Genomic DNA, 228,055 nt, shown 5'->3' with positions numbered 1-228,055 from the left:
GAAGTTCGCCGGGCGGTCCACGACAGCGTTGAGTTTCGGGAACAGCTCGTCGGCTGCCTGATTGCAGCTGAGTACGTCGTAGTTGCTGCCGATGATGTAGGCCGGTTGCGGCTGGAGCAGCAGCGGTACGGCCGCCACCTCGGCGGCCAGCGGTTCAGGTTCCGCGGCCCTGGGCTCGGGTGCATGACCGGCGAGCCGGAAGAGGTGGTCGCGCTCGTGGCGGTCGAGCCGCAGCGTCGAGGCGAGGGCGGCGAGCACCTGGTCCGAGACGCGGATGTCCCGGCCCTGCTCAAGGTACGTGTACCAGGTGGCGCTCATCCCGGCGAGCAGCGCGAGCTCCTCCCGGCGCAGACCCGGTGTCCGGCGGCGGCCGGTGTGCGGCAGCCCCACCTGGTCAGGCGTGATGCGCTCTCTGCGGCTGCGAAGGAAAGCCCCCAGCTCACCGCGTCGGTCAGGCTGTTGCTGCATGATGAATGGCACTCCCGGTTCCAGAATAAATAGGCTCTGTATACCAGGCTGAATGCGGCGCAGACTTGAGCCCGGGTCAGGGAAGCAGCTCCCGACCAGCCCCGATGCCGTCGCCTGTCGCTACCGGACCGAACACGCCGGGGTCAGTCAGCACTGGAAACCGAGGAGAACCACTCCACTCATGCCCACCACCACGACACCCGCGACCACAGCCGCCACCACAACCACGGCCACGGCCGGACACGCCGCCACAGGCACGAGCCCAGCCATGGACGCGGGCCAGGCGGGAACCCGCAACAAGGTCATCGCCATCACCGGAGCCAGCAGCGGGATAGGCCGGGCCACCGCGCTCACCCTGGCGCGGCACGGTGCGACGGTCGTCCTCGGCGCCCGGCGCGGCGATCGCGTCGAGCAGCTCGCCACCGAGATCCGGGAGAGCGGCGGCCGCGCCCTCGGAGTGCCGACCGACGTACGGCGGCGCGCGGACCTCGTCCGCCTGGTGGACACGGCGGTCAGCCGATTCGGGCGCCTCGACGTGCTGGTCAACAACGCCGGCATCGGGCCGGTCTCCCCGCTGGAGGACCTGCGCGTCGACGAATGGGACGACATGATCGACGTCAATCTGCGCGGCGTCCTGCACGGCATCGCCGCCGCGCTGCCGGTCTTCCGCCGCCAGGAAGCCGGGCACTTCGTCACGGTGGCGTCGACCGCCGCGTACCGCACGGTCCCCGGACAGGCGGTCTACGCCGCGACGAAGACGGCCGTGCGCACCGTCTGCGAAGGGCTGCGGCAGGAGACGGACGACCTCCGCGTCACCATCGTCTCCCCGGGGTTCGTCCACACCGACTTCGCCAACGCGGTCGCCGACCCCGACGCCCGCGCCGCGCTGCTGGCCCGCCGCGACGCCATGGCACTGGACCCCACATCGATCGCGGACGCCATCGCCTACGCCGTTGCCCAGCCGGACCAGGTCGACGTCAACGAGATCGTGGTACGGCCCACCGCGCAGCGTTGACGGCGGCCGGGCCGTATCGGTGCTCGGCCGGCCGGGTCAGTCACCGGGGCGGCCCGCGTCCCCCAAGGTCAGCCCGGTATGTCCGTGCCCCTGCTCCCACCCCCGGCTGTGTCCACGAGGAACTTCTGGAGGGCTGACGCAACGGCGTCGGGAGCTTCCACAGGCAGCAAGTGACCGGCGTCGGGGACCGTGGTCAGGGTCGCGTGCGGGAGGTGGGGCAGCAGGCAGTCGCGCAGGACGTGCGGCGGCTCCACCACGTCGTTCTCCCCGGCCAGCACGGTCACCGGCACCTCGATGTCCCGTACCGCGTGGGAGATGTCCTGCGCGATTCCGCGCAGGGGCCATTCGCGCCGGGCCTCGGCGCCGCAGGCGAGGCTGTCCCGTACCGCAGGCCCGCACCGCCGGGGGCAGCGGGGGCGGTCAGGACATGGTCGAGGGGGTGGTGCACCACTCGGGCGAGTCGTAGGCGTGCGCCAGCCCTACCGGTACTCCTCGGTGACTGTGACGGGTGGCTGCGGCGGCGCGGGTGCCACGAGCACCAGGCCGACCAGCGCGGACGGCCGGTGGGCCGCGAGGAGCTGGCTCGTCTTGGCACCCATCGAGTGGCCGACGAGGACGAACGGCCCGGGTACGCAGGCCTGGACCACCCGGGCGAGATCGTCGGTGAGCTGGTCGAGGTGGTAGGGGCCAGGCAGGGCCCGGGAGGCGCCCCAGCCGCGCTGGTCGAAGCGGACCGTTGTCTGCCCGGGCGGCAGGAGGTCCAGCACGCTGTTCCAGGTGCCGGCGGAGCCGCCCCAGTAATGGACGAAGACCAGTGCCGGCCCGCTGCGGCCCCGTGTCAGCACGTCGAGACACCCGCCAGACGCCGCAACACTGGTTGTCGTTTCCGTCATCTCCGTCATCAACGCTTCTTCCTTTCCGTCGGCAGCAAGCGACTCCCGCCGCTCGCGCCGAACCGGTGAACCCATACCTGACCTGCTGTCAGGCTCATCCGCGCCGGTAGGCGCAAGACCGTGCACCCGGTGGCGGAAAGGAACACACTCCTTGTGGAAAGCGGACACCGGCGCGGTACGGCAAGTGCACTGTCTCCCGGCCGTCGGATCGGCGTACGGGGTGGAAGTCCTCGATTTCGCCGCGTCGCGATCGATGGTCGCCCACCGCCGACGCACTCAGCCGCAGCGCCCCGGCTTCCACGTATTCACGCTGATCGGCTTCGGAACCGGCAGGCGAGAAGCGGATGTCCACAGCTACCGGCTGGAGGCAGGCAGCGCTCTTCACCGACCGGCATCACGTCGCCGACTACGCCCAGGCACTCGGCTACGACGTACGCACCCTCACCCGCGCAACGCGTGCCGCCATCGGCACGGGCGCCAAGGCCTTCCTCGACCAGCGCATCCTGCGCGAAGCTGCCTACGGCGCGGGCTGGAGCACGGCCGGCAGTTCGCGGTGGCCGTTGGAGATGAAGGTCGGCAGGGTACGGAGCCGGCTCGCGGGGACGGCGAGGGTGAGGGCCGGGAAGCGCTCGAAGAGACCGCGCAGGGCGATGGCGCCTTCCAGCCGGGCGAGCGGGGCGCCCAGGCAGGCGTGCACTCCGTGGCCGAAGGAGAGGTGGGACTTGTCCTTCCGCGCGGGGTCGAAGTGGTCGGCGGTGGCGCCGTACAGCTCCGGATGCCGGTTCGCGGCCGCGTACGAGGCGAGGATCGCGTCTCCCTTGTGGATCGTCGGGCCGTGGTCCGGCAGCGGGATGTCCTCCACCGCGTAACGCATGGGCAGGAAGGGGATCGGGGCCTCCCAGCGAAGCGTCTCCTCCACGACGTCGTACCAGCTGGTGCTGCCCGTGCGCACCAGGGCGAGCCGGCCGGGCCGGGTGAGCAGGGCGGTGATGGCCTGGTCGATCAGGTTGACGGTGGTCTCGTACCCGGCGTTGATCACGAGCAGCAGGGTGTCGACCAGTTCCGCCTCGGTCAGGCGCGATCCGTCGTCCTCGCTGTCCCGCGCCGCGATGAGCCGCGAGGCGAGATCGTCGCCGGGGGCGGTTCGTTTGGCGGCGACCAGGGCGGTCAGCAGCGCGTACATCTCCTCGACGTTGGCGCCTGCCTCGGCCGGACTCAGGCCGGTGGAGAAGACCTTGTCGACGGTACGGCGGAAGTGCGGTACGTCCGCCTCGGTCAGACCCACGAGATGGCAGATGACCTGGACGGGAAGCGGATACGCGAAGCGTTCCCGCAGGTCCACCGCCGTACCGGGAGGTGTGGTGGCGAGGTCGTCGAGCAGGCTGCCGGTGATGCGCTCGATGACCGGTGCCAGCGTGTTCACGCGGCGTGCGGCGAAGGCCGGGCCGATGATGCGGCGCAGCCGGCGGTGTTCGTCGCCGTACGCGGTGAACATGCTCTTCACCGCCACCCACAGCTCCAGCGGCCAGACACCCGCGATCCGGTCGGGGTAGGCGGGCCAGTGCCGGCGGGCGTCCTTCGAGACGCGGGGGTCCACGAGGAGCCGCCGCAGCAGTACGGGGTCGGAGACCGCCCAGGCTTCGACGCCGAGCACGTCGACCTTGACGAGGGCGCCTTGAGCACGTAACAGGGCGTCCTCGCCGTGTCGGTCGCGGCCTTCGGCGTCCAGGACGATGACGGGTGGCTCGGTCATGCGGGGCTCCTTCGGGTCCACGGCCGGGGCAGGGCCGGAGCCCCGAGAACAGCCTGAACGGGGCGGCCGCGCCCGGCAGTTGTGGTTACAGCGCACGGAAACAAGGCCCCGGGGCCGCGGTTGGCCAGGGGCCCCAGGATGACACGCGGTTGTCGGTCGAGGAAGGCGCCGGGAAAGGCGGGGGAAGGCACGACGGGACAGGACCGGCTGAACTGCGCGCAGCGCCCCTCAGGAAGCAGCCAGTCCTTCGGTCGCCCGCAATTTCACTGTGAACGCCAGCGTCAGTCCCCCCGGTGGCGAGCACTTCACCACGGCGTTCCCGTCCAGGGCGATGATCTGCGGTGGGTTCCACCCGTCCGGTACCGAGCCTCCGGCAGATCCGAAGGAGTCGAGCACACGGCTCTCGGGCGCCCAAGCGGTGGCCGTTCCGCCGACGGTGCTCAGGCCCTGCTCGACGACCCACGTCGCCGCTCGGCCCGTCGGGTCGGTCGCCATGACCTCGGCCCGGTAGCGGCTCGCTCCGGCTGCCAGGGGCACTGCGGCAAGGGTGATGGAGTTCGCCGCCGCGAGGCCACAGCCCTGTGCCTGGCGTTCGCGGGCCCCGATCCGTCCGGTCGTGGTGTCGAAGGCGAACACCCAGTCCCGGCCGCCTTGCCACTGTGTCTGCCCATGGTCGGTCGTGGACACGCAGCCACCGAGATGGGACAGCATGTGCGCGTCCTGGGGCAGTGTCCAGGGTTTCGTGGGATTCGTGGTGCTGCCGATGTTCCGGACCGGTGCCGGCCCCCGCCTGCCGGCGAACACGATGTTCGCGCGGGTGCTCGCGCTCGGGCGGAACTCGCAGTTCACGAACGTCGACGCGGTGGGGATCTCCAGCGGAGGCTTGGGCCGTTCCTGCGCCAACAGGAGCAGGGAATTGTCGATGAGCACGGGCGGGCAGTCGGTCTGCTTCAGGAAGCTGGTTTCCAGTACCGAGCTTTCCAGGACGAAATGGTGCAGGTCGGAGGTGGCTACCGCGGACTGCCAGGTCTCCGGGTGGCCCTGCGTCGCCTCCGAACTGATGGCGACCCCGATGCCGTGGAAGAACCCGTAAGGCGCCGCCGAGGTCAGCAGGAGCGGCACGATGGAGCGGTGGCTGCCGATGTACCAGTCGCGAGCGGTGACGCCGACGAGGTCGGTCGCCACGAAGTCGTACTGGGTCCCGACGGTCTGCAAGCGGTCGACCCTGGCCAGCCCGCTGCCGCCCAGCGTGAGGCCGAGCCTGGTGGCGCTGATGAAGAGATGTTCGACTTCGGAGAGGTACGAGTTGTTCCGCAGCCTCATCCCGTCGCGGGCGGCGGTGACGCGGATGTGGCTGAACACCGAGCTGTTCGAGAGCTGGCCATGGATCCCCGCGCCCGAGGGACACTGGAACTCCAGCCGCCGGACGGTGGTGATCGCGGCCGCGACCGGCGGCCCGCCCCACTGGTACATCACGTAGACGGGGTCGGGGTCCGGCGCCCTTCGGATCCAGGTCGACCCGACGGTGAAGGCGTCGACGTCGCGGTCGAAGTTGAGCAGCATCCGGGTGACCAGCCGTTGGTCCGCGTGGGCGGGGTCCGGCCTGACGTTGGTGGCGAAGTCGGAGGAGAACTTCGCGGTGGGCGCGGTGAACGTCCGCGTACCGGCGTCCCGGTCGATCACGAAGTCGCTGATCCGTACGGAGTCGATGCGCCCGGTGAACGGCCGCGTGAGATCCCGGTACTCCGGCCAGCGCTGCTGGCTCCTGGCGCCGAGGTAGACGCCTTCCTCGACGGGCTGGGTCAGCCTCGCCCCGGCCGGGGGACGCTGCCCCTCCCGCGGCTCGGCGGGTGTCAGTACCGTCCCGGGGGGCCCGGCGTAGAGATCGAGGTGGGCGCCGTCCCAGACCAGGGAGAGATGCAGCGTCTGCCCGACCGGGAAGCTGCCGGGATGGGCGATGAGGTGGTCCACACCGTTGAGCCGGGCGGTCGCGGTGACCTTGACCTGGCCTGTCGTGCCGCCGAGGAAGATGCCGAAAGCACAGGTGGCCGCTTCGCTGTTCAGCCGTCGGCCCGAACTGGAGATGACGGGCTCGCCGCCCCCGCCCGGCAGCACCTCGGGACGCACCGTGCAGGAGACCGAGAACGACGCCGCGCCGTCCATGTCGAGCGCCGGGCTGTCGCGGAGGTTGACGGTGCTCCTGTTGTTCGCGCTGAGAGCGCCGGCCTTGCCCGCTCCCGTGAGCAGGGCGTCCGACGTGGGCAGGTGGCCCAGCGACTTCGGCGAGATGCACAGTGCGGGACCGTGCGCGCCGAAGAACCTGATGGTGGTGGTGTGCTCGCTCTCGCCGAGCAGCTCGATCTTCCCCCGCTCACGGTCGACGACCAGCGGGCGGCGGATGCGGTAGTAGCCCGCCGGGAAATAGACCACGCCGGGCTGGAGCGGGTGCAGGGAGCGCATGGCCCGTGTGATGGCGTCCCAGTCGTCGTTCTGATCGTCGCCCTTGGCGCCGAAGTCGAGGACGTTCGCGAAGTCGTGCTTCGGCACCACGGTCACGTTCCCCTGCGCGTCGCACTCGCCGACGACGAACGCGCCTGTGGCTACCGGCAATTGGCGCGCACACCGGCCCTGACCGTCGACGACCACGGCGGACGGCTGCCCGGCGCCGAGTCCGGTGGTCTGCGCGGGTGCGACCTCCGGCTGTTCGTAGTAGGTCACTTTCGTGTCGGCCGCGGCCGCGGTGGACGCGATCCCGACGACCATCGTGCCCGCGGCGAGCGCGGCGGGCGCCGCCTTGGTCAGCCTCGTGGCATCGTCCGGAGCCAGCGCGGAACAGAGCACATCCCCGGCCCGGACGTCGACTGCGACCGTTGCTGTTTCCATGGGTTCCTCCGGGTGCACGGTGGAATGGTGGTGGGGCGGTGAGTGCGGTGACTGGTGCGGAATGCGGTGCGGTACGTGGTGCGGTACGTGGCGCGGTGTCCAGCGGGACGGTTCGTGGGCCGTGGACGCGTCCGACGACGCCGGGGATTGCGGGACTCCATCGGGGCGGCCGGTCGTCTCGGACCAGGAGACTGCAAACCGTCGATCGAGGACAGTCATCGGGCGAGCTTTCCACCCACATGGGTGATACGGGTGGACATCACCACCGCCGACACCACCGAAGCGCTCAATCTGCCCGTCACGGGCCGTCCTTCACCACCAGACACGGGAACGCCAAGGGCACCCGACCGTCCTGGCCGGGTGCCCTTCTCGTCATGCGCTGGTGCGAGGGTCAGGACATGCCGGGCCACATGGCAGTGCGCGAACCGAGGGTGCCCTTCCCGTTGCCCGGGTAGAGGCACAGGCCGCCGGAGCTGTTGATGGCGGCGATGTCGGGGCGGCCGTCGCCGTTGAAGTCGGCCGAGGTGACGACGTCGGTGACATGGCTGTGCAGGGCCGTCAGGTGGCTCTGCTGGACCCAGCGGTGCAGGTCGTCGACGCGGGTCTCGACGGCGCCCGTACGGGTCTGCTCGGAGCCGAAGCAGCCGCCCTGCCAGGAGGCGTGGCTGACCGCGACCAGCTCGGGGCCGCCGGTCTCCGTCTCGCGCAGGGCCGGGCCGCCGGTCAGCATGCTCACCGCGACGGTAGTCGCGGCCACTCCGGTGGCCCATATGGCGCGTGGACGTCTGCCAAGCACTCGGGTTTCCTCAATTCCTGCGAGGGAGAGATAAAGGGAAGGGAAATTCGGGTCCGACGGGGCTGCCGGCCCGCGGTGATGTAGAGCACCGCGTGTTTCCGTTATGCGGGGGCGGCAGCGTTTTTCGCGCCGATTCCCTTCCAGGCTTCCGATCGCGAACGGACGCAGAGCGAGGTGTCCACCGCGCCCGTACCCGGTGACGTGGAGGCAGCAGTCCCGCGCCGCCGGCCGGCCTGCGGGCGCCCGTCGGTAGCTTCGACCAGCACATGGGCATCAACGGTGAGGATGCTGCCGGGCGAGCCGACGGTGGTCGGCAGACGCCGAGTCTCGCCCTGGGAACGGCTTCGCCCACTCCGCCGTCAACCGGCCCGCAGCGTCTCTCCCGCACCCGTCCGCGACGCCGTCTCCACGCGATGGATCAGGTGGGCGATCAGCAGGACGAGCTGTGGCCACAGTTCGCGCGGGAGGCTGTGTCCCATTCCGTCGATGATGGCGAGCTCGGCACCGGGAATGGCCGCGGCGGTGGCCCGCCCGCCGTTCATGTCGATCAGCACGTCGTCGGTGCCGTGGATGACGAGCACCGGAACGCGTACGGACCGCAGTCGAGCCGTACGGTCGCCGGAGGCCAGGGCGGCGGCGAACTGGCGCACCATGCCCGCGGGGTCGTGCCCCCGGTCGTAAGCACGTTCGGCCCGCTCGGTGGCTGCGGCCTCGTCGAACGCGAACCCCGGCGACGCCACGGCGCGCAGGGCCCGGATCTGCCAGGCGATGAAGCCCCGGCGGTCCTGCGGGGGCGCTCCCAGCCCGGCGAGCGCGGTGGTGTCGGGGCGGCCCACGGCGCGGTCACCGGTGCTGGACATCATCGAGGTCAGTGAGCGGGTGCGCCCGGGGTGCTCGACGGCCATGGTCTGGGCGATCATCCCGCCCAGCGACGCGCCCACCAGATGAGCGCTGCGCACATGCAGTACGTCGAGCAGGCCGACGATGTCGTTGGCCATGTCCGACAACGTGTAAGGCGGCAGGGAGAAGTCGCCGGTCAGCACCTTCTGCGGGACGGGGCCCGCCAGGCCGGGGCCCGACAGCCGGGGGCCCGGGAGGGCGGAGCCCGGCAGGGCAAGATTCGGGAGGCCAGGAGCTGGTAGATCGGAACCTGACAGGTCGGGACCTGGCAGGTCGGGACCTGGCAGGTCGGGGAAGCGCGACGACCGGCCGACATCGCGATTGTCGAACCGGATCACTCGCAGGCCGCAGTGGGCCAGCTCGGCACAGAACTCCTCCGGCCAGGCGATCATCTGGGCCCCACAGCCCATCACCAGCAACACGGGCGGCGCGTGAACGTCACCGAAGCATTCGTACGCCATCCTCATCCGTGCCGGGCCGACATTCAGCGCCAGCTGTTCACCCATCGCCGAACCACCCCGACCCCCGCCCCGATCACAAGAAGCTGGACGAGCATAAACATACTGGAATTCTCGATGCGCGCGGAATCGAACGTAGCGAAATGGTTCGGCAATACGAAGAAGAAGGAGTGGCGTTCCGTGGCGGTCGGCGGGTATGTCGATGCAGCAGGCAGCGTGACGATGTGGAAGCGCCCGCACCCCCGCCGGAGCCTCTGGCCCGAGGATCGGACAAGCAACTGGGCGCGAACGGTCGCGTCCGCCCGTACGACGCAGGTGCGGACGCGGCCGGGATCGCGACCCCCGCCTGGTCGAAGGCGGCCGCGATCCCCGTACCTGTCACTCCGCCGGGCTCGCGGACGGACGCGACGTGCCCAGCATGGAGCAGGCCGCCTCGTCGACGAGCCTCTTGTTCGCGCTCGCGGCCGTCTTCCCCTTGATGCCGAAGTTCGTGCTCGTCAGGACCGCGACGCTCCGGTGCCCGGCGGCGTCGGTGTAGATCTCGCTGGAGTAGCCGGGCAGGCCGCCGGTGTGGCCCCAGACGGTGCCGCAGGGCGTGTCCACCTTCATCAGGCCCAGGCCGTAACCGCCGCCTTCCTCGGGGGCGGGAACGGTGGTGCGCATCTGCTTCATCTGGGCCTCCGGCAGCAGCTTGCCGGTCATCAGCGCGGTCAGGAAGCGCTGCCAGTCCTGAGCGGTGGAGACCATGCCGCCTGCTGCGCCGGACCAGCTCGGGTCGATACGGGTGGTGTCGATGTTGCCCTCGGGGCGTCCGGGGCCGGCGAAGCCCACGCCTTCGGGCAGGTCAACGGCCGGGGCGAGAAGACTCTTGAGGTGCTTGGCGTCCGGCTCGTAACCCGTCACATGCTGCTTGCCGGCGCTCCATTCGGCGTCCGTGGCCAAGAAGGAGTCCTTCATGCCCAGCGGCTTGGTGATCTTCTGTTCGACCAGTTCGGTGAGGCTCTTCCCGGTGGCCTTCTGGAGGAGCAGTCCCAGGGCCGCGTAGTTGGCGTTGCTGTAGGAGTGCTTCTTGCCGGGCGCGGCCGGCGGATCCTGCGGGGGAGTGATGGCGAGGAGGTCTTCCGCCTTCCAGGTGCGCCGCTCCTGGCCCGTGAGGGAAGGCAGGAATTTCGGCGTCAGCAGGAAGTCGCCCAGACCGCTGGTGTGGTTGAGGAGCATCCGTACGGTGATGTCCTTGCCGCCCCGCACAAGCCCGGGCAGCCACTTCTCCACCGTGTCGTTCAGGCCGACCTTGCCGTCGGCGACCAGTTGCAGGAGGAGGGTGGCGGTGACTGTCTTGGTGTTGGACCCGACCCTGAACTGGTCGTCGGCGGCGAGACGGTGATCGGCTTTCGTCCAGGCGGCCTGCCGTGCGATTTCCACGGGCGCCCCGTTCCCGCGAACGACCCGGACGATCACCCCGGCAGAACCCTCGTCCGCGGCCTTCTGCGCGAGATCGGCCAGCCGCTTGTCGGCCGGTGCGCCGGTCCCTTCCTGCTTGACCGACGTCTTCGTCGCGCCCGCATCCGTGTCCGTTTCCGAGCACGCCGTGAGCGCTCCGCCCATACCGGTCACCAAGGCCACTGTCAGCGCTCCGTGCAGGATCCGGCGGCGAGACGTTGTGAGTGCGGACATGGCAGTTCCCTTCGGCGCATGACAGGTGGTGGTGTGCGTCGGGGGCCGAGGCCTTTCCCCGGAGGAGAGGCTTACGGCGGGCCCGCCGCACAGCAACCATTCAGCCAGCGCCAGTCACCTCGCACATCGCTCGTTGGCGGGGCCTCCGTGGGCCCTGGGTCACTCGGAGGAGTGACAAGGAGAGACACGGGTGGGCGACATGGGCAAGAGGTGACAGGGGCGAAGAGCGGCATGGGCGAGGGGGCACGGGCGAAGGGGGACAGGCACGGAAAAACGCGGGCCCGAGGCATACGGGAGCGGGTTGGCACAGACGGATGGACGGACGCGCGGCAGGCCGCCGACCCGGCCGCTGGCAGCGCGGTCAGGACAGTGTGTTCCTGGCCAGCACCGCCGCCTGCGCCCGGCTCTGACAGCCGGTCTTCGCGAGCATACGGCTGACGTGCGTCTTCACCGTGTGCAGGCTCACCACGAGCCGGTCTGCTATCTCGGCGTTGCTCAGCCCGTCCCCGACCAGCCGCAGGACGTCGTGCTCCCGCTCGGTGAGGTCCCTCAGCCGCGCCAGCTCATGGCCGTCCGGCTGACGACGGGTGCTCAGGTGGCCCTCGATGATCCGCCGGGTCACCGCCGGACTGAGCGCGCTGTGCCCGGCCGCGGCCGCCCGAACCGCCCCGGTCAGCTCCTCGTACGAACTGTTCTTCAACAGGAATCCGGCCGCCCCGGCAGCCAGCGCCTCGTCGACGTACTCGTCCAGATCGAACGTCGTCAGCATGAGCGCCTGACTCCGCCCCGGCCCGAGCAACTGTCGGCGGCCCAGTTCGGCCAGCGCCCACAGCCCGTCCCGCCGGGGCATGCGGACATCCAGCAGCAGTACGTGCGGCTTCAGCCGCGCGCACGCCTCGACGGCCTCTTCCCCGTTGCCCGCGGTGCCGACCACGGTCAGATCGGCCTGACTGTCGAGGATCGCGCTCAGACCCGCGCGGATGACCGGTTCGTCGTCCACCACGAGCACACTGATCTGCTCAGACACCGGCGGTCTCCAGCGGCATCGTGGCGACGACACGGAATCCGCCGTCGCCGGTCGGGCCGGCGGTGAGTTTCCCGTCCAGCGCATCCACCCGCTCCCGCATGCTGACCAGGCCGAGCCCGACCCCCGCACCCGCGGTGCCGCGACGCGCCGCGCGGCCGTTCACCACCTCGAAGCGCAGTTGTCCGGCGGTGTCGTCGACGGTGAGCCGGACCGGCGCCCCTGGCGCGTGGCGACGGACGTTGGCCAGCGCTTCCTGCACGAGGCGGTACCCCGCCAACTGCACCGGACCAGGCAGCGACTCCAGCTCCGTTTCCACACGTACGTCGACCGGTCCTCCCGCGGCACGATGACTGTCCAGCAACACGTCCAGCTCTCCGAGCCCGGGCATCGGCTGGAGCGGGGCCACTTCGGCGGGATCGCGCAGCATCCGTAGCAGATCGCGCAGCTCACCACCGGTCTGCCGGCCCGCCGCCGCCAGTCCGTCGACCTGGGTACGGGCCCAGTCGGGCAGCTCGTCACCACGTGCGCGCAGGGTTTCCGCGTGCACGACGAGCAGGGTCAGCGAGTGCGCGACCACGTCATGCATCTCGCGGGCGATCCGTGCCCGTTCCCGCTGTGCGGCCTGCGCCGCCTGCAGACGTTGCGCGCGGTCCGCGTCGGCCACCCGCTGCTCGGCCGCGGCGAGCAGCACACGGCGGGTGCGCGCGGCGAATCCCATCACCCAGGCCAGCGGCATGGGAGCCAGGGAGGCGAGGATGTCGAAGCTGCCCCGGAACTCACTGGCGCCTGCGGTCAGCTGGTTCACCCCCAGGCCGACCGCGATCAGCACGCTGCCACCGAGCATCGCCAGTACGGCACGTACCCAGCTCGTGCAGTAGCTGCCCAGGTTGTAGAGCAGTACGGCGAGCGGCAGGAAGACCAGCGGGGTCAGCTTGGCGTCCTGACCCGCGCTCCCCGCCAGTGCCACCACGAGCGCACCCAGGCCCGCGACGAAGGCCGTGGCCGGCAGCCGCCGACGCAGCACCAGTACCGCGACGGTCACCACCTCGTAGCCGACGAGTGACGACCACGCCAGGCTTGACGTGTCCACGTACGGCTGCGACAGCAGCGGCGGCAGACAGGTCAGCGCAACCAGCCCGACGTCAGCACTCCATCTGGGCCATATGCCATCAACTACTCCCATGCGCCTGACACTAAGAGCTTGCGCATCGGTCATCATCACTCCAAAGAACGACTCACGCTGTCATCGATCGATCGTGATCATCTCAGCGTGCTGATCCGGCGGGTCACCGAGTTCACGGCGCCGGCGTCGGTACGTCCGGGGGCGAGGGCATCGCTGTGACTCCGGCTGTGACTCCGGCTGTGACTCCGGCCGTGACTCCGGCCGTGACTCCGGCCGTGACTCCGTCTCCACGTCGACAGCTCTCGTGCCCGTCCCGTAGCCACCCGTGCGTGGCCACGGCGGCCACGGCATTGATACGGACCATTCGGATGTCGTCGCCGCTGACCGGGCGAGCTATGCGTGGGAATCCCGAAGTGGAACGTTCGTCGGCGAAATGTGGAAACCCACGCATCGGGACTCACTCCGGAGAACACGGGCCTCGTTGAATACGCGGCTCCACTTGCGGAGTCGCAGACGGGAATGCTGGACGACGGGCCCGCGGACCCGGACCTCCACGTCCTGTGCTGCAACGAGTACTTCCTCGCGACCCAGGGCGTGCCGCAGCCGACGGATGATTCCGAGTCGGTCGCGGAGAGCGTGCGGAGCGACCTTGCCCAGCCACGACCAGGTGCCCGCCGGTTCGCCGGCGGGCACCACCGCTCGTCTCGATGAACGACAAAATCGTGGCCGAGGCCGCACTTCTCGCCCTCACCTGTCACCGGGTGAGCCACGCATCGCGTGCGCCGTCCATGCGCTCGCGGAAGTCCTCCTGCCGTACGCCAGAATCGAGCGGTCTGCGGGAAACGCTGACGCGTCTCCCGCAGACCGCCGCCTCGATCGGCACCTCGCCCCTGTTCTTCGACCGCATCGGACACCACACGATGTTCGTCGCCGGAATCCTCTGCGCGGTGCTGTACGACGCACTCGACATACCGCCACGGCCGCACGAACACGCGTCGCTCCCGACGACGTGACCGCGGACGCCGCGCTGGCCCTGGCGGCCAGGGAGTACCAGATCGACGCGCTCACGCAGCAGCTCGGACGGCTCACGGCGGCGGAAGGGCCCCTGACCCCGACGGGTGAGGCGGCGGCCCGCCATCTGGAGCTGCAACGGGCAGCGCGCCGAGCTGCCTTGACCAGGCCTGGACCGCGGCCTCGTCATGCACCCTGACCATCTGCCACGCGTTGAGGACCCGAGGTCAGGAATTCGAAGGACCGGCTCACGTTCGGAGAGGGCCCTGTCGAGATCGTCGGCAGCCATGCGGACCACGTGTCACAGCCGGCCGAGGCCGGCGCCCTGATCAGGCAGGCCTCCAGTTTCAGTATGCACGCAACTACGGTCGGTGACCGCCCCGTCGAATCCAACGAAAACCGCATCATGGCCATTTGCTGCTGAAAACAGGCTGAGAACAAGTCACGAGAACGGCGTCGGGCGCGATACTTTCGCGGCGGAAAGACGGCTTGTCGCCGTCACGTTGCACAGAAGAGGAGCGCCGTGAGGACAGCGGCGGCGAGCCGCGCACTGCCGTGACGGCGGCCGCGCATCGCGCATCTGAAGCTCGGCCGAGCCCCCGAGCCACCACTGCCGGACGCGTCGATGCCTCTGATCGCCCCCGCCCGCCGCGCTTCGCGTAGCTCTCCGCTTCTGCGCGCCGACTTAAGGAGCACCTTTCTTGACCACTCACCGTAGACATGGCGTCGGCCCGCGGCTGATGCGGGCCCTCATAGCGGCCCTGTGCGGGATCCTCGGAGCCACCGCGCTCACTGCGACCCCGGCGGCAGCAGCCGATCAACGACATGCGATCTATGCCATCGCGCACCGGGTCAACACCCTGGACGGCGTGGACGCCGCCATCAACCACGGTGCCAACGCCATCGAGATCGACGTCTGCGCCTGGTGGAACCCGAACGAATGGCGTGCTTGGCACGACTGTTCCTCGGCCGGTGACAACCGGCGGGGCACCAGCTTCGACAGCATGCTCGACCGCATCATCTCCAACGCCGACGCGGGGCGCCGGCTGTCGCTGGTCTGGCTGGACATCAAGGACCCGAACTACTGCGGCGAAGCAGAGAACCGTACGTGCAGCGTCGCCGGACTGCGCGACAAGGCCCAGCGGCTGACGGCTGCCGGAATCCAGGTGCTCTACGGATTCTTCGAGTACCACGGTGGCAACACCCCGGACGTCGGCGGCAGGGGCTGGAAGAGCCTGGAAGGCAAGCTCGGCAAGCTGGAGGGCATCACCACGACCGGGAGCCGCGACAAGGTCCGCAACGCCTTCAACCAGTCCGGTTCCGGGTTCCCGAACGGCCGCCGGGTGATGGACTACGGCGACACCAACATCACCAACGGGTTCGGCAACTGCACGGAAGCCACGTGGAACACGTGCGCCGAACTGAAGAAGGGCGCCGCGGACCGGGCCGCCGGACAGCTCGCGGCCACCCTGTCCTGGACGACCACCTACAACGACCCGTGGTACGTCGACAAACTGCTGGGCGACGCACGGGTGGACGGCATCATCGCGGGCTACGCCAGCTTCACCGGGGAACGCGAATACGACAGCAGCTGGCAGTGCGCCAACGCCATCAACCTCATCCGTGATTGGGTGAACCGCCACAGCGGCTCCCACCGCATGGCCAACAGCGGTGACCGCCTGTTCCGATAACGGACACCCCCCGGGGCCAGGCCTGCCTGTTCTGCGCCCCAGGGGACCCTCAGACCGTTGGCCGGGATCCCCGGCCGACGGTTTTCCCGGGGACGTCGAATGAGAGTCCCCCTGCTGGCAACCAGCCAGCCTCCAAAGCGTGGTTGCTCGGTCCGTGTCGTCCGCGTGAGTCAGAATTCGCTCGATGTCCCAGGCGTGATGGGCGGCGTCATGGACATTGTTCCGAGCGACATCCTCGGCTTTCTGCTCATGGCTTCATGCGGAGACAATGACCAGTCGAAGTCGCAGCGCTGGCAAGGGTTTCCGTACAGACGTGCTCCCCAAAGTTCCCTGGAATACCAATGTACTGAGCCCTCGGCAGGCACTGATCACCGGCCTCTTCGACAGGTCCTGGAGCCGAACGGTTCGCCACGGATTCACCGGGGCGCCGGGAGAACGCCGGAGATGACGGCGAGGCTGAGCTGCTTGCCCGATCCGCAACACGAGGCCGCCGCCGGAGCCGGACCTGTCACGGAAGCTGACGCGCCGCGCGTCACCAACGCACGAAGCTCACCACGAGTACGGCCAGGGACAGCAGCAACATGCCGAGGCAGTTGACCCAGAAGGCGGAGTTCAGGGCTTTGGCGCGAATGTGGGATGCGCCGGCCGCGAGGAAGTACACCACGATCGCCGCGGTGGTCGTCATGGCGACGCCCGGCACGCGGAGCCCCACGGCGAGCCCGACTACCGATGCCGCCTTGGCAGTGGTCAGCACCCACCACCAGTCACGCGGGAACCCCACGCCTTCCAGGCAGTCGACTATGAATTTCGGCGGGCGAACCATCATCGCGGCATCGCCTGCCTGGATCACCAGAAGGACGAGAACCGGCCAGGCCGGAGAGGGAGTTCAGAGAGAGTCATCGATCAGCTCCTGCCTTGCGCGGTGATGAATGCGGCGGTGTCCCGGATCCTGGAGGCCGTTTGCCGCGGGTCGGTGGCTCCTGCGGCGAGCAGCATCAGCTCGCCCAGGTAGCTGGAGAACATGACGTGCGCGCCGAGTTTCGCGTGGGCGTCCGGCGTGCCTGCGTTCATCAGCGCGGTGGTGAGGTTGCTTTCGGTCAGTGTGCGCAGTGCGCCGAGGGCCGCGTTCTCCGGCCGCCCTCGGGTCAGGGCCCGGAAGTACGCGCGCGCAAGGTCCTCGTTCTCGGTGAACAGGTCGAGGAACGGGTCGAAGTAGCGGGACAGGTAGTCGACCGCGGAGGTGGTGGACTCTGTCGTGGGCGGCGCGGGAATGCGAGCGGCGATGGCTTGGTCGTAGACCAGGCTCAGCAGCGACTCCTTGTCCCCGACCGCCATGACCGCCCCTACGGAAACCCCTGCCGCAGCGGCGATCTGGCGCACCGTCGTGCCGTGGAACCCCTGCTCGGTGAAGAGTTGCGCGGCAGCCTCGGTGACACGGGCTGTGGTGCGGCGTTTCTGTTCAGCGCGAGTTGGCTGAACGTGTTCAGCGAACATGTTCAGAATATAGAAGGAGCGGCCACGCCGACGCAACGGTGGCGGCCCGTGAACGGCTGGTGGTAGCGGGCGGAGCAGCGGCTCGTCGGACCGCGAACCAGGTGAGATGCCTGTGCTCAGTACCTCGCTCGGAGGGTCGCCGAGGAGGGGACGGACGCGGCTCAGTTCCTGCGCCGAGCTGCTGAGTCGCGCGCTGCCGACGAACTGGCGGAGGACGTACGTCAAGGAGTTCATCCTGATGACGTCGCGCTCTGTCTTGAGGTCGACCGGTCCTCCTTCGCCATGGTGGCGGCCTTGGAGGGCTCGCTCATGGTCCTGCGTCCACACGCGATGCCTTCGCCGACCGACGAGGAACCGCTCTGATCGCCGGCTGATGAGGCTGCTTGCAGCAGGTGATGGTGAAGGGGCGGAGGTCCGGCGTTTACAAATCCGGCACCGGGTTACTCGGCCGATACCTTGATCGCATGTCCTCACGCGGAGCGGTCGGGGCACGTTCACCGCAGTCGGCCGGCAGGCCGTGGTGAACGGTCGCCGCCGTCGGGCAAAGGCGGCGGCGATACGCGTCCCGTCAGTTCGGCTTCTCCGTCATTCGCACCTCGCATAAGGGCACTTTCATGGACTCCGGGCCTCTGTTGACTGTGGTGTCGTCCCGTCCCGTGACCGGAGCGCTTACAGGTCGGCGGTCCGCCAGACACCGATCGATTTGTCGGCGAAGCGATGTTCGATCTCTGCTCCGTCTTCCTCCGACACATAGACTTCTGTGCAGTTCTCGTCGATCAGGTGCAGCGGAGCGGGGAGCGAGAACGGCGCACGGCACAGGTTGAGGGAGCGCCAGCCCCCGGTTTCGATGTCATCGGCGTTTTCGGCCCGGCCGGTGAAGGTGGTCGTCGCGAAATAGGTGGAGCGGCTGCGTTTGATGTTCTCCAGCGCCGCCCGTACATCGGCATCACTGAAGTGCACCAGACAGTCCCGCGAAAAGACCATGTCGACCTGTGGGATCCGGCTCCGCGTGATGTCGAGCACGCGGAAGTCACGATCGGGCCGTCCGAACTTTCGCTCGTTCTCTTCGACGACTTCCGGGACGACATCGGCGCCGAGGTAGGAATCCACCCCGAGCTCCAGCTGGGACATCCAGTAGAAATCCCCGCACGGTATGTCGAGGAAGCTGCGGATGCCGAGCTGCGAGATCAGCTCGGGAAGCTGCTGCCGGAGGGCCGCGGTCTGTACGAGATCGGATCCGCTGCCCGAACGCGACAACTTCTCGTGCAAACCGTCGCCCCCTGGAAACAGCTTCCAGGAGTCGCTGGCGTAGAGTTCGCCGAAGATATCCTTCATGTTCCGTTCCGACGGGTCACAGGCTGGTGAGATGACGGGGGAATGTCGCACGCCGGCAGGAGGAAACCTGCGGTTCATGTCGTTCATGACAACCCTTCGCTCGGGAGCTGGTGAAAGGACGCTGCCGCGGTGATCGACTCCTGACGTGTCAGGCCTCAGGGCTGGTCGGGCAGTGGTGATGGTGAAGACGGCGGGGACTTCGCCGGGTTACGGCGCAGCGCGGCGAGGGTGATTCTGATCGCCTCGTCGAGCTGGGGGTCGCGGCCGGCCGCATGGTCCTGCGGAGTGTGGGGCACCTCGACGTCCGGTTCGACGCCGTGGTTCTCGACGCTCCACTCGTGTCCTTCGAACCAGGCGGCGTACTTGGGCTGGGTGACCAGCGTGCCGTCGACGAGGTGGTAGCGGGAGTCGATGCCGATGACGCCGCCCCAGGTGCGGGTGCCGACGACCGGGCCGATGCCGAGCGCCTTGATGACGGCGTTGACGATGTCGCCGTCGGATCCGGAGAACTCGTTGGCGACGGCGACGATCGGGCCGCGCGGGGCGTCGCGCGGATAGCTGTACGGCTGGGCGCCGCGCGGCAGTGTCCAGCCGATGACGCGGCGGGCCAGTTTCTCCACGACGAGCTGAGAGGTATGGCCGCCGCTGTTCTCCCGCACGTCCAGGACCAGGCCCTCGCGGGCGACTTCGATCCGCAGGTCACGGTGGAGTTGGGCCCAGCCCGAGCCGACCATGTCGGGGACGTGAAGGTAGCCGAGCCGGCCGCCGGATGCCTCATGGACGTAGGCCCGCCGGTCGGCGACCCAGGCGTGGTAGCGCAGTGGACGTTCGTCGGCGATCGGTACGACGACGGCGTGGCGGAGGCCCCCGCCGCCCGCCGGGCGAATGGTGAGTTCGACGGGCTGTCCCGCGGAGCCGACCAGGAGCGGGCTCGGTCCGGTGACGGGGTCGACGGGCCGGCCGCCGACGGCGACGACCGCGTCGCCCGCGCGTACGGCGACACCGGGCGCGGCCAGCGGGGAGCGGGCGTCGGGGTCGGAGGTCTCGGAGGGCAGAACGCGGTCGATGCGCCAGGCACCGTCCGAATGGCGGGAGAGATCGGCTCCCAGCAGCCCTTGCCGGGTGGCTTTGTCGTAGCCGCCGACCGGGGAGACGTAGGCGTGCGAGGTGCCGAGTTCGCCCTGGACCTCCCAGAGGAGGTCGATGAGGTCGTCATGGGTGGCGATGCGTTCCAGCAGCGGGCGGTAGCGGGCCAGTACGGAGTCCCAGTCGATGCCGCCGAGGTCGGGGCGCCAGAAGTTGTCGCGCATCAGCCGGCCCGCCTCGTCGTACATCTAGCGCCATTCGGCGGCGGGGTCGAGGGTGTGCCGGATACGGGAGAGGTCGACGGTGATGTTGGTGTCGCTGTTCTCCTCTTTCGAAGGGCGGCGGTCGGCCGGTACGAGGCGCAGCTTGCCGTCCGAGCGCAGCAGCAGCCGCTTGCCGTCTCCGGTGACCGCGAAGTAATCGATGTCGGAACCGAGTTCTTCGCACTTCTGTTTCTCGAAGTCGTACCGCTCCAGGGTGCTCTTCGGGTCGGCGGCGTCGGGCGTGGCCCGGGCCGCGCCGAGCACCCCGCGTACCGGGTGGCGCAGCCAGAGAAGGCCGTCCTTGGCCGCGAGGAGCGCGGAATACCGGGCGGCCTCCACGGGGAAGGGGATGATCCGGTCGCTGAGCCCTTCGAGATCGACAGCGGTGACGGGCGGGGTGCCGTTCTCCTGGGCCGCGTCCTGCTTCTCGTTCTCGACGGCGCGGCCGGCGCGCTGTGGGCCGAAGGGGGACGGCGTGGTCGCGGCCAGAGCGATCAGATGCGGGCGGCACGCGCCGACGAAGGCCAGGTCGAAGACGTGCGCGTCGTAGACCGGGTCGAAGGAACGTTCGGAGAGGAAGGCGAGGTGCTTGCCGTCGAGGGTGAACGCGGGGGAGAAGTCCCGGAATCGTAGCGGTGTCGCGTCACGGACCACCAGATCGGAGATGTTGGCGAGCTTGAGGTGGCGCAGCGGTAAGGGGCCGGGGTGGGACCAGGCGAGCCAGGACGAGTCCGGTGAGAAGACCAGTCCGGAGACCGCGCCGTGCTCGCTGTGGTCGATCTCCCGTACGTGCCCGGAGGCCAGCTCCAGCAGCAGGACGCGCCCGTCATGCGCGCAGACGGCGGCATGGCTGCCGTCGGGGGCGACGGTGAGGTCGTGCACCCGGCCCAGCTCCCCGCTGCCCAGGCGACGCGGCGTCGCGCCGTCCGCCATGCCACCGGCGGGTGCGAACTCCAGGGCATCCTCGCCGTCGGCGTCCGACACCCACACCACGTGCTCCTCCCCGTCGAGGCGGAACGTCCGGGGCAGTCGGGTCCGTACACCGGGCTGCGCGGCGAGCGCGCGGGCCGGGCCGTCGCGGTGGGTGATCCAGTGAATGGTTCCGCGAACGGTGACAGCGCTCCCGCGCCCGGTGTGGTCGGGGGACACCGCGGTGAGGTTGTGCTCGGTGGTGATGGGGCGAGGGGTGAGGTCGGTGCGCTGGCCGCCGAGCCGGATGTCCAGGGGTCTGGGTTCGGTCCCGTCGAGGTCGTCCAGCAGCCACAGGTCCCCGGCCGACATGTAGACGACGCGGGTGCCGTCGGTGGCGGCGTGGCGGGCGTAGAACCCGCCGAGCGGACTGTGCCGGCGCAGCTCCGAGCCGTCCGGACGCGAAGAGTACAGCGCGCCGGCCCCCTCGTGGTCGGAGAGGAAGGCGATGCGCTCCCCGGCCCAGAGCGGGTACTCAAGGTTCCCGGCCAGGTCCTGGTGGCAGCGTTCGAAGGTGCCGTCGCCCGTGTGATCGATCCACAACTTGCCTGCCGTGCCGCCCCGGTAGCGCTTCCAGGACGACGCATCCCCGCCGAGCCCGGCGGAGCGCAGGAGGACTTGACCACCGGGCCCGTGGGCCATGTCGCCGACCGGGCCGTAGGGAAGCCTGCGGGCCGGCCCCGCGTCGAGCGGCACGGCGTGGGCCCACCTGCGGCACCAGGAGGGCTGCCCGTGGGCGCTGATGGCGACGACATCGCCGCCCGGCGTCCAGCCGCACACCGTGACCCGGCTGCCCCAGTAGGTGAGTTGGGTGGCCGGCCCGCCGTCGGTCAACGCGGCGAGCACCTCGGGCGCGCCGTTGCGCGACGAGGCCCAGGCGATGTGGGTGCCCTCCGGAGATATCCGCGGACGGGTGACTGGACGGTTGTCGGCGCTCAGCCGCCAGGCCCGGCCGCCGTCGAGCGGGGCGATCCAGACATCGTCCTCCGCGGTGAAGGTGACCAGGTCACCGTGTAGATGCGGGTATCGGAGGTAGGCGGCGGTCATCGTGGGCCTCCGACCGGTGACGTACGGATTGACCAGGCGAGGACGGGCCGGGCGCCCGGCTTTGTACGGGTGCGGGCGCTCCCCGGTTCGCCATGGTCGTGACCGTGGAACGTGAGTGGGACCACGAGGGGCCCTCCTTCGAGGAAAGATCCGCTCCGTGCCGCTGGTGTGCCGAAAGCCCTGGCAGCGGCCGGGATCGCATCAACGGGCTGATCTGGTCTGGGGCCTGGGGTAGGGCCTGGGGCACGACGCCGATGGCGGAACCGGCGGTACGGCGCTGCTGGAGCGGCTGATCCAGCAGCGCTTGGCGCGGTGCTCCGTACCGAATCCGGGCCATCAGGTTTCGTGGACCAGCCATCCCGCCTCCTGCCCCATATCGCCCCGATACGCACCGCTACGGGGTGCGCGTGCCCCAGCTCTAGCCAACGGCGCCCAGCAGGGCCCTCGGCCATTCTGGCGTCGTCGGGGAGACCAGACTGGCGCATCAGCCTCTTTGCCCGCGAGGGAACGGTGACGGCCGCCGAATCTCGACACTGGCTCGGCCGGCCTCAGTGGCGCACGTACGTGGGTGAGCAAGCGACGAGGCGACCGTCAAACTCAGCTTCAAACTAGGAAGACAGTGCCATGCTCGGCTCAGAACGATGTAGCAGAGGAGCCAATAGCGGTGGCGAAGCCGGCCAGAGCGGTGAAGTCCTGACGTCGTAGGCCGATGCGTGGATTGACGTGGTGGAGCAATGACTGGCCACGGTGGGCGGCGGTGACGTGGGCGTCGTCTGCATCGCTCTGCTCGTCGTCCACCCAGGCGAAGGGCCGGCCGGCCGCGTGGGCGACAAGTGGCGCGGACTTCCAGTGGACTCCGTCCGGGCGCTCGCGCATCAGGGCGTCACCGAAGTCGACGAAAGGCAACGGCGGAAGACCGAGAACGGGGCCGATCCACCGGTTCGCATCGCCCATCCAGGTGCTGGCCCAGCACAGTTCGAACTCAAGGGACAGCAGGGCGGGGCCGTGGGCCGGGTTGAGCCACATCGTTTCCGGTCGCACGTAGGAGCGCGGGCTCGCGGCCGCGGAGGGTCGGCGCGCCTCGGCCGGGAGGCGGACGGTGATGTAGCCCTCGGGACACGCGCCGGACAGCGTCGCGTAAGGATGCAGCGGTCCGTCGATGTCCAGGAAGAGCAATGGTCGTCGGCTCACGGTGGCCCCCTGGCGCGCTCTGGTGCGTTGTCTGCTTGGCCGCAGCGTAGCTCGATCATCCAGCCTCTGTCGCTGTGATGATCTCTGGCTGGGCTTGTGAGCAGGGACAATGCGGCCTCGCGGACGGTTTCGTAGCACAGTTTCCTCTGCCGGCTCGCGTGAGCGGAGGGAGAGTGCGCTGACGTGCTGGGCACAGCCGTAGCTGACGGGGAGGGGCACAGGGCACGGGAGATGGCCTGGCATGTGCCGCACGGCGTACACGCCGCGCCTCCGGCCAGCGCTCAGGCCGACTCCTTCACCACCCGCGTACCACCCCGCCCGCTACCGCCACGGTGGACGGCCTCCCTCCCCGCCCCGGCCCCTGATCGGTAACAGGACATCAGGGGGTGCTCTCTGCCGCCCTCATCAACAGTCCTGAAGAGCAGTGCTTGAGCGGGTGGTGTCTCTGCTGGCGCCGGTCGGCCGGTGACGCGTTTGAAGGCGCGGCTGAAGGCGGTCTGAGAGGTGTAGCCGAGGCGTTGTGCCACGGACTGGATCGACAGCGTGTCCCGAGCCAGCCACTGGCCGGCGAGGAGCATCCGCAGCTCCGTGGCGTACCGGAGGGGCGGCATGCCGATCGTGGTATGGAACCGGTCCGCGAAGACGGAACGGGAGACGTTGCATTCCGCTGCCAGTTCCGCCACGGTCCAGTGGTGCCCGGGCTGCCTGTGCAGCGCCAAGATGGCACAGGCCAGGCGGGGGTCGCGCAACGCGGCCACGAGCCCCGACGTGTTGCCGCATCCGCATTCGATCCAGCCCCGTACGATCATGGCCGCCGCCACCTCGGCCAGGCGAGCGAGGATGCCGGCGAAGCCCACGCGTGCGGAGCAGACTTCGCGTTTCATGGACGTCAGGATCGGTATGAGCCCGGGGTACCGCTGCCCTCCGGCATCGACCAGCATGACGTCGGGCATCAGCTGGTTCAGGCCCTGCATGCCGCCGAGGTCGAACTCCATGAAGCCGTTGAAGAAGACGGCGCTCGGCGTCGGGTCGGTGCTCGGGCAGGTATCCACGGCACATACTGCGTCACTCAGGGTCACGGCGTCGAAACTGTCGATCCGCTGGGCCGGTATGCCCGGGCCGGAGAGCAGCTGGTGGGCTTCGCCGTGGGGCATGAAAACGGCGTTGCCGGCCGAGAGGCGGTGGAGGGTTCCGTCCTCGGTGCGCAGGACGGCGGAGCCGACGGCGAGGAAGTGGAAGTAGGCCCGTCCGGGCTTGGCGTCGAACTTGAGGCCGAACCGCGGGCCCGCATGGACGCGACGATAGCGAACGCCGCGCAACCGCATGCTGGTCAGCAGTTCGCTGATGAGGTCGGAAGAGAGGGCGAACTGCCCTGCGTTGCTTCCGTTCGCCCCACCGGGCCCGCCGGCCTCGCCCCACCCACCCGACCCGCCGGTCCCGCGCGCCTCGTCCCTCCCCTCCACCCTGCCCGGAGTTTCGATCAAATCTTGCAGACGTTCTGTCATAGCTCATCCTGAAGTTCGTGTGCAGGCTTGACTCGACCCCTTCGCGCAATGCAGGAGAAAGAACAGTTGAGCAGTGATGTGTGTGACACCGTGTCCGATGTCGACCCTGGCGAAGCGGCCGATGTGAAACCGGTACCGCCCGAACCGTTCTCGTCGTCCTGGGCGGCGGTGTTCTCGCTGGCGATGGGTGTGTTCGGGTTGCTGACGGCGGAATACCTGCCGGCCAGCTTGTTGACTCCGATGGCCGCCGACCTGGGAGTATCGGAAGCTTTGGCTGGTCAGGCGGTGGCAGCGATGCTTTCCGGCCTGTTGACGGCGAGCCTGACCCGGCGGATGGACCGCAGGGTCGTCCTGCTCGGCTTCACCGTCCTGATGATCGTGTCCAACCTGCTGGTGACCGTGGCCGCCAACATCGGGGCAGCGCGAACATCTGGAACACCAACGTCAGCACCCCGAGTACGGCCGCTGCCAGGAAGGTGCTGCGCCAGCCGGCCAGCTCACCGAGGTACCGGGCTTCGGGACAGGCATCGTAGGGATGCTGCTGGTCCACATCGGGCACTACGCGCTGTTCACCTACATCCGGCCTGCTCTGGAGAGCGTGGTCAAGGTCGACGTCGATGAGCTGGCGCTGCTGTTGTTCGTCTTCGGGGTGGCCAACTTCGCGGGCACGCTGCTGGCCGGTTGGCTTCTGGAGGTCAGCCTGCGCCTGACGTTGACACTGACACCGGCGCTGATGGGCGTCGCGGCACTGGGCCTGGCGCTGCTTCCCGCCGGGAAGACCGGGTACGTGACATTGGTGGTCCTCTGGGGCCTGGCCTTCGGCGGCGTCTCGGTGGCATGGTCGAACTGGTCGACTCGTATGGTGCCTGACCAGGCAGAGAGTGCGGGCGGGCTGGTGGTGGTAGGCGTACAGTCCGCCATCGCCGGCGGGGCTGCCGCGGGCGGTGTGATGTTCGGCCTCGGCGGCGTCCTCACCGTGTTCACCATCTCCGGCATCGTGTTGCTCGCTTCGGCACTGCTGATCATCATGAGGGTCGAAGCGCCCGACACCGCGCAGGAAGCTGATGCTTGATGCGTTGACGCGGCCCTGGGAGATGCGGCTGAGGCGTGAGAGCGTGGCGGTGCTGCCGTTCAGCCGGTGAGCCAGGCCCGCGCGGTGTATGGGTCGTCGCCGCTCCAGATGCGGGTGCCCTCGGGCGTAACGGTCATACCGAAGTCGTAGCGGGTGGGGGAACCGCGTTTCTCCCAGCACTTTCAGGCGTGTTGCAGTTCGTCGGCCAGGCACCGGGGCCCGCCCTGGGACACCGTTCCGGGGCCCTGGGCGGGGAGACGAGAGTGGTGCGGGAAGAGTGGCCGTCATGCAGCCACACGGTTAAGCCGGTGCCGTCCGTCTCGGTGTGGATACGTACGTCGGGTAGCTGGACGCGCAGGGCGAACAGCAGGTTGCCGTCCGTATGCAGGGGACGTAGATCTCGGGGGAGTGGCTTCTCCGAGGTGATGGGTGTGCCGGCGCGGACTTGGTGCAGGGGGAGCCGAGCTGCCCAGTGCTGCGAGGCGTGCTCGGGCCGCGGCGGCGAGGTACGGGTCGTACTCCACGCTGGTGACGGTGCCGGGCCCAGTCCCACAGGCGCGGCGGGGCGAACAGGTGGCGGGGCCGGTCCGCGACTGCTCGGCGGATCCACGGTGCGTCCGTCGGCCAGCTTCCCTGGGTCGCCAGATCCTGACGCAGCTGTCCAACATTCCTCCGCAGTGGCGCTGACGAAGCAGACAAGCACTGACGGCGCTCTCGGACGTTATGGCCGGACGCTATAGCCGGACATTCGTTCCTGCCCCTTCCCGTGGGAGAGGGGGAATGACGAGTCGCCCCGCTCCGCGTAGAAACCCACGATCCCAGTTTTCCGGCTTGTCCGCCGGAGTGAGCCAAGGAGCCCCCTGACCCACCCAGTATCCGCGCAGCATCCGCACGCCGTCCAGAATGGAGTCGTTGAGACCGGCCTGCGAGCCGCAGGCAGAGCAGATGTCATGGTCGGGGACTCCGTGGTGCCGGCGGGGCTCGTCGTCGTCAAAGCGGGAGCGCCTTCATGACGCTGCCGCGCCCGGCCCAGCCCCACCGGAAGTCATCATGCTCCCGTGAAACCAGTATTGGAATCATCAAGTGGCCCCACCTGGTCGGCTGGTGTGGGGCTTAGTGAACGGCAGGAGAAGCGCCGCAGTGCGTACTGGTTCCTCCAGAATGGGCGTGTGGCCGCAGCCGGGCAGCAACTCGACTTCTGCGCCGGGGACGACCCGGTAGTCGACCGCGGACGAAGGCCGCCACCTGCGGTCCTGGTCGCCGAACAGTACCTGTAGCGGTTTACCGAGGGCCGCCAGCCGATCCGGGAACGCCCGCTCGGTCAGGTAAGTGGTGGACGCCTGCATTGCCGCGGCGAGCGCACCGTAGCTCATGGCGCGCAGTTCGTCGACGAGTACGTGTGGAATTTCGTAACCCGCACGGAAACCGGTGCTCGCGAACTGGCGGATCTGATCGTCGGTCGGTGGCCATTGCGCCGGATCGAACGGGGTGGGCTCCGGTGCGCTGAAGGCGCTCATGCTGGGGCCGGTGCCGATGAGTACGAGTGCGGTCACCAGCTCAGGGCGTTGCTCGGCGAGAGCGGCGGCGGCATAACCACCGCTGGAGTGGCCGATGGCGATCGCGTGCCGGACGCCGAGCCTGTCCAGTGCCGTACCGATCCTGCGCCCCTGCTCGGGGAGCGTGTAATCGCCGCCGGACGGTTCGGGCGAACGGCCGTGCCCCGGCAGATCGATCCGGATGACCCGGTGGAGCGGGGCCAGCAGGGGAACCAGCGCGTCCCACGAGCGGAGCGAGGCGGCGGAGCCATGAAGGAGCAGAAGTGCCGGGGCATCGTGAGGGCCGTCCTGGCGCACGTGGAGATCGCCGTGCCCCAGGCGCAGGAACGAATCCTCGCCGGCGCCGTCACCGGCGTCGCCGCTTGCGGGAAGGTGATTGGGAAGAGTCATGAGACCACTGTCGGCTCCGGTGCGTACCGGTCGATTGGACAAATGTTCCGTCCTGGCCCACGTACCATCGGATAATGGGGTCCACCACGAGTGCATGTGACGATTCCGCTGTCTGGGACGTCGCACGCCCACAGCGGCCCGGCCGGGTGGCTGGGGTCGACATGGCCGGATTCCGGGTCCCCGGTCTGCCCGTCGAAGGTCTGCGGGTGATTCCGCACCCGGCCGTGATGCTCATCCTGGAGTTCGGGGCAAGTCCTTCCCTCGTGAAGGACGGCGCGGGGCAGCTCCAACGGGGAAGCCTCGTCGCTGGCCCCGGGCGGGCTCAGTCGGCGGGCTCCGGGCGTGGGGCGGAAACGCCGTGTGCGTGCAGGTGCGTCTGTCCCCGGCGGTCGCCGGCGCGGTGCTTGGCGCCGGCCCGTCGCACATCGGTATTCCGCCGAAAAGCGCCGCGAAGCTGATCCGCTTCGACCGGGCCGTGCACCGTCTGGTCACGGGTGAAGGCGCAGCCCGAGTCGCGGCGGGCGGCGGCTACTGCGACCAGTCCCATTCGCATCGGGATGTCGTGGAGTTCACCGGTACCACCCCGGCGGCCGTACTGAACGAGCCCTTTCTGACGGTGGACGACCGCGCATGGCCGATGGTGGAACACCCACTCGGAATTGGGGGATCGGGGCAGGGCGCCTTACTCGACTCCAAGCTGGGCCGCGGAACAGAACAGGATGTGTTCGGATGACCGAATTCGTGGACGCCGGTCGTCGGCGGGGACGGGTGAGCCTGCTCGTCCAATTCGTCGCGCAGTGGGTGTATCTCCCTCTCTGGGCTGTGACGTCGCTGGCGTTGGGCGTGGTGGCCGCGCTGGCTTCCGCGGGGCTGAATCCGCCCAAGAGCTGGTTCAATCCCGTTCGCGGACTACTGAGCTGGCCCCGGCTCAAGGCGGAATGGTCACGTGACCCTGAAGTCTGGCGTTCGTACGCGGATGACAGACTGCGGAGACGCCTGCGGAAGGCGGAGAACAACCCGGCGCTCCACGTCGGCCATCCCTCGGAAGGGAAGCAGCGGGAAATGTCGGTCGTTCTTCCCGTGAGGTTCTTCCGAGGAGTGGGGGCGGAGCACGCTGTCGGCGTGGCGCAGGGCCTGGGGTGGTCGGCTGAAGTGCTGCCGTTGCATCGGGGGCAGTGGCATCCGGGCGCCGTCCGGGCCTTTCGCAGTGTGGAGCCCAAGGCAGCGGTGGGTAAGGCGTAGGGCGGCGTGCCGCATTGTCGCGTTGGGCCGGTGACAGTGCCGGGTGCGGACCGCGTGTGGGTTCGCTGGTGACGCTGCGCCGGACCGTACGCGAATGAGGTGACGCTCCCGGTACTCTCGGTCACGAAGGCTTCGGAGTGGAGGCGCGTGTCGGGCCTCGCGAGTCAAGAGTGATCTTCGTCAACCGCAGCGCTCCTCCGACGGCGAAATCGCACGTCACGCAGGCATCGGCAGGTTTGGGACGACTCTCCCGAATTTGACCGCATCGCCTCATGGATAGCAGCCTTCCCTGTTGACCCGCGCACCGAGCGGTCCTGCGTCTCGCGAGCGCGTGCGTCCTTGCGGTGCGTCATGCCCCCGTGTGCGCGAATGATCCCGCCAGCTAGGAACCTCATGCCGACTCCTCACGCCCCAACCACCACCGGCGCGGCCGCCCCCACCCGGGCCGAGCCGACCACGGACGGTGACGACGAGTGCCATACGGTGGCCTCGCCGCCATCCGGAGACCGTGGACGCACCGACATACCGGTGCTCGCCGTCAGTGGCGGGCTGCTCATCGCTTTCGTCCTGGCCGCGCTGATCGCGCCGACGGCCACGGGTGACGCCGTCAACGCGGTCTTCACATTTGTCGCGCGCTGGTTCGGTCCGCTGTGGCAGGTGCTGCTGCTCGCGACGTTCGGTGTCGCACTGTGGCTGGGATTCTCCCGGTACGGGAAGGTACGGCTCGGCGGCGCCGGGGCGCGCCCGGAGTACGGCAGGTTCCAGTGGGTCGCGATGATCATGTCGACGTTGCTCGCGGGCGGCGGAGTCTTCTTCGCGGCGGGCGAGCCCGTACAGCACTACGTCGAGACACCTCCCTTCTACGAAGGTGTCGAGGGCGGTACCCGGCAGGCAGTCGACGCGGCGCTCTCCCAGAGCTTCGCGCACTGGGGCTTCCTCGCCTGGGCCGTCCTGGGAACCCTCGCCTCGATCGTGATGATCCGGGGCCAGGAGCGTGGTATGCCGCTGCGTCCGAGGACGCTGCTGTACCCGTTGTTCGGTGAGCGCATCCGGCATTCCCGGCTGGGCGCCGCCGTCGACATCGTCTGCGTCATCGCCGTGGTGGCCGGAACCGTCGGGCCGATCGGTTTCCTCGGGCTCCAGGTCTCCTACGGCCTCTCCGAGGTGTTCGGCATCTCCGGTGGGTACCCCGTCCAGCTCGGCGTCATCGTCCTGCTGACCGTCGTCGCCGTGCTCTCCGTCGCCAGTGGCATCGACCGCGGCATCCAGTTCTTCAGCAGGGCCAACATCTGGCTCGCCGTCGCCCTGATGGCAGTCTTCCTCGTGCTCGGCTCCCTCGGCTTCGTGCTCGACTCCTTCCTCGGCGGGCTCGGCCAGTACGCGAAGAACTTCGTGCCGCTGGCTCTCAACCGGGGCGACCACGCGTGGCTCGGTTCCTGGACGGTCTTCTTCTTCGGCTGGTTCCTGGGCTACGGACCCTTGATGTCGATCTTCGTGGCGCGCATCTCCAAGGGCCGTACGGTGCGTGACCTCGTCGTCTCCACCGCGATCATTCCGCCGTTGGCCACCATGTTCTGGTTCACCGTCTTCGGCGGCACCGGCATCTACCTAGAACAGCAGAACCCCGGATCCGTCTCCGGCCCACTCAAGGCCGTCGGCATGGACGCCGCGGTCATCTCCATGGCCGAACAGCTTCCGATGGGCGCAGTCGTCGCGGTGGCGCTGCTCCTGCTGACCATCACCTTCGTGGTGACCACCACCGACTCGATGTCGTACAGCATCGCCGCCGCCGGGACGAAGACCGGCGAACCCACCCGTGCGGTACGCGCATTCTGGGCCCTGCTCATGGGGGCCGCCGCGGCCGTGCTCATCCTCGTCGGGGACGGCGGCATCACCGCGTTGCAGTCATTCATCGTCGTGACGGCCGTGCCGGTCGGCTTCATCATGCTCCCGACCCTTTGGACCGCTCCGCGCGTGGCCAAGGAGATGGCCGTGGAACAGGGCCTCATGCCGCCGGTCACCGCCTCGGAGTCCCAGTCGTCGGCGGCGTCGGGACCGCGCGAGTCGTAGGGCTGAGCCTCCGGGGGAGTGGGGCACCGGTCGGTGTGGCCCTCTCCTCCGCACGGTCTGCCTGTCTGTGTGCCTGTACGTCTGTGTGCCTGTCTGCCGTTCGGCAGGCAGGCACACAGCGCTTCACCGGCCGGATTCTTCCGGATCGGCGTGCCGTGGGAGAAGCTGTCGTCGCGGCCTCTCGTGCGTCAGCCGTGCACTCCGCTCCCTGTACTGGCCGGTGCAGGACGCCGGCGAGAAGGCGGACACGGGGGGACGCGTGATCGACCACTATGTCGCGGAACTCGACAAGGCTCTGACCGGACCGCGTGCGGTCAAAGCCGATCTGCTGACCGAGGTACGGGACGGGCTGACCGATGCCGCAGACGCGTACGAGGCGAAGGGGCAGGACCGGACGAGCGCGGAGCGCCATGTCGTCGGGGGCTTCGGCCCGGTGTCGGTCATCGCTCCCGAGTACCAGGCCGAACTGGGGCTGTCCCAGGGGCGGCGCACCGCGCTGCTGATCTGTGGTGTCATGCTGGCCCAGCCGGTCGCCTGGTGGGCGCTGCGGCATCTCGCGACCGGCCTCTCCGACATGTTGCTGAGCCCTGCGGGGCTGCCGGGCACGCTGGTGTTGCTGGGGCTGCCGCTCGCCGGTATCGACGCGTCGGGGCGGTGCTGTTCACCGTGCTGATCGCGGTGGTGTGGCTGTCCGCGGCCGTACTCCTGCGCGTCGAGAAGCCGGTGAGGTGCTGACGCTGACCGGGGTGACTTACGGTGTCTTCGCGCTGGTGCTGAACCTGATGCTGCACCTCTTCATGGACAGCGCCCGGCCGCCTCCGATACCCGTCATGATCGGCATCCTGGTCTTCAACGCCCCTGAGGGCGTGGTCCTCGGCCTCGTCGGGCTGGGCATTCTGCGCCTGCTGGCACGCTCCGAGGGCGGGGCTCTTCAGCGTACGCGCCACGGGCTCCGGCGGAATGGCGATTCAAACAAGAATTCTTAGGTGCGTTGTTCGGATTGCTCCAGGGGCGCGGGCCGACCCGAGAGGCGCGCCTCCGGCGGAACTCCCTTGCCCGAGCCTTGCCCTCGCCCTTCCCCTATGTGTGCCGTCGGCGCTTGTTCCGGGCGGGGTCGGTATGCGCAAGGATGCATAGGCGGCCCTCTCCTTGGGGAAACTGAGGGTGACGTCAGCGAATTCTCAGGTACGGAGAGCGCGTCCGAGCCGTGGACCGGTGAGCGGCGAGGTGACCGTGACCGTCCGGATCGCCGCGTATTTCTCCCCGTTACCGACGCACGCTTCTCTCTCGGCGTCGCATGCTGAATGGGCGAGCGGAGCATCGCCAGGTGAAAAGACGAGGAACCAGTATGACCAAGAAGAAGTCCGGCTCCAAGGACAAGACGCTCACGGAACAGGCCGACGAGACCGTGGGGGCCGAGCGTCCACCCGAGACGGTCGAAGCGGGCCTTGTGCTGACTGCCGACCCTCAGGCGCCCGCAGTCAGGGCCCGCAAGAAACTGCTCAAGGCCATCGCCGGCGAGGCCACTGCCATCAGTAAGGCCAAAAAGGGCAGGGGCCGGTCCTGCAAGGCGCTGAACGACCTCGCTCGCGCGTACGCTCTCGTCGCCGCCGAGGAAACTCGCAGCGGCCCTGCCGCGTCCGCCAATTCCGGTAACGGGAGCAGGAAGTTCCTCCCGTCGATGCGCACCGTTTTCCTGGCCAAGGGGTCGAGAGGTAGGAAAGGTGGGCACGACGGAGGTTGACGGATTTCGGCGGAGGTGCCGCAGTCGGGAGCCGCGCTACCGATTTGGGGAAACAGCTTTCTCCGGCGGAGCGTGAGTCAACGTACCAGTGGGATGCCGGGCGAGGAGTGCGATCCCGAGCACGCGGGTGGTGGGGAAGTAGCCCACCCGCCGGGAATCGAGACTGGATTCCCGGTTGTCACCGAGGAGTACGAGATGGCCGGCGGGCACGCGGCCGGGTTGCAGCAGCGGGAACGCGGCCGCGTCCTGGGGCGTGAGGATCGAACGGCTTGGATCGAGATGCGAAAAACGCGCGCGCACGCGGAGTCATATGCGTCCGGTGGCTGCCGAGTGAGGCATGCTGCCCGTGGGCTTCCGGGGAACGCCTGGGGCGGCACCGTAGGTCATGCGACGGTTGTCGTGAGGAGGTACGTACGGGTATGGCCGAGAGTCGCCACCCTCTTCGCGCACACACTCGGGAGCCTGCGGCGCGCCGCGCCGGCGTTGCCTGGCCCGCGGCCGCCGATCACATGGGAATGACTTGTCTAGCGTGTGGCGAGGCGCTCCAGCAGGGATGCGCTGCGCGCCAGCAACGCCCGCTCCTCGTCGGTGAGTTCGGCCTCGATGGCCTGCGCGAGCCAACCCGCCCTGCGGCCGCGCTCCGCTTCGAGTGCGGCCCGGCCCTCGTCCGACAGCTCGACCAGTGACTTGCGTCCGTCCGTGGGGTGCGCCCGGCGAGTGATCAGGTTCTGTTCCATGAGCAGCCCGACCGCCCGGGCCATCGACTGGGGGCGTACGCGCTGGTCGACGGCGAGGTCACTGGTGGTCATGGCGCCGTGGCGGTCGAGTGCGCCCAGCACGGCGATCTGCCCCACGGGGATGCGGTCCTCGTGTTTGACGCGTCGGGTGAGCTTGCTCATCGCGGTACGGAGTTCGGCGGCGACGGCGGCGGCTTCCGGGGTGGGCATAGGGCACTTTACCCCGTTGGCCAGCAAAGCTGCGCACCTGACCTGCACAGGAGCGCTGTGCAGGGACACTGTGCAGCAGTACTGCACAGCTAAGCTGCACAGTAAAACTGAGCAGCAGAACTGAGCAGCAGAACTGAGCAGCGAAACTGCACAGCCTTGCTGTAGGGTTTGGACTCGTCGGGCTCAGCGCCAGCGTTGTCGCAGCCGGGGCCACGGCACACGACAACGGGAAGGACCTCCCATGTCCGCGACAGCAGCCGGATCGGTCAACGCCACCATCGAGAAGGTCACCGCCCGCCGGATCATCGACAGCCGGGGCAACCCCACGGTCGAGGTCGACGTCCTCCTGGCGGACGGGTCACTGGGGCGCGCGGCCGTCCCCTCCGGTGCCTCCACCGGCGCCCGGGAAGCCGTGGAACTGCGCGACGGAGACGCCGCGCGCTGGCACGGTAAGGGCGTCGACCGCGCGGTGGCCCACGTCAACGGGGAGATCGCGGTGTCCGTACAGGGCCGGGACGCGGCGGACCAGGCGGGCCTCGACGCCGCACTGGTCGCCCTCGACGGCACCAACACGAAGTCCCGGCTCGGCGCCAACGCGATCCTCGGCGTCTCCCTCGCCACCGCCAAGGCCGCCGCGGCGGCCCACCGCCAGCCCCTCTACCGTTACCTCGGCGGCGCCGACGCCCGCCTCCTGCCGCTGCCGATGATGAACATCGTCAACGGCGGCGCCCACGCCGACAACCCGCTGGACTTCCAGGAGTTCATGATCGCGCCGGTGGGCGCGGACACCTTCGCCGAAGCCGTCCGCATGGGCAGCGAGATCTTCCACACCCTGCGCCGCGATCTGCTGGCCGCCGGGCACTCCACGGGCGTCGGCGACGAGGGTGGCTTCGCGCCCGCGCTGCGTACCGCCGAGGAGGCGCTCGACTTCGTGATGGCCGCCATCGAGCGCACCGGCTACCGCCCCGGCACGGACATCGGCCTGATGATGGACCCGGCATCGTCGGAGTTCTTCCGCGACGGGGTGTACGACTACGCGGGCGAGGGAGTGCGCCGTACCCCCGCCGAGCAGGCCGACTACCTGGCCAAGCTCGTCGACGCCTACCCGGTGGTCTCCATCGAGGACCCGATGGCGGAGAACGACCTGGACGGCTGGCGCGAGCTGACCGCCCGCGTTGGCGACCGCTGCCAGCTCACCGGCGACGACGTGTTCTGCACCAACGAGACGCTGCTGCGCGAGGGTATCCGTACCGGCGCAGGCAACTCGATCCTCGTCAAGGTCAATCAGATCGGAACCCTGACCGAGGCGCTGTCCGCGGTGGCCACGGCCCACCAGGCAGGCTGGACGGCGGTCATGTCGCACCGCTCGGGCGAGACGGAGGACACCACCATCGCGGATCTGGCGGTGGCGACCGGCTGCGGTCAGATCAAGACCGGCTCGCTCTCCCGCTCCGACCGCACGGCGAAGTACAACCAGCTGATCCGTATCGAGGAGGAACTGGGCGCGTCGGCGCGTTTCGCGGGCCGCTCCGCGCTGCGTCGGGCGTGAACAGCCGGCAGAGGTAGAGACCGAGTGGGCCTCCGATGACGGTCGGGGGCCCCACTCGTGTACTCAGATGACGTCCGAATGCTGTCCGAGCGACGTCCGGAGACGTTGCCTTCGGGGCTGCCCTTCCGGCCCTTCCCGCCGGGCGCCAGGGGTGACACCGTGCCCGGCGGAGGCGGCGAGTCGTACGGAATGAGGGAACGTCATGCACGCACACGAGCCGGAGCGGCCGACGGCGGGTACCGGCCCGGCGTCCGCAGAGTGCCGGGCCGGTACCCGGCACGCCGGCCGCCACCGGCTCCGGGGCCGCGGCGCTGCTCGCGTTGCAGCGTGCCGTGGGCAACGCCGCCGTACTCCGTGCGATGGAACAGGAGCGTCACGCGCACGGTCCCGGGTGCGGCCACCCGGAGAGGCCTCAGGACGCGATGCAGCAGGATGCGGTACGGCAGGGCCCCGTACGGCAGAGTTCCGTGCGCCAGGATGCGGTACGGCAGGGCCACCCGGTGCAGCGGTCGGCCGTCCACGAGGTGCTGCGAGGGGCGGGCAGTCCGCTGGAGAGCCCGCTGCGGCAGGAGATGGAGGCGAGGCCCGGCGCCGACTTCTCCGATGTACGGGTGCACCGGGACGCAGCGGCGCGGCGTTCGGCCGGGGAGATCGGGGCGCGCGCGTACACCTCGGGCAACCACGTCGTCCTCGGTGAGGGCGGCGGCGACAAGCACACCCTGGCGCACGAACTGACGCATGTGATCCAGCAGCGGCAGGGCCCGGTGGCGGGCACCGACAACGGCACGGGCCTGCGGGTCTCGGACCCCGGTGACCGTTTCGAACGCGAGGCCGAGGAGAACGCGGCCCGGGTGATGGCGCAGGCCCCGCCGGTGGTCGAGACGGCCCCCGGACCGCAGGCGGCGGCCGGGGCCGAGGCGCCGCACGTTCAGCGGGCGGCGGACGACAGGGAGCAAAAGGAGCGCAAGGAGTACGACGGGCCGCGCGCGTTATCGGCAGGTGAAGCCGAGCGCGCAGGGCACCAGGACGGCGAATCTGCGGATGCAGGACCGGCTGGCGCGGGAGGCGCACGCACCGAACGCTCGGAAGACGCCGCATGTGGCGGTCACGCACGTCCCGGGCGAAGGGCTGCGCTACTCCTCCAACACGGGACAGAAGAAGCTGTCCGAGGAGAAACAGAACGACGGGCTCGCTTCGGTGGACGCCGCGATGGACCCGGCCGCGCCGCTGCCGGACGACCCGCGCCGCCGCAAGGACCAGCTCAAGCTGCGGGCGGCGCGCTCCGGGGACTACGAGGCGGCGCACAGGGACGATGCGGATCTCAGGGGCACCACGGAGGCACTGCGCTCGTCCCGGGGCCCCTGGAACGGCGGCCCCGCGCACGACAAGAAAGAGGCTTCCGTACACGGTGAGATGACGCTGCTCGGCGAGCAGATCGCGTACTGGCGGAAGAATCCGTGGCCGCTGGGCGAAGGCCAGATCAAGGACGCGTCGATGGGCGGCGTCAAGAAGGCCTGCGGTGCCTGTGAGATGGCGTTCGACGCGGCCAACGCCACATTCGGCGCGGAGTACGGCTACCGTGTTGTGGCGTCCGGCTCGCACTGCGAGATGTTCCGGTGGTGGGCGCCTGACTGGCTGACCGGTCCCGCGTTCCAGCAGGTGGCGGCCGCCGCGGCACCCCGGGGTACGAGTTCCGCGGCCGGATCCTGGAGCAGACGGAGGAAGCCGCGGAGAGGGAGCGAACGTCCGGAACGCCTCGCCTGTCGAGTGCCGAGCACCGTCCGGAGGAATCGGAGTCGGAGTGGGAGGAGGCGTAGGGGGGACATCCAGTAGTCGTGGGCCGGGCCTTCGGCCGGGGTGGACGCGAGGGATTTGGGGCGGTACAAGGCGGTGTTGGGCGGGCAGTTGCCCTTGCTCGCGGCGGCCGGGGCGGCGCACGCGGTCTGCGCGGTGAGACCGCGAGATACGGCGCCGCGGCGGTGGCTGTCGCGGCGGCCGGCAGGCTGTGTCTGCCAGGTGCGGGTATAGCGGGCATGGTGGGGCCTTCCCCGTTGCACTCCATCAGGTAGGGAGGTGCAATAGCGCATCGGATCGGGCAGGCAGTGGTGTGGTGTGGTGGGTCGTGGTGGTGTGGTGGGTCGTGGGTCAACGGCGGTAGGCGGTGGCGGCGACGGCAGGCAGGAGGGCGAGGGACAGGATGCCGCCGACGAGGGCGAGGACGGGGTAGCTGGTGGCGGCGACCATGACGCCGGAGGCCATGCCGCCGGCGGCGCCGGCGACGGCGATGGAGACGTCGACCAGCCCTTGCGTCTTGGCGCGGGTGGCCAGCGGCACGGTGTCGGTGATGATCGCGGTGCCGGATACGAGACCGAAGTTCCAGCCCAGTCCGAGCAGCGCCAGGGCCAGGGCGAGCAGGAACACGGAGTCTGCCGGAGCGGCTGCGGCGAGGATGCCCGCGGCCAGGAGGATGACGCCGGAAGCGGCGGCGGTCTTCATACGGCCGTAGCGGTCGGCGAGCCAGCCGGTCAGCGGGGAGGGCAGGTACATGGCACCGATGTGAACGCCGATGACCAGACCGGAGGCGGCGGTGGAGTGGCCGTGGTCGTGCATGTGGACGGGGGTCATCGTCATGATCGCGACCATGACGAGCTGAGTGAGGACCATCACCAGGGCCCCCAGGACCACGCCCTTGCGGGCCTGCGCGGTGGTCTGTTCCTGGGTTGGCGACGTGCCACTGCCGGGGGCGGTACTGGTCGCCTCGTGGGCCGCGTGGGTGCGGGCCAGGAGGAGCGGGTCGGGACGCAGCCAGAGGGCCAGGACGAGGGCGGCCAGGGCGTAGGAGGCACCGGAGAGGAGGAAGAGTCCGGCGAGGTGGGGGATGCCGAGGCTGTCGGCGAGGGCATCGGTGGGCGAGGTGAGGTTGGGGCCGACGACGCCGCCGAGGGTGGTGGCGACCAGGACGGTGGAGACGGCGCGTCCGCGGTGGTCGGGGGCGGCGAGGTCGGCCCCGGCGTAACGGGCCTGAAGGTTGGTGGCGCTGCCTGCGCCGTAGATGAACAGGGCGATGAACAGCAGGACAGGGTTGTCCAGGACGGCGGCGGCGATGACGCCGGCACTGCCGAGGGCGCCGGTGAGGTAGCCGGTGGCGAGTCCGGGGCGGCGGCCACGGGCCTGGGAGATACGGCCGACGGCGACGGCGGCCAGTGCCGATCCGGCGGTGAACAGGGCGCTGGGCAGACCGGCGAGGGTGGTGGTGCCGAGCATGTCCTGGGCGAGCAGCGCGCCGACGGAGACGCCGGCGGCGAGCCCTGCGCCGCTGAGGATCTGGGAGGCGACCAGGACACGCAGGATGCGGCGTTGGGCTGCGGGGGCGGGGTCGGGTATGCCGGAGTCTGTGGTGGTGCCGGCCGGGGCAGAAGTAGTCACGGCTTCTTTTACCAGACGGGGTGGGCCGCCGCCCGGGCCTTTCCGCGGGCACCGGACGACGCGGAGCGGGGACGTTGCCCACGGAGCGCCGAGAGGCTGCGGCCGATGCGGGGGAGTTGACCCGCGTTGCGTGCGGTTTGGCGGCCGGGGCCGGGATGTGGCGACGGCGCCCCTGAGCGGCAGCCCTATCCCTGCACGGTTACACGGTTCGATACGCCCGGAGAAAGGTCCGCACTCCCTCGACGACGAGTGGCCGGACGCGGGTGTCCTCCGCGGCGTTCGCGGAGCCGAGCCTGTCCAGCGCGACGCCGAAGGTCAGCGCGATGAACTGGTCGGCGGCGAGCCGGGGGTCGGGGACGTCGAGCAGCCCGGCCGCGGCGAGGGCGGCGAACCGCTCGGCGAGCGCCTCGTCGGGGGTGTCGGCCATGGAGTTGTAACCCCGGTGTGGCAGATGACCGGATTCCGCCCGGACCAGCCGTTGCAGTGTCGCGTACTCCGCCGAGCCGAGCATGTCGGTCGAGATGCGCATCGAGAACGTGACCAGGGCGTCCTCAAGGCCGGCGGTCTCGGTGAGGTCGGTGAGGGTGTCGTCGAGGGTGCGCCGGATCGTGGTGATCAGTGACTGGCCGACGGCGTCGACGACGGCTCGCAGCAGTGTCTGTTTGTCGCCGAAGTAGTCGTAGACCGTCCGCTTGGACACCTCGGCCCGGGCGGCGACCGCATCGACGCTGGACCGGTCGAAGCCGTCGGCGAGGAACAGGTCCCGGGCCGCCGAGAGGATGGCGGCCCGCTTCGGCGTGGACCCCTCGCGCAGGGTCTTCGTGGTCGGCATGGGCACATCGTAACTGGCCTACACTGCACGGTGTAGTGTAATAATGGCTCGGCGGGTGCCGCATCCGTACACCCGCACCGCCCGGCGAAGCCGTGCGTGCGCCGACTCGGATACCGCATTCCGCCTTCCGCTTCCTTGATTCACCTCGCGGGACGACCTCGGCCCGTCCACCAAGCGCCAAGTACCGAGCACCAAGGGCCAGGCATGCCAAACGCCAAGCGCCAGGCATCCCCAACACCGTGCCCATGACCGCGCCCCTGCACGTGCCCGTACCCACGCACATCACGCCCCGCATGCAAGGCCACCGCGTCAGCACCAGCCCCACAAGGCAGCAACACCACATCCCGGCCCCGCAAAGCGACAGCACCGCACGCCGACCCCCGCGAGGCAACAGCACCACGCGTACGCCCTCCTACTCGCCAGGCAATGACGGAGAGGACGACCATGACCGCAACTCTCGCTCCTCCAGCCCGCATCGGAAAAGCCGCTGTAGGGGCCCTCGGCACTCTGGCAGTCGCCACCGGTGCCTTGGAATCGGTGGTGACACCGACGCTCCCGCTCCTGCAACGCGAGCTGGACATGGATCCAGCCGAAGGAGCGTTACTCAGCATCACGCTCCTCGTCACCGGCGCGCTCGTCACGCCGGTCGCAGGCAAGTTCGGCGACCGCTACGGCGGAAAGCGGGTGCTGATCCGGCTGATGGCGGTGGTCTCGGCCGGCGGGCTGGTGTCCGCCCTGGCGCCGAACCTGCCGGTACTGCTGCTCGGGCAGGTACTCCAAGGAGCGATGGTGGGCGCGCTGCCCCTGTCGTTCATCCTGGTACGCGCTCACCTCCCCGCGGGCGAGTCGAAGGTGGCCATCGGAGTGGTCAGCGGGTTGTTCGTGGGGGGTGGGACGGCGGGAACGCTGTCGGCCGGGCCGGTGGCGGAAGGGCTGTCCCGGCACTGGATGTTCGCCCTGCCGACGCTCGCGGTCATCGGGTCCACCACGCTGGTGCACCGGCTGATGCCGCACGATCCGCCGGGCCGGCCAGGCAGCGCCAGGGTCGACTGGCCCGGGCTGGTTCTCCTGAGCGGCACGCTGTCCACACTCATGCTGGCGCTCGCACTGGCACCCGGAATCGGCTCCCGGCCACTCGTACTCGGCGCCCTCGTCGTGGTCCTGGCCGCCTTCGTGACCGGGTGGACAGCCGTCGAGCGTCGTGCGGCCTCGCCGATGGTCGATCTGCGCATGCTGGCACAGCCTGCGGTGTGGAAGGCCTGTGTGCTGACGTTCGTGATCTGCGTCGGTACCTCGGTGGCGGTCCATCTCGTCCCGCAGCTGTTCGCGGTGCCGGCCCGTGAGTACGGGTTCGGGGCCGGCGCCACCGAGATCGGCTTCTTCCTGCTGCCCGGCGCCGTGGCCGCGTCGCTGGCCGGGCCGGTCAGCGGGATCGGGGTGCGGCGTTTTGGTCCGCGTGCCGTGGTCATCGCCGGAATCGTCGTCATGGCCGCCGCCCTGCTCACCCTGGCAGCCGTGCACACCGAGACCTGGCACCTCGTCATCGGGAAGATGATGATCGCGCTTGCCAACGGTCTGTGCGTTACAGCGATGGTGACCAGCACCGCCACATCCGTCGATCGCAACGACACCGGTATCGCCACCAGCCTGGTCCTGGTGAAGCGCGTACTCGGTTACGCGGTGGGTGTGCAGCTCAGCGGTGCCATCCTCACCGCTGGGACCCCTTCCGGTACGAAGGTCCCGGCCGAATCGGCCTTTGTCGCCGGCTTCCTCGTAGCCGGTGCCGTCACGGCACTGTCCCTGCTTGTCGCCCGTAGCATGAGCAAAGGAGTCAAGGAATGACCCGTACCGACCTGTCGAGAGGCAGCCGCATCACGCCGATGTGCCGAGTCCTGATATCCGGGGCCAGCGTCGCGGGACCGGCCCTCGCGTACTGGCTCAACCGCTACGGATTCGCGGTCACGGTGGTCGAGAAGGCGAGCACCTTACGTGGCGGTGGATATCCCATCGACGTGCGTGGCACCGCACTTGAGGTCGTCCGAAGGATGGGCATCCTGCCGCAACTGCAGGACGCACACATCGACCTGCGCCGGGTGACTTTCCTTGACGGGGACGGCGGCGAGGTGGCCAGGGTCAACCCGCACGCCGTCACCGGCGGTGTCGCGGGACAGGACGTGGAAGTGCGGCGCGGCGACCTGACCGACGCGCTCTGCACCGCGGTCCGAAACGACGTGGAGTTCCTGTTCAACGACTCCATCGACACCCTCGACCAGCCGTCCGGCCAAGGAGTCGACGTCACCTTCCGCGGGGGCGACAGTCGTACGTTTGACATGGTGCTCGGTGCGGACGGTCTGCACTCGCATACCCGCGCGTTGCTGTTCGGCCCGGAACAGCAGTTCCACCGGTACCTCGGCTACTGCTTCGCCGTCTTCACCATGCGCAACACCTTCGGGCTCTCCCGCGAGATCACGATGTGGAACACGCCGGGCAGGGCCGCGGCACTCTACGCCGCGGGGGACGACGACGAAGTGCACGCCTTCCTGAACTTCGCCCACCCGGAACCGCCGGTCGAAGCCTTTCGGCACCGGCACCCGGAAGCCCAACGAGCCCTCGTCACGTCGGCCTTCGCCGACGCCGGATGGGAGGTACCGGGCATGCTGGCCGCCCTGCGCGACGCGGACGACCTGTTCTTCGACGGAGTCAGCCAGATCCGTATGCCGCGCTGGTCCAGTGGCAGGGTCGCGCTGGTGGGCGACGCCGCGTACGCGCCTTCATTCCTCACGGGGCAGGGTTCCAGCCTCGCGCTCGTCGGTGCGTACATGCTCGCCGCTTCCCTGGCCGAGCGGGATCACGCCGCAGGTTTCGCCAGGTACGAACGCACCACGCGTGAGTTCGTGACCATGAATCAGGACCAGGTCGGCGAGAGCGGTGCCGGCCTCTTTCCCACCACCGCTCGGGCCCTGGAACAGCGCAACGACATGCTGCGCAATCTCAGCGCCATGCCCTCCGGGAAGGGCCGACCGGCTCATTCGGCCCTCACCTTGCCGGCCGCCCCCACCCTGCCCGCAACCGCGCCCCTGACGTGAGCCCGGAGGCAGCGTCAGCGGTGGCCCAGCACATTCACCACCCGGCCGTTGGGGTCGCGGACGAAAAACCGCCGCACACCCCACTCCTCGTCCTGCAAGGGGTGCACGATCTCCGCGCCGTGCTCCAACATCGACGCATAGGCCGCATCCACGTCATCGACCTCCACACTCATGTCCGGGATGACGGGCGCGGTCTTGTCGTCGGCCATGAAGCTGACCTGCGCGGCAGGATCGGTAGGGGAAGCGAGCGTCATGATCCAGCCGTGATTCATGACCTCCTGGAACCCGAGCAAGCCGTAGAAATCCCGGCTCTCCCGCACAGCCACTGACTGGACATTGGGCACGACACGACGAACAGCCATCGAAGAACTCCCAGTGAGGACGGTTGACTCCCTGCAACTCCTCAGAAGTACTACAACCCACCTTCCTTCGCGCGCCTTCTCGTCAGAGTCCGTCCGACATCCGGCACTCAGTTGTCGGTGAGGGTGCGGCGGGGGAGGGGCAGTAGGCGGTCCCGATGGCGCTGCGGGCGGCCGGGTTGAAGCCATCGGCGTCACGCAGCACACGTTCGGTGGTGTGGGCCTCGATCAAAGGCGTCAACTGGGCGAAGAACGCGGGCCGGGCCTCCTCTCCGATGTATTCGGGAAGGTCGATCACCGGCGCCGCGCCGTGCTGGTAGAAGAGGTTGGGCACGAGTACGTAGTACCCGTGCCCGGCCAGTTCACCTGCCAACTTCCGCAACATGGGACGAATGCCGAAACCATCCGCGTACATCAGCACTCCCGGGTGCCGCTCGCCACGGTCGGGGAAGGCGGCGAAAGCGTCAGCCCGAAACCGGCCGCGCCGGGCATGCCGTGCAGGCCGGCCCTCATCGGTGATCTTGATTGCGGCGAACGGGTGGTGGAGCGAGGTGGCGTGGGGACTGCTGCGGCGCGACGCTGCGCGGGAGTGTGTCCTGGAACCGGACACGAAGCAGGAGGGCGGCCCAACCGCGGCAAGGCTTCCAGCGGTCGGCGATCTTGGACAGTCGGGCGATGTCGACGGCTGGTCCCTGCGCGAGGCGGGAGCCTGAGGAGGCAATCGCGCTGGCCACTTCGCAGAGGGACTCTCCGTCCTCCCCTGGTGCCGAGCGCGCCCAACGTGCCGCAGACTTTCTACGTACTGTGCTTACGTCGCACCATCTCGGTGATCCAGGTGGGAGCGAACGGCGACGTGCAGCCTGGCGAAGTCGGGTAGTCCTTGAGTACCTCCAGGCGCTCGCCGATGTCGACGGCTCGGGCGCGGTGCCCGGCGTGCTCGATGCCGATCTGCGCCAGGCAGTGATTCATCGCTCACTGCAGGCGTTCGGGGGCGTCCTGCATCTCTGCCTCGATGGTGTCGAGCAGTCCGGAGAGGTCGAGGCCCTCGGGCTTCTTCGCCACGCGTTCGGTGGTCAGCGCCCAGCCGGCGCTGGCGACCACGGGGTCCGAATCGGCGGACCATGCCAGGCGCAGCTCTTCGGCGTGTGGATTCTTCCTCACCACATAGTTCACGAGCCAGTCGTGCACCTTGGGCGTGCGTGCCTGGCGCAACATGCTGTCCAACTCGTCACGCCCGAATGCCTTCGGGCGGCAGATCAAAGTGGCCAGTAGCCTGGCCGCGGTGTCATCCGTCTCCCAGAGTCGGCACGCCAGTTCCTGCTGCGTCTTCAGCCGCTTCGCGAGCGCGCGCAATGCGCTGAGGTTCACACCGTGATCGTCACCGTGTTTCTTGTTCACGGCGCGCATTCGTGGATTGTCGAGCGCGGCCAGTTCGGCCATCACCTCGGTCAGCGCGGTCTCGGCCACTTCAGCCTCCTGTCCATTGCACGCGGGGTTTCAGCCTACGGCGGGGGTGGTCCCGTGTGATGCAGCTGATCAGCGTTTCAGGGTTGCAGTGACGCACTTGGGCTTGAGCGGTGTCCAGTGGCGGTCCCGGGCCTGAATAGCACTTTTGGCGCTGGGGGTAGGTTCCATCAACACAAAGAAGAAAAGCTGGAGTCTTCACACAACCAGTTCGCGGAAAAGCGTCATGAAGTGGCACCGTCATCCGCCGCAGAGCGCGGAGAGTGGGTTGGTGCGACGCGCTGAGCCGCAAGGTTCAGCGGAGGACCGGTGAGAGGCGACTGAACGGGCCAAGCAAGACTCTGGCTGGCGCATCCGGCCGTAACAGCCGTTGCAGAGGAGCGGACAAGGCCATGACGTCGAGCAGGGCTCGGGTGACGGCCGGATCGCCGGTGGCGGTTTTCAGTAGGCGGTCGGTGTAGCCGCGCAGCAGCCGGGTGGCTGCGGGGGCCGCGGGCCGATGGCGCCGGGGTAGCGGATGTCCTGGCCGGTGGCCATGGCCCAGGGTGCCTGGGTGAGGCGTCCCACAGTGCGCTGCAGACGTCGGGCCAGGGTGGGGGCACCGAGACCGTACTGGTTCAGCGCGTCGCGCAGGGCGGCGGCTTCCTGGGCGGCGACCGACATGCCCTGGCCGTACAGGGGGTTGTAGGTGGCGACGGCGTCCCCGAGAACGGCGAATCCGCGGGGCCAATTTCGCAGCAGGTCGAAGCGGCGGCGCCGGTTGACGGTGCTGCGGGAGAGGCGGACGTCGGTGAGCGGTTCGACGTCGGCGATGAGGTTGGCCACGATGGGGTGCCGTACGTTGCGGGCGAACGGCAGGAAGGCACTGGCTTCTCTGGTTGGCTGGCCGCCGCGGGTGCCGGACAGGACGCGGATTCTCGGGTGGGCCAGGACCTGCTGCCGTACACCCCAGTCGAGCAGGTCGCGCGAACAGGCGATCAGGTGCTGCATCTCGGGCCACCGGCGCAGCCAGCCCGCCGCGGTGAGAGACACCAGCCCGGTAGGCAGCGGGATGCGACGCGCGCCCGTCGCCAGCCATTGCTGTGTGATGCCGGGCAGCAGGCTTTCGATGGTGCGGGCGCCGCCGGACCACAACAGGTGGGCATGCTGGGCTTGGGTCAGACCCTTACGAGGAGCAGGGGCCACGGGTAGCAGGTCGTGTTCGACGATCTGGACCTCGGCGTGCTCGGCCAGGACGGCGGCGGCCAGCATGCCGGTGAGGCCGCCGCCGAGTACCATGGCGGTGGGGGAGGGGGCTGGAGACGCGTGGGACTCGACGGTTGGTCACAGGCGGCGCTCCCCGAGCGGTAGGCGGACAGGCGTGACCATCGTTGCACGAAGAGGGTCGAGGGGTGCTCCGGACAGCGCGCTAAACGGACCGGCAGGCAGACTGACCACCACCGAGATCGTGTTCGCCGACATGGTCGGGCTCAGCAGCGGCAGCCCGACGGGCGAGAGTCGGACACAGTCATCGCCTCCATCATGCCGAAGGTGTGGTTTCGCTGTTATGTCTACCGCTCCGCGTTCGCGGTCTTCGTTCTTTGACCTGCGGGCTCTGCCGGAACGGCAGACAGTCGCGTCCACGTCACGCCCCATGCAGGGGTGACTGGTGCTTTCTCGATGGTGGTACGCCCTGATCAGTGCCGCCTGCCTGTTGGGCTTCCTCTTCGCCGCAGGCACAGCGGATTGGGCCGATGAGAACAAGATCGGCTGGCTGTCCTCCGGCTGCGTCGCCCTCGGAGGTGGCTTGTTGAGCATCGGTCTGGTCTTCGCCGGACGAGCCCTTCTGCCTGGACGGCTCCGGCGAGCGATGTTCCGCGTGCCACCTCCAGAGGGACGACACCGCCGACCAGGGCCACGGCGATGAACCGTGCTTTCTTCGTCCTCATCCCCACCATCGGGTCAAGTTCGGATAGTGGTACTGAAGGCCCGGGGCGGGGCAGGTGTGGCGCGCCGGCTGAGCATCCAACCGGCGCACGTCGGCTGACCCGGCGTCTGCGTTCGTCCGCGCCGATTCACTGCTTCCGGTCTTTCACGGCCGCGGCGATCGTCACCGCTGTACCGGCGACGAACGGCAGGATCATCGCCGGGACAAGCCATGCCGGTACGTTCGGGTCCGGCGTGGAACGCCACAACATCCCGCAGCCCACGAGGAGAGAGATGCCCAGGCAGGTGTTGAGCACGAGCAGGGCGCGTGCGAGCCGGCGTGCCGACGCCCGGCTGCCGGGCCTGTTCGTCAGGGATGCCGTCGCCTGAGCGGCAGCGAACGGCGTGGCATCGGTGTTCGCCATCTCGTCGCGCGGTGTCTGCCGCAGCGTCAGCTCCGCGGAGCCTGCCAGCAGCACCGTCGCCCCTGCGTACACGAAGACCAGCAAGAACACGCTGCCGATCGACTTGTCCGCCCAGGCATCCACCGCACCTGATCCGATGTGCTGCGGGATCTGGTCCGGCAGGTGCGGATAGCGCAACACGCCCCATATCGTCATCACGAGGAGCAGGGAGGTATCGGAGAGCAGCCACAGTCGAGTAGGAGAGGAGAAAAGCTTCATGATACCGATCATCCGGTGAAAGCTTGCGCTGGCAAAGAACTCGGTCCGGTCGCTGTCGCCACGGTGACAAGTCAGGGCGGCCCGGTTGAGCTGCTGCCGCCGCCACTGGGGGCATCGAGCGTACACACCACCGATGGTGCGTCGGCCGCCGTGGCGGATGCGGGCGATGATGCCGAGGGCGGAGATCAGCCTCGTCACATCGGCTTGCCTGGCAGTGGTCACGACAGTCGCTTCTTCCAGGGCGGGCCTCGCGACATGCAGGCCACATTGAGTACGCATACTCATGCACACATACGGTCAGCGTCGGCACCCTGTGGCCATGACGAACGTCGCTCCGAAACCACAACGCTGGCGCCCCTGGTCGCAGCCGACACGCAGGGGCATGGGCCTGGCCCTTGCCATCCCGCTGTTGATCCTGGAGACCGCGTGGCTGGTGTTGGACTGGGTGTTCGGCCTCGGCCTGGAAGTATGGGCAGCGCAAGGCAAGCAGGACCGTATTGACGCGGCTGCTCTCGCGCACATCGGGCGGGTGGAGGTGCTGCTGATCGCCGCATTCGTCATGGCGGCTCTCGCGAGTGTCTTCCGTGCCCGCTGGACGGCGATCGCGCACCTGTTGGTCGCTCTTCTGGCCAGCGGGGTGTTGGTGATCGTGCAGCATCAGTGGGACAGCAGTCACAACCCGCCCGGGTGCACCCGCTACGCCGCGCACTGTTGAGTGAGGCTGCCGGCGTGGCGCGAGAACCAGATGGCTTTCTAAGGATTCTCTAGGGCGCGTAGAGAAGGTGACCTGCGTAATCTCAAGTTATGAGTCGGAGTCTATGCGCGGGGTTTCGGCCGTGACGCAGTAAGGGAAAAATTGTCGAGAGCTGTGGACTGGGTCGTTGACGTCTGCTGTTGTTCCCAATGGGTCCGGGTGAGTTCATACTCGACTTCACCATGTTCGGATCCCTCGATCGCATCCGGCCAGTCCCCGGTGAAGTTCCGGACGAAGGACAGGTCCGACTTCTCCATGACGCGACGGGAACGGGTGTTGACGGCCATCGTGTTCGCCGTGACCCGTTCGACCTCCAGGTCCGTGAACCCCTTGTGAATCAGGGCCTGGGATCCCTCGGTGGCGTAGCCGTGCCCCCAGGCCGCCTGGTTCAGGCGGTAGCCGAGTTCGACCACGGCGGGGCTGTGCTCCTCCAGCGGCCGGAACTCGAACCAGCCCAGGAAGGTGTCGGTGGTCTTCTCCTGTGCGGCCCAGTAGCCGCGGGTCTGCCAGCACGGGTAGTCGTGCAGGAGTCGCGGCAGGGTCCGGGTCTCGATCGTCTCGCGGCTGGTGGGACGGCCACCGTTGATGAAGCGCATGACCTCGGGGTCGTTGTCCAGGGCGAACAGGCGGTCAGTGTCGGCCGCTGTGAAGGCGCGCAGGACGAGCCGGCCGGTCTCCAGGAAGCTGGTCATGCCACGATCCTCACCACCGGCCGGCTGAGCCTGCCACCCGTTTTCCTGCCGGCGGCTGGCGGGGGTACCCATGCCGCGCGGGCCGGGGAGCCCCCTATCGGCGAGTGGCTCCGGTCCCTGGTCTTTGAGAAATGCCGGTTGAGCCCAACGCTTGCGAGAGGGCGTCAATGGTCACGCCCACTACGGCCAGAAGCTGCGTCGGGCTCGCCCCGGCTCTGCTCATGACGGCGAGGGACTGGTTCACGGCCGCCGCGTGTTCAGCGAAGGCATCGGCGTCCTGATCGGTCAATTGCCCAGCCTTCAGCGCGGCGCGCAGGCGCAAACGCTGGAAGCCGAGTGCCTCCTTGGCGCGCGCCGCGACGGCCGGGCTCAGCACCGGAATGGCCATGGCCGACTGGGCCATCAGACATCCATCGGGTAGTCCGGGGTCGGCGATGCGCTCGAGGGTGACGTTGAAGAACGCACGAACAGCTGCAAGGGGGTCCGAGGCTGCACACGACAGGGCGGCGTCGTACTTGTCGCCGTAGCGCGCGGCGTAGCGGTCCAGGCAGCGCAGGAAGAGTGTGTCCTTGTCGCCGAGCGAGGAGTAGATGGAGCTGCGGTTCAGGCCGGTCGCCCGTGACAGGTCGTCCACTGAGGTGTCGGCGTAGCCGGCACGCCAGAACTGGACCATCGCGGCGTCGAGTGCCGCGTCCATGTCGAACTGCTTCTTGCCTGCCACGTGGCACTTCCTTGCCGGTGTGTCGATGTCCATGGGCTGTGCTGCACACCATTCTATCTTGAACTGAATGGTTCAAGATGTGCTACGTTGCAGGCATGGTCATGACCGCGGGCCCTCCAGTCATCCGGGAAAGCGCCACGGGCACGCCGCCACAACCTTCGTCTTCATTGCCTACGTCATCGGCGCGGGCCTGCTGGCGGAGTTCGTCCTGGCGCCGCCCCGCACCGTGTGCTGGTGCTACCTCGGCGTCTGTGTGGGCGGAGTATCGGGTCAGACCTGTCGGCAATCGGGATGATCCCTATCGAGACGGTGCTGTGGACTCGCCCTGCGCCTATCTTTGCCGCTCGCACCGTCTTCGCCGGGGCAGCTGTCGGGATCGACCAGACAGCCGGGACCCGGCCCTCCAGCAGCCCCTGACTGTCATCGCCATCGTCATCGCGCTCGGGGGTCCGGCCCTGGGGTGTAGCACCGAACCAGCAAAGCCCACACCATTGGAGGATTCCCGTGTCTGACCCTGCGACCACCACTCAGCATGGCGCCGAAGCCAACCCTGTCCGCGATCTGCCCCTGCATGACCTGGAGGGGTTCACCCACCGCTGGGCCGACGCGGACGGCATGCGCCTTCATGCCGTCGAAGGCGGCCAGCCGACCGGGCCGGCTGTCGTCCTGCTCGCCGGGTTCCCGCAAACCTGGCAGGCCTGGCGAAAGGTCATGTCCAGTCTCGCCGACCGGTTCCGCGTCATCGCGATCGACCTGCCGGGCCAAGGCCACTCCGAGCGCCCGGAGCGCAGCTACGACACCCACACGGTCGCCGCCCACGTCCACGCCGCCGTACAGGCACTCGGAGTGTCGAGTTACTGGCTGGCCGCCCACGACATCGGTGCCTGGGTCGCCTTCTCCCTCGCCCTCAACTACGAGAGCCAGCTGCGTGGGGTCGCCCTGCTCGACGCCGGAATCCCCGGCATCACCCTCCCGGAATCGATTCCCACCGACCCGGCCCGGGCGTGGAAGACCTGGCATTTCGCGTTCCACCTCGTGCCCGACCTGCCCGAGACCCTGCTCACCGGCCGTGAACGGGACTATGTCGGCTGGTTCCTGAAAACGAAGGCACTCTCTCCCGACGCGTTCGACGACGCCGACCTCGACCACTACGCAGCGGCCCTCGCCGCCGACGGCGGCCTCCGCGCCTCCCTCGCCTACTACCGAGACGCCGCCGAGTCGGCGCGCAAGAACCACCAGGCGCTCAGCCGGCAGCACCTGACTGTGCCCATCCTCGGAATCTCCAGCAGCCACGGCTCCATCCCGGACATGGCAGCCTCCATCAGCCCATGGGCCGACAACACCGCCGGAGTCGTCGTGCCCGACGCCGGGCACTTCATCCCCGACGAGCAGCCCGAAGCCGTCGCTGCCGCTATAGCCGACTTCATCGCTGACGGCGGCTGACGCCGCTCGGACCTGTCCGGTGCGCACCCGCCCAGGAGCAAGGCCGTCAGGACGCCTTCGTCCTGACGACTGCCCACCAGGCCCCGCACGGCTGCCTGCACCCGAGCTGCACGGAAGCGAGTTGAAGACAGGGCGGGGTGGCCTGTGGCCCTCGCCGTCACAGATCTGGGCTGGTACAGCGGATATCGCGGGAGGTCGGACCGGTCACCACCGAGGAGTTCCCCTACGGTCTGTTCCTGTGGCGTGACGGGCCTTCCGGTCATCTGCAGCTGGATTACGCAGGGGATTCGGCCAATATCGAGATCCCCTATCGCTACCCGGGGCAGGAAGCGCAGCCGATCATGGCGGAGGCGTATCGGATCGCACGGATGGTCGAGCAAGAGAGCGGCCTCGAAGGATATGACTACGAGGTCGATCAGCCCGTCCGGACCGGAGACAGCGACGTGGCGGCAGTCAAGCTCGGCGGCATTGCCCGCTGGGCGCAGGAGAACCTCACCTGATCAGCACATCGACCTCGGCCCGGTCGTTGACGGACGGTTCACCGACGATGCCGAGGCCGCACTCGCCGCAGAGCGTGAGCGCAGCCGCGACGCTCACACCGCAGATGCCAGGCCCACGAAACGCCCCGGCCACAAACCCACCCTCCTATGCCGGCTACGTCCGGCGACCGCGGGTTCGGATTGTCGGGGAGAAACGGTCTGGTGGTCGGAGTGGCCAGGGCTACCGTACGCGGGAAATCATGCCCGTCGTGAAAGCCTGCAAAGTCGCTGCTGTGCTCCCGTCAAGGCCAGCAGCTTGATCAATGCTCGGGGCGCGTCGCGATCGGTGAGCCGTCCCCGTGGCCACTCAGCGTTCCGGAGTCGGTGTCTCCGTACAGAGCGAGTGGGTGCGTGAACAGCGGAAACTCAGCGATCACATCCGGCAAGACAACGGTTTCTCAATTCCCACGGAGAACGGTGCTTGAAGCTGCCGCAGCGGAAGCCTCTATCGTCCTGAGCAGAGCCGGAAAAACCGGCTCGGTGAAGGACGTGTGAGGAGGCGGCGATGGCCTGGCCGATCGCGGAGGTCGCCCGGATGTCGGGTGTGACGGCCCGGGCGCTGCGGCACTACGACGAGATCGGTCTGCTGCCGCCGGCCTGGGTCGGGGCCAACGGCCACCGCTACTACGAGGAACGCCAACTGCTGCGGTTGCAGCAGGTCCTCGTGCTACGGGAACTGGGCCTGGGGCTGCCTGACATCGGCCGGATCCTGGCCGCGCAGGTCGACGAGCTGCAGGCCCTGCGGGGCCACCACCGTCGACTGCTCGCCGAGCGCGACCGGCTCACTGCTCTCGCCGGCTCCGTGGCCCGCACGATCACCGAACTGGAGCAGTCCAGGAAGGATGGGAAGGATGGTACAGACATGATGAGCATCAGCCGTCCGGAGAACCTGTTCGAGGGGATCCGTTCCGCCCAGTGCATGAAGGTCCTGCGCGGTTTCCCGGAGCTGGTGGGGGACGTCGAACGGCACGCCTCGGCGTTGAGCGAGGCCGAGAGCGAGGCTGACGAGCGGGAGCGCACGGCGCAGATGGTTCGGCTGGCTGAGCTGCTGGCCACCGGCCTGCCCGCTGACGCCGACGCGGTGCAGGTCGAGATCGACGCCCAGTACCGGACGCTGGCCCGGATCCGGGCAGCATCCGCTGAGGAATACCGCGCGATCGGGCGTACCTGCGTGGAGAACGAGCACTGGCACGCGGTGTACGAGGCGATCACGCCGGGCCTGGCCGCGTACCAGCGGGCCGCCATCGATGCGTATGCCGCAACTCGGCTGTACTGAGCCGGGACGGGGCCGCTGCCACGGGGGTGCGGCGGCCCTTCCGGGGCGAGCCACTTGTCATTCCAGCCGACAGTCGACAGCCGACCCGGCGCTCATCCGGGCCCTGGGAGTGCCACTGGTCGCTCTCGATGGCCTGCTGTTGCTGCTGCGCTTCGGCTGACGCGGTCCACCCGGCGGTCGGGCCAGGTCAAGCAGCGCTTGCGAAGCGGTCGGCCAGCCGGGTGAGCCAGGGTGCGGTGACATGGGGAAGTAGGGCGTCAAGCAGCTTTCATTCCACGGCTGTTGAGCCCTTCGCGTAGCGCACGTGTCGCGTGATACATACGTGACCTGACCGTGCCGGGCGGCACGCCCAGCAGCTTTGCCGTCTGGGGAGGCTGCGGCCCATGTAGTACACATGGACCAGGACCTCGCGATGGCACGGTGCCAGTTCGCGCATGGCTGAGACCACCACGTGCCGGGTCAGCGTGCGGTCGACTCCGTCGGGGACGGGCGAAGGAGGAACGTCCGCGGTATCCGCCTCCAGGGGGCGGGCCCTGCGGGCGCGGTAAACGTCGACAACCAGGTTGCGGACGACGGTGAACAGCCACGGACGCAGCGTATTCGTTGTGGGGTCGAGGTCGTCCGCGCGCTGCCAGGCACGGAGCGCCACCTCCTGCACGATGTCCTCCGCACGGTGCCAGTCGCCGTCCAGCAGTCGGGCCGCGAAGCTCAACAAGGCCGACCCGTGATGCTCGTACAGGGCACCGAGGAACCCGTCGGCCTGCTGCGCCGAACGGCCCGGTGCGTTACGGGACTGAAGGGCGCGCCCGGCCAGCGTCGGCGATGTCTCCACGTTGCTTCTCCTTACGAACGCTTCTGAGCTGAGGTGATTGCGTAGGGCGCGAGCCGAATGCGCCACTGCTGACGTTGTATCGCCGCGACAGCCCGACAGTGGAGCCCGAGTGGGCTGGCAGCGCGCCCGAGTTCGAAATGCTGTCCGCGCCCGCTCAGTACGCTGACCTGCCATGCGGTGACTCGGTCGCCCTTGCCGGTGCCCGGAGTGCCTGGCTCGGGGTCCGCTGTGCCCGTGCCGGTGCCCGCATGCTGCCCGGGTGGGTATGAGGCACCCGGTCGCGAACGGGGTCTCCAGGCCATCGAGCCGGAAGCGGTCGTGAGCCGACGGCGGCAGTGAGCGGCCGGAAGCGGAAGGGCGGGCGCTCCCTCGGGGCATCGGGGCGTTGATCTCGTAGGGCGTACGCCGTAGGAAATTTCATCGCGCCCGGCCCCAAGCCCGTACTCAGGAATGTGGTCAGAAGTGCGATGCGTCGGGATGCTCGGAACGAACGGGTGCGCGGCGCATCCCGGATCGTCCGGTGTCGGAAACGGTAAAGGTAGCTACGGTCATGAAGGCGATCGTTCAGGATGCGTACGGGTCAGAGGATCTCCTGGACCTGCGCGACATCGACCGCCCCGTACCGGGCGACGACGAGGTGCTCGTCGAGATACGTGCTGCTGGAGTGGGGCCCGAAGTGTGGCACCTGATGACTGGCAAGCCGTACGTGGCCCGGGTCGCCCTCGGGCTTCGGAGGCCCAAGAACCCCGTCCGTGGCTGGGACGGGGCCGGGCGGGTCGAGGCGGTCGGGGCGAAGGTGACCGACTTCAAGCCGGGGGATGAGGTGTTCGGCAACTGCGAGGGGGCCTTCGCCGAGTATGCGCGGGCCAAGGCCGACAAGATCGTGCTCAAGCCCGCCAACCTCACGTTCGAGCAGGCAGCCGCCCTGCCCGTCTCCGGGATGACCGCCCTCCAGGCCCTCAGCGGCAAGTCCCGCCCCCGACCCGGTCAGCGGGTCCTCGTCATTGGCGCATCGGGCGGGGTGGGAACGTACGCCGTCCAGCTCGCCACGTTGTACGGCGCCGAGGTCACCGGCGTCTGCGGTGCCGCCGGCGCGGAACTCGTCCGGTCGCTGGGCGCCACCCACGTGGTCGACTACACGCGTGAGGACATCACCGACAGCCCGCACCGCTATGACGTCATTGTCGACACCGCGGGGCTTCGGCCGCTGTCCGTACTCCGCCGAGCCCTCACACCGCGCGGCACGCTCGTCATCGTCGGCGGCGAGGGCGGGAGCGGCTTCCTCGGCGGTATGAGCCGTGGCCTTCGGGCCGTCCTGCTCTCCCCTTCATCGCTCAGAACCTCCGCAACCTGATCTCGTTCGCCCGCCGCGAGGACCTACTGACCCTGAAGAACCTCACCGAGAAGGGCCAGGTCACCCCGGTCATCGACCGCACCTACCCGCTCGCCGAGGCGCCCGCGGCCCTTCACCATCTGAGGCAGGGCCACCCCCGGGGCAAGCTCGTCGTCACCACCTGACGGCGCCTGTTCCAGTGATGGCTGGGGCACCCGAGGAGGTGCATCCCGAGGGAGCGAACTTCCCTTTTGAGTTCGGGGAGCCCGCTCCAGACCTCCGCGTCCCTGGTCAGTACGGCGGCCAGCAGGTCACCCTCGTACATGTCGCCTTCCGACAGCGGGTCGGCCCGAAGGGCCTCCACCGCCAGCGGCAGGAGGTAGGCCAGGCCCACGTCCTGCCTGATCAGCAGCCGCATGTCCTCGACCGTCAGATCGCCGGTCAGCTTGCGCCGGAGCTCGCGCACGGTCGCCGTCAGCCGGGTTTCGCCGTCCGTCCGGGCCGGTCATCGGTCACGCTCACGTTGTTCAAGGGAGCGGTCACGGTTCACGAGTCGAGTCACCGACTGATTGGCCCATGTCAGGTTTCCCCCGCGGTCTCAGGCTTTCGAAGACCCGGACGCGGAGGGGGAGCGAGAGGAGCCCCCGGTCGGCGTACAGCCGCTCAGCAGCATCGCCGCTGCCACTGCGACGAGAGGCGCAGACCAGGCCTGTACGTGTCCGAAAGGGGCGCGGGCGCTGTGCCAGTCAGCGCCCCTCATCCCCGTTCATGGTGATTACGGCGTAGGTCTCCCCACTTTCCGGTGGTCGTGTCCATGAACGGGTGGTGAACGTGTGCAGCCGCCCGTGAGTGATCGCATGGCGCGGCAGGTGGACGCCGAACTCGCCGGTCACGGCTTCCAGCAGTGGCCGTTCCGCCTCGGTGGCCCCCTCCCGGGTGGCGAAGAACCGGTCCGGGTCCAGCGCCCGCGGTATGTGACCGGTTCGACGGGTCTCTCCATCCGCGTACGTGAAGGCGTACTGCTCGTTGCCGTCCTGCGCCACGGAAAGGTGGAAGAACGGTTGCCCGTGCCAGGTCCGCAGACCGCTCCACACGGCCACCGCGCGGGTACCCGCGCTGGCGGCCGCGGCCGGGGAGACGAACCGTTGCGGGTCGAAAGACGCGGGGGCGCCGTCGAAGGCGAAGCTCCAACGGGAGCCGGCCCGGCCGACCGCCATGAGGGCTCTGTCGTCGTAGGACGAGAACTCCCGCTGTCCGTTGAGCGATCGGTGGCGCGCTTCGTGGAGCGTCATGGACCCGTCGAGCGTTGCCTCGTCCGCGTCCGCGAGACGCCCGGGCACATCCTCCGGTTCCACGGCTTCGACCAGGACGAGCCGGTAAGACGTGAGGCTGTCGTTGGCGTCCAGATCCGCGAGCCACGCCAGGTTGTCCGGATCGAGGCCGGCCGGTCGGCTCGTTGCCTCACCCGGCTGTCCGCCCCTGGGGGTGGACAGCAACTCGCGGCCTCGTTCCGGAGTCAGCAAGGGGCCGAGCAGAGGGTCGGCCACCCAGCCCAGCGGCGCCAAATGTCCGCGGCCCGCCGCTGGGCGGGCCCGGCGTCGTCGTCCAGATACTCCTCGAACATGTCCGCGAGCCCGGAGTCGTTGTTGTGCCAGCGTGCGTCCGTGGTCCCTGCCAAGGGCCAGACGAACCCGCCGGCATGCTGCCACCCGTCGCTGACCTTGAGAAACTCTCGGTACGACGGCGGCATCCGTCGGCCGAGGCGCTTCTCCATGGCTGCGATCCGCTCCTCGGACGCGGGTGGGGACCCCAACCAGCGAGCCTGCCGGACAGCTTCGTCTTCCGTACTCCGCGTCTCGTCATCGGGCACGGTATCCGCCCACTCCTCGCTCCATCTGAGCAGGAACGGCCGCCAGCCGAACGCTGTTTCATGCGTCATACGCCCGATGATGCCACCCACCACTGACAGTGCCCTGTGACGACTGGTGGTGTGGGGTTATGACCGATACCCCTCGCGGCGTGGCACGAGGGTAGCGCGCGGTTCGAAGTGGGGAGAGAAGGAGGAAAGTGTAGAGGGAGAGAGAAGAAGGGGGAGAGAAGGCGATGGTGGCGAAGGAACCGCTTCCGTGGGGGAGCAAGGTTTTGATGGGAGTCCTTGCGGTCTTCCTCGTGCTGGTGGCCCCTGGGATCGCGGCTCTGGTGACGATCGCCGTTTCGTACCACACTGCGCCACGGGAATCCCCGCCGTCGAGATCTGTGCCGTCGGTCGGTGGGTAGGGACCCGACGGCACAGGTTTCACAGGGCCTTCAGAACATCGGAGTACCGAACTCCGCGGTCACGTCGACGGTGCTGGGGGTGGAAGGGCTGGTGCGGTCAGGCGCGCAGGGCCTGGATTCCGTCGTAGGCGGCCATCACTATCTCCAGTCCGCGGTTGTCGTCCCCGGGCTCGCGCATCTGGTTCGTCACGTACGCCACCACCATGCGGGCGTCGGGATCGATCACGACCATCGAGCCGCCCCAGCCGCCCCAGCCGTACGTGTTGCCGAACAGGCCGTAACCCAGGCCGTAGCGCATCGGCATGCCGAGGATGTGGTCCTCGCCGCTGAACTGCTCCTCCCGCGCACGGTCACAACCCGCCTGCGACAGCAGCCGCACACCGCGCACCGTTCCTCCGCACGCCAACACCGACTGCACCAGAGCGACCGAGCGGGCATTGCCGAACCCGCTCGCCGCGGGGATCTGTGCGCGGCGCCAGGCGATGCTGTTCCCGTCCCGGACCCGGATCCCGGTTCCGGCGGTGGGGGCTGCGGTGGCGCCGGGTGCGCTCGAGAGGTGGTCTTCGTCCCGCGACGGCGGTGGGACCGAGAGCGCGACCCGGTGGTCGTGTTCGGCGGACAGCCCGATGTGGAAATCCGCGCCCAACGGGCCGGCCACCTCGTCGGCGAGGAACTCGCCCACGCTGCGGTCCGTGATCCGGCGCACCACCTCGCCCACGAGAAAGCCCTGGGTCAGCGAGTGGTATCCGGCCGCCGTGCCCGGCTCCCACTGCGGAGCCTGGGCGGCGAGCCGCGCCGTGGCGGACGGCCAGTCGTAGAGCTCCTCGACCGGGCCGTTCCAGTGGGGCAGGCCCGCGGTGTGCGCGAGCAGGTGCCGTACCAGCACCCCGTCCTTGCCCGCCGCGGCGAACTCCGGCCAGTACCGAACCACCGGCGCGTCCAGGTCGAGTTGACCGCGGTCAGCCAGGACGAGGGCGCACAGCGCCGTCATCGTCTTGGTGACGGACCACACGCCGGTGATCGTGTCGCGCTGCCACGGGGCTGTGCGGTCCGCGTCGACGCATCCGCCCCAGACATCCACCACCGGCTCGCCGTCCACGAAGACCGCCACCGAGGCGCCCGTGTCTCCGGCGTCCAGCAACGCGGCCAGCACGCCGGGCGCAGCGGTGAACAGATCATCGTAGGAACCCTGAATCTCGGCCATACGTGAACTTAGCCAGCGCCACGCGGTCCCGGTCAACCGGATTTCCGGGGTGACGCCGCGTCAGGGCCATGTGTTCAGCGCGGATATCGGCCACTGTTCTGTTCCCTGTAAACGCGTCGGTCCCGTCAGGCACGCTGGCAGCACAGCGGTATGCGTCGAACCGTTCGGGACTCGTACTGAATTCCGCGGAGGTGCAGCAGGCAGGGGGTGCAGCCTGTGTGCGTGCGAGTTGATTTCATGGGCCGTTTGGGAATCCACACAACGGCGTCACGTACACAGGCCCTCGCCCCATGCGTCCAGTACCGCACCATGCCCGGCGTGCCGGGACGCACCAGCCGACGCGGCCATGCCGATCCGGCCCGAAGCGACCTCGCGTGACGGCTCGTCCCGACGCGTAACGCGGGTGCGACATCCGTACGACCCTTCACCCGGTCATGAACCAAAGCGCGCTCGGTACCAGTGACTTCACATGACATTCACACCGTGAGCCCGCAGTACGCCACGTCCAGAGCCGCGAACCGGTGCGGTGGCCGTTTAGTCGTGGCACGCGGGGAACCCGTGGGACACAGTGTGAAACGACCTTCGTGGACCGGCAGCCGCTCCAGTGTGGCCGTATGAAGCAGTACGGCGCCAGCAACACCCGGTTCGTACAGTGCAGGGAAAGGCAGCGTCGGCCATGCCAGAAATCACCAACGCCGTGCACCACAGTGCGACCCAGCGGAGTACCGCGGCCGCCCCGGCGCCCGCGGCCCACACGAGGTCGGTCCCCGCCCCCTCCGTGCCCCCGGAGGCCCCCACGCCTGCGGTTTTCCGCACCGAAGCAGCCCCAGGCCCGGGCCGTACCGAAGCAGTCCCGGGCGCGGTCCGTACCGCTGTAGCCCCGAGCTCGAAGCGCGCCGATCCGGTCGTCATCCTGCTGGTGGACGACCGGGCGGAGAACCTGTTGGCCCTGGAGGCCGTCCTCGCGCCCCTGGGGTACGACCTGGTGCGCGCCACCTCCGGGGAGCAGGCTCTCAAGGCCCTGCTCGTCGAGGAGTTCGCGTTGATACTGCTGGACGTGCAGATGCCGCACATGGACGGCTTCGAGACCGCCGCCCACATCAAGCGTCGCGCCCGTACCCGCCACGTACCGATCATCTTCCTGACGGCCGCGAGCCATGGACCGCACCACACCTTCCGTGGTTACGCGGCCGGTGCCTCCGATTACCTGGTCAAGCCGTTCGATCCGTGGGCACTGCGCGCCAAGGTCAACGTCTTCGTCGACCTGTACCGCGTCAACCGGCGCCTGCACGACCAGCGAGCCCTGCTGCAAGGCGAAGTGCTGCGCCGCAGCGGTGGGCGGACGGCAGCGACGCCGGTGCCGGCGAGCCCGGTGCCGGCCGAGTTGGACGCCCGGCTGCAGACCGTCGAAGACAGCGCCCGCGACCTGTTCGGTCAACTGCCCGTACCCTGCGCCCCGGCCGGAACGCTGGCCACCGCCGCAGCCCTCGCCGAACAGCTCGCCCGGCTGCGCCAGCACATCGACCTCCTGCTGGATCGCGATGCCCTGCCCGAATCCCACCGCCCGGGCGGTCCGGCCACGTACACATCAGGACACACGTACACACCATGACGCCCGGCCCGACGCTGCGGTAGCTGCCCGCACACCGCTGCCGATCAGAGGCGAGTGCCCGCCCGGTCGAAAGGAATGACCGTGCGATATTTGCCGCCGGCTGCCTGCTGGGGCGGTTCTTCGGCGCGCTGGACCGTGACGTGGTCGAGTCCGTTGTCGGCGAGGAGGCGCGTCAGCTCCTGGTGGGCGGTCTGCCATACGCGGTCGGGGTCGGCACCGGCTGCGGGCAGCAGACGTATCCGCAGGGTTGCCGGGGCGGTCTGCTCGACCTGGAACAGCTCGACTCCAGGAGTGCGGTCGAACAGGGTGCCGAAGGCCAGGGGAGCGAGCTGCACGGGGTCGCCGCCGTGGGCGGGGAACGTGAGGATGTCGCCCGCGCGGCCTTGAACACGGAGTGCGGGCAGCGGGTTGCCGCACGGGCACGGGTCGGGCCGGAGCAGGACGCTGTCACCGAGGTCGTAGCGCAGGAACGGCTGTACGCGGTTGGCGAGGTTGCTGATCAGTACGGTGTGCGAGTACTGGCCGGGCGGGGTGGGTCGGTGATCGGCGTCGACCGGTTCGAGCACGGCCCAGTCGGTGTTGACGTGGTACCAGCCGTGGGCGCAGCTGTGGCTGAGGTAGGTGCACTCGGTCGCGCTGTACATCGCGCGGACCGTGCTGCGGAAGGCGCGGGCGATCCTGTCGGTGTCGTCGGTGCTCATCGTCTCGCCGGCCGGCTGGACCAGCACCGGGTTGATGCGCAGGCGGCCGGCTTCCTGCTCGGCGGTGAGCAGCATGATCGTACTGGCGTATCCGATGACGAAGGCGGGGCGGTACGCGTTGAGTTCGGCCACCAGTTGCGCCATCGGTGTGTGCACCGGGAACGCCCGGAGCAGTTTGCTGCGCCATCCGCCCGCTTGGTGGGTGCGGGAGTACGCGGCGAAGCCGACGTAGTGCCCGCCGGTGGCCACGAGTTGGGCGAAGCGGCCACCCTGAGCGGTTGCGCGGAGCAGCCCGGCGGGGCCCAGCCATGAGGCCAGCGCCCGGGAGGTGAGTGCGGCGCCCACGTCCATGTACCGGTCGTCGAGGACGAAGAGGCCGCGTCGGCCGCTGGTGCCCGAGGTGGTGGCCACCATGTACTTCCCGAGGAACCGCTGTCCGATCCGGCTGGGGTCGTCGCTGAAGGCGCGCACCTTCTCGTACGTGATGGCGCGGTCGGCCACCCAGTCGTCGAAGTGCCCCATCAGCTTCTTCTTGTCGGTGACGGGCAGCAGCGCCGGGTCCTCGACCCGCTCGGGCAGGTCGCGGTAGAGGCTGCGGTAGTACGGGGAGGCGGTCCGGGCGTGGGTGACCATGGCGGCCAACCGGTCGCGCTGCCGCCGCGTGATGCCGGGCATCCCCTCCTTGCGGGCCCTGCGGGCATCCCGTCCCAGCCACGCCATGTTCTCGGTCATCGTGCGGTGCTCCTTCGCGGTACGGGGGCGGTCTGCAGCCCGGCCTGGCCCAGGACGGCGAGGAAGTAGGCCTTGACCTCTTGCGCGCTGGTGGTGTCGGGGTGCGCGGCCAGGTGTTGCAGGGCCGCGCCACTGAGCATCTGCTGAAGGATTTCCGGATCGCTGTCCGGGGAAGCTGCCCGGCCGCGCGGGCTCGCTCCAGAGTGGTGCGCACCGCGAGGCCGCGGTGGCTGCCGTGTGCCTTGTGGTAGGCGTGCAGCAGTTCGGGGAGGTCGTCGACCGTGCCGTAGAGGCGACGGATCAGCCTGCGTGCGCGGGGTTTGCCGAGGTGCTCGGCCCAGGCCGTGACCATGCTGTCGATGTCCGGCCAGTCCATCGAGCGGGGATCCACGTCCCGGTATTCCCACTCGACCGCACGCACCAACAGGTCGGTCAGGGTCGGGAAGCGCCGGTACACGGTGGCGCGGGTGACTCCGGCGCGGCGCGCCACCTGCTCGATACTCGCCCAGCCGGCACCACGCTCGATGAGCAGATCGAGCGCGGCCGCGAGGATCGCCTCGTCCGCCTCGCGGCTGCGCGGCCGGCCGGGGGCCCTCGCGGACGGGGCCGACGTGGTGAGGGTGCGCTCTTCGGGATCGTCGTCAAGCTTCACACGAATACGATACAGCACAGCTCTGTATTGTATTGAGTCCCGGACGGGTGGGCGGGCTGAGTGGCTTAGGGTGAGGAAGGAGACATCCCCGTATGAAGGCCACAACGGCCAGGGCCCGGGCCGGGGGCTGGAACGGGCTCGGATACGGTCAGCCGGTGTCCACGACTGATGACGTTTGTGCGCCCGGACAGGGGCACACTGCCAGGAGGTACGCCCTGGGGGTGACGGCCTTGACCGCTCTGGTGATGGTCCTCCTGCCGCCGCTCCTGGTGCGGGCGGGGGCCATCGGCGACGGCTGGTGCGTCTTGGCCCTCCTCTCGCACATCGTGGCCGCCACGGTCTGCCTGGTGGCCACCGCCCCGCGACAGCCCGAGATGCGGGGCGGGCTGCTGACCGCCCGCACCTTGTTCGGCCGCCGCACCGTGGACCTGGACCGGCTGACCAGGGTCGGACACCTGATGATTCCCGGTCAGCCCGCTTCGTCCTCGGTGGACTGGCTTCTCCTCACTGTGCCGCCGTCACCGGGGTCGGGTTCGGCCTGCTCATCGTCAGCCTCTCGCTGGCGGGGAGGGTCTGAGGGCGCCCGGGGCGCCGGCGCACCGGCTCAGGCGTCGAGCCGGGCCGCCAGGCCGTCGAGGACCCGGTCGAGTCCGTAGGAGAAAGTCTCGTCGCGGATCTGCTGCGGATGCACGTCCTGCTGGGCGGAGTTGCCGTCCCGCAGTCGCGGGTGTTGCCGCGAAGCCTCGTCGAAGGCCGGCCGCAGGCCCGCCACCCACTCCTGCTCGGTCTTGCCGCTGCGGGCGATCAAGGAGAGATGGGCGGCCTCGGAGGTCGCGATTCCGATGACGTAAGCCGTGAGCGTCCCCGCGGCCTGGTCCTTCTCTTCCGTGGGGAAGCCGGCCGCCTCGAACTGGGCGAGCAGCCCCGATGACATCCGCACGGCGTTCGGGCCGATGTGGACGAGGCCGACCTGGCCGAGTTCGGGGGCGATCCAGGGGTGGCGCAGGGTCATCGCCCGCAGATCGGTGGCGATGCGGGTGACGGCCGCGCGCCATTGGGGCCCGTCGGCGGTGGCCGGTAGTTCGAGTTCGCCGAACACGTCGTCCACGACCAGCTGAATCAGCTCGTCGCGGTTGGCCACGTGCCGGTAGAGCGACGTGGCCGCGGCGTTCAGCCGGTTGCCGAGCCTGCGCATGCTGAGCGCCTCGGTGCCCTCCCGGTCCAGCAGTTCGACCGCCGCGGCCACGATCTGCTCGCGGGTCAGCTGCTCCCGCTGCGGGCGGCGCGGCCGCGTCCACACCGATGCGGTCGGCTTCTCGTCGGCTGGCATGCGGTCCTCGTTCCTGCTCGTTCCGATACTGCGTGCTGTCCCCGCCGATCGTAGCGCACGCTGTACGCACCTTGCGTACAGCGTTCGCAGTGCGTACGGTGTCCGCATCGAGAGAACGCCGTACGCATCAGGTGGGGAGCAGGCATGCCGAAGAACGTGAGCTGGGGCGAGCGGGGCAACTGGGGCGCCACGGGCACGTGGGGTGCCCGGGATTCCGCGGGCCGGAAGCTGGACCTCGCCCACTGGCAGGCCCGCCTCGACGCACTGCGCGCCGAACACCACGTCCCGGGCGCCTCGCTCGCGCTCCTGGTGGACGGGACCGTCCACGAACTGGCCAGCGGCGTGCTGCACCGGGGAACGGGCGTGGAAGCGACCACCGACTCGGTCTTCCAGATGGGCTCGATAGCCAAGGTCTACACCGCCACCCTGATCATGCAGCTCGCCGAAGCGGGCGAACTGGACCTGGACGCGCCGGTCGTGGACGTACTGCCGGAGTTCTCGGTCGCCGATCCGGAGGCGACCAGGGCGATCACCACCCGTCGACTGCTCAGTCACACCAGCGGTCTCACCTGCGACTTCACCTACGACAGCGGGCGCGGTGACGACTGTCTCGCCCGGTACGTCGAAGCCGCGAAGGACGTGGCGCTCGACTGCCCGCCCGGCACCGCGATCTCGTACAGCAGCGTCGGCTACAACGTGCTCGGTCGGATCATCGAAGTACTGACCGGGAAGGTCTGGGACCAGGCACTCGACGACCTGCTCCTGACCCCGCTCGGCCTGACCCACACCATGACGCTGCCGGAACAGGCACTCCGGTTCCGCGCGGCGATGGGACACCTGGGCGAGCCGGGCCAGGCGCCGGACCCGGCGCCGGAATGGGACATGATGCCGCGCTCGGCGGGCCCCTACGGCAGGGTCGTCGCCAGCGCGGGGGACCTCGTCCGGCTCGCACGGATGCACCTGGCCGGCGGTGTGGCCGAGGACGGCACGCGCGTGCTCTCCGCGGAGTCGGTCGCGCTGATGCAGCGCCGGGCGGTGGACTGCCCCGACAAGTGGACGGTCAGCTCGGACGGCTGGGGCCTGGGCTGGACCCTGTACGACTGGAACGGCGTCGCGGGCTACGGACACGACGGCGCCTCCATCGGCCAGTACGGCTACCTGCGCGTGGTGCCGTCGGCAGGCGTCGCGGTCGCGCTGCTCACCAACGGCGGTGGCGCACGCGAGGTGTACGCGGCGCTGTACCGCGAACTCCTCGCCGAACTCGCCGGAGTGACGATGCCGGAGCCTTTCGGCCCGCCCGCCCGGCCGCCCGCGGTCGACTTCGCGCCGCTGGTCGGCACGTACCGGCGCGAGGGTGTCGTCATCACCGTGACGGAACGGGACGGCGCGGGCCACGCGCGGTACGCGTTCGTCGACGGCATGAAGGACTTCTCCGAACCCCTGGAGATCGATCTGCTGCCGGTGACGGAGACGGTCTTCGCCGGAACGGGGGTGGGCGCGGCCTTCAGCGAGGACTACATGCCTGTCGTCTTCTCCACGCTGCCCGACGGTACGGGATGTGTCTACATCGGCATGCGCTGCGGTCCCAAGGTCGCGTAACGCAGACGGCGCCAGGGGGAGTTGGGGGCCCTGCGGGTATGGACGCTCTCGTGCGACTCTGCTTCGGGGAGGACACGCACTGCCGTCGGCGGCACATCGGAACGTACACTGACCCGGTGTTGGCCACGAACCCGCCTCCTCCCCTGAACAGGGAAAACAGGAAGCTGTTGATGCATGGACGCCCACCGGTCGGATGAAGGTCCGTACGCTCACCCGCCGGCCGCGAAGAGGCAGGATCCGGAAGACCAGCTACCGGACGCGGCAACCCACCACACGAACCGCCGCAGGCCGACCGTACGCGGTGGGCGGGTGACCGGGCGGCCGGTGCCTGCGGTGCTGCCTCCGTTGCTGCGCGCGTGGTGCGGGCTGATCGCGGCTCTCGCCACGTTGACCGTCGTCGTGCTCGGGCTGATGTACGCAGGTCACAGTCAGCCCGGCACGGTGGACGGGTGGTTCGTCCGGCCGACGGCGGACAGTGTGCGGCCCCCGTGGCGGGGCGTGGCCCTGGCCACGGACTTTCTGGGGAGCCCGGGGGAGCGGTGGTGTTGACGGTGGTCGCCGTGGCGGGCTGTCTGCTGCTTCGGCGTCCGCGTGCGGCGGTGTGCGTCGTGGTCGGGGCCGGCGTCGCCGTGGGGGCGGCGACGCTGCTCAAGTTCCTGGTGGGACGGACCATCCACGGCGACAACCTGTCCTACCCGAGCGGGCACACCGCCTTCCTCACCGCACTCGCCCTCGTGGCGGCGCTGCTCGCGACCGGCCGGCTCGGCCTCGGCAGGGTGGCCGGCACGTCACTGGTGCTCGCCGCGGCGGTGGTTGCCGGCGCCGCCATGGGCTGGGCGCAGGTCGCGCTGGGCGCGCACTACCCGACCGACGTCCTCGGCGGCTGGTGCACCGCGCTGGCGGTGACACCGGCGACCGCGTGGCTGGTCGACCGGACGGCGGACCGGGTGGGGCACCGGACGGCGGGCCGGATGGGGGGCCGGGCGGGGGGTCGGGCTGCCGGCCGTACGGGTGACCGTACGGCCGGCCGGCTGGACGATCGGGCAGCCGACACCGCCCGACGGGAGCGTAGCTAGCGTCACATCACGCCCGGTGGCGGAAGACGGGCTTCACCGGCCGGCCCGCCAGCCAAGGGGTCGGGTCCCCGGCGTCCAGTGCCTTCCGGTACACCGCGCACGCCTGGGCCACCACCTCCACGGTGTGGTCGATGTCGGCGTCGTCCAGCGCGCTGCTCACCACGAACGAGGGAGCCAGCACCCCGCCTGCCAGGAGGTGGCGCAGGAACAGGGTGCGGTACTGCTGCGAGGGCTGCCGGTTCTCGTCGAGGGTGGCGAAGACCAGGTTGCTGGCCCGGCCCCGGACGACGAGGTGGTCGCCGACTCCCATACTGGCCGCGGCGTCGCGGACACCGGCGGCCAGCCGTTCGCCGAGGGCGTGCAGCCGCGCGGTGATGCCCTCCTCCACGTAGGTGGTGAGGACGGCCATCGCGGCGGCCAGCGAATGCGTTTCCGCGCCGTGCGTGGTGGACAGCAGGAACACCCGGTCACCGGAGTGACGCAGTCCGCCCCGTTCCATCAGGTCGCGGCGCCCGGCCAGCGCGGAGACGGCGAACCCGTTGCCCAGCGCCTTGCCGAACGTGGAGAGGTCGGGGACGACGCCGTACAGGCCCTGGGCGCCCGCCTCGGACCAGCGCAGACCGGTGATCATCTCGTCGAAGACCAGTACACAGCCGTGCCGGTCGGCCAGTTCGCGGAGGCCCGCCAGGTATCCGGGCGGGGGCTCGGTGTGGGTGGCGGGTTCGAGGATCAGGCAGGCGACCTCGCCCTGGTGGCGGGTGAGCAGTTCCTCCGTGGCGGCCAGGTCCCCGTACGGGAACGCCACGGTCAGCTCGGTGGTAGCCGCCGGAATGCCCGCGGCCATCGGCGTGGTGCCGATGAACCAGTCATCGGTGGAGAAGAACGGATGATCGCCGCAGACAGCGACCCGCGGGCGCCCGGTGACGGCGCGGGCGAGGCGTACCGCGGCGGTGGTGGCGTCGGAGCCGTTCTTCGCGAACTTCACCATCTCGGCGGTCGGCACGGTGGCCAGGAAGCGTTCCGCCGCCTCGACCTCCACGACGGACGGCCGGACGAAGTTGCTGCCGCGGTCGAGTTCGCGCCGTACCGCCTCGATCACGCGGGGGTGGGCGTGGCCGAGGCTGACCGACCGCAGGCCGGAGCCGTACTCGACGTAGCGGTTGCCGTCGATGTCCCACACGTGGGCACCGCGGCCGTGGCTGATGACCGGTGCCAGGTTCTCGGGGTACTGGTCGTCGCCCTTGGCGTAGGTGTGCGCGCCTCCGGGGATCATGGCGTGCAGCCGCTCGTTCGCCAGCCGTGACAGGGGCAGGAGGAACTCTTCGCCGTCCACGCCGACCTCAGCTCTCATGGTGGGGCAGGGCCTTGGCGAGGCTCGGTGCCTCCCGGTCCCGCTGTGACATCGAGGTGACCGGGAGCGGCCACGGAATGGCGAGTTCCGGGTCGTCGAAGGCGATCGTCACGTCCTCGGCCGGATCGTGCGGACGGTCGATCCGGTACGCGGTGTCGGCGGTCCCGGTCAGCGCCTGGAAGCCGTGCGCGCAGCCCGCCGGGACATACAGGGTCACCTGCGTCTCGCCGGACAGTTCGAAGGACGCCACGTTGCGGTAGGTCGGGGAGTCCGTCCGCAGGTCCACGACGACGTCGAAGATCCTTCCGTACGAGCACCGCACCAGCTTCGCCTCGCCGGCGCCGGAGCGCAGGTGCAGTCCGCGCAGTACCCCCTGGGCCGAACGGGACAGGCTGTCCTGGATGAAGGCGCCCGGGTCGAGGCCCACCGACCGGACCACGTCGGCGTCGAAGGTGCGGCAGAAGAAGCCGCGATCGTCGGCGTGCGGCGTCGGCTCGAAGAGGTACGCCCCGTCGATCGCCGGGACTTCGGTCGCTTTCATGGGGTCTCCTGCTGCGCGTGTACGTGGGTGTGGGCATGGGTACGGGTGCGGCCGGGCGTCGGGAACAGGGCCGTGGTCAAGGCGGTGAACTGGTGCTCCAGGCGCTGGGCGGCGGCCCTGTCTCGCTCGGTGAGGGACCGCCGTACCTCCGCCGACCGCCGTTCCAATTCCCGGAATTGGGCGAGCAGCCGGTCGGTGTCGATCTCGCGCGCCGGGTGGCAGTACGCGGCGAGGCCCATCTGCGCCATGAGCGCGTCGCTCTTCGCCGCATAGCTGAGGGCGAGCGTCGGCGTGCCGGACTTCAACGCGCAGATCAGGTTGTGGTAGCGGGTCGCCACTACGGTGTCGGCGGCCGCCGTCTCCTTCATCAGGTCGGAGAGAGAGTCTGCCTCGGCGGCGGTGACCAGCGGCGAGTCCACCGCGTCGAGGATCGCGGCGACCACCGGCGCGTCGCACGCGTCGCCGGTGAGCAGCCGGACCGGCCGTTCTTCTTCCACCAGCGTCCGTACGAAGCGGGTCGTCCCTTCGAGGTAGCGCCGGTGGATCTCGTCGGCACGGGCGCGGTCGTCGTCGCCGCCGTGGAAGGCCATGACGCCGACGCAGACCGGCCCCGGCGGATCCGAGGGCGTGTCCGCGCGCGGCGTGGGCAAGGCGAAGGCGAGATCCGGATAGACCTCGTCGCGCGCGGTGTCCACGCCCATCGCCCGCATCGCGTCGCGGGACGGGTCGTCACGGTACGAGCGGTACGTGGCAAACTGTGCCGACCAGCGCACCAGGGCCCGGGTCGCCCGGTTGCCGATCGGGGCGGCGCCGACGCCGACCAGCGCGACCCGGGTGCCGGTCAGCCGGCCGCTCGCGCAGAGCAGGAACAGCGCGTACGGGAAGCCCCACGGCCGCAGCGGCAGCGTGGCCTCCAGGACGCCCATGCCCGGCACGATCACCACGTCGTGGCGGCGCACCCAGGCGGCGGTACGGAAGGCGTCGACCAGTTTTCCCAGGCCCTTCGCCGCCATCGCGCCCGCACGCGAGGCGGTCCGGTACTCCCCGCGGTACCAGTGCAGCCGCGCCGCGGGGATGCCGTACCGGGCTGTGACGACCTCCGGCCCGCCGCACAGCGCGTCCACGGCTGCCTCCGGATGCTCGGCGCGGAGATAACCGAGCACGGCTTCCAGCGACCCGTCATTGCCGAGGTTTCCGGAGCCGAGCAGGCCGAACACCCCTACTCGTACGCGGGCGTTGTGCGCGGAACTCATGCCTGTCGTCCTTCCCGTCCTGCGACGAGGTCGTCCACGGAGACGCTGAGCAGCCCCGGGTCGACCGGCGCGCGGTCCTCGACCCGCTCTCCCGCACCCGGCCGGACCCGGCTGGTCATCCACGCGACCAGGTGGCGGTAGCAGGCACGCCGGTCGGCCGGGGACAGCGGCGCCCGCCGGATCGCCGCGACGAAGCCCCAGACGTACTCGGCGAGCAGCCGGGGTGTCGGGTGCAGCGGGCCTGCCCGGCGCGGGTCCAGGTTGACGCACCGGGAGCGCTTGGAGGGTTCGCCCGCTCGGCGCGGGTGGGGTGGTCACGGCGGAAGTACAACAGCTCCGGTACCTGGTGGAACCGCCCGTGCAAGGTGATCTCGGCGACGAAGGTGCGGTCCGCGTGGTGATAGCTGTCGTGCGGCTTCACCCGGCGCAGTACGTCGGCGCGCATCACCCCGTAGAAGTCGTCACCGCCGGGCTCGAACAGCAGGCTGCGGAAGCGCTCCGGCGCGCTCGGCGAGTCGGTGGCGAGCCGGTACTCGTACGGGACCTTGACTTTGCCTTCGCCGTCGATCACCGCCTGGTCGGAGTGGGCGAGGATCACGTCGGGCCGCTCGTCCAGCGCCTCCACACAGCGGCGCAGCAGGTCCCTGGCGTACAGGTCGTCGTGCGAGGCCCACTTGAACAGTTCGCCGCGGCACTGGGTGAACACGTAGTTGTGGTTCGGTGCGGCACCGACGTTCCGCAGCAGCCTGATGTACCGGACGCGTGAGTCCTTCGCCGCGTACGCGCGGCAGATGTCCTGGGTGCCGTCGGTCGAGGCGTTGTCGGAGACGACCAGTTCGAAGTCCTCGTAGGTCTGGCCGAGCAGGGCGTCGAACGACTCGGCGAGGTACTCCTCGCCGTTGTACACGGGCAGGCCGATGCTCAGCCGGGGAATGCTCCGAAACGCGGTCATGGCGTCCTCACTTCGGGGAGGGGATGGTGGCGGCGCTCGCGCAGGGCGGACCGCAGGTGCAGCCACCACACGGCCGAGGCGCCGAGGGTCGCGCCGGCGACACCCCAGGCCGAGCCGGCCGTGCCGGCCAGGGCCGCTCCGCCGAGCCCGCCGACGACGTAGCAGGCGGAGGCGATCAGCTGGCTGCGCAGGCTGCGCCTGGCCGCGGCCAGCGCGCGCAGTCCGGCTGCCGCGCCGGTGCCGAGGCCGGCGCCCGCGACGCCGAGCGTGATCGGCACGATCAGCTCGGAGGAGGCGTGCCAGACCTCGCCGAGCACGAGTTCACCGAACCGGCCCGGCATCAGCAGCAGCGCGCCGCCCCAGAGCAGCGCGGCGGCGGCCTGTCCGCCGCCCAGCAGGAGGCAGAACGCGCCCAGCCGGTGCGGGGCCCGCCGCAGTACCCGGGCCGCTTCCGCGACGGTGACCAGCGACAGCCCCATCAGCAGCGCGAGGAACGGGCCGAGCAGGAGTTCGGCGCCCCGGATCACCCCCACCGCGCCGACCCCGACGATCGCGCCGAGTCCGTACGCCCGGAGCTGGCTCGCCCCGCTGTTGCTGACGTTCTCGACCAGGTACCGGTAGCCGAGGTCGCGGTGCTCGCGAAGCCACTCGCGTGCTCCGCCCAGGTGGGGCCGGATGCCGGACTGGAAGCAGCCGTACCCCGCGGCGACCGCGGCGGACCCGCCCCAGGCGAGCACGAAGGCGGTCACGCTGCCGACGCGGGCCGCCACCACCATGGCCGGGACGAGCGCGACGCCCCACACCAGGTCGTTGACGAACGCCTTGCGCCCGGTGCCGGCGGCGAAGAACGCGAACCGCCAGGCGTCCTGCAACAGCAGCAACGGCAGGACGACGCCGAGGCAGGCGAAGGCGGACCCCACGTTTCCGCCCAGTCCCAGCCCGGCCGCCAGGCATGCCGCGCCGAGGGCCGAGCCGACGCCGAGCGCGGTCCCCGACGCCCGGGCCACCGCCGCGCGCCAGGTCGCGTCCGGGACGCCGCTGAAGCGCACCATGAGCGGGTCGGTGGCCACCCCTCGGGAGACGTTGAGCACCACGCCGTAGGTCACCCAGGCCAGGCTGAACACGCCGAACGCGGTCAGCCCCAGCGAGCGCGCCACATAGATCCCCACGGCGAAGTTGGTCATGCTGGAGGCCGCCTGGTCGGCCAGCCCCCAGGACAGCCGGCCGACGACGGCCCGCTTGGCGGTGCGCTTCTCCCGCTCGGCAGCCATCGGCGTCATGCCTTGATCAGCCCGGCGCCGCGCAGGGCCTCGGCCGCGGCGGCGACGGTGTCGAACGGCAGTCCGGACCGCTCGGCGACGTCCAGCAGACCGGACCCGCCGTCGGAGAGACTGAGCACCCAGAGCATGGCCAGCTGGGCCTGTTTGGTGTCGCTGCGGCCGCCGAGCGCGTCGTACAGCCCCCGCCGGCCCAACTGCGGTTCGCCGTAGGGGCTGAGGTTGACGTACCGGCGGTTGCGGTCCAGTACGGAGAACGCCTCGCGGCAGACGGCGAGCGTGTCCGCCATCGCGTCCGGGGAGACGAAGTCCAGGTTGTCCGCCGAGGTGTGGTATTCGGGGTAGCCGGCGTACGGGGTCCGGCTCAGCGAGCCCACGCCGAGATCGAAACCGGGCGAGCAGTACTGCCGCTCGTCGTAGCCGTACGGAGTGAACTCGGTGACGCGGTGCGGGCGTTCGGAGGCGGCCAGTACGTACCGCAGCACCCGGTCGATCTCCGCGTCGCCACGCCTGCTCCGCTTGTACGTCAGGTGCCCCGGGTCGCCCGCGCAGGCCAGTACCAGGCCGTGCTGCACGCGGTCGATCCGCTCCGCGTTGCGGGCCAGCCAGGTGATCGCTCCGATGGTGCCGGGCGCGTAGATGAACCGGTAGGTGTAGTAAGGCGTTTCCCGCGCCAGTGCGCGGGCCAGGAACGTCGCCACCGCGATACCGGTCAGATTGTCGTTGGCCAGCGACGGGTGACAGACATGGCAGGAGACGATCACCTCGTCGGGCACCTGCCCGGGAACCACGTGCTCGGCGTAGGTGAGGTGGCCGTCCGTGAGGGTGGAGTCGATGCGCACCTCGTAGTCGCCGTCCGGCAGCGCGTCCAAGGTTTCCTGAGCCAGGCAGAAACCCCACTCCGGCTTGTAGTAGCTGGTGCGGTACGGCACCCAGGCCGGGTGTTCCGGCAGGGTGTGCAGGTGTTGGCGCAGCTCGGACAGCGGCATGGTCGCCGACACCGGCACACTGTAACCGAGCACGTGCAGGCTGGACGCCGCGAAGTCGACGACCCGGTGGCCGGTGCTGTCCGCGATGTATGCGTCCCGGATGTTCCACTCCTGCGGCACCGTCCAGTCGAGCACCTGTGTCCCGGTCGGCACCTCGTGCACCTGGAGCGGGACGTACTCGCCGACGATCTCCAAAGTGGCCCGCACACCGTCGCCGGTGATGCTCCGGCAGAGCGGGTACAGCCGCTCCACCAGTGTGTACATCTCCTCGCCGACTGTGGTCACCGGCGCCACCGCAGCGTGTCGTCGACGGTGCCGGCGTCGGACGCCGCGCGCAGCACGGCCAGCCGGGTGAAGCGTTGCTCGAAGCCCTCCCGGGTCAGCCCGTGTTTCCGGTAGGCGTCGGCGAGTTCGAGCGCGCCCTGCTTCACCGTCCACTCGCAGTCGAAGCCGGGCACCGCGGCGCGGAACCGGGAGAAGTCCACCCGGTACGACCGCGGATCGGCACCGGTCTCCCCGGTGATCACCACCTTCGAGCCGGACACCGCCTCGGCGACCTGCTCGGCGATCTCGGCCACCGTGACGTTGTTGCTCTCGCTGCCGACATTGAACGCCCGGTCGTGCACCGCCTCCCGGGGCGCGGTCAGCGCGGCCGTGAAGGCCCGTGCGATGTCGGCGGCGTGCACCAGCGGACGCCAGGGGGTGCCGTCGGAGAGCACCAGCACCTCGCCGGACAGCAGCGCGTGGCCCACCAGGTTGTTCAGCACGATGTCGGCGCGCAGCCGGGGTGAGTGGCCGAAGGCGGTGGCGTTGCGCATGTACACCGGGCTGAAGTCGCCGTCGGCCAGTGCGTGCAGGTCGTCCTCCACCCGCACCTTGGACTCCGCGTACGGGGTGACCGGGCGCAGCGGGGCGTCCTCGGTCACCAGGTCGCTGCTGCCGGCAGCACCGTAGACGGAGCAGGTGGAGGCGTACAGGAAGCGCCGCACCCCGGCGCCGCGGGCCAGCCGGGCCAGCCGTACGGACGCGTGGTGGTTGATGTCGTAGGTGAGTTCCGGCGCCAGCGATCCCAAGGGGTCGTTGGACAGCGCGGCCAGGTGGATCACGGCGTCCACCCCGGCGACGTGTTCGGCCGCGACGTCGCGCAGATCCACCTGATGCCCCGGCGGGTCCACGGGCGGCGGGCCCAGCACACAGTCGGCGAACAGGCCGGCGTCGAGACCGACGACCTCGTGTCCGGCGGCCGCGAGGACCGGGGCCATCACGGTGCCCAGGTAGCCCTGGTGTCCGGTCAGCAGCACGCGCAAATTTCAGTCCCCCAGATCGAGAGTGAGTTTGGTGACGGCGAACGCCTCGGCGTAGCGCGCGTGGCATTCGATGCCGCGGATCCGCGCCAGCCCGAGGAAGGCCTCCCGGTCGTACCAGGGCCGGTGCCGTTGCGAAGGGTAGTGCTCCTGTAGCAGCCGCACCTTGTCCTCCGCCACCTGCGGTGACAGCGGCTGGTACGCCACCGGACGGCCGAGATCGGCGTCCCACTTGACGATCTCGTAGCCGAGTACGAGGTGGTCGCGGAACGCGGTGGTCATCAGCTTCGCCAGGCCGCGGTGGTCCTGGTGGGCGTCCTCGGTGCGCGGGGCCAGCACCAGGTCCGGCTCGGCCTGCCCGCGCAGCTCCTCGACCGCGGCCTTGGCCTCGTCCCAGTGCGCGGGCAGCCGGCCGTCCGGCAGCTTGAGCACGGTCAGCCGCAGGTCGGCGCCCGGGCAGAAGGCGGCGAGCGCGGCCTGCTCCTCCTGCTCCCGCTCGCCGCCACCACCGGAGAGCACCAGCGCGTCGACGCGGATGCCCGGGTGCGCGTGGCACAACGTCAACAGGGTGCCGCCGGCGCCGATGGCGATGTCGTCGCAGTGCGCGCCCACCGCGACGACCCGCTCCAGGGGCCCGGCCCCGAGCCGGATCACGTCCGGGCCCCGGCGCTGTCCCGCTCCCAGACGGCCCACGGGCGGTCGCCGCGGGCGTAGGCGGTGTCCAGCGCGGCCCGCTCCTTCACGGTGTCGGTCGGTTTCCAGAATCCGCGGTGCTGGTGCGCCACCAGCCGTCCCTGCTTGGCCAGTTGGGTGCAGCCGTCGGCCACCAGGTCCCCGTTCTCCGGGATGTGGTCGAAGATTTCCTGGCGGAGCACGAAGTAGCCGCCGTTCTCCCACAGCGGCAGTTCGCTGACCTCGGTGATGCCGCCCACCAGACCGTCCTCGCCCAGTTCCACGCAGTGGAACGAGGACTGCGGCGGCACCACCATCATCGAGGCACCGGCGTCGCGCCGGGCGAACCGGTCGATCATCTCCGGCAGCGGAGCGTCGGTGAGCACGTCGGCATAGTTGGCGAGGAACATCTCGTCACCGTCCAGGTGGTGCCGCACCCGGCGCAGCCGCTCCCCGATCGGCGACTCGATGCCAGTCTGCACGAACGTGATGTTCCAGTCCGCGATGTCGGTGGTCAACAGCACGATCCGCCCATTGCGCAGCACGAAGTCGTTGGACGTCGTCTCTTCGTAGGTGAGGAAGAAATTCTTGATGTGGTGCGCCCCGTAGCCGAGGCACAGAATGAAATCGGTGTGTCCGAAGTACGCGTAGTAGCGCATGACATGCCAGATGAGCGGCCGTGGGCCGACCATGGCCATCGGCTTGGGCACGTCGTCGGACGCGCCGGCGCGCATCCGCAGTCCGTAACCGCCGCAGAACAGTACGACCTTCATGCTGCGACCTCTTTCACGACGTGGCCTCGACGATGCTCAGTTCCGGGATGGGGAAGACCAGACGGCCGCCCCAGGCGTGCACGAAGGACAGCTGCTCGACCAGCTCGGCCCGCAGGTTCCAGGGAAGGATCAGTACGTAGTCCGGCTGATCGGCGGCGATCTGCTCGGTCGGCAGGATCGGGACGCGGGTGCCCGGGGTGAACCTGCCGTGCTTGTAGGGGTTGCGGTCGACGGTGTACGGGAGCAGGTCGGGCCGGATGCCGCAGTGGTTGAGCAGGGTGTTGCCCTTGCCCGGAGCGCCGTAGCCGACCACCGTCTCGCCGCGCTCGGCCGCCTCGACGAGGAACCGCAGGAGGTCCCGCCGCACCTTGGCCACCCGGGCGGAGAACTCGGTGTACCCGGACAGCTCCTGAAGCCCGGCGGCCTTCTCCCGTTCCAGCACGTCGGCCACCCGGCGGGACGGCTCGCCGGCCACCCCGTCCGGCCGGGCCCACAGCCGGACGGAGCCGCCGTGCGTGGGCAGCAGCTCGACGTCCACGAGCGCGAGTCCGCCGCTCGCCAGCGCCCGGATCGCGGACGCGACCGTGTAGTACTGGAAGTGCTCGTGGTAGATCGTGTCGTACTGGTTCTGCTCGATCAGGGTCAGCAGGTGCTGCACCTCGACGGAGACCCAGCCGTCGTCGGCGACCAGGGCGCGCAGCCCCCGGGTGAACCCGATCACGTCCGGGATGTGCGCGTACACGTTGTTGGCCACCACCAGGTCCGCCGGGCCGTGCTCGGCGCGGACGGCCGAGCCGGTGGCCGGGTCCAGGAACTCCGTGACGGTGGGCACGCCCGCCTCGCGTGCCGCGGCGCCCACGTTCACCGACGGCTCGATGCCGAGGCAGCGGACCCCACGGTCCACCACGTGCTTCAGCAGGTACCCGTCGTTGCTGGCCACCTCGACCACGAAGGCGTCCGGGCCGAGCCCCACCCGCTGTGCGGCGTCGGCGACGAACGCGCGCGCGTGCTCCACCCAGGACGTCGAGTAGGAGGAGTAGTACGCGTACTGCGTGAACGTCTCCTCCGGGGTGATCAGCGGAGGGATCTGCGTGAGCCAGCAGTCGGTGCAGACCCGCAGGTGCAACGGGTACGTCGGCTCCGGCTCGTCCAGTTGGTCCGCGGCGAGAAAGCTCTCGCACGGCGGGGTCGCCCCGAGATCGACGACGCTGGCCAGCGCCGCCGAACCACAGAGTCGGCATCGTGTCATCTACTGCCCCCATCCCTGCCCGCGCGGGTTCCCCACCGCGAGCCAGTGCTTTCGTCTCCTGCCGGCGACGGGTCGTCCCCGCCGCCGGACCGACCCGCGATCGCGGTGCGGTACCCCTCCACCAGGCGCTCAAGACCGACGGCCGGGCTGAACCCCAGCTCGTAACGGCGCCGGGCCGCCTGGCCCATCTCCCGGTTGCGCCCCGGCCCGGCCGTGACCCGGCGCAGACAGGACGCGAGCGAGGCGGCCTCGCCCGGCCGGTGCAGCAGCCCGGTCACCCCGTCCTCGACCAGTTCGACGAAGGCGCCGTGACCGGCGGCGACGGCCGGGACCCCGGCCGCCATCGCCTCCACGACCACCAGGCCGAACGCCTCCAGCCACGTCGAGGGAGCCACCACGGCGACCGACCGCGCGACGGCCCGCCGGCACTGAGCCGGGTCGTACAGGCCGGCGTACCGCACGTCGTCCCGGCCCGCCGCCCAGGCCCTCACCTCCTGCTCCAGCGGCCCCGCGCCGGCGATCACGAGCGGCACGCCCACCCCGCCGCCCGCGGCGATCTCGTCCCACGCGGCCATCAGCAGCCGTACGCCCTTGGCCTCGGCGAGCCGGCCCAGGTAGAGCAGATGCTCGCCGTCGCCCGAGCGGCGGACGTCCGGCTCCGGCACGAAGTTGTGCTTCACCGCCAGCCGCTCGGCCGGCATACCGGCCTCCACCAGGACGTCGCGCTGCGCCGCGGAGATGCAGAAGAACCGGTCCACGCCGGTCCACCACCGCCGCCGGTTGACGGACAGGCTGACCGCGAGCGGCACCGTCGCCAACCGGGAGTTCCGGTAGCAGCCGTGCCGGACGGCGGGCAGCGGCGCCGATCCGACGCACTCGGTGCACGGCCGGCCGTCCCGTTGCAGCGTGCCGGGCGGGCAGACCTGGGTGTAGTTGTGCAGTGTGGCGACGGCGGGCACGCCGGCGTCGGCGCAGGCGGCCAGCACCGCGGGGGACAGGAGCGGGAAGACGTTGTGGATGTGCACCACGTCCGGCCGTTCGGCGCGGAGCCGGGCGGCCAGCTCCGTGCGCACCGCCGGGTTCCACGGCACCAGCAGCGGCACCGCGACCTTGCCCGGCAGGGACCGGCCGGCGATGTCGTCGCTGCGCCGCTCGAACACCCCGACCCGGTGGCCGGCCGCGCGCAGCAGCTCCGCTTCCTGGTCGACCACCTTGTTCTCGCCGCTCGGCTGCGCCGAGGCGTAACGGTTGTGCACCACGAGGACGTGCATGTGCGAGGTCACCTCCGGTCCCGGGCCCATCGCGGGACGTGTCGTCTGGGGGTTCGGGCGCCGGGAGCGGCGTGGTCGTGGCGGGCGCCGCCAGCAGCGCGGCGGCCACGGTCAGGTGCAGCAGGTACGGCGAGGCGTCGCCCAGTCCGGCCTCGGTGTACGACGCGATCGCGCAGTAGCTGACCAGGAAGATGGCGCAGGCCCTCGGCAGCGAGGGCGGCCGCAGCAACGCGACGCCGCCCAGCACGATGATCATCGCCGCCACCAGGGCGATACCGGTCAGCCCCTGCTCGTGGTAGACGGCCAGCCAGCTGTTGTCGATCGGCAGCCCGCCGAACGACTTGTCGCCCAGGCCCACGCCGAACAGCGTCTCCACGGCCGTCCGGGGCGCCGCCAGCAGGGCGTCCCAGACCGTGGCCCGGCCGGTCAGACTGGTGAGGTACTCCTGGCTCTGGCCGCGCAGGAACCACACCCGCAGCGCGGACGCGAAGCCCACCGCCGCCACCGCGGCGCACAGCACCGCCCAGGTGAAGAACCGGCGGGCGGCGGCGCTGGTCAGGACGAGCGATCCGATGGCCAGCGTCAGCCCGACGAGCAGGCCGAGCGTGGCGGTCCGGGTGTGGGTCAACGCGAGCAGGACGAGCGAGGGCACGACGACGACCGCCGCGCTCGCCCTGTCGGTACGGCGGCCCAGGACGAGCAGCACGGTGAGCCCCACGATCACTGCGGCGTACTGGCCGATCTGCGGCGGGGTGAGCGGCCACAACGCGCCGACCAGCCGCCCGCCGTACAGCTCGGGCAGGGCCGCGCCCGGCGAGACGACCAGGCCGACGGCGACCGACCCGAGCACCGCGAAGTACGCCCGGATGTGGTGCCGTACGAACATCAGGCCGTCCCACCAGCGGCTGAGCAGCCACAGTGTGCAGACGAACAGTGCCAGCCGGGCGCAGCGGAACAGCGCGCCGAGCCCGGACTCCAGTTGCAGGCTGGAGATCACGCTCGGTACGAGGAGCAGGGTGAGCAGGAGCAGGAAGGCGCTGGACCGGATGCGCAGCCGGAGGTTGAGCGCGAGCGCCAGCGTGAACGCGGCGACCAGCGCCCCCATGGTGACGAGCTGGATGAGGGAGCGGGGGAGCGGGATGATGGTCTTCGCCCCGGCGGAGCCGAGCGTGTTGAGGATCAGCAGCCCCCAGACGATGCCCACGGTCTTCGGGATGCCGGCCGGGCGCGCTCCGGCACCGGGCCGGGTGCTGTCCGGCTCCGCTCTGCTCGGCAGCACTCCGCGCCGCGGGTCGCCGCCCATCTCAGTCACCGGCCCCTGGGGCGAGGGTGCTGCCCGCGTCCTGCTCGTAGGGCGCGCCCTGCCACTGCTCGAAGTCGAGCACCCGGCTCGGGTCGTGGGCGACGAAGGTCCAGGGGCCGACGTAGACGTTGTCGTGCCAGCGGTTGTGCTGCTTGAGGGTGATCGCCTCGGCGACCCGCTCGCCCTGGTACGGCGACCAGTCGGGGTAGGTGCCGTAGTTGGCGAGCACCGCCATCCGGTCGCACTTCACCGTGCACCCGACGACGGACTTGTCCAGCACGAAGCGGTTGGCGTGGATGTCCACCCGCTGGGTCTTCCACCGGCAGTCGGCGTACAGGGGCGCGGTGGCGATCGCCGGCCGCGCGCAGCGGCCGGCCTGCCGTACCAGCAACGTGCAGTCCCCGGAAGAAGTGTTGGCCGGGCTGTTGCAGAACCGGTCGGCGTTCTCCCACAGGGTGATCCCGGACCAGTTGTTCTCCAGTACGTTCCGGTAAACCTCGATCTTGTCGGTACGGGCTTTGACCCGCGGTTCGCCGCCGGACTCGGACAGGTAGACGGTCGCGAACGGGAAGCTGTCGCCGCGATCGGCGTACCGGCGGCCCTCGACCCAGTTGTTCCGCCGGATCGTGTTCTTCCGGATGACCGCGTTGTAGCTGGTCTCGTAGATCAGCGCGGCACCGTCGTTGGCCTCCAGCACGTTGTCCTCGATGCGGAAGTCGTTGTTGTTGGTGTCCGCCCACAACCCGGTCCCGCGGTTGTCGTGCACCCAGTTGCCGCGTACGTCGGCGCCGTTGACGGCCCAGAACTTCACGCCGCCGGTGCAGCCGCAGCCCGGCCGCCGCCGCTCCCAGTCACCGGTGTTGTTGGCCGTGATCTCGTTGCCCTCGACCACCAGGCCGCTGAGAGCGCCGTCGCCCTTGTACGCGTTCATGCCGTACTGCCCGTTGCCCCGCAGACAGCTGGCGCGGACCTGCTGGCGGGCCCCGGCCATCAGCCCGGCGCCGGAATTGTGCTGGATCGTGGCGTGCTCGATCACCCATCCGTCGGCCGAGTCGTGGTTGACCACGCCCTCGTCGTGCGGCGCGACGAACCCCTGCACGGTCAGGTGGCGGAGGGTCACGTCGGGAGCCGTACCGCTGAACGCGTACTGGTTCTTCTTCCGGCCGTCGAGCACCGCGCCCGGCGCGCCGAGGTAGCGGTTCCCCTTCTTGGGGACGACCTGGGCGTAGCGGTCCGGATCGAGCCGGTGCGTGCCCGGCCGCAGCCAGAACGTGGTGCCCGGGGGACTGCTCCTGGTCTTGGCGGCCAGGTCACCGACCACCGCGGCATCGACCGTCACCGCGCCCGCCGGTGCCTTCGCCGGTCCGGCGGCAGGCTTGTCGCACACCTTGGCCACGGACGACCGGGCCCCGGAGGTGGAAGGCGCGGCGTTCGGCTTCGACCCGGCGCCCGGCGTGCCGACGCAGCCGGACGCCAGCAGTGCCAGCACCGCCGCCGGCAACGCCCGGGTCCGCCACTTGATTCCCACCCGTACCCCCTTAACCGCGGAACCTGAGTACGGTGGTGAACCCCTCGGCGCCGTCGGTGAAGCCGGTGCCGACCAGCGTCGTGGTGGGTTCCTTGCGCCCGAAGCCGGGGGAGTACCAGCCCAGTGGCCGATCGACCTCGCCGCGATGTGCCCGCCAGCTCAGCTGTCCGGGCAGGTCGAGCACCGCGGACCGGTCCTCGCCGTCCCGGGTCCAGGTGAGCGTGGCCCGGTTCCCGGCCAGGTCCGCGGTGATCGCCGGGCCGAGATGGAACGCCAGCCGCACGGCCCGGCGGTCGCCGCGCACCTCGTCCACCACCCGCAGCTCCCGGCTCGCGGCGGTCAGCTCCACCCGGCGGTGGTGTACGGAGCCCCGGTACCCGTCGTGCTCGGCGCACCAGCGGGCCGTCCCTCCGCCGGACACGCCGGACGGGTCCGCGACCAGGACGCGGCTGCGGGCGTGCCGGGTCCACAGGAACGGGCCGCCGGAGACGGACTGGTCACCGCCGTCCACTTGCAGCGTGTTGTGGGCGAGGGTCGACCGGAAGTACTGCCGCCACTCGGGCTGCCCGTGGTAGCAGAACGTCCCCGGGTCGGCGAGCACGTCCACCCCGTCGTGCCGGACCTCCACGGACAGCGCGTCCGCGTGGGCGTGCGCCGCGATGGACAGGAAGCCGTGCGGACCACCGTCGCAACGGCACCAGATCTCCTCCGGACCGCGCAGGACGGTCATGCCCGCGTCGGCGAAGTGGCCCGGCCTGCTCGCCGGGCGGGCCACGGCCGGAGCGGACCCCGGCTTCGCGTACGGCCGGATGAGCGCGGCCAGCAGCGGGGTGCGCACATCGGTGCCGGTCACCGCCGGCCACCAGGCGAGCCGGCCGAACACGGCGTCCCCGGTGGCCAGCAGCGAGGCCCAGCGGCCGGTGCCCGCGCCGTCCAGGACCAGACCGTGCCCGTCGTCCGCGTCCCCCTGGCGCGGCGGCCGCAGCCGGTTGTCCACGATGGCCGCCAGCGCGTCGGTCATCCGCAGCAGCACCAGCCGGACGGTCGGGGGAACCGGCACACCGGCGGCATCCGCCTCGGCCACCGCGGCCAGACCGAGCTCCAGCACCAGTCCGTGATACTCGGTGGCCAGTTCGCGGTTGAGTCCGGAAAGGAAGGTGTTGCCGCGCAGGTGCCGTTCCAGCGACCGCAGCGCGTCCGCGCGCCAACGCGCCGAGGCGGGGAACCAACCGAACGCGCAGGCCGCCGCGAACTGCCCGGCAGCCTCGGCGATGACGTGGTTGTTGGCCGAAGACCCCCGGCTGGGGAAGGCGGCCAGCCAGCGCTGGTGGTGCCAGATCTGTCGCAGCGCCACCGGATTGTCCTCGAACAGCCCGGCCGCGCCCGGCCAGCCCTCCAGCAGCCGCCGGATCCACACCCAGGACAGCAGCCGGATGCCCAGCTCGATGCCGCTGATCCAGTGCACACCGCGCAGCGGCGGATTGGCCGCCCACCACGACCGCAGATGCTCCGCCACCCGCTCGGCGTACCGCTCGTTCCCGGTGACCGCGTAGGCGGCGGCGAGCACGGTGAGGTACTGGTGCCGGGACAGCTCCCAGATCTGCTTGATGTCCCCGACCAACTCCTCGTCCCGGTACGGCACGTCGAAGGCATGGCCCTCCGGGGCCCGGCGCCCGGTCTTCGGGTCGTACCACCAGTCCGGATCGGCCAGGTCGTCGCGGACCACCCCGAAGTACTCGATGTGCCCGGCCATCAGCCGGTCCGCCTCGGCGACGAGACGCTTCACGGCGTCCGGGGGCACCGAGGTCAGCGCCCCGGCGGGCAGGACCGCGGTGAACCGGGCGCCGGTCACCCGCGGGCCGTCCGGCGGCGCCGAGCGCCACCGCCGCCTGCGCACCGCGTCGCCCACCCGGCCGCCGGCCTCCCGCGGTCCCATCCGGGAGAGACGGCGCAGGTACCAGCCCGCGTTCATGGTCACGGCGTCCTCGCCAAGGTCACCGGCGCGCTACCGGCCAGACCGGCCTGCACGGCGAGGGTGGCCGCCGTGGTGGCGGCCAGCGACTCCAGCGGCACCGGCATCGGCCCGCCGGTCCGCACGGCCTTGACGAACGCGGCCAATTCGGCGGACTGGCCCTTGTCCCGGGCCTTGGGCAGCCGCGAACTGACCCACCGCTTGCGGCCGACGGCGCCGTCCAAGAACACCGAGGCCCGCACGAAGTCGTCGAGCCGCAGCGCGCGGCCGTCCGCGACCAGGTCCAGCGTCTCCTTGGGGAAGCCGGCCGGGCCGGTGGTGACGTAGCTGATGGTGGCGGTGGACCCGTCCGGGTAGCTCAGCACGACCTGCAGGTCCTGGTGACCGGACGTGGCGACCGCGTACACCGACACCGGGTCGGCTCCGATCAGCCAGCTCGCCGTGTCGATGAAGTGCCCGCCCTCGCCGGCGAACCGCGAGCCCTCGGTGCCCTGCTGGAGGTACCAGCTGCCGTGCTGGAGGCGGCCGGCGTTGACCAGGTAGCGCAGGCTCGCCGGACCGCTCCGGGCGCCGAACCGCTGCCGGGCCTCCCGCAGCAGCGGCGCGAACCGGCGGTTGAAGCCCACCTGGAGCCGGTCGTTGCCGGACTCCGTCACCGCCGCGAGCACGCCCGCCAGGCCGTCCTCGGTGAGGGCCAGGGGCTTCTCGACGAACACCGCCTTGCCCGCGAGGAGCGCCTTCCGGGTCAGGTCGGCGTGCGAGCTGTGCCGGGTGACCACGAACACCGCGTCGATGGACGGGTCGCCGAGCACGGCGTCGAGATCGGTGGTCGCCCGGGCGAAGCCGAACTTGCGCTGCGCGTTGGCCGCGGACAGCGCCGTCGTGGTGACGACGGACGACAAGGCGACGCTGTCGCGCTGGGCCAGGTGGGGCAGCAGCATCGACGTCGCGTAGTTGCCCGCGCCGACGAACGCCAGCCGCACCGGAGACTTGACGGACCGGCCCGGCGTGGACGCCCGTACGTTCACCGGGGGCAGCGCCACCACCGGTGCCTGCGCCTCCTCCGCTTCCTCCGCGTGGTCGGGGTACCGGAACAGCACCGCCACGGCTTTCAGGTCGCCGTCCTTCAGACGCCGGTACGTCTCGACGGCGTCCTCGAAGTCGGCCGTGTGCGAGACCAGGGGCTCCACGTCGACGCGGCCGCGGGCGAGGAGATCGAGGAAGCACGCCAGGTTGCGACGCTCGGTCCAGCGTACGTAGCCGATCGGGTAGTCCCGCCCCTGGAGTTCGTACTCCGGGTCGTAGCGCCCGGGGCCGTACGACCGGGAGAACCGGACGTCCAGCTCCTTCTCGTAGTACGCGTTCCACGGCAGGTCCAGGCGGCACTTGCCGATGTCGACGACCCGGCCGCGGTCCCGGCTCAGCCGGGCGGCCAGCTCGACGGGCTGGTTGCTGCCGCCGCCCGCGGCCAGGTACACCTGATCCACGCCGTGCCCGCCGGTGAGCTCGGCGACGGCGGCCTCGACGGCCGTGGACGCGGGATCACCGCAGGCCGCGGCGCCCAGACGCGCGGCGAGTTCGCAGCGCACCGGGTCGGGATCGGCACCGACGACACGGACGCCCGAGGCGGCCAGCAGCTGCACCACCAGCTGCCCGATCAGCCCGAGGCCGACGACCAGCGCCACGTCGCCGAGCTGCGGCTCGCCCTGGCGGACGCCCTGCATCGCGATCGACCCGACGGTGCCGAAGGCCGCGTGCCGCGGCGCGAGGCCGTCCGGCACCGGGGCGTAGAGGTTCTTCGGCACCCAGTTCAGCTCGGCGTGCAGCGCGTGCTCGTTGCCGGCGCAGGCCACGAGGTCGCCGACCGCCACGTCCTCGACCCCGGTGCCGACCTGCTCGACCACTCCGCACAGCGAGTACCCCAGCGGCGTGTAGGAGTCCAGCTTGCCCATCACCTTGCGGTAGGTCGCGGGCACCCCGTTGGTGGCCACGCTCTGCATGACCTTGGCCACCTGGTCCGGCCGGGAGCGGGCTTTGCCCACCATCGACATGCCGGCCTCGGACACCTTCATGAGTTCGGTCCCGGTGGAGATCAGCGAGTAGGCGCTGCGGACCAGCACACCGCCCGGCTTGCATCCCGGAACCGGAACGTCGAGCACCGCCAGCTCGCCGCTCTTGTAGTTCTGCACGACCTGTTTCACCCGAGCTCCTCTTGTTTCCACGCTTGCTTCAGGCCGCCTGGCTCTGGCCGGAACCAGAAACCGCGCCGCGATACCAGTACTCCAGGGTCAGCACGTGCCACAGATGCTTGGAGAAGTCCCGCTGCCCCGCGGCGTCCTCGGCGACCATGCGCGCGAGCGCGTCGCGGCGCAGGATGCCGGAGTTGACGAGCACACCGTCGTTGATCACCTCGCGCACCAGCGGTGCCAGGTCCCGGCTCATCCAGGCCCGCAGCGGGGCGCTGAACAGGCCCTTGGGCCGGTACACGATCTCCCGGGGCAGGACCGAGGCGGCCGCCTCCTTGAGGACGGCCTTGCCCTGCCGCCCGACGATCTTGCGGTCGCCGGGTACCGCGAACGCCGCCTTGACCACCTCGACGTCCACGTACGGCACCCGTACCTCGGTCGACGCGGCCATGCTCGCCCGGTCCGTGTAGGCGAGGTTCAGACCCGGCAGGAACATCCGGGCATCGCCCAGGCACATGCGGTTCACGAAGTCGTCGAGGTCGTTGTCCTGGTAGATGTCCGCGTGCTCGGTCAGGACGTCCTCGACCGCCCCGGCCAGGTCCGGGCTGACCAGGGCGAGCAGCTCGTCCTGGTCGTACATGGTGTAGCTGCGCCGGAACGCGGTCTCCTCCGGCAGACCGGCGAAGGACAGGAACCGCTTCGCGAAGCGCACCGACCGGTACCCGCGGCGGGAGCTGGCGACCGGCAGCCGGTCCACGATCGCGGACAGGCCGGTGCGCAGGGGCCGCGGGATGCGCTGGTAGCGCAGCGCGAGCAGGTTGGCCAGGTGCTTGCGGTACCCGGCGAACAGCTCGTCGGCGCCCATGCCCGAGAGCATCACCTTGACGCCGGCCTCCCGGGCGGCCGAGCAGATCAGGAAGGTGTTGATCGCGGCCGGGTCGCCGATCGGCTCGTCCAGGTGGTACGTCATCCGCGGCAGCAGGTCGAGCACGTCCGGCGCGATCTCGATCTCCCGCAGGTCGACGCCGAACCGCTCGGCTACCTGCCGGGCGTAGCGCAGATCGTCCGGCATCGCCTCGAACTTGGCGTCCTCGGCGCGGAACCCGATCGTGTAGGCGGAGATCCCGGGCCGGTCGCGGGCCGCCAGCGCGGTCAGATAGCTGGAGTCGAGACCGCCGGAGAGGAAGGTCGCCACCGGCACGTCGGAGAGCAGGTGGTGGCGGGTCGACTCCTCGACGACGGCGGTCAGGTCCGGCTGCTCGCCGCTGCGGGCCCGCTCCCGGGCCTCACTGGCGACGTCCCGGAGGTTCCAGTACCGGCCGCTCTCGACCAGGCCGTCGGGCCGGCACCGCAGCCAGCTGCCCGGCGGCAGCTTCTCCGCTTCGCGGAACGCGCAGCGCGAGTCCGGCACCCAGTAGTACAGCAGCGAGGCCACCAGTGCCGCATGGTCGACCTCCAGCGACCCGCCGGCCACGGCGGCGAGCGCCTTCAGCTCGGAGGCGAACAGCAGGCCCCCGCCGCGCCGGAGCAGGAACAGCGGCTTGATGCCCAGCTGGTCGCGGGCGAGCACCAGCTCACCGGTCCGCTCGTCGAAGACCGCGAACGCGAACATGCCGCGCAGCCGTGGCAGGCAGTCGGTGCCCCAGCGCCGCCAGGCCTCCAGCAGCACCTCGGTGTCGGAGGTGCCGCGGAAGCGCACCCCGGCGGCCGACAGTTCGGCCCGCAGTGCGGGCGCGTTGTACAGCTCACCGTTGTACGTGAGGGCGAGGCCGTCCGAGACCATCGGCTGGGCGCCGGTCCCGGACAGGTCGATGATGGCCAGCCGACGGTGTCCCAGATGGACTTCGCCGTCACCGGCGGGATGGCTGTAGCGGCCCGCCCCGTCCGGACCGCGGTGGGCGAGGACATCGGTGAGCCGGTCGGTCACGGCTTTCCCGTCCGGCCACCGGTACGTACCTGCGATACCACACATGTCCTACCGAGCCTCCTGGTCGCTGCCCGGGATGCGAACGGCCGGCATCGAGGGCCGCTCCGTTCGCAACGGGCCTGTTCCGTGCTGCCGGGCCAGCCGTTCCGTCCGCGGCTGGCCCGTCCCGTGCTGCTGGGCCGGCCGCTCATGAGGGCCGCGCGGCGCCGTGTGCGGGCCGTCCCACAGCGTGCCGTCGGTCCGGTCCCGCGGATCGGGGTCGATCAGCACCACACCGATCACCGAAAGGCGCTGGTCCGCGAGGTGCCGCGCCACGGTGTGCAGCCACGCGGCGCTGCCGTGCCCGGCCCGTACGACGAGTACGGTCCGGCCGCCGAGGTACTGGAGGTCGGTCCACGCCGTGCCGGGCGCGACCGAGCCGACGCCCAGCCGGCGCACGTGGCGCGGCACGGTGGCGGCACGCTCGCCGCTGACCACGGTCGCGTTTCCCGGATCCTGTCGGCTGTCGGTCAGTTCCGGGCCGGGCAGGCCGTCGATGACGACCACCGGCCCCTCCGTCGCCAGCGCCCCGGCGACGTTCAGGGCGATCACGCCCGTACTGCGCGCACAGCCCAGTTCCAGCAGCGCCACCGGTTCCGCGGAGTGGCGCACGACGCGGACCAGGGTCGTGGTGAGCCGTTCGTACGCCGCCCGGGCCCGACGGCGCTGCCACGGACCGGCGGGCCGGCGGGGCGCGCGCGGCAGCTCCGCGATGACCGAGGCGCCCAGGTTGGCCGCGATCTCCCGGCGCAGTACGGGGCGGTCCGCCACCACCGTGCCGACCGCGGCCAGCGCGAGCCCGACGGCGAGCCCGAGGACGAGCCCGATGGCGGCGTTGGTGGCAGCGGCCTTGGGCAGGGAGTGCCGTACCGCGCGCGGCGCGTCCACGATCTGCGTGCCGGCGACGAGCTGGGGCGTGCCCATGCGCGCCTCCTCCGCGCGCTGGTCGAAATCGGCGATCCGCGTGGTGAGTTCGGCCCGGCGGGCGAAGAGCGACTCGATGCTCGCCGACGCCTTCGGGTCGCTCTCCGGCGACCGGTTCCCGATCGCCTTGTTGACCTGGGCCAGCTCGTCGCGCATCCGGTCCCGCTGGTCGCGCAGGGCCTTGGCCTCGGCCTGCGCGGCTTCCCGCATCCGTCGCACATGGTCCGTGATGAACGCGTCGGCCAGCGCCTTGGCCCGGGCCACCGCCTGCGCCTCGTCGGCGCCGGTCACATCGATCTGCAGCAGGTTGTTGGTCAGGCCGGTGCCCCGGTAGTCCCGCAGCAAGTCCTCCGGCTTCTCCGTGGATTTGAGGGACTGCAGGGCCTGCGCGGCGATCCGCGTGGTCCCCAGCAGCGCGACATCGGTACGGATCAGCGTGCCGGTGTCGTTCGGCTGGTCCGCCTGATGGGTGACCAGCACCGTGGTCACCGCGGACGGCGGGGGCGGCAGCAGGACCGCCACCGCCGCGCCGATCAGCAGCCCCAGCAGCGCCATGGAGGACCAGAGGCGGCGGCGCCTGCGGACCGCCGCCACCAGGGCCTGGAGGTCCAGCAGGGGAGTGGCCGCCGACGACTCCGGAGTCGGGCTCGTCGTCACGCGGAACCCCCGTCGCGTGGCCGCGCAGCGCGAGCGTCACGGCGGCGTTCTCCGGAGGACGGCCGGTGGACCCCGTCGGACGGGTCCGGACCGGACCGGCGACGACGGTGCCGACGACCTCGTGCCCGGCGTCCGCGCACGCCGCGGCGATACCGGCGAGTTCTTCCTCGGTCCAGCTGCCCGCGCTGAGCACGACCAGGGCACCGGACTCGGTGCCGCGGTCCGGCACCATCGGCTGGGACACCGAGACCTCCACCACCCGCAGTGCGGGGCAGCCCCTGCTCGGAGCGCCCGGGGAAGAGTCGCCCGCGGCCTCGGCGACGAGCTGCCCGGCGGCCCGGCGGGCGACCTCGTCGCCGTCCGGTACGACGACCAGCAGCCGTCGCGGGGCCGGCAGCTGATCCCGCAGGCGGGCGCACACCCGCCGGTAGCGGATCCGTCTGCCGGCCTCGTCGCCGGACCGCTGCGGGGCCGGTACGTCCCACCGGGTGTCGACGCCCAGCAGCCGGCGCGCCCGTGCCCGCCGCCCACGGTCTTCCGGCCGGTGCGCACGCTGTTCACCGGGTACGTCGACGGTACCGAGCAGCGTCGAGCCCAGCGCGGCGGCGATCTCCGGCTCGGTGCGCAGCCGGCGGTTCATCCGTGCGGCGGCGAGATGGCCGACGACCGCCAGCAGGAAGAACAGCAGCGCCCCGGCGACGATCAGCTGCATCCTCGTCGGCGGTACCGCACCGGTCGGCCGGGCCGCCGGACCCATGACGACCATGCCGGCCTTGCCGGCCGCCGGGTCGGCCTCGTCCAGCTTCTTCATGGCCTCCTGCAGCGCGGTGCGCAGCTTCTCCAGCGCGGTGCGCGCCTGCACGCTCTCCACGGTCCGCCCCGGATCGGCCGCGTTGGCCAGTTCCGTGATGCGGCGGTTGGTCTCGGCCACCTTCTGCCGCAGTTCCTCGGGCCCGGCAGCCGCCCCGGGGTCGGCGGTGCCGCCCGTGATCCGCGCGGCGAAGGCGACGAACTGCTGGGCCACCCGGTCGGAGAGCTGCTGCGCGCGCTCCGGGGTCTCGGCCGTACCCGAGATCTCGATGATGTTCCCGTCGGCGGCCTTGGCGCTCACCCGGTCCCGTAACTCACCGCCGCTGACACCGGCCCAGCCGAGCTTGGCGGCCGCGCGGTCGACCACCGCCGAGCTGGCCGCGATCTCCACCTGCGTCAGCAGCTCGCGCTGCTCCCACTGCCCCGGCAGCAGAACCGAGGCCGACGCCGTGTAACGCGGCGGGTACAGCACCGAGGCGCCGAAACCGACGAGCGCGCCCACCACCGTGAGGACGACGAGCAGCCGCCGGCGCCCGCGGAGCATCCGCCCGATCGTGACCAGGCGTATCGTGTCATCGCTCAACGGCGCCTCCTCCTCCCCGCCCGGAACGGCCCGCCCGCCGGCACCGGAGTGCGGCCACGGCAGGCGGCGGTGTAGGCGGCGAGCAGGGAGCGCTGGGAGTTCCGCCAGGAAAGCTCTCCGCCGATCCGCTCCTGGCCGAGCTTGCCCATCCGGGCCCGCTTCTCCGGATCGTCCAGCAGCAGCGCGATCAGCCCGGCGAACGCGGCCTCGTCGTTGGCGGGCGCGTAGACAGCGGCGTCACCGGCGGAGACGCGCGCCTCCCGGAGGTCGAACGAGACGATCGGCCGGCCCATCGCCATGTACTCCAGGACCTTGTTCATGGTCGACACGTCGTTGAGCGGATTGCGCGGGTCGGGGGAGAGGCACACGTCCGCGGTGGACAGGTGGCGCAGCAGGTCGGCGTCCGGAATGCGTCCGGTGAACTCCACCTGTCCGGCGAGCCCGAGCTGCCGGGACAGCTCCACCATCGCGTCGAAGGCGTCGCCGCTGCCGACGAACACCGCGTGCCAGTCGGTACGCCCGTGCTCGTCGCGCAGCTTCGCGAGCGCCCGCAAGGCATAGTCGACGCCGTCCTGCGGACCCATGACGCCCAGATAGCACAGCAGATGAGGTTTGCCGCGCTTCAGCTCCGGCTCGGACGGCACCGGTTGGAACCGGTCGGTCTGAGGCGCGCTGCGCACCACGAAGACGTCCTCCGGCCACTGGCCGCCACGGCGTATCGCGACGTCCCGGTAGCTCTCGTTCGTGGCCAGTACGACATCGGCGGCCCGATAGGTCAGCCGCTCCAGCGCGCACACGGCGCGGTAGAGCAGATCCTCGCCGCGGTCGAACCGGGAGAGGTACAACTCGGGTACCAGGTCGTGCTGGTCGAAGACGAACCGCGCGCCGCGCCGCTTCAGCCACAGCGCCGGCAGGAACAGCAGGTCGGGCGGGTTGCAGGCGTGGACCACGTCGACCGGGCCGACCTTGCGGGCCAGCCGCGCCGTGTGCCACAACGCCGATCCGTACTCCCGCAGATAGCCGGCCGGCCCCCGGTGGCCGCGCGCAACGGGTAGCGGTGGATCCGCACCCCGTCGATCACCGCCTCCGGCTCCGTGTCCCGCTTCTCCCCCAGGGGACAGATGACGTGCACCGTCCAGCCCGCGTCGCGCAGCGTCGTGCACTCCTGCCACACCCGCCGGTCGAACGGCACCGACAGGTTCTCCACCAGGATCAGCGCACGCCGCCCCGGCTGGTCGCCGCCGGCCGTGTCATTGAGGAAAGTGTCACCAGGCAAGGCCCACGTACCCTGGTTCGGCCCGGCGCGCCTCGGCGTCGGGGAGGTGGACGAGATCGATGAGCACCGGGCCGTCGCCGCCCTGCGGCAGTGCCGACAGCACGGCCGGGTCCTTGGTGCCGACCAGGCAGACCTCGGCGTGTTCGAGCACCTCGCCGACGGAGTCCGCGAGCAGCTGTGCCAGGTGCGGCAGCCGGGTCTCGATGTACTCACGGTTCGCGCCGAGCAACCGGGACAGGCTGACATTGGCGTCGTAGATCTTCAGGTCGTACCCCTTGCCGAAGAGCCGCTCCGCCAGCTCGACGAGCGGGCTCTCGCGGAGGTCGTCGGTGCCGGGCTTGAAGGACAGCCCGAGCAGGCCCGCCCGGCGTTTGCCGGTGCGCTCGACCAGCTCCACCGCCCGTTGCAGATGCGCGGAGTTGGAGGGCAGCACATGGGAGAGGATGGGCACCGACACGTCCGCCCGCTGCGCCGCGTGGACCAGGCTGCGCAGGTCCTTGGGCAGGCAGGAGCCGCCGAAGGCGAAGCCGGGCCGCAGATAGGCGGGGCTGATGTTCAGCTTGCGGTCGGCCAGGAAGACGTCGATCACCTGGTGCGAGTCCACCCCGAGTGCCTGGCACACCGCGCCCAGCTCGTTCGCGAAGCCGATCTTCAGTCCGTGGAACGCGTTGTCCGCGTACTTGATCGCCTCGGCCGTCGGCACCGGCACCCGGAACACCTCGCCGGGCACACCCTCGTACAGCGCCAGCACCGCGTCGCCGCTGGCCGCGTCCAGCTCGCCGACGACCGTCTTCGGCGGGTCGAAGAAGTCCCGCACGCTGGTGCCCTCGCGCAGGAACTCCGGGTTGACCGCGACCCCGAAGTCCGCCCCGGCCGTGCCGCCGACGTGCTTCTCCAGGATCGGCACCAGCAGGTTCAGGCAGGTGCCCGGGAGCATGGTGCTGCGGAACACGACGGTGTGCCGCCCGCCGCGTCCGCCGCGCTCCGCCAGTACGGCGCCGATCTGCGCGGTGACCCGCTCCAGATACGTGGTGCACAGGCTGCCGTTGGGCTCCGACGGCGTGCCCACGCAGACCAGCGACACCTCGCTGCCCAGGACCGCCTCGCGGACGTCGCGGGTGGCGCGTAACGCCCCGGTCCCCACGACCTCGGCGATCAGCTCGCCGATCCGCTCCTCGACCACCGGGGCCTTGCCGTCGTTGACCAGGTCGACCTTCACCTGGTTCACGTCCACCCCGATGACCTCGTGCCCCATACCGGCCAGGCACGCGGCCGACACACAGCCCACGTAACCGAGCCCGAAAACGCTGACCTTCATGATGTGTCTTACCTTTCAGTCGTGGGTCTGATCTGGTCATTCGTAAGATCGGAGGGCCCAGGGGCTCCGGGTATGGCTGTCATGTTGGTGCCGCTCGACGGCTTGAGAGACATGGCCGCCCGGAGCCCCGCGACGACTCGACCGCCAATTGGGATTTGCGACGTTGATCGCTGCTGTAAGACCACGCCGGCGAGGTCGTCTGCGGGAATCGATGACGACCACGAAGCGGCGGAGGTGACCCGTGCCCCAGATCTGGGCCGGGGTGGACATCGGCAAGACGCACCACCACGCGGTGGTGATCGACGCGGAAGGCAAACGGCTGCTGTCCCGCCGCGTATCCAACGACGAAACCGAGCTGCTGACGCTGATCGGAGACGTCCTGGAGATATCCAGCGACGTGCTGTGGGCCATCGACCTCAACCGAGGCGGTGCCGCACTGCTGATTGGCCTGCTGCTCAACCACGACCAGCCCGTCGCCTACCTCACCGGGTTCGCCGTTCATCGAGCGTCGGGCACCTACCGGGGCGAGGGAAAGACGGACGCGAAGGACGCCTTCGTCATCGCCGACCAGGCCCGCGTCCGCCGCGATGTCGGGCTGCTGCGACCCGGCGACGACATCGCCGTCGACCTGCGCATCCTCACGTCCAGGCGACTGGATGTGGTCTTCGACCGAACCCGGCAGATCAACCGCCTGCGAGCCCAACTGCTGGAGATCTTCCCCGCCCTGGAGAGGTCGCTGGACCTCACCAACCACGGCCCGGTCATGCTGCTGACCGGATACCAGGCCCCCGCCGCCATCCGCCGCACAGGCGCCAAGCGGATCGAAACGTGGCTGAAGAACCGCAAGGTCCGCGGCGCCGCCACACTCGCCAAGACGGCCGTGGAGGCGGCCGAAGCCCAGCACACGGCGCTGCCTGGTGAGAGGCTGGCTGCCGCCATGGTCCTCCGGCTGGCGAAGGGGGTGATGGCTCTCGATGAGGAGATCGCCGAGCTTGACGCTCTCATCGAGGCGCGGTTTCGCGAGCATCCACACGCCGAGGTGATCACCAGCCTGCCCGGCATGGGCCCTCGTCTCGGTGCCGAGTTCATTGCCGCCACCGGCGGCGACATGGCCTCTTTCGGGACCGCGGACCGCCTGGCCGGCTTCGCCGGCCTGGCCCCTCAACCCCGCGACTCCGGCCGCGTCAGTGGCAACCTGCGCCGGCCTCGGCGCTATCACCGCGGGCTCCTGCGGAGCATGTATCTGGCTGCCCAGGTGAGTTTGCGGTGCTGTCCAGCATCGCGTGCGTTCTACGACCGCAAGAGGAGCGAGGGCAAGGCGCACAAGCAAGCGGTGCTGGCCCTCGCGCGCCGGAGACTGAACGTTTTGTGGGCCATACTCCGTGACGGAGTGTGCTACCAAGCCACACCACCTGTCACGGCAGCGGCTTGACTTCACCATTGGGATGTCCCTCCCCCAGGCAGGCCCTGTCGGCCTGCGGTCCACGCGCGGAGCAGGACCGTTTCGCCGCAGCCCCCGCGCATCAGTAGGCCCCCTGCCCGTAGAGCACCGCCCGCAGTGTCTTCCACAAGATCACTGCGTCCAGGGCGAGCGACCAGTCCTCCACGTACCGCAGGTCGAGGCGGACCGACTCCTCCCACGGCAGGTCGCTGCGCCCGCTGATCTGCCACAGGCCGGTGAGCCCGGGCTTGACCAGCAGCCGCCGCCGGATGTCCGGGCCGTACGCGGCCGACTCCTCCGGCAGCGGAGGCCGTGGACCGACGAGCGACATCGATCCGGTGAGTACGTTGAAAAGCTGCGGGAGTTCGTCGACGGAGTACCGGCGCAGCACCGCTCCCACCCGGGTCACCCGCGGATCCCGGCGGAGCTTGAACAGCAGCCCGGCACCCTCGTTGCGGTGGGCCAGTTCGGCGCGTGCCGCGTCGGCCCCGGTGACCATGGTGCGGAACTTGAAGATGGTGAACTCGCGGCCGTCCTTGCCGACCCGGCGCTGGCGGTAGAGCGCCCCACCAGGACTGTCCGTCAGCACGAGCAGCCCGACGAGCAGCAGCAGCGGCGCGAACAGTACCAGCAGGACCGCCGCGCCCAACCGGTCGACGACGCCTTTGACGGCCCGCCGGCCCCCGGTGAAGGTCGGCATGCTGACCCGCAGCAGCGGGATGCCGAGTACCGCGTCGACGTGCAGCCGCGGGCCCGCCACCTCCATCAGCACGGGGGCCACGACCATCTCGGCATCGCTGCCTTCGAGGTTCCAGGCCAGCCGTTGCAGCCGGTCCGGTGACCAGTGCGGGTCCGGCGTGATCGCGACGACCCGGTAGCCGTCGCGGCGGACATGCCCCGCGACGTCCGTCAGGGGGCCGACGACCGGCACTCCGTCCAGTTGGTCACCGTCGGGCCCGAGACCGTCCGTCGTGCACACCGCGTCCACCCGCCAGCCCAGGTGCGGGAACTTGCGGGCCCGGGAGATCAGGTCGCGCACGGTGTCCGGGCTCCCCGCGGCGAGCACCGGTCTGAGGCACCGCCCTTCCTTGCGCTGCTTGTGCAGCCAGAGACGGAGCAGATAGCGCACGGTCATGGTGACGAGCGCGAGCGCGGGGATCGCGACGAAGATCCAGAGCTTGATGTTGCGCGAGGTGAGGGCGATCCCGCCGAGCGCCAGAACGACGGCCGCCGTGAACAGCGAGCGGCCGAGCCGGCGGAACTCCTCGGCACCCTGGCCGAGCACGGCCGGAGCCCACGCCCGGCTCACCGCGAGCGCGCCCAGCACCAGCAGTTCGGTGCCGAAGGCGAGGATGCCCCACTTCTCGTGCCAGTTGGCCGCGTCCCGGGCCCCGAAGAAGATTCCGATGGCCGCCACCACGCAGGCGGTGGCGACGGTGTCGCTGGTGATCACGGTACGGCGGTACCGCTGCTCCCAGTCGGTCGCGGGCTGACTGCTTGCCCCGTCCGCCAGACGCCCGCGCGCCGACGGAAACGGGTTGACTAATCCCCCTGCTGCACAGATTCCCCCGGTCGCCAGAGGCTGGACGTGTTCGTCCAACCCTGTTTCTCGCCCCCCGGGAGGCCCCCGGCCCCCCGCGCCGCGCTGTTCCTCACCCGCGGGAGACACCGCCTCCCGCGCACTGTCCCGGATGTGTGCGTACTACGTGGTGCGTACTGCGTGGAACGCGGCTCCGGAGCTGCGGACGCGCAGGTCCGGTCAGACTTCCGAGGCGTGCGGTAACCCGCCGAGTCCTCGGGCGCTCTCCCCGCACCCAGGATCTCTTTCGGGCACCCGGAATTGATCACCCCACGTCTGGCGCCGGGGACGTGACTGCTGGCTGTTCTTGGCGCCGGACCATAGATCATTGACGGTTCGCTCCGGATCCGAACACCTGAGGCACGGTCAATCTAGAGCATCGGCGCCGATATAAAGAAGGGGATGTGTGTAATTTGTGCTCAAGCTGCGGAATTGGATCTACCGGCCGGTGGCCGGCTGCGGGCCGGCGACCCCGAAGGCATGCCGTGTGACCTGTGAGAAGGTCGGTTTTCCGGGCGACCGGCACCGGTGACCCGAGATAATCCTGCTCTGGCTGGAATGCCGCAGTCCGGCCGCTGTCGGGGTGCGGCGGCCCGGGGCCACGGCCATCGGTGGGATTCGGCTGATCACCGACCCTCATGAGCTGGTCGGGGCACCGGACGACCGCACGAGGGAGAACGATGGCACTGGCGGAGCGGCCTTCGAAGGCATGGGAAGTCGCCGACCTGATATCGGAACGGCTGTTCGTCATGCCGAATCCCTTGGCCGCTTGGAGCAGTGTCCCTTTCTGGGTTTCCGTATGGAAAGAGGGCCCCGGCCGGGTTCTCGTTTCCGTGACGGTTCCGCGCGAGAGCGCCGATCCGTTCATCCAGCTGCAGATCGGTTTTCCGGTGACCGAGGAGAGCCCCGAGAGTCAGGCCGAACGTATTCTCGCCGCTGTTCGGCAGCCGCACCCCTGGACGGCGCGCTGGTCTGCGCGGGCTATCGGGAGTGCGCCGAAGCGTACGGGTACGACTGGCCTTCGTCGTTGGATGGGTGAGACGCCGGGAAGCGTATCGGCCTCGCTCGGCCCGACCGCTCGTCACGACACGAATCCGGCCACCGCTCAAGGGCAGATCCGCTGACGCGCGACTCCGTCGGGAACATAGCGCTGCCATTCCTGTTCGGTCAGGGACCGGACCGCGATCGTGCAGGCCTCGGCGGTGAGCGTGGCGACGTCGTTGAAGGCGTCGGTGTCCCACAGGCGGACGGTTCCGTCTTCGCCGCTGGTGGCGAGGGTGTTCCCGTCCGGGGCGAAGACGGCCGAGCGCAGGGCGCCGGTGTGGCCGGTGAACAGGGCCGGCTGCCGGTAGGTCCGGAGGTCCCACAGACGGACCGTCCGGTCGTCGCCGGTGGTTGCCAGCGTCCTGCCGTCCGGACTGACGACGGCTGACGAGACGATGCCCGTGTGGCCGCTGAGGTTGGCCAGTTGACGATGGGTCCGTACGTCCCACAGCCTGGCCGCCGCGTCCCGGCCGCTGCTGGCCAGGACCTTGCCGTCCGGGGTGAACGCCACCGACTGCACGAGGCCGGTGTGGCCCGCCAGCGTTGCCGTGAGGCGTCGCTGCCGCACATCCCACAGCCGCAGCCGCCCGTCCCAGCCTGCCGTCGCCAAGGTGCTGCCGTCCGGGCTGAAGGCCACGGAGCTGACCGTGCCGGTGGGTCCGTCGAGGGCGCCGAGGTGCTGACGGGTCCGCGCGTCCCACAGCTGCACGGACGAGGACTTGCGGCCGCCGGTCGCGAGGATCTTCCCGTCCGGGCTGAAGGCCGCCCAGGTGACCATGATGGAGATGGGGAAGGACGCCAGCTGCCGGTGGGTCCGCACACTCCACAGGCGGGTCGTGCTGTCGATGTAGCTGGTGGTGGCGAGGGTCTGCCCGTCGGGACTGAACAGGACGGTCTGTACGGGTTTGCGGTGGCCGGCGAGGGTGGCGAGGCGGCGGTGGGTGCGTACGTCCCACAGCAGGACCGCCGGATCGTCGTCGCTGCTCGCGGCGACGTACCGGCCGTCCGGGCTGAACCGCACCGCCTTCACCTGGCCGGTGTGCCCGGTCAGGCGGCCCAGTGTGCGCCGCGTACGAGCGTCGTACAGGTGCACGGTCCCGTTGCGGTCACCGGTCGCGAGCACACTGCCGTCGGGACTCCAGGCCGGGCTGCTCGAACCGCCCGGCCCGGTGAAGGTGGCGCGCGGCAGCCCGGCCCGCATGTTCCACAGCCGGACCGTGGCGTCCTCGGACCCGCTGGCCAGCATCGCGCCGTCCGGGCTGAACGCGAGGGCGTTCACCATCCCGGTATGGCTGGTCAGCACGGTCACGCCCGTGCGCACCCGCATGTCCCACAGCCGCACGGAACGGTCCTGGCCCCCGTTCGCCAGGACCCGGCCGTCCGGGCTGAAGGCCAGGGCGAACACGGTGCCGCTGTGTCCGGCGAGTGTGGTCGGGGCGCGCTGCCCGCGTACGTCCCACAGGCGCGTCGTGGCGTCGCTCGCCCCCGTGGCCAGCGTGGCGCCGTCCGGGCTGAACGCCAGCGACTGGACCTCACCCGTGTGGCCCTTCAACGTGGCGGTACGCCGCTTCTCCCGCACGTCCCAGAGCTGCACCTCGGACTTGGTGCTCTTGCCGGTGCCGTGGCCTGTGACGGTGACGGCAAGGGTCCTGCCGTCCGGACTGAACGCGAGGTGGGCGGGCCAGGCGCCGTCGACGTCGCGGTACACCGGGAGTTCGCCGGTCTTCCGACGGGTACGGGCGTCCCAGAGGAACACCTTGCCCCGCAGCCCACCGGTGGCGATCGTGTCTCCGTCCGGGCTGAAGACCGCCGGACGCCCGGCGGCCAGGACAGCGGTCTGCTTCCGCGTGCGGACGTCCCAGAGCCGCACTTTCCAGCCACTGTGGCTCGTGACGAGCGTCCTGCCGTCGGGGCTGAACACCGCCGTGTGCACCTGGCTGCCGCGACCGCCGAGGGTGCCCGGACGGCGGTGCCCTGCCGTGTCCCACAGACGGGCCGTGCCGTCGTTCCCACTGCTCGCGAGCGTCTTGCCGTCCGGGCTGAAGGCGACCGACCGCACCTCTCCCGTGTGCCCGGTGAGCGTGGCACGCAGCGGTGAGGAGACCATGGCCAGGAGTTGAGCGCGGGTCTCCGCGGTGGGGGAGATGCGCTGAGCGGCCAGTGCCAGACGAGCCGCCAGGGCCGGGTCGGCGTTGGCCTGCTGCCGGCTCTGCTCCGTCAGGCTCCTGGCGGCGGCCAGGGCCCGCTGTTCGCTGCTGCTGCGGGCGTTGAGGGCGGCCAGGCCGGCGGCGACGAGGACGAGTGCGGTGAGCACGGCGAAGCCCGTACGGACCAGGCGTCGGCGACGGGCGAGACGCTGCTGGGCCTGGGTGCTGACCTCGTAGAACTCCGCCTCCTCGGCGGGCACTTCGGTGCCGCGCGCGCCGATCCACCGCCGTGCCTCCACGACCTGCTCCCGGCCGAGCACCAGGCCGCGCGGGCGGCCCTGCTCCTGCCAGGCCCGCAGCGACCGGCGCAGCCCCTCCTGCCAGCTACGGAACTCCCGGTTCTCCCCGACCCAGCGCCGCAGCCGCGGCCACTTCTCCACCAGTGCCTGGTGCGCGAGCTCGGCGGTGTCCCGCCCGGTCGGGCGGCGCGTCACCACGACGAGCCGGGTGCCGGCCAGCCGATGGATCAACCCCCAGTCGTCCGCGGAGAACTGGGTGCGGGCGGCGACCCGGCGGGTGTCCGGGGCGCGCTCCCCGGCGTCCAGCTGCTCGCCGGGACGGACGAGCTGGATGAAGATGCGCTCCAGTGCCCGCCGCTCGGCCGTGTCCGCCCAGTCCCACAGCCTATGCTCCGCCTCTCCCGCCAGGGTTCCCTCCAATCCGCCCAGCTCCTGGTACGCGGTGGTGGTCAGCCATCCGCGTTCCTGTCGCTCCCACAGCCGGCTCAGGGTGTATTCCAGCATCGGCAGCGCCGCCGGACCGGGCGGGGCGTCCCGCAGCAGCTGCTCGACCAGGCCGTCGGCGAACCGGATCCCCGCGTGTCCCTCCAGCGGACACGTGATCACCTCCCGCAGCTGTGTCCGCGTCATCGGCTGCACCACCATGGAGGTGGCGTCCCATGCCGTACGCAGGTGGGGGAGCTGCTCGACCTGCCGGAGGAAGTCGATCCGGAGGACGACCACGGCCTGGGCAGGGCGGCTGCCGTCCGTGCGGCGGGCCGTCAGAACTCCGAGCATGGCGTCCAGCCGGCGGGCGGTGTCCGGCGCGTCCGCGAGCAGCGTCTCGAACTGGTCGGCCACCAGCACCAGCCGGCACCGCCCGCCGTGGCGGGCCAGGGCCTGCTCCACGGCGGTACGGATGCCCTGCTCGTCGGTGAGCTGCCGGGCCAGCGCCGACCAGCGGTCGTGCCAGCCCGCCTGCATGGTGTCCGCGTCCCCCGCCGAGGCCAGGGCCCAGGCCAGCAGCTCCTCGGCGGTCAGACGCAGCCCGTGGGGCAGGCGGGCGATCAGGTACCGGTCGGCGTCGAGGTGCCCGAGCAGGCCCGCACCGACCAGCGAGGACTTGCCGACGCCGGAGGGGCCGAGCACGGGCAGGAGGGGGAACTGATGCTGCACAAGCAGTTCGATCAGCTGCTGCGTCTCGTTCGTACGGCCGTGGAAGACGGCGCGGTCGTCCTCGGTGAACGGCAGAAGCTCCCGGTACGGACTGTCCGCCAGCAGCCTTCTGCGCAGCTGCGGCCACTCCCGGGTGAGGGACTCCACGGTGAGGGCGTAGCCGGTCCGGCGCCGCTGATCCCCTTCGACGGCGACGACGACGCCGATCACACCGCCGTACTCCTCGTCCCACACCGGCGCCCCGCTGAAGCCGCCGGTCAGAGGGAACGGCGCTTCCTCGTCGCAGGTCAGCTGCCACCAGCCGGTCCCTTCGCGGCCTTCGACGGTGCCGCGGGTCCAGATCCCGGCGTCCTTGCCGCCACCGCGCCCCGGGTACTTCGGGAACCCGAAGGCCCGCCAGCGGTGCCCGGCCAGGTCCTCCGCCTCCACGATCCGCAGGGGCACGGCGCCCGGCGGGGGATCGCCGCTCAGCCGGAGGACGGCGACATCACCGCTGTTGTCCCCGGCCACCGGAACACTGAAGTGGACACAGGCCGCGGCCTCGGGACGCCCGGGCAGCAGCGGGAAGTCGAGGGTGACCGGAAGGAGGTCCGGCAGTGGTTCGTCGTCCGGGAGGCCCGCGGTGGAGGCGATGACGTGGGCGCAGGTGAACAGCAGCCGGTCGGGGATCAGGAACGCCACCCCGACCGGACGGCCCTCGTGCAGCACCCGGGCGGTCCCGCGCTCCCATCCGGAGCCGGACCCGCCCGCCGGACTCACCGGCCGCCCTCGGGGCGGCTCCACTCCAGTTCCAGCTTGATGTGCGCGTCCCCGGACCCCTTCGCCACGACCAGGCCCGCCTGCGCCGTCACCCGCAGGCCGAATTCCGCACGGACGTGATCGGGACTGCGCGGCAGGTCCGTCAGCCGCTCCAGCATCGTCGCGGCCACCCGTCGCACCCGGGCCATGCCCGACTCGAACGTGTCGGCGGACATCTCGAAGAGTTCGTCGCCGCGGCTCGCCCGGACCACCCCGGAACCCTGCTCGTCGGACAACTCGACGACGAATACCTCACCGTCCTCGAAGGGCACACTCAGATACACTCGACAACCTTTCCGTTGTGCCGTCTCTCTGCCGTTCCGTCTCCGCCACCCCGTCAAGTCGCGTAAAGGTCATGGTAGTTGAACAGATCTTTCCAGCCTGTCATGGTAGCTGCGATCTCCGGCCGTGACCCTCTTCCGGGAGATCCCGCGTCGGGTGTGACGAATTCCGGTGGACGATGTTGACGGCGGCCCCGGTCAGCGGGTTCCGGGCGCGTGCCAGGGAGGTGTTCGGGGAGCGGCAGGGGCGTGCGGGCGCGCCGGCGGCCGGTCGAGGCCCTGTGCTCCGAGGGCCGGAGCATGGTTCGGCCAGGCCCGCCGGTTCCGCCGGGATCGCCGTTCGGGGCCCGCCGGGGCCGATCGCGACGGCGATCCCATACTGGCAGTACCGGAATTCCCCCTGCCCCTAATGATGTTGAAAGCAGTGCGCAGACGACGTGAGCGACTGGGACGCCACGCAGTGGGCCCAGCGGCTGCCCAGCGTTTCCGGGCCACGGGCCGCCGCTTCGGCACCCGGCCCGGTGGCTCTCCGCGTACCGACAGAGGAGTCACCCTTGAGCAAGATCGAGCAGACCGTCGAAGTCCCCGCCTCGGCGGGTCGCATGTCGGATACACCTTCGCCAGGCCGTACGACCCCGCGCTCCCGACGCTGGTCCTGATCAACTCGTACACCACCTCGGTCGAGCTGTACCGGCCGCAGTTCGCCGATCAGGCCCTCGGCTCCGCGGCCAACCTGCTGGCCCTGGAACCGTACGGGCACGGCCGCACGCGAGCCTCGTACCAGCACTTCACCTACTGGAACAGTGCCGTCGCGAACCTCCAGGCCCTCGCGGCCCTCGGGATCCGTGAGGCCCTTGTGCTGGGGACCTCGTAGAACGGCTGGGTGGCGGTCCGGATGGCGCTGCTCGCCCCGGACATCGTGCAGGGGCTGATCACGCTCGGCACGTCGATGGACTCCGAACGCCGGCGCAGCCGCGACCTGGGGTGCTGGGACGGGATCGAATACAACACGCCGCTCATCGATGCCCTCGCCGAGCCGGTCGGCGAGGACTGGGTGGTGCCGGACGAGGTCGTGGACAGCGTGTTCGACACGGCCATGGGCGGTCTGTCGGCCGAGGAACGCGCCTTCTGGCTCGCCACCTGCCGCACCAACTACGCCGGCCGCCGTCGCCTGCTCCTGAGCACGGTCAACCTGCGGGATCGCGACGGGCTCCACGGCCGGCTGGACGACGTCCGCTGCCCCGTCCTGTGGCTGCACGGCACCGCGGACCAGGTGTACTCCGTGGCGAACGCCCGGGAGGAGATACGGATGTTCACCCGCTCCCCGGAGGCGCGACTGGAAACCATCGGGGGCGGCCGGCACTTCCTGAGTGCCTCGAACCCCGCGGAGGTCGATTCCGCGGCCATCGACTTCGTCAAGCGCTGGGCCTGAGCAGGCCGGGGGACTGGCACGGTGGCTGAGGCTCCGTCGCCAGTCCCCGTCGCTCTCCGTACGGTGCACGGTGGGCCGCCGACGAGGTGCGGTAACGCGCGGGTACGGACGCGCGAGTACGGAGCGGAGCGAGCCGACGGGCCGCGTCGAGCGGTTGGCGATGCCGCGGGCCTGCGAGTATCCGATGCGGCTCGGTAGCCCCGTACCTACATCGGACCGCCCCTCAGCACACGATCGAGCGCCGCCCGGCCCGCGGGCCCCCATGCCGGCTTGCCGCCAGGAAGGCCCCGGTCGCCGTTCTGGCCCATGAGCATGAGGAACAGGCTCTTCAGGGCGGCCAGACCGCGGGCGCGCCGGATCGTCCCCTCGTCCGCCCGCGCGTAGGCGTCGAAGAAGGGGGAGGCGGCGCCGGCGGGAAGGATGACCCAGGCGGCCGCGAGGTCCCATGCCGGATCGCCGGCGAACATGTCACCGAAGTCGATCACGCCCGAGAGCGTCCCGTCGGAGACGACGACGTTCGCGGGATGCAGGTCGCCGTGCACCCAGAGCGGCGGGCCCTCCCATTCGGGCGCCGCGACGGCGTCGTCCCAGACGGCCCGGACAGCGTCGGCGAGGTCGTCGGGGACGACGGTGTGGAAGAAGTGGTCGAATCCGTCCGTGCACTTCTTGGGGTGACCGCCGCGGTCCCCACTGATCGGCGCGTCTTCGGGCGCCTCCACGTGAAGTGCCTTGAGGAACCCCGCCAGGGTGCCGGCCGCGTGATCGCCACGGCTGATGGAGGTGCGGTCCAGTGGCTCGCCGGGGACCCACGTCATGATGGTCCAGGGCTTCGGGAAGCGCGCGGACGGTTCACCGATCCGTACGGGGTTGGGAACCGGAAGCGGCAGGCGCGGAGCCAGCACGGGCAGCCAACGGCACTCCCTGCGCAGCAGTTCCGGGGCACCTTCTGTACGCGGCATGCGCACAGCCAGCTCCTCCCCGAGGCGCCACATCTGGTTGCCCCACCCACCCGCCACTTCGCGGACGGCCAGCCCTGCGAGGTCCGGATGCTGCTCCTGCAGCAGGTCATGGACCAGGTCTGCGGTGATCTCGATCTCGGAGTCGGTCATGCGAAGTCACACTACTGGGACAGGATTCAGGCTTCGCCCGTGATCGGCGACCGGCCGACAGTCCGACCCGGTGGCCGACGGCGGTACCTTGTCGACCTGTCGACCAACCCCGACTTCCCCGTTCTCCGTCGTTGAGGTCGCCGGTGAAGGCATCGGGCATCGCGTGCAACGGCCTGCGCCACAGCCGGATGCGGCAAGTTGTCAGTGTCTCCCGTTCCGGGCGTGCGGGTGTGCCAGAACTCGCTGGAACGTGGCCATAGCGTCGTGCCAGAATCCGGCGCATGTCGGTTCGATATCCACGCCCCTTGCGTCCTGGTGACTGCGTCGGCATCACTTCCCCTTCCAGCGGCGTCGCGAAAGAGCTGAGCGCGCGGCTCGACGTCGCCCTTCGCGATGTCGAGGCCCGGGGGTACGAGGTCGTTGTCGGACGCTGCATGGACGGTGCCGGTCATGTCAGTGCCCCCGCGGCCGACCGCGCCGGTGAATTGATGTCGATGCTGACGGAGCCCGGCATCAGAGCGGTGGTGCCGCCCTGGGGCGGGGAGACGGCGATCGACCTGCTGCCTCTGCTGGACTGGGACCGGCTGCGCGATGCCGAGCCGACCTGGCTCGTCGGGTTCTCCGACCTGTCGACCGTCATGACGCCGCTCACCCTCCTCACAGGGACAGCGAGCGTGCACGGCAACAACCTGATGGACACGCCGTACCGGGTGCCCGAGGGGCTCTTGTCGTGGCTCGACATCGTCGCCGCACCGCGGGGGCACCGGTTCACGCAGACCCCACCGCACCGCTACCGGGCCACGGGCTGGGACGACTTCCGTGCCCGACCTGAGGTACGCGAGTACGCACTCGACACACCCGGCAGGTGGACCAGACTGGACGCCGACGGAGCCGTGGAGGCCGAAGGACGCCTGATCGGAGGCTGCATCGAAACACTCTGCAACCTCACGGGAACGGCCTACCTCGACCTTTCCGCCTTCGCGCGGGCCGAGTCCCCGGAAGGGCTCCTCGTCTACATCGAAGCGAGCGACGACGACGCCTTCACCATCTGCCGGAACCTGCACGGGATGCGGCTGGCCGGCTTCTTCGACACGGCGAACGCGATCCTCGTCGGCCGCACCTCGGCACCTGACACGGCCTCACTCACCCAGCATCAGGCCGTCCTTGACGCACTCGGCCCCCTGAACGTCCCGATCATCGCCGATGTGGAGTGCGGGCATGTGCCGCCGTACCTGCCCATCGTGAACGGAGCACACGGCCGAGTCGTGCACACCGCGGCCCGCAGCGAACTGACCCAGACACTGGACTGATCTCCGAGGCAGGTGCGGTGCACTCGCGCACCTGCGACCAGTCCCCGGTGCGGGACATGGCCGACCGACCGGACCGTCCAGTCGATGCCGCACGTGTCCGGCCTGGTCGTCCACGACGGCCGGCGGAAGGCGGCCCGGTCGGCCGAGCGGGCGCTCAGGCCTTTTCGAGGATGGTCTTGAGCTCCGACAGCATCATGACCCAGCCGCCGCTGACGCCTTCCAGCATCTTGGAATCGGCCGAGGTGAAGCCGTCGTGGGTGATGGTCAGCTTCACGCCCATCTCCGGCTCCTCGGCCGGCTCGATGTCGAAGGAGACCTTCGAGCGCTCCTTGACGGCCTCGGCGAACTCCGCGTCGCTCATGCCGAACATCTTCTGGTGCATCGGCTGCAGCGTGTGCCAGGTGTAGGCGAGCCGCTTGCCGGGCTCCGACTCGGTGACGACCTGGCCGAGGTCCTGCGGCTCGCCGCCGCCCTCGACCGGCCACAGCACCTTCGAGCCGACCTTCCAGTCGGAGGAGGGCGCCCAGTCACCGTGGTACTGCTTCAGGAATTCCGGGCTGGTCAGCCCCTCCCAGAGCTTCTCGGCCGTGGTGTGGATGTAGATCGTGTAGACGAACTCGGGCTTGCTCATCGCCGTTCCTTCCAGGGCGTGCTTCAGGTTGCTGAGCGCGGCCATCCGGCCCCGCTCGTACTGGCCGATCCAGCGGTCGGCGAGATCATGGATGGGGACGGGGTTGAGGTAGTGCAGCCTCTCCCGGCCGTGCCGGACCGTCGTGACCAGGCCCGCGCCCTCCAGCACCGCCAGGTGCTTGGACACCGCTTGTCTGGTCATGTCCAGCCCCGCGCACAGCTCGCGCAGGCTCTGCCCGGACCGCTCGTTCAAGCGGTCCAGCAGACGTCTGCGGCTCACGTCCGCGAGCGCCTTGAACACCTCGTCCATGTCATCCAACCCCCTCACCCTCAGATTGGCAACCGTTTGGTTGCATGTCAAGCCGGGAGGCTCGAAAGGGGTGAGGGGGAGGCGGCCGGGGGAGTGGGGTCGGGTTGCGGCGGCAGCCCGGCTGTCACGCGGGGGTATCGACTCTATTTGTGGGGCGACTCGAAACATCTGTTACCCGATGACCGAAATGTCCATCTAGTGTCGTCCATGGAAGGTGATCAAGTCGGTCACCCGGCAGCAACGTGAGGAGCACAGAGATGACCGAGAACACTCTGCGGGACAAGGTCGCGGTCGTCGGCGGGGGCGAGAAGAACCTGGGCGGGCTGACCAGCAGGACCTTCGCGAAATCCGGGGCGAAGGTGGTCGTGCACTACCACAGCTCCCGGGACGAGGCCGAGCGGACGGTGGCGGCGATCCAGGAGGCCGGGGGACAGGCCGTCTCCGCCCAGGGCGACCTGACCAAGGTCGCGGACGTACGGCGGCTCTTCGACGCGGCGGTGGACACCTTCGGCGGCGTCGACATCGCGGTGAACACCACCGGGATGGTGCTGCGCAAGCCGATCCTGGAGACCACCGAGGAAGAGTACGACCGGATGTTCGGCATCAACGCCAAGGCGGCGTACTTCTTCATCCAGGAGGCAGGACGCCGGCTGAACGACCACGGAAAGATCATCAGCCTGGGTACGTCGCTGCTGGCCGCCTTCACGGACGGTTATTCCACGTACGCCGGCGGCAAGGCACCGCTGGAGCACTTCACCCGGGCGGCGGCCAAGGAGTTCGCCGACCGCCACATCTCGGTGAACACCGTGGCGCCCGGTCCGATGGACACGCCGTTCTTCTACCCGCAGGAAACACCGGAGCGGGTGGAGTTCCACAAGTCGCAGGCGATGGGCAACCAGCTCACGCAGATCGAGGACATCGTCCCGGTCATCACGTTCCTGGCCACCGAAGGATGGTGGTTCACCGGCCAGACGATGTTCCCCAACGGCGGCTACACCACCCGCTGACCTCGCGCCCTCCCGGCGGACCGCACCGGCCGCAGTCCGGCACGGGCGGCCCGCCGGCACCGGCGCCCTGGCCGCAGCGCCCGGAGATACTGGATGCCTGCACACCCTGCCGATCCTGAGTGTTGCAGCGGACATGGAATGACGTGTGGGCGGAAGCCGGGCGAGGCGCCGCCACCACCGAGCCCGGGGATGTTGACGTGCGACTGGACCTGAACAAACTGGAACACCTGATCGCCGTCGCCGAGGAAGGCAGCCTCACTCGCGCCGCCGCCCGGCTCCACCTGTCCCAGCAAGCCCTGTCCGCTTCCGTCAGGGTCCTCGAACGCGAAGTCGGCGTGCCCCTGCTGGAGCGCGGCAGCGCCGGCGTCACCGTACTGCCCGCCGGAGCGGCCCTGCTCGAGGACGCCCTCGTACTGAACGGCATGGCCCGCTCCGCCCTGCACCGCGCCCGGCGCATCGGGCGCGGCGAGACCGAGACGCTGCGCATCGGTTACACCCCCGCCGTCACCGGCGACGAACTCGTCACCCTGCTCGCTCCCGTGACCGACGCACACCGCGGCCTCGTCTCCGAGGCCCACCAGCGCTATCCCTCCGAGCTGACCGCCGCGCTCCTTGCGGGGGACCTCGACGTCGGACTGTGCCGTGCCATGGCGCCGGCCCACGGCCTGACCCGCACCACCCTGGGCCACCAGCGCCTGCACATCGCCGTCGCCTCCGATCACCCACTCGCCACCCGAACCACCGTGACCCTCCCCGAACTCGCCGCCGAGCCCTTCATGGTCTGGGGAACCCCTGGCCATTCCGCCTACACCGACCTCCTCATCGGCCACTGCCGCCGGGCCGGTTTCGAACCCCGCATCGAACGTACCGACCGCCAAGGCACACCCCCGGTCACCGCCGTCATCGGCACCGACCACATCGCCTTCGTCACCACGGCGCCGGGGCCCGCCGCAGGCGGCAAGGCGCACATTCTCACCCTCGAACCTCCGGTCCACGCACCTCTCCACGCGCTCTACCTGCCGCGAAGCACCTGCCCCAGCCGTGACACCTTCCTCGCCCACGTGACGCTGTGAGCGCGAACCGGCCTGTCAGAGCTGCGGGCTGACAGTGTCGTCGGATGCCGTCAGTGCTCCTGCGTGTCGAGTCGGTCCAGCATCTGTTGCTGGTGGCGGTGGCCGATCGTCTCGTAGCCGATGACGGTGACGAAGGGGGCGAGCATGACGATGAGCAGGCACACCGCGATCGGGACACCGGCCCAGGACAGCAGCACGGCCCCGAGGAGTACGGCGCACGTGAGAGAAACCAACAGCAGGTGGAATCGGTCCGCCGTGGACAGCAGCAGGGTGTGCAGCAGGTAGACCATCAGCAGGTACAGGCCGACCGGGAGCGCCAGGGACAGGACGACGGCGATGTCGCTGAGCTCGGAGTGGTGTTCCAGTCGCAGTCCGGCCACGTGCAGCCCGGCTCCGGCCCCGGCGATTCCGATGAACAGGGGGATGTGTCCGTAGCCGAAGAGATACCCGCGGCTGCGACGGTGCACGAGGACGTCACCGAAAGGGGTGGCGAAGTACACCCACCACATGCCGAAGGTCAGTCCGACACCGGCGATGACGACGGCGACGGCGTTGCCGCTCCAGTGCGTTCCGTCCGCGCCGCCGAGGAGACCGCCCGACGAGGCCACGGTGCCGACGACACCCTCGCCGAGCACGATGATCGCGAACAGCCCGTACCGCTCCGCGACATGGTGGGGATGCCAGGGGGTGCCACCGGCGCTGCCCTGCGTGAGCACCGGCAGCAGCAGTTCCAGCGCCCCGAGGACGACGAACGCGACGAACGCGACGGCGAGCGGCGGATGCGCGAAGCCCACCACGATCCAGCCGAGCTGGGCGATCACCGTCCAGCGGATGTTGGCCATCCCGACGGACCGGAACGCGGGGGCCTGCCGGGCGGCGCGCCACCACTGCGACACCATCGCGATCCGCATCACGACGTACCCGATGACCATCACCCGCAGTTCGAGGTGCCCGCCCTCCTCGACCGAGTGGAACATGGCCGGCAGGCCGAGCGTGAACACGACCACACCGATCATCTGCACCATGGTCAGGGCCCGGTAGAGCCAGTCGTCGGTGCTGAAGGCGGAGGCGAACCAGCTGAAGCTGATCCAGGCCACGCTGATGGCGACCATCGCCAGCACGAACGCGGTGACCGCCTGCGCCGCGTGCCCTTCGGCGACCATCTCGGCGAAGTGGGACCCCGCGGTGCCGACGGCGACCACGAATGTGAGATCGAACAGGAGCTCCAGCGGCGAGGAGACCCGGCCGTGCTCTTCCGGGTCACGGCCGGCCATCGGGACCAGCCGCCGTGCGGGGGCACGCCGACCACCCTGGCTGGTGTGCTGAGGATCATTCATGCGCAGCATCTTTTCCGACGACGGCGGCTCCCGGGCGCGTGCCGCGCGGCGCGGCGCGTCGGGTTGCCCGTGTTCAGTACCGGCACGGCGTGGCGCCCTCCGGGAAACTGCGGGGCGCCCGACATTCGGACCGTGCCGACAAGGCCGGCGGACGGCAAAAAGACAAAGGCAAGGAGAGCCCTCTCCTTGCCACTCTCAACTTATAGCGCACAGGGGGCTTGCGGCAAGACCCCGGTGGTGGCGCAAAATCTCCGTCCGAGGCCACAACCTGCGGAAATGAGGGGCACGACGTGCGTGTGTTGTCGACGTGTGGGGGACGCGGTGACGTCGAACCAGCGGTGGGACCGGCAGTGCGGTCCCGAGTGCTCGGTGCGGTGCTGCGAGGCGGTGCGCCGCTTGGCGGGGCGGAGCGGTCGGCCGACTCGTCAGCGGGCGGGCAGTCGGGTACGAGGACGTGCCTGACCAGGGGTTCGACAGGGCCGGAGGCGCCGGTGAGGCGATCGGCCGGTGCGGTGCGACGGAACACGACTGCCTCGGAGGCAACGCGATGATCGAGCAGTATGTGCAGGACCTTCAGGAGATCGACGCGACGCAGGTCTCAGCCGTCGGCGGCAAGGCCGCACACCTGGGCGCGCTGTCGCGGATCGAAGGCGTCAGGGTGCCGGCGGGCTTCTGTGTGACGACGGACGCTTTCCAGCGGACCATCGCGGAAGCCCCGGCTCTCGATGACCAGCTCGATCAGCTGTCGCGCGTGGACCCGGACGACCGGGAGGCGATCCGTACGCTCAGCGCGGAGATCCGCCGGACCATCGAAGAGATCGCCGTCCCGGGCGACATCGCGGCGGCGGTCACCCGCGCGCTCGCCCGGCTCGGCGAGCAGGCCGCCTGCGCCGTCCGGTCCAGCGCGACGGCGGAGGACCTGCCGACGGCCTCCTTCGCGGGCCAGCAGGACACGTACCTGAACGTGGTGGGGCCGGCGGCGGTCCTCCGGCACGTCAGCCGGTGCTGGGCCTCACTGTTCACCGAGCGGGCCGTCACCTACCGCCGGCGCAACGGCATCGACCACCGTACGGTCCGCATGGCTGTCGTCGTGCAGCAGATGGTCTTCCCGCACGCGGCCGGCATCCTGTTCACGGCCGACCCCGTCACCGGCAACCGGAAGGTTTCCACCGTGGACGCCGGCTTCGGCCTCGGTGAGGCGCTGGTCTCCGGCCTGGTCAACCCGGACGTCTTCAAGGTGCGGGACGGCGAAGTCGTCGCCAAGGAGATCGCCGTCAAGGAGCGTGCCATTCAAGCCGTGGCGGCCGGCGGCACGCGGGAAGTGACGGTCGAGGCCCAGCGGCAGGAACAGCCCGCGCTGACGGACGCGCAGGTCGTGCGGCTCGTTCAGCTCGGGCGGCGGATCGAGGCGCACTTCGGCCGCCCGCAGGACATCGAATGGTGCCTGGCCGACGACGGCTTCCGGATCGTTCAGAGCCGGCCCGTCACGACGCTGTTCCCCACCCCCGAGAGGGGTGACCAGGAGAACCACGTCTACGTCTCCGTCGGTCACCAGCAGATGATGACCGACCCCATGAAGCCCCTGGGGCTCTCCGTGTGGCAGCTGACAGCCATGGCGGAGATGCACGCGGCCGGCGGGAGGCTGTTCGTCGATGTCACCCAGCGACTGGCCTCGCCCGCGAGCCGTGCCGGTCTCCTGGGCCTCATCGGCAAGGGCGATCCGCTGACCAGGGATGCCTTGGAGACCGTCCTCGACCGCGAGGATTTCGTCCCGTCGCTCCCGGACGCGAACCCCGGCAAGCCGCCGGCCGGCGGTGCGCCCGCCCCGATCGAAACCGATCCGGCCGTCGTCACCGAGCTGATCGAGCGCAGCCAGGCATCCGTCGCCGCCCTGGAACGCGACATCCGTACGAAGACCGGGCCGGCGCTCTTCGACTTCCTGCTGGAGGCTTTCGAGGAGCACAAGCGGGTTCTGAGTGACCCCGTGAGCATGCAGGCGATCATGGCGGGGATGGAGGCCACGTGGTGGCTCAACGACAAGCTGCTGGAGTGGCTGGGCGAGAAGAACGTGGCGGACACCCTCACGCTGTCCGCCCCCGACAACATCACGTCGGAGATGGGGCTGGCGCTGCTCGACGTCGCGGACGTGATCCGCCCGTATCCGGAGGTGGTGACGTTCCTGCAAGGGGTGCAGGAGGAGAGTTCGCGGGAGGAGGACACCCGGCCCGAAGGGTTTCTCGACGAGCTGGCGAAGCTCGCGGGCGGGACCGAAGCCCGCGATGCCATCGAGGCCTATCTCGACCGGTACGGCATGCGCTGCGTCGGGGAAATCGACATCACGAGGCCGCGTTGGCGCGAGCGCCCCGCCACACTCGTTCCGGTGATCCTCGACCACGTCAGGAACTTCGAGCCGGGCGCCGCCGAGCGGCGCTTCGAGGAAGGCCGCCGGAAGGCGCTGAAGAAGGAACAGGACGTCCTGTCCCGCTTGCGGGCCCTGCCGGACGGCGACCGGAAAGCCGACGAGGCCAAGCGGATGATCGACCGGGTCCGCACCTTCATCGGGTACCGGGAGTACCCGAAGTACGGCATCATCAGCCGCTACTTCGTCTACAGGCAGGCCCTGCTGGCGGAGGCGGAGCGCCTGGTGCAGGCCGAGGTGCTGCCCGAGCGGGAGGACGTCTTCTACCTCACGTTCCAGGAGTTCCACGATGTCGTGCGCTCGAACCGGGCGGACGGCCGGCTCATCCAGCAGCGCAAGGAAGCGTTCCGGTCGTACCGCGCGCTCACTCCGCCCCGGGTGCTCACATCGGACGGTGAGGCCGTCAACGGGGCGTACCGGCGCGACGATGTGCCGGCCGGCGCCCTGACCGGCCTCCCGGTCTCCGCCGGGACCATCGAGGGGAGGGCCCGTGTCGTCCTGGACATGACGGACGCCGATCTCGAAGCGGGCGACATCCTGGTCACGGCCTTCACGGACCCCAGCTGGTCGCCGCTGTTCGTCGGCATCGCGGGCCTGGTGACGGAGGTGGGCGGCCTGATGACCCATGGCGCGGTGATCGCCCGGGAGTACGGCCTGCCGGCCGTCGTGGGTGTGGAACAGGCCACCCGGCTGATCCGGGACGGGCAGCGGATCCGTGTGCACGGGACCGACGGGTACGTCGAGATCCTGCCGTAACGCCCACCGACCGCACCGCGCGCGGACGCCCCGTACGGGGCGTCCGCGCGCGACGGCGCCAAGCCGGTCTGCTGGTTCCGCTCCTTTGCTGTACGCCCTGCTGTACGGTCGGGGCATGTCGTCGAAGCCAGTGACCATCCGGGTCCCCGAAGAGCTGCACGCCCAGCTGCAGGAGCGGGCCGAGGCCGAGGGCACCACGGTGACCGCGCTGATCACCGAGGCCGCGCGCAACGCGGTCCGCGACCCCCGCCTCGAAAGCGCCGCGGACCTCTTCCGGCAGTTCGTCGCCCAGAATGCCGACGCCTTCGACGCGGCCTTCCCCGACGACGCCCCGGCCGGCCCGGACGCTGCGGATTCTCCGGGCCGGGCGGCCTGAGGTGGAGCTCCACATCGACCTCCGCTGGCTGCTCGAACGCCAGGCGGAGGTGTTGCCCAAGCACCCCTCGGTCCACGACTTCTCCAGCCTCGTGGCGGCGGTCGCCCGCCATCGCGTCAACACTCCGCAGGTCGGAGTCGCCGTCGACAACGCCTGGCGCGCGGCCGCCCTCATGCACACCATCATCCAGCTGCGTCCTCTCCCGGCCCGCAACGCCCTGTACGGCGCCGCCGTCGCCGTGTCGTACATGGACGCCGCGGGGGAGGGCATCGACCCGCCGTACGGCGCGCTGATCGACCTCGCCCGTGACCTCCACGCCGGTCACACCGACGGCTACGACGCGGCCGACCGCATCCGTTCCTGGCGGATCTGACCGGCGGCTCGCCCGGTGGCGTCGGACACCGCCGGCGCCGAGCAAGCCGCCTGCCTCGCCGCCCACGAGGCAGGACAACGCACCACCCCACACCTGATTCGTCATGCCCGATGCGCAGATCCCAGTCCGCGCCGGAGTCCGCGCCGGAACCAGCGCGGCAGGACCGGACTGCCCGTGGAGGCGGGCGTTCCGGTTTGCGCGGCGCCGACGGCCCCCGGAGCGCTGCTGCACCCTCGACCACCGCGTTGCCGCAACACCCACCAGCGCGACAGGCATGACCTGCGCTTCGGAGTGTTGCGGACTGCCGGACGGAGGCGGCAACAGCTACGGAACGTTGCCGGTTCCTCGATTACCCGGCGCAACGGATTCGCCTGGCGCCATTGTGTGGCTCGTCGCACAGCGGGCCCATCCGGGGCGCGCTGTCCCAGCCGGTGTCCGGCAGGGGTGAAGAAGGGCAGGATCGATGGATCGTTCGCTTGTGTCGGTGAGGGCGGCGCTGGTTCTGTTGCTGGCGGCGCTGGCCGGTGTGTGCGTCGGCCTGCTGTCGGTGTTGGCCGGTGACGGAGCGGCGGGCGGTGTGCTCGCCGGGCTCGCCGCCGCGGGCGGGGCGGTACCGGTGTTCAACCAGGTGATCGCCCCGGACACGGCCCGCGGCAGGTCGGCCGTGCGCGAGGTGCGGGCGAAGGGCGGGAGTGCCCGTGGGTGAGCTGCGTCCTCTCGCCGAGGGGCTGACACCGGAGTCGCGTGCGCTGGCCATGGCGTTGCGAGAGCTGTTCGAGAGCATGGGTGTCTCGGTCCGCCGCTATGCGGCCCGCCGCGTACGCGATGCCGGTACGTTCTCCCGTTACCTCAACGGTACCCGCGTCCCGCCGTGGGAGGCGGTGATGGACCTGTTCACCGACGTCGCCGAACACCGTGGCATGGCGGCCACCCCGGAAGCCATCGAACTGGTGCGCCGCCTGCACCGGACGGCCGTCGAGACCAGCGCCTCACCCCGCCACGCGATGGAGGTACTGGAGCAGCAGCTCGCCGAGGCCGACCGCGTCTCCCGCCGCTCCACCGCCCGCGGCGACGCCCTGGACGACGCGCTGCTGGACCGTAAACACCGTATCGCCGACCTGGAGGTACGCCTGCACCAGTTGGAAGCGGAGTGGAGCGCGGAACGGGAACGGGCCGAACGCCTGGCCGCGGCCAGCCCCGACGTCACCGACCTGCTGCGTGAACGTGATCAGCTGCAGGACGAGGTCACCCGCCTGTCCGCGCAGCTCGGCGAGGCGCAGCAACGGCGGGACGAAGCCGAACAGCGCTGCACCCTGCTGGAACGGCAGCTGGAGGCGGTCGAACAGGTCCAGGCGGTCGCCGCGATGACCCCCGCGGCCCCGCAGACGATGCCCAAGGTCCTCGTCGTCGACGACCAGCCGGACAACCTGCTGGCCATGACCGCCGTCCTGTCCACCCTCGACCAGGAACTGGTCGTCGCCTCCTCCGGCCGCGAGGCGCTCAAGGCACTCCTGGACCAGGACGACTTCGCCGTGATCATCATGGACGTCCAGATGCCTGACATGGACGGTTACGAGACCGCCGCCCACATCAAACGACGCCCCCGTACCCGCGACGTGCCCATCATCTTCCTCACCGCCATGGGCACCGACCCCGAACACTCCGCACGCGGCTATGCCGCCGGCGCCGTCGACTACATCGGCAAGCCCTTCGATCCCTGGGTCCTGCGAGCCAAGGTCGCGGTCTTCACCGGCATCTACCTCGAACAGCGGCGCCTCGCCGGAGCGCAATGACCACCGGAGGCGGTGACGCGTCAGGGCGCGCTCACCGCCCGCGGTGAGATTACATCCCGGCCCGCTCCGATACAGATGCTGTGGGGGCCTCTCGGACAAGTCTCAGTTGTCTGCCTGCAACAGGGGCTGAGCGGTGGGGTGTTGACTGTAGATGCGAACACACGCATGCATGCACATGCATGGCCTGAAGCGATGGGTCTGTGATCAGGGCATCGGAGGTGGTGCGCTCATCGAATGTCTCGGCCGGAAGCCTCTCGTTCTCGTCGGGACACACGGGCAGGTCGAGCACGGCACCCGGTTGGAACATCACCGTCAATCCCGTCGTGGTCGGCTTCACCCGCACCGACATGACCGCCTGCGTACGGAACGACCCGGCGACCTTGCCGCGCCACTTCAGCCGTACCGCCCTCGGCCGGATCGGCCAGGCCCCGGATACCGTCGACGCGGTTGCCTTCCTGACCTCCGGCGACGCGCGCTGGATCACCGGCGCAGAGATCGATGTCACCGGCGGCGTCAACCTGGAGCGACCCTCGAAGGGGCCTTCCACACACCTGTCAGACATGTGCGATCCGCTGAACACCCCCCGTTCAAGCTCAAAACCGAAGGCAGTCGCGATACGACATGCGCAGAGTGGGATCCCAATGTTGCGGAAGGCGCGTACGGTGACTGGATCACTGTCAGGCACCGACCGAAGGACACCAGGTGACTTCTGCCGTCGAAACATCCGCCCTCCAGCAGGCCATCAACGACCTCGAACGCCAGTTGCCGGAGCTGTCCGCACGTGAAGAGACCTTGCGCAAGGAACTCCGGGAGGCCGAGGAACGCCTGTCAGCAGCGCGGCAGGCCCTCCAGCACCTGCGGGTGCTGACTGGCACCGTCGCGCCCGGACCCGCCGCGACACCGGCGCACGAGAAGCAGCCGGAACGGGAACCGGCCGCCGCGGCGCCCGAGAAGGAGCCGCAGACACAGCCTGAGGCACTTGCTCCGGCCGAGGAAGCTGTCACCGTGCCCCAGCCCCGCACCTCTGCCAAGAAGGCCGCCGGTAAGGCCCCCGGGCCGCTGCTGCCGACAAGAAGCCGGCCACCGACAAGGCCGGCAGGGAAGCGTCGAAGAAGCCGAGGACATCGAAGTCGGCGTCCAAGCCGGCATCCAAGACGGCGTCCAAGGCGACGGCCAAGCCGGCGGCCGAGAAGAAGGCCCCCACCGGTACGCGCGCAACCGCCCCGAAGGCCGAGGAGCCTGCGAAGGAGGCTTCGCCGCTTCTGACCGCGGCACTCGCCGTCCTGCAGAAGCACGGAGCCGCGATGCGCCCGGCCGACATCAACACCGCGCTGGGCCGGGAAGACACCGCCGGGCAGCGCGAATCACTGCGCAACACCCTGGAACGTGCCGTCAAGGCGGGCCAGCTGAAGCGCCCGGGGCGCGGCCAGTACTCGGTCTGAGCAGGCACGGCGGCTCCTGAGCCCTCCTGACCTGACCTCAACCGTGGGTGGAGGCCTTCACCCGGTGGGCCCGGCGAACCCGCCGGGCCCGGAAGACCTGGCGTGAAGGCCTCAGCCCCCAGCCGCCCGGGGGAGCGGGGTCATGGACGGACGGTTTCCACGATCGCGGTCCCGCCCGGTGGTACCCGTACATTCACGCAGGTGTGGACCCTTCCGTGGAGTGTCCGCCGCTGGGTTTCGTACGGCCTGCCATCGGTCCGCACGGCGTGGTGCTCGCCCGGGAACCGGGCCTGCCATACGTACATCTTCGAGGTGCCGTTGGTGAGTTCGGACCTGTGGGTCCCGTCGTGCCGCAGGTCGAAGCAGGCATCACCGACGGGGATCCCGTCGACTCGTACCCAGTCGATGCCACGGGGCAGATGCGAGCGGGTGGCCACCCTGGCGCGCGGAGCGTCCGGGCGAAAGCCCATCAGTCCCGCGACGGTCTGTGCGACGAGGGTGAACGCGACTTCCGGGTAGTCGCCGTTGAGCCCCTGCGCGGCAACGGGGTGGCGGTCGCCGCGGTGGTCGTAGACGTAGCGCATCCACTTCCACGCCTGCCGGTCGCGGTCGTTGGCGAAGAAGGTGTCGGGCAGGTACGTGATGGCCTCGATGTTCACCGGTTTCCCCGCTCCCTCGGCCATCTCGTCGATGTAGTCGAGGTAGGCGTCGTTGCGCGGTCCGGGCAGCAGGAGGCGTTTCATGGGCATGAACCAGCTGTTCTCCCTGCCCCATCCGGACAGCGGGGCACCGGAGAGGGAGTAAGCGCGTGTCATCGCGGCCCCCTGGTTGGCGACCCAGCCGTGGTGGAAGTACCCGCGCAGTGCCGCGGCCCGGCCGGCATACCGGGCCGCCTGCTCCTCCTCGCCCCGGGCCGACGCGAGGGCCGATGCGGCCAGGTAAGCCCGGTACTGGGACGCGAACGCGTCACCAGCTTCAACCAATTGCTCGCCGCTGTTCTCGTTGTAGCTGGCCGATCCCTGGAAGATGCCTTGCCCCGTGCCCTCTGCGACGCCGTTGGGCTTGAGCCGGTCGTGCTCCTTGACGAATTCCGTGGTGGCATGACGGCAGAAGTCCCACATGCTGTCCTGGACGTAGAAGGCGTCGCCGCTCCACCGGTGGGCCTGTTCCGCCTTCTCCACCAGCTCGAAGGGCGCGGGCACCTCGCGCACGAACGAGTCGACGCCGCGGTAGTCGATGCTCAGATAGGTCCGGGCGTCGAAGTTGAACGACCACACCGGGTAGTACGCGTGTGCGGCGACTGCCGAGGCGGCGAACGAGCCCAGCATGGTCTTGTTCTCTTCGTGCAGACCCAGGACCTGGGCCCCGACGACCTGATGAGCGGTATCCCGCGCGTAGTAGCCGCTCCGGTGCGCGTAGCCGGCCCAGTACGAGGGGGCATAGACTGCGGTGCCGGTCCCACTGGGCTGCCTCTCGTCCACGTTGAGGGGCCCGACGGTACCGGCCAGATGGACCCAGCTGCCGGCCTTGCGCTTGGCCCACTCGAACATCTCCGCCGGCACGGCATCCGAGGAAGTGACCCGTGGGTCGGCCGGGGACGCTGGGGACAGCATGACGTCGTCAACGTTGATCCAGGCGTCGCCGGAAGTGAACACGATCTCCATCCGGTCCCCTTTTCGCAGGGTGACCCGTGAGACGGTGTGGCGGGAGTAGAAGGAGTGGTCCGCGACGGTGGTCTCGCCGACAGGCGCGCCGTTGACCCGTACGAGAAACGCGCCGTGCGGCCCGCCCGCGGCGATCCACGCGGACACGTCGTACGTGCCTTCCCCGGTCGCGGTCACCACCTGCTTCACCTGGCGTCCTCGTCCGGCGTCCAGGTAGGCGTGGAAGCGTCCGGTATGCGGACTGCCGGTGGCGACACCGGTGTTGTCATCCCAGGCCCATCCCTCCCTGCCCTGTTCGAACCCGGGGTTGACCACCGTCAAGAGCGACGGGCCGACGTAGGAGGCGTTGGGTAATGACACGAGCGCACCGTCCTTTCGTTCGATGGGCACGGCTCGGCTGTGCCCCTTGCACCGTGCGGCAGCCCCGCGCGAGCCACCACACCAGGGTCGAGGCGGCACGAGGTACGCACAAGACGCTGGAGCCACGGGCCCGTACCGAGGTCCAGCCCGGCGCAGACAGATGTGCTCATCCAGCGAGCAGCGCCCGTACGTCGGAGGCTTCAGGGGAGCCCAACTCTTCGTATATCGCCAAAGCCTCCTGCCAGCAGACACGGGCACGGTCATGGTGCCTGGTGCTCTGCAGCGTGCGCCCCAAAGTACTGAGAGCGTTGGCCCGGACCCAGCGGTTGCCGGTGCCGTGTGCGGTGGCGAGGGCCTGTTCCACGAGGGTCGCGGCCCGTGTCGGCCTCCCTGCGGCGAGGTGCACCTCCGCCATCCGCCAGAAGGTCATTGCCTCCCAAACGCGATGCCGGTGGCCCTGGTAGATGGGCAATGCTTGGGCCAGTTGCTCCAGAGCGTCGTCTGCGCGGCCGGCCTGCGCCAGCGCCAGTGCGAGGCTGTAGTGGCCGTTGGCCAGCCGCAGTGTCGCGCCGATGGCGCGGAGAGCGACCAGGCACTGCTCGGCCAGGCTCACCGCCTCGGCGACGCGTCCGGTGTCCAGACAGAGACGGGACAGGTTGCCGAGCGCGTTCGCGCTTCCGTTCCGGTTGCCGTACCGACGGAAGGCTTCGAGAGCCTGGAGCAGGTAGTGCTCTGCCTCGCCGTAGTGGCGCTGCACGCTCGCGAGGATGCCGCTCTCGTTGAGGGCATGCGCCGTAAGCACCGGGTCTGAGCAACGCAACTGGTATCTCCTGGCGGCCTGGGCTGCGTGTTCTGCCTCCGCCAACCGACCGGCCATGAGGTGGAGGTGCACCATGGGACAGAACAGGCGGCCCAAGGCCTGGGCATCATCGGCCCGCTCGGCTGCGACCAGAAGGCGGGCGTTCACCTGGGCGTACTGCTGGGCGTCCGAACCGGATTCGACCAGGTCTTTGGCGACGAGCATGAGATCGACGGCGTGGCGCAGTGCCGGGCCGTGGGCCGAAGCGCCGGCGCACGCCAACAGGGCCTTGGCTTCGGTGAACAGCCACTGCAGTGCGGGCTCAGGGCGGTCGAAACTCAACCCGGGCCACCGGGTGGGCTGAAGGTGGTCCAGTGTGGTGTCTCCGGGCCGTTGGATCGCGTGAACATGGGCAGTCGTCGCCAGGTAGAAGTCCAGCAGCCGAGACCGCGCCGCGTCCTGCTGCTGTGGAGTCTCGTCGCGTTCGGCGCAGGTGCGCGCGTACAGGCGCACAAGGTCGTGGTACTGGTAGCGGTCCGGCGCGGGCGACTGCAACAAGGAAGCATCCACCAGGGACTCCAGCAGTTCCCTGCTGTCTGCCGTGTTCGCGCCGAGCACGGCCGCGGCGGCGTCGAGACAGATGCCCGGCCCTTCGGGAAGACCCAGCAGACGAAACGCGCGGGCCTGCGAGGCGGAGAGTTGCCGGTAGCTCAGTTCGAAAGTGGCTGTGACGGCGACCTCGCCCGACCGTAATTCACGTAACCGGTGTCGTTCGTCGGCGAGCTTGCGGGCCAGGTCGGTGACGGTCCAGTCACGGCGGGCGGCCAGCCGGGAGGCGGCGACGCGGATGGCCAGAGGCAGAAACCCGCAGGCCGCCACCACGTCCGCGGCCGCCTCGTCGGTCACGCCCGTGATACGCGTGAAGAGGGCCAGGGCGTCCTGCGGAGGCATGACGTCCAGGTCGACCAGACGGGCGCCGGCCAGGCCGGTCATTCGGCTGCGGCTGGTGACCAGGGCGGCACAGCCCGGCATGCCCGGGAGGAGCGGTCTGACTTGCGCGGCGTCGCAGGCGTTGTCCAGCAGGATCAGCATGCGACGGCCGGCGAGCGCGGAACGGTAGAGGGCGGCACGTTCCGTCACCCCACAAGGCAGGGAAGAGTCGGGGACACCCAGCGCCCGCAGGAACGCGCCGAGGACGGCCTCGGGCTCGGACGGACTGGGCCCTGCTCCCTGCAAGTCCACGTACAACTGACCGTCAGGGAAGCGCGATTGAACGCCGTGCGCGACGTGTACGGCGACAGTGGTCTTGCCGACCCCTCCGGCACCCGACACCGCAGACACCACCACCGCCTGTCCTCCGGCTGCGGCAAGATGACCGCGCAATTCCTCGGCGACATCCCCGCGCCCCGTGATGTCAGACAGGTCGGCAGGCAGTTGCTCCGGTCTGACCTGGGCACCCGCACCGGGCATCTCCCGCCGACGGCCCGGCGGCGCGGCCAGGCCCGGGTCCGCCCGGAGGATGCGCTGATGCAACTCGGTGAGTTCACGGCTGGGGTCCGTGCCGAGCTCCTCCGCCAGCAGTCGGCGGGTGTCGGCGTACACGGCCAGGGCCTCGGCCTGCCGATTGCTGCGGAAGAGCGCCAGCATCAGCAGTTCCCGCAGCCGTTCGCGCCACGGATATGTCGCCGTCAGTGCGGTCAGCTCCACGACCACCTGCGCATGCCGGCCGGTCGCCAGGTCCAGGTCGAGGCGGCTTTCCAGCAGGGCGAGTCGGCGCTCTTCGATGCGGGCGCGCTGCGCCGCGCAGTACGGGCCGGGCACGTCGGCCAGTGTCTCGCCGGCCCACAGGCCCAATGCCTGCACCAACAGCTCGTGGGCGCGGTCGGTTCGGCCGCGACGGCGAGCTGCTTCAGCTTCGCCTGCCAGGAGTTCGGCGGCGCCCAGATCGATGCTCTCTTCATCGACGTTCAGCGCGTATCCACCAGAATCGCTGACCATGATGCCCGCGTCCGGGCCTAGCACCTTGCGCAGCCGGGAGGCATACGTCCTGAGCGCGGCCACCGCGGTCGCCGGCGGATCGTCGCCCCACACCGCGTCGATCAGTTCGGTCACCGATGCGACGCGCCCGCCCCGAAGCAGCAACACGGCGAGCAGCGCCCGCTGCTGCGGGGAACCAGCATCCAGTCGCTCTCCGTCCCGCCACACCGCGACCGGCCCGAGCACCGTGAACCGAAGTGCACATGGTCCGCCCTCGACATCAACGACCATGACAACCCTGCCCCCCCGACGACGCTACCCCCACCATTCAGCCTCCCTTGCCTGGCGGGCGCACGCGGCACAGGCCACCCATGTCCTGAACTCGCTGCAAGGTCGACGAAGAAGCGCCATCTGTACGAAACGTTTATGGCTCCCATAACGCCGATAACTCCGAAAATGCCTTGCGGCGAACCACAGTAGAGGTCAGGGAGCATGCGCCCTACGCACTCCGGCGCGTATGAAGGACCCGCGCGGAGGGCCCGCAACGTGTCATCCCTCGCCCCGTACGCGTTCACAAAAGGCTTGATTGCGGAACCGAACTGGCGCAACCCCCTCGGCGCAACGGCATGGGTGGGCCACCGGCTAGGCTCGTACTGACGCATGACGGCGGGTACGGGCACGGACCCGCACCTCCCCGCCCCCGAGTGCTCCACTGTTCAACTAAAGTGAAGTGTTCACTACGACGGGGGACATCATGCAGGACCGAGCAGTCACCACACGGCGCACCATCCTGACCACAGCTGCCGAGGTAATCATCGAGCGCGGCTACGGCGGAGCGTCCATCTCGCAGATCACCGCTCGGGCAGGCGTCGCCGTGGGAGCGGTGTACTTCCACTTCCGGAGCAAGGAAGGCATCGCCCACGCGCTGCTCGGCCTCGACCTCCTGGAGGGGCTGCCCCCACGCCGCGGCCCGGCCCTGCGGTACTGGAGCGACCTCGCGCTACTGCTGGCTCACCGTCTCGACTCCGACCCGAAGGTCCGGGCCGCACCGTATCTGGCCGCACTCGCCGACAACCACGACGGCTGGACCTCACCGTGGGCTGCCTGGCGAGCCACGGTCGCGCGGCCGCTGCACGCCGCCGCGCGGGAAGGCGAGCTTCAGGCACATGTACAGCCCGACGCCGTCGCCGAGCTGCTGATCAGCGCGTGGGCCGGAATGGCCGGCCACCGTACTCCCGGCACCGCGCAGGCACAGATGCGTACGTTCCTCGACTGCTGCCTGCCCGGCATTGCCATGCCTGCGGTCGCGACCCGGACGGAACAACGCCTCCAAAACCGCAACAGTGTGCAGCAACGTTTGCTTTGATTGCTGAGCAGTTGCAAGGGGCTGTCTCCGCGTCGCTTGCAGTGGCTGGTGCAGGCGGGCAAGTGCATGCCCGCACAGGAACCGCCCAGCTTCGGCCGAAGCTACCGCGACGCCTGCGCCCGCGGATCGGCAGCGACACCACCGCCAAGAGGTCGTTCAAGACGCGGGAGTGCGGCTCCGTTAAGACTGACGAGGTCCATCATTTCGGCTACGTCTACCGCAACGCGGTCCGGCGGGATGTTCCAAGTTCCACGACAACGAGTCGAGGAAAGCCGCCTCCTGGGCCGCCTTGTTCGCCGTGGGCGTCGGCCTGCTCCACGTCCTCCTCAGCCTGTTCATCAACGACGACGATCTGGTGCATGAACGGCCCATCGGCTTCTCCCGCGAATACCTGAGCACGCTCCAGAACGGCGGCTGGCACACCCCCACCTCGAAGACCACCTGGCCTGACGGGCCTTCGCGACCCGCCGTGGTCGGCGCCGTACCAAGCGGCCGCGGCCTTGTGGGCGGTCCGGCCTGGGCCCTGCCCCGTGGGAGATGGGCTGGCGTCGGCCCTCGTCGAAGTGCGACTTACGAGGGAAGGGCGGGCGCGATGAGGCCGGTGAGTACCCGGCGCATCGTCCGTTCGAACAAGACCTGCGGGGCCTGTGCCAGGCCCGTTTCGGAGGGTGCAGCCAGGGCTGCCGCGACATACGGATGTCTTCCCTGGGCGACTGCTTCGCTCAGGTAGGCGGTCTGCGCTGCCTGCCGGGCGGCGGGCCCGCGGCTCAGCTGGAGTTCTGCCCGGGCGAACTGGGCGACAAGGGCGTTCATCAGGCCGACGATCTCCATTTTGGACCGCCCCGGCAGTGTCACGGGCGACATCGCCCGCAGCGCGTATTCCAGGTAGTCCAGGCCCCGGGGGCCCAGCCGGAGAGGTTCCGGCGGTACGTCGGGCAGCCAGGGGTGCCGCAGATGGACCGCCTTGGTCCGGGACGCGAGGGCCGCCAGGTCCTCGACGGGATCGCCGCCGAGCGGGACATCGAGGTCGACCTCTCCCGTCACCGCGTCCGTCATCAGGTCCAGCAGGTCATCGCGGCTGGAAATGTAGCGGTAGAGGGACGCCTGGCCGGTGCCCAGCGTCCTGGCCACCTGGCGTGTGGACACAGCTGCCAACCCGCCCTGGTCCGCCAGACCGATGGCGGCAGCGGTCAGATCCGCACGGCTGTGCACGGCCGCGGGGCCGCGGGTGCCGCGTTCGGGCCGCGCCCAGACCGTCATGTGTTCCTCCGCCAAGTCGGGCACCTCTCTCATCCGTCCGGCCTCGCCTTCGTCGTGCCGCTGCCCTATGCTAAACCGCGAACGCTGATCGCAGTTTGGGGAGGGGTGCTCATGTCGTCATCATCAGCCGGCCCGTGGAGCCCGGTCCGCTGGGCCGGGAACGGTGCGGTCCGGCTCGCTTTCGACCAGTGGAACGAGCAGGTGGCCGGAGAGCCCCTCCTGCTGACCACAGGGTTGGGCGCGAACCGCAAATGGTTCCCGGACGGGCTGTGCCGGACGCTGGCAACGCATGGATTCGCAGTCGCCCGTTACGACCAGCGCGACGGCGGGGAATCGACCCACCTGCCGTCCACCGCCACCCGTAACCCCATCTCCGCGTTGTTCAAGAAGCGCGGAGACGCCTACACCGCAGAGGACATGGCGGATGACGCCGTCGCGGTCATGGACGCACTGGGGTGGCCGTCGGCGCATCTGCTGGGTGTCTCGCTCGGCGGTGCCGTCGCACAACGCGTCGCACTACGGCACCCGGACCGCGTGCGGACACTCACGACCATGGCTGCCGTCCCCGGAGACGCCGCGGGCCTGCGGTCCCTGCAGTACGTCCGGCTGCGGACCCTAGCGAAGTTCGCCGGCCTGAAGTTCTCCGACACCCCCGACGGGAACATCGCGGCCGCCGTCGCCGTCACCCGCCTCCTCGCCTCGCCGAAACGTCCGTTCGACGAATCCGCAGCCCGAGAAGCCGCCGCTCGCAACCTCGACAGCGGCGTGCACGACCAGCAGGCGCAGAGCCGTCAGATCGGCGCACAGTGGCACGGCCAGAAGATCAGCGCCATTGCCCGTCCCACCCTCGTACTCCACGGGGAAGACGATCCCCTCATCAAGCCGAGAGCGGGAAAGGCGGTCGCCTCCCGAGTCCCCGGCTCGCGCCTGGTTCTCCTGCCTGAAGTCGGACACGAGATCCCCGCACCTGTGTGGGAGAGGGTTGCCACTGAAATTCGTAACCTGGCCGACACCGCTCGCCACCTGTCCGCAGAGTCTGCGAACTGAACGGCGCTGTCAGATGGTCCCGGCGGCCACTGGGCACACCGTCGCACCGTCAAGCGCTGCCCAACACCCCAACAGAGCCAGCAGGGCATACTTCACGGAACTGCAACTCGTCACCGCGCTGATTCGTCCACCAACTGATGCGCTCAGCCACGACGCCCTTTGCGGATCGCCGCGCAGCACTCTGTTGAGCCTGGAGCACGGTAAGTGGCACCAAGGCAGCGTGTTGTCGCAAGGGCAGCCGGACGTAGCGAACGGACAGCGCTGACTGTCGGGGCCACTGTGCAGCCAGCTCGGGCGGCTGGTACAGCACCGGACCGAAGCCGGTGGCGCCGCCGCGCTTCGGGCGCTGCGGGTGACGGATAGCGCGCTGACCTGGTGACCAGCGGTGTGCTGTGCGTGGTCGAAACAGAAAGGAGAAGGACGGAGGAGCGGCCGCTATGCCTGGTTCGCTGCCTGCTTGACGGTCCTGATCACTGGTGCTGTTTCGACGTGTTCGATGGCTGGGAGCGCGGCGACCCGGGTGGTCAGGTACTGGTACAGCTCCTGTTGGTTCGTGCACAACACACTCGCGTACAGGTTGGTCGGGCCGGTCGTGGCGGCGGCGAAGGCGACCTCCGGATGCCTGGCCAGAGCCTGGCCGGCCTCCTCCAAGTGGGCGGGGGCGGCCGAGAGCCAGAGCAGGGTTCGGGCGTTCACGCCGAACATGCGCCAGTCGACGTCGATGTCGAGATGAAGCAGGCGGTGTTCGCGCAGCTCCGTCATCCGGCGCCGGACCGTCGTCGGCGACCAGCCGGTCGCCGCGGCCAACTGCTCGAACCCGGCCCGGCCGTCGGTGGCGAGCAGGGCGAGGAGCTTGCGGTCGCCGTCGTCGAGCCGTACCGGTCCCGGCCGATGCGGCATGGGTGGCGGACGCAGCCGTTCGCTCGCCTCCGCGTCCAGCGACCCGAGTTTTCCGACCAGGTTGTCCGGGCCGCCGTAGAAGGTGTGCAGCACGCAGTGCGCGGTCACGCCCTGAACGCGCGGGGTGCGGGGGAGTTTGGCCAGCAGCAGGGCCTCGCTGTCCGCCTCGCTCTCGGTACGGGCCACGCAGGTGATCTCGGTGCCGCCGGAGGTGAGACTCACCCAGGACGTGTCGGGGCGCCTGGCCAGCGCCTCGGCGACCGGGAGCGACGCGGCGGGAGCGCACCGTACCCGCAGGAACCACAGGGTGGCGCCCAGCACGGTGGGGTCGACCCCGCCCAGTACCCGTACCGCCCCGGTCGACCGCAACCGGGCGTACCGGCGGGCGATGGTGCGATCCGAGACGCCGAGGGCCTCGGCGATGGCGCTGAACGGGGCGCGACCGTCGATCTGCAGGGCGTGCACGAGCCGACGGTCCAGCTCGTCGTAGTCGGATTCCACCGAGTCAAGGGTAGGCGGTGTCAGATACCAACGCAATAGAGCCTGAGTCTGGCTCGGGAGGCTCGGCAGGCGGAGCGTTGCTTCGGTACTGATCGACACAGCCACAGGAGGAGACCATGGACACCGATGTGCTCATCGTCGGCGCCGGCCCGACCGGAATGACGCTGGCCAACGAGCTGTTGATGGCGGGGGTGTCGACCGCGCTGGTCGACAAGCTGGCGCAGCGCAGCGACCTGTCCAAGGCAGGCGGCGTGCAGTCCCGCACGCTGGAGGCACTCGACCAGCGAGGGCTGCTGGAGCCCTTGCTGGCCACCGGAAACCATCCCGTCACCACCGGCCACTTTGCAGGTGTCCCACTTCCGCGCCGTTCCAGCCGGCACCGTCTGCCGTGGCGATCCGTGCCGCAGGTGGTGATCGAGCAATTCTTCGAGCAGCACCTCGCCGCGCACGGCCTCCACGCCCGCAGGGATCACGAACTGGTCCGCCTCGCCCAGGACGACGACGGGGTCACCGCGGCCTTCGCCGACGGCACCACTCTCCGCTCCCGTTACCTCGTCGCCGCCGACGGAGCCCACAGCACCGTACGATCGCTCCTGCGGGCCGAATTCCCCGGCCAGCCAGGTACGTCGACAGTCATCGCCGCCGACGTGCGGCTGGGCGGCGCCGAACCGACCACGTCGCACACCTGGAACGAGGACGGACACTGGGCGGCCCTGTTCCCGCTCGGCACCGATCCGCAAGGCAGGCCGCTGCGCCGACTGGTCCTGGGCGGGCCGGGCCAGGCACTGCCGAGGAGGCCCCGGTCACCGAGGACGACATCCACCACGGCCTGAGCACCGTGTTCGGAACGCGGGTACACCTGCTCGAACTGCGCTACGCCCGCCGAATCGCCAACGTGTCGCGGCAGGTCGAGCAGTACCGGCACGGGCGCGTGTTCCTTGCAGGGGATGCCGCCCATGTTCACCTCCCGATCGGCGCGCAAGGCATGAACACCGGGATGCAGGACGCGTTCAACCTCGGCTGGAAGCTCGGCGCCGCCGTGCACGGCTGGGCACCGAAGGACCTGCTCGACACGTACCACGCGGAACGGCACCCGGTCGGGGCCGCCGTACTGCGCAACGTCCGGGCGCAGAGCCTGCTGATGGACTGGGCCGGCACCCGCGATCCGGAAGTGCTGGCCGCCCGGGAACTCTTCACCGCCATGGCCCAACTGCCGGAAGTACAACACCATCTCGCCGACCTGATGTCCGGGATGGCCATCCGTTACCCGATGCCGGGCACCGAAACCCATCCGCACGTCGGCCGGCCCGCACCGGACCTGGACCTCGGTCCGGCCCGGGTGCATGAACTGCTGCGGTCCGGACGCGGCATCCTGCTGGACCCGGCCGACACCTTCGCCAAGGTCGCCGACGCCTGGTCGGACCGGGTGGACCGGGTGGGCCAGGGCGCCGACACCGAGCCGATGCTCATCCGGCCGGACGGCTACGTGTGCTGGGCAGGCGCGGACGGCCTGGAACCGGCGCTCGACCGCTGGTTCGGCGAGCCCCGCTGAGCCGACGTTCAGCAAGCCGGCCGTTCCGCATCACGCATGCGAGACCGAAGATGGTCACGCCCCGGCCGCCCCAGCGCACGACGTGCCGGGCCGTTCATCGTCGCATTGCTCCGCTCCGCGAGCCGATCGCCCCGCCCGCATCGGCCGTCGTGTCGTACGGAGCCGGGCGAGGGTGACGGCTCCGGCGTCGTCGCTGCGGCCCTTGAGGAGGTCCGGTTCGGCGTGCGGCAGAACTTCCGGCACGAGCACGTGGCCGAAGCTGACCGCGGCCGGGCGAAGTTGGCAGAGCGCGGAGTGGGGACACATCGAGCAACTGCTCATCGGCGCCCCTGGGGGATGGGCCTGGGAGGACGCTGGGGCGCGCAGTGCTGCCGGCGAGCTGGACCGGGTCAGCCCGCCAGGCGGGCGAGGGCCAGCGCGTGCGCGTGGTCGAGGGAGTCAGCAGCGGCGCAAGGGACGTCCGGCTGCACACCGGTGCCTTCCCAGTTCGTGCCGGAGGCGGGGTTGATGGCGCGGCCCACTGGGACGGTGGCTTCCAGGTGTGGGTGCACGGTCCAGCCCTCGCACGGATGCGCGCCACCGCGGGTGCGTTCACCGACGACAACGGCGCGGCCGAGCTGCTGGAGGTCGTACGCCAGCTCCTCAGCGGCCGAGAAGGTGCTGCCGCTGGTCAGCACGTACAGCGGCTTGCTGCCACCGAAGCGCGCGCCAGGAACGTACGGCAGGCTCCAGGACTGCTCGCTGCGCTCGCCGCCGTGCCAGTACATGGTGTTGAGGTGGGTGCGCTCGTCGAGTAGGTAGCTGCAGACAAAGGCGACCGTGTCCGGGTCGCCGCCCCGGTTGGCGCGAAGGTCCACGATCAGCGCCTGGGCGCGGGAGGCCAGAGTGAGCGCGGCGCTCAGCGGTTCGGCGGCCCACTCCAGCGGAAACAGCATCGGTGCCAGCTCCACCACGGCGACACCTTCGCCGAGCAACTCCACCCGGGGCGCACCGCCCATCGAGGTGTCGAAGTCCCGACGCATGGAGTCCCGAGTGGCCGCGCCCTGCTTTGGTGAGACCGGATCGGCGTGGTGCTTCAGTCTCAGGTGTCGGTCGCCGTTGACGGACTGCAGGTCTTCGGTGACCAGCCGGGCGAGATCCTGGGCGTCATCGACGTCATAAGCCCCCTCGGCGAGGCGTCGTCGCAGCAGGCCGGCGAGCTGCTCGGCTGTCTCGGGGAATACGTAGTGCTCGGTCAGCAGCCGTACCGTCTCGTCGATGACAGGGGCTGAGGGAAGCTTCGTCGGAGTCGTCATGGCAGGGAGTGGAGCACTGCCCCTGCGAAAGCGTCAAAGGATTTAGAGACATCCGGTATGCGCGATCAGCCTTCTTGCTTGCCGTTTGCGGCGCAGCTTGACGCCGAGAAGGGCGACGGGCCCACCACCTCAAAGTGCTCCGGGACTCTGGGCTGGTCCACATCGCTGGCCCTCTCCTCCGCTGAGACTTACCCGATCTCGGGGCTTCCGTGGACGAGCTCGCCCAAGATTGCCGCACGATGGCGGGCGTGCGTCTTCCCGGAGCCCGGCGTGCCGGGGGCGGTGGGGGTATGGCAAAGGATTCGAGGGAACTGTACTGCGCGACCTGCCGGTCGCGGGAGCAGCACGTTGCGTTGGACAGCCGCGAGCAGCGGCGGTGGTTGCGGGACGTGACGGGGCGGGTGCCGGACGGGTCCTGGATGTGCGTTCGGCCCGGGTGCCGCAATGTCCGTACGTACTGGGAGGACGAGCCGTTCGACGAGCCATTCAGGATGCCGCCGCACATCTGACCGTCTCCGCTGCTGAGGCGCGGGCTTTGGCTCGGGTCTCTCAGCGGGCCAGGACAGGCACAGCTCGTGGTGCTCCACCCGCCCTGGCGCAGCCTCCTCCGTCCCCACTTGGCCAGGGTGGTGCGGCAGGGGCGCCGCTCAGATCGACCAGCAGGTCACGGACAACGAGCTGACGGACCACGAACGAGGTGCCCTCCGCCTCCCCACCGGGCACGTTCGGCGTCGGCACCCGCAGCCTGGTCCGGCCCCCGTGGGGGAAGCGCCCCGTTTCTTGCCTGGCTCCAGTGCCGCACACGCTGTCCCTACCCGCATGCTGCGGGCCGTGCGGGCGGACGGAGAGACAGTGGGGGCGGTGCGTGGTGCTGGCGTCAGCGTAGGGAGAGCTCCCATACGCATGCAATATCCACCGTGCGTCTTGTCGGCAGACGACTTGGCTCGCGGAGACCTTTGCTGCCGGTCGCAAGGGTGCTGTCGCAGGGCGGCGGGGTGGCGAACATCGATGATGGCCGATCGTCGGTGACGGACTGGTGGGGGCACGCTGGACCTTCCACGGCACGTACTGCGGCGGCATTCCCGGTGCCACCGCCCCGGCCGGCACCCCGATCTCCTTCGCCGGGCAGGACATCTTCCGCGCCGCCGACGGCCGCTTCACGGAGTACTGGGTCGTCTCGGACGGCCTCGGGATGATGAGCGCGCTCGGCGCTGTCTGACACCCTCACCTTGCCCCCGCCCCCGGACGACGCGGGGTGAACCGCCGGCCCGGGCCGATCGGCGGGGCCGGCTACTGGGCTGCGGAGGGCACCCGCCGCTCAAGCCCGATGCCCCCCGATCCCCATGCCCCTCAAGCCCGATGGACCCCCAATTCGGTCTTGGTGCCCCTCAGTCCTGATGCACCTCATCGCGGCCGGGCCCGCCGGAGAGCTTGTCCGTGCCGTGGCCTCCCCACAGGATGTCGTCGCCGCTGTTGCCCCACAGCGTGTCGTTGCCCGCCTCGCCGTAGAGCTTGTCGTTGCCCTTGCCGCCGTAGAGGACGTCGGCGCCGCCCTTGCCGTGCAGGACGTCGGCGCCGTCGTCGCCGTGCAGGGTGTTTTCCTCGTCGGTGCCGGTCAAAGAGTCGTTCCCCGCTTCGCCGTAGCAGTCCTGCCCGCAGTGGGTGAGGGTGTCGTCGCCCGGGCCGCCGTAGGAGCCGAAGCCGAACGGGCCACCGCCGCCGTCGAGGCGGTCGTTGCCGTCGTCGCCGTGGAGCATGGCGCCCGCGGAGGCCGTGAGCACGTCGTTGCCCTTGCCGCCGTGGACCCGGGCCCATGCCTGGCTGTCGGGTTCGAGGGTCGCGGTGTCGTCCTGGTCGCCGAGGTCGATGGCGTAGGTGTCGGAGTCGTCCGAGTTCTCCGGGATCGTGACCGCACAGCGTACGGCGGTGTGGTCCCCGGGCGCGGGGTACACGCACTCGTCCGCGTCCGCCGCGTTCGGGTCGATGGCGATCTCGTACCGGTCGTGGAAGGTGAGGACGAAGTACGACTCGAACTCGCCGCGCCGCTCGATCTTCTCGTCCACGGACAGCTTGTTCTGCTGGCCGGGGGCGGCCCTGTACAGCAGTTCCTTGCCGTTTTCATGGACGACGGCGGCGGTGGCGGTGGACGCTGCCCGGGCGGTCGGCGCCGACGCCGTGAGGGCGGCGGCGCTGAGTACGAGAGCGAAGGTGGTGGCAGCAGCGGCGATGGGACGGCAGGTACGCATGCGGAAGTGACCCTTCGGGACGTCGGTGTGCCGTGGTGCTCGTGGTCACCCGGTTGGACCGGGGCGCCGGGAAGGGAGTTGCGCCATCGAGGATGAACAGTGGCGGGCGGCGCAGTGACCGGGGCGTGGCCCGTTCGAGCCACCGGTTCGGCCTCGGCCGCCCCCGTAGCAGCACGCTGTGGGAGGGCGAGAATGCAGGCCGCCAGGTGCGAAGGTCAGTGTTCGACGGCCACGGCCGTGGCCGCCGTGACCGGCTCGGCATTGCGGCGGGTCTTGGCCCAGCCGGTTCGGCCCCTGAGAAGCCGTACGAAGGCACGCGCGGAGACCGGGAACAGGTGATACGCGTACAGCCACAATGCCAGTCCCCACAGCAGGCCGGTCAGCCAGGACCGGCCGGCGGCGCGCTCACGCCGGTACACCGGCCCCCAGAGGACGAACGGACCGATCGACAGAACGGCGAGTCCCACCGGCAGCGGCCATATGCCGGCTGTCTGCTCCAGCACCTCGACGCTGTCCTCGTCCGCCAGGAGCAGGCCGAGCAGAACGGCTCCGACGGCCAGCGACACCAGGTGTGCGACCGGCTGGACGAATGTGTAGAGGGTCTCCAAAACGCCGCGCGCCCGATAGTGGCGGGAGGCGATGACGCGGGAGGAGTAGCGGACGCACTGGAGGTTGCCCTGCGCCCACCGGGTGCGCTGGGTCAGCAGGCGGCGGAGGTGGGGCAGGCCCTCCTGGGAGACCCAGGTGTCGGCGATGTGGCGGATCTGGTACCCGCCCAGGATCATGTGCAGGCCCAGCTCGTAGTCCTCCAGGAGGGCGCCGCGCTGCCAGGGGCGCCGTTCGGTGGCGGCGATGTGGTCCAGAGCGGCCAGGCGGGTGAACTGGCCGTTGCCGCCGAGGCCCACCGAACCGGTGCGGTTGCGCAGCAACTGCATCCCGGTGTTGGACACGGTGAACTCCATGTCCTGCACCCGTACGAGCAGCCGCGCGAGCGCGTTGCGCAGTCGGCCGTGTCCGGGCAGCGGAGTCCGGTCGTCGACGTTGCGCATGCGTACGGTCACCTGCACTCCGCCGATGTCCGGGTCGCCGAACCCGGACGGGCCGCTGACCACCGGCAGCGCGTCCGGGGCGAGACGGCCGTCGGCGTCGAGGACGCAGACGATGACGCGGGAGCGGTCGGTGCTCGCGGGAAGGAACCTGTCGAGGGCGTCGTAGGCGCTGTTCAGCGCGGCACCTTTGCCGGTACGGGCGTGCGGGCGGCGGCGCTGGACGAGGTGGACGTACGGGTCGCTCTCGGCGTGCGCGGTGACGATCGCGCCGGTCGCGTCGTCGCTGTCGTCGTCGATCACCCAGACGTGGCCGGCGGGGAAGTCGCCTCGCAGTCGCGAGACGGTGGTGCCGACGACCGCTTCCTCGTCCCGGCAGGGCACGAAGAAGTGCCAGTCGTAGGCTTCCGGGTCACCGGCCGCGGCGACGGAACGGGTCAGGTAGGCGTGCCGGGCTCCGGCCCAGTACAGCAGGAAGCAGAGGAGCAGGACGAAGGGGAAGACGAACAGCGCGAGGCTGCCGGCGGTGGCGTGCACGAGGAAGGGTCCTTGGCAGGAAGGCAGGAAGGCAGGAAGGCAGGAAGGCAGGAAGGCAGGAAGGTGGGAGGCAGGAAGGTGGGAGGCGGGAAGGTGGGAGGCGGGACGGCGAGGCAGAGGGAGATGGCCGCGGGCGTCTTACGCGACGGCCGGTGCCCCTGCCCCGACCCGCGCCGGTTCCGTGACCGGCACCGTTGCCAACTCCGGGCCCGACACCGTTGCCGGCACTGTTCCGGACTGCGGTTCCCGCCTCGGCACCGGTGCTCCGATCTCCGGTCCCGCCGGAGTCCCGACCAGTTCGCTCAACAGCCCGGCGATCCGCCGCGAAGCCGTGCCGTCGCCGAACGGGCTGGGCAGGGCGGCCAGCCGTTCGCGTTCGAGCGCGCCGTGGGCCAGCCGGGCGCGGGCGGCCCGGCCGAGTTCCGGTCCGGGCGCGACCAGGTCGGCGAAGTCCGTCATCGCCTCGGGCCGTTCGGTGGAGGCCCGTACCACCACGAGTGGGCGCCCCAGGACGGTGACTTCCTCCTGGACGCCCCCGGAGTCCGAGACGAGCAGCGCGGCGTGCCGGGCCAGGGCCAGGAAGGTTCCGTACCCCAGCGGGCGGGTCACCCGCAGTCGTTCCAGCAGCGGCAGCAGTCCCGCCGCTTCGACCCGGGCGCGGGTGCGCGGGTGCAGCGGGAGCAGGACCGGCGTGCCGTCGGCGGTCAGTGCGTCCAGTTCGGTCAGGATCGCGCGTAGCGCGGCGGGGTCGTCGGTGTTCTCGGGGCGGTGGACGGTGGCCAGTACGTAGCCGTCCGTGGCGACGCCGTACGAGTCGAGCAGCGCGGCGCGGTGCGCGGCGTCCGGCAGGTGGCGGCGCACCACCTCGACGACGGTGTTGCCGGTCAGCATGATCCGCCGGGGGTCGGCGCCCTCGGCCAGGAGGTTGGCGCAGTTGTCGGGGGTCGCGGCGCACAGGACGTCGGCGAGCTGGTCGATCAGGACGCGGTTGTGCTCCTCGGGCATGTTCCGGTCCCGGCTGCGCAGCCCGGCCTCGACGTGCAGCAGCGGCAGCTCGCGCGCGTTGGCGGCCAGCGCGCCGGCCAGCGCCGCGTTGGTGTCGCCCTGGACCACCACGGCCAGCGGCGGCCGGTCCGCGAACAGCTCGTCGAGCTGCGCGAGGGCGGAAGCGATCTGCGTGGCACGGGACTGCCCGCCGACGCCCGTCAGGTAGGTCGGCTCGGGGATCCCCAACTCGTTCAGGAACTGGTCGGACAGCTCCTTGTCGTAGTGCTGCCCGGTGTGCACGACGTGTGCGGCCGGGCCGAGCAGGTGGATGAGGTCGGCGAGCTTGACCAGTTCCGGGCGGGTGCCCAGGATGACGGCGACGGAGCGCGGGGCAAGTGCGTGCAACAGATGTCCTCGGCGGGGATCAGGGATGCGAACGAGGGCGCCCCGGATGCGCCGCGCCGGGGCGCGAGCGGGGGAGCGGGGGAGCAGCCCACACCGACGGTGCGGGAGCCTGGTTGCCCGGACGGGAGGAGGTCGGTTGCCGCTTGGTTGCTGTTGCACTGAAAGCCGAGGTCAGGGCCTTGGGCCCGGGCCTTTGGACCCGGTGCGGAGCGAGTGTGCCGGTGTATCCCTACGGCAGCTGGTAGCGATATCCGATACCCCGTACGGACTCCACCGGGACCGGTACCTCGGGCGGCCCCGCCGCCTGCAGCTTGCGGCGCACCCGGTGAACCGCGAACTTCACCCGCCCCCGCCCCACGTCCTCGGTCGCGCCCCACACCCGGGCGAGCAACTGTCCGGTGGTCACGACGCACCCACGGTTGCGCACCAGGGTCTGGAGCAGGTCGTACTCCAGGGCGCTGAGCCTGACCTCGCCACCGTGCCAGACGGCCGACCGCCGCTCGGGGACCAGGTGCAGCCCCGTGCCGGTGGCCTCCGTCGCCCAGTGTGCGGAGCCCGTCCGCCGCAGCAGCGCGTCCACGCGGGCGAGCAGTTCCTCGTGGTCGAACGGTTTGCTCAGGCAGTCGTCGGCGCCCGCACGCAGGCCGCGTACCCGTTCTCCGGGCGCGTCGGCCGGCGTCATGAGCAGAACGGGCAGGTCGGTCAGGTCGCGGGTGCGTTCCAGGACCTCCCAGCCGTCCAATGTCGGGAGCGAGGTGTCCAGGAGCAGCAGGTCGGGCCGCTGGGCGAACAGCAGGCGCAGGCCCTCGCGCCCGCCCGGGGCCCGTACGACTTCGTGGCCGCCCCGTGCGAGCAGCGTGCGCAGCGCCGCTGCGAGGGCGTCGTCGTCCTCGACCAACAGCAGCCCGCTCACGGCCCAGGTTTCCCGAGGTCACGCTCACCCGCTCGGCCGTCCTGGCCCACCGCGCGGCCGGGAGCGTGCGCGCGGGGGCGAAGGGCGGTCCGGGCGGGACCGGAAGGCCGGTGGTGTCGCGTTGTCATACCGGTACGTACGTCCCACGGGGGCGGCGGCCAGGGCTGAGGCTCGTGTGCGGCCACCGTACGCCCGAGACCGGAAGCCCGCGATCCGCTTGCGTCCGATGGGGGAACGCGCGGACAGACGGCATCCACACCGCCCACGACGTATGCCGTACCTTCGCTGTAGGAGGCCAGGTGAGAGCCGGTGGGCTGGTCACCGTCGCCGACGGTGACCAGCGGGGTGGCGGCGAGGGTCTGCACCATGAACCTCACGGTGGACAGGGCTCTCCGGTGCGTGGGTGGCGGGCGGTGGGGCCCACCGCGGAGAACGCGCCGTCGTGGATGCGCAGGGCGAGGCGGTCGCGGTGCAGGACGTCGGGGATGTGCCCGGTGCCGCGTACGAGGCGGAACATCTCGGAGATGTGCACGGTGTCGCCCGGCCGCGCGTCGGCCCACCGCGGGGCATCACCGCGGCATGGTGACCATACAGCTCAAGGCCGAGCAGGCCGCCCCGCATCTCACCAGGAGCCTCATTGGCATCCCGTCCCAGCTCCGGCGAACGCTCACTTGGGACCGAGGCCGGGAGATGACCGAGCACCAGGCCATCACCGCCGAGACCGGAATGCCGGCTGCCCTCTGCAAGCCGCGTAGCCCGTGGCAGCGCGATACCAGCGAGAACACCAACCGGCTGCTTCGGTGGTATCTCCCCAAGGCGCGGACCTCCGCACGTTCAGCCGGCCCGACCTGGACGCCTTTGCCCACGAACTTGACCACCGCCCGCGCAAAACCCACGGCTACTACACTCCGGCAGAGGCCTACGCAGGCATCCTAAGCAGCGCCGATGCGCTGACCGTGTGAGCTCGCCATCGTTCGCCGACAGGAGGGCGACGCGTCCGGGTGTTGTAGTCGGGACAGACGGCTGTCTGCCATCGGTGAACACCACCCCGAGCGGGCGCGACAGTCCTTACCGTCCGGTCCCATGACGACGATCACCACCCGTACGGTCGAATACCCGGCCGACAACCTGACGATGACCGGCTACCTCGCGCTCCCGGCCGGTGCCGAGCGCCGGCCCGCGGTACTGCTCGGACCCGAGGGCACGGGGCTCAGCGACGTCGAGCGCCGCCGGGCCGATGCCCTGGCCGAGCTGGGATACGTGGCGCTGGCCTTCGACCTCCACGGCGGGCGCTACCTGGGCGCCCCCGAGGAGATGCTGGCCCGTTGCCTGCCGCTGCTCGCCGACCCCGACCGGATGCGGGGCATCGGCCATGCCGCGCTCGACGTGTTGCGCGCCGAACCACGGACCGACCCCGACCGGATCGCCGCCGTCGGCTACGGCACCGGGGGCGCTGTCGCACTGGAACTCGGGCGCGACGGCGTCAATCTGCGCGCGATCGGGACAGTCAACGCCCTCACCACGGGCCGGCCGGGCGAGGCGGCACGCATTCGCTGCCCGGTGTGGGCCGGGGTCGGGTCGGAGGACCCGATCATGCCGCCCGCCCAACGGGAGGCGTTCACCGCGGAGATGGAGGCCGCGGGCGTCGACTGGCGCCTCGTGGTCTACGGGGGAGCCCTGCACGCCTTCCACCACCCACCGGTCGACCACACCGTGCGTCCCGGCGTCGGCCACCACCCACGGCACGCACAACGAGCCTGGCGTGACGTCGTCGCCCTGCTCGCCGAGTGCCTGCCCGTCACGGATTGATCCGATCGGCTCCTGATATTCGCTCCTGCCCGCCGTCGTCGTCTTCGTCCAGCTCCGACGCCTCCGGGTCGCGCAGCGGGAGCAGGACGCCGGCGGCCGGGGCCGAGGCCGTGAAGCTGTGGCGGCCGAGCAGGTTCAGGTTGCGGTGCTTGAGCGGGAAAAGCCGGGCGATGTCCTCGTCCCGTATCTCGTGGCCCTCGGCCTTCAGCTGGGCGACGGCGGCGTCGATGAAGCGGGTCGTCCAGAGCACGATGACGTTGAGGACCAGGCCGAGCGAGCCGAGCTGGTCCTCCATGCCGGCCCGGTACGCCTGGCGGATGGTGCCGCGCTTGCCGTGGCACACGTCCCGGCCCAGCTTGTGGCGGGATTCCTGGACGGTGAGCTGCCGGTTCATCTGCCTGCGGTAGGTGCCGTCGACCGGGTCGGCCACGCGCAGCAGGCGCTCGGTGTTGGCGAGCCGCCCCTACTCCGCGAACGCCGCACCCAGCGGAGTCGGGCGCCCCTCGCACCCGAACATGCGCAGCAGGTCGTACGAGACGAAGGGCGTGCCCCGGGCCGCGGGGGCCTGCTGCGCCTCGCCCCAGGGCATTCACTGCCGCCGCCCCGGACGTCGCGGCCCAGGCTGAGCGTCACGTCGGGCGTCACCGCCGTCCGACGTGACGCTTGCACAGTGGATACCGGCCTCGGGGAACATCGGTACAACAGCGGTGTACGGCTCGGCGGCGGGAGCAACCACGCGCCAGGTACGGACATTTCTCCAAGACGCGTTGCGCCGGCCGCGGGGAGGGTGATGGCGTCACGAATCGAGCGACGGAGGCGTCATGGACGAGGCGAGCACCCCGCACGACCAACGCACCCACAGCCGCGCGGACGCGGCGCCGAGCACCCCGCGCGGACGGCGGGTGTGGAGCCGGCGGCGGATCATGCTGCTGGCCGTCGGTGTGCTGGCCGTCCCCCTCGCGGGCAACACGGTGTCCGTACTCACGCAGACAGCCGAAGCCTCCGGCGGGCAGATCTTGCGCCTTCCCGGTGGGGACATCCACGTCGTGCAGGACGGGCCGCCCGGCGCACCCACGGTGGTGCTCCTGCACGGCCTGGCCGGCTCGACACTATGGTGGGATCCCGTGATTCCGGCCTTGCGGGACCGGCATGTGGTGCGGGTGGACCTGCTCGGACACGGCCACTCGGCCAAACCGGCCGACGGCTACGGCATCGCGGAGCAGGCACGCCGGGTCGGGGCCGTACTCGACCGGCTCGGGGTGCGCCACGCGACCGTGGTGGGGCATTCCACCGGCGGCGCCGTCGCCACGTCACTGGCTGAACAGCGCCACGGCCTGGTGTCCGGCATCGCGCTGATCGACACCGGCCCACGGATGAACGCACGCCTCGGCGACAGCTTCACCGCCCGCCTCATGACCACACCGGTCATAGGGGAGGTGCTGTGGCGACTGCGCAGCGACAGCACGATCCGCGACGCGCTGAGCACCGCGTTCACCCGGAAAGTGCCCATTCCTGCCCGGGTCGTCGCCGATGTCCGTGGCATGACCTACCGCAGCCTCACCGCGACCAGCGAGGCGTCCGACGCGTTCCTGAAGCAACAGCCCGTCCCCGACCGGCTCGCCCACCTCGGCCTGCCGACCCTGGTGATCTTCGGTTCCCAGGACCGGCGATGGCAACCGTCCTCCGCCCAGGACTACCGCCGAGTCCCCCACGCCCGCATCGAGATCCTCGGTGGTGTCGGCCACACGCCCATGTTCGAGGACCCCGACACCACCGGAGCCCTCCTGCACGGCTTCGCCCTCGCAACCGCACCACGCTGACGCGACATCACCGATGGTCGCGCTCTGCGCGCGTCCGACTTCGGCAGAAGCTGATGAAGTGCTTTCAAGCAGCAGCGGTGCGGGTGCGGCCTCGGCCATACTCGTCCCGTCAGGGGGACCGGGGCCTGTCCCGCATTCCAGACTGGTGCAGCCCAGAACGGAGTCGAGTGAGCTTCTTCAGTTTCGTGCCTGCTGCTCTTGTCATGTCTCATTGACCTGCACTTTCTTCGTCAGCTGTCACCCGATCGGTGGCCGAGCTGAAGAAGCTCAGTGGTCCAGGGATACGACGGTGCCAACTCCGGGCACCAGTTGCTTCGCCGTTAACCCCGATCAGAGCCTGAAGGTTCCTGCGTCATGACCAGGCTTGCCAAGCCGGTCAGCGGTATCACCCCGGTCGCCGTCGCCTCGGCGCTCCGGACTCTGATGAGGAACTGAAGGTTCTCGGGTGCGGCCGTACCAAGACCGAGTGGGTGCCCGACAAGCTGCACGCGGGCACGGTCCACGATGGCGAGCTGGGGACCACCGGCAAGGACGCGTCGGTATGCCAGGGCGACACCGGCGGCCCGGCCCTGCGGGAGCGGAACGGGCGCATCGAGCTGGCCGGAGTCAGCGGCCACTCCCGGCAGGGCGGCTGCTTCGGCCAGGTGGAGACCCGCAAGGACGCTGTCGAAAGTCGCTTTGAGGACGTCAATCACTGGAACCAGCAGATCCGTTCGTTGCCCAAGCGCTACCTGACCGCAGCCGGCGACTTCGACGGAGACGGCAGGGCCGACATCAGCGTCACGTATGACTACGGACGCGGTGCGGACGGCCGGGTCGGGACTTGACTGTGGAGCTTCACCAGCAAGGGGGATTCCACGCCCACGCAAGGGCTGGAGCAACTATCTGTAGCGCGCCGCACACGGGCGGTCGGGCGAGAGCCGGGATCAGCCGTGCGGGCCCCTGTCCACGGTGATCGCTCGGGAAGTGTCGTAGTCCGTCTCCGTACGGGTCTCCGGCATCGCACGGCCGCTGATGCCACCTCACCTGCAGCCGCACCGGCTGCCCGGATGCGGCACCGTGGCAGCCCTGCCCCTGCTCCTGTCCCGCCCCGGTTACTGCGGCCCAGGGCCTCCTCCAGCTACTTCAACCGGGCCGCGTATCTTCGTGGGGTCGGAGCGGCGTTCGGCGCGTGCGCGTGGGGCCTCCCCTGATCGAAGAGTGCCGCCCCAGCCTCGCCTGCCGTGCCGAGGCCGCCACGTCGGCAGAGCAGTTGAGCCGGGGTGCCTTCCCCGTCGATCGACGTACCGTCGGCAGACTCCCCGTGGAGCCGTTGGCAAGCTCCCCAGGAGGCCGCACGAGACCGCCCCGGCTCTGTCACGAGAGCCGGGGCGGTGAAGTTCCCGAAGTCAGCCTTGCCAGGCGGTCAGCCGATTTCCAGGGTCCAGGTGCCGTCCGGGTTCGGGCTGCACATCCAGGGGCCCTTGTGATTCGTCTTCTCCATGCCCTGCTTCTCGCACGTCGCGTGGTCGGGCACGTTGAACCTCTCTTCCGCCTGTGCCGCGCCCATGCTGATGGTGGTGGCGGCCGCGACACCGGCCAGGACGACGGCTGCCTTGGTGAACGTCTTGCGCATGTCCTTGTTCCTCTGAAGTGCTTTCGTGGATGGGTCACACGCTGCCCGGCGTCCTTGCCGTCTGACTAACGGATCACTAATGGATCACTGGTGTGCGGCGCGGTGCTACGGGGGGCTGAGCTGGGGGAGAGCCGGAAGCCGAAGGGCCTGGTGCCGGGCGACGCGAAGGCGATGCGACGAGGAACCCCGTGGCGATGTAGGCACCCGCTCCTCCGGTGTCCAGTCCGGCTGGTCCTGGAAGAGCGGGTAGCGCCCCTTGAGGGGGCGGCGATGCGTTCCCACCAGCGCGGGTTGAAGCCGTCAGGAGGGTACGGGCCGACATCCCGGGGCGGTAGAGGACCAGGGTGGGGCCCTCGCGGCGGTAGCGCAGCCCGGCCACGCCGCAGATCCGGTCGCGCGGATCGCCGCTGTCGCCGCTGATCCGGTGAAGAAGGAAGTCGAACCAGCATCAGATGACGTTCGGCTCGTCGAGCAGTTGCAGGGTGAGCCGGTCTTGCCGGGCCGGACGCGCACGATGCCCAGGGAGTGCTGCGACAGACAGCCGATTGCGCAGCCATTGAGGAAGATGGCGGTCTACGGCCGTGCCTGTTCTGCACCGGCGGCAGCACCGTGGCCGTTGGCGGTCGCAGCCCGGCGGCACTCTCGGAATTCGCTGAAGAAGGCTTCGGCACGATCAGCATCGACGTCACCGACAGTGCCTCCGTCGCATCCGCCCGCGACGCCGTGCCGTCGTGCAGGCTCGCGTACCAGGCAGGCGCGTCGGCCTGGGCCGGGGAGCCTCCGGTCGGGGACAGCATGGCGAGGGCGCGTGCAGTCATCACGCACTTGCTGTTCGAAGCATCCTTGACCGCGCCTGCGCAAACGAGGACCGGTTCGCCAACGAGACCAGCTGGTCCTGAAGCAGCCCCGGACCAGCGCACGGTTCAGCGTCGGCGGCCGAACGGCCACCTGCCCCGGCGCGTGCGGCGACCAAGGGGCGACGGGCCGGGGCGGTATGCGGCCGGCGGCGGCACGGGGAGCGCCGATTACTGGTGAGGCGCACTTCTTCGGCAGGATGGTGCCATGACTGAGATCCGTACTCCCCGCCTCCTGCTCCGTCGGTGGCACGACGACGACCTCGCGCCCATGGCGGACATCGACGCGGACCCGCGGGTCATGCGCTGGATCGACGACGGGTCGGTGCGCGACCTGGAGAGCACGGCGGAGGCCATCGAGCGCTGGGAAGAGGAGTGGGACGAAGAGGGTTTCGGGCTCTTCGCCGTTGAGCTGCTGGCCTCGGGGGAACTGGCCGGCTGCGCGGGCCTGTCCGTGCCCGAGTTCCTGCCGCAGGCGCTGCCCGCCGTGGCGATCAGCTGGCGGTTCGGGCCGCAGTTCTGGGGCCAGGGCTACGCGTCCGAAGCCGCCCACGCCACGCTGGAGTTCGCGCTCCAGGACCGTGGCCTCGACCGTGTCATCAGCATCAGCCAGGTGGGTGACGACGCCTCCGAGAACATCATGCGCAAGCTCGGCATGGAGCTGGACCACGAGACGGCACATCCGGTCTACGGCCGGCCGCTGCGCGTCCATGCCATCGATCTCACCGAGTTCCAGGCGTGAACCGGCGCGAAGCCTACGGATTGGTCCCGCTGCGCCTGAGGTCCGGTGCGAGCGTGCGGCCTCTCGTGCCGCTCTCCGCCGTGTACTGCGTCCACGTGGTGAGGTCCTGCGGGCCCGGCGCCTCGGCCTTCGGGTCGGCGCCGTAGTCCAAGGACGCGAGAGCACACGGCGGCTGAGCAGTGCTGCCGGCGCGCGGATCAGCCGGGCGCTGTGCCGGATGCCGTGAAGGGTGTTGCGACCGGGAGCCGAGAGGCGTCCGGCGAATGAGCCCGGCCGGAGGGATCGGGGCGAGTCCTGCCGCGGCCCGGGGAGGCCGGGTGCCCGTTTACGCGGCCGGGGTGAGTTCGGCCCGGCCGAACAGCAGCGCGTAGCCGGTGGGCAGCTGGTGGAGGATGCGGGTGATGAGGTCGGGGCCAGCGTGGGCGGCGACGGCCGCGAAGACGGATCCGGTGTCCCACCGGGTGGTGGCCAGCGAAGCGCCGGAGCGGGCGGCGAGGTCCTTGACGAAGGCCCATCCGGTCAGCGGCTGGGCGGCGGGGGCTTGCGCGGCCAGGATCCGTGCGGCCTCCGGGGGCAGGCAGGCGGCCAGGTTGACGCGTTCGTCGCCGGTCAGCTGGCTTCCCAGCCCCGAAAGGACCAGGCGGACGGCTTCCTCGGCTCTCTCACGGGTGGGGTAGGCGCCTTCGTAGCGGACCTTCTCCAGCATCTGCTCGTACGCCGCCCCGTGCGGCTGCTGGTGCTCATGCGGTACGCGCACGTCGGTGATCACTGCGGTGCATGCCTTTCGTGGAGCCAGGGTGGGAGGGTGCCGGTGTGTGGCACCGAATGTGTGGGTCAGGTGGGCTGGGGGCGGCCGAAGAGGAGGTCGTAGCCGGCGGGGAGCTGGAGCAGGATCTGCCCCAGCAGGCCGTCGCCGGCCGTGTCGGAGACCGTGGACAGCACGGCGCTGACGTCCCAGGTCGCGGTCTGCTCGGTGGCGCCCTCGATCCAGGCCGCGGTCGCCCGGACGAACCGCTCCGGGGGCAGTGGTTCGGCGCTCTGGAGCGGGTTGAGGAGGATCAGGGCAAAGTCCTCCGGCAGGCGTGCTGCGAGCTGGGCGCGGACCTCGCCGACCAGGTGCGCGCCGAGCAGGGCGAGCACCACACGGGCCGCGCGCTCCGCTTCCCCCGGAGTGCCGTACTCGCCGCGTTCTTTCACGTGGTCGAGGAACGCTTCGCGTCGCAGAGTCATCTCGGCCGCCCCCTTCTTGTTCTTCGGACTGCCCAGGGGGTGCGGAGGCGGGGTGAGGGCAGATCAGGTTCCTGTCCTCCGCACCTGTCTGGCCGGTGTCAGCCGGAGATCTCCTTGTGGCCGGTCCCGGCGCCGACGGAGATCTTGCGGGGCTTGGCGCGCTCGGTGATCGGGATGCGCAGGGTGAGCACGCCCGCGTCGTAGTCGGCCTGGATGTGCTCGGTGTCGAGGGTGTCGGCGAGCACGATCTGGCGGGAGAAGACGCCCATCGGCCGCTCGGACAGTTCCATGTGCGCGTCGTCGGCCTTCGTTGCCGGCCGGCGCTCGGCTTTGACGGTGAGCATGTTCCGTTCGACGTCGATGTCGATCGCGTCCGCGGTGACACCGGGCAGGTCGAAGGCCACGACGTACTCGTCGCCCTCGCGGGAGGCGTCCATCGGCATGGCCGACGGCCTCGACCAGGTGCCCGGGCTCATCAGCTGCTGCGTCAGCCGGTCCAGTTCACGGAGGGGGTCGGTGCGCATCAACATCGTGAAAACACCTCCAGCGGGTTCAGGCAGTTGCTGCCAATGTGCTTCAGTGAGACCGTTGTAGCATGTCATCCAATGGATGACAAACACGATGTCGTCTACCTGATGACAACCCGAGGGAGGTGTCCGTGACCCCGGCCCGCCAGCCGTCCTCGCCCAGCACCGACGCCCGCAGCCCGGCGTCCTTCCTTGCCGCCGCGGCGGCCCTCAGCGCCATAGACGACGCCCTGCGTGAAGCCCAGCACGAGAGCCCGAAGGACCCCGGCACCCCCATCCCGACGCTCCCGGTCCGGAACAGGCGCTGGCCTCCTTGTCGCTGCTACGGCAGGTCCGCGAGCAACTCGCCGGGTGGGAGACCGGCCTGATCGAAACGGCCCGGGATGCGGGCGCCAGCTGGGCAGACCTCGCCCGCCCTCTCGGTGTCGCCAGCCGCCAGGCCGCCGAGCGCCGCTACCTGCGCGGCCGCCCCGGCCCCGCCGGAACCACCGGCGAGCAGCGCGTCCAGGCCACCCGCCAGGCCCGGGCCGCCGACCGCACCACCGCCGCCTGGGCCCGCCGCAACGCAGCCGACCTGCGCCGCCTCGCCGGCCAGATCACCGCCCTCACCGACCTTCCCCCCGCCGCCCGCCGCCCGCTCAGCGAGCTCCACGCGGCCCTCGCCCACGACGACCCCGCCGACCTCATCGCCCCCCTGGCCGCCGCCCGCCCCCACCTGGCCGATGCGCACCCCGGCCTGGCCGCCCGGCTCGACACCCTCGCACCCCCTGACTCCACCCGGCGCACCGCACCAGCAGCCCGGTCACCCTCCGCGCCCCCGGCGGCGACAGCGTCACGGACGTCATAGAGCTGGTTCCCCGTGGTGACCGCGACCCGGTCATGTCCAGGCATGCCAAGCCGGTCAGCCCGGTCGCCGTCGCCTCGGCCGCTCCGGCCTCGGGTAAGGAACTGAAGGTTCTCGGGTGCGGCCGTACCAAGACCGAGTGGGTGCCCGACAAGCTGCACTCGGGCGCGTTCACGGTAGGCACGGTCCACGACGGCAAGCTGCGGATCACCGGCAAGGACCCGTCGGTATGCCAGCGCGACACCGGCGGCCCGGCCCTGCGGGAGCGGAACGGGCGCATCGAGCTGGCCGGAGTCAGCGGCCGCTCCTGGCAGAGCGGCCGCTTCGGCCTGGAGGAGACCCGCAAGGACGCCGTCGAAAGCCGCTGCGACGACACCAATCGCTGGATCCGGCAGGTGCGTTCGCTGCCCAAGTGCTACCTGACCGCGGCCGACGACTTCGACGGCGACGGCAGGGCCGTCATCGAAGAAGGGGACGTTTCGAAATATGCGCAAAGTTTCGATTGCACGTCACCCCCAGAGGGACGGTGACGCCGCTCGTTGCGCTTCTGCTGTGGAATTAGCGGACGGCCAGGGAAGCATCCCTTCGTTCAGGGCGGCTCCCGGCTGGCTCCCGGGCCAGGTGAAAGAACACCGGTGACACGGAACACTGCGAGCCGCTCGGGCTGGGTGCGAACGTCCGCGCCCTGCACGTCCTGGCGCCCGCGCCGGTGGAGCGCCGCACCCCGCCGGACGGCTACCACCGTGCGATCGAAGACCGGGAACAGTTCCCCAGGGGGTCGGTGTTTCGGTGCGCGCGGGTGTGTCCGTGCCGCGAGTGAGGGGCGCCCCGCGCGGACCCGGAGGGAGCCCGCGCGGGGCGTCTGTGACGTAGTCAGTCCGCTACCAGGGTCGGTGCTACTTCCAGGGATCGGTGAAGGAACGACCGGGCACCGGCTTGGCGATGAGGGCCACGGCGCTGAAGAAGTTGACCTGACCGATCGCGAACATCAAGGTGGCCAGCGCCTTGGCGTCGTAGTACTCGGCCACCTGGGCATACAGTTCGTCCGAGACCCGCTCACTGCCCGCGCACGGCTGCAGCACCGCCTCCACGAGCGCCAGCGCGGCCCGCTCGGCAGCGGTGAAGTACGGCGAGTCCCACCAGGACGCCACCGACGTGATCCGCTCCTCCGACTCCCCGCCCGTGCGCAGGAAACCGGTGTGCAGAACGGTCAGATACGTACTTCCCGCCAACTGGCCGGCCCGCAGCTGGACCAGACTGATCGTGGCACGCGGCACCGAACCGTTCCCGACGAGCTTGAACAACGCCGCCGACACCTCCGCCAGCTCCGGAACAAGCTCCGCCGGGTCCTCCGACATCCGCGGAACCATCGGAACCTCCGCCGTGATCGCACGCGTCTCCATAGTCGACAACTCCTCAAGCCTAGGGACAGATCTTGCTGTCCCTCCTCTGACGGAGCCCGACGGAACGATGTGACAGGCGGACGAAAAGCACCCGACGGGCGCCGGCCCGGGCGGGAGCCGGTTTCGGCGGTACGGACAGGGCGGTGCGCCGCGACTCTGCCCTCGGCGGTGGCACACCCGGAGTTCCGGGCCGCTGGGACGGCCCCGCGGGCTCAGTGGCGGCCCCGGCGCCACGCTCCCGATCCCGCACGTTCAGTGCAGACGATCTCTGCAGGAGCCGACCTCGCTGATCCTGTGCGCGGTGGCGGATCAGCCCCGTCACGGCTACGCGATCACCCAGGAGGTCAAGAAGATCTCGGACGGGCGGGTGACGCTGCGGACCGGCACCCTCTACAGCGCCTTGCAACGCCTGCTCGAAGACGGGCAGATCCAGGTCCACAGCGAGGAGATCGTCAGCGGACGGGCCCGTCGCACCTATGCGCTGACGCCCGAGGGGCGTGCCACGCTGGCCGCCGAGGCCGAGCGCCGGCTCGCCGTCCACCGGCCCGGCCCGAAGGGAGCCATCGCGTGACCGAGGCCCCCGAACAGGCCCGTGCCTCACGGATTTTGCGCCTGTACCCGGCGTCCTACCGTCGCGAGCACGGGCCGGAGATCGCCGCCATCCATGCCGACGTGATCCGGGGTGCCGGGCGCCTGGTGCGCTTGCGGGAAGCGGCTGATGTGGTCCGGCACGCGCTGCGGGTGCACCTGTGCCTGACCTCCGCGGACGGCCCCGGACGTTTCCTGGCCGCCGCCGCGCCCTACGTCCTGGCCGTCGTGTGTGCCCCGGCCCTGTTCGGTGTGCTGACGCACGCCACACTGTGGGCCGACGACTGGACCGCGCAGATAGGGGCGGACGGAGGGCAGACCGCGGACCGGGTGGAGTGGCTGGTCGATGAGTGCGCCGCGGTGGCCGGTACGCTGGCGCTGCTGTGCGGGGCGGGGGACGGTGGGCGCCGGCGAGGCTGCTCGCGGTGTTCAGCGTGGTGGCCCTGCCCGTGACCACCTGGGTGCTCGACGCGGACTACCTCATCTACTACCGATACCTGGACCGCCCGCTGCTCGCCACCTTCGACATCCTCTATCCCGTACTGGCCACCTTGGTCCTCCTGTGCTGCCCGGCGGACCTGCCACCCGTCCGCGTCCGCGACCGGACAGTGATCGCGGCCGTGGCCGTGGCCAGTTTCCTCACCCGAACGCTCGCCTGGGTCATAGGCGCCACCGGGGAGGTCACGTGGACCACACAGCTGCTGTGGGGTCTGGAAGCTCTGGCGCCCCTGGCAGTCTTGATGGTCTTCCTGTTCACCGCACTGGAACGGGGCGGGCCGAGCGCGCGCTTCACGGCCGCGGGAGTCCTCACGGCCGCGCTGCTGTGGCTGTGGCACGACTACCGGCTGCTCGGCTCCGTACCGTACGGCGGCCTCCTCGCCGCGGCACTGGCCGGCGCAGCCGTAGCGGCGGCCGTCATGGTGCGCCGCCGGCACCGTACGGCAAACAGCGCCGGGCCCGCACGGAGCTGACCCGGTGGTGCGAGGCCAACGACAGGAGCCGTCGCGGGACGGGGTTATCGGGCAGAGACCATCGCCCACTCGCTCGGCCGAGGTGGAAACGCCGGAACCGGCGCACAACGACCGCTCTGTGCATGCCGGGGCTGACAGAACCGCCACCTGCCGGGCGGGCAGTGGCGTGGGTGAGGAGTGGATGTGGGGGCTGAGCACCGACATCGAGGCTGGGCCTTCACTGCGGCCGGACCCCGAGACGGAAGGAGCAGCAACTGCCCCGACTCAGCGGCCTGATGCTTGCAAGAGGGCGTCGGGGCGCCGAAGGACTGCCTGCGCTTCGGCGCGCTGCGGCACGCCCGCGGTCACCGATCTGGGAGAGACGTGCGGGCCATCACCGAGTGGACGTGGGTTCCGGTCAGGGACTCCGTGCGCTGGATCAGATATGTGTTGACGTTCCGGTGAAGTTCGCGCGCGGCGGGCAGCAGGATGCCAGGGGCTTCGGCCCGCTCCCGCGTGGCCGGCAGGAGCAGAACTTCCCGGACCGCGGTGGTCATCGCGGTCATCAGTTCGGTGAAGGGGAGGTGATCGGGGTCGGGGTCGGACGAACTCGTGCCGGGGAGTCGGTAGAGAGCGCCGGCGAAGTCGGTGAGCAGTTGCCTCATCTGCTCGTCCACCTCGGCGATGTCCACCTCGCGGCCCGCAGTGACGTCCTGCAGTACGCGTTCGCTGGTCATCAGCCATGCCCGTGCTGCCAGGCGTGCTACGGCGAGGATCTCCGTTTCCAGTGCCTCTTGCGCCCGGCGCCGTGCGAAGGCTGCGTCCGTGTCCGCTTGCCGTTGCGCCGCTGCGGCTGCCTCGGCCGTCTCCTGCCGGGCCTGCTCAGCAAGAGCCGCAGACGCCTCACGGTCACGCTCGCTCGCAGCCCAGTCGTCTCTGCTCTTGATCCTTTGGGCTATGACCCCGTTCACCGCGCCGATAGCCGCGCCGCCTAGCCCACTGCACAGTGCGAGTACCGCTTCCAGAGTTGCCACCGAGCAAGCATGGCAGCAGGGGAGAGCCAGCATGCCGCATCATCCCGCCCGGCCGACATGAACGGGGCAGGCACCGGCGGGCCCCGCTCCGCGGGCCGTACGTCCTTCGGCCCGTCGGGATTCGTCCTCGTTGGGCGCAAGCAAGTCCCGTGGCTGCCTGGTTCAGCTGCTGTCGGAGAGCGGGCCGTAGCCGCAACGGGCTCCGCTGAAACGACTGCGGGCGCCCCTGTGCGCGGTTCAGCGCGCCTTCGTGAGCGCTTCTTGGCCGCCGGCGACGCCCTCGATGCGGCAGTGGACGGACAGGGCGCCGTGCAGGAGCGGTATCTGCGTTTCCGCCGCCGCCAAGCCGCGCACCGTGACCTCCGGTCCTGTGAAGAAAACGGCAGGGACCAGCCCTCCACACCGATGCAGACCCGGTACACGGGGCCAGTCAGTGTCCCCTCAACGACGTCGTATTCCTGACGGTCGCAGAAGTCGCCACCGTCATGCGTGTCTCCAAGATGACGGTGTACCGGCTGGTCCACTCCGGCGATCTACCGGCCATCTGGGTCGGGCGGTCCTTCCGTGTCCCGGAGCAGGCCGTGCACGAGTACCTGAAGAAGACCTGCTGACACGTCGAGCAGGGGAGGTCCTAGCTCACGCCTCACCCGGCGCTCCCGCCCCAGACGCGGCTCCGGTCAAGCCGGGGCGGAATCGTCACACCGTGGGCAGTGCCCGCCATTGTCCCGGCAGCGCCGCAGAGTGCGCAGGACCTCGTGGGCGAAATCGTGGGCGTCGATCCCGCCGGTCTCCGCGCCGGTGCTCGGGGCAAAGGTGGCCAGACGAAACGCCTCTCGCTCAACGACGCCGGTGCGCCCGCAGGAAGCGGTGCGCGCAGCGTTCGGCGCGGTGTCACTGGTGGGTGGATTCAGGGCACCTGACGTTGTTTCACCTGGCCGGGAGCCGATTTGCATCCCCTCCGCCGCGCCGCGGCCTTCGCCTGCCCTGTTCTGCTGTTGCCCGTGGCGGCCTGCTCCGCCGATACCTCTCGCGAGGGAGCCAAGCCGCCGCGGTCGGCCGCTCCGTCGGCGCCCGGCGGGCTGGTGCTGGCCAAGGCCGTCGACCAGCTGAAGATCGCCCGTGAGAGCCGGTCCGGCTACGACCGGGACAAGTTCAAGCTGTGGGTGGACGCCGACCGCGACGGCTGCGACGCCCGCCAGGAGGCGCTCATGGCGGAGGTCGTGAAGAAGCCCCGGCAAGGCAAGGGCTGCAAGCTGACTGGCGGCCAGTGGAGGTCGTACTACGGCGGCAAGACCGTCAACAGCGTGGCGCAGTGGGACATCGGCCACGTCGTGCCGCTCGCCGAGGCCTGGGACTCGGGGGCCTCGAAGTGGCCGGCCAAGCGCCGAGAAGCCTACGCCAACGACCTGACGGCCGAGCGCGGGCTGGTGGCGGTCAGCTCCGGGCCGAACCGCGCCAAGGGCGACAAGGCCCCCGCCGAGTGGCTGCCGCCCGCCAAGGCCGCGTAGTGCACCTACGCCGCCGACTGGGCCTCGACCCAACTCCGCTGGAAGCTGACCGCGGACGTCGCCGAGCGCGCTGCGCTGTGCAAGCTCGCCGCCGGCTGCCCGAAGATGGCGGTGTCCTTTACCCCGGCTCCGTAGTCGGAGTCGCCCGCCGGGAACGTACCCCACCCGCGTCGGCGGGCTCCAGGCCGTGCGGCAGCCGGACGCGGTGGTGCGCCGCAGTCCCCTCGGCTGCGGCGCACCTGGAGTCCGGGCCGCTGGGGCGGCCTCCGCGTGGTCAGTGGCGGCCCCAGCGCTTGGTGTGGACGACGCGGCGGTGGTCGTTGCGCAGGGTGGCGGTGTCGCGGCGGTTGTCTTGTGCGTGGCCTGGCTCGTCAGGGGCCATCCGTTGAGGTGGACCGCGCGGTGGCTGGTGTTCTTGACGGTGACCCACTCGCCGTTCAGGGACCGGTTGGAGCCGTCGTCGCGGCCGGGGCTGTCGGCCCGCACCGCACCGATGACGGCGGGGGAGCAGTGCGGGGCGGGCAGGGCCGCGGCGGTGGCCAGGGCGGCCGAGCCGAGCGCTACGGCCGCGAGACGGGCAGAACGGGAGATGACAAACCACCAGCGGGCAGCTCCGCCTGGGGCGGGGCAGGTAGGACGAGATGCCCGGAGTGCCGGGCGGACCTCACTGTCCGCTCATCCGGCAGGCAATGGTTGAAGATGCGACGGCCCATTACAGAACCCGGACATTTGCACACCCGTTCCACACCCGTCGTACACGCCTCCGCGCACGACCGGACAGTCACGCGCCCCCGGCACACCACAGCAGGTACGCCACTGACCTGCGGATTCGACGGGCCCGAACCTCCCGGGGATGAGTGCTCGCACGGGCGTACCCGAACGCCGGCCAGCGGTAACGCCCGGCACCCCTTCCGTCAGAGAGTTCTTGCGGGCCAGCTCGTGCAGCCGGCTCGATGCTGTGAGTGATCGCGGTGTGATGGAAGGCAAGGGCATTTCGGCTTGGCGCGGCGAAGGCGAGCCCGAGGTCCGGTTCCAAGCTCCGCTGGTCGCTGACCGCCGACATCGCGGAGCGCACCGCGCTGCGCAAGCTGGCCGCCCGCTGGCCGAAGACCACGGCGACGTTCACCCCGGCACCGTAGCCAGAGCCGCCCCCGGGCCAGAGCCCGCGCCGCGGCGGGTCCTGGCCGGGCGTACCAGGGCCGGTGTTGCCGCCCGGCGGGCGCGGCGGGTGCCCCGGCCAGCGGGAAAGCCGCCGCACAGCTGCCGTCCGGCAGGATCCGGGGTAGCGGTGCGAGGCCGATTGCCTGTTCCTGGGCGGCGTCTTTGAGTCACTTCGGACAGGTGATCTGGTGGAACGGCACGGGCTGAGTCAGGCTGCGAGCGACCTGATCGCCTCGTGTGCCACTCCGGAGGACAACATCGTGCGTACTCGGTCCCGTTTCGCGGCTGTCACAGCTTCCCTGGCACTGGCGGGCGGCGGCCTGCTCGGCATGGCCGCCCCGGCCTCCGCCGCCCCCGCAGCACTCTCCTGCAGCACCCCCTCGTACCTGGTCGGCAGCGGAGGGCACCACGGGGCCTCCATCCGCTGTACCGGTTCGCCGTTCACCGGATACATCGACTGCTACAAGGTGGGCTACGGCACCTACCGGCACTTCGGCAACCGTGCGGCGTCCGGTGGCACGTCGACCACCTGGTGCGACTTGAACGCGAAGGTCGTCGCAGCGGGAGGCACGCCCTCCTGAACCGCCTGATCTCCTGTCCCCAGCTCTGCTGCCGCTGGGGAGAGGAGGTTCCGGGCCGACGACGGTGGACCGGACCAAGCCTGGAGATCCGCCCGGTGACCGAGGCGGTCTCGCCGGGGTTCAGACGCAGCGGTGACCACGGCCCCTTCGTGCGCACGGCCTGATCATCTTGGCGGTGCTGGAACCGGCTGCCGGCTGCCGGCTACCGCCGGCGCTCTGGAACAGGTGAAGGCGAGGATGAAGGCGCGCGTGGCCTGGGGCATGGCGGCCTCGCCGCGTTTGCCGTGCTCTTCGCCTTCTCGTCGCGCGGCCCCGAAGGCCTGCGCGGCGTCGGCGATGTCGCCGTGGACCCAGCGCACGTCGCCTTCGACGCGGTGGTGACGGCCTTCCCAGCCGAGGTTTTCGGCGGCGGTGAGGGCGGTGGGGAAGTCGCCGGCGAGGCGGGCGAGGTGGGCCAGGCGGCCGCCGCCGTCGGCGACGTGCTGCATCCCTGTACGGGAGTAGGCGGTGCGGCCGAGGTCGCGGTGGGCCTTGGCCAGGTAGCAGACGGCCATCTCGTGCAGCTTGGTGGGCAGCAGACCCGTGTCGATGACCGCGGTGAGCCGCTCGGCGGTGCGCTCGCGGTTCTCGTGCCGACGGCGGGCGAGCGCGCTGAGCCCTGACGGTGAACTCGTCGTCGACGGCAAGTCCACCCCCTGCGCCTCCCCTCGAAGGCCGCCGAAGCCGTCACCGGCAACCTCATCAACGGCTGGACTCTCTGGCGCCTGGAGGACGGTCGCACCTTGGGCGGTCAGCGCGAGCGCGCACGTCATCGCGATCCTCTCGCTGTCGGGGGCCGGACCGGTCTGCTCCCGTCAGGCGACTGCGTCGCGTCCTTCGAAGGCGACGGTCACCACTTGGCGGACCATCGGCAGGTCGGACAGCTCCACGTATCCGGACCACTGCCTGAAGATCTTGTCCACCAGTGTGTCGATGAACCGCTGGGTGAACCGCTCACCACCATCTACACCAGTCCAGCGCACCGCGCAGAGCAGAACGATGGTGCCCCGCAGCATCGCGGCGGAACCGTAGGTGGCCGTGGCCGCCGCGATGCGCTCGCCCAGAGCCGGGATCCTGCCCGGATCGTCGCCCGAGCGCAGCACCACCGCCTGGTCCCACGCCGCCTGTACCGCGCCCACCCCTCGTCATACCGGTCGAGTGGAGTGACGGGTGTCGCTGTGGCGACAGCGTTCGAGCGAACCGACCCGAAAGGGCCCGGAGCCACCCCGCTCCGGGCCGGGTGCGCGGTCGGCGGGCTCGGATGTACTGCCGTGCGCGTGGCGTAGGCCGGGCCGGGGCCACCAGTACGCGCGGTGGACGGTGCCGCGGTCCCGGCTGGTCTGGAGGGGGACCCGGTATTCGGTGCGACTGTCGGCGTGGTCCAGGCGCGCCATGACGTGCGCGTACTTCCAGGCGCCGCCGTCGTAGACATACAGGGCGGGCCGGTCGCCGGGGGCCACCACCACACGCGAGGTGCGGACCCGTCCTCGAACTCCCACCGGCGGGACCTGCTCGGGTTGCTTGATCTGCTCGCCCACGCCTCCATGATGCGAGTGAGCGCTGACCAAGCGGGCAGCGCGGTGAAGGCTGCCCTGGCTCACGTGCCCAGCAGCCTCAGTCGTCCCCGTCCGGACCGGGAACGTCGCGGCCCAGACCCCGGCGGATCGCGATCTCCACGGGTGAGTATGCGCCGTCGGCCCGCTCCAGTTCGTACGGCACAACCGGCATCAGCGGCGGCTGGGCCATGAAACGCGGCTGTGTCCCGTGGTGCGGCTGGGCCGCGTGCACCAGGAATGGATGGCACAGGAAGACATCGCCGGGGGAGCCGGTAGCGAGGGCGAGTGGCCGGTGGTCGGATGCCGCCACCAGATCGGGCGCCAGGGCCAGCCCGCTGGCCCCGTCCTCCCCGTACTGCTCCAGCACCTTCGGCACGTCGAGGTGTGAGCCGACCCGGATCCTGGTCGGAGCGTCATCCTCGCCGACCTCGCTGAACAAGAACAGCATCAGCAGCGCCCGGCCCCGGGAGCGCAGATTGGTGAAGTACCAGCTCTCGCCCTCCGGCAGATAGCTTCCCTCGATGTGCCAGCCCGCGTCGTCCGGCTCCTGTCCGTGCGGAAAGCGCAGCGGGAATGTGCCCAGCGAGTAGCGCGGTTCCCAGCGTCCCGCGCCGACAAGCAGGTCGTACGCGCGGTGAAGGGCCGGAGAGTTGGGGGCGGCGGCGAACGGCCCTTGCGCCATGCCCGGCACCCAGTGCACGGGCTGTGTCCACGTCGCCGGCTCGTCGGGGTCGCATCCCGTCTCCCGCCAGAGCAGCCGCGCGCAGTCCGCGGCCACGCGCGGCGCGACGGCGCCCTCCAGCTTCACGAAGCCATCGCGCAGGAAGCGGGATACCAAGGTCGTATCATCCATGCCTCCATCGTGCGGCGACATCGGTTCCGGTCACCCCACCTTTTCCGCACCGCCTTTGTCGGGTATTCACCGCGCAACGTCGCCGTTCAGCCAGCCCCCGCAGAAGAGCTACGCCCTTTGACCCTTGACCAGATCCGCTCTGCTGGAAGTGTCTGGAGCCGGTCCGCGCCGCCCAGGGCAGGCCCATGCCGCCGCCGGCTGCCGTCTGAGCTGTCATCTTCCTTCGTCGTCGACGGGCAGTTCCTGGACCAGGCCCTGCTGGTGAAGCAGCCTCAGATTGCTTGGCCTCCTGGTAGACGTCGCCGACATCGACTTTCAGGAACACCAGCAGGCGGGCCAGGGCCCGCACGTGTTCCGCCTCGGTGAGCGGATCGAGTTCCGCATACGCCTTCATCACCGCACGCAGCTCCTCCGCGCTCTCCATCCGCGCCCCTTCCTGGCGTGCTGTACTGCCCAGCGGACCACGGTGTCAGGCGCCCGCCCAGCCCTCGGGCAAGGCAGACGCACAGCACGCACCGGGCCGCGACGCGCAGTGTCGGCCGGGGAGTGTGTGCAGGCGTCCCCCGGCCGGGTCGTCACCGGCGTCTGGCCGCCGCCCCGGGGCCGCCGTACCTCGTTCGTCTTCCCCGAGAGCGAGGCGGTCCGATCCTGCCCCGCCGCTCGCGCCACCATGCACGGCACCGCAGGCGGTCCGGGTCGCGTACAGCGGGCGACGGGAGCTCAGTCGGCTGCGGTTTCCGGAATGGGTTCGCGGTCGGTGGGCTCGGACGTGCTGCCGTGGGCACGGCGCAGGCCGGGCTGGGGCCACCAGTACGCGCGGTGGACGGTGCCGCGGTCCCGGCTGGTTCAGAGGGTGACCTGGTACTCGGTGCGGCCGTCGGCGTGGTCCAGGCGCGCCGTCACCGGCGCGTACTTCCAGGTGCCGCCGCCGTAGACGTACAGGGCCGGCCGGTCACCGGCCGGCCAGCACCACACCCGCGGTTGGGCCCGTTCTCGAGCCGCCACGGCGGGACCTGCTCGGGTTCCTCGATCTGCTCACTCACGCCTTCCATGATGCGAGTGAGCACTGACAGACCGGGTGGCCGCGGTGAAGGGGCCCCTGGCCGAAGTGCCTGTTTCTGAGCCCCCTGGAGTGTGGGCGGTAGCCTGACAGCAGGTGGTGGACCAGGGGTGAAGACGCTGGCCCTCACCTTCAGATCGATCAATCCGCCGGGCTCTTCGGTGGGCTCTGGGTAGTGGTGGTTCGTGTTGACGCCACGGTTCAGGCATCTTCCACCGTCTCGGCGACACGGCTGGCAAGGTTCTCCCACGGGCGTGGAGCGAGGACCGGCACGTCGGCCGCCCGTGCCTGTGCGGCGAGCCACCGGCCGTACAGCACGCTGACGCGTGCGCGGTGGCGCTGTGGTCCGGCCTCCGGCTCCCGGCGCAGGTAGTTGGCCGTCACCTGCGCCTCGTCGTCCTCGTGGAGGAAGACGGACCGGACCGCACCTTTAGGCGTCGCCGGTCTGGGCAGGACGTAGTCGCCTTCCAGGATCACCGGGGTGTCGGTGCCCACATGGTTGGCCACCACCGCCTCGATCGCCGGCGCCAGCGCCTCGGCGATCGCGATCTGCCGCTCGGCCACCGACTCGGGCGTCTGGCGGGCGGCCTGCGGGTGAGTGCGCCAGAAGTGGACCTCGGGCAGGTGCTCGGGCAGTGTCACCGCAAGGAGGGCCTCCACGATGTCGTCGACCTCCACGACGGGGACGCCGTACCGTCGTGCCAAGGCCCGCCCGACACCGGTCTTCCCCATCCCCGACGCGCCCCCGACGACGAGCACCCGCCAGTCGGGAAGACTCCCCAACTCATCCCTACCGTCCATGCGGGCAGAGTACGGCAGCCGCCTTCTTGCACCTGGGCCACAGCAGCCGCAGCGCGCACAGCGGCCCTGGTCCGGTAGTAGCACGTGCGCCCGGCAGCGAGGCAGTTGTCGCCAGTAGCTCCAGTACGAGCGCAATACCGACCGCACCGTGCGTTGGGCGTTTTTGTCCTGCACAGGAAGTCAAACGTGCCGTTTACCAGCATTTATGATCTTGGGCATGAGGCGGATACCGGAAATGGTGTTGCGGGGGCGAGGCATCGTCTTCCGGCTGGAGACGTATGTGGTGCGGGTGGTGCGCGGTCGCACCACGTGGACGGTGCCGCTGGCGGCGATCGACCGTGTCGAGTACGCGGGAGGGCGCGTCCTTCTGGAAGTGTCCGGCGATGCCACCCAGGACGGCGCTTTCACGCTCATCACCCGCAACGCCACCGCCGCCGACGCTTTCGTCCAACAGCTGCGTACAGCCCTGACGCGCCTGCCGGTCCCGGGGCAGGGCCCCACCCACGTGGTGAGAGAGACCGCCGGCCGTCGCTTGCCGCGCCTGCCGCGCCTGTCGGCGGGCGCGAAGATCGCCCTGGGGATCGTGCCATACCTCGCGTTCTCCGTCGTGGCCGTGAACACAGGCGCCGAAGCCGGGATCGGCGACCTGGTCGGCTTCATCATGGCGTACGGTCCCGCGGGCTGGCTGATGCTGTACTTCGGCTGGACCGAGGTGGTGCGCGACGCCCTGATCCTGCGACGCCGCGGCATCACCGTCTCCGGCCGCATACGGGACTACGAGTGGCGCCGCGCCGGGGAAGACTCGGGCGAGTGGCACCCCGTATACGAGTTCCGGACCCTGGAAGGCCAGTGCCTGGTCGTCACCCAGACGGCCGGCCACGCGCACAAGGGCACGAGAGGACCGGTGGACGTGACCTACGACCCGCTGTCACCGACCCGCGTCCGAGGCCTGCGCGACAAACGGCTCACCGTACGCGGCATCGTGCTGACGTTCTTCGGCGTGCTCTCGGTCCTCTTGATGATCATCCCGCTGTGGCTGTTCATCTCCGCACTGCTGGCAGCCTGAACCCGGGCCCGGGACGAACTGCCCCGAACTGACAACACTCGCCTGGCCCCGCCGCCGGCACGCCCGTCCCACTGGCTCGGGTCAGCCGTGTCTTCTCGCTGCCCCTCCATCGTCCCAGCCGAGAAGCTGAAGGCACCCTGCCGGCCGTAGGGGCCTCCTGCGAACGGCGGCTCCCCGGCCGCTTTTCCGGGCCGAAGGAAGGCGCCTGCCCGCCAGGTACCCAGCAGTCACAAAGACACCCCCGCCAATCACCCCACGTCGTGCTCCCGGCCGAGGCCCTCGAACCGCAGGGGCTGCAGCGCCTGATCCTCGCCGCTGTCGCACCCCACATCACTACGAAGAGGATGGCGAAGAGAGCGGTCCGGAGGCGTAGGCGGCTCGGTCTGTGTCGTCACCGGCATCCGGCCGCTGCGCGCTCATGGTCCGGGGCGCCGGGCCGTACGCCGGGCCCAACCATGGCCGCACGGCCCGGCGCCTGTCGCGCACCTGCTGCAACGGGCCGTGAAGGCGTGGGTCACCCCTTGTCGTCCGGTCTCTCCTGGAGGGTGTCGTCGAGCTGGTCTTCGTCGTCCGGCCGGGTTCCGAAGGGCCCGTGCTCGCCGGGGCGGCCGGCGCCCAGCACGACGGCGCCCTTCATCCGGTGAAGGTGACCAGGAAGCACAGCAACTCCTCTTCTTGGCGATGCTCCAGCGGGGCACCACGCTCTCGCCGACGCTGCGGAAGCACCCTGGGTATACCGAAAACGGCCCGAGAGGCGCACCCCTGTGAACGTGTTCCGCGGGCGGCGCAGCAGCTATGGCTGCTGTGTTTTCGCATTCCCCTTCGTTCGCGGCGCCGGCGAACGGGGGCGGGTGTCTTCTCGAACATGGCAGCGGAGTATCCCCTGCGCGACCAGGAGCCGTGCTGCTGTGCTGGTCAGCGGGGTGGCGGGCGGGGCTGGGGGAGCGGCGGGTGTCGAGTGCCGGGGGCGGGTCACCCGCATGGCCCCGCCAAGCGGGAAGGGGCGATCTGGATGTGTGATGCTCGCTGAGTGTGCCTCGGGGGCAACGGAGACACTTTCGTGCCGATGGGGTAAGGGGGTCGCATGGCGACCTTGTGCCGACCGGCCGTCTCGGTTCCGGAGCACGTCATCACCATGGAGGAGACGCTCGAGCTCGCGCGCTCGCGCCATGCCGGTCATCCCCAGCTGAGTCTCGCGTTGCGCCTGATGGAGAACACCGGAGTGCGGACCCGCCACCTCGTGCAGCCGCTCGCTGCGACCCTCGCGCATCCGGGCTTCGAGGCACGCAACAGGGTGTATGCGGCCGAGGCCAAGGCGCGGGTACCACTGGTCGTGCGGCGCGCGCTGGAGGACAGCGAGCTGCGGGCCGCGGAGATCGACATGATCATCTATGTGTCCTGCACCGGATTCATGATGCCCTCGCTCACCGCCTGGCTGATCAACACGATGGGTTTCCCGTCCCGTACCCGGCAGATGCCGATCGCTCAGCTGGGCTGCGCAGCGGGCGGGGCGGCCATCAACCGGGCCCACGACTTCTGTACGGCCTATCCGCAGGCGAACGCGCTGATCGTGGCATGCGAGTTCTGCTCCCTGTGCTACCAGCCCACCGACACGAGTATCGGATCCCTGCTGTCCAACGGCCTGTTCGGCGACGGCATGGCCGCCGCAGTCGTCCGCGGGACGGGTGGCCACGGCATCCGCCTGGAGCGCAACGGCTCCTACCTCATCCCGGGCACGGAAGACTGGATCGCCTACGACGTACGGGCCACGGGCTTCCACTTCCTGCTGGACAAGCGAGTGCCGGGCACCATGGAGCCACTCGCCCCCGTGCTGCGCAGCCTCGCCGACGAGCACGGCTGGGATGCCTCAGACCTCGACTTCTACATCGTGCATGCCGGCGGGCCGCGGATCCTCGACGACCTGAGCACCTTCCTCCATGTCAGACCGGAGGCGTTCCGGCACAGCCGGGCCACGCTCACCGAATACGGCAACATCGCGAGCGCCGTCGTCCTGGACGCACTACGCCGGCTGTTCGACGAAGGCGGCGCCGCCGACCAGGCGCGCGGCCTGCTGGCCGGATTCGGCCCGGGCATCACGGCCGAGATGGCACTGGGCCGCTGGAGCCGCACGCCGGGACGCTCGCAAAGGAGTCTCAATGACGAAGTCAAGCCGCCTGCGTGACCGGTGGGATGGAGGTGAACATCCTTCCGTCACGCAGCAGTGCCCACAACACGCTTGCCCGTCGACGGGCCAGAGCGATGACGGCCTGGACGTGCTTGCAGCCCTCGCCCCGCTTCTTGAGGTAGAAGTCCCGGTTCGGCCCTTCGCGCATCATGCTGGTCTGCGCGGACATGTAGAACACCCGTCGCAGACGGCGGCTGTAGCGCTTGGGCCGGTGGAAGTTGCCCGTGCGGCGTCCGGAGTCACGCGGGACCGGCACCAGTCCGGCCGCGGAGGCAAGGTGGCCGGCATTGGTGTAGGCCGACAGGTCGCCTGCGGCAACGACGAACTCGGCCCCCAGGATCGGGCCCATGCCGGGCAGGGACTCGATGATCTCCGCCTGCGGGTGGCTGCGGAACGTCTCTTGGATCTGCTTGTCGATCCGCTTGAGCCGGTCGTCCAGGGCCAGGATCTGAGCCGCCAGGCCGGCGACGATCTGCGCAGCGACGTCCTCTCCGGGCAGGGCGGTCTGCTGGGCCTGGGCGGCCTCCAGGGCAGTCGCCGTGACCGCGTCGGCGCCCTTGACGTTGCGGCTGGCCAGCCATGCCGTCAGCCGGGCCCGCCCGCGGCGGCGGATGGCGGCCGGGGTCTGGTAGCCGGTCAGCAGGGTCAGGGCGCCTTTGCGGTGCGAGTAGTCGAAGGCCCGCTCCAGGGCGGGGAAAGCGCCGGTCAGTACGTCACGCAGCCGGTTGATCATCCTCACGCGGTCGGCCACCAGGTCCGAGCGGTGGGCGGTCAGCAGGGCCAGATCGGCGGCCAGCTGGGCGGGCACGTCGATCGTGGCGAAGTCGTTGCGGTGGCGGGCGGTTTCGGCGATGACGTAGGCGTCGCGTGCGTCGGTCTTGGCCTCACCCCGGTAGGCGCCGGACATGCGGTTGACCGTGCGGCCAGGCACGTAAACGGCTCGCTGGCCGTGTGCCGCGAGCAAGGCCAGCAGCAGCGCGGAGGCCGTCCCCGAGATGTCCACCGCCCAGCGGACCTCGTCCGCCAGGTCCAGGATCTCGCCGAGCGCGGCCAGGATCGCCGTCTCGTCGTTGTCGATCTTCTTCGACCACAGGGTCGCGCCGGTCTCGTCGACCACCGCCGCCCAGTGATGGCCCTTGCCCGCGTCGATGCCTGCCCAGACCCGAGCCTGTCGCTCGCTCATTCGCCCCTCCTCGTTCCGCACGGCTTGCCGTCGACCCGAGGAACACCCCGCTGTCATCTCCGTAAACAGCGACCGCACGAAGCGCGCACATCTCAATCAGCAGCCAGGGCGCCCCGGAGAGCCGGACGGCCACTCCTTCGGAGCCACAACTGGCAAGAACCGATCAGCCACATCCGGCCCTCCCGGGCCGCCCAACAACTTACGGAAGACCCGATGACCGAGCCCTCCCGTACCGTCTCCCCGCCGGCGGACAACGCTCTGATCTTGCCCCCGGGGCAGGCCGCACCCTTCGTGCCGCCGCCCAGCACGTGACCTTCAAAGTGACCGGTGCCCGGTCGCGCTTCTCATCGAGCTTCGAAGTGCTTGTACCACCGGGCTTCGACGTCGGCGCGCACGTCCATACACGCAGCGAGGAACTGTTCTACGTCCTTGAGGGCGAACTCGATGTCCTCGCCTTCGAGCCGCAGGCGCGCACCCCGGACCGGTGGCAGGGATGGCGATCGCCAACAGGCGAGCAGGTGGCCCGCGCCACGCCCGGCACCGTCATCCTGGTCCCGCCGGGCTGCCCGCACGCCTTCGCCAACCCCACCGACGTCCCGGCCCGGATGTTCTTCCAGTCCTCCCCGCCCCCGGACCACGAACGCTACTTCGAAGAACTCCTGACGATCCTGTCCGCCGACGGGCCCGTGGACCACAGCGCCATCGCCGCCTTGCGCCGCCGCTACGACATCGAGCAGCTCACACCGCTGCGCCATGACCAGCCGGCGAGGAGGCGGTAATGCAGGACGGCCCCGCTCCCTTGTACGAGGTGTCAGACTTGCCGGCCCTCGACTTCGACCCCTTCCTGCGCGACGCGCTGCAGGGCGAACCGGTCATCCGGGTACGGCTGCCGCATGGAGCACCCGGCGAGTGCTGGCTGGCGACAGGGCACGACGCTGTCCGCTTCGTCACCTCTGATCCCCGGTTCAGCCGCGACATCGTCGGCCGCCCCCTGCCCAGCATGAACAAGTACCTCGTCCCGCTGGACCGCGCGGTCAGCTTCGTCGACCCGCCCGGCCACACCCGCGTCCGTTCCGTGGTCTCCTCGGCGTTCAACCGCTCCGCCATGGCAGCCCTGCGGCCGCACGCTCAGGCCGTACTCGACGAACACCTCGACTCCATGGTCGCAGCCGGACCGCCCGCCGACCTCGTCCAGCACGTGACCTCCCCTTCCCCCTGCAGGTCATCGGAGCTCTGCTGGGCGTGCCCGAGGCTGACCGCCCGCGCCTGCGCTCGTGGGCGAACGCCATCCTGACCCGGGCGAAAGACGAAGCCGGGGTCGAGCGCGCCCGGCAAGCCAAAGAAGAAGGCCGTGCATTCTTCCGTGAACTGGCCCGTGAACGCCGGCTCCGCCCGCAGGACGACCTCATCAGCGAACTGGCGGCAGCGGCCCAGAGCGGCAGGATCGAGGAAGAAGAAGTCCTGGCCCTGGCCATGCTGATGGGGATCAACGGCTGGCACGCGGTACGCAACCACACCTCCAACATGGCCTACCTCCTGCTCACCGACGACAGCCTGAGGAACCGGCTGCGGTCCGACCCCCAAGCCGTTCCGGCGGCCGTGGAGGAACTGCTGCGCTGGATCCCTCACAAGCACGGCGTGGGGCAAGCCCGCATCGCCACCGAGGACGTCGAGGTGGAAGGCGTGCAGATCCGCCGCGGCGAGGCCGTCTATGTCTCCTACGTGGCAGCGAACTGGGACGAGCGCTGCTACACCGCACCGCACCGGATCGACATCGACCGCGAAGGCCCGCCCCACCTGGCCTTCGGACACGGCCCCCACCACTGCCTGGCGCCGCTACTGGCCCGCATGGAAGCCGAACTGCTGCTGACCACCCTCATCACAGGCCTCCCCGGTCTGCAGCTGGCCATCGATGCCGCAGCCGTTTCCTGGCAGAAGGACGTACTCATCCGAGGGCCGGTGGCACTACCGGTCACCTGGTAGACACCGAACCCCGCGACACGCGGGCCGGTGGGGCTGGGGCGGCGACGTCCCCTGAGAGTCGGGCTGCTGACGCTCGGAGGGGGTGTCGGTGTGCGGAGGGGCGGCTGGCCTGGTGTGTTGTGGGTTTGTTGAGAGACCGGGGGAGTGGCCCCGGTGGATGGGGCGGGGTGTGTGAGCTGGGGTGGTGCGTTCTGTATGGGTATTCGCTGGGTGGGCGCCGTGCTGTGTCGACGCGTCGGTGGCAGGGCCGGTGCCGTGGTGCGGATGCCGGGCAGCGGGAACCGGCAGCGTGCTGGCGCGGGCGAGGAGGGCTTGTCCGGTGGTGGTGTCGGTGATGTGCGGCAAGTCGCTGGCGACCTCGCGGACACCGGCGGACCGGCCGTCCTGCGCCGCCTGATCGAGGGCGGCACCCGCATCACCCTGCTCGGCTGCCGCGCCGAAGGCGAGCTCACCGACATCGCCGGCGCCGCCCTGAGCGCCGTGATCACCGTCCGCGAGGACAACACTTTCTTCCGCGGTGGAGCCCTGCGTCCTGCCTTGCTGTCGCTTCCACGGTCATTTCCTCCGCCTACGGGTTCGCCCACTTCGTCGTCATGAGCCACGATCCATGTCCTCAGCTCGAAGAACACCTACTTACGAGTAGAAGGCGCGACCAGCCATCAACCGGCGCGCGGTCCGGCTGATGCCGAGCGACCGGAAGGTCACTTCCGGGCCGCTGGTGTCGTCATCGGCGGTGACCGAGACGTCGGTGATCCCGGAGGGGTGGCCGACCAGCAGCGCACCGGGCCGGCGGGACTTGACTACGTCGTGGACGGTGGTGCCGCGGACGCGGGACGCGGCGGCGAGGCTGATCGAGGCGGTGACGGCGATGCTTTCGTGCAGGCGGTTCATGAACATCAGGTGGAGCCGCAGGTCCATGTGCCCGGCCTCGGCCCGCTGTCCGTTCAAGGTGGTGTACGAGAGCGGTGGCGCGACGAGGCCGACGAAGGGCACCGCGGGGACGTCCGTGTCGCCACGACGCCAATCGGCGCACAGGCCCATCAGGACGCAAGCCTTTCCGCGCGCCTCGCGTACGAGCGCGAGGAGATCACGGTCGTCGTTGATTTCGGTGCGTTCGTCTCCGGTCAGTCCGAAGTCCTCGGCGCGCAGCCAGACGACCGGGTTGCCCGCGTCGACGATCGAAGCGTCGATGACGCGGCCGTCCTCCAGGGTGAGCCTGTCGACAGGGGCGCCGGTGGGCAGCAGGCGCCCGGTCATGGCACCGATCGTGGCCGACCAGTCCATGACGATCTCGGCTCCGGTTCCCGGTACGCCCGGGATGGCCAGGCCGCCCGTCACCTCGGCGAGGCCGCCGGAGACCGGCACTCGCGCGATGAGGATCTTGCCGGTGTTCGTGTTGTGGATGCGGACCACGGTCACGCCCTCGTGCGCGGGGACGAGGCGTTCGTCGATCGCGAACGGGCCCACGCCGGAGGAGATGTTGCCGCAGTTGCCGTTGTAGCTGACCCGGCCGCTTTCGATGTCGACCTGGGCGAAGGTGTAGTCGACATCGGCGTCGTCGCGGGTGGAGGGCGCGACGACGGCCACTTTGGACGTGATCGGGCGGGAGCCGCCCAGTCCGTCGATCTGGAGGACGTCGGGAGAGCCCATGAGCCGGCGCAGCAGCGCGTCACGTGCCTGACCGGCTGGGGGAGGTCGCGTTCGTGGAGGTAGATGCCTTTGCTGGTGCCGCCCCGCATGAGGACGAGGGGGATCGATGCCTGCCCGCCCATCAGGAGTTCTCCTTTCCCGTCGTCGGCCGGGCAGGGGGCGGTGGCTTTGCGGTGACGAGCCGGTCGGGCCACTGGAGCCAGTCGTCCAGACCGACGGTGCCGAACAGCTCGGCCGGGCCGTCCGCGTCCTGGGGCGGCAGACCGGTGTCGCGCAGCCGGGTCAGTGCCGAGTCGGCGGCCGCGCTCGCGGCGGCGATGTTCACGAAGGGGTAGATGCCCAGCCGATAGCCCAGGCCGGCGTAGTCGGATGCCTTGAGCAGGGGGTCCGGGAGTTGGCGATCACGTTGATCACCAGCGGGACGTCGATGCTGCGGGCGATCCGGTCGAGCTGGTGGCGGTTCTCGGGAGCCTCGACGAAGACCATGTCCGCACCGGCGTCGGCGAACCGGCGACCGCGGTCGATCGCCTCGTCCAGGCCGAGCGGGGTCAGCGCGTCGGTACGGGCGATGATCACGAGATCGTGGCTTCCCCGGGCGGCGACTGCGGCGCGGACCTTCCGCACGGCCTCCTCGGCGTCGACGACGGTCTTGCCGGTGAGGTGTCCGCAGCGCTTGGGGAAGACCTGGTCCTCGATGTGGACGGCGGCGGCACCGAGCCGGACGTGGGTCTCCACCGCATGGCGGACGTTGAGCTCGTTGCCGTGGCCGGTGTCGATATCGACGATCAGCGGCAGTGAGGTGGCGCCTCGCAGGCGGACGACGTGTGCGGCGATCTCGCCGGCGGACATCAGTCCCAGATCGGGCCGGCCGAGCACACTTACGGAAGCTGACGCCCCGCTCACGTACGCGGCGGGAAACCCGGCGCGCTCCACCAGTGTGGCGGTCAAGCCGTCATAGACGCCTGGAGCGATGACCAATTCGTCGCCATTGATCAGCTCACGCAGCAGGCATGCGGGATGGGTGGTCAACTCCTCACTCCTTTCGTTACGAAGGTGCCGTTGAGCCCCCGACGAGGCGCGGCCGGCTGCCGTACGGCGCGGAAAGCACGTCCTGCCGTACGGCGGGGGCCAGCGTGTTCGACGGGCACCACCAGCCTGCGGGCACGGTGGCCGGCAAAGGAAATGACGGACGTTGGGCCGGTCTATGCGTCAGGCGTATGCAGGACAGGAAGGGTGCTCGTCACGAACGCGCAGAAGCGGCGGGCGGCGGGGGTGGCCGGTCCGTCGGCGCCGGTGACGATCCCGATCACCCGCTTCGCGCCGGTCTCGTTCAACGGGACTTCCACGGTGCCGGGGTGGAGCGCGGTTTCCGATCGGGACTCCGGCACGATCGCGATACCGGCCTCGGCCGCGACCAGGGCCCGCAGTGTGCTGAGCTCCGTGCCCTCCACGGCGAGTTGGGGCGTGAACGCCGCCTCGGTGCAGACCTGGTCGAGGATCTGCCGCACCCCGAACGCCCGGGGGAACGTGACGAAGCGCTCGGCCGCGAGTTCGCCGGCCGTGACCGCTGCCCGGGTGGCCAGCGGGTGATTCTCGGGGACGAGGAGGGCGAGCCGTTCTTCCAGCAGCGGAACCCAGCGGATGTCCTCCCCGGCCGGCCGGGGGCTGGTGAATCCGACGTCGAGGCGGCGGTGGCGGACCTCGTCCACGACGATGTCGGCGGCGTTCCCCGTAGCTGGAAGGCGGCCGACGGCGCGATCGACCGGTACTTCCGCAGCAGGTCGGGGACGAGCCAGCTGCCCAGCGAGTGGAGAAAACCCAGGGCGATGGTGCCCGCGTCGGGGTCGAGGAGGGCCCGGATGCGCTGTTCGGCCGACGCGACCTCGCCGACCGCTCGTACGGCGTGCGCGTGGAACACCTCACCGTAGCGATTGAGGTGCAAGCGGTTCTGCTGCCGGTCGAAGAGCCGTACGCCGAGCCGTCGTTCCAGCCGCGCCAGTGCGCGGGACAGGGTCGGCTGCGAGATGTTCAGCTTCTGCGCCGCCGCGGTGACGTGCTCACTTTCGGCGAGGGTGATGAACCAGCTCAGCTCGCGTAACTCCATCCAGCGACCATACGCCGCGCGCATGAGCCGGCTTCCCTATGGTCATTTCACCGCGGCAGCCCTGGGGGCCGATCCTCGAATGAGATGTCGGTACAGCGAGCAGAGGAGCCTTCGGGATGACCGTCGAAAGTCGGGACCAACGATATCTGGCCGAGCTGGTGGGTGAGTTCGTCGCACGGACCGAGATCGGTGACGTTCCCGACGAGGTGCTCCAGCGCGCCCGCCACCTCGTGCTCGACGCCGTCGGTATCGCCTTCGCCTCCACCGCGTTCCCCTTCGCCGGCGTGGCCCGCGACGCCTTGTCGGCATTCGGCGCCGGGGAGCACGTCGTGTTCGGCACGGCGGACCGGCTTACCGCGCGCGACGCCGCCGTGCTCAACGGCATCCTGATCCACGGCCTGGATTTCGACGACACCCATCTGCCCGCCGTCGCTCATGTCACCTCCGTGGTCCTGCCCGCCGCGTTGTCCGCCGCGGTCGCCTCGAACGCCTCGACGCGCGACCTGCTGCTCGGCTACGTCCTCGGTGTCGAGGTCATGGCCCGGGTCGGCATGGGAGCCGCCGGTGGTCTGCACGACGTGGGCTTTCATCCGACGGCCGTGGCAGGAGCGTTCGGAGCCGCCGTCGCCGCCGGCAAGATCATGGGGTTGGACGCCGGCGGCCTGGCCACCGCGCAGGGCATCGTCGGGTCACAGGCGGCGGGCCTGATGGAGTTCCTGGAGGACGGGTCGTGGACCAAGCGTTTCCATCCCGGCTGGGCCGCCGCGAGCGGACTGACCGCCGCGAGCTTCGCCAGGGCCGGCTGGAGCGGTCCTCCCGCCGTTTACGAAGGCCGCTTCGGCCTTTACACCACGCACGTGCCGAGCCGGAACGCACGCCCGGCTGCCGTGTCCGAGGATCTGGGCGTGAGCTGGGAACTGCTGCGCACCGCCGTGAAACCCTTCCCCGTCTGCCATTTCCTCCACGCCTTCGTCGACGCCGCGCTCATCCTCCGCAAGGAGCACGCCCTGCGGGCGGAGGACATCGCCAAGGTCCGCTGCGCGATCCACCCGGTTCCGCGCAAGGTGGTGTGCGAGCCCGCCGGGGCCAAACGGGCGCCGCGCGACGAGTACGACGCCAAATTCAGCCTCCCGTTCACCGTCGCCGCGTCGTTGGTCCGCGGCCGGCTGACCCTCGACGAACTCGAAGCCGACGCCCGCGCCGACGCCCGGATCCGGGAACTGGCCCGAAAGATACGGGTCGAAGACGATTCCGACAGCGCTTTCCCGTCGGCCTATTCCGGTTTCGTGGAGATCGAACTCACCGACGGGCGAGTGGTACGCCACCGTGAGCAGTACAACCGCGGACACGAACAGCGACCGCTCACCGACGAAGAGATCGTCCGGAAGTTCCGCGGCACGATCGGACGTGTCGCCGACCGAGAGACGGCCGATCGCGTGCGGCGGGCAGCGCTGGCGCTGGGCGACCACCGCCCTGCCTCCGGCTTCGCCGAGGCGTGCGGCGGGCCGGTAGTGACCGGTGGGATGTGATCCCCGGGGTGTGTGGTTGGGGTGCGGACTGGTGCGTTGCGGGTTTTCCGCAACGGTTCGTCGGGAGTGTCACGGGGGCTGGTCTGGCGTTGTGCGGGATCTTCGGGGATTGAGGTTGGTGTGTTGGGGTCGGGGTCCGGGGTAAAGGCTCGGGTGGTGTTTTCGCAGGTCAGGCGTGTGTTTTTTGCTGTGGTGCGTCGCGGTGATACGGCGGAGCGTGGGTGTCGCCGGGCGGAAGCAGGCAGCTTGCCGGAGTGGCGCGTGCAGTGCGCGGGCTGCGCTACCGGGCGCTGCGGTGGCTGTGGAGGTATCAACGGGTGTCGTTTCGTAACAGGTTCGGGAGCCGTTGAGCGCGTCTCGGCATGATCAATCGCGATGACTTTTGATGCCGCTCGGGGTGGGTTTCGGCCAGTGCTCGGCAGGCTGTTGTGCAGTCCGTCGGGGAAGCGGTGTGCGATGTTCCCTCGAAGTCGTACTTGCGTGCCGAGCCGGTGCGCGTGGTCAAGCCTGGCAAGGGAGGCTTCTCCGCCAATTCGCCCATCCTGGCCATGCCCTGTCAGGAAACGTCGGTCTTTGGGTGTGGGTGATTGGGACAGTGGCGGAACGCACCGGGCTTCTTTCTGGAAGGGGTCCGGGCCGGGGTGTTCCCCGGCTGGCCGGTGCCGTGCGGGACAAGGGGAGGCATTCATGGCTGGGGGCGAGTCCACCGCGACGCCGGATGGCGAAGGCGAACAGAGCTGGCTCTACGAGGCGCCTCCGGAGGCCCGGCAGCGTGCGGAGGCGGCGCGCAAGGAGCTGGAGGTGCTGGGCGCCAGCGTGAGCGCCAAGACGTTCTGGTGGGGGTTCGAGCTGCACCTCAACCAGGAGGCCGTGGACAAGTACGTGGAGATCAAGGACCTGATCGCTGACGTCCTTGGCGAGGCGCTGAAGGAGCCTTTGTCGTCTCTCGTCGCGGTGGCGGCGCTGGCGCAGAAGGCGTGGGTGCAGGCGGTCTCCAACGGCTACGGCTGCAAGCTGGTCTCGCCGTGGATCTCGCCTCTGATGCTCATCCCGGTCAGTCTGGCCCCGTCGGAGGACACCAACTTGTGGTGGACGGTGTTCGAGCCCGGGGCGGGCTGGAACACCGACACCAAGTTCCCGGGCCACATGAGTGCCGCGAACCCGGCGGTGACGGAGTTCAAGGGCCGGTTGTATGTCGTGCACCGCGGTGCCAGCGACAGCAAGCTGTGGTGGACCTCCTACGATCCCGACAACGGCTGGACGGACGACAAGCCGTTCCCGGCCCACCTGAGCGGTGCCGGCCCGGCCCTGGCGGTGTACGGGGGCCGACTGCACTGCGTCCACCGGGGTGCCGGCGGCGACACGCTGCTCTACCACACGTCCACCGCGGACGGTGTCAACTGGAACGCGGACGCCAAGATGCCCGCCACCAGCAATGTCGAGCCTGCCCTGGCCGTCTACAACAACAAGCTGTACTGCGTCCACCGCGGCGGCGCCGAGGCCAACCTGTGGTGCACCACTTACGACGGCACCCGGTGGAGCGCCGGCTACAAGTTCCCCCGGCACTTCACGTCCTCCAACCCTGCCCTGGCCGTCCACAACGGCTGGCTGCACTGCGTCCACCGGGGCAGCGGCAGCGACAACAACCTGTACGCCACCAGCCTGAACGGCAACGGCAACTGGACCGAGGACGCCAAGCTCCCCGGCCACCTCAGCCTCGAAGGCCCGGCCCTGGCGGTCTTCGGCGGCGAGATGTACTGCATCCACCGCGGCTTCGGCACCGGCGACCAGCATCTGTGGTGGTCCCACTACGACGGCACCCGGTGGAGTACCGACACCAAGTTCCCCGGCCACCTCAGCGGTGCGGGACCCGCCGCGATCGCCTATCGCGACAAGAACGGCACCCGCGACCAGCTCCTGGTCGTCCACCGCGGCTTCGGCAAACGCGCCGCCGGCACCGACAGCGCGGAAGCAGAAGCACGCATCGCCGCCGAAGAAGCCGGAACAACCGCGACCCCGGACGCCGGCTGCCCCCCTCGGCCCTCACAACGGCGGCCCGTCCTGAAGCCGGACAGGCCGCCGTCGCTGGTCCACCTCCGCGAGAGGCCGGATGTCTGCCCCAAGGCGACAGCCCGACCTTCGACCGCGCGTTACCCCTCAGCGGCATAAGCACACCCCGCACTCCCACCGCAAGCCCCGACTGACATCAGAACAAACCGACATCGCAGTGCCGGTCAGCGCGCGACACCCGCACTCATCGCGAAACGACTCACCAACCGACCGCGGCAGCCAATCTGGCCAGCCGCGTCCCGGGCCGGGGCCGGGACGGGGGCACGGAAGGCCGTACGGGTGTGGTCGCCGGCGCAGCTGTCCGGGTAGTACTGGTGCGTGCCTTTTTCTCCGCGATTCCTTCGCCTCGTGCCGGGCGGTCTTCGGGGCCGGGTGCGCCGCGGCCTTGGTCGGCTGGGGGTAGCCGGATGGCCGCTTCCGCTCCTGGTGGCGGCTGCTGCGGCCGTCCCGCCGTCGGACACTTCGTCCGTGGGCAGGTCCCCGATGGTGATCAGGCTGCCGGGGGCCACTTCGGCCGAAGGCATTTGCCCCGGCCGTGGCTCCGCCTTCTACGCCGGGGACTATTTCGCGGGCGACATCTACCGCGGTGATCTCCAGTCGGGTACCGCCGCCCGGTTCATCGATGCCCCGCCGGGCCGCCAGGCCCTGGGCATGCAGGCCCACGCCCGGCATCCGCTGCTGTTCGTTGCGGGAGGTTCCACCGGCCAGGCGTACGTCTACGATCTGCGGCGCAAGACCACGGTGGCTGTCTACCGGTTCGGGGCCGCGCACACCGCCTTGATCAACGATGTCGCCCTGACCCGTGACGGCGCCTGGTTCACCGACTCCCGCCGGGCCCGGCTGCACTTCGTGCCGGTCGGCCCCCGCGGGACCCCCGGCCGCTTCACCACGCTCACCGTGCGCGGCCCGGCAGCCGACCTCGCCGGCAAGTTCAACCTCAACGGCATCCGGGCCACGCCTGGCGGGCGCACCCTGGTGGTGTCGCACTCCAGCAAGGGCGCGCTGTACACCGTCGATGCCGTCAGCGGACACAGCCGGGCCGTGACCGGGGTGAGTGTGCCCATGGTCGACGGCATCGCACTGCACGGACACACCCTGTGGGCGGTGCAGAACTTCCGCAACCAGATCCAGCGCATCACGCTGAACGGGGACCTGTCCCGCGGCATCACCAAGAAGACCATCAGCAACGGCCTGTTCCGCATCCCGACCGCAACGGCCCGCTTCGGGGACCGCCTCGCCGTGGTCAACGCCAAGCTGCGCCCCGACGGCCGCCCGCCGACCGCCAAGAGCTATGAAGTCGTCGTGGTGGGCGCCTAGATCGGCGGGTGCTCTCTGAGCTTCACCGCAGAGGGCGTTCGTCGGCGGAAATACGACGCCTTTTGAATACGTGCTGGTTACCAGCTCACTCCGCGCGGCCCGATCCAGCAGCCCCACGTGGTCAGCGGTTGCGCGCCGTATCCGATCGTGCAGCCCCTTGAGGACCAGGACTACACCGTCCTCGATCCGCCCCCGCCGGAGAAGCGCACCCGCTGGCGCGTCGATGTGACGCGGGACGGGCGGCGCCTGGTGTACCGCATGGACTGCGCCGCCGGATCGGAGGGCGGAAGCCTGGCCACCGATGCGGACGCCCTGCGGCTCCTGGCGCAGGGACCGGAGGTGGCCACCACGTGCGCGATCTGCCGCCCGGAGGCGGTGCTGCGTACGCTGCCTCCGCCTGCGGACGACTCGTTCTGAGAGCCGGGTGAGCGAGCCGGCCGCACCCGGTAACTCCGCGGGGCAGCGGCGGGCAGCCGCGCGAGGCAGCACCGCTTCCGCGTTATGCCGGGGGCTGCGGCGGCTCCTCCAGGGCTTCGGCGACCTTGCGGGCCAGCGCCGCGACGTGGGGCGGGAGGTGGGTGTCGAGAGCGTCGATGTCGTCGCTGAGTCTGGCGCGCAGTCCGTGCAGGCACGCCGCGGTGAAGAGTCTTTGCGGGTCTTCGGCCGTTGTGGCCGCTTCGGCGCGCGCCTGGGCCCATGCGTACCGAAGTCCAGTTCCGGATCGTCGGTTTCAGGGGCGGGGTCTCCCAGCAGGCCCGCCAGCTCCACTTGTTCCTCGGGCCCGGGACCGTCGGCTCGGCTGCGCTGCTGCTTGGTCTGCAGGTAGGACTGGAGCGCGTCGTCGGACATGCCCTCGCGCTGGCAGTACGCGGCGAACAGCAAGGCCGCCATGTTCATGGTGTCCGCTGCGTCGGTGAGGCGGTACAGCGTCATCCGCTTTGAGCCGTGCACCCCGGTACCGAGGTGGTACAGGACCTCCTGGCCGTTGGAGGCCGTTTCGGCAACGTACTGCTGGATCGAGCGGTGCAGTGGCTCGGGAAAGGAGGTGGGTTCCATGTCCGCACGCTAGGACGCACTTCGTACGAACCGTCCGCGACGGGCCGCGGCGGCGACCATCACGACGACCTCGCCGCGGTCCACGCCGCCCGCCATCAGCAAGAGGTCCGCCACGAAGCCCTCGTCAACGACGCCGTCGCCGCGCTCACCGACGCCCGGGAAGTGCTGCGCCTGCTGCCGAGCGTGGTCACCGACGTCGACACGCACACCTACCGCGGTTAAGCCTGCATGACACCCGAGGCCGCAACGGACGCCCTGTCCGCCTGGGGGTACCAGCTCACGGCCATGCTCCCGGAGCCGGCCGACCGCGACGAGCGTCAGAGCTGGCAGTTCGCCCGCGACTGCGGCCGCGACGTCGCGTGTCGGCACGATCAGCGTCAGCCCGTACCGACCCTGGACCTGGAGACGGGCCGGTCCACCATCGTTTGCTGACCGGGGAAAGGCCGACTGTGTTGTCGGTGGGGCTGGGAGCCTGGCCGGTACGGACGGAACAGGGATGGGGAACTGCTGCGCGGTCGGGAGTGAGCGCAGCGGGTTCCGCCGGTGCTCCGCACGGGGGTAAGCGAGTGATGTGCCGCCGGTGCACATTGCGGTGAGCGCGGGCAGAAACGGTAGCCCAAAGACCATGCTGAGGATGCCGGCCGCGAGGATGGCTGCGACGAACCCGCCCGAGGCGGCGAAGAAGTGCTCACCGAAGTGGCAGACGGCCCGCCAGGTGCGGGCGCGCGCAGCTGTGCAGTGATCAGGCGGTGGCGTGGGCATCCGGCGCGGACACAGCTGTGTCCGCGCCGGATGCCCACGCACGGTAAGGCGTTGCTCTGGTTCAGCGCGCCACGTGTGAGGTGACGCTGCCGTTGGTCTCCAGGACGGCCCACAGGGAGCCCACCTTGATTGCCGAGCGGAACTTGCGCTCGCCGTCGACCTCCATCGTGCCGAGGGTGCGCCCGTCCTTGTCGACGAGGACCGCCCGGTAGTGCTGGTCGCCGAGTTCGGTCACTTGGACGACGGTCTTGCCGTCGGCGAGCGTTTCGTTGTGCGGGCCACTCGGGCGGACCTTTGCGATCCAGGAGGCCACCTCGCCCTTCGAGGAGAGCGCGATGATCATTCCGTTGAGGTTGCCGGCGTCGTAGGGCTCGGCGGGGGTTGCCTCGATGGAGCCGAACGACTGCCCGTCGTCGAAAAAGCCGTCCGCCCGGTAGTGGGCGGGGCCCATCCGGTAGATCTTGGCGATGGAGCCGCCGTCCGCCAGCTTCGCCGTCCGGACGTAGGTGCCGCCGCCCTCCGCTTCCCAGCGGGCCGGGCAGCCCTTGGGCAGTGCGGGGAAGGTGTGGGTGCGGTCGAAGGCGACGCCGCCCGACGGTCGGCGCTGCCACAGCTGGGCCCGGCCGCTGTCCAGGTCGGTGAGCTTGAGCCCGGCTTCCTCATTGAGGGGGTGGTTGTAGTTCACACCCCCGTAGGGGATATCGCCGTCCCTGGTGAGAAGGTCGCCGTCCTTGTCTTTCAGGACCGCCTGCGGCCCCTCAGGGCCGTTCTTGGGAATCGGCCGGTTGGTGATCTCCACGTACGCGCCCTCGATGGGAAGAACCGAGTAAACCTTCTCGGTGACCGTGCACCGCGCGATATCGGCAGGCGTCGGCCCGGCTGTGCGCGCCGCGCTGCCGGCGAACGCCGCGGAGGCCGGGCCGAGCACGGTGGCGGTCACCGCGGCGCAGGCCGCCAGGGTGCGCAAGGCGGTGCGGCGGTGAGGCAGTAAGGCAGACATACGTGACTCCATCGCTGGCTGGTCGTGTGGAACGGGACGAAAGACGTGCGTCGTACGCTGCCCCTTTCACAGGCGGCGCTGTGAGACGGGCGGTGACTGCTGTACGTAAGGTACGAGGCGTCTTTGACGGACGAATCGCTTCCACGTAACAGCGGTGTCGCGGAAAAACGGCCACATAGAAACTTTTGTCCGACTGCTCCGTATCGGGCAGCCCGCCAGGTGTGGATGCGCCTGCACACCCGAGACAGCACCGCGGAGCCGCGCGGGCAGCGGGTCCGTGATGACCAGGCTCGGCTGGTGCGCATGGGCGCCAGGAAGGCGCAGTCGGCTGACGTGCGCTCCCTGGCCGAGGTCAGCAGCCCATCCGGTGCCGTCACCGGTGCCGCGAACGTGGTTACGGGGAGGACGTGGGCCATACCCCTTGCCTGGCCGCATTCCGGCAGACCGACTGTCGGTGCCGATGACACGGATGCGGATGGCGACGGTCATGCGTACGGCGACGGATCTACGGCGAGCTGCCGGTACGGTGCGGCTATGAGATCACTTCCTTCTGCTGTCGCCTTCGCCGGCGCGGGAACAGGCGGGCCAATGAACCGCCGCACCCTGCTGAAGGCGGCCGCTGCGGTCGCGGGTGCGCCGTTGGCGTCCTGGGCCGTACCGGCCCGGGCACATGCTGCCGGGGCCTACCATGTGGCCGTCTGTGAGCAGGCGAGGAACGTGGTGCTCGTGCACCCGGCCGATGTGGAGTGGACTCCGGCCAGCCAGGTGTGGCGCTGGTCGCCGCCCGCAGCCTGGGTGGACGGCAAGAACGCCTGGCTCGGGCTGTCCGACGTCAGGTTCCGCAACGCGGGCGCCCGAGGCTGGGTCGCCCTGGTCACGGCCTCCGCCGGCAAGGTCGGGATCGTCGGCACGGGCAAGGGTGGTGCGCTGCTGTGGTCCGCCCGTCCGTACGGCAATCCGCATGCGATCGAACGGGTACCGGCCACCGGTGCCGTGGTGACGGCTTCGTCGCAGGCGTCCGACCGTGTCGATTACCCCGGATTTCTCACCGTCTATGGGCCGCGCGATCCGGAGGACCCCAGCACACTCACCCGCGTCCAGGAGATCAAGTACCAGGGCGCGCACGGCCTCTACTTCGACGGGGGCTACCTGTGGGCACTGGGCACCTGGACCATTGCCAAGTACCGCGTCACCGGCAACCGCCTGGACACTCGACTCGAGCAGGTCTGGAAATACACCTTTGAGAAGGCGTTCAACGGCCATGGCCTCGATGCCGACTACAGTGACCACCAGTACCTGCTGGTCACGAGCGGCGGATCGGTGCGCAGGCTGCACAAGGCCAGCGGACAGCTCACCGATGCGAAACCCACCGGCGTGGGCGTGAAGTCGTTTTGCCGGGTGGTCTCCGGTGAGTCCTTCTGGCAGCAGGCCATCAGCGTGACCGACCCGGCGAGCCACCCGGACGCCGGGACGGGGTACTGGAACACCTATGTGCAATTCTTCGATGCCGCCGGCAGCCCGTCGTTCCGGCGCGCCCTGAAGGGCTACGGGTACGACGCCAGGTTCTACACCGCCCGTGCGACCGGCGCCGCCTTCAGCTGAGTGCTCCGCGGCCGTCGGCGCCGGGCTGCTGCGGGAACGCGGCTTCGGCCCGGCCCGTATGCGCACACGGGAATAGCGCGGCGGCCTGGACAGCGGCAGTCGTCGCGTCCGCGGCCTTGCCGGCAGCGGGGTGAGGGCGTATCCGCCCTCACCCCTTTTGGATCAGATCCAGTCGTCACCGGGGGTGACGACGAAGGCCGCCCCGGTATTGGCGCGTACGGCGACCTTGCCGTCGGCCCCCTGGACGACGAGGTCAGCCCTCTTGTCGGCGTCAACGTCGGCGAAGTGCAGGTGTCCCTTGCCGGGCTGGCCGAGGTAGTTGGCCCAGCCTTCGCTCCAGTCGGTGCCGCCGTCGAAGTAGGTGCCCTTGTTGGTGCGTACGGAGATTTTGCCGTCGGTGCCGTGGACGATCAGGTCGGCCTTGCCGTCGCCGGTGATGTCGGCGAAGTAGAGGTGTCCCTTGCCGGGCTGGCCGAGGTAGTTGGCCCAGCCTTCGCTCCAGTCGGTGCCGCCGTCGAAGTAGGTGCCCTTGTTGGTGCGTACGGAGATTTTGCCGTCGGTGCCGTGGACGATCAGGTCGGCCTTCCCGTCGCCGGTGACGTCGGCGAAGTACAGCCGTCCCTTGCCGGGCTCGCCCGTGAAGTTGGCCCAGCCCGCGCTCCAGTGCTTTTCTGCGCTGAAGCGGTAGGCGGGCTTGCCGGGCTTGGGCGCGAAGTTCTTGACGGCGGTCCGTACCGTGATGCTGCCGTCCACGCCCTGGATGATCAGGTCGTCGGATCCGTCGCCGTTGACGTCGGCCATGCTCACGATCTCGCGCAGCCGCTCCTGCACCCCCTTGACCCAGGCCCGTGCGGCGCTGTCGTCGAGGCGGGCCGACAGGGCACCGGTGCGGGTTTCGGCCGGATCCTGCCCGAAGCACCCGCCCTGCCAGGACCGGCTGTTGACGGCGACGAGTTCGGCCTTGCCGTTCTTCTCCCGCACCAGCGGGCCGCCGGTGTCGCCCGCACAGACGGCAACGCCGTCCTGCCCGGTAACGGCCACCTGGCCGTCGTCCGCAGCATCCACAGCGAAGACGCCTTCGTGCATGGTCAGCGGTGACCACTCGTCCCGGGTCCGCCCAAACCCGGCGGCCTTCAGCTTCTCACCGGCCGCAGGGGCGGAGGTGGCCAGGGGGATCGGGGAGATCCCGGCGATACCGGTGGTGGGCCTGTGCAGGCGGGCCATGACTAGGTCGCGCCCCTGGTAGGGGACGAGTTCGGTGACCTGGGTGACCAGTCCGGCAGTGGTGGTCAGGTCGCGACGGCCGATGGTGGCGACGGTCTTCTTCGGCGGCGCCCCGGACGCGAGCGCGGTACCGGGGCGGGCGGCGAAACAGGAGGCCGCGGTGAGCACCCACCGCTCGTCCACGAGCGTGCCGGAGCAGGCGCGCTCACCCTCGCCTATGTCGAGGCGCACGGTGTAGGCGGCGGTGGCGCCGGAGGCCGGAGTACCGCTGACGGCCAGGGCGGGTGAGGCCCCCAACGCGAGAAGGCTAGTGACCAGCGTCGTAGCGAAAGCTGCGAGACGTATAGGTCTGGTGCGATTCATGTGTTTCCTTAGTACGAGGTCTGCGGGGCCCGTTGGGGATGGAGCAGCTGGCAGAGAGAGCGGCCGGTCCGGCTGCCCCGGCATCACCGGTATCAGGCGCCTCCGGCACACACTCCGCCCATCGACTGCTCTTCTCAGCCTCCGGCTGAGAAGAGCAGTCGATGGGCGTCAGCCTCAGCATCATCTCGGACATGTGCTACCCGAAGGCGGCCGGGGCGGATGGGCGGGTGCGGCCGGTGCTGCGGTGACGGTGACGGGAATGTCCAGGCGAATGCCCGCGGGTGTGGTCAGGCGCAGGACGTAGCCGCCGGGACGGTGCCCGGCCTGCAGGGCTGGAAGCGGTATGACGCCTTCGGCGTCGGCGGGAGGCAGGACGAGCATGCGCAGCCGACGGTGCTGACGGCCCTCGAAGTACGGGCCGTCCTCGGTGGGCGTGCGCCCCGACGACACGATGACCGCTTCGACCCTGGCCCCTGCCACCGGGGTACGGGCCTGGGTGGCCATGATCCGCAGCGGCGAGGTAACGCAGTGTCCACCGGCACCGTGATCTCCGCGGCGTCGAGGGGACTGAGGCGGTCGGCAGCAGGGGTGGCAGCCGGGCGGACGGTGATGGTGAAGGTGACCGCAGGATCAGGTGCACCGGGGACCGTGGCACGGAGGGTGGCGGTGCCAGGGCTGGTGCCGGTGGTGAAGGCGGGAACGTTTGCGATGCCCTGGTGGTCAGTGCGGACGGTGACAGCGAGGGATGCGTCGGCCATCGGCCTTGCAGCCAGGCTCAGGAAGCGTACGGCGGCGTTGCCGGTGAGGGTGAGCCTCAAGTCAATGCCCGGGATGGGGGCGCCGTGGACATCGCGGGCCACCACCTGCTGGCGAGGGCGGAGTGTCCGCTCGGTCTGGGCCTTGATCTCCTCGAGGCCGATGCGGTCGAGGAGAGCGAGGGGGCGCTGAGCAGGGGTGGGCTGAGGCTTGGCCGTCGGCCGCGGTGTCGGTGGCTGAGGGCGGAGATGCGCCGGGGTTCCGTGCGGTGCCGGCTGAGAGAGCGTTTTGCGCTGTCTGGCTGCAGTATCGATTGTTTTCTGCCGTGTCACGCTGGGGACTTGAGAGGAGGCTGGGGCTGGTGGCGTGGACGTAGCGGCCACTGGCCCGTCTCACCCGGCAAGCTCCCGTCTCATTCCAAGAAGCCCTGTTGCACCGCCTTTGCTCCCGCCGCCGGACAACGCGCCTGGGCGCACGGGCCGGCACGCGGTACGCCAGCACCATGACCGCACGCCGCCGCTATCCCAGTGATCTGTCCGATGCCCGCTGGGCCCTGGTCGAACCGGTCCTGGCCGCCTGGCGCCTCGAGCGCCGCGGCCGCGCCCTGGACTTCGGCCGCCCGCCTGAGCACGATCTGCGCACCCTGATGGACGCCATCTTGTACGTGAACCGGACCGGCATTCCCTGGCGCTACCTGCCGCACGACTATCCGCCCTGGCAGACGTGTTACGCCTACTTCGCCCACTGGGAGAAGGAGGGCATCCTCACCCAGCTCAACAGCCTGCTCCGCAGCCGTGTCCGCGAGGACGAAGGCCGCGCGCCCGAGCCGAGCGCCTGCATCATCGACTCACAGAGCATCAAGACCTCGGCGAACGTTCCCGCCGCCGGACAGGGCACCGACGCGGGCAAGAAGATCGTAGGCCGTAAGCGGAGCATCATGATCGACACGATCGGGCTGTTGCTCGGGGTGCTGGTCACCGCGGCCAGCGTGCAGGACTCCGTGGCCGGCGCCCACCTCGTCGAGACGGTTGCCGCCGAGCATCCTGCCGTCCGCAAGACCTGGGTGGACGGCGGCTACCGCCAACACCTCGTCGAACACGCCGCCCGCCTCGGCATCGACATGGAAATCGTCCGCCGTAACCCCGCGACCAGGGGCTTCGCCCCGCTACCGCGGCGCTGGACGGTGGAGCGAACACTGGGATGGCTGATGTTCCACCGCCGCCTGGCCCGCGACTATGAGGCCCTGCCCGCCCGTTCCAGCGCCATGATCTACCTCGCGATGATCGACGTGATGAGCCGCCACCTCACCGGCGAATCCACTCTCAACTGGCGAGGCGCCTGAAAACGCAACCAACTCCGCATCACAGGATGAAACAAAAGGACGAAACGCTCTCTGAGCGGGGCCGGATCGAGCGGATCATGCTGGCCGAGCATGCGGGCCACTTCTACGGCCGGGACCTCTGGGAGCGGGTGCTGCGCGTCACCCAGGGGGTGGCCGCAGCGGTGGCGCAGGACGTGGCGGGGCAGCGGTACTGGGAGACCGAGACACCGCTCAGCTCCTTCGCAGCGGTCTACCGGCGGATGCGCCAGCACCGCGGTATCGCCGACGCGCTCGGCGATCAGGACTTCTGACGCCGGTGTGGATGCCGGTGCCCGAGGCGCCCCCGAGGCCCCGGGCACCGGCATCGGGACGCCGCTTCGCCCCACCCCAGTGCACCCCGGCAGGCTGCTTCCCGCGAGGGGCGGTACGTCGTACGGCCGCAGGGCCAGTCCCGGGGCCTGCGGGTGCACGGGGCCGGTGGCGGCCGCAGGGTGGAGGGGTGGATGCTTCTGCGCCCCGGGTCATCGTGCAGCCGCCGGCACCGGCCGGCGGGCGGCGCGTCTGTGTCGACGGCACCACCCTGGGCCTCGCCTATCGCCCGGCCGACGTGGCCGAGTTCCTGCGCCGGGCCGGTACCGACCCCGACCAGATCGATCTGGAAGGTCCGGACATCGAACGGCGCGGCGGCGGACCGGACATCTGGAGCCCGCCGGACACCCCCGCATAGCGAACACCGTGCTTCCTCGGGTCGCTCGGCAACTGGAGAAACACCTGTCGCAGGACCTCGGCGAGCAGGTATGGCGCGAGCCGAGGCTCGGCGCCCCGGCGGACATTGACGAGCACCGCCGGACGGTCACCCATCTGGAACAACAAAACGTCGAGCTGGCATCACGACTGGGAGAACGGCGGGCCGAACTGGAAGCTGCTCGGGCCGCCAACCGCGAACTGACCCGCGCGTTGAACCAACGTGGATGAAAGCCGGAGCAGGCCCGCAGCTACTCCAGCTTTCCTCAAGCGGGTCTCCGTCCGGACACGCCAGGCCCGGTGACGCGCGCCGCCAGCGCTGTGGCGGCGGGCAGGACGGGCGGCGACGGCGTCGCTGCCGGAGAGCGCGGCCCAGTGCGGGGGTTCTTCGCGTTCGGTATGCCTCATGAGGCATCGGGCCGATAACCGTCCCAGACGTGAGACGGGGTCTGCAGCGGGCGAGCATTCCGCTGACCGAGGGGGCGCTGAGACATCAGCATTGCCCGTCACGCCACGGGAAGGGCAGGTCAGCCGAGCGCGCAGGGGCGGGGCCGCCAGGACCCGGCTGTGCGAGGGTCCTGGCGGCATGGGGCTCAGGGATTCACCACGCTCCAGCGCTGGGCGGGGTAGTCCCTGCACTCGTAGAGGGAGATCCCGCCACGTTCCGCGTCGGGGGACTGCAGGCACAGGTTGTTCGCCTCGTTGCGGAAGCGGATGCTGCCGTCCGGGAAGCTCTCGGCCAACCAGCGCTGGCCGGCGCCATTGACACCTCGGTCCTCGTCGCAGGTCCGGAGTACCGCATCTGTTTCCGTGCGGGCGTGTTCATCCCGGCTGCCCAGGCACCACTTGTCGCCGTCCTCACTTTTGAGCCGGACCAGGTTGCCGGACGGGCTGACTCGTTGGACTTTCCAGCCGAATTCCTGCCGCTCCCACAACAGCCAGTAGATCCACCAGGACTTGGGCGGTACGGGGGCCTTGTAGACCTCGGTGCCGCTGACCGCCCCGGCCCGCCGCATCCGACCTCCGAGCCACTCGGAGTCAAGACGCGCATTCCCCTTGGCCGTCAGCCATTTCGCGGGGGCAGCAGAGACGTCCCTCCACCCTTGGGTATCGTCGTCAGTGCAGGGCGCTGCGGTGACTGCTTTACCTTCCCGGGCCAGGCAGAGTCCGGGGAGGCGACGTTGCGCCAGCGCTGCAGCCTGCCGTAGTCCTGGTTAAGGTCTCCCTCCTCGCTCTTCAGCTCGCTCACCGACCACTGCGCTCGTGGATCGCCGCAGTCGCCGGCGACGGTCCGGGCCGACACGTCCCGGCGAACCTTCGGCGCGATGGCGATGCAGTCTTTCGTACCGGTGTTTTGGATGAAGTGGTCGAGCATGCCGGTGGTGTACATCTGGAAGGTTTGATTGTCGCCGTAGCCGGCGTCGCCGACCGTGAATGAGTCGTCCGGATTGTCCTGCAGCAGACGGCCGGTCGGGGTGCTCAGGACTGTGCCGTAAGTGTGGGACGGGCTCGGTAGCCGGCTTGGCGGCGCTGTTCGGCCAAAGTACACGGGAGCGTGGTCGGAGCCACGGCCCTGCGGAACGGTTGCATGGAAGCCCGCCAGGCCGTGGGTGACGGCGTAGTCCAGCTCGCTTGGGTTGTTGCCGTTGATGAACGTCGCCTGATTGGTACGGGCCAAGGTCTCTTCGTCGCGCAGATGCAGTGACGTATTGCGGGCGTGCGCGTCGTTGAGGCCGAGGATGTTGAGGTTGAAGTCACCGACCAGAGCCCAGTTCCGGCCGTCGCCGGCCGCGACGTTCCGGACCTGGGTGAGCAGTGGCTGCACGTCATGGCCTCGGGCGTGGGTGTTCCAGTACCAGGTGTTCCCGAACCGCAGACCGAGTAAGGGACGGGCCCGGTAGCGGGTGTTCGAGGGATTCGGATCCGGGTCGTAGTGGGGGTTTTCCAGTACGCGGATCTCGTCGGCCGGGGAATCGGTGACTGTGGCCAAGTTGACCCGGCCGCCCTGCCACCTGTCCGTGCCCGTCTCGCGGACCCTTTGGGGATCAGTCTGCAGGAAGTACACGTATCGGTCACTGCGGTTGGGGCCGCCTGGCCAGGTCACCTGCGTAACAGAACTGGGTAAGGGCCTGGGGCGGGACGGGCTGAGACGGATCTGCCGGAAGCTGGACCGGTCCGGCGACTCCGGCAGGGGCGGCCCGCTGCCGACCTCCTGGAGCGCGACCACCGCGTTGTCTGCGGCCAGCTGCCGCACTTCCGTATTCCAGCGCTCGCCGTTGTTGGAGCCCTGCATGTTGTACGTGGCGAACGGCGAACTGCCGTCGTTGTCCACCGCAGGTGCCGCCGTTGCGGCCAGCGACACGTTCGGGACCAGTGTCGCCAGCCCGGTCAGGACCGCGACCACGACGGCAACCAACCGCCTTCGACGACTCCGCATTGCCGAATAACTGCCTTTCGTCAACTCCGTTTGCCCTTCTCCCACTCGGCCCCGGTGCCCCACGGGCTGAGCCAAGCGGGCTACAGCGGGCAGAACCCGCATCTCGGAAACACGACAGGGCTCCTGCGCCCGGGGGCTACTCACCCGCTCCAGCCAGACCGACGCTCCCCTGCGTGCATGTACATGCCGATGGTCCTCTCGCTGCCCCCGCTCCGCAGACACTCCTCACCACTTGACGCAAAAGCGAGGGTTCCCGCCCCGCACGACGAGGCGGAGGCAGATGGTTGATTCCAAAGGAGATGCCCACGACCAGGCCGCGGGTCTTAAGGCCGAGGCGGAACGCCGTATCCGGCGTCCGCGATGGCCAGCGGCACCCCGAGCCCTCACGAGCGGGTTTAATCAAGCATTCCCCGCCACTTCAGCGGCGCAGCCGCCTCGTCCGCGGAGATCACATCGCTGTCCAGATGCCTCTCCAGCAGCAGATACGCACGACCATGAAGAAGGCGCTGGTGGCGGGATCGGCTACTGCAGCGCTGGCGACACTTTCGGGGTGGTGGCTCCGGCGGCTTCGGCCAGTCCGATTCCGCCGGGTCCAGCGGACCGCGCGCCGCCGCACCGCAAGTACCACATGGGTACGGATCCTTTGAAGGGAAGCGTTCTCCCAGCTCAAGGGGACCGCCCCGGGGAGCCGCAGTGACGCAGGACAGCGAATATCTGACCCATCCCAGTAGATTCGGAGCACGTGAACACCGAACTGCCGGATGACGTTCACCGAGTCTCCTGAAGGTCTGCTCGCTGGCCGGGGGAGTGTGTCGGGACATTGGTATCGGGCGTAGCAGGGCATGGTGTCGACAGCACGGTTCCGTTCTCGATGTGCAAGAACTGCTCCGTCGCCTTCGCCACGTTGCCCTCGCAATGTGTGGAGAACAGCACCGAACCGTCGCTGCGAGCGTAGTCGGTGATGATTCGGTGGAATCGGGTGACGTTCTCACTGTCGAGGTTCGCCGTTGGCTCGTTGAGAAGGAGGAGCAGCGGGCTCCCCAGGAGGGCGCGCGCCAGGCCGAGACGCTTGCGCTGCCCCAACGACAGCCGCATGAACTGGGTGCCTGCGTGGTCCGCAAGTCCCACCAGATCGAGCAGGCGCGCCGTCTCCTGCTTCGCCCGGACCCCGAAGAGGTTCCGCAGTGAGGCGTAGTAACGCAGGTTCTGCGCACAGGTCAGCCGGAAGTAGAAACTGCGCTCCGGATACAGAGACACCCCGATGTGCGCCCGCGCGGCCGTGGGACGGCGCAGCATGTCGCAATCAGCGATGGCCACGCTGCCTCGCGTGGGTGTGATCAGCCCGCACAGGATCTTCAGTAGCGTGGTTTTTCCGGTCCCGTTCGCGCCGAGCACCGGCACGATCTGCCCTGCGGGCACAGTGAAGCTCACCTCGCTGAACAACGGGGCCCTGGCCTTGCCGAAACATCGACATCGCGGTGACAGTCAGCATGCGTCCCCCCCGCACAGCAGATGTTCCGCACTGGTGATCCGGTCGCTGCCCAGGGCGATGAGAGCGACCGCAGCGCCACCCGAGCCGGTGAGGAAGCCGGGGAGTCCGTCTGGACACCCGAAACGTTGTTGTTTCTCAACCCGAATAGCGAGTCACTGTCTGTCATTGCCAGGAGTTGCTCCACCGTATGCTGGGAGGGGCCGCTCCAGTGCCGCCCATGGGCCCTGGCCACCGTGCCGATATGACGCTGGATGCTGATCTGCCCGGCGATGCCGTGACACAAAGACGGGTTGTCTATCTGCCGCAGTTCCTCCGGGCGGCGCTCAACCGACTCGAGCAGAGCGATCGCGGTATCGAGGAAGGCCGGGTCCACGCGCGCGCAGTTGACTAGCGCGACCGCACCGCCGAGATTCCCGTAGCACCAGGCCTATCGCGCGAGACTGTTTTGGGCAGGTCGCCGGATCGCCGCCGACCTCGCCAGGGCGATCATGCTGATTGCCATGTGATCAGGAGACACTCCCCGGCGGCACCCCGTTTTCTGGGGCGGGGTGCCGCCCGCAGTGTTTGGGCGCCGGAAGGAGTACGCGTGGACGACAGCCACCAGCCCGACGAAGAAAGCACCTGGGCGTCCCTCTCCCGGAGGGAGAAGACCCTGGCCGCTTTCGGCATGACCGGTCTCGCCCTTGGGGTCATCACTGCTGTCCTCGCGGCTGTGCTGCTCGGTTTCCTTGCCGTCGCCGCCGCGTCGCTCCACCTGGTGGAAGCCGACGGGATCGGAACCCTGTTTTGGGGCGTGGCGTTGTCGCCGTCCTGTTCACCGGATACTTCACTCCCGGACTGCGGGTACAGCGCCCATGGCTCCCGGCGTTGCTGGCCGCATTGCTTGTCGTCCTGGCCAACCTGGCGGTCAGGAAAAATGGAGAGGCGCACATGAACAGGGGTCGCGGAAAGCTCCTCTGACCGGCAAACCCTGAATCCGCGGCCACCGCCAGCGGCGGCGGCAGCACCACGATGCTGCGCTCCCTGACCGCCCAGTTCTTCCACCACGGCGCCCACGTCCTGCTTCTCGTCCCCACGCGGGTCTCCCACCCATGGGCAGGGCCTACCGACGGCGACGCACTACGGCAGCGTCGCCGGCATCCACGACGCCCTTCTCGCCCTCACCACCGAGCTCAAGCGCCGCACTGGACTCGACCGTGAACAACTCGACGACGTGCCGCGGCTGATCGTCGCCATCGGCGCGGCCAGCGCCACGCTGCGCCAGCTCGCCCGTTACTGGGAGACCTTCCGGCTGCATCCCCATCCGCGCCGCCCAGGCGGCGGGCTGGGACGTGTGCGTGATCCTCACATTCGTCCGCGTACCGATGGCTCAGCGAGGACGACGAAGATGCAATCGAGGCCCTGGAGGAGCTGACCGGACACCCGGTCCGCTGGCAGTACAAGCTACCCTCGCAACCGGATGTCCTGCCCGCCCGGACACGATCCTCGTTGCCCCGCTCACCAGCAATACACTCGCGAAATGGGCTACCGCGATCAGTGACACCCTCGCCCGGCGCGCAAATGCCGCCGCACTAGGCCAGGAGACGGCGGGCGAAGGCCAGGGAGCGGGTGAAGAGTTCCTCCACTTCGGCGTCGGGCAGGCCGTACCAGCCGTGATCGGCGCCCGGCACCGTCCACGCTTCGACCGGTGCGCCGGCCTGCTCCAGTGCTGCGGCGAGGGACCGGCTGTGCGAGCAGTCCACCAGGGTGTCCTGGTCTCCATGGATCAGGAGGAACGGTGGTGCGCCGGGCCGGACGTGGGCGAGAGGGCTGGCCGCGCGGGCGCGTTCCGGGACGGTGGCCGGGGCCGCTCCGAGCATGCGCGCCTCGGGAGTGGCGGGGTCGTCGGGAGCAAAACAGCCCCGGACGCTGGTCAGGTCGCTCGGTGCATACCAGACCACGGCACCGGCCGGCTGCGCGTACCCCCTGCTCACGGGATCGGCCTCGGTCAGGGCGAGGAGTGAGGCGAGGTGTCCGCCGGCGGACTCGCCCCACACCACCGTCCGCCCGGCGTCGATGCCCAGTTCCGCCGAGCGCAGGGTCAGCCAGCGCAAGGCGGAGCGCAGATCGTTCAGCGGGGCGGGGAAGGTGGCTTCGCCGCTGAGCCGGTAGTCGGCGCAGGCGACGGCGAAGCCCGCGGCCGCGATGCGCGCGAAGGGACGGGGAGACCAGTGGCGGGTGCGCAGTCCCATGTCGTCGCGCCGTCCCCGGCGCCAGGCGCCGCCGTGTACGAACAGCACCAGCGGAACAGGGCCTGCCGCCTTGTCGGTCTCGGGCAGCCAGAGGTCGAGTTCCAGCGGGCGGCTTCCGTCGAGCTCTTGGTAGGGCACTCCGCGCAGTTCCCGTACCCCGGGCGCGCTCACCGCTGCGGGCGGCAGGGCAGCGAGGTCGGGGTGGGGCGCGGCGATGAGTTCGTGCAGCGAGGGCCCGGGCGCCGTCACCGGGTACGCCACTGGTGGTCGGGCAGGAAGCGCACGTCGTACTGCTGCGGGACGGTCGCGAACTTCCCGGGTTCCGGGATGACGGGCTGGTGCGGCAGGCCGAGCTGCTCGGCGGGCACACCGAGGTTTTCGAAGAACCGCTCGAAGGTTCCGCCGGGGCGGCCGCGACGCCGACGACGCGGCTGTGGTGGCGCTCGATGCGGTAGGCGTGCGGACAGTTCTTGGGCACGAAGCCGAAGTCGCCGGGGGTCAGCAGCTTCTCGTACTGGTTGCCCTCAAGGTCCTCGGCGAACAGCCGCACGGCTCCGTCGGTGATGTAGAAGACCTCATAGGTGTCGGGATGGACGTGGGCCGGGATGATGTCGCCCTTGGGGCCTTCGACGGTGAAGAAGTTGAAGGTGTTCTCCGTCTGCTCACCGCCCGCGTAGATGGTGACCAGGTCGCCGAAGAGGTGGGCGCGGTCACCCATGCCCTTTTCGATGAAGTAGGGGACGCCCGGCTCGGCGGGGATGTGGGAGTGGGTGCGGTAGCGGGTCGCGTATTCGGCGGTCAAGAGTGTTTCTCCTCCTCGTGAAGAGCCTGATGTCAGGTTACCTGACAACGGGGCGGTGCGGGAGTTCCCGGTGGGTATGGGATGGCTCACGGCCTTCACGCTCCCGGCGCAGCGGGGGGACGGCGGGGACCTCCGGCGCGCTGCGGATGTCCTCCACGGTCAGCTTGAAGCTGTCGGGATAGGCGGTGCGGGTGGTGCGGCGTGCCGGTTCGCTGGTGCGCCAGCAGTACAGGCACTGCTCGCATTGCAGGACGTCCCACGCCCCGGGGACGGGAGAGGTGAACAGCCGCGTGATCGCGGGGTGGGCGCAGCGGGGGCAGACGGTCTTCTCGGACATGCGGCTCCTTGATGCGGTCGTGCCCGGTCGGCCGGTGGCCGGCGGGCCTGGGTCAGCGGTCGGCGGCCAGCTGCTGCAGGCGGTCGAGCCATGCCGCGGCCTCGGGCAGGTCGCGGACCGGATTGCCGTAATTGCCGCGGGTATCGGGGGCGACGGGCGTGGTGGCGTCGATGACGAGCTTGTCGGTGATGCCGGGGGCTGCGCCTGCGGTGCGAGTTCGAGGACCGGCAGGTTGGGGATACGGATGAGGTCCCCGGACGGGTTCATCTTCGTCGACAGCGCCCACATGACCTGGGGCAGGTTGAAGGGATCGACGTCCTCGTCCACGACGATGACGGTGGTCGCGTAGCCGAGACCGTGCGGTGTGGTCAGCACGCGCAGGCCGACGGCCTTGGCGAAGCCGCCATAGCGCTTGGCGGTGGAGACGATGACCACCAGGCCGTGGGTGTACATGGCGTTGACCGCCTGAACCTCCGGAAACTCCGTTGTGAGCTGCTGGTACAGCGGCACGCAGGTGTTGGCGGCGATCAGGTAGTCGACCTCGGTCCAGGGCATGCCCAGGTAGAGGTGCTCGAAGACCGGCCGGCTGCGGTAGGAGATCTTGTCGATGCGGATGACGGTCATGCGGCGGCCGCCGGAGTAGTGGCCGGTGAACTCCCCGAAGGGACCTTCGATCTCGCGCTTGCGGCCTTCGATGACGCCCTCGATGACGACCTCGGAGCCCCACGGCACGGGCAGGCCGGTCAACGGGGCGGACGCGAGAGGCGCGGGAGCGCCGCGGAGCGCGCCGGCCAGCTCGTACTCGTTCTCGTCGTACTTCATCGGGGTGGACGCCACGATGGAGATCACCGGATCGTTGCCCAGGGTGATGGCGACGGGCAGGTCATCGCCCGCCTGCTCGGCCTTGTGCAGGTGCTGGGCGATGTCGTGCATGGGCACGGGCTGAAGCGCGAGCTTGCGCTTGCCCTTGACCTCGATGCGGTAGATGCCGACGTTCTGCTTGCCGCTGTTCTCCGGGTCCTCGGGGTCCTTGGAGACGACCGCGGCCTTGTCGATGTAGAAGCCGCCGTCGCCGTCGTTGAGACGGAACAGCGGCAGCACCTGGAAGATGTCCGCCTCGTCGCCGTCCATGGTGTTCTGCGCCCACGGCGGGTCCGCGCGCCACTCGGGGGCGACGGGGAAGTCGTTCCAGCGGCGGATGAACTCCTCCACCTGCCGCTTGACCGGGGTGTCCTTGGGCAGGCCCAGTGCCAGGGCGTGGTTGGCCCAGGAACCGTGGACGTTCAGGGCGATGCGGGCGGCGGTGAAGCCGGTGACGTTGTCGAAGTACAGCGCCGGGGCCGTGTCGCCCAGACGCGGGGCGGCGTTGGCGGCCGCGGCCAGGTCCGGCTCGGGCATCACCTCGTCGGTGACGCGCAGCAGCTGGCCCTCGCGGTCCAGGGCGTCGAGGAAACTGCGCAGGTCGTCGTGGGCCATGGAAAAGGCTCCTTCGGTTCGCTGTTGAGTGCCGGCGGTGGGATGTCAGGCAGCGGGCCGTTCCCGGCGGGCCTCGCGCATGCCCTGCCAGCGGCGGGCGGCGGGTGCCGGGAGGCCGAACTGGTCCAGGACGCGGGCGGTGATGTGGTCGACGATGTCGTCGACGTTCTGCGGGCGGTTGTAGAAGGCGGGCACGGGCGGGACGATCTGGGCGCCCATCCGGGCGAGGGCCAGCATGTTCTCCAGGTGGATCTCGCTCAGCGGTGTCTCCCGCGGCACCAGCACCAGACGGCGCCGCTCCTTGAGCACCACATCGGCGGCGCGGGCCACCAGTCCGTCGGCGTACCCGGTGCGGATTCCGGCCAGCGTCTTCATCGAGCACGGCACGATGACCATCCCGTCCACGCGGAACGACCCCGAGGCGATCGGCGCGCCCTGGTCCTCCGGCGCGTGTACGTGGTCGGCCAGCGCGGCGATCTCCCGTGCCGACCGTCCCGTCTCCAGCTCGATGGTCGAGCGGGCCCAGCGCGAGCACACCAGATGGGTCTCCACCTCCGGCAGCTGCTGGAGGTTCTCCAGCAGCCGGACGCCGAAGACCGCGCCGGTCGCTCCCGTCATCCCGATGATCAGCCGCACAGCAGCCCTCCCTCACACCGGCCGGACCGCCGGCCTCACTGATGGTTTCCGGTCGCCGAGCGGCGGTGGCGCCTGAGCGCCACCGCCCGGGCAGGCCCTGTCACGCCGGCTCATCGCCACCTGCTCGCACCACAACGCTAAGGCGGTGCCAGAAGGGCCATCCCCTACACTTGAGACACGTCATGAACAGAAACGGACGCCCTGAGGGCGGGACCGCCGACGGCATCGTGGCCGTCCCCTACCGCCCCACTCCCGGCTCGCCACCGGGTGTGGAGGTTCTCGGCTTTCCCCGGCTCGCCGCACGGGCGCGCGGCCACGGCCTCGACCCCTACCGTCCCCGGCGTCCGGCCTTCCACGAACTGCTCACCGTCACCACCGGAACCCTGCGCTGTTCTGTCGACTTCAGCACCTTCGACCTCACCCCCGGTACCTGGCTGTGGGTACGTCCGGGGCAGGTCCTGCAGTTCCTCACGCACCTGACCGCGGCCGGCGGCACCGCGATCCTCTTCCCGCCCGGCTTCCTCAGCACCGCCACGGTCGGCATCACCGGCGCGGAGGACCACACCCGGTGCCGCCTGCTGCGTCCCACCGCCCGTCAGACACCCGCCCTCGGCCACATCCGCAGGGCGCTAGAAGAGGGCTACGGCGACGTGGCCGCGCTGCCGCTGAAGGCCCACATCGAAGCCATGCGCAGCCTGCTGTCCGCCCTGCTGCTCCACCTCGCCCACCCGGACGGCACCCCGCCGTCCGACAACCCCGGCGACGAGCCCTTCCGCCGCTTCCGGCAGGCCGTCGAAGAGGGCTTCTGCCGCACCCACCGCGTCGAGGAGTACGCCGCCCGGCTCGGTTACAGCGTGCGCACCCTCACCCGCGCCACCCGGGCGGCCGTCGGCTGCGGAGCCAAACGCTTCATCGACGACCGCGTCCTGCTGGAGGCCAAACGCCTCCTCGCGCACACGGCCCTGCCCCCGCCGTCATCGGTGAACGCGTCGGCTTCCACCACGCCACCGCCTTCAGCGCCTTCTTCCGCCGACGCACCGGCACCACACCCACCGCTTTCCGCGCCTGGGCCGCCGGCACCGCGCCGGCCTCCCAGCACTCCGCCGGCTCTCAGGTGACAGCCGACGACCCCAGCGAGGACCTTTCATGAACCCCGACCGCAACCTCCCCCAACTCCTCGCCGAGGCCAAGCACTGGTTCGACACGGCGCTCGCCGCCGCCATGGCCGATGCGGGCGAGCGGCCCATCACCCTCGGCCAGCAAAACGTCTTCGCCCACCTGCCGCCCGACGGCGCCACCGTCTCGGACCTGGCCCGCTGGATGGACGTCGCCCGGCAAAGCGCCCACCAGGCCGTTCACGCCCTCATCGGCATGGGCCTGCTCGAACAGACCCCGGACCCCGCCTCCGCCCGCCGCCGCATCATCGTCATGACCGCCGAAGGCCGACGCGTGCACCGTCTCGCCCGCACCCTGATCGCCCGGCTGGAGGACGACCTCGGCAAACGCCTCGGCCCACCGACACTCACCACCCTGCGCCAGACTCTCGAACGCCCGTGGGGCCCGGCTGCTCTGGAGGCCGGCGCGGCCATGCCGGACACGGAGAACAGCACCCCGGCCCCGCGTGACGCCACGCCGTAGCCGGCAGCCAGGGCGCGGCACCCGCTAGCGTGGCCCCGCGGCGAGCTGGCCGCGGGTACGCGTACCCACAGGCCTCCGGCCCACGCCGAAACGGGCACCGGAGCCCGTTTCACCAAGGCGCAGTGATCAGATGCTGAGACCGGTCTTGCGCTGCGGCGGCTCGCCGACGAACACCAGGTCCAGCTGCCGACTCGCGGCTCAGCGTCCGTCGGCCTCTCATGCCGGCGTCCTGATAGCAGGGCCTCTGACGTGTGCTTACGCCGGGCCGCGTGGCGCAGTGGGCGCGAGACACCCGGAACACGAACTGCAAAAGTGCAGGACACTTTCGCGCGAGTCGGCTCCGGCACTTCGAGGCATTCGGCGACCTTCCGCACCAACGCCGCGACATGGGGCAGAAGGTAGCTGTCCAGCGAGGCGACGTCGTCACACAGCCGGGCCCGTAGCCCGTGCCGGCATGCCTCGGTGAACAACCGCTGCGCGTCGACCTCGGGCCTTTCTTCTGCGTACATCTGCCCCCAGGAGAACTGCGCCCGCGCTCCGTCGTCATCGGAGGGAAGTGGTGCTCCGAGCATCCCGGCGACTTCGTGCCGGTCCGCATCCGTCGGGCCGGCCGCCCGGCGGCGCTGCTGCCGGATCTGGAGGTGGGAGGCGAGGGTGTCCAGATCCATGCCGGTGCCCTGGCAGTAGGCGGCGATCAGCATGGAGACCATGTCCGACGTGTCGGCGGCGTCCGTGGCACGGATCATCGTCATCCGCTTCCAGTCATAGGCGACATCCGGCTCGGTGTAGCGCAGCACCTCCCCCAAGTTCATGACCGCTTCGGAACCAAGCTGGTGCACCGCCCGCCGCAGTGGCTCGGGCATCGGAGTGTGGTCCATGGCCGCACGTTAAGACGTTGCTCCGCTGTGAGGGCGCGACAGGCCGACCAGGCAGCCACAGCTCGACCACAGAAGTCGACACCCACGCGACGCCGGTCCGAATCTTTGCTGACGGTCACCCAACCAACCGCACCCCTACGGCAGATGCGGCCGGGCGGAACGCATCGAAGGGTCTTTCTGAACACCTCGCAAGGGAAGACTATTCCCTCACCCACCTGTCCTTGCGTGAACGATTGTTGATGTGCTAACAATCCTCCAGAGATCGAATAGCTCAAGGCCCTGGGACGCCGGATTAGGTACCCATACCTGATGCGCCTCGAGTCTCGCTTGAGTACTCCTGGACGGCACACGACAAGAATTGGGCACCACGGGCAGAATCCCTCGCCCGGAGAATCCCGAAGGCCCTACCTGAAAGGAAACGCATGTCGAAGAACCCCCAGAAGGATGCACCACCCGGGGAGTTACCGGACGCGCTGCACGTCCTCCGCACCCGCAGCGTCGTCCGCAACTACGCGCCCGAGCCGGTCGACGACTCCGTGATCGACCAGCTGCTCGACGCCATGCTCGCGGCCCCCTCCGCCTCCAACAAGCAGGCCTGGTCCTTCGTCGTCGTACGTGATCCGGCGTCCGTGCGGCGCCTGCGGGCCTTCTCCCCCGGCATCATCGGGACCCCCGCGTTCTGCGTCCTCGCCTGCGTCGACCAGAGCCTGACGAAGCATCAGTCTCCGGCGGCCGCAGAGAACATCCACGCCACCAGCAAGCTCTGTGTGGCCATGGCGGTGGAGAACCTGCTCCTCGCCGCGCACGCCGTCGGCCTGGGCGGATGCCCCGTGCACAGCTTCCGCAAGGACGCGGTCGGCGCGCTGCTCGGCCTTCCCGAGCACATCGAGCCGGTGCTGATCGTGCCGATCGGCCGGCCCGCGAGCCCGCCCACCCCCTCCGAACGCCGCGACAAGAAGGAGGTCGTCAGCCATGAAGTCTGGGGAAACCACTCCGCCACGACCCCGGCCGTCTGAGGTGCCGAACCGGCAGTCCGCCGCGCCGGACCGGCTGCACGAGGACGTCGCCCTCCTCGCCGCGTATCTGCTCAGCAGCGCACGGGGGCTTCTCGAAGAGCCGCCCGAGTACGGCGTGTACCGCTGCCTCGACGGCGCCCGACGGGCGCTGGAGACCCTGGACCAGAACGGCGTGAGCACCCCGGAACTCAGCGCCGTTCGCCGCCGCCTGGACGACCAGATGTTCAGTCCGATGGGAGGCGATGAGCTGCTTCCCGGAATCCTTGACGACGTATGCATGCGCCTGGTCGACGCCCTGAAGAATATGAAATCCGCGTGAACAGAAGAGGAATGAGAGATTCCCCCGACATGCTGAATACCGTGCCCCTCGGCGAGTCCCACGGCATGCAGTCAGAAGCCCTCGGTGAGGAGTCCGAGCGATTATGGAAGATGGGCGAGCACGCCCTCATCGGGATAAGCGCAGGCAACAGCTACTTCAGTCAGCACCGGCTCACGGCTCTGCTGCAGTGGGCCGCGCACCATTTCAAGATGACGGACGTCGTCTATGTCGATACCCACATCGACGACATGCAGATCGCGGACGGCCGTGACCCCCGCGAGGCCGCCAAGTCGGTGAAGCGCACGCTCAAGGACGTACGCCGCCGCATCCATCGGGCGACGGAGAGCCTGGGCCCCGAGATCGCCCGCTTCCGCGTCCGGCCCCTCTCCGGGATCCAGGACACCCCCGAGTACCAGGCCGTACGCGCCCGCGTGGACCAGGCCGTCCAGTACGACGAGCCCTTCGCCGCGGCCTGCCGGGACATGGTGCGCGCCGTCGTCACGAACCGCCCGGACGGCGAGGGGATCTCCGACGCGCACCTTGAGGCAGGCATGAAGTACGTCATGGCCGAGGCACCGCTGTTCGTGGACTCCCCCGGCGTCTTCGGCGTCTCGACCTCGGTGCTCTGCTACCACATGCTCACCCCGGTCACCGTGCACTTCGCCGGTGGAGACACGGAGTACCAGGCCGCCACGGGCCAGGGCTACGTGGTCGTCCGGCCCGGTGAAGGCGAGGAAGGGGGCGGGCCGGTCGCCTAACTGTATTGCCCTGTGAGGTTGGGGACGCGGCTGGCGGGTGGTTGGCCCTTCAGTGCGGTGTGTCCGCGGTGGTGATTGTAGGTGTGCAGCCAGCCCCGGCCCCGTCCATCACGCCACAGCAGCCGTACCGGCCGCCCCGCGAGCCCGGTCACGTCCGGGTCGCGGTCAAGGGCCATCAGCTGGGTACGCATCGCGTTCGACCCCGCGGCTACGTGCCGTCCGGTGGTCGCCGACCACCACAGGCCCGGCCCCCAGCGCCGCCCCGGGACCACCGGGAACGCCGACACCGGCGCCAAGTCCTCGAACGCCACGGTCGTGGCGGCATCCGCCCACCGCTGCTGCACCGCCTGGCCCACCGGGTCAAGGAACACCGCCTAGTACTGCAACGGTGCTTGCCGTGACTGGTGGCCAGTTGGGTCGTTGGTCTGGTTATGGGTGGGGGCCTTGCTGATGTCAGGTTGTGGGCGGGTGAGCTTGAAGCGGTGCATGGGAGGTTCGTGCACCGCTTCAGCCGGGAGGAGCCGCGCCAGTCGGCGCTGGCCTATATGCGCGGGCTGATCTCGCCGCTGGAGCGGAAGAACGGCTGGACGCTGGCGGAGGAGGCCGGTTATGGCGGCCCCGATCGCATCCACCGGCTGCTGAACCGCATCGAGTGGGATGCTGACGAGGTCCTGGGCGACGTACGTGACTACGTCGTGGAACACCTCGGCGACCGGGACGCCGTGCTCATCGTCGATGACACCGGTTTCCTGAAGAAGGGCGTCCGCTCGGCCGGGGTCCAGCGGCAGTACTCCGGCACCGCGGGACGCACCGAGAACTCCCAGATCGGGGTCTTCCTCGCCTACGCGACGGGCCGCGGACGCACGTTGATCGACCGGCGGTTGTATCTGCCCGCGTCGTGGACGGATGACCGTGAGCGATGCCGGCGGGCGGGCATCGGCGACAGTGTCGCCTTCGAGACGAAGGTGGCCATGGCCAAGGAGATGATCCGCCGGGCCATCGCCGACCGGCTCCCGTTTCGGTGGGTGACGGCCGATGCCGCTTACGGCTTCAGCAAGGGCTGGCGCTTCGAGCTCGAGCAGGCCGATGTCTTTCACGTCATGGCCACCACCCGGCACGACACCGTCGTCACCCGCTGGGCCATCGACCACCCCGTCCACGACCTGTTCCCCGGCCTGCCGCGGCAGAAGTGGAAACGCCGCTCCTGCGGCGAGGGGGCCCACGGACGGCGGATCTTCGACTGGGCCCGCGTTGAGGTGCGGCCCTGGCACCGCGAGGACCGTCAGCACTGGGTGATCGCCCGTCGCAGCGTCAGCCGGCCCGAGGAAATCTCCTACTACATCGCCTACTGCCCCGCCGGCACCACTCTCGACGAGCTGATCCGCGTCGCCGGGAGCCGATGGGCGGTGGAGGAATGTTTTCAGAGCGCGAAGCAGGAGTGCGGGCTGGACGACTACCAGGTCCGCCGCTACCCGGGCTGGCACCGCCACATGACGTTGGCCATGGCCGCCCACGCCTGCCTGACTGTCCTGCGGGCCCGTGAGCTGGATGCGGAGAAAGCAGAAACGGATCCTCCCAGCTCATCCACCTCAGTCTTGCCGAAATCCGGCGTCTGATCTACCGACTCACCCACCGCCGGCCGGCACCGGCCGAGCACATCCTGTACTGGTCACACTGGCGTCGACGGCGCCAGCACCAAGCCCGCAACAGTCACTACAAGCAACGCGGGCACAGCCCCTGATCCTGGCCACCAGTCACGGCAAGCACCGTTGCAGTACTAGAACCCGCCACCCCGGTCGACGGCCGCTCGCCCTGCCCAGCTCCTGGGCCGCGCCGCTCGTGTGCTGTTCACCCGCGCCAGCCAAGCTGCTCCCGCCCGCCCGGACCACTGTTTTCAGTGTTCCTGCCACGAACGAGTGCCGTATCAGCTAACTGCCGACTCCCTGACGCATCGCTCTCAGCGGTCGTCACCCCGTCTGTCCGCGGTCAGCATCTTCCGGAGCACCTCGGCAGGCATGTCCACCCACCGGGCGACCTCTTCCAGCGGCACCCCGCCGTTCACCGCCGCTACCGCCGTGCGTTTCCAGGCGTTCTCGATCAGACCGGCACTGTGACCGAGACCGCACAGCAACCGCCGGGCGACCTCGGCGGTCGGCCCACTGTGCACCCCGCGCAGCTGCAGCAGCTGCTCCTCGGCACTGTCGATAGCGTTGGTGATGAGCCTGCGCTGCTCTGCGGGCACCGCAGCCCGCCACATCGTCCCCGAACCGGGCGCCTTCTTCTCCTTGCCCAGCACCCGCAGCTGGCCGGCCATAGTTGCGGCCTGGTGTTCCTGGCGCAGCCACCACGGGTGGTTGTCGTAGCCGGACGGCCCGCCGGCTCCGCGGCGCCGACGGATGACGCTGCCCATCCAGGCGATGAGCGGCTCGCCGTGGTCCGTCGCGGCCAGCGGCCCCAGCCACCCCCGTCCCAGCCGCTCACCGAGCCTGCGGCAGAACATCCCGTCGGCGGGCAGCGCCCGCGGCCGTCCCGCACCACTGTCCCTCCACACCAGCTCCGCCATAGCCGGGTCCAGCAGCGCGTCCGCGACCGTCACCACCTCAGGGAAGACGACCGCATCCCGCCCCACAATCCGCCACCACTCCAGATCACCACCTGCATTCCCGCCCGCGACCTGGTGCAGCCGCCGCAGCCAGATCGTCTCCTGTTCCCAGCCACAGGCCTGATCCCACCACCGCGCGACCACCACCCACGCCAGAGCGAAAACCCGCTCCGGCTCGGCCCCAGCCCGCACGGCCCGCCGCGCCACCCCCGCCCACCGCCGCTGCGCCCCGACCACCTCCGGCACGTGCCGCACGTCCAGGTACTCACGAGGCTGGTCGGCGTCCGCGTCCAAGAGCCACCGCCCGTGCCGCACGCACACCCGATCCCACCGCGGGGCGCACCGCATCGCCCGGAAAGCCGTCCCCGTGCGCCGGGCCGCGCACAGCCGACAGCCAAACGCCACCGGCCCGGCAACAACGCCGCCGATCCGCCACGCCGCCGTCGGCACTCCATCTCCCTCGGCCGGCAGCTTGCCGTCCTGCCGCGCCCAGGACGGCAACGCCCTCGCCAGCACGTCTTCCTCGACGCCGCACATGCCCGCCAGGAGATGACGCCCGGCTACGTTCAGCAGTACCTCGGCGTCGGCCCGGCAGGCGCCGCTGTCGTGCTTGGGCTGGTGGTTGCGCCAGTGCCAGCACGACCGCAGTGCCTTAGCCTCCAGTCCGTAGCGGCTTGCTAAGCGGAAGATCAGTGACGAGGCCGTTTCTCCCCCAAGGGAGCGGTCCGCAGAATGCCCGGATGATGGGTCACTCCACCACAGTGCCGTGTTGACCTGCTCGGGTGGGCACTTTCACAGCGCATGCCCTGCGGATCAAGCACACAGAGGTGAGAAGAACCGATGGTTCCTCTGACGACTGCGTGCGGCGACGAGCAGCCGGCGGAGTCGTCCCTCCGACTAGGGCAACCAAGGCGCGGTGGCCGCCGCCCAGCCAGGCGTTCAAGGCTGGGCGGCGCTCGCCGTGCGGCCACCGTTCAGCGTCTTGGAGGAGGAAAATCCCGCTCCCAAGGCCATCGGCCAGCCTTATCGTCTGGGCATGTCGTCGTACCGCAGAGACCTGATCAGCCGAGCCACGCGCAACGAGTTCCGCTCGCTGGCGACCGACATGACGGTGGGCCTTGTCTCCGAGGCCTGGCAGAACCACAACTTCGCCCCCGTTCCCGAGGACGAGCTGAACTACGACGACACGAGCGTGCGCCGCATCACGTTCGAAACATACGCCGCCGCGATCGACTGGGCGGACTACACCCAGGTATCCCGAGCACTCCTCGTTTTCGAAGACTTCATCCGCTACCACCGGCAGAGCGGCTGGGAGGGCAACTGGCTCGAGGAAGTCACCGTCAAGCTGGAACGCGACGGCTTGAGCGTGGACGACCGAGGGCGCATCTCGTGGCTGCGCCGCCCGTCGCCACGGGCCACTTGGAGAAGCTGACCGACCCGTCGGGCATCCTGGCGGAACTGGAACGGGTTAGCCGCACCATCGCAGACGATCCGGCTGCTGCGATCGGAAGCGCCAAACAACTGATTGAGGCGACCGCGAAGACCGTACTGCGGGAACGAGGAATCGCCTTCGACGAGCACACAAAGGTCCCGGCACTCGTCAAGCAGGTTCAGAAGGCTCTCCACCTCGACGCCTCATCCGTTACTCCCGGCCCAGACGGCACGGATGCAGTCAAGAAGATCCTCGGCGGAGTGGCCTCAATTGCCGTAGGTGTGGCAGAACTGCGTAACCGCGGATACGGCACCGGACATGGTCAGGCCAGCGCTCCCAGCAACCTTGGCATCCGCCACGCCCAGCTCGCTGCCAACGCGGCTATCACCTGGTGTCAACTCATGCTCGACACGCTCGGCGATCCGGCAGCACCGTGGAAGAAGACCGCCATTGCCACGCAGACCCAGGGACCGAGGCCTGCGGTGGCCCCCTGACCATGCCCGCTCCAAATGATCGGAGCGGGCACCACCATCCTTCCTACGCCCTCGCCCAGTCGATGCCCAGCGCCGCCAGGGCGGTGCGCTGCTCCTGGTCGAGCTTGTCCCGCCGGCTCTTGGTGTTCGAGAGCCACACCCCCAGCTTGACGGGCACCGGTTCCATCTCGCCGTCGACCGTGATCTCCTCGGCGTGGCCTCGCGGGACCGGCCGGCCCACGCCCTCGCGTTCCACCCACTGTGCCAGGGCGGTCAGGCCTCGCTGGAATGCCTGCTGGGTCTTGCTCGGGCCCTTCGTCGTGCGCGCGGCCGTCGGGGCGGGAGCCGGCGTCTCAGCGCCCTTGATGCCCAGTGCGGCCAGCCGCTCGCGCTGCTCGGGGAGGAGTTGGGCCCAGGTGCCCGGTTCCTGCTGCCTCCACCGCCACGTGCCGATGTCATCGCAGTCGAAGACGACGCCCGGCGCGATGTAGGGCAGCACTCCGTCGGCGTCGACGAGGTCGGCGAGCACCCGGTAGTGCCGCTGTCAGTTCAGCGGTCAGGGGCAGTGCCAGTGCGGGGTGATCGCGGTCCGCTGCTTCGCGTGCTCCGCCGCCCGCTGCGTGTCCTTGTCCAGGCCGCCCTTCCTGCGGAGGTTGGCCATGTGCTGTCCGATGGGCGCCATCGCCTCGTCCTCGCTCCACTGGGCGTCTTGCCGGGGCGAGGTGTCCGGTGGCCCGCCGGCGGGACCGGAACGTGGCGAGCTGGTTCTCCCGGCTTCTTCGCCCGGCTCCCACACCATGCCGGCCTCCGGCGCGTCCAGGAGTTCCTTGCGCCGCTCCTTCAGCTCTCCGGCCCGTAGCGCTTTGCGCTGCTGGCGCACCCGCCGCCCGAGCGGGAGGTCCTCGGTGACGCCGACGGTCGTCTTGACGTCGTAGGGGACGGCGTACAGGCCGGTGATCTTGTTCTCGGCGTGCCGGCGCAGCAGGCCTGGTAGCCCTCCAGCCGCACCAGCGAACCGGCCGGTACACCCGCGTGCGCAGGAAGGCGGCGATCGTCGCCGCATCCCGGGAAGAGGGTGCAGCAGCGCCGGCTCGGCCGCCGCGTCCGTGTCGTCCTGCTCCTGGCCCTCACCGTCGCCCTCGGTGCCGGCGCCGATGACCCGGCCCTGCGCGTCGCGTTTGACGTGCACCTTGCGCTGGTGCTTGCTGCGGGTCAGGGCGCGGGAGGCGAGCTGTCCGGCCCTGCGCTCGCCGTGCGAGCGCAGGGCCTGGAGCACGGCGACCAGCGGGCGGAAGCTGGCGGAGGCGACCATGTCGGTCGGGCTCTCGCCGGGCTGGAGGAAGACGGGGACGATGACGCGGGCGGTCTTCGTGCGGCCGTCGCGGTGGGGGCGCAGCGTCCGGCCGGTGTTCTGCATGCTCTCGGCCTGGGAGCCGCGGGTGCCGGCGAAGCAGGTCGCTTCGATGCCGTGTTCGCTGGTGGTGTCGTTGTCTTTGCCGAGGGTGTGTACGGAGGCGGGGAGGGTGCGGTGGGCCCGGCGGCCGGCGGCGTCGATGCCGCCGGTGAACTGGCGCAGGGCCTCGCGCCGCTCGGCCTCGGTGTGGTAGCCGCCCGGCCGCGTAGCCCACACGTGGTCCGGGGGTACGCGGCCGGGCGGCCTCCAGCTCGTGGAACGGTGTGCCGGTCGACGGTGCGGGGGCTGGTCCGCGGCCGCCAGGTGTACCGCGGCGGCATGGTGGGCCTGCTCGGCGCGCTTCATCTTCACCTCGGCCATGCCCCGGTCCCCGGGGTGGCCTTTCCACGGGCGGTTCGGCGCTGTACCGCCCGAGTTCCGGGGGCGGGTGTTGCGGATCTGTGGGATCCAAATTACGTTACGTACCGGAACGTTAAGGAGGTGGCGATGCGTCACACCCCGCTCGGAACGCTTCAGGTCTCGGCGCAGGCACTGGGCTGCATGAGCATGGGCGAGTACTACGGCCGGTCCGACTGGGACCGGGCTCTCTCGGCCGCCCACCGGGCCCTGGATCTGGGTGCCACCCTGCTGGACACCGCCGGCATCTACGGTGCCGGACACGACGAGGTCCTGCTCGGCCGTGCGATCGCGGACCGGCGCGAGGACGTGGTGGTGGCCACCAAGTTCGGCATCGACCGCTCGGCGGGTGATCATCGTCGCCGTGTGCGCGGGGAGCCGGACTACGTGCGCCGCTGCTGTGATGCCTCACTGCTGCGCCTGGGCGTCGAACACATCGACCTGTACTACCTGCACCGGCCACTGCAGGATGACGACACGGTGCTGGCGCGGCTCGATCCGCTCGCCCGGGAAGTGTCCGGCGAACGGCACGGCGCACTGCAGGCCGTCCGGCCCCGGGCCCAGCTGTGACCGGCCCGCAGAACCGCGGGCGGGGACGGCCCCGCGAGGCCGCGCACGAGGAGCGCGTACTCACCGCCGCCGCGCAACTGCTCCGGGAAGGCGGCGTCGCCGCGTGCACGGTCGAGGCGGCGAGCCGCCGCAGCGGGGTGAGCAAGCCCGCGATCTACCGGCGCTGGCCGCACCGCACCGCGCTGGCGATCGAAGCCTTCGCCGCGCACATCGACCGCCTGGTGCCGCTGGTCGAAACCGGGGACAGCGCGCACGACCTGGTCCAGGCCGTCGCCCACCTGGCCGAGTACTACCAAGGCCGCGACGGCGTCGTCTTCGCCCAGCTCGTCGCTGCCGCCGTGCTGGAACCCGGCACCGCCGAGCTGCTCAACGCCCGGTTCTTCGCCCCGCGCCGCGCGGCGCTCCGGGCGCTGTGGGAACGCGGGGTCGCGCGCGGCGAACTCGACCCGCACGTCGAACCCGATGCGGCGATCGACCTGCTCTTCGGCCCGGTGGCGTTCCGCCTGCTGCTCGGCCACCAGCCCGTCGACGTGGACTCTTGCGTGCGCCTGGCCCGCACCGCCGTACAGGGCCTGCTCCTCACCCGACCGACCACCCCGCCCCTACCACCGACGGCAACCGGAGGTTAGAACCATACTTCCCTTCACCGACACTCCTCAGCAGCCCCATGCGAAGTACCCGGGGCGCACCCTTGTGACCTCGCATTCGTTCAGCTTCGCCCGCCGTGAATGGATCGAGGCGAGCGCGCCGCTGTCGGAGCAGTTCCGGGTCGTGGCGGTGGACGCGCCCGGCCACGGCGAGGCGCACGCGGTCCCGGGCTACACGATGGCCGAGATGGCCGCTGCGTTCGCCGCCACGATCAACGAACTCCGCCTGACCGACTACGTGCTGGTCGGCCACTCGATGACCGGCAAGATCATGCAGATCCTTGCCGGCCGGGCCGGCGCCGGGCTGGGGCTCGCACCTCCACCGGCGAAGCTCGTGCTGATCACCCCCACGCCGCTCGGGCAAGAGGCCGGCGGCGAGGACCTGCCGCGCGAACTGTTCGAGAGCCGTCGGGGTGACGCAGACGCCAAGAAGTTCGTGCTGGATCGCACCGCGCTGCCGCTGGAGCCGGAAGTGTTCGACCGTGCCTGCGAAGACTACGCGCGGATGAACCGCAAGGCCTGGGACGCCTGGCTGAAGGAGGGGATATACGAGGACTGGACCGAGCGCGCCGCGCCGATCGACGTCGAGACCCTGCTGATCGTCGCGGACGGCGACCCGGCCTGGGGCCTGGAGATGCAGAAGAAGCTGACGGTGCCCTACCTGTCCAACGTCACGATCGCGTCGGTCGACTGCGGCCACCAGGTACCGATGGAGGCACCGCAGGCCCTGTCCGACCTGATCACCGCCTTCGCCGCGTCATGACCGGCACCGCTCAGCCCTCGGCCGAAGACCGGGACTGGGGCGGGCGGCTGCCCCTGGCCTCCCACGGCCCGCTCACCGAGGAGCAGCCCGCCGCGCAGCAGCGCATGCGGGACAAGGTCGTGCCGTGGGCCCGGGAGGCGGGAGGCGGGAGCCGCCGTGGTAGGCGGGTCTGGCCGGGTGCCCGTCGGCGCACGCGGCGTCGTACCGCAGGATGCGCGAGCCGCTGCGCAGCGGCGTCACCTCGGTCGTGCCGTCGCCGGCCTCGGTCGCAGCCGGTGCTGTACGGTGCCGTCGCGGCACGTGCCGGCCTGGGCGGCCGGCGCCGTGTACGCCGTGTACGCCGCGTGCAGGACGGTGGAGCCGGCCGCGCCGGCAAGCTGGTGCACCGGCAGTCACCAGCTCAAGGTTGTCCTTTCCTGGGCGCTTTGCCCGTGTTCGAGCGGCCGGGGCTTGCCGGGCGTGCGGCGGGCCCCGCTCCGGCCGGCCGAAACGGGCCGGACCGGAGCGGACCGGAGCGGGCCGGACCGGAGCAGGTCAGAACAGGAGGTCGTAGATGTTCCAGCCGCCACCGACCGGGATGGCCTTGTTGGGAACGATTCCCCCTGGTAGCGCATTCCCGCGTAGACCGACAGGTTGCCGTCGAGGTCGCGGGCGGCCAGATCGGGCAGCTGGTCGCCGTCCAGGTCCCGGATGCCGGCGAAGTCGGCGTAGACGTTCCAGCCGCCGCCCACGCGGACCCGCCTCTCGAAGGGCCGGGAAGGGTCACCGGAGCCGGTGGCCTGGTACTTCCAGAGCACGCCGTCCGTGTCGCGGGCCAGCAGACCGTCTTTGAAGGTGGCCAGGCGGTCGTACACCTGCCAGCCGCCGCCCACGCGCACCGGCGGCGCGAACGGGGCGGAGGGCTTGCCCGTACCGGCGTAGAAGTAGAGGCCGCCGTCGGCGTCGCGGGCCACGAGGTCGTTCTTGCCGTCGTTGTCGGCGTCGCCCGCACCCGTGATGCTGGTGTACCGGTCCCAGCCGTACCCGATGCCCTGCGGCACCTTGAACGGCGCGGACGGGCTGCCGCTGCCCTGGTAGAAGTACAGCTTGCCGCTCTTGTCGACGGCCGCGACGTCCCCCGTGCCGCCGGCCGACGTCCCCCCGAGCGAGGTGATCTTCACGTACTGGTCCCAGCCGCCGCCGATTCTCGTCCGCGGCTGGAACGGCGGAACGGTCCACCCCGTGCCCTCGTACTGCCACAGCACGCCGTCGTGGTCCCGGGCGTACATCGCCGTACGCTCCGAGGCGGGCCGCGGCTGCGCCGGCGCGGTGCCCGTGGCCGGCGCCGCGACGGCCGCACCGGCGGCGGCGAGCGGCAGGGCGAGCGAGGCCGCGGCGGCGGCGACCAGGGCCGGGCGGATACGACGGCGGGTGCGCTGCATACGTAACATCAAGTCCCCTGTGTACACGTGCCGTTACGTCCCCCGATATCCGGAAGACGGGCGGCATCAACCGTTTTCCGGGACGGTACCGGCAGGTGACCGTTTTCTGGGCGGAACAGGAAGAGCGGTGACCGAATGGTCATATTGCGGGGCGTACGGCGGGCCGCGCGGGGCACGCGCACAGGTGTCCGAGGGTGCACCTCCAGCAGAAGGAGTCGTCGTGTCGTTCCTGTGGGCCGTCATCGCCGGTCTCGTCGTCGGGCTGCTGGCCAAGCTGGTCCTGCCCGGGCGGCAGCCCGTTCCGCTGTGGCTGACGATCATCCTGGGCATGGTCGGCGCCGTCGCCGGCAACGCGCTCGCCACCGCCTTCGGCGTGCGCGACACCGGCGGCATCGACTGGATCCGCCACCTCTTCCAGATCGGCATCGCCGCCGTCCTGCTCGCCGCCGTCACCCCGCTGTGGGCCAAGCGGCACACCTGACACGCCGTACGGGCCGGCTCCGCCGGGCACCGCCCCGGCGGAACCGGCCCGTATCAGCGCCCCGCCCCGCCGCCTCGAACGCCTCGGCGGCCGGTGTCCGGGCGGGCCAGGAGGGCCGGCCGTGGCCCGGCGCGAGGTGCCGGCTGGCAGCTCAGCGGCCGCGGGGCTCTCCTCCCGGTGCCCTGGCGTCGGAGCCTCGGGCCTGCGCCTACGTCGGGCCGCCGCGGGGCGCGGCGTGTGCGAGGTGCCCGGGACATGAACTGCGAAGCCGCAGGACACTTCGGTGCGGGTCCGCACACGGAGCCCCCGCAGGTGCCGCCGCACCCAGGGGCACGGGCACACCCGGCAGACTGCTGGCGTGGTGACCTGCGATGCAGCACGACCCAGCGTGTACGCCGCGAACCTCAGGCCCGTTTCAGGCGTTTCACAAGGCTCGGCAGCAGCGGAAGCCCGGATCTTGCGGACGCGGGACAACCTGCGGACGTCCGGGCCCGAAACGGCCCAAGTTCTCTGCTCTCATGGCATTGCAGGAAATGCAGGCACGAGAGGGGCGCTGGTGAGCAGGCGAAGTGTGCGGAAGATGCTGGGGCGGATGGCGGGCGAAGAGCCCGTTCAGGTCACCAGCGCCATGGCTTCCATGGACAAACTCGCCCGGCTCGGCGCGTTGGCCCAGCAGTTCGGGTACGACTACGTGCACGTGGGGCGAGGAGCCGGGCCGCGCGGTGCCGGGTATGTGATGACCCTCGAGCCCGACCCCCGCCCGGAGGCCCGCGAGCGGGCCGCCCGTAACCGGGCGCGGTATCCCGGCGCCGCCGACGGCGGCGCGTTGCCGCCCCTCGCCCCCGGGGCAGTCCGGCTCTTCAAGGCGCGCATCGCCTACGACCTGGCCTCCAGACTGACCGAGAAGCAGATGCTGTGGCTCGCGGGCGTCGCGTTCACGTTGCTGGCCGGGGCCCTCGCCTTCCGGTTGCGTGCGCACCCCGCCGCTCTCGTCGTGGTCGCCGTCGGCTGGGCCGTGATGATGGCCCTCCTGCCCCTCGGGGTCGTCGTCAACCGGCGCTACAAGGAAAGGAACCTCGCCATGCTCCGGGCGGCCGGCTTCACGGCGGTGACCGACGCCGGGGGAAAGCTGCGGTACCTGCCGCCGGGAGGGCAGCTGCCCGGGCGGGGGAGGGCTCTTCCCCGGAAGCCCTAGCTGTGTTGACCGGAGAGGTTGGGGACGCGGCTGGCTGGGGTGTGGCCGCTGATTCCGGGAGGGCAGGCCCGTAACCGCTGGCCCTCCCGGCGGCCCGCGGAAATCCGGATGCCTTCCGCCGGCCCGCCGCCTGCCCCCGGGTCCGTGCCGGCACCCCGCATTTCCTAGTGTGAATGCTCGGGGATTGTGAATGTGTGGGGCACACCGAGACCGGCAGCCCATGCCGCCAGGTCCGTACGGCGGCCTGCCGGCGGCCCCGTCACGGATCGGCTGGACGTCTCGAAGTCGTACCGGTGAACCTGCCAGTGCACTGCTGAACGTACGGACGCCGGCACTCCTGCTCAACGGCGTAAGCAACAACGCGTCACCCGATACAGGACCCGGGCCGTCGCCGACGCCGCCGAGGCGGCGCGAGAACTTCCGCACCGCGTCCTGGACGGCGAGCCCCTGGCCGCCACGGATACGGGGAGGCCTTCTTCGGGTGGCTGCAGGCCCGGGCCGGACGCGGCCCGGAACCGGGCGCCGGCTTGCACCGTTCACGTCGCCGTTTTCGGCATCCTGGCCATCGGTGACCGCATGGATCTCCGACCGCGGCCGTACCGCGAGCGGCGCGCACAGCCGCTCGAACTCCTGGGGGCGGGCCGCCGCGGATCCGCCCGGTCCCGGCGACCGCCGGCCTCGGCGAGGCGCTGGGCCGGACAGGCGCGCTCGGTGGTGTCGAAGGCAGCGTGTCCAAGCCGGACCGGCCGTACGCCGCGGGCCGTACGGCCTCCGGCCGGCCCGAACGGGGACGGCGCCACACCCTGGACGCCGCCGTCCCCGCCGTCACCGGCACCACCCCGGCCGCCCAGGCCCTCGTCCTCGGCCTGCCCGCGCCCGCGGCGGGGCCGTCGGGGTGAGCCTGCCGCTCTCTGCACGGGTGGTGCGCCGCGGTCGCCGGGCAGGGGGCGACGTGGAGCCGGATCAGCGTGCCCTCGGTGACGGGCAGTTCGCTGTCGCGGCCGATCCGCGCGGACCGCTGCTGTAAGCGGGGGAGGAGCCGGTCCCAGGCACGGGCCTCGGCCTTGCCGTGCGGGCCGTGCCGTTCACCGTGACCGCCGACGGCTCCGGCCACGAGGCGGGGCGGGGCGGGCTGAACTCCGTGCCGTACCGTACCGTACCGTACCGTGCCGTGCCGGGGCGGCCGGCCCGGGAGCGTAGATGCGCGGCGGCTTCGGCAGCCGCAGCGCGCGCTCCGAGCGCAGGCGCCCGACCAGCTCGCCGGGCAGGTCGCGCAGGAGCCAGGCCGGCCGCATCACGTCATAGCCCGCGTCCAGCACGACCAGGATGTCCCGGTCGCCGCGCAGCCACTGACCGGACGCGGCCAGCCGCCCGACCACCGCCGGCGGCTGGCCGGCGGTGACGGCCGCCGCGTCGTCGGCGGGCCCCGGCCGAACCGCGTCCGGACCTGCGGCCCTGAGGTGCGGTCCGCGGTGAGCGTGACGACGGACGAGTACGGCCGGTCCGGCACCACGTGGTGCGATGAGCGGCCGTTGCGGCCGTGGACCAGGCAGAACAGCCGGTCCGGCGAGCAGGCCGCGTCCGAGCGCAGCCACGGGGACGCGTCGACGGCGAGCACGATCCGGGCGCCGAAGCGCGGCATCGGCAGGGAAGCCAGCAGGCCACGCAGGGTCTCGGTCTCCAGGCGGCCGTGGGCCAAGCGCCGTACGGCGGGCCCTGGCCACGCTGATGCCCGGCCAGCAGCGACAGTTCGGCCGGTGTCCGCCTCGGGCCGTCCGCGCACAGCAGCGCGTCGGTCAGCTCGGAGAACGCATCAGCCCGCGCGGACAGACACCCGTAGAAAGCCGTCCGGAAACGCGACAGTTCCGCGAGCGTCTCCCGTCCGCCGGCCCGCACCAGCCCACTCATCCCCACGGCCTCTATCACGCACGTCCGTACCCGGGGGCAGGCTTTCAGGACCACGAGGAGGACGGGCCCCCTGACCGGCACGGAGCCCCCGGCGCCGTACCACTGCCCCCGGCGACGCGGGTGATTGCCCAGGTGGCCGTGGGCTTGACGCGCCACCGGTTCAGTAGGTGTTTCTCTTCCTGAGCGCAGCAGGTCAGAGCCCATCTGGTGCCCGCGGGGCAGAAGTAGCCGTTCTGCGACCCCGTCACGGAGATACCGGACGGCGTTAGGCATGGGTGTGCGGCCATGCTGGAAAGTCCGATGATCACGGGTGTCCCCGCCGTGCCCCCGTGTTGCCGGCAGCTACCCGTGCAGCCGCCGGACGTGGGCTCCGGGAAGCAGCCCGTGCTCGTCACGTTGAACTCCGAACACACCTAGTCAGCACGGGCCGCGTCGATCTCGTTCCTCGTCAGGCCCTTCACGCCATACAGTTCCGCGTGACGCAGTTTCAAACCGATCTTGCGCGCTCCGGTCAGGTCCGCCCCGCGCAGATCCGCCCCGCGCAGATCCGCTCCGCGCAGATCCGCTCCGCTCAGGTCCGCTCCGTTCATGTACGCAGCGGTCAGGTCCGCTCCGAGGAGGTCCGCTCCGCGCAGGTCCGCGCCGGTCAGGTCCGCTCCGCGCAGGTTCATCGCTGTTTCGGCTGTTCCTTCGGAGACAAGGCCGGGGAGCTTGGCCCCGGTAAGAACCAGACGGAAGGCGCCGTCCCGGGTCACGTCGCGGCCGACGAGGACGGTAGAAGCAGCCTGGATGTCGGCCGGGAGCCCCCGGATGCTCTGGAGTCCCTTTGGCGCTTCGGTGGCATGGGTGCGGATGTAGGTGGCGAGGACGTTGGCGATGGTGGGCTGGTCGCGACGGGAGTCCTGCATGATCCGCTGCAAGGCGTAGATGCCGCCCAACCGCACATCCATCTTGTCCTCGCCGAGGTTTCCCACCGCCGCCGTGTAGCGGTCGGTGATCTGCCCTTCCTCGGCCGGCGCCCGGTCCTCCCGCGCCTGGGAGTTGGCCTGCTGTGCCTGCTCATGGGCTTGCCTGGTCTGCACATTCGAGTACCACAGACCCGCCACCGCCACGACAGCGGCTACCACGACGGTGAACAACTCGACCCGGCGCGCCCAGTCCATGCCCCCCGGACGCCCCCCAGGAGCAGGCTCGGGGGCAGGGGAGGTGTCCGGCGGCGGGGCGGAGCCTGCCCCCGGCCTGGTGGAGGTCCGGGCGGTGAGGCGGGTGGTACGGCGTAACCGTGGGCGGCGGGCAGGCGTGACAGACATACCTGTATCCGATCTCAGCTTCCCATGCCGCGCAGCGATTCGCTGAAGCCAAGACGGAAACGCCCCTCGGGACAGGAAGACGTCATCGGCTTCTTCGCCGAACCGTGTGCAGGAGCACGGGTAAGGGCCACTCCCGGTGAAGAGAGCGCCGTCCTGGCCGCCTTGGGAGACGTCGCCTTCCCGGCCTTACGGGCCGTCACCAGGTGCTTCCAGAGTCCAGGTGCTGATCACAGGGCTGCTTGCCGGAGCCCACGTCAGCCGGGTGCACTGTTAGCTGGTGGCACCGGGGCCAAGGGGGACGGCCCGCACCAGCCCACTCATCCCCACGGCCTCTATCACGCACGTCCGTACCCGGGGACAGGCTTTCAGGACCACGAGGAGGACGGACCCCCTGCCCGGCAGTGGCTCCGGAGAGTCACCGGACGGCCAGATCCGTGGTTGAGGAACAAGCACAGCAATCGGATCGGCGGCGGCTCCGAGCCACCGGTTCAGCTGAACGCGCGCCGGTAGGCCTGCGGGCTGAGGCCGGTGGTGCGTTTGAAGCGGTCACGGAAGGTGGTGGGTGAGCCGAAGCCGACCTGGTAGCCGATGCGCTCCACGGAGTGCTCCGTGGTTTCCAGCAGGTGCTGCGCCTGGCGGACGCGGGCCCGGTGGAGCCACTGGAGCGGGGTGGTGCCGGTCTGCTCGCGAAAGCGCCGGATCAGGGTTCGGGTGCTGGTCCCGGCCCGCTCGGCGATGTCGGCGAGGGTGAGGTCGCGGGCCAGGTTTTCCCGCAGCCAGGCGAGCAGCACCTCAAGCCCAAAGCCCTGCGGTGCGGGGGCGTGGTCGTGGACGATGAACTGCGCCTGTCCGCCCTCCCGTTCGAGAGGCATCACCGACAGGCGGGCGGCGTCGGCGGCGACGGCCGAGCCGTGGTCACGGCGGATCATGTGCAGGCACAGGTCCATACCCGCGGCAGCGCCGGCCGAGGTGAGGAACTGGCCGTTGTCGACGTAGAGGACGTCTGGGTCGACGTCGAGGTCCGGGTGGGCGGCGGCCAAAAGCCCGGCCGCACGCCAGTGGGTCGTGACGCGCAGTCCGTCGAGGAGCCCGGTGGCAGCCAGGGGGAAGGTGCCTGCGCAGATGGAGGCGATCCGCGTGCCGTCCGCAGCGGCCGACCGCAGTGCGTCGCGCACGGCGGGAGGCAGCGCCGCAGCGGGATCGCTGACACCCGGCACGATGATCGTGTCCGCGTCCTGGAGGCCCTCCAGACCCCAGGGGGCGCGCACAGTGAAGGCTCCGGCGTCGATCTCGTCGTGCTCGGCGCACACCCGGACCTGGTAGCCGGGCCGCCCGTCGGGCAGGCGGGTCCGGGAGAAGACCTCGATCGGGGTGGACAGATCGAACGGGATCACCTGATCCAGCGCGAGAACGGCAACGGTGTGCATGGCCGGAACGTACCTCCCCATCGGCTTGACGGATCCGGACCGGCGCCCGGGCAGCTCTCTGTCATTTCTCTGTCATTGCAGTTCTGGGCCTCCTGGAAGCTCTTGGCATTATCCCGTTGGAATCCGTCACTAGTGCCACTGGGCGATCACGGCGACAGCCGGTTGACTTCGGGGCGTCCGATGGAAAACGCCCCCGAAGGAACATCCATGCACATCCAGGTCGTCCTGTTCGATGGCTTCGACCCGCTCGATGCCATCGCCCCCTACGAGGTGCTGCACGCCGGCGGCTCGGCGTCCGACGGCGCGGTGACCGTCGAGCTGGTCTGCGCGGAGGGCCCCCGTGAGGTGACCAGCGGCACCGGAGGACTGACACTGCGCGCCACGGGCGTCCTCGACCTGGAGCGCGCGGACATGCTTGTGGTGCCCGGCGCCTCCGGCCGCGTAGGTGAACCCGGCGAGGCCCCGGAAGAAGAGGCGGGGGCCGGCGAGCGGAAGCAGGACGAATTCATCCCGGTGCTGCTGGGCCGCACGCTGACCACCGAGCTCCCCGCGCTCCTCAAGCAGGCCATGGACGCTCCGGACATCACGGTCGCCACCGTCTGCGGCGGCTCGCTCGTCCTGGCCCTGGCAGGCCTGCTGGAGGGACGCCACGCCACCACCCATCACCTGGGCCTCGACATGCTGGACGCCGCCGGCGCCCACGCGGTCCGCGCCCGCATCGTGGACGACGGCGATCTGATCACCGGCGCGGGCGTCACCTCCGGACTCGACCTGGGCCTGTATCTGCTGGAGCGCGAGATCGGCCCCCGCGTCGCGCACGCCGTCGAAGAGCTCTTGCGCCACGAGCGGCGCGGCACCGTCTGGCGCGCCCAGGGCCCGACGCCCACCCCCTTCTGAGCCCTCGGCCCTTGGCAGGCCAGCCGCTCACCGTCCCCCTTGCACAGTCAGGAAGAACACCAGCATGTCCGTCGAAGGCACCTGGAACCTGTCCGTCTCCACCCCCATCGGCAAGATCAAGGCCGTGGTCGAACTCCGCGAGCAGGACGGCACCCTGACCGGCGCCGCCCACGGAGCCGGCGAGAAAACACCACTCGGCGACCTCACCCTCGACGGCGACCGGCTCACCTGGAAGCAGGCCGTCACCCAGCCCATGCGGCTGAACCTGGCATTCGACGTGACGGTCGACGGCGACACCCTCCAGGGCACCTCCAAGGCCGGCCGCCTGCCGTCTTCGAAGGTCACCGGCGAGCGTCAGATTGCCCCGGAGCACCAGGCGTGACCAAGCTCCTGCTGTCCTTGCACGTCCTGGCCGCCATCGTCGCCGTCGGCCCGGTCACGGTCGCCGCGAGCATGTTTCCCGCGACGCTGCGCCGCGCCCACGGCGACTTCGGCGACGGCGACGCCCGCACGACCCTGCGGACACTGCACCGCATCTGCCGGCTCTACGCGCACATCGGCATCGCCGTGCCCCTGTTCGGCCTCGCCACGGCCGGCAGCCTCGGCGTCCTCGGCGACACCTGGCTGATCACCTCGATCCTGCTGACGGCGGCGGCCGCCGCCGTCCTGGCCCTGCTGATCCTGCCCGCGCAGGACCGCGCCCTGGCCCGGACAACGCGTTCCGCCCCGCCGTTGCCAGCGCCACCCCCTCGGCACCGGGCCGTCTCGCCCTGCTCACCGGCGTCTTCAACCTGCTGTGGGCCACCGTCACCGTACTGATGATCATCCGACCCGGCTCCACCACGGGGGTATGACCATGTCCCTCCGGCCTCCGCGCCACCTGCGCACCGCCGCTCACGCCGAGCTGATCTCCCTGACCGTGATGCTGGCCAACGTGTTCACCGTCCACCTCAAGCCCATTTCATCCTTGACGGGCCCCACCCATGGCTGCGCCTACCTGTTCGTCGTGATCGCGACCTGGCGCCTCAAGCAGGCCCCGGCCGCCGCCAAGGTCCTGGCCATCGTCCCGGGCGCCGGCGGGCTGCTCGCGCTGCGACAGCTCGACCGCGTCGATACGGCCCGCGCCCAGCCGGAAGAAGTGATGCCCTCATGAACCTTGTCTCACCGGTGATCGTCGGCATCCTCTACTGCCTGCTGATGTCCCTGATCAAAGAACCGCACCGGCGCCGCTTCAACGCGATCATGGTGGGCGGAGCCGGCGCCGCATACCTCAGCGGGGGCGGATTCGGCCCGTGGGAGCTCCCGTTCGTCGCGCTCATGGCCTACGTTGCCTACCGCGGCCTGGAGTCCTGGGCCTTCATCGGCATCGGATGGCTGCTCCACACCGCATGGGACATGGCCCACCACCTCAAGGGCAATCCGATCCTGCCGTTCTCCCACGACGTATCCCTGGCGTGCGCCATCTGCGATCCGGTCATCGCCCTGTGGTGCTTCCGCGGAGGACCTTCCCTGATCGCGCTCGTCCGCCGCTGGTCAGGGCGCTTCTGACGGCTCTTGACAGTGTCGCGCAGCCGGATGACGATCGCGGTGACGGTGCGGGTGCCGTTGAAGATGTAGTCGCGCTTGTCGTAGCGGCTGGCCGCTGCCCGCAACTGTCTCCACTTGCTGACGCAGCGCTCGGCCGCGCTGCGCCGCCGGTACCGCACCTTGCCGAAAGCAGACGGCCGGCCGCCGTCTTGGCCACGGCTGCGGCGGCTGGCCCGCTGGTCGTCCGGCTCGGCGATCGTCGCCTTGATGCCCCGGCGGCGCAGGCGGGCGCGGCTGTCGCGGCTGGAGTACGCCTTGTCGCCGCGCACCCGGTCCGGGCGACGGCGCGGCCGGCCGGGCCCGCGCCGGGCCATACACAGCGACTCCGGCACCGGCAGGAGCATGGGACTGCCGCTTCCACGTGTCGGTCCAGGCCTTGATGCCGTTCTCCAGCGCCCTCACGGAGTGTGGACGCCGCGGCGGATGAGTTTGTCGGTGAGCAGGCCGAACCACCGCTCGACCTGGTCGATCCAGGACGAGCCGGTGGGCGAGAACCCGCGGCCCTTCACCTGGACCCAGACTGCCGACCAGATCCTTCACTCTCTCGCCGGCCACCTCACCAAGATCACCCCACCCGCCACCGGAAACCAGGGACAGACTTCAGCCCGCGATTTCCGGCGCACCACACTAGTCTGCCCGTGACGCGTACTGGAATCGGCGCTATGTCTCGTCTGGTGAGTTCCTCAGTGGTAGAAGCGGCTTACCGCACACTTGTGGATCGTTTGGGGCCAGGCGGCGAGCGCCGGGTGTGGGACGTCGCCTCGCTCAGGTTCTGCCACAGATGTGTGCCGCTCCAGCGGGTGAACCAGCGGTGGGCCGTCGGCACGCTGATGCCGAACGAGGAAGGCAAATGCTGCCACGCGCAGCCACTGGTGACCACGTAGACGACCGCGACCATGACCTGGCGCGCGTCAGCCGCGGCCCTGCCGCCGCCCTGGGGCCGCGGCGGCAGGGCCGGCAGGAGCGGCTCTGCCGCCGCCCACATCTCATCGGGGACCAGGCGCCGGGCGAGTGCTTCCATTTCCGTGATCGTACGCACCCGCGCTGGGCCACCGTGCTGGTCCACCAGATGAGATGTGCGCACAAGAGCCGCGCGGGCCTGTCGTCGGCCGCCCACCGACGAGTTCGCTCCCCACCACGAAGGGGGGTCCATGACCGTTCTCGTAACTGGCGCGACCGGAACCGTCGGCCGCGTCCTGGTCGACCGGCTGCTCGGGGCCGGACAGCGAGTGCGGGCCCTGACCAGGAACCCAGGAGATGCTCAGCTTCCTGATGCCGTTGAGGCGGTGGCAGGCAACCTCACCGAACTCGCAGGAGCCGCGGCGGCACGCGACGAAGTGGATGGCGTCTATTACCTGTCGGGAGTACTCGACCCGGACCGTGCGGTACAACAGGCCCGTGCCTTCGTGGAGCTGGCCGCGGGCGCGGGGGCCCGGCGCATCGTCGACCTCTTTGGCCTCGCGGTCACCGTGCGGCGGCCGGGCAGCTACGAAATGCTGCGCGACGCCGAGGAGGTCATCGAAGCCTCAGCTCTGGAGCGGACGCACATCCGGCCGGGCGAGTTCGCCAGTAACAAGCTGGATCTGCGGGGCGCGGCGATCCGCGCGGAGAGCGTGGTGCGCAGCGCCTTCCCCGACGCGCTCGGTGTCCCCGTCCACGAGGCGGACATCGCCGAAGTGGCTGCTGCCGCGCCCCTTTCGGACGGCCACGCCGGGCACGCGTACTGGCTGAGTGGGCCACAGCAGCTCACGCACCGGGAGCAAGCCGCGGCGATCGCGCAGGGGCTGGGCAGGCCGCTGAGTTTCGAGCCGTTGACGTACGGCCAGGCCCGCGCCGCATACATCACGGCCGGGATACCGTGGGACATCGCTGAATACCTGCTGGGCTACCAGGCCGAGTACGCGGAAGAGCCGCCCGAGGTTCTGCCCGACGCCGAGCGGGTCCTGGGCAGGCCGGGCCGCACGCTGGCGCAGTGGGCCGCAGATCACACGTCCGACCTTCCGGATGATTCTGAGCGACGGGCGAAGGGCTCGGCCGGCACTGTCACGGGCTGACCCGACGCGTTCTGCTCGTTTCCGGCGTCGCCGGTTGCCGCGCTGACTGCGATGTGCTGGTTTGGTGTCGGTGGGTGGGTGTCAGTGACGGCATGCCAGAACTTGGTGTTTTCGCTGGTGGGATGCTGAGCAAGGGCGGGGTCGCTGCCGTGGGGCGGTGTATGCGGGGGCGCGGCTGTCATGGGGCGGTACACCCCGCTCCGCTCCGCTGTCTTGAGAACGGCACTTCTGAACCTTTCGAGGGCTGCGCGGCGGCACGGTGGTCCGTGTCGGTTTTGCGCGGGCGGAAGGGGCCGGGGTGGGGGAGCCGGGCGTGTGGGGTGAGGTCACGGCGGGGCTTCGGGTGTCCAGGCCGGTGCTGGTGGCGCGGCTGCTGGAGCTGGAGGCGGCTGGGACGTTGACGACGGCGCATGTGTGTGCGGGCGCGCAGGTCGGCGGGGTGAATGTGCGCACGGTGTGGCGCTGGCTGGATGCGGCGCGGACGGAGGGCCGCGTGGAGCGCAGGCCGCGGGTCCGGCTGGAGTTGTCTGACCAGATGTGGGAGGTGCTGGCTCAGGCGGGCGGGAATGTTGCGGCGCTGCACCGGCATCTGAAGGCGGCCGGGGGCGAGGTGCCTTCCCTGGCGTCGTTGCACCGGGCGGTGCGCCGGGACCTTCGGTCCGGCAGGGTCCTGCCGGACCGCGCGGTGGCGCGGCGGGAGCGCGAAGAACAGCAAACGCGGCAGGCACTGGCTGACCTGGCCCTGGCCGGATCGAGTGAGAAAGGTGCGGCGAAAGTGGCTGCGCGCCGGTTGCCGCGTCTTGTACCAGAGGCGACCGGGAGCTTGCCGGTGGGGGAGAACGGTGCGCTGGAGGGTGTGGCGTTGCCGGCGGGTGCGCAGCTGGTGCGGACGTCGTCGGTGCGGGCGGTGACCGAGGCGGTCGGGCAGGCGATGGCGACGGCGGGCGCGGTGTGTGTTCGGTGACCCGGGCCGGGGCAAGACCGTCGCCGTGCGGATGGCGCTTCGCGAAGTGCCCCCGGGCTGGGAGGTGACGTGGGTGCCAGTACCGGTACGTCCGTCGGTGGCCGGCATGAGACGTGCGGTGTTCGAAGCGCTGGCACTGGCGGGCCGCTTCCCGCACACGTCGGCGCTGGGCGACGCCGCAGTCACGGGGGCCTTGAGTGAGGCGCGGGTGCTGTTGGTCGATGAGGCACAGCGCCTGCCCGTGCCGTGTTTGGAGTACCTGCAGAGCCTGTGGGACCACCCCGGCACCCGGATCACGCTGGTGCTGTACGGGGCGGGCAGCGAGCGGCGCTGTCCCGGCTGCCGCAGCTGGCCTCGCGTATCGGCGCTTGGCAGGAGGTTCCACGAGCGGAAGCGGCGACCGTGGTGACCGGCTTCCATCCGCTGTGGCGCACCGTACCGGCCCCGGACCTGATGTGGATCGACCGGTCGTGCGCGCACGGCACGTTCCGCACGTGGGCCGCTTTGACTGTGCACCTGCAGAACGCGCTGCTCACCACCGCTGATGCATCCGTCGACCGGGCCTTGCTGAGGCGGCTGTTCAAGCGGGTCGTGCCGCCACTGTGAACGGAGCGCTCCTGCAAGAGACGCAAGGGCGATCGCATGCTCCCGGCCACCGGCAAGCACGCGACGTCGCACCCGCGTGAGGGGAGCTGACATGAAGGACGGCGACGCCATCCGCCCAGACGGCGGACTGCCTGCGGCGTCGAGGACGGCGCTGCGCGGTCCGGCCGTGCGGCGGCTGCTTGCGCTGCGGGCAGGGAAGAAGCTGACAGCAGTCCATGTACGGGTGGCCGCGGACGCGCTGGGAGTCGCGGAGCGCACGGTGTGGCGCTGGCTGGCCACCGCTCAGAGCGATGAGACCGCGGCCGCCAACCCCGGTGCACGCTCCCAGATCGATGCGAGGTTCACGGTCACGCCCGAGGTCCGTGGACTGTTGGCGCTGTGGAAGGGGAACGTGCGGGCGGTCCACCGCGAACTGGTCCTGCGTGCTGCCAGGCAGTCTCCGCCTGCCAACGCACCGTCGCTGACGACGCTGCACCGGGCGATCCGCCGTGATCTGACGCCGGGGGAGTGGGCCGGGCTCGCCGGTGGCGAGCGGGCGGCGCGCAAGCACGATGTGTTCCTGGCCAGGCCGCGGGGCTGGCGCAACCAGGTGTGGGAGACCGACCACATGCAGGCCCCGGTGCTGGTCGTTGTCGACGGCAAGGCCCGCAGGCCGTGGATCACCTGGTTCACCGACTGCGCCACCAACGCGATCACCGGCATCGCGGTGACGCCGGGGGATCCGTCGCGAGAGTCGGTGCTGGCCGCGCTGCGCTCCGCGGTCCTGCGTGAGGAACCCTACGGCCCGTTCGGCGGCGTGCCTGAGAAGGCGCGGGTGGGCCGCGGCAAGGACTTCCTGTCCCGGACGGTGACCGCCGCGTTCGACCTCCTGGACGTCACCGTGGAGGACCTGCCCGCCTACACCCCTCACCTCAAGGGCACCGTGGAGGGCCTGAACCGGGCGGTGGAGAGCATGTTCCTGGCCGCGCTGCCCGGCTACGCCCGCCAGCCGCGCCCCGGCAAACGGGCTGCCCGGCCGAAGAACGAAGTGCTGCTGGGATTCGAGGACTTCACCACCCAGCTTCTGGCCTGGACGCTCTGGTGGAACACCGAGCACCGCCCGGCGCCGTTGCGGGGCAGGACTCCGCTTCAGGCGTGGCAGGACGATCCCACCCCGCTGCGGGACGTGCCGGCCGCGGATCTGTGGACGTTCACCCTGGAGGACGCCGGCGTCCGCACGCTGACCACCCGCGGCATCCGCTTCAGGAAACGCGACTACGTGGGGCCGTGGATGACCGGCCAGGCCGGGATCCGGGTCCGTATCCGCTTCATGCCCCACCACGACCACCGCATCGAGGTCTACCACGCCGCCACCGGCCGCTACCTGGGCCCCGCGGACCTGGCCGACCAGGCCACCGACGAACAGATCAGCGCCGTACGAAGGGCGCGGTCCGCTCGCGCACGCCGCCTGAAGAAGGACCTGGAGGCTTCCCAGCGCGAGCGCTACGCCGCCGTGAACCAGCCCGAGGCACCTCAGCGGCTCGGCGCGCTGACCGGCGCGCAGGCCGAGGCTGAACTCGCCCAGAGTGCCGACTCCGACCTCGCGCAGCTCGCGATGCCGGACCTCATCCCGCACGCCGCGCCCCCGGCCGACTGGCGCACCCCGGCTTCCCTGGCCGCGCTGACCACACCAGACCCGCCCGTCCGGCCGTGACGGCGCTTTCGCCCCGGACGGCCCGGGCGGGCGGGGCGCACCTTCCACCATCGACGAAGACGGAGACTCCTCGTGACCGCGGCCACCTACCAGTACGTCGACCTGCCCGACGCCTCCGTGGTCACCACCCGCGCCCTGCTCACCGCCCGCGAGAACATCACTGACACCGTCGCCGCCCGCGCGATGATGTGCACCCACGGCGGCGCCGGCTTCGGCAAGACCCTCGCTGTCAACACCTGCCTGCGCGAACTCGAACCCGGCGAGGACGTCCGCAAGATCACCTTCCGGGCCCGGCCCACCGCCCGAGCGGTGCGCTACGAACTGTTCACCGCGCTCGACCTGGCCGGCGAGCCACCGCGCCACCCCAGCGAATTCGACCGCCTGCTGAAGACCGCCCTGGCCGAACGCCCCCGCACCTTCCTCGTCGACGAGGCCCAGTGGCTCAACGGCGAGGCATTCGAATACTTCCGCTACCTGTGGGACGAACCCTCCACCCAGCTCGCGATCATCTTCGTCGGCGGCGAGGGCTGCCACACCGTGCTGCGCCGCGAACCGATGCTCTCCTCCCGCATCTTCATCTGGCAGCACTTCACCCGCCTCACCCCCAGCGAGGTCCTCGACGTCATCCCGCTGTTCCACCCGATCTGGGCCGACGCCGACCCGGACGACATCACCTTCGCCGACAGCCACGCCGCACACGGCAACTTCCGCGCCCGGGCCCAGCTGACCGCCCACATTCGCACTGCCCTGGCCCGCACCGGCCGCCCCCGCGTCGACCGGGAACTGCTGCGCTGGGCCTTCAGCCGCTTCGCATGACGGGCGCACCTTTCGTCATATCCCCGTCACCCGTCACGCTCGTGGGTCGCAACGAGAGCGCGCCCCACATTTGCCCAGCCCTGGCCGGGCACCCGCATCTGTGCCACAGCGCCTGCCGCTCACACAGCACCTGTGCAGGACGAGGCAGCTCACGAGGTGCAGAGGACAGGCCGTGAGCACGATCAACATGCTGGGGGAGACGGAAGTCGAGGTGCTGCTGTGCAGTGTCCGGGGTCACCGGCCGCTGTCCCGGGATGCATTGCGGACACCGGGGCGGCCTCCGGTCACGGTGGTGGTGGACCGCACCGACGATGTGCGTTTCACTCGGACGGCGTTGTGCTCCCATGATCCCGCGGTGGGGCGCGTTGTGGTCCATCCGACCGTGCCCGGCGGGAAGCGCCTGGTGCGGCACGACCTTCTCGCGGCCCTGGAGTCCGTTCCGCCCGGGCGCTGGCCTGCTCGCCGGACGGCGGCAGCAGCGCTGTCCGATGCCGCGTATCACGCGGCGCGGGAATGGCCCGGCGGTCAGCTGACCGTCCTGCGGGCCCACCTGATGACCGGCGGCTGGGAGGCGCTGATCCATGCACCGTACGCCCCGGGTGGACGTGGTGCTCGTGCACCACGCCGAGCTGTCCGCAGACCTTGAACACTTGCTGCAGCACTGCGACCACCGCGTCCTCGACACCCTCGAGGCGATGCAGGCCCTGCACCCGCCCGCGGCAGGCAGACCGCTGCCGCCCCAGACGCGCGGTGCACGGGACGGACGAGGCTGACGCCGGATCCCGGACCAACTTTAAGCATCGATAAAAAGCGCTGAACTGCGCTACGATAGCTTTGTTCGCTTTTTAAATCCCAGTTAGGGGGCGACATGCTCGCCGTGGACGTCCGACAGTCACTGCGCGCCGGCCAGAGCGTCGAGCAGGGCGCTTCCCGCTGGTGGCGCTACGCACACCAGACCGTCGCCCAGCACGGCGATTTCCTGCTGGCCTTCGTCGACGGCGGGGTCTGCGTCGGCGCCTTCGAAATCCGCGGCCACACCGCGGATGAGACGCACGGCGGCAAATACACCTTCGACCTCGCCCCGGCCGCCCGCTTCCAATGGGCCCTGGGCCAGCGCCTGCCGCTGCCACCGGGACGCAACCCGGCCCGTATCCTCACCGGCCAGCACCTGCGCGCCTTCCTCGACGCCGCCCCGCACCCCCTCTCCCCGACGGACCAGGCCTGACGAGCCGAAAGGGAAATCCGACGCCATGCCGCCCCAGCCCGACCCCATCGACGCCCTCCTGCAGTCCGGACCGCGCCGCACCGAACTGCCCGAACCCGCCGAACGGGAACGTCTGCGCACCGCCTACGGGCTGACGCGCACCGAGGTCGCCCAAGCCCTCTCGGTCGCCCGCTCGACGGTGGCCGGATGGGAGAGCGGCCGCAGCGAACCCCAGGGAACCACCCGCGCCGCCTACGCCAAGCTCCTGGACGGCATGGCCACCCAACTGGCTGACACCGCTGAGCCCGCCGCCATCTCGGCGGCCGCCCCTCACCCCCAGCCCGCGTCTCCGCACGCCGCCGCCCCCGCCACGCAGGCGCCGGTGTTCGCCGAGGCGCACAGCGCCTTCGGCCCCGACGGCCTGGTGGTGCAGGGCGAGATGGCGCCGTGTCTGCGCTGCGGCGCCCCCACCCCCTACAAGGCGACCGACGGCCGTTCCCTGCACCCGGGCGGCTTCTGCCCGACCCCCGCCGCCGCCCCGGCGTCACCGGTCGCCGCACCGACTGCCGCCGCTCCGACGCCGACCACCTCCGCGGCCTCCGAGCCTGCACCGGCCCCGGAACCGGCGGAGGGGACGAGTCCGGCCGCGCTGGCGGCGCAGAACGCGCAGCGTCACCAGTCCCAGCGCCGCGCCCGCTCCGCCGCCCGCGCCCAGGCGGACACCGAGCAGCTCATCGTCCGCGCGGTGCGCACCGAACTCGACAAGACCGAAGGCGATGCCGACGCCGCGACCGCCGCGCTGATCAAGCGCGCCATCCCCGACGTGATGGCCCTGTTCGACGAAACCCGCGCCAACGCCCGCTACGACTACACCGCCTACCCGGCGCTGCCGGAGGTCCTGCACAAGCCGAAGAAGGGCGACCCGGACCTGATCTGGGAGGCCCGCCCGAACTGGCGTCACCCCGACTTTCGCCGCCACCCCGACGGCACCCTCCACGTCACCGCCCTGGACGTGAACGCCGCCTACCTCTCGGCGATGAAGACGTGGCTGCCGATCGGCAAGCTGGAGCACTCCACCGACGGCCTCCACGACCGCAAACGCGCCGGCGTCCACCTGATCACCCCACCCGCCTGGAACCACCGCGACCTGCCCAACCCCCTCGGCGACCGCGACGAACCGGGCCCGCTGTGGGTCACCGAATCCACCCTGCGCCTGCTGCTGCGCCTGGCCGGGCCCAAGTACGGCCTTCTGGACGCCCCGCCGGTCATCCACGAATCCTGGACCTCCGGCGCCACGGAGAACTTCCTGGACGCCCTGCGCGTCCTGCTCGCCGGCGCCCGGACCAAGGCCATCGAGACCGGCGACGACGTCACCGAGGCGTATGTGAAGGCGATGTACGCCAAGTTCGTCTCCACCCTGGGCGAGTCACGTTCGACCCTGGACGATAAACGACAAGCTGAGTCGTTGACGTAGCGTCAGCGCTCGACGATGTGCTGGCTGAAGACTGGGTCGTCGAGGTCGGCGTGTTCCATGGCGTTCCGCAGGTCACCCCGGCTAGGCAGGGTTGTCATCACCGGACGCGGCTGCCCGATCCCGCCCGGTGGCCCAGCAGGAGCCGCTGCCGAAGAGCTTCACCGGCCTGCTGGCCCGGCCGTGCGCCCTACGCGTAGAGCGCTCGGGGTAGGTCGTGTGGTCGGAAGGACACCGGTCACGATCAGCCGGGGGATCTCCGTGGCGCTCCGGGCATGCCGGATGATCCATATGCTGTCTTCGATGTCGCGGTATCCGGCTGAGTGGTCGCTGGCATCGCCGACGAGGAGCAGGGCGAAGGGCGGGCCGGTGGCGGTGTAATTGGCGGCCTGAGCGAGGTAGTCCCGCTCAACCACGTCCTGGGTCTTCCACCGCGTGGTGCGCCACTTGATCTCGGCGACGAAGCGGCTAGCGGGGTCGGGCGTGTAGATGACGTCTGCCCGTCCGCCAGCGACGTCCCACTTCTCCCGCGTCACGGTGCCAGGGGGAAACAGGGGGCTGATGTGTTGATGGAAGTCGTCTTGGAGGTGCTTCTCGTTCCAAGCCTCAGCGGTGCCGTCGGTGTTCTTGCGTGCCGGCCCGAGGTAGGCGGTGCGCTCACCGTAGAGGTTGGCCTGGGCATCGAACCGGTCGTAGAGGAAGCGCAGGAAGTGCTCCAGCAGGGGGTGAAGTAGTGGCTATCGGCTGGCTTCCAAGCTGGGCTGGTTGTCAGGATGTCGAGCAGGTTTTCCAAGTGGGTGTCCACGCGGGCGTTGCCGGTGGGGGTGTAGCCCTTGGTGAGTAGGTGGGCGAGTTGCTCGAGCCGGTCGAGCTGGTGAGGGTCGACGTCCTCGCGTAGGCCGGTGGCGTCAGAACGGAAGAGGGCGGCAAGTGCGGGTCGGCCTTCCAACGCTTTTCCCGGCACCGCCTCCGGTCGTGGCGGCTCACCAGCCGACTGCTTGCGTCGCTGGCGCACAGCGTCATACAGGGTCTGGGCGTCCGGGTGGTCGGTGAACTGAGGGTCGTGGGTGAGAGCCAGCTCCAGCTGGTGCAGCAGGCCTTGGCTGCGCACGAACGGCGCCTCTACTGCCGGGCTGATCAGCGCCGTAAGCCCCAGGGAGCCATGGGTGGCGGACTGGATGCTGCGGCTGGTCAGGTAGACCTGCAGGAGGTCGTGCAGGGCGTCGGCGGGGTTGTACCAGCTGGGCTGGTCCAGGTGTGCCTGTGCGGTGTTGAGTGTGGTGACGAGCTTCGACCAAGCGCTTTGGGTCAGGCTGCGGGCGCTGAGCCAGTCGAGCTGGTGCATGCGGCCGGTCCAGGCAGTGAGGTGTGCGGCTGTGGCGTCCAACTGGCAGGCGGCGTCGGCGAGCCGTTGCCGGGCGCTGTTGTCGCCCGTCGGGTCGTTTTCGAGGTCGGCGAAGGCGAGGACGGCCTGGATGGCGGCGGCGTGGGCGCGGGCGTCGAGGCGTCTCTCGTGGGTGCGGTCGAGCTCGGTGAACCGCATCAGGGCTCGCCGCAGCTGTTCCTCGGCGGTGGCGCGGTCGGCGGCCTCCAGCGCGGTTCGCTCGTCGGCCAGGGCAAGTTCGAAGCTCGCGTCGGCTCGGGTCGCCGCAGTCAGGTCGGGCTGGTTCTCCAGAATTCCGAGGACGTCGAGGAGGGGGCCGGTGTCGGCGAAGTGGTCGCGGGTGATGCCGATCAGGATCGGCAGACGTTCCAGGGCGTCGGCAGGCTCCCTGCCGGTGATCTCGGTGAGGAGGGCGAGCAGACGGTGTGGGGAACCTCCCGCTACCGCCAGGCGCAGCAGGCCAGTGATCGCCGGCTGGGCGAGGGCGGCGTCACAGTCGCCGGTCAGCGCGCCCTCTGCGAGCGTGGCCAGATCTCGTACGATCCGGTTGCCCAGGCGGGCGGCCAGTCCCGGCTTGGTGCACACGACGTCGAGCGCGTCGGCGAGGACCCACGCCGAGTGAGGATGGCGCAGGCCGCGAGCTGCAGCCGCGAGCAGCGGAGCAGCCTGCTCGGCCGGGATGGTGTCAAGGCCGTGGGCCAGCGCGGTGAGAAGGTACGGCAGCTGAGGGCCGGCAGCCAGCGAGTCCGCCTCAGCCGCGACCGTGTCTGCACCGCCGAGGTCCTCTAGCCGGGGTCCGGCGTCCAGTTCTTCATCGCTCGCCCGGCTGGCCCATTCCTGGAGGGCCTGGTCCACGCTCGGAGACACTGTCCTCTCCTTTCTGCTGGGCTGTGCCGGAAGCGAGCAGCTTAGAACAGGTGTTCACTGTTGCGAGTGATGAGGTGGTCGGCAGGCAGATCGCTGACAAGCTCGGGCTGGGCGGTGGTCAGCACGACCTGGAGGTCCGGTAGGTCCTTGGTGATGGCCTGCAGCTCCGCGATCAGGGTCCGGGCCGGTACTTCGGTGACCTCCTCGGCGGCGACGGAGTCAATCAGCAGCAGACCGGGGTGCGCCGTCACGCCGCGGTCCGCCCCGACACGGAGCAGCGCGATGACCGTGGCGATCCGCATGCGCAGCCGGTCACCGCGGCTGAGGCGTTTGAATGAGGTCTTTACCCCGGCCTTGACGGCGTTGACCCGACCGGAGCGGTCGAGCCGCACGCTGTCGAGGTTCTGCACTCCGAACCGGGTCGCCAGCTCGACGATCTGGGTATTCATCGCCGGGAAGAGCCGCTTGGCGGCTGCATCGACGGCCTCTCGTACGGCCTCGGTCACGGCCTCCAGGATCTGGGCGGACACGGGAACGGGCGGCTCTTCCCGTCCGGAGCCGGTGGCGGCGAGACGTCCTTTCAAGCCGGCCGCCTGAAGTTCCAGCTGGCGAAGGCGCTCGTGGTTCTGCGACGTGGCCAGCGCTGTCTGCAGCGCGGCCGCGGCCGTCTGCTGCTCGGTGAGCGCGGCGTTCACTGCGGCCGCTGCGGCGTCGCGCTGCTGACTCGCCGCGTCCTCCGCCTCCCGCGCGCTCTCGAGCTGCTGCTCCAAGCCCTGCAGCAGCAGCTCGGCGGTTTCTTCGTCGACCTCGGGCAGCGGCCGGGTGCACACAGCGCAGGAGGCGTCCTCGCGCTCCTGTTGGCGGCGGTCACGATCGAGAGGCTCCTCGCATCGCGGACAGCACACGGGATCGAGCCGGCCGAGCACCCGCCGCGCCTGCCAGGTCTCACGGGCGTCCAGCAGCGCCTGGTCGGCGCGCACCCGCGCCGTGTTCGTCTCGGTCAGGCTCTGTTCGGCCTCATGGAGCACACTCTGCGTGTCCCGAAGGCTTGCTGCCGCCTGGTCGGCGACCTGGAGCAAGGGAGACACGTCCCGGCTCGCCACGTCCCGAAGTTCGGCGATCTGCTGGGAGAGCTGCTCCAGTTGCTCCTGCCACGCGGTGCGCTCGGCCCTGCGGGCGTCGGCGTCTCCTTCCGCACGGCGCTTTCCTTGAGCGAGGGTCTTGCGCTCGCGCTTGTCCGCGACCGACAGCTGAGTGAGCACGGTGCTGTAGGGGATGTCGACGAAGAGCTCCATGAGTCGGGCGGATAGGCCTACAGCGTTGACATCCCCGAGAAGGATCTCGTCGCCCCCCGGGTTGAGGTAACACGCTCCGAAGTACGAGGCCCACCCGTGGACCTGAGGGGCGCCTTCGCCGTCGGCGCCTCCGCCCGCCTGCCACAGGCTCGTGTGGCCCATCCTCAGCGAGTCGAGGAAGAAGGCGCCGATGCTGCGCTCCACCTCGTCGGCTCCGGAAGCCTGCTCCAGCAGGCGCAGGCCGTCCCCGCCGTCGTCGGCAGCCAGGAGCTGCTCCAGAGTGTCGGCGGTGAGGATCCGCCCGCTCAGCGCGGGATGGGCGTCGGGATCGACATCCAGGACGATCCGGATAGGGCGTCCGGCTACCGCGATGTCCATGCTCAGATGCCGCACCCAGGAGCGAACGTCCAAAGGCAGATCGCGAGGCTCTCCACGAAGCGGCCAAACCATGAACTCCAGCATGCTCGTCTTCCCCGCACTGTTGTCAGGGTGGACGACGGCCCACACGCCAGACGAGAAGTCCTGCTCCACGCGGAAAGGCTCGCCCGAGTGCTTCACCCCTTGGACCCGAAGGCGCAGCATCCGCAGTCGGCGGTCGGCCGCTGCCGGACTCTTCAGGGTGATGTTGGCCTCCGCGAGTGACCGCTCCACCTGCTCCGGAGTCACCCCCAGCTTCATGGCGACACTCTGCAGAATGTCGCTGGCCCGCGGCACCTCGGGGGTCGCCGCAGTGGTTGTCTCGGGTGACACGGTCACGAGGCCTCCTGGTCGACATCGGACACCGGCATCGAGGCGGCAGCCTCCAGGTGACGCAGCCGGGCGCGGGCTTGCTCGGTGATGGGAGAGATGTACTGCCTCCACGGAGTGTCGGCGTAGTCGCTCAACAGATACTGCCGGTTCTTGATCTGCGTACCGCCGAGCCCATCGACCAGCGCCACGACCAGGTGGGTGCGCTGGATGTACCACTCCAGCGCGGGGGCGTCATGCACTAGCGACCGGGTCACCTCACGGCCTCGTTCGAGGAGGAAGTAGACGTGCTCGACGACGCGCTTCTGACCGCTCCTGCCAAGGACTTGCGTCTTGCGGATCAGACCGCGCTCCACGAGTGGGGCAAGCGCGTCATCCAGTTCCTCGAAAGCGCCGAATTTATGGCGCAGCATGAGGAAGCGCCTCAGATCGGGCTCTTCGGAGCTCAGGATGTCCGAAGCGAGGGTGAGCAGCCCCCTCTCATCGGGAGCCGCCTCGTACTCGTTCATCAGCTCGAAGGCCAGGTAGTCCGGGTAGCGGACCCAAAAATCCAACTTCTGTAGGCGGACCTGTGTGCGGACCACGCCCACAGTTGCCGCTGGTACGTCATCGTCCTCGGCTGGCGGCTTGGCGGCCGCGTCGATCAGCAGCAGCAGCCGGATGGCATCCTGCCAGCGGCTTGCCCTGCGTACCGCCAAGGGTGCGACCATCGTGCTCCTCACACCAGTGTCCGCGCCATCACGAAGGGGCATCTTTACAGGCAGACGGGCCTGCACGCCAGACTCAGGAAGCGTTATACATGTGTCTTACAGAGCCCAGTCGATGCCCAGCTCCCGTAGGGCGGCGCGCTGCTCCGGGGTGAGCTTGTCCCGTCGGCTCTTGGTGTTGGAGAGCCACACGCCCAGCTTCACCGGGACCGGTTCCGCCTGGTCTTCGACCGTGATCTCCACGACGGCGCCACGCGGGACGGGCCGCTGCCCTTCCCGTTCCACCCACTGCGTCAGGGCCGTCAGGCCCCGCTGGAACGCCGCCTCAGCCTTGCCCCCTGCCTTCCTCGGCCCCTTGGCCGTGTCGGCCGGCGCCGGAGCAAGCTCTGTCGGGGCAGCGGCAGCCAGGGGGAGGGTGGCGCCCCGCACGCCCAGCTTGGTCAGCCGCTCGCGCTGTTCGGGCAGGAGCTGTGCCCAGGTGCCTGGCTCCTGCTGGCGCCACCTCCAAATGCCGATGTCGTCGCCGTCGTAGACGACGCCCGGCGCGATGTAGGGCAGGTGGCCGTCGGCGTCGACCAGGTCGGCGAGTACCCGGTAGTGCCGCTGCCAGCTCAGCGGCCAGGGGCAGTCCCAGTCCGGGTCGATCGCCGTCAGCTGCTCCGCGCGGTCAGCGGCCCGCTTCGGGTCTTTGCCGAGGCCGCCCTTCCGCCGGAGGTTGGCCATGTGCTGTCCTACGGGCACCATCGTTTCGCCCTCGCCCCACACCGCGTCCTGACGTGGAGCAAGGTGTCCGGTCGCCCGCCGGTAGGACCGCAGGGCGGCCAGCTTGGCCTCCCACGCCTCTTCGCCCGGCTCCCAGACCATCCCGGCCTCCGGCGCGTCCAGCAGCGTCTTACGCCGCTCCTCCAGCTCCCCGGCCCGCAGGGCCTTGCGCTGCTGGTGCACCCACCGCCCGAGGGGAAAATCCTTCGTGACCCCGACCTCGACCTCAACGTCGTAGGGCACGGCGTAGATGCCGGTGATCTGGTTCTCCTTCCGCCAGCGGATGAGGGCCTGGTAGCCCGTCAGCCACACGAGGGCCTCGGGCCGGTAGACCCGGGTCCGCAGGAAAGCGGCGATGGTCGCGGTGTCGCGCGGGCTGGAGAAGTGCAGCAGCGCGGACTCGGCAGCGGCGTCGGTGTCATCCTGCTCCTGGTCGTCGCCGTCGCTCTCGCCGCCGGCCCCGACGATCCGCCCGTCCTCGTCGCGCTGGAGGTGGACCTTGCGCTTGCCGCTGGTGAGGGCACGGGAGGCGAGCTGTTCGACCATGCGCTCGTCGTGGGAGCGCAGGCCCTGGAGGACCGCTACGAGCGGGCGGAAGCTGGCGCTGGCGACCATGTCCGTCGGGTCCTCGTCGGGCTCCAGGAAGACCGGCACGATGATCCTGGCGACCTTGGTGGAGCCGTCCTTGTTGAGCCGGAGCGCGCGGCCGATGTTCTGCACGATCTCCACCTGCGAGCCGCGGGTGTCGGCGAAGCAGACGGCCTCCACGCCGCGCTCGCCGGTGATGTCGACGCCTTCACCGAGTACGCGTACGGAGGCGAGGAAGGCGCGGTGGACCCGGCGGCCGGCCGCGTCGATGCCGTTGGCGAACTGGAGGATCTTCTCGCGCCGTTCGGCGACGGTGTGGTCGCCGCACAGCCACGCCGCCCACACGCGGTCCGGGGGTACGTGGCGGCCGGCCTCCAGCTCGTAGAAGGCCGCGTCGATGGAGGACGCGGGGAGCTTGTCGGCGGCGGCCAGGTCCTCATCGGTGGCGTCGTTGACGTACAGCTCGGCTGCGGTCTTCGGGAGCTTGTCCGCGAAGGCCTGGGCCTCTTCGACCTTCTGGTGGAAGGTCATGACGGTGCGGAGGTTGTGCGCGGCGGCGTGCTCCAGGAGCGCGGTCTGCAGCAGCGCCAGGCGCCGGCCCCGCCGGGCTTCCTCGGACTCCCCGAGGACGGGGAGGGGTCGCGGATCTCCAGGACGTCGATC

At 70.1% G+C, this 228,055-nt stretch carries 199 protein-coding genes and 24 pseudogenes (1 of these 223 cut by a window edge); 106 read left to right on the top strand and 117 right to left on the bottom strand.

Annotation, left to right across the window (positions count from 1 at the left end):
• Window positions 1–468 carry the 5' portion of a helix-turn-helix transcriptional regulator gene (locus ACEXOX_RS01115; protein WP_406518534.1) on the bottom strand. 333 nt of this gene lie to the left of the window's left edge, so 468 of the gene's 801 nt are visible here — the first part of the coding sequence; the start codon lies at window positions 466–468; its stop codon lies off the left edge, out of view.
• A 268-nt stretch (window positions 469–736) separates the two neighbouring features.
• Here ACEXOX_RS01115 and ACEXOX_RS01110 point away from each other — a divergent pair, with 268 nt between their 5' ends.
• Window positions 737–1,483 carry an SDR family oxidoreductase gene (locus tag ACEXOX_RS01110; RefSeq protein ID WP_406526185.1) on the top strand — a complete coding sequence of 249 codons (747 nt, stop codon included), beginning with the start codon at window positions 737–739 and terminating at the stop codon, window positions 1,481–1,483.
• A gap of 68 nt (window positions 1,484–1,551) precedes the next feature.
• Here the strand turns inward: ACEXOX_RS01110 and ACEXOX_RS01105 are convergent, their stop codons facing one another.
• The 9 genes from ACEXOX_RS01105 to ACEXOX_RS01065 all read right to left on the bottom strand — a co-directional run bounded on the left by ACEXOX_RS01105 (window position 1,552) and on the right by ACEXOX_RS01065 (window position 13,050).
• Entirely contained in the window at window positions 1,552–1,773 is a 222-nt protein-coding gene (locus tag ACEXOX_RS01105) for an alpha/beta fold hydrolase (RefSeq protein ID WP_406518533.1), read from the bottom strand.
• 189 nt (window positions 1,774–1,962) lie between these two features.
• On the bottom strand, window positions 1,963–2,328 hold the full coding sequence (locus tag ACEXOX_RS01100) for an alpha/beta fold hydrolase (RefSeq protein ID WP_406518532.1): 366 nt from the start codon (window positions 2,326–2,328) through the stop codon (window positions 1,963–1,965).
• Window positions 2,329–2,893: 565 nt separating this feature from the next.
• Entirely contained in the window at window positions 2,894–4,129 is a 1,236-nt protein-coding gene (locus ACEXOX_RS01095; protein ID WP_406518531.1) for a cytochrome P450, read from the bottom strand.
• A gap of 228 nt (window positions 4,130–4,357) precedes the next feature.
• Entirely contained in the window at window positions 4,358–7,012 is a 2,655-nt protein-coding gene (locus tag ACEXOX_RS01090) for a glycosyl hydrolase family 28-related protein (RefSeq protein WP_406518529.1), read from the bottom strand.
• 391 nt (window positions 7,013–7,403) lie between these two features.
• A complete protein-coding gene (locus ACEXOX_RS01085) occupies window positions 7,404–7,742 on the bottom strand; it encodes an FG-GAP repeat domain-containing protein (RefSeq protein ID WP_406526184.1) in 339 nt (112 codons plus the stop codon).
• A gap of 425 nt (window positions 7,743–8,167) precedes the next feature.
• Window positions 8,168–9,214 carry an alpha/beta fold hydrolase gene (locus tag ACEXOX_RS01080; RefSeq protein ID WP_406518528.1) on the bottom strand — a complete coding sequence of 349 codons (1,047 nt, stop codon included), beginning with the start codon at window positions 9,212–9,214 and terminating at the stop codon, window positions 8,168–8,170.
• 330 nt (window positions 9,215–9,544) lie between these two features.
• Window positions 9,545–10,840, bottom strand: a complete 1,296-nt coding sequence (locus ACEXOX_RS01075; protein ID WP_406518527.1) for a serine hydrolase domain-containing protein — start codon at window positions 10,838–10,840, stop codon at window positions 9,545–9,547.
• A gap of 361 nt (window positions 10,841–11,201) precedes the next feature.
• The gene (locus ACEXOX_RS01070) at window positions 11,202–11,867 is read right to left on the bottom strand and encodes a response regulator transcription factor (RefSeq protein ID WP_406518526.1); all 666 of its coding nucleotides are present in this window, start codon (window positions 11,865–11,867) and stop codon (window positions 11,202–11,204) included.
• Window positions 11,860–13,050 (bottom strand): sensor histidine kinase, encoded by a 1,191-nt coding sequence (locus ACEXOX_RS01065; RefSeq protein ID WP_406518525.1) that lies wholly within the window; start codon window positions 13,048–13,050, stop codon window positions 11,860–11,862. The genes ACEXOX_RS01070 and ACEXOX_RS01065 overlap by 8 nt, the downstream gene beginning before the upstream one ends.
• Before the next feature lie 459 nt (window positions 13,051–13,509).
• Here ACEXOX_RS01065 and ACEXOX_RS01060 point away from each other — a divergent pair, with 459 nt between their 5' ends.
• From ACEXOX_RS01060 to ACEXOX_RS01050, 3 genes are all read left to right on the top strand, one after another.
• Window positions 13,510–13,701 carry a hypothetical protein gene (locus ACEXOX_RS01060; protein ID WP_406518524.1) on the top strand — a complete coding sequence of 64 codons (192 nt, stop codon included), beginning with the start codon at window positions 13,510–13,512 and terminating at the stop codon, window positions 13,699–13,701.
• Entirely contained in the window at window positions 13,698–14,003 is a 306-nt protein-coding gene (locus ACEXOX_RS01055) for a hypothetical protein (protein ID WP_406518523.1), read from the top strand. The genes ACEXOX_RS01060 and ACEXOX_RS01055 overlap by 4 nt, the downstream gene beginning before the upstream one ends.
• 699 nt (window positions 14,004–14,702) lie before the next feature.
• Window positions 14,703–15,692: a phospholipase gene (locus tag ACEXOX_RS01050; RefSeq protein ID WP_406518522.1), complete on the top strand. Its 990-nt coding sequence runs from the start codon at window positions 14,703–14,705 to the stop codon at window positions 15,690–15,692.
• 532 nt (window positions 15,693–16,224) lie between these two features.
• Here ACEXOX_RS01050 and ACEXOX_RS01045 read toward each other — a convergent pair.
• The gene (locus ACEXOX_RS01045) at window positions 16,225–16,542 is read right to left on the bottom strand and encodes a DoxX family protein (RefSeq protein WP_406518521.1); all 318 of its coding nucleotides are present in this window, start codon (window positions 16,540–16,542) and stop codon (window positions 16,225–16,227) included.
• A 53-nt stretch (window positions 16,543–16,595) separates the two neighbouring features.
• Window positions 16,596–17,186, bottom strand: a complete 591-nt coding sequence (locus ACEXOX_RS01040; protein WP_406526183.1) for a TetR/AcrR family transcriptional regulator — start codon at window positions 17,184–17,186, stop codon at window positions 16,596–16,598.
• 108 nt (window positions 17,187–17,294) lie between these two features.
• On the opposite strand from ACEXOX_RS01040, the pseudogene ACEXOX_RS01035 reads away from it, so the two are divergent.
• Window positions 17,295–17,549, top strand: a pseudogene (locus tag ACEXOX_RS01035) (2-phosphosulfolactate phosphatase); the annotation flags it as partial.
• A gap of 306 nt (window positions 17,550–17,855) precedes the next feature.
• Here ACEXOX_RS01035 and ACEXOX_RS01030 read toward each other — a convergent pair.
• The 4 genes and pseudogenes from ACEXOX_RS01030 to ACEXOX_RS01015 all read right to left on the bottom strand — a co-directional run bounded on the left by ACEXOX_RS01030 (window position 17,856) and on the right by ACEXOX_RS01015 (window position 24,582).
• Window positions 17,856–18,608 (bottom strand): class I SAM-dependent methyltransferase, encoded by a 753-nt coding sequence (locus ACEXOX_RS01030; RefSeq protein ID WP_406518519.1) that lies wholly within the window; start codon window positions 18,606–18,608, stop codon window positions 17,856–17,858.
• 68 nt (window positions 18,609–18,676) lie between these two features.
• Window positions 18,677–21,886 (bottom strand): annotated as a pseudogene (locus ACEXOX_RS01025) (S41 family peptidase).
• 633 nt (window positions 21,887–22,519) lie between these two features.
• Window positions 22,520–23,077, bottom strand: a complete 558-nt coding sequence (locus tag ACEXOX_RS01020; RefSeq protein WP_406518518.1) for a hypothetical protein — start codon at window positions 23,075–23,077, stop codon at window positions 22,520–22,522.
• Window positions 23,078–23,358: 281 nt separating this feature from the next.
• Window positions 23,359–24,582 (bottom strand): AraC family transcriptional regulator, encoded by a 1,224-nt coding sequence (locus ACEXOX_RS01015; RefSeq protein ID WP_406518517.1) that lies wholly within the window; start codon window positions 24,580–24,582, stop codon window positions 23,359–23,361.
• 535 nt (window positions 24,583–25,117) lie between these two features.
• Between ACEXOX_RS01015 and ACEXOX_RS01010 the strand changes: the two genes are divergently transcribed.
• Entirely contained in the window at window positions 25,118–25,654 is a 537-nt protein-coding gene (locus ACEXOX_RS01010; RefSeq protein ID WP_406518516.1) for an MFS transporter, read from the top strand.
• Between the two features lie 1,079 nt (window positions 25,655–26,733).
• Here the strand turns inward: ACEXOX_RS01010 and ACEXOX_RS01005 are convergent.
• Window positions 26,734–27,600, bottom strand: a complete 867-nt coding sequence (locus ACEXOX_RS01005) for an alpha/beta fold hydrolase (protein ID WP_406526182.1) — start codon at window positions 27,598–27,600, stop codon at window positions 26,734–26,736.
• Window positions 27,601–27,761: 161 nt separating this feature from the next.
• Between ACEXOX_RS01005 and ACEXOX_RS01000 the strand changes: the two are divergent.
• From ACEXOX_RS01000 to ACEXOX_RS00975, 6 genes and pseudogenes are all read left to right on the top strand, one after another.
• A pseudogene (locus tag ACEXOX_RS01000) lies at window positions 27,762–28,333 on the top strand (hypothetical protein).
• Window positions 28,330–28,842 (top strand): hypothetical protein, encoded by a 513-nt coding sequence (locus ACEXOX_RS00995; protein ID WP_406518515.1) that lies wholly within the window; start codon window positions 28,330–28,332, stop codon window positions 28,840–28,842. The pseudogene ACEXOX_RS01000 and the gene ACEXOX_RS00995 overlap by 4 nt, the downstream one beginning before the upstream one ends.
• A 393-nt stretch (window positions 28,843–29,235) precedes the next feature.
• A complete protein-coding gene (locus ACEXOX_RS00990) occupies window positions 29,236–30,912 on the top strand; it encodes a BCCT family transporter (RefSeq protein WP_406518514.1) in 1,677 nt (558 codons plus the stop codon).
• Window positions 30,913–31,171: 259 nt separating this feature from the next.
• Complete coding sequence (locus ACEXOX_RS00985) at window positions 31,172–31,585, top strand: permease prefix domain 1-containing protein (RefSeq protein WP_406518513.1); 414 nt, start codon at window positions 31,172–31,174, stop codon at window positions 31,583–31,585.
• A 55-nt stretch (window positions 31,586–31,640) separates the two neighbouring features.
• Window positions 31,641–31,898 carry a hypothetical protein gene (locus ACEXOX_RS00980; protein WP_406518512.1) on the top strand — a complete coding sequence of 86 codons (258 nt, stop codon included), beginning with the start codon at window positions 31,641–31,643 and terminating at the stop codon, window positions 31,896–31,898.
• A 362-nt stretch (window positions 31,899–32,260) separates the two neighbouring features.
• Window positions 32,261–32,656, top strand: a complete 396-nt coding sequence (locus tag ACEXOX_RS00975; protein ID WP_406518511.1) for a hypothetical protein — start codon at window positions 32,261–32,263, stop codon at window positions 32,654–32,656.
• Between the two features lie 36 nt (window positions 32,657–32,692).
• Here ACEXOX_RS00975 and ACEXOX_RS00970 read toward each other — a convergent pair whose 3' ends face one another.
• Window positions 32,693–32,956: a S26 family signal peptidase gene (locus tag ACEXOX_RS00970; RefSeq protein ID WP_406518510.1), complete on the bottom strand. Its 264-nt coding sequence runs from the start codon at window positions 32,954–32,956 to the stop codon at window positions 32,693–32,695.
• 224 nt (window positions 32,957–33,180) lie between these two features.
• On the bottom strand, window positions 33,181–33,603 hold the full coding sequence (locus ACEXOX_RS00965) for a MarR family winged helix-turn-helix transcriptional regulator (RefSeq protein WP_406518509.1): 423 nt from the start codon (window positions 33,601–33,603) through the stop codon (window positions 33,181–33,183).
• A 241-nt stretch (window positions 33,604–33,844) separates the two neighbouring features.
• Here ACEXOX_RS00965 and eno point away from each other — a divergent pair, with 241 nt between their 5' ends.
• The 3 genes and pseudogenes from eno to ACEXOX_RS00950 all read left to right on the top strand — a co-directional run bounded on the left by eno (window position 33,845) and on the right by ACEXOX_RS00950 (window position 36,985).
• A complete protein-coding gene (gene eno, locus ACEXOX_RS00960; protein WP_406518508.1) occupies window positions 33,845–35,152 on the top strand; it encodes a phosphopyruvate hydratase in 1,308 nt (435 codons plus the stop codon).
• Window positions 35,153–35,354: 202 nt separating this feature from the next.
• Window positions 35,355–36,012, top strand: a pseudogene (locus ACEXOX_RS00955) (DUF4157 domain-containing protein); the annotation flags it as partial.
• Window positions 36,013–36,151: 139 nt separating this feature from the next.
• Window positions 36,152–36,985 (top strand): hypothetical protein, encoded by an 834-nt coding sequence (locus ACEXOX_RS00950; RefSeq protein ID WP_406526679.1) that lies wholly within the window; start codon window positions 36,152–36,154, stop codon window positions 36,983–36,985.
• Window positions 36,986–37,297: 312 nt separating this feature from the next.
• Here ACEXOX_RS00950 and ACEXOX_RS00945 read toward each other — a convergent pair whose 3' ends face one another.
• Window positions 37,298–38,578 carry an MFS transporter gene (locus ACEXOX_RS00945; RefSeq protein WP_406518507.1) on the bottom strand — a complete coding sequence of 427 codons (1,281 nt, stop codon included), beginning with the start codon at window positions 38,576–38,578 and terminating at the stop codon, window positions 37,298–37,300.
• Between the two features lie 199 nt (window positions 38,579–38,777).
• Window positions 38,778–39,410 (bottom strand): TetR/AcrR family transcriptional regulator, encoded by a 633-nt coding sequence (locus ACEXOX_RS00940; protein ID WP_406518505.1) that lies wholly within the window; start codon window positions 39,408–39,410, stop codon window positions 38,778–38,780.
• Between the two features lie 444 nt (window positions 39,411–39,854).
• Here ACEXOX_RS00940 and ACEXOX_RS00935 point away from each other — a divergent pair, with 444 nt between their 5' ends.
• On the top strand, window positions 39,855–41,252 hold the full coding sequence (locus ACEXOX_RS00935; RefSeq protein WP_406518504.1) for an MFS transporter: 1,398 nt from the start codon (window positions 39,855–39,857) through the stop codon (window positions 41,250–41,252).
• Complete coding sequence (locus tag ACEXOX_RS00930) at window positions 41,249–42,496, top strand: FAD-dependent monooxygenase (protein WP_406518503.1); 1,248 nt, start codon at window positions 41,249–41,251, stop codon at window positions 42,494–42,496. Before ACEXOX_RS00935 ends, ACEXOX_RS00930 begins: the two co-directional genes overlap by 4 nt.
• A 14-nt stretch (window positions 42,497–42,510) precedes the next feature.
• On the opposite strand, the gene ACEXOX_RS00925 is transcribed toward ACEXOX_RS00930, so the two are convergent.
• From ACEXOX_RS00925 to ACEXOX_RS00905, 5 genes and pseudogenes are all read right to left on the bottom strand, one after another.
• Window positions 42,511–42,858, bottom strand: coding sequence for a VOC family protein (locus tag ACEXOX_RS00925; RefSeq protein WP_406518502.1), 348 nt, complete (start codon window positions 42,856–42,858; stop codon window positions 42,511–42,513).
• 178 nt (window positions 42,859–43,036) lie between these two features.
• Window positions 43,037–43,375: pseudogene (locus ACEXOX_RS00920) on the bottom strand (dienelactone hydrolase family protein); the annotation flags it as partial.
• A 275-nt stretch (window positions 43,376–43,650) separates the two neighbouring features.
• Window positions 43,651–44,295, bottom strand: a pseudogene (locus ACEXOX_RS00915) (DNA alkylation repair protein).
• A 248-nt stretch (window positions 44,296–44,543) separates the two neighbouring features.
• Window positions 44,544–45,597, bottom strand: a pseudogene (locus ACEXOX_RS00910) (pyridine nucleotide-disulfide oxidoreductase).
• 776 nt (window positions 45,598–46,373) lie between these two features.
• Entirely contained in the window at window positions 46,374–47,129 is a 756-nt protein-coding gene (locus ACEXOX_RS00905; RefSeq protein ID WP_406518501.1) for a DUF1648 domain-containing protein, read from the bottom strand.
• A gap of 97 nt (window positions 47,130–47,226) precedes the next feature.
• On the opposite strand from ACEXOX_RS00905, the gene ACEXOX_RS00900 reads away from it, so the two are divergent.
• Complete coding sequence (locus ACEXOX_RS00900) at window positions 47,227–47,622, top strand: DUF6234 family protein (RefSeq protein ID WP_406518500.1); 396 nt, start codon at window positions 47,227–47,229, stop codon at window positions 47,620–47,622.
• 101 nt (window positions 47,623–47,723) lie between these two features.
• Here the strand turns inward: ACEXOX_RS00900 and ACEXOX_RS00895 are convergent, their stop codons facing one another.
• Together ACEXOX_RS00895 and ACEXOX_RS00890 are read right to left on the bottom strand one after the other, a co-directional pair.
• Window positions 47,724–48,353 carry a GNAT family N-acetyltransferase gene (locus tag ACEXOX_RS00895; RefSeq protein WP_406518499.1) on the bottom strand — a complete coding sequence of 210 codons (630 nt, stop codon included), beginning with the start codon at window positions 48,351–48,353 and terminating at the stop codon, window positions 47,724–47,726.
• A gap of 94 nt (window positions 48,354–48,447) precedes the next feature.
• A complete protein-coding gene (locus ACEXOX_RS00890) occupies window positions 48,448–49,074 on the bottom strand; it encodes a TetR/AcrR family transcriptional regulator (protein ID WP_406518497.1) in 627 nt (208 codons plus the stop codon).
• A 504-nt stretch (window positions 49,075–49,578) separates the two neighbouring features.
• Here ACEXOX_RS00890 and ACEXOX_RS00885 point away from each other — a divergent pair.
• The 3 genes from ACEXOX_RS00885 (at window position 49,579) to ACEXOX_RS00875 (ending at window position 52,332) form a co-directional block, all read left to right on the top strand.
• Window positions 49,579–50,517, top strand: a complete 939-nt coding sequence (locus tag ACEXOX_RS00885; protein WP_406518496.1) for an alpha/beta fold hydrolase — start codon at window positions 49,579–49,581, stop codon at window positions 50,515–50,517.
• Between the two features lie 137 nt (window positions 50,518–50,654).
• A complete protein-coding gene (locus ACEXOX_RS00880; RefSeq protein WP_406518494.1) occupies window positions 50,655–51,017 on the top strand; it encodes a hypothetical protein in 363 nt (120 codons plus the stop codon).
• Between the two features lie 544 nt (window positions 51,018–51,561).
• Window positions 51,562–52,332: a MerR family transcriptional regulator gene (locus ACEXOX_RS00875; protein ID WP_406518493.1), complete on the top strand. Its 771-nt coding sequence runs from the start codon at window positions 51,562–51,564 to the stop codon at window positions 52,330–52,332.
• A 268-nt stretch (window positions 52,333–52,600) separates the two neighbouring features.
• Here the strand turns inward: ACEXOX_RS00875 and ACEXOX_RS00870 are convergent, their stop codons facing one another.
• On the bottom strand, window positions 52,601–53,164 hold the full coding sequence (locus ACEXOX_RS00870; RefSeq protein ID WP_406518492.1) for a sigma-70 family RNA polymerase sigma factor: 564 nt from the start codon (window positions 53,162–53,164) through the stop codon (window positions 52,601–52,603).
• 550 nt (window positions 53,165–53,714) lie between these two features.
• Between ACEXOX_RS00870 and ACEXOX_RS00865 the strand changes: the two are divergent.
• Window positions 53,715–54,682 (top strand): annotated as a pseudogene (locus ACEXOX_RS00865) (NAD(P)-dependent alcohol dehydrogenase).
• Here ACEXOX_RS00865 and ACEXOX_RS00860 read toward each other — a convergent pair.
• From ACEXOX_RS00860 to ACEXOX_RS00850, 3 genes and pseudogenes are all read right to left on the bottom strand, one after another.
• The gene (locus tag ACEXOX_RS00860; RefSeq protein ID WP_406526181.1) at window positions 54,631–54,975 is read right to left on the bottom strand and encodes a contact-dependent growth inhibition system immunity protein; all 345 of its coding nucleotides are present in this window, start codon (window positions 54,973–54,975) and stop codon (window positions 54,631–54,633) included. The pseudogene ACEXOX_RS00865 and the gene ACEXOX_RS00860 overlap by 52 nt on opposite strands.
• A 268-nt stretch (window positions 54,976–55,243) precedes the next feature.
• Window positions 55,244–56,436: pseudogene (locus tag ACEXOX_RS00855) on the bottom strand (SMI1/KNR4 family protein).
• Between the two features lie 435 nt (window positions 56,437–56,871).
• Window positions 56,872–57,978 (bottom strand): serine hydrolase domain-containing protein, encoded by a 1,107-nt coding sequence (locus tag ACEXOX_RS00850; RefSeq protein ID WP_406518491.1) that lies wholly within the window; start codon window positions 57,976–57,978, stop codon window positions 56,872–56,874.
• A gap of 910 nt (window positions 57,979–58,888) precedes the next feature.
• On the opposite strand from ACEXOX_RS00850, the gene ACEXOX_RS00845 reads away from it, so the two are divergent.
• On the top strand, window positions 58,889–59,590 hold the full coding sequence (locus ACEXOX_RS00845; protein WP_406526180.1) for a two-component system response regulator: 702 nt from the start codon (window positions 58,889–58,891) through the stop codon (window positions 59,588–59,590).
• Between the two features lie 44 nt (window positions 59,591–59,634).
• On the opposite strand, the gene ACEXOX_RS00840 is transcribed toward ACEXOX_RS00845, so the two are convergent.
• The 3 genes and pseudogenes from ACEXOX_RS00840 to ACEXOX_RS00830 form a co-directional block, all read right to left on the bottom strand.
• Entirely contained in the window at window positions 59,635–61,023 is a 1,389-nt protein-coding gene (locus ACEXOX_RS00840; protein ID WP_406518490.1) for a phenylacetate--CoA ligase family protein, read from the bottom strand.
• Window positions 61,020–61,163 (bottom strand): hypothetical protein, encoded by a 144-nt coding sequence (locus ACEXOX_RS00835; protein WP_406518489.1) that lies wholly within the window; start codon window positions 61,161–61,163, stop codon window positions 61,020–61,022. Before ACEXOX_RS00835 ends, ACEXOX_RS00840 begins: the two co-directional genes overlap by 4 nt.
• A 290-nt stretch (window positions 61,164–61,453) precedes the next feature.
• Window positions 61,454–61,675, bottom strand: a pseudogene (locus ACEXOX_RS00830) (helix-turn-helix domain-containing protein); the annotation flags it as partial.
• 221 nt (window positions 61,676–61,896) lie between these two features.
• On the opposite strand from ACEXOX_RS00830, the gene ACEXOX_RS00825 reads away from it, so the two are divergent.
• Window positions 61,897–62,331: a hypothetical protein gene (locus tag ACEXOX_RS00825; protein WP_406518488.1), complete on the top strand. Its 435-nt coding sequence runs from the start codon at window positions 61,897–61,899 to the stop codon at window positions 62,329–62,331.
• Here the strand turns inward: ACEXOX_RS00825 and ACEXOX_RS00820 are convergent.
• The gene (locus tag ACEXOX_RS00820; protein WP_406518487.1) at window positions 62,280–63,005 is read right to left on the bottom strand and encodes a TetR/AcrR family transcriptional regulator; all 726 of its coding nucleotides are present in this window, start codon (window positions 63,003–63,005) and stop codon (window positions 62,280–62,282) included. The two genes, ACEXOX_RS00825 and ACEXOX_RS00820, sit on opposite strands and share 52 nt — an antisense overlap.
• 144 nt (window positions 63,006–63,149) lie before the next feature.
• Here ACEXOX_RS00820 and ACEXOX_RS00815 point away from each other — a divergent pair, with 144 nt between their 5' ends.
• The gene (locus ACEXOX_RS00815; RefSeq protein ID WP_406518486.1) at window positions 63,150–64,604 is read left to right on the top strand and encodes a serine hydrolase domain-containing protein; all 1,455 of its coding nucleotides are present in this window, start codon (window positions 63,150–63,152) and stop codon (window positions 64,602–64,604) included.
• 309 nt (window positions 64,605–64,913) lie between these two features.
• Window positions 64,914–65,680, top strand: a pseudogene (locus ACEXOX_RS00810) (phosphatase PAP2 family protein).
• 7 nt (window positions 65,681–65,687) lie between these two features.
• Here the strand turns inward: ACEXOX_RS00810 and ACEXOX_RS00805 are convergent.
• From ACEXOX_RS00805 to ACEXOX_RS00710, 20 genes and pseudogenes are all read right to left on the bottom strand, one after another.
• Window positions 65,688–67,013, bottom strand: a complete 1,326-nt coding sequence (locus ACEXOX_RS00805) for a glutamate-1-semialdehyde 2,1-aminomutase (RefSeq protein ID WP_406526179.1) — start codon at window positions 67,011–67,013, stop codon at window positions 65,688–65,690.
• A gap of 7 nt (window positions 67,014–67,020) precedes the next feature.
• Window positions 67,021–67,572, bottom strand: coding sequence for a dTDP-4-dehydrorhamnose 3,5-epimerase family protein (locus ACEXOX_RS00800; protein WP_406518485.1), 552 nt, complete (start codon window positions 67,570–67,572; stop codon window positions 67,021–67,023).
• Window positions 67,569–68,825 carry a polysaccharide pyruvyl transferase family protein gene (locus tag ACEXOX_RS00795; RefSeq protein ID WP_406518484.1) on the bottom strand — a complete coding sequence of 419 codons (1,257 nt, stop codon included), beginning with the start codon at window positions 68,823–68,825 and terminating at the stop codon, window positions 67,569–67,571. The genes ACEXOX_RS00800 and ACEXOX_RS00795 overlap by 4 nt, the downstream gene beginning before the upstream one ends.
• Window positions 68,822–69,777: pseudogene (locus tag ACEXOX_RS00790) on the bottom strand (glycosyltransferase family 2 protein). Before ACEXOX_RS00790 ends, ACEXOX_RS00795 begins: the two are co-directional and overlap by 4 nt.
• Window positions 69,774–71,057, bottom strand: a complete 1,284-nt coding sequence (locus tag ACEXOX_RS00785; protein WP_406518482.1) for a hypothetical protein — start codon at window positions 71,055–71,057, stop codon at window positions 69,774–69,776. Before ACEXOX_RS00785 ends, ACEXOX_RS00790 begins: the two are co-directional and overlap by 4 nt.
• A complete protein-coding gene (locus ACEXOX_RS00780; protein ID WP_406518481.1) occupies window positions 71,054–72,337 on the bottom strand; it encodes a DUF4910 domain-containing protein in 1,284 nt (427 codons plus the stop codon). Before ACEXOX_RS00780 ends, ACEXOX_RS00785 begins: the two co-directional genes overlap by 4 nt.
• Window positions 72,325–73,350 carry an NAD-dependent epimerase/dehydratase family protein gene (locus tag ACEXOX_RS00775; protein ID WP_406518480.1) on the bottom strand — a complete coding sequence of 342 codons (1,026 nt, stop codon included), beginning with the start codon at window positions 73,348–73,350 and terminating at the stop codon, window positions 72,325–72,327. The genes ACEXOX_RS00780 and ACEXOX_RS00775 overlap by 13 nt, the downstream gene beginning before the upstream one ends.
• A 3-nt stretch (window positions 73,351–73,353) precedes the next feature.
• A complete protein-coding gene (locus tag ACEXOX_RS00770) occupies window positions 73,354–74,001 on the bottom strand; it encodes a PIG-L deacetylase family protein (protein ID WP_406518479.1) in 648 nt (215 codons plus the stop codon).
• The gene (locus ACEXOX_RS00765) at window positions 73,998–74,792 is read right to left on the bottom strand and encodes a sugar phosphate nucleotidyltransferase (RefSeq protein WP_406518478.1); all 795 of its coding nucleotides are present in this window, start codon (window positions 74,790–74,792) and stop codon (window positions 73,998–74,000) included. Before ACEXOX_RS00765 ends, ACEXOX_RS00770 begins: the two co-directional genes overlap by 4 nt.
• A 13-nt stretch (window positions 74,793–74,805) precedes the next feature.
• Complete coding sequence (locus tag ACEXOX_RS00760) at window positions 74,806–76,041, bottom strand: class I SAM-dependent methyltransferase (RefSeq protein ID WP_406518477.1); 1,236 nt, start codon at window positions 76,039–76,041, stop codon at window positions 74,806–74,808.
• Window positions 76,038–77,312: a glycosyltransferase gene (locus ACEXOX_RS00755; protein ID WP_406518476.1), complete on the bottom strand. Its 1,275-nt coding sequence runs from the start codon at window positions 77,310–77,312 to the stop codon at window positions 76,038–76,040. Before ACEXOX_RS00755 ends, ACEXOX_RS00760 begins: the two co-directional genes overlap by 4 nt.
• Window positions 77,313–77,320: 8 nt before the next feature.
• Window positions 77,321–78,615, bottom strand: a pseudogene (locus ACEXOX_RS00750) (O-antigen ligase domain-containing protein).
• A gap of 1 nt (window position 78,616) precedes the next feature.
• On the bottom strand, window positions 78,617–80,143 hold the full coding sequence (locus ACEXOX_RS00745; RefSeq protein ID WP_406518475.1) for a right-handed parallel beta-helix repeat-containing protein: 1,527 nt from the start codon (window positions 80,141–80,143) through the stop codon (window positions 78,617–78,619).
• Window positions 80,144–80,153: 10 nt separating this feature from the next.
• Window positions 80,154–82,121 (bottom strand): alginate lyase family protein, encoded by a 1,968-nt coding sequence (locus ACEXOX_RS00740; protein ID WP_406518474.1) that lies wholly within the window; start codon window positions 82,119–82,121, stop codon window positions 80,154–80,156.
• Window positions 82,118–84,316 (bottom strand): bi-domain-containing oxidoreductase, encoded by a 2,199-nt coding sequence (locus tag ACEXOX_RS00735; RefSeq protein ID WP_406518473.1) that lies wholly within the window; start codon window positions 84,314–84,316, stop codon window positions 82,118–82,120. Before ACEXOX_RS00735 ends, ACEXOX_RS00740 begins: the two co-directional genes overlap by 4 nt.
• A gap of 28 nt (window positions 84,317–84,344) precedes the next feature.
• Complete coding sequence (asnB, locus tag ACEXOX_RS00730) at window positions 84,345–86,273, bottom strand: asparagine synthase (glutamine-hydrolyzing) (protein ID WP_406518471.1); 1,929 nt, start codon at window positions 86,271–86,273, stop codon at window positions 84,345–84,347.
• 3 nt (window positions 86,274–86,276) lie between these two features.
• Window positions 86,277–87,848: a Wzz/FepE/Etk N-terminal domain-containing protein gene (locus ACEXOX_RS00725; protein ID WP_406518470.1), complete on the bottom strand. Its 1,572-nt coding sequence runs from the start codon at window positions 87,846–87,848 to the stop codon at window positions 86,277–86,279.
• Between the two features lie 7 nt (window positions 87,849–87,855).
• Window positions 87,856–89,241 (bottom strand): annotated as a pseudogene (locus tag ACEXOX_RS00720) (Wzz/FepE/Etk N-terminal domain-containing protein); the annotation flags it as partial.
• Complete coding sequence (locus ACEXOX_RS00715; RefSeq protein WP_406518469.1) at window positions 89,238–90,404, bottom strand: glycosyltransferase family 4 protein; 1,167 nt, start codon at window positions 90,402–90,404, stop codon at window positions 89,238–89,240. The gene ACEXOX_RS00715 and the pseudogene ACEXOX_RS00720, both read right to left, overlap by 4 nt.
• Before the next feature lie 102 nt (window positions 90,405–90,506).
• Window positions 90,507–91,835: a nucleotide sugar dehydrogenase gene (locus ACEXOX_RS00710; RefSeq protein WP_406518467.1), complete on the bottom strand. Its 1,329-nt coding sequence runs from the start codon at window positions 91,833–91,835 to the stop codon at window positions 90,507–90,509.
• Window positions 91,836–92,076: 241 nt separating this feature from the next.
• Here ACEXOX_RS00710 and ACEXOX_RS00705 point away from each other — a divergent pair, with 241 nt between their 5' ends.
• On the top strand, window positions 92,077–93,267 hold the full coding sequence (locus tag ACEXOX_RS00705) for an IS110 family transposase (protein WP_406518466.1): 1,191 nt from the start codon (window positions 92,077–92,079) through the stop codon (window positions 93,265–93,267).
• 91 nt (window positions 93,268–93,358) lie between these two features.
• Here ACEXOX_RS00705 and ACEXOX_RS00700 read toward each other — a convergent pair whose 3' ends face one another.
• Window positions 93,359–94,840 carry a sugar transferase gene (locus tag ACEXOX_RS00700; protein WP_406526178.1) on the bottom strand — a complete coding sequence of 494 codons (1,482 nt, stop codon included), beginning with the start codon at window positions 94,838–94,840 and terminating at the stop codon, window positions 93,359–93,361.
• Between the two features lie 695 nt (window positions 94,841–95,535).
• On the opposite strand from ACEXOX_RS00700, the gene ACEXOX_RS00695 reads away from it, so the two are divergent.
• A complete protein-coding gene (locus tag ACEXOX_RS00695) occupies window positions 95,536–95,979 on the top strand; it encodes a hypothetical protein (protein WP_406518464.1) in 444 nt (147 codons plus the stop codon).
• On the opposite strand, the gene ACEXOX_RS00690 is transcribed toward ACEXOX_RS00695, so the two are convergent.
• Window positions 95,961–100,208, bottom strand: coding sequence for a trypsin-like peptidase domain-containing protein (locus tag ACEXOX_RS00690; protein ID WP_406518463.1), 4,248 nt, complete (start codon window positions 100,206–100,208; stop codon window positions 95,961–95,963). The genes ACEXOX_RS00695 and ACEXOX_RS00690 overlap by 19 nt on opposite strands.
• 47 nt (window positions 100,209–100,255) lie before the next feature.
• Complete coding sequence (locus tag ACEXOX_RS00685) at window positions 100,256–100,582, bottom strand: CU044_2847 family protein (RefSeq protein ID WP_406518462.1); 327 nt, start codon at window positions 100,580–100,582, stop codon at window positions 100,256–100,258.
• Window positions 100,583–101,039: 457 nt separating this feature from the next.
• On the opposite strand from ACEXOX_RS00685, the gene ACEXOX_RS00680 reads away from it, so the two are divergent.
• Together ACEXOX_RS00680 and ACEXOX_RS00675 are read left to right on the top strand one after the other, a co-directional pair.
• Window positions 101,040–101,453 carry an alpha/beta fold hydrolase gene (locus tag ACEXOX_RS00680; protein ID WP_406518461.1) on the top strand — a complete coding sequence of 138 codons (414 nt, stop codon included), beginning with the start codon at window positions 101,040–101,042 and terminating at the stop codon, window positions 101,451–101,453.
• A gap of 9 nt (window positions 101,454–101,462) precedes the next feature.
• Window positions 101,463–102,011, top strand: a complete 549-nt coding sequence (locus ACEXOX_RS00675; RefSeq protein ID WP_406518460.1) for an alpha/beta fold hydrolase — start codon at window positions 101,463–101,465, stop codon at window positions 102,009–102,011.
• A gap of 206 nt (window positions 102,012–102,217) precedes the next feature.
• Here ACEXOX_RS00675 and ACEXOX_RS00670 read toward each other — a convergent pair whose 3' ends face one another.
• Window positions 102,218–103,120 (bottom strand): aminoglycoside phosphotransferase family protein, encoded by a 903-nt coding sequence (locus ACEXOX_RS00670; RefSeq protein ID WP_406518459.1) that lies wholly within the window; start codon window positions 103,118–103,120, stop codon window positions 102,218–102,220.
• A gap of 281 nt (window positions 103,121–103,401) precedes the next feature.
• Here ACEXOX_RS00670 and ACEXOX_RS00665 point away from each other — a divergent pair, with 281 nt between their 5' ends.
• Window positions 103,402–104,430 carry a S66 peptidase family protein gene (locus tag ACEXOX_RS00665; protein ID WP_406518458.1) on the top strand — a complete coding sequence of 343 codons (1,029 nt, stop codon included), beginning with the start codon at window positions 103,402–103,404 and terminating at the stop codon, window positions 104,428–104,430.
• 154 nt (window positions 104,431–104,584) lie between these two features.
• On the opposite strand, the gene ACEXOX_RS00660 is transcribed toward ACEXOX_RS00665, so the two are convergent.
• Entirely contained in the window at window positions 104,585–105,370 is a 786-nt protein-coding gene (locus ACEXOX_RS00660) for an ArsR/SmtB family transcription factor (RefSeq protein ID WP_406526177.1), read from the bottom strand.
• A gap of 257 nt (window positions 105,371–105,627) precedes the next feature.
• On the opposite strand from ACEXOX_RS00660, the gene ACEXOX_RS00655 reads away from it, so the two are divergent.
• Window positions 105,628–106,377: an SDR family oxidoreductase gene (locus ACEXOX_RS00655; RefSeq protein WP_406518457.1), complete on the top strand. Its 750-nt coding sequence runs from the start codon at window positions 105,628–105,630 to the stop codon at window positions 106,375–106,377.
• Between the two features lie 197 nt (window positions 106,378–106,574).
• On the top strand, window positions 106,575–107,450 hold the full coding sequence (locus ACEXOX_RS00650) for a LysR substrate-binding domain-containing protein (RefSeq protein WP_406518456.1): 876 nt from the start codon (window positions 106,575–106,577) through the stop codon (window positions 107,448–107,450).
• Window positions 107,451–107,500: 50 nt separating this feature from the next.
• Here the strand turns inward: ACEXOX_RS00650 and ACEXOX_RS00645 are convergent, their stop codons facing one another.
• Window positions 107,501–108,787, bottom strand: a complete 1,287-nt coding sequence (locus ACEXOX_RS00645) for a low temperature requirement protein A (RefSeq protein WP_406518455.1) — start codon at window positions 108,785–108,787, stop codon at window positions 107,501–107,503.
• 547 nt (window positions 108,788–109,334) lie between these two features.
• Between ACEXOX_RS00645 and rph the strand changes: the two genes are divergently transcribed.
• From rph to ACEXOX_RS00610, 7 genes are all read left to right on the top strand, one after another.
• A complete protein-coding gene (rph, locus tag ACEXOX_RS00640; protein WP_406518454.1) occupies window positions 109,335–111,962 on the top strand; it encodes a rifamycin-inactivating phosphotransferase in 2,628 nt (875 codons plus the stop codon).
• 115 nt (window positions 111,963–112,077) lie between these two features.
• Window positions 112,078–112,338 (top strand): YlcI/YnfO family protein, encoded by a 261-nt coding sequence (locus ACEXOX_RS00635; RefSeq protein WP_406518453.1) that lies wholly within the window; start codon window positions 112,078–112,080, stop codon window positions 112,336–112,338.
• Between the two features lies 1 nt (window position 112,339).
• Window positions 112,340–112,711, top strand: a complete 372-nt coding sequence (locus tag ACEXOX_RS00630) for a toxin Doc (RefSeq protein ID WP_406518452.1) — start codon at window positions 112,340–112,342, stop codon at window positions 112,709–112,711.
• 463 nt (window positions 112,712–113,174) lie between these two features.
• Complete coding sequence (locus tag ACEXOX_RS00625) at window positions 113,175–113,417, top strand: hypothetical protein (protein ID WP_406518451.1); 243 nt, start codon at window positions 113,175–113,177, stop codon at window positions 113,415–113,417.
• Window positions 113,410–114,504, top strand: a complete 1,095-nt coding sequence (locus ACEXOX_RS00620; RefSeq protein ID WP_406518450.1) for a response regulator — start codon at window positions 113,410–113,412, stop codon at window positions 114,502–114,504. The genes ACEXOX_RS00625 and ACEXOX_RS00620 overlap by 8 nt, the downstream gene beginning before the upstream one ends.
• 200 nt (window positions 114,505–114,704) lie before the next feature.
• Entirely contained in the window at window positions 114,705–115,289 is a 585-nt protein-coding gene (locus ACEXOX_RS00615; protein WP_406518449.1) for an SDR family oxidoreductase, read from the top strand.
• 519 nt (window positions 115,290–115,808) lie between these two features.
• Complete coding sequence (locus ACEXOX_RS00610; protein ID WP_406518448.1) at window positions 115,809–115,946, top strand: hypothetical protein; 138 nt, start codon at window positions 115,809–115,811, stop codon at window positions 115,944–115,946.
• A 140-nt stretch (window positions 115,947–116,086) separates the two neighbouring features.
• On the opposite strand, the gene ACEXOX_RS00605 is transcribed toward ACEXOX_RS00610, so the two are convergent.
• Window positions 116,087–118,000, bottom strand: a complete 1,914-nt coding sequence (locus tag ACEXOX_RS00605; RefSeq protein WP_406518447.1) for a hypothetical protein — start codon at window positions 117,998–118,000, stop codon at window positions 116,087–116,089.
• 136 nt (window positions 118,001–118,136) lie between these two features.
• On the bottom strand, window positions 118,137–121,037 hold the full coding sequence (locus ACEXOX_RS00600) for a BTAD domain-containing putative transcriptional regulator (RefSeq protein WP_406518446.1): 2,901 nt from the start codon (window positions 121,035–121,037) through the stop codon (window positions 118,137–118,139).
• A 463-nt stretch (window positions 121,038–121,500) separates the two neighbouring features.
• On the opposite strand from ACEXOX_RS00600, the gene ACEXOX_RS00595 reads away from it, so the two are divergent.
• On the top strand, window positions 121,501–122,112 hold the full coding sequence (locus ACEXOX_RS00595) for a TetR family transcriptional regulator (protein ID WP_406518444.1): 612 nt from the start codon (window positions 121,501–121,503) through the stop codon (window positions 122,110–122,112).
• 570 nt (window positions 122,113–122,682) lie between these two features.
• Here ACEXOX_RS00595 and ACEXOX_RS00590 read toward each other — a convergent pair.
• On the bottom strand, window positions 122,683–123,372 hold the full coding sequence (locus tag ACEXOX_RS00590) for a TetR/AcrR family transcriptional regulator (protein ID WP_406526176.1): 690 nt from the start codon (window positions 123,370–123,372) through the stop codon (window positions 122,683–122,685).
• Between the two features lie 111 nt (window positions 123,373–123,483).
• Between ACEXOX_RS00590 and ACEXOX_RS00585 the strand changes: the two genes are divergently transcribed.
• Window positions 123,484–124,419 (top strand): alpha/beta fold hydrolase, encoded by a 936-nt coding sequence (locus tag ACEXOX_RS00585; RefSeq protein ID WP_406526175.1) that lies wholly within the window; start codon window positions 123,484–123,486, stop codon window positions 124,417–124,419.
• Between the two features lie 435 nt (window positions 124,420–124,854).
• On the opposite strand, the gene ACEXOX_RS00580 is transcribed toward ACEXOX_RS00585, so the two are convergent.
• Window positions 124,855–125,820: an Lrp/AsnC family transcriptional regulator gene (locus ACEXOX_RS00580; protein ID WP_406518443.1), complete on the bottom strand. Its 966-nt coding sequence runs from the start codon at window positions 125,818–125,820 to the stop codon at window positions 124,855–124,857.
• 116 nt (window positions 125,821–125,936) lie between these two features.
• On the opposite strand from ACEXOX_RS00580, the gene ACEXOX_RS00575 reads away from it, so the two are divergent.
• Window positions 125,937–126,653 (top strand): FAD-dependent monooxygenase, encoded by a 717-nt coding sequence (locus tag ACEXOX_RS00575; protein ID WP_406518442.1) that lies wholly within the window; start codon window positions 125,937–125,939, stop codon window positions 126,651–126,653.
• Between the two features lie 5 nt (window positions 126,654–126,658).
• Window positions 126,659–127,372 (top strand): FAD-dependent monooxygenase, encoded by a 714-nt coding sequence (locus ACEXOX_RS00570; protein WP_406518441.1) that lies wholly within the window; start codon window positions 126,659–126,661, stop codon window positions 127,370–127,372.
• Window positions 127,373–127,761: 389 nt separating this feature from the next.
• Here the strand turns inward: ACEXOX_RS00570 and ACEXOX_RS00565 are convergent, their stop codons facing one another.
• On the bottom strand, window positions 127,762–128,667 hold the full coding sequence (locus tag ACEXOX_RS00565; protein ID WP_406518440.1) for a S41 family peptidase: 906 nt from the start codon (window positions 128,665–128,667) through the stop codon (window positions 127,762–127,764).
• A gap of 1,036 nt (window positions 128,668–129,703) precedes the next feature.
• Between ACEXOX_RS00565 and ACEXOX_RS00560 the strand changes: the two genes are divergently transcribed.
• Window positions 129,704–129,886: an ester cyclase gene (locus ACEXOX_RS00560; protein WP_406518439.1), complete on the top strand. Its 183-nt coding sequence runs from the start codon at window positions 129,704–129,706 to the stop codon at window positions 129,884–129,886.
• 169 nt (window positions 129,887–130,055) lie between these two features.
• Here ACEXOX_RS00560 and ACEXOX_RS00555 read toward each other — a convergent pair whose 3' ends face one another.
• From ACEXOX_RS00555 to ACEXOX_RS00535, 5 genes are all read right to left on the bottom strand, one after another.
• Window positions 130,056–130,913 (bottom strand): calcium-binding protein, encoded by an 858-nt coding sequence (locus ACEXOX_RS00555; RefSeq protein WP_406518438.1) that lies wholly within the window; start codon window positions 130,911–130,913, stop codon window positions 130,056–130,058.
• 215 nt (window positions 130,914–131,128) lie between these two features.
• The gene (locus ACEXOX_RS00550; RefSeq protein ID WP_406518436.1) at window positions 131,129–132,496 is read right to left on the bottom strand and encodes a glycosyltransferase; all 1,368 of its coding nucleotides are present in this window, start codon (window positions 132,494–132,496) and stop codon (window positions 131,129–131,131) included.
• A gap of 138 nt (window positions 132,497–132,634) precedes the next feature.
• On the bottom strand, window positions 132,635–133,888 hold the full coding sequence (gene wecB / locus ACEXOX_RS00545; RefSeq protein WP_406518434.1) for a non-hydrolyzing UDP-N-acetylglucosamine 2-epimerase: 1,254 nt from the start codon (window positions 133,886–133,888) through the stop codon (window positions 132,635–132,637).
• A 229-nt stretch (window positions 133,889–134,117) separates the two neighbouring features.
• Window positions 134,118–134,801: a response regulator transcription factor gene (locus ACEXOX_RS00540; RefSeq protein WP_406518433.1), complete on the bottom strand. Its 684-nt coding sequence runs from the start codon at window positions 134,799–134,801 to the stop codon at window positions 134,118–134,120.
• Between the two features lie 373 nt (window positions 134,802–135,174).
• On the bottom strand, window positions 135,175–135,333 hold the full coding sequence (locus ACEXOX_RS00535) for a hypothetical protein (RefSeq protein WP_406518432.1): 159 nt from the start codon (window positions 135,331–135,333) through the stop codon (window positions 135,175–135,177).
• 551 nt (window positions 135,334–135,884) lie between these two features.
• On the opposite strand from ACEXOX_RS00535, the gene ACEXOX_RS00530 reads away from it, so the two are divergent.
• Window positions 135,885–136,610, top strand: coding sequence for a dienelactone hydrolase family protein (locus ACEXOX_RS00530; protein ID WP_406518431.1), 726 nt, complete (start codon window positions 135,885–135,887; stop codon window positions 136,608–136,610).
• Here the strand turns inward: ACEXOX_RS00530 and ACEXOX_RS00525 are convergent.
• A pseudogene (locus tag ACEXOX_RS00525) lies at window positions 136,600–137,145 on the bottom strand (Tn3 family transposase); the annotation flags it as partial. The gene ACEXOX_RS00530 and the pseudogene ACEXOX_RS00525 sit on opposite strands and share 11 nt — an antisense overlap.
• A 286-nt stretch (window positions 137,146–137,431) precedes the next feature.
• On the opposite strand from ACEXOX_RS00525, the gene ACEXOX_RS00520 reads away from it, so the two are divergent.
• Both ACEXOX_RS00520 and ACEXOX_RS00515 read left to right on the top strand, forming a co-directional pair.
• A complete protein-coding gene (locus tag ACEXOX_RS00520) occupies window positions 137,432–138,430 on the top strand; it encodes an alpha/beta fold hydrolase (protein ID WP_406518430.1) in 999 nt (332 codons plus the stop codon).
• 470 nt (window positions 138,431–138,900) lie between these two features.
• Window positions 138,901–139,257, top strand: a complete 357-nt coding sequence (locus ACEXOX_RS00515; RefSeq protein WP_406518429.1) for a trypsin-like serine protease — start codon at window positions 138,901–138,903, stop codon at window positions 139,255–139,257.
• A gap of 578 nt (window positions 139,258–139,835) precedes the next feature.
• Here ACEXOX_RS00515 and ACEXOX_RS00510 read toward each other — a convergent pair.
• Complete coding sequence (locus ACEXOX_RS00510; protein WP_406518428.1) at window positions 139,836–140,045, bottom strand: hypothetical protein; 210 nt, start codon at window positions 140,043–140,045, stop codon at window positions 139,836–139,838.
• A 588-nt stretch (window positions 140,046–140,633) separates the two neighbouring features.
• Here ACEXOX_RS00510 and ACEXOX_RS00505 point away from each other — a divergent pair.
• Both ACEXOX_RS00505 and ACEXOX_RS00500 read left to right on the top strand, forming a co-directional pair.
• A pseudogene (locus ACEXOX_RS00505) lies at window positions 140,634–140,771 on the top strand (oxidoreductase); the annotation flags it as partial.
• Window positions 140,772–141,107: 336 nt separating this feature from the next.
• Complete coding sequence (locus tag ACEXOX_RS00500) at window positions 141,108–141,641, top strand: GNAT family N-acetyltransferase (protein WP_406518427.1); 534 nt, start codon at window positions 141,108–141,110, stop codon at window positions 141,639–141,641.
• A 325-nt stretch (window positions 141,642–141,966) separates the two neighbouring features.
• On the opposite strand, the gene ACEXOX_RS00495 is transcribed toward ACEXOX_RS00500, so the two are convergent.
• The 3 genes from ACEXOX_RS00495 to ACEXOX_RS00485 form a co-directional block, all read right to left on the bottom strand.
• On the bottom strand, window positions 141,967–142,410 hold the full coding sequence (locus ACEXOX_RS00495; protein WP_406518426.1) for a DUF2267 domain-containing protein: 444 nt from the start codon (window positions 142,408–142,410) through the stop codon (window positions 141,967–141,969).
• Between the two features lie 65 nt (window positions 142,411–142,475).
• Window positions 142,476–142,871 carry a DUF2267 domain-containing protein gene (locus ACEXOX_RS00490; RefSeq protein WP_406518425.1) on the bottom strand — a complete coding sequence of 132 codons (396 nt, stop codon included), beginning with the start codon at window positions 142,869–142,871 and terminating at the stop codon, window positions 142,476–142,478.
• A 98-nt stretch (window positions 142,872–142,969) separates the two neighbouring features.
• A complete protein-coding gene (locus tag ACEXOX_RS00485) occupies window positions 142,970–143,401 on the bottom strand; it encodes an Hsp20/alpha crystallin family protein (RefSeq protein ID WP_406518424.1) in 432 nt (143 codons plus the stop codon).
• 128 nt (window positions 143,402–143,529) lie between these two features.
• Here ACEXOX_RS00485 and ACEXOX_RS00480 point away from each other — a divergent pair.
• Together ACEXOX_RS00480 and ACEXOX_RS00475 are read left to right on the top strand one after the other, a co-directional pair.
• Window positions 143,530–144,245 (top strand): annotated as a pseudogene (locus ACEXOX_RS00480) (type III effector protein).
• 32 nt (window positions 144,246–144,277) lie between these two features.
• Window positions 144,278–144,772, top strand: coding sequence for a hypothetical protein (locus ACEXOX_RS00475; protein WP_406518423.1), 495 nt, complete (start codon window positions 144,278–144,280; stop codon window positions 144,770–144,772).
• 366 nt (window positions 144,773–145,138) lie between these two features.
• Here the strand turns inward: ACEXOX_RS00475 and ACEXOX_RS00470 are convergent, their stop codons facing one another.
• Entirely contained in the window at window positions 145,139–145,645 is a 507-nt protein-coding gene (locus tag ACEXOX_RS00470; protein WP_406518422.1) for a carboxymuconolactone decarboxylase family protein, read from the bottom strand.
• A 268-nt stretch (window positions 145,646–145,913) separates the two neighbouring features.
• Here ACEXOX_RS00470 and ACEXOX_RS00465 point away from each other — a divergent pair, with 268 nt between their 5' ends.
• The 3 genes from ACEXOX_RS00465 to ACEXOX_RS00455 are packed head-to-tail and all read left to right on the top strand — an operon-like array spanning window position 145,914 to window position 147,204.
• On the top strand, window positions 145,914–146,216 hold the full coding sequence (locus ACEXOX_RS00465) for a PadR family transcriptional regulator (RefSeq protein WP_406526174.1): 303 nt from the start codon (window positions 145,914–145,916) through the stop codon (window positions 146,214–146,216).
• A complete protein-coding gene (locus ACEXOX_RS00460) occupies window positions 146,213–146,686 on the top strand; it encodes a hypothetical protein (RefSeq protein ID WP_406518421.1) in 474 nt (157 codons plus the stop codon). The genes ACEXOX_RS00465 and ACEXOX_RS00460 overlap by 4 nt, the downstream gene beginning before the upstream one ends.
• The gene (locus ACEXOX_RS00455; protein WP_406518420.1) at window positions 146,659–147,204 is read left to right on the top strand and encodes a hypothetical protein; all 546 of its coding nucleotides are present in this window, start codon (window positions 146,659–146,661) and stop codon (window positions 147,202–147,204) included. The genes ACEXOX_RS00460 and ACEXOX_RS00455 overlap by 28 nt, the downstream gene beginning before the upstream one ends.
• Before the next feature lie 344 nt (window positions 147,205–147,548).
• On the opposite strand, the gene ACEXOX_RS00450 is transcribed toward ACEXOX_RS00455, so the two are convergent.
• On the bottom strand, window positions 147,549–147,920 hold the full coding sequence (locus ACEXOX_RS00450) for a hypothetical protein (protein ID WP_406518419.1): 372 nt from the start codon (window positions 147,918–147,920) through the stop codon (window positions 147,549–147,551).
• A 755-nt stretch (window positions 147,921–148,675) separates the two neighbouring features.
• Here ACEXOX_RS00450 and ACEXOX_RS00445 point away from each other — a divergent pair.
• The 3 genes from ACEXOX_RS00445 (at window position 148,676) to ACEXOX_RS00435 (ending at window position 151,467) form a co-directional block, all read left to right on the top strand.
• On the top strand, window positions 148,676–148,828 hold the full coding sequence (locus tag ACEXOX_RS00445) for a helix-turn-helix domain-containing protein (RefSeq protein ID WP_406526173.1): 153 nt from the start codon (window positions 148,676–148,678) through the stop codon (window positions 148,826–148,828).
• Between the two features lie 336 nt (window positions 148,829–149,164).
• On the top strand, window positions 149,165–149,725 hold the full coding sequence (locus ACEXOX_RS00440; RefSeq protein ID WP_406518418.1) for a DUF1524 domain-containing protein: 561 nt from the start codon (window positions 149,165–149,167) through the stop codon (window positions 149,723–149,725).
• A 1,349-nt stretch (window positions 149,726–151,074) separates the two neighbouring features.
• Window positions 151,075–151,467, top strand: coding sequence for a hypothetical protein (locus ACEXOX_RS00435; protein WP_406518416.1), 393 nt, complete (start codon window positions 151,075–151,077; stop codon window positions 151,465–151,467).
• 164 nt (window positions 151,468–151,631) lie between these two features.
• Here ACEXOX_RS00435 and ACEXOX_RS00430 read toward each other — a convergent pair whose 3' ends face one another.
• The 7 genes from ACEXOX_RS00430 to ACEXOX_RS00400 all read right to left on the bottom strand — a co-directional run bounded on the left by ACEXOX_RS00430 (window position 151,632) and on the right by ACEXOX_RS00400 (window position 155,776).
• A complete protein-coding gene (locus ACEXOX_RS00430) occupies window positions 151,632–152,159 on the bottom strand; it encodes a hypothetical protein (RefSeq protein ID WP_406518415.1) in 528 nt (175 codons plus the stop codon).
• 162 nt (window positions 152,160–152,321) lie between these two features.
• Complete coding sequence (locus ACEXOX_RS00425) at window positions 152,322–152,645, bottom strand: hypothetical protein (protein WP_406518414.1); 324 nt, start codon at window positions 152,643–152,645, stop codon at window positions 152,322–152,324.
• Between the two features lie 6 nt (window positions 152,646–152,651).
• The gene (locus ACEXOX_RS00420; RefSeq protein ID WP_406518413.1) at window positions 152,652–153,044 is read right to left on the bottom strand and encodes a hypothetical protein; all 393 of its coding nucleotides are present in this window, start codon (window positions 153,042–153,044) and stop codon (window positions 152,652–152,654) included.
• 76 nt (window positions 153,045–153,120) lie between these two features.
• Entirely contained in the window at window positions 153,121–153,915 is a 795-nt protein-coding gene (locus ACEXOX_RS00415) for a phytanoyl-CoA dioxygenase family protein (RefSeq protein ID WP_406518412.1), read from the bottom strand.
• Window positions 153,908–154,339 carry a hypothetical protein gene (locus ACEXOX_RS00410; protein ID WP_406518411.1) on the bottom strand — a complete coding sequence of 144 codons (432 nt, stop codon included), beginning with the start codon at window positions 154,337–154,339 and terminating at the stop codon, window positions 153,908–153,910. Before ACEXOX_RS00410 ends, ACEXOX_RS00415 begins: the two co-directional genes overlap by 8 nt.
• Before the next feature lie 422 nt (window positions 154,340–154,761).
• Complete coding sequence (locus tag ACEXOX_RS00405; RefSeq protein ID WP_406518410.1) at window positions 154,762–154,920, bottom strand: hypothetical protein; 159 nt, start codon at window positions 154,918–154,920, stop codon at window positions 154,762–154,764.
• Between the two features lie 256 nt (window positions 154,921–155,176).
• A complete protein-coding gene (locus ACEXOX_RS00400; RefSeq protein ID WP_406518409.1) occupies window positions 155,177–155,776 on the bottom strand; it encodes a hypothetical protein in 600 nt (199 codons plus the stop codon).
• Between the two features lie 217 nt (window positions 155,777–155,993).
• Between ACEXOX_RS00400 and ACEXOX_RS00395 the strand changes: the two genes are divergently transcribed.
• On the top strand, window positions 155,994–156,842 hold the full coding sequence (locus ACEXOX_RS00395) for a DUF3592 domain-containing protein (RefSeq protein ID WP_406518408.1): 849 nt from the start codon (window positions 155,994–155,996) through the stop codon (window positions 156,840–156,842).
• 514 nt (window positions 156,843–157,356) lie between these two features.
• Here ACEXOX_RS00395 and ACEXOX_RS00390 read toward each other — a convergent pair.
• Window positions 157,357–157,479, bottom strand: coding sequence for a hypothetical protein (locus ACEXOX_RS00390; RefSeq protein ID WP_406518407.1), 123 nt, complete (start codon window positions 157,477–157,479; stop codon window positions 157,357–157,359).
• Window positions 157,480–157,926: 447 nt separating this feature from the next.
• On the opposite strand from ACEXOX_RS00390, the gene ACEXOX_RS00385 reads away from it, so the two are divergent.
• Window positions 157,927–159,024, top strand: coding sequence for a type III polyketide synthase (locus ACEXOX_RS00385; protein ID WP_406518405.1), 1,098 nt, complete (start codon window positions 157,927–157,929; stop codon window positions 159,022–159,024).
• On the opposite strand, the gene ACEXOX_RS00380 is transcribed toward ACEXOX_RS00385, so the two are convergent.
• A complete protein-coding gene (locus tag ACEXOX_RS00380) occupies window positions 159,008–160,210 on the bottom strand; it encodes an IS110 family transposase (RefSeq protein WP_406518404.1) in 1,203 nt (400 codons plus the stop codon). The two genes, ACEXOX_RS00385 and ACEXOX_RS00380, sit on opposite strands and share 17 nt — an antisense overlap.
• Window positions 160,211–160,518: 308 nt before the next feature.
• Between ACEXOX_RS00380 and ACEXOX_RS00375 the strand changes: the two genes are divergently transcribed.
• From ACEXOX_RS00375 to ACEXOX_RS00360, 4 genes are all read left to right on the top strand, one after another.
• Window positions 160,519–160,989, top strand: a complete 471-nt coding sequence (locus ACEXOX_RS00375) for a cupin domain-containing protein (RefSeq protein ID WP_406518403.1) — start codon at window positions 160,519–160,521, stop codon at window positions 160,987–160,989.
• Window positions 160,990–161,018: 29 nt separating this feature from the next.
• Window positions 161,019–161,504, top strand: coding sequence for a hypothetical protein (locus ACEXOX_RS00370; protein WP_406518401.1), 486 nt, complete (start codon window positions 161,019–161,021; stop codon window positions 161,502–161,504).
• Window positions 161,453–162,193 carry a cytochrome P450 gene (locus tag ACEXOX_RS00365; protein ID WP_406518400.1) on the top strand — a complete coding sequence of 247 codons (741 nt, stop codon included), beginning with the start codon at window positions 161,453–161,455 and terminating at the stop codon, window positions 162,191–162,193. Before ACEXOX_RS00370 ends, ACEXOX_RS00365 begins: the two co-directional genes overlap by 52 nt.
• Before the next feature lie 336 nt (window positions 162,194–162,529).
• Window positions 162,530–162,790, top strand: a complete 261-nt coding sequence (locus ACEXOX_RS00360) for a hypothetical protein (RefSeq protein ID WP_406518399.1) — start codon at window positions 162,530–162,532, stop codon at window positions 162,788–162,790.
• 36 nt (window positions 162,791–162,826) lie between these two features.
• On the opposite strand, the gene ACEXOX_RS00355 is transcribed toward ACEXOX_RS00360, so the two are convergent.
• The 5 genes and pseudogenes from ACEXOX_RS00355 to ACEXOX_RS00335 all read right to left on the bottom strand — a co-directional run.
• A complete protein-coding gene (locus ACEXOX_RS00355) occupies window positions 162,827–163,843 on the bottom strand; it encodes a PrpF domain-containing protein (protein WP_406518397.1) in 1,017 nt (338 codons plus the stop codon).
• Window positions 163,844–163,964: 121 nt separating this feature from the next.
• Entirely contained in the window at window positions 163,965–164,168 is a 204-nt protein-coding gene (locus ACEXOX_RS00350) for a hypothetical protein (protein WP_406518396.1), read from the bottom strand.
• The gene (locus tag ACEXOX_RS00345) at window positions 164,165–164,872 is read right to left on the bottom strand and encodes an oxaloacetate decarboxylase (protein WP_406518395.1); all 708 of its coding nucleotides are present in this window, start codon (window positions 164,870–164,872) and stop codon (window positions 164,165–164,167) included. Before ACEXOX_RS00345 ends, ACEXOX_RS00350 begins: the two co-directional genes overlap by 4 nt.
• 173 nt (window positions 164,873–165,045) lie before the next feature.
• Window positions 165,046–165,552: a LysR substrate-binding domain-containing protein gene (locus ACEXOX_RS00340; protein ID WP_406518394.1), complete on the bottom strand. Its 507-nt coding sequence runs from the start codon at window positions 165,550–165,552 to the stop codon at window positions 165,046–165,048.
• 269 nt (window positions 165,553–165,821) lie between these two features.
• Window positions 165,822–165,947 (bottom strand): annotated as a pseudogene (locus ACEXOX_RS00335) (LysR family transcriptional regulator); the annotation flags it as partial.
• A 116-nt stretch (window positions 165,948–166,063) separates the two neighbouring features.
• On the opposite strand from ACEXOX_RS00335, the gene ACEXOX_RS00330 reads away from it, so the two are divergent.
• From ACEXOX_RS00330 to ACEXOX_RS00300, 7 genes are all read left to right on the top strand, one after another.
• Window positions 166,064–167,476: an MmgE/PrpD family protein gene (locus ACEXOX_RS00330; RefSeq protein ID WP_406518393.1), complete on the top strand. Its 1,413-nt coding sequence runs from the start codon at window positions 166,064–166,066 to the stop codon at window positions 167,474–167,476.
• 687 nt (window positions 167,477–168,163) lie between these two features.
• Window positions 168,164–169,645, top strand: a complete 1,482-nt coding sequence (locus ACEXOX_RS00325) for a hypothetical protein (RefSeq protein ID WP_406518392.1) — start codon at window positions 168,164–168,166, stop codon at window positions 169,643–169,645.
• Between the two features lie 369 nt (window positions 169,646–170,014).
• Window positions 170,015–170,863, top strand: coding sequence for a hypothetical protein (locus ACEXOX_RS00320; RefSeq protein WP_406518391.1), 849 nt, complete (start codon window positions 170,015–170,017; stop codon window positions 170,861–170,863).
• Window positions 170,864–171,010: 147 nt separating this feature from the next.
• A complete protein-coding gene (locus ACEXOX_RS00315) occupies window positions 171,011–171,280 on the top strand; it encodes a DUF6233 domain-containing protein (protein ID WP_406518390.1) in 270 nt (89 codons plus the stop codon).
• Window positions 171,281–171,559: 279 nt separating this feature from the next.
• Entirely contained in the window at window positions 171,560–171,805 is a 246-nt protein-coding gene (locus tag ACEXOX_RS00310; protein ID WP_406518388.1) for a hypothetical protein, read from the top strand.
• Window positions 171,806–171,808: 3 nt separating this feature from the next.
• Window positions 171,809–172,141: a hypothetical protein gene (locus ACEXOX_RS00305; RefSeq protein WP_406518387.1), complete on the top strand. Its 333-nt coding sequence runs from the start codon at window positions 171,809–171,811 to the stop codon at window positions 172,139–172,141.
• Between the two features lie 6 nt (window positions 172,142–172,147).
• Window positions 172,148–172,351, top strand: a complete 204-nt coding sequence (locus tag ACEXOX_RS00300; protein WP_406518386.1) for a hypothetical protein — start codon at window positions 172,148–172,150, stop codon at window positions 172,349–172,351.
• Between the two features lie 391 nt (window positions 172,352–172,742).
• Here ACEXOX_RS00300 and ACEXOX_RS00295 read toward each other — a convergent pair whose 3' ends face one another.
• Window positions 172,743–173,681, bottom strand: a complete 939-nt coding sequence (locus ACEXOX_RS00295) for a hypothetical protein (RefSeq protein ID WP_406518385.1) — start codon at window positions 173,679–173,681, stop codon at window positions 172,743–172,745.
• Between the two features lie 588 nt (window positions 173,682–174,269).
• Between ACEXOX_RS00295 and ACEXOX_RS00290 the strand changes: the two genes are divergently transcribed.
• A complete protein-coding gene (locus tag ACEXOX_RS00290) occupies window positions 174,270–175,283 on the top strand; it encodes a DUF6528 family protein (protein WP_406518384.1) in 1,014 nt (337 codons plus the stop codon).
• A 162-nt stretch (window positions 175,284–175,445) separates the two neighbouring features.
• On the opposite strand, the gene ACEXOX_RS00285 is transcribed toward ACEXOX_RS00290, so the two are convergent.
• Both ACEXOX_RS00285 and ACEXOX_RS00280 read right to left on the bottom strand, forming a co-directional pair.
• Complete coding sequence (locus ACEXOX_RS00285; RefSeq protein ID WP_406518383.1) at window positions 175,446–176,804, bottom strand: trypsin-like serine protease; 1,359 nt, start codon at window positions 176,802–176,804, stop codon at window positions 175,446–175,448.
• A 246-nt stretch (window positions 176,805–177,050) separates the two neighbouring features.
• Window positions 177,051–177,374: a hypothetical protein gene (locus tag ACEXOX_RS00280; protein ID WP_406518382.1), complete on the bottom strand. Its 324-nt coding sequence runs from the start codon at window positions 177,372–177,374 to the stop codon at window positions 177,051–177,053.
• A 754-nt stretch (window positions 177,375–178,128) separates the two neighbouring features.
• On the opposite strand from ACEXOX_RS00280, the gene ACEXOX_RS00275 reads away from it, so the two are divergent.
• The 4 genes from ACEXOX_RS00275 to ACEXOX_RS00260 all read left to right on the top strand — a co-directional run bounded on the left by ACEXOX_RS00275 (window position 178,129) and on the right by ACEXOX_RS00260 (window position 179,922).
• On the top strand, window positions 178,129–178,968 hold the full coding sequence (locus ACEXOX_RS00275; RefSeq protein ID WP_406518381.1) for an IS5 family transposase: 840 nt from the start codon (window positions 178,129–178,131) through the stop codon (window positions 178,966–178,968).
• 26 nt (window positions 178,969–178,994) lie between these two features.
• The gene (locus ACEXOX_RS00270) at window positions 178,995–179,258 is read left to right on the top strand and encodes a hypothetical protein (protein WP_406518380.1); all 264 of its coding nucleotides are present in this window, start codon (window positions 178,995–178,997) and stop codon (window positions 179,256–179,258) included.
• 188 nt (window positions 179,259–179,446) lie between these two features.
• Window positions 179,447–179,674: a hypothetical protein gene (locus tag ACEXOX_RS00265; protein WP_406518379.1), complete on the top strand. Its 228-nt coding sequence runs from the start codon at window positions 179,447–179,449 to the stop codon at window positions 179,672–179,674.
• An 8-nt stretch (window positions 179,675–179,682) separates the two neighbouring features.
• Window positions 179,683–179,922, top strand: coding sequence for a hypothetical protein (locus ACEXOX_RS00260; protein ID WP_406518378.1), 240 nt, complete (start codon window positions 179,683–179,685; stop codon window positions 179,920–179,922).
• 362 nt (window positions 179,923–180,284) lie between these two features.
• Here the strand turns inward: ACEXOX_RS00260 and ACEXOX_RS00255 are convergent, their stop codons facing one another.
• The 4 genes from ACEXOX_RS00255 to ACEXOX_RS00240 form a co-directional block, all read right to left on the bottom strand.
• Window positions 180,285–180,707, bottom strand: coding sequence for an RICIN domain-containing protein (locus ACEXOX_RS00255; RefSeq protein WP_406518376.1), 423 nt, complete (start codon window positions 180,705–180,707; stop codon window positions 180,285–180,287).
• Between the two features lie 47 nt (window positions 180,708–180,754).
• Window positions 180,755–182,095: an endonuclease/exonuclease/phosphatase family protein gene (locus ACEXOX_RS00250; protein ID WP_406518375.1), complete on the bottom strand. Its 1,341-nt coding sequence runs from the start codon at window positions 182,093–182,095 to the stop codon at window positions 180,755–180,757.
• An 801-nt stretch (window positions 182,096–182,896) separates the two neighbouring features.
• On the bottom strand, window positions 182,897–183,559 hold the full coding sequence (locus ACEXOX_RS00245; RefSeq protein ID WP_406518374.1) for an ATP-binding cassette domain-containing protein: 663 nt from the start codon (window positions 183,557–183,559) through the stop codon (window positions 182,897–182,899).
• Window positions 183,556–183,993, bottom strand: coding sequence for a hypothetical protein (locus ACEXOX_RS00240; protein WP_406518372.1), 438 nt, complete (start codon window positions 183,991–183,993; stop codon window positions 183,556–183,558). The genes ACEXOX_RS00245 and ACEXOX_RS00240 overlap by 4 nt, the downstream gene beginning before the upstream one ends.
• Before the next feature lie 213 nt (window positions 183,994–184,206).
• On the opposite strand from ACEXOX_RS00240, the gene ACEXOX_RS00235 reads away from it, so the two are divergent.
• Window positions 184,207–184,554 carry a hypothetical protein gene (locus ACEXOX_RS00235; protein WP_406518371.1) on the top strand — a complete coding sequence of 116 codons (348 nt, stop codon included), beginning with the start codon at window positions 184,207–184,209 and terminating at the stop codon, window positions 184,552–184,554.
• A gap of 430 nt (window positions 184,555–184,984) precedes the next feature.
• A pseudogene (locus ACEXOX_RS00230) lies at window positions 184,985–185,182 on the top strand (flavoprotein); the annotation flags it as partial.
• A 9-nt stretch (window positions 185,183–185,191) separates the two neighbouring features.
• Here the strand turns inward: ACEXOX_RS00230 and ACEXOX_RS00225 are convergent.
• From ACEXOX_RS00225 to ACEXOX_RS00210, 4 genes and pseudogenes are all read right to left on the bottom strand, one after another.
• Window positions 185,192–186,100 (bottom strand): alpha/beta hydrolase fold domain-containing protein, encoded by a 909-nt coding sequence (locus tag ACEXOX_RS00225; protein WP_406518370.1) that lies wholly within the window; start codon window positions 186,098–186,100, stop codon window positions 185,192–185,194.
• Window positions 186,097–186,653: pseudogene (locus ACEXOX_RS00220) on the bottom strand (quercetin 2,3-dioxygenase). The gene ACEXOX_RS00225 and the pseudogene ACEXOX_RS00220 overlap by 4 nt, the downstream one beginning before the upstream one ends.
• A 37-nt stretch (window positions 186,654–186,690) precedes the next feature.
• Complete coding sequence (locus ACEXOX_RS00215) at window positions 186,691–188,466, bottom strand: non-oxidative hydroxyarylic acid decarboxylases subunit C (RefSeq protein ID WP_406518369.1); 1,776 nt, start codon at window positions 188,464–188,466, stop codon at window positions 186,691–186,693.
• Window positions 188,467–188,511: 45 nt separating this feature from the next.
• Entirely contained in the window at window positions 188,512–189,102 is a 591-nt protein-coding gene (locus tag ACEXOX_RS00210) for a non-oxidative hydroxyarylic acid decarboxylases subunit B (RefSeq protein WP_406518368.1), read from the bottom strand.
• Window positions 189,103–189,284: 182 nt separating this feature from the next.
• On the opposite strand from ACEXOX_RS00210, the gene ACEXOX_RS00205 reads away from it, so the two are divergent.
• The 5 genes from ACEXOX_RS00205 to ACEXOX_RS00185 all read left to right on the top strand — a co-directional run bounded on the left by ACEXOX_RS00205 (window position 189,285) and on the right by ACEXOX_RS00185 (window position 193,711).
• Complete coding sequence (locus tag ACEXOX_RS00205) at window positions 189,285–190,220, top strand: AraC family transcriptional regulator (RefSeq protein WP_406518367.1); 936 nt, start codon at window positions 189,285–189,287, stop codon at window positions 190,218–190,220.
• A gap of 28 nt (window positions 190,221–190,248) precedes the next feature.
• Window positions 190,249–190,740 (top strand): MarR family winged helix-turn-helix transcriptional regulator, encoded by a 492-nt coding sequence (locus ACEXOX_RS00200; RefSeq protein ID WP_406518366.1) that lies wholly within the window; start codon window positions 190,249–190,251, stop codon window positions 190,738–190,740.
• A gap of 1,300 nt (window positions 190,741–192,040) precedes the next feature.
• Window positions 192,041–192,634 (top strand): nitroreductase family protein, encoded by a 594-nt coding sequence (locus ACEXOX_RS00195; protein WP_406518365.1) that lies wholly within the window; start codon window positions 192,041–192,043, stop codon window positions 192,632–192,634.
• Window positions 192,591–192,953: a DUF6092 family protein gene (locus ACEXOX_RS00190; protein ID WP_406518364.1), complete on the top strand. Its 363-nt coding sequence runs from the start codon at window positions 192,591–192,593 to the stop codon at window positions 192,951–192,953. Before ACEXOX_RS00195 ends, ACEXOX_RS00190 begins: the two co-directional genes overlap by 44 nt.
• Before the next feature lie 29 nt (window positions 192,954–192,982).
• On the top strand, window positions 192,983–193,711 hold the full coding sequence (locus ACEXOX_RS00185; RefSeq protein ID WP_406518362.1) for a tRNA-dependent cyclodipeptide synthase: 729 nt from the start codon (window positions 192,983–192,985) through the stop codon (window positions 193,709–193,711).
• An 88-nt stretch (window positions 193,712–193,799) separates the two neighbouring features.
• Here ACEXOX_RS00185 and ACEXOX_RS00180 read toward each other — a convergent pair.
• Window positions 193,800–194,082, bottom strand: a pseudogene (locus ACEXOX_RS00180) (hypothetical protein); the annotation flags it as partial.
• Between the two features lie 60 nt (window positions 194,083–194,142).
• Between ACEXOX_RS00180 and ACEXOX_RS00175 the strand changes: the two are divergent.
• The gene (locus tag ACEXOX_RS00175) at window positions 194,143–195,327 is read left to right on the top strand and encodes an IS701 family transposase (protein WP_406518361.1); all 1,185 of its coding nucleotides are present in this window, start codon (window positions 194,143–194,145) and stop codon (window positions 195,325–195,327) included.
• 341 nt (window positions 195,328–195,668) lie between these two features.
• On the opposite strand, the gene ACEXOX_RS00170 is transcribed toward ACEXOX_RS00175, so the two are convergent.
• Window positions 195,669–196,628 carry a DNA-binding protein gene (locus ACEXOX_RS00170; protein ID WP_406518360.1) on the bottom strand — a complete coding sequence of 320 codons (960 nt, stop codon included), beginning with the start codon at window positions 196,626–196,628 and terminating at the stop codon, window positions 195,669–195,671.
• Between the two features lie 601 nt (window positions 196,629–197,229).
• Here ACEXOX_RS00170 and ACEXOX_RS00165 point away from each other — a divergent pair.
• Both ACEXOX_RS00165 and ACEXOX_RS00160 read left to right on the top strand, forming a co-directional pair.
• Window positions 197,230–197,745, top strand: coding sequence for a hypothetical protein (locus ACEXOX_RS00165; protein WP_406518359.1), 516 nt, complete (start codon window positions 197,230–197,232; stop codon window positions 197,743–197,745).
• A complete protein-coding gene (locus ACEXOX_RS00160; RefSeq protein WP_406518358.1) occupies window positions 197,733–198,239 on the top strand; it encodes an abortive infection family protein in 507 nt (168 codons plus the stop codon). Before ACEXOX_RS00165 ends, ACEXOX_RS00160 begins: the two co-directional genes overlap by 13 nt.
• A gap of 43 nt (window positions 198,240–198,282) precedes the next feature.
• On the opposite strand, the pseudogene ACEXOX_RS00155 reads toward ACEXOX_RS00160, so the two are convergent.
• Window positions 198,283–199,891 (bottom strand): annotated as a pseudogene (locus ACEXOX_RS00155) (helicase associated domain-containing protein); the annotation flags it as partial.
• 227 nt (window positions 199,892–200,118) lie between these two features.
• Between ACEXOX_RS00155 and ACEXOX_RS00150 the strand changes: the two are divergent.
• The 3 genes from ACEXOX_RS00150 (at window position 200,119) to ACEXOX_RS00140 (ending at window position 202,008) form a co-directional block, all read left to right on the top strand.
• Window positions 200,119–200,598, top strand: coding sequence for an aldo/keto reductase (locus ACEXOX_RS00150; protein ID WP_406518357.1), 480 nt, complete (start codon window positions 200,119–200,121; stop codon window positions 200,596–200,598).
• Entirely contained in the window at window positions 200,595–201,227 is a 633-nt protein-coding gene (locus tag ACEXOX_RS00145; RefSeq protein WP_406518356.1) for a TetR/AcrR family transcriptional regulator, read from the top strand. The genes ACEXOX_RS00150 and ACEXOX_RS00145 overlap by 4 nt, the downstream gene beginning before the upstream one ends.
• Window positions 201,228–201,291: 64 nt before the next feature.
• A complete protein-coding gene (locus ACEXOX_RS00140; protein ID WP_406518355.1) occupies window positions 201,292–202,008 on the top strand; it encodes an alpha/beta fold hydrolase in 717 nt (238 codons plus the stop codon).
• A 392-nt stretch (window positions 202,009–202,400) separates the two neighbouring features.
• Here ACEXOX_RS00140 and ACEXOX_RS00135 read toward each other — a convergent pair whose 3' ends face one another.
• Window positions 202,401–203,438 (bottom strand): hypothetical protein, encoded by a 1,038-nt coding sequence (locus ACEXOX_RS00135; RefSeq protein WP_406518354.1) that lies wholly within the window; start codon window positions 203,436–203,438, stop codon window positions 202,401–202,403.
• Between the two features lie 211 nt (window positions 203,439–203,649).
• Here ACEXOX_RS00135 and ACEXOX_RS00130 point away from each other — a divergent pair, with 211 nt between their 5' ends.
• The 3 genes from ACEXOX_RS00130 to ACEXOX_RS00120 all read left to right on the top strand — a co-directional run bounded on the left by ACEXOX_RS00130 (window position 203,650) and on the right by ACEXOX_RS00120 (window position 206,004).
• Window positions 203,650–203,910, top strand: coding sequence for a GlsB/YeaQ/YmgE family stress response membrane protein (locus ACEXOX_RS00130; protein WP_406518352.1), 261 nt, complete (start codon window positions 203,650–203,652; stop codon window positions 203,908–203,910).
• A 556-nt stretch (window positions 203,911–204,466) separates the two neighbouring features.
• Complete coding sequence (locus tag ACEXOX_RS00125) at window positions 204,467–205,105, top strand: hypothetical protein (RefSeq protein WP_406518351.1); 639 nt, start codon at window positions 204,467–204,469, stop codon at window positions 205,103–205,105.
• A 728-nt stretch (window positions 205,106–205,833) separates the two neighbouring features.
• Window positions 205,834–206,004, top strand: coding sequence for a hypothetical protein (locus tag ACEXOX_RS00120; protein WP_406518350.1), 171 nt, complete (start codon window positions 205,834–205,836; stop codon window positions 206,002–206,004).
• 395 nt (window positions 206,005–206,399) lie between these two features.
• Here the strand turns inward: ACEXOX_RS00120 and ACEXOX_RS00115 are convergent, their stop codons facing one another.
• The 3 genes from ACEXOX_RS00115 to ACEXOX_RS00105 all read right to left on the bottom strand — a co-directional run bounded on the left by ACEXOX_RS00115 (window position 206,400) and on the right by ACEXOX_RS00105 (window position 209,750).
• Window positions 206,400–206,804 carry a transposase gene (locus ACEXOX_RS00115; protein WP_406518349.1) on the bottom strand — a complete coding sequence of 135 codons (405 nt, stop codon included), beginning with the start codon at window positions 206,802–206,804 and terminating at the stop codon, window positions 206,400–206,402.
• 622 nt (window positions 206,805–207,426) lie between these two features.
• On the bottom strand, window positions 207,427–208,176 hold the full coding sequence (locus tag ACEXOX_RS00110; RefSeq protein ID WP_406518348.1) for a pentapeptide repeat-containing protein: 750 nt from the start codon (window positions 208,174–208,176) through the stop codon (window positions 207,427–207,429).
• 635 nt (window positions 208,177–208,811) lie between these two features.
• Window positions 208,812–209,750 carry a GlxA family transcriptional regulator gene (locus ACEXOX_RS00105; RefSeq protein ID WP_406518347.1) on the bottom strand — a complete coding sequence of 313 codons (939 nt, stop codon included), beginning with the start codon at window positions 209,748–209,750 and terminating at the stop codon, window positions 208,812–208,814.
• A 207-nt stretch (window positions 209,751–209,957) separates the two neighbouring features.
• Between ACEXOX_RS00105 and ACEXOX_RS00100 the strand changes: the two genes are divergently transcribed.
• The 5 genes and pseudogenes from ACEXOX_RS00100 (at window position 209,958) to ACEXOX_RS00080 (ending at window position 212,195) form a co-directional block, all read left to right on the top strand.
• Complete coding sequence (locus tag ACEXOX_RS00100; RefSeq protein WP_406518346.1) at window positions 209,958–210,647, top strand: DJ-1/PfpI family protein; 690 nt, start codon at window positions 209,958–209,960, stop codon at window positions 210,645–210,647.
• A gap of 64 nt (window positions 210,648–210,711) precedes the next feature.
• A complete protein-coding gene (locus tag ACEXOX_RS00095) occupies window positions 210,712–211,029 on the top strand; it encodes a hypothetical protein (RefSeq protein WP_406518345.1) in 318 nt (105 codons plus the stop codon).
• Window positions 211,026–211,501 (top strand): annotated as a pseudogene (locus ACEXOX_RS00090) (DUF2269 family protein). Before ACEXOX_RS00095 ends, ACEXOX_RS00090 begins: the two are co-directional and overlap by 4 nt.
• On the top strand, window positions 211,498–211,800 hold the full coding sequence (locus tag ACEXOX_RS00085) for a DUF3817 domain-containing protein (RefSeq protein WP_406518344.1): 303 nt from the start codon (window positions 211,498–211,500) through the stop codon (window positions 211,798–211,800). Before ACEXOX_RS00090 ends, ACEXOX_RS00085 begins: the two are co-directional and overlap by 4 nt.
• A complete protein-coding gene (locus ACEXOX_RS00080) occupies window positions 211,797–212,195 on the top strand; it encodes a DUF6010 family protein (protein WP_406518343.1) in 399 nt (132 codons plus the stop codon). The genes ACEXOX_RS00085 and ACEXOX_RS00080 overlap by 4 nt, the downstream gene beginning before the upstream one ends.
• 739 nt (window positions 212,196–212,934) lie before the next feature.
• On the opposite strand, the gene ACEXOX_RS00075 is transcribed toward ACEXOX_RS00080, so the two are convergent.
• A complete protein-coding gene (locus tag ACEXOX_RS00075) occupies window positions 212,935–213,255 on the bottom strand; it encodes a transposase (protein ID WP_406518342.1) in 321 nt (106 codons plus the stop codon).
• A 130-nt stretch (window positions 213,256–213,385) separates the two neighbouring features.
• On the opposite strand from ACEXOX_RS00075, the gene ACEXOX_RS00070 reads away from it, so the two are divergent.
• From ACEXOX_RS00070 to ACEXOX_RS00030, 9 genes are all read left to right on the top strand, one after another.
• A complete protein-coding gene (locus ACEXOX_RS00070; protein ID WP_406518341.1) occupies window positions 213,386–214,288 on the top strand; it encodes an SDR family oxidoreductase in 903 nt (300 codons plus the stop codon).
• A gap of 313 nt (window positions 214,289–214,601) precedes the next feature.
• Complete coding sequence (locus ACEXOX_RS00065) at window positions 214,602–215,252, top strand: hypothetical protein (RefSeq protein WP_406518340.1); 651 nt, start codon at window positions 214,602–214,604, stop codon at window positions 215,250–215,252.
• 31 nt (window positions 215,253–215,283) lie between these two features.
• Window positions 215,284–215,661 carry an ATP-binding protein gene (locus ACEXOX_RS00060; RefSeq protein ID WP_406518339.1) on the top strand — a complete coding sequence of 126 codons (378 nt, stop codon included), beginning with the start codon at window positions 215,284–215,286 and terminating at the stop codon, window positions 215,659–215,661.
• Entirely contained in the window at window positions 215,655–215,858 is a 204-nt protein-coding gene (locus ACEXOX_RS00055) for a hypothetical protein (protein ID WP_406518337.1), read from the top strand. Before ACEXOX_RS00060 ends, ACEXOX_RS00055 begins: the two co-directional genes overlap by 7 nt.
• Window positions 215,859–216,024: 166 nt before the next feature.
• Window positions 216,025–217,551: a Mu transposase C-terminal domain-containing protein gene (locus ACEXOX_RS00050; protein ID WP_406526172.1), complete on the top strand. Its 1,527-nt coding sequence runs from the start codon at window positions 216,025–216,027 to the stop codon at window positions 217,549–217,551.
• Between the two features lie 72 nt (window positions 217,552–217,623).
• Window positions 217,624–218,367: an AAA family ATPase gene (locus ACEXOX_RS00045; RefSeq protein WP_406518336.1), complete on the top strand. Its 744-nt coding sequence runs from the start codon at window positions 217,624–217,626 to the stop codon at window positions 218,365–218,367.
• A 581-nt stretch (window positions 218,368–218,948) separates the two neighbouring features.
• Entirely contained in the window at window positions 218,949–219,140 is a 192-nt protein-coding gene (locus ACEXOX_RS00040; RefSeq protein ID WP_406518335.1) for a hypothetical protein, read from the top strand.
• 95 nt (window positions 219,141–219,235) lie between these two features.
• Entirely contained in the window at window positions 219,236–219,592 is a 357-nt protein-coding gene (locus ACEXOX_RS00035) for a hypothetical protein (protein WP_406518333.1), read from the top strand.
• Window positions 219,593–219,617: 25 nt separating this feature from the next.
• Window positions 219,618–221,045: a helix-turn-helix transcriptional regulator gene (locus ACEXOX_RS00030; protein ID WP_406518332.1), complete on the top strand. Its 1,428-nt coding sequence runs from the start codon at window positions 219,618–219,620 to the stop codon at window positions 221,043–221,045.
• 158 nt (window positions 221,046–221,203) lie between these two features.
• Here ACEXOX_RS00030 and ACEXOX_RS00025 read toward each other — a convergent pair whose 3' ends face one another.
• The 5 genes and pseudogenes from ACEXOX_RS00025 to ACEXOX_RS00005 all read right to left on the bottom strand — a co-directional run.
• On the bottom strand, window positions 221,204–221,578 hold the full coding sequence (locus tag ACEXOX_RS00025) for a hypothetical protein (RefSeq protein ID WP_406518330.1): 375 nt from the start codon (window positions 221,576–221,578) through the stop codon (window positions 221,204–221,206).
• Window positions 221,575–223,293, bottom strand: coding sequence for a hypothetical protein (locus tag ACEXOX_RS00020; protein ID WP_406518329.1), 1,719 nt, complete (start codon window positions 223,291–223,293; stop codon window positions 221,575–221,577). Before ACEXOX_RS00020 ends, ACEXOX_RS00025 begins: the two co-directional genes overlap by 4 nt.
• A 41-nt stretch (window positions 223,294–223,334) precedes the next feature.
• Entirely contained in the window at window positions 223,335–225,344 is a 2,010-nt protein-coding gene (locus tag ACEXOX_RS00015) for a hypothetical protein (RefSeq protein WP_406518328.1), read from the bottom strand.
• Complete coding sequence (locus tag ACEXOX_RS00010) at window positions 225,341–226,045, bottom strand: hypothetical protein (RefSeq protein ID WP_406518327.1); 705 nt, start codon at window positions 226,043–226,045, stop codon at window positions 225,341–225,343. Before ACEXOX_RS00010 ends, ACEXOX_RS00015 begins: the two co-directional genes overlap by 4 nt.
• Before the next feature lie 96 nt (window positions 226,046–226,141).
• Window positions 226,142–228,055, bottom strand: a pseudogene (locus ACEXOX_RS00005) (Helicase associated domain protein); the annotation flags it as partial.

This window comes from Streptomyces sp. Ac-502 (genome assembly GCF_045222935.1).
Lineage (GTDB): Bacteria > Actinomycetota > Actinomycetes > Streptomycetales > Streptomycetaceae > Streptomyces > Streptomyces monomycini.
This window is presented reverse-complemented; position numbering and strand designations above follow the sequence as displayed.

Excerpts from the sequence above, each read along its gene's own strand:
- ACEXOX_RS01110 (WP_406526185.1), top strand. The coding sequence starts at position 737 with ATGGACGCGGGCCAGGCGGGAACCCGCAACAAGGTCATCGCCATCACC.
- ACEXOX_RS01095 (WP_406518531.1), bottom strand. The coding sequence starts at position 4,129 with ATGACCGAGCCACCCGTCATCGTCCTGGACGCCGAAGGCCGCGACCGA.
- ACEXOX_RS01090 (WP_406518529.1), bottom strand. The coding sequence starts at position 7,012 with ATGGAAACAGCAACGGTCGCAGTCGACGTCCGGGCCGGGGATGTGCTC.
- ACEXOX_RS01085 (WP_406526184.1), bottom strand. The coding sequence starts at position 7,742 with ATGCTGACCGGCGGCCCGGCCCTGCGCGAGACGGAGACCGGCGGCCCC.
- ACEXOX_RS01080 (WP_406518528.1), bottom strand. The coding sequence starts at position 9,214 with ATGGGTGAACAGCTGGCGCTGAATGTCGGCCCGGCACGGATGAGGATG.
- ACEXOX_RS01075 (WP_406518527.1), bottom strand. The coding sequence starts at position 10,840 with ATGTCCGCACTCACAACGTCTCGCCGCCGGATCCTGCACGGAGCGCTG.
- ACEXOX_RS01065 (WP_406518525.1), bottom strand. The coding sequence starts at position 13,050 with ATGGGAGTAGTTGATGGCATATGGCCCAGATGGAGTGCTGACGTCGGG.
- ACEXOX_RS01060 (WP_406518524.1), top strand. The coding sequence starts at position 13,510 with ATGCTGGACGACGGGCCCGCGGACCCGGACCTCCACGTCCTGTGCTGC.
- ACEXOX_RS01055 (WP_406518523.1), top strand. The coding sequence starts at position 13,698 with ATGAACGACAAAATCGTGGCCGAGGCCGCACTTCTCGCCCTCACCTGT.
- ACEXOX_RS01040 (WP_406526183.1), bottom strand. The coding sequence starts at position 17,186 with ATGTTCGCTGAACACGTTCAGCCAACTCGCGCTGAACAGAAACGCCGC.
- ACEXOX_RS01030 (WP_406518519.1), bottom strand. The coding sequence starts at position 18,608 with ATGAACGACATGAACCGCAGGTTTCCTCCTGCCGGCGTGCGACATTCC.
- ACEXOX_RS01015 (WP_406518517.1), bottom strand. The coding sequence starts at position 24,582 with ATGACAGAACGTCTGCAAGATTTGATCGAAACTCCGGGCAGGGTGGAG.
- ACEXOX_RS01010 (WP_406518516.1), top strand. The coding sequence starts at position 25,118 with ATGCTGCTGGTCCACATCGGGCACTACGCGCTGTTCACCTACATCCGG.
- ACEXOX_RS01005 (WP_406526182.1), bottom strand. The coding sequence starts at position 27,600 with ATGACTCTTCCCAATCACCTTCCCGCAAGCGGCGACGCCGGTGACGGC.
- ACEXOX_RS00995 (WP_406518515.1), top strand. The coding sequence starts at position 28,330 with ATGACCGAATTCGTGGACGCCGGTCGTCGGCGGGGACGGGTGAGCCTG.
- ACEXOX_RS00990 (WP_406518514.1), top strand. The coding sequence starts at position 29,236 with ATGCCGACTCCTCACGCCCCAACCACCACCGGCGCGGCCGCCCCCACC.
- ACEXOX_RS00975 (WP_406518511.1), top strand. The coding sequence starts at position 32,261 with ATGACCAAGAAGAAGTCCGGCTCCAAGGACAAGACGCTCACGGAACAG.
- ACEXOX_RS00965 (WP_406518509.1), bottom strand. The coding sequence starts at position 33,603 with ATGCCCACCCCGGAAGCCGCCGCCGTCGCCGCCGAACTCCGTACCGCG.
- eno (WP_406518508.1), top strand. The coding sequence starts at position 33,845 with ATGTCCGCGACAGCAGCCGGATCGGTCAACGCCACCATCGAGAAGGTC.
- ACEXOX_RS00940 (WP_406518505.1), bottom strand. The coding sequence starts at position 39,410 with ATGCCGACCACGAAGACCCTGCGCGAGGGGTCCACGCCGAAGCGGGCC.
- ACEXOX_RS00935 (WP_406518504.1), top strand. The coding sequence starts at position 39,855 with ATGACCGCAACTCTCGCTCCTCCAGCCCGCATCGGAAAAGCCGCTGTA.
- ACEXOX_RS00930 (WP_406518503.1), top strand. The coding sequence starts at position 41,249 with ATGACCCGTACCGACCTGTCGAGAGGCAGCCGCATCACGCCGATGTGC.
- ACEXOX_RS00925 (WP_406518502.1), bottom strand. The coding sequence starts at position 42,858 with ATGGCTGTTCGTCGTGTCGTGCCCAATGTCCAGTCAGTGGCTGTGCGG.
- ACEXOX_RS00900 (WP_406518500.1), top strand. The coding sequence starts at position 47,227 with ATGACGAACGTCGCTCCGAAACCACAACGCTGGCGCCCCTGGTCGCAG.
- ACEXOX_RS00895 (WP_406518499.1), bottom strand. The coding sequence starts at position 48,353 with ATGACCAGCTTCCTGGAGACCGGCCGGCTCGTCCTGCGCGCCTTCACA.
- ACEXOX_RS00875 (WP_406518493.1), top strand. The coding sequence starts at position 51,562 with ATGGCCTGGCCGATCGCGGAGGTCGCCCGGATGTCGGGTGTGACGGCC.
- ACEXOX_RS00850 (WP_406518491.1), bottom strand. The coding sequence starts at position 57,978 with ATGGCCGAGATTCAGGGTTCCTACGATGATCTGTTCACCGCTGCGCCC.
- ACEXOX_RS00840 (WP_406518490.1), bottom strand. The coding sequence starts at position 61,023 with ATGACCGAGAACATGGCGTGGCTGGGACGGGATGCCCGCAGGGCCCGC.
- ACEXOX_RS00835 (WP_406518489.1), bottom strand. The coding sequence starts at position 61,163 with ATGCTCAGTGGCGCGGCCCTGCAACACCTGGCCGCGCACCCCGACACC.
- ACEXOX_RS00820 (WP_406518487.1), bottom strand. The coding sequence starts at position 63,005 with ATGCCAGCCGACGAGAAGCCGACCGCATCGGTGTGGACGCGGCCGCGC.
- ACEXOX_RS00815 (WP_406518486.1), top strand. The coding sequence starts at position 63,150 with ATGCCGAAGAACGTGAGCTGGGGCGAGCGGGGCAACTGGGGCGCCACG.
- ACEXOX_RS00800 (WP_406518485.1), bottom strand. The coding sequence starts at position 67,572 with ATGAAAGCGACCGAAGTCCCGGCGATCGACGGGGCGTACCTCTTCGAG.
- ACEXOX_RS00795 (WP_406518484.1), bottom strand. The coding sequence starts at position 68,825 with ATGAGTTCCGCGCACAACGCCCGCGTACGAGTAGGGGTGTTCGGCCTG.
- ACEXOX_RS00785 (WP_406518482.1), bottom strand. The coding sequence starts at position 71,057 with ATGACGCCGATGGCTGCCGAGCGGGAGAAGCGCACCGCCAAGCGGGCC.
- ACEXOX_RS00765 (WP_406518478.1), bottom strand. The coding sequence starts at position 74,792 with ATGAAGGTCGTACTGTTCTGCGGCGGTTACGGACTGCGGATGCGCGCC.
- ACEXOX_RS00760 (WP_406518477.1), bottom strand. The coding sequence starts at position 76,041 with ATGACACGATGCCGACTCTGTGGTTCGGCGGCGCTGGCCAGCGTCGTC.
- ACEXOX_RS00755 (WP_406518476.1), bottom strand. The coding sequence starts at position 77,312 with ATGCACGTCCTCGTGGTGCACAACCGTTACGCCTCGGCGCAGCCGAGC.
- asnB (WP_406518471.1), bottom strand. The coding sequence starts at position 86,273 with ATGTGTGGTATCGCAGGTACGTACCGGTGGCCGGACGGGAAAGCCGTG.
- ACEXOX_RS00710 (WP_406518467.1), bottom strand. The coding sequence starts at position 91,835 with ATGAAGGTCAGCGTTTTCGGGCTCGGTTACGTGGGCTGTGTGTCGGCC.
- ACEXOX_RS00695 (WP_406518464.1), top strand. The coding sequence starts at position 95,536 with ATGGCACTGGCGGAGCGGCCTTCGAAGGCATGGGAAGTCGCCGACCTG.
- ACEXOX_RS00670 (WP_406518459.1), bottom strand. The coding sequence starts at position 103,120 with ATGACCGACTCCGAGATCGAGATCACCGCAGACCTGGTCCATGACCTG.
- ACEXOX_RS00665 (WP_406518458.1), top strand. The coding sequence starts at position 103,402 with ATGTCGGTTCGATATCCACGCCCCTTGCGTCCTGGTGACTGCGTCGGC.
- ACEXOX_RS00660 (WP_406526177.1), bottom strand. The coding sequence starts at position 105,370 with ATGGACGAGGTGTTCAAGGCGCTCGCGGACGTGAGCCGCAGACGTCTG.
- ACEXOX_RS00655 (WP_406518457.1), top strand. The coding sequence starts at position 105,628 with ATGACCGAGAACACTCTGCGGGACAAGGTCGCGGTCGTCGGCGGGGGC.
- ACEXOX_RS00645 (WP_406518455.1), bottom strand. The coding sequence starts at position 108,787 with ATGAATGATCCTCAGCACACCAGCCAGGGTGGTCGGCGTGCCCCCGCA.
- rph (WP_406518454.1), top strand. The coding sequence starts at position 109,335 with ATGATCGAGCAGTATGTGCAGGACCTTCAGGAGATCGACGCGACGCAG.
- ACEXOX_RS00635 (WP_406518453.1), top strand. The coding sequence starts at position 112,078 with ATGTCGTCGAAGCCAGTGACCATCCGGGTCCCCGAAGAGCTGCACGCC.
- ACEXOX_RS00625 (WP_406518451.1), top strand. The coding sequence starts at position 113,175 with ATGGATCGTTCGCTTGTGTCGGTGAGGGCGGCGCTGGTTCTGTTGCTG.
- ACEXOX_RS00610 (WP_406518448.1), top strand. The coding sequence starts at position 115,809 with ATGCGCCCGGCCGACATCAACACCGCGCTGGGCCGGGAAGACACCGCC.
- ACEXOX_RS00600 (WP_406518446.1), bottom strand. The coding sequence starts at position 121,037 with ATGGTCGTTGATGTCGAGGGCGGACCATGTGCACTTCGGTTCACGGTG.
- ACEXOX_RS00595 (WP_406518444.1), top strand. The coding sequence starts at position 121,501 with ATGCAGGACCGAGCAGTCACCACACGGCGCACCATCCTGACCACAGCT.
- ACEXOX_RS00590 (WP_406526176.1), bottom strand. The coding sequence starts at position 123,372 with ATGACGGTCTGGGCGCGGCCCGAACGCGGCACCCGCGGCCCCGCGGCC.
- ACEXOX_RS00585 (WP_406526175.1), top strand. The coding sequence starts at position 123,484 with ATGTCGTCATCATCAGCCGGCCCGTGGAGCCCGGTCCGCTGGGCCGGG.
- ACEXOX_RS00575 (WP_406518442.1), top strand. The coding sequence starts at position 125,937 with ATGGACACCGATGTGCTCATCGTCGGCGCCGGCCCGACCGGAATGACG.
- ACEXOX_RS00565 (WP_406518440.1), bottom strand. The coding sequence starts at position 128,667 with ATGACGACTCCGACGAAGCTTCCCTCAGCCCCTGTCATCGACGAGACG.
- ACEXOX_RS00555 (WP_406518438.1), bottom strand. The coding sequence starts at position 130,913 with ATGCGTACCTGCCGTCCCATCGCCGCTGCTGCCACCACCTTCGCTCTC.
- ACEXOX_RS00530 (WP_406518431.1), top strand. The coding sequence starts at position 135,885 with ATGACGACGATCACCACCCGTACGGTCGAATACCCGGCCGACAACCTG.
- ACEXOX_RS00520 (WP_406518430.1), top strand. The coding sequence starts at position 137,432 with ATGGACGAGGCGAGCACCCCGCACGACCAACGCACCCACAGCCGCGCG.
- ACEXOX_RS00510 (WP_406518428.1), bottom strand. The coding sequence starts at position 140,045 with ATGCGCAAGACGTTCACCAAGGCAGCCGTCGTCCTGGCCGGTGTCGCG.
- ACEXOX_RS00500 (WP_406518427.1), top strand. The coding sequence starts at position 141,108 with ATGACTGAGATCCGTACTCCCCGCCTCCTGCTCCGTCGGTGGCACGAC.
- ACEXOX_RS00490 (WP_406518425.1), bottom strand. The coding sequence starts at position 142,871 with ATGACTCTGCGACGCGAAGCGTTCCTCGACCACGTGAAAGAACGCGGC.
- ACEXOX_RS00485 (WP_406518424.1), bottom strand. The coding sequence starts at position 143,401 with ATGTTGATGCGCACCGACCCCCTCCGTGAACTGGACCGGCTGACGCAG.
- ACEXOX_RS00475 (WP_406518423.1), top strand. The coding sequence starts at position 144,278 with ATGTCCAGGCATGCCAAGCCGGTCAGCCCGGTCGCCGTCGCCTCGGCC.
- ACEXOX_RS00470 (WP_406518422.1), bottom strand. The coding sequence starts at position 145,645 with ATGGAGACGCGTGCGATCACGGCGGAGGTTCCGATGGTTCCGCGGATG.
- ACEXOX_RS00450 (WP_406518419.1), bottom strand. The coding sequence starts at position 147,920 with ATGACCAGCGAACGCGTACTGCAGGACGTCACTGCGGGCCGCGAGGTG.
- ACEXOX_RS00415 (WP_406518412.1), bottom strand. The coding sequence starts at position 153,915 with ATGGATGATACGACCTTGGTATCCCGCTTCCTGCGCGATGGCTTCGTG.
- ACEXOX_RS00410 (WP_406518411.1), bottom strand. The coding sequence starts at position 154,339 with ATGGAGAGCGCGGAGGAGCTGCGTGCGGTGATGAAGGCGTATGCGGAA.
- ACEXOX_RS00400 (WP_406518409.1), bottom strand. The coding sequence starts at position 155,776 with ATGGACGGTAGGGATGAGTTGGGGAGTCTTCCCGACTGGCGGGTGCTC.
- ACEXOX_RS00395 (WP_406518408.1), top strand. The coding sequence starts at position 155,994 with ATGAGGCGGATACCGGAAATGGTGTTGCGGGGGCGAGGCATCGTCTTC.
- ACEXOX_RS00390 (WP_406518407.1), bottom strand. The coding sequence starts at position 157,479 with ATGAAGGGCGCCGTCGTGCTGGGCGCCGGCCGCCCCGGCGAGCACGGG.
- ACEXOX_RS00385 (WP_406518405.1), top strand. The coding sequence starts at position 157,927 with ATGGCGACCTTGTGCCGACCGGCCGTCTCGGTTCCGGAGCACGTCATC.
- ACEXOX_RS00380 (WP_406518404.1), bottom strand. The coding sequence starts at position 160,210 with ATGAGCGAGCGACAGGCTCGGGTCTGGGCAGGCATCGACGCGGGCAAG.
- ACEXOX_RS00355 (WP_406518397.1), bottom strand. The coding sequence starts at position 163,843 with ATGGGCTCTCCCGACGTCCTCCAGATCGACGGACTGGGCGGCTCCCGC.
- ACEXOX_RS00330 (WP_406518393.1), top strand. The coding sequence starts at position 166,064 with ATGACCGTCGAAAGTCGGGACCAACGATATCTGGCCGAGCTGGTGGGT.
- ACEXOX_RS00325 (WP_406518392.1), top strand. The coding sequence starts at position 168,164 with ATGGCTGGGGGCGAGTCCACCGCGACGCCGGATGGCGAAGGCGAACAG.
- ACEXOX_RS00310 (WP_406518388.1), top strand. The coding sequence starts at position 171,560 with ATGCGTACCGAAGTCCAGTTCCGGATCGTCGGTTTCAGGGGCGGGGTC.
- ACEXOX_RS00300 (WP_406518386.1), top strand. The coding sequence starts at position 172,148 with ATGACACCCGAGGCCGCAACGGACGCCCTGTCCGCCTGGGGGTACCAG.
- ACEXOX_RS00295 (WP_406518385.1), bottom strand. The coding sequence starts at position 173,681 with ATGTCTGCCTTACTGCCTCACCGCCGCACCGCCTTGCGCACCCTGGCG.
- ACEXOX_RS00290 (WP_406518384.1), top strand. The coding sequence starts at position 174,270 with ATGAACCGCCGCACCCTGCTGAAGGCGGCCGCTGCGGTCGCGGGTGCG.
- ACEXOX_RS00280 (WP_406518382.1), bottom strand. The coding sequence starts at position 177,374 with ATGGCCACCCAGGCCCGTACCCCGGTGGCAGGGGCCAGGGTCGAAGCG.
- ACEXOX_RS00275 (WP_406518381.1), top strand. The coding sequence starts at position 178,129 with ATGACCGCACGCCGCCGCTATCCCAGTGATCTGTCCGATGCCCGCTGG.
- ACEXOX_RS00270 (WP_406518380.1), top strand. The coding sequence starts at position 178,995 with ATGAAACAAAAGGACGAAACGCTCTCTGAGCGGGGCCGGATCGAGCGG.
- ACEXOX_RS00255 (WP_406518376.1), bottom strand. The coding sequence starts at position 180,707 with ATGCGGCGGGCCGGGGCGGTCAGCGGCACCGAGGTCTACAAGGCCCCC.
- ACEXOX_RS00215 (WP_406518369.1), bottom strand. The coding sequence starts at position 188,466 with ATGGCCCACGACGACCTGCGCAGTTTCCTCGACGCCCTGGACCGCGAG.
- ACEXOX_RS00205 (WP_406518367.1), top strand. The coding sequence starts at position 189,285 with ATGAACAGAAACGGACGCCCTGAGGGCGGGACCGCCGACGGCATCGTG.
- ACEXOX_RS00200 (WP_406518366.1), top strand. The coding sequence starts at position 190,249 with ATGAACCCCGACCGCAACCTCCCCCAACTCCTCGCCGAGGCCAAGCAC.
- ACEXOX_RS00195 (WP_406518365.1), top strand. The coding sequence starts at position 192,041 with ATGTCGAAGAACCCCCAGAAGGATGCACCACCCGGGGAGTTACCGGAC.
- ACEXOX_RS00190 (WP_406518364.1), top strand. The coding sequence starts at position 192,591 with ATGAAGTCTGGGGAAACCACTCCGCCACGACCCCGGCCGTCTGAGGTG.
- ACEXOX_RS00185 (WP_406518362.1), top strand. The coding sequence starts at position 192,983 with ATGCTGAATACCGTGCCCCTCGGCGAGTCCCACGGCATGCAGTCAGAA.
- ACEXOX_RS00175 (WP_406518361.1), top strand. The coding sequence starts at position 194,143 with ATGGGTGGGGGCCTTGCTGATGTCAGGTTGTGGGCGGGTGAGCTTGAA.
- ACEXOX_RS00150 (WP_406518357.1), top strand. The coding sequence starts at position 200,119 with ATGCGTCACACCCCGCTCGGAACGCTTCAGGTCTCGGCGCAGGCACTG.
- ACEXOX_RS00135 (WP_406518354.1), bottom strand. The coding sequence starts at position 203,438 with ATGTTACGTATGCAGCGCACCCGCCGTCGTATCCGCCCGGCCCTGGTC.
- ACEXOX_RS00110 (WP_406518348.1), bottom strand. The coding sequence starts at position 208,176 with ATGGACTGGGCGCGCCGGGTCGAGTTGTTCACCGTCGTGGTAGCCGCT.
- ACEXOX_RS00105 (WP_406518347.1), bottom strand. The coding sequence starts at position 209,750 with ATGCACACCGTTGCCGTTCTCGCGCTGGATCAGGTGATCCCGTTCGAT.
- ACEXOX_RS00100 (WP_406518346.1), top strand. The coding sequence starts at position 209,958 with ATGCACATCCAGGTCGTCCTGTTCGATGGCTTCGACCCGCTCGATGCC.
- ACEXOX_RS00095 (WP_406518345.1), top strand. The coding sequence starts at position 210,712 with ATGTCCGTCGAAGGCACCTGGAACCTGTCCGTCTCCACCCCCATCGGC.
- ACEXOX_RS00085 (WP_406518344.1), top strand. The coding sequence starts at position 211,498 with ATGACCATGTCCCTCCGGCCTCCGCGCCACCTGCGCACCGCCGCTCAC.
- ACEXOX_RS00080 (WP_406518343.1), top strand. The coding sequence starts at position 211,797 with ATGAACCTTGTCTCACCGGTGATCGTCGGCATCCTCTACTGCCTGCTG.
- ACEXOX_RS00075 (WP_406518342.1), bottom strand. The coding sequence starts at position 213,255 with ATGGAAGCACTCGCCCGGCGCCTGGTCCCCGATGAGATGTGGGCGGCG.
- ACEXOX_RS00070 (WP_406518341.1), top strand. The coding sequence starts at position 213,386 with ATGACCGTTCTCGTAACTGGCGCGACCGGAACCGTCGGCCGCGTCCTG.
- ACEXOX_RS00060 (WP_406518339.1), top strand. The coding sequence starts at position 215,284 with ATGGCGCTTCGCGAAGTGCCCCCGGGCTGGGAGGTGACGTGGGTGCCA.
- ACEXOX_RS00040 (WP_406518335.1), top strand. The coding sequence starts at position 218,949 with ATGCACCGTACGCCCCGGGTGGACGTGGTGCTCGTGCACCACGCCGAG.
- ACEXOX_RS00035 (WP_406518333.1), top strand. The coding sequence starts at position 219,236 with ATGCTCGCCGTGGACGTCCGACAGTCACTGCGCGCCGGCCAGAGCGTC.
- ACEXOX_RS00030 (WP_406518332.1), top strand. The coding sequence starts at position 219,618 with ATGCCGCCCCAGCCCGACCCCATCGACGCCCTCCTGCAGTCCGGACCG.
- ACEXOX_RS00010 (WP_406518327.1), bottom strand. The coding sequence starts at position 226,045 with ATGGTCGCACCCTTGGCGGTACGCAGGGCAAGCCGCTGGCAGGATGCC.